195 protein-coding genes, 1 tRNA gene and 1 pseudogene (1 of these 197 cut by a window edge) are annotated in these 230,686 nt (G+C 62.4%); 94 read left to right on the top strand and 103 right to left on the bottom strand.

Annotated elements, in window-relative coordinates; all coding sequences use genetic code 11:
* Positions 1–48 carry the 5' portion of an NADPH:quinone oxidoreductase family protein gene (locus ACQR1W_RS09965; RefSeq protein WP_434850630.1) on the bottom strand. 927 nt of this gene lie to the left of the window's left edge, so the window shows 48 of its 975 coding nt (coding positions 1–48); its start codon is at positions 46–48; its stop codon lies beyond the left edge, outside the window.
* Positions 49–524: 476 nt separating this feature from the next.
* Here ACQR1W_RS09965 and ACQR1W_RS09960 point away from each other — a divergent pair, with 476 nt between their 5' ends.
* From ACQR1W_RS09960 to argG, 5 genes are all read left to right on the top strand, one after another.
* Entirely contained in the window at positions 525–1,130 is a 606-nt protein-coding gene (locus ACQR1W_RS09960; RefSeq protein WP_434850629.1) for an invasion associated locus B family protein, read from the top strand.
* A gap of 120 nt (positions 1,131–1,250) precedes the next feature.
* Positions 1,251–2,462 (top strand): 23S rRNA (adenine(2503)-C(2))-methyltransferase RlmN, encoded by a 1,212-nt coding sequence (rlmN, locus tag ACQR1W_RS09955; protein WP_434850628.1) that lies wholly within the window; start codon positions 1,251–1,253, stop codon positions 2,460–2,462.
* A gap of 163 nt (positions 2,463–2,625) precedes the next feature.
* Complete coding sequence (locus tag ACQR1W_RS09950; RefSeq protein WP_434850627.1) at positions 2,626–3,111, top strand: hypothetical protein; 486 nt, start codon at positions 2,626–2,628, stop codon at positions 3,109–3,111.
* 49 nt (positions 3,112–3,160) lie between these two features.
* Positions 3,161–3,943 (top strand): phosphatase PAP2 family protein, encoded by a 783-nt coding sequence (locus ACQR1W_RS09945; protein ID WP_434850626.1) that lies wholly within the window; start codon positions 3,161–3,163, stop codon positions 3,941–3,943.
* Between the two features lie 103 nt (positions 3,944–4,046).
* Positions 4,047–5,384 (top strand): argininosuccinate synthase, encoded by a 1,338-nt coding sequence (gene argG, locus ACQR1W_RS09940; protein WP_434850625.1) that lies wholly within the window; start codon positions 4,047–4,049, stop codon positions 5,382–5,384.
* Between the two features lie 51 nt (positions 5,385–5,435).
* Here the strand turns inward: argG and ACQR1W_RS09935 are convergent, their stop codons facing one another.
* The gene (locus ACQR1W_RS09935) at positions 5,436–6,194 is read right to left on the bottom strand and encodes an SDR family oxidoreductase (protein ID WP_434850624.1); all 759 of its coding nucleotides are present in this window, start codon (positions 6,192–6,194) and stop codon (positions 5,436–5,438) included.
* Between the two features lie 173 nt (positions 6,195–6,367).
* Between ACQR1W_RS09935 and ACQR1W_RS09930 the strand changes: the two genes are divergently transcribed.
* Positions 6,368–7,894, top strand: a complete 1,527-nt coding sequence (locus tag ACQR1W_RS09930; RefSeq protein ID WP_434850623.1) for a malonate--CoA ligase — start codon at positions 6,368–6,370, stop codon at positions 7,892–7,894.
* Positions 7,895–7,901: 7 nt separating this feature from the next.
* Complete coding sequence (locus tag ACQR1W_RS09925; RefSeq protein WP_434850622.1) at positions 7,902–8,237, top strand: DUF3658 domain-containing protein; 336 nt, start codon at positions 7,902–7,904, stop codon at positions 8,235–8,237.
* Here the strand turns inward: ACQR1W_RS09925 and ACQR1W_RS09920 are convergent.
* The gene (locus ACQR1W_RS09920; protein ID WP_434850621.1) at positions 8,226–9,086 is read right to left on the bottom strand and encodes a sulfite exporter TauE/SafE family protein; all 861 of its coding nucleotides are present in this window, start codon (positions 9,084–9,086) and stop codon (positions 8,226–8,228) included. The genes ACQR1W_RS09925 and ACQR1W_RS09920 overlap by 12 nt on opposite strands.
* 14 nt (positions 9,087–9,100) lie before the next feature.
* The gene (locus tag ACQR1W_RS09915) at positions 9,101–9,265 is read right to left on the bottom strand and encodes a hypothetical protein (protein ID WP_175361158.1); all 165 of its coding nucleotides are present in this window, start codon (positions 9,263–9,265) and stop codon (positions 9,101–9,103) included.
* 211 nt (positions 9,266–9,476) lie between these two features.
* Here ACQR1W_RS09915 and ACQR1W_RS09910 point away from each other — a divergent pair, with 211 nt between their 5' ends.
* The 5 genes from ACQR1W_RS09910 to ACQR1W_RS09890 all read left to right on the top strand — a co-directional run bounded on the left by ACQR1W_RS09910 (position 9,477) and on the right by ACQR1W_RS09890 (position 14,216).
* The gene (locus ACQR1W_RS09910; protein WP_434850620.1) at positions 9,477–10,370 is read left to right on the top strand and encodes a LysR family transcriptional regulator; all 894 of its coding nucleotides are present in this window, start codon (positions 9,477–9,479) and stop codon (positions 10,368–10,370) included.
* A gap of 407 nt (positions 10,371–10,777) precedes the next feature.
* Positions 10,778–11,176 carry a succinate dehydrogenase, cytochrome b556 subunit gene (gene sdhC / locus ACQR1W_RS09905; protein WP_434850619.1) on the top strand — a complete coding sequence of 133 codons (399 nt, stop codon included), beginning with the start codon at positions 10,778–10,780 and terminating at the stop codon, positions 11,174–11,176.
* A 20-nt stretch (positions 11,177–11,196) separates the two neighbouring features.
* Complete coding sequence (gene sdhD / locus ACQR1W_RS09900; RefSeq protein WP_008972477.1) at positions 11,197–11,571, top strand: succinate dehydrogenase, hydrophobic membrane anchor protein; 375 nt, start codon at positions 11,197–11,199, stop codon at positions 11,569–11,571.
* A gap of 3 nt (positions 11,572–11,574) precedes the next feature.
* Complete coding sequence (gene sdhA, locus ACQR1W_RS09895) at positions 11,575–13,410, top strand: succinate dehydrogenase flavoprotein subunit (RefSeq protein ID WP_434850618.1); 1,836 nt, start codon at positions 11,575–11,577, stop codon at positions 13,408–13,410.
* A gap of 23 nt (positions 13,411–13,433) precedes the next feature.
* Positions 13,434–14,216, top strand: coding sequence for a succinate dehydrogenase iron-sulfur subunit (locus tag ACQR1W_RS09890; protein WP_008972479.1), 783 nt, complete (start codon positions 13,434–13,436; stop codon positions 14,214–14,216).
* Positions 14,217–14,449: 233 nt separating this feature from the next.
* On the opposite strand, the gene ACQR1W_RS09885 is transcribed toward ACQR1W_RS09890, so the two are convergent.
* Genes ACQR1W_RS09885 through ACQR1W_RS09875 form a run of 3 tightly spaced genes read right to left on the bottom strand, consistent with a single transcriptional unit; the run spans position 14,450 to position 16,671 of the window.
* A complete protein-coding gene (locus ACQR1W_RS09885) occupies positions 14,450–15,094 on the bottom strand; it encodes a glutathione S-transferase family protein (RefSeq protein WP_434850617.1) in 645 nt (214 codons plus the stop codon).
* Positions 15,095–15,118: 24 nt separating this feature from the next.
* Complete coding sequence (locus ACQR1W_RS09880) at positions 15,119–15,865, bottom strand: SDR family NAD(P)-dependent oxidoreductase (protein WP_434850616.1); 747 nt, start codon at positions 15,863–15,865, stop codon at positions 15,119–15,121.
* Positions 15,866–15,912: 47 nt separating this feature from the next.
* On the bottom strand, positions 15,913–16,671 hold the full coding sequence (locus tag ACQR1W_RS09875) for an SDR family NAD(P)-dependent oxidoreductase (protein WP_434850615.1): 759 nt from the start codon (positions 16,669–16,671) through the stop codon (positions 15,913–15,915).
* Between the two features lie 177 nt (positions 16,672–16,848).
* On the opposite strand from ACQR1W_RS09875, the gene ACQR1W_RS09870 reads away from it, so the two are divergent.
* The 7 genes and pseudogenes from ACQR1W_RS09870 (at position 16,849) to ACQR1W_RS09840 (ending at position 24,659) form a co-directional block, all read left to right on the top strand.
* Positions 16,849–17,742, top strand: coding sequence for a LysR family transcriptional regulator (locus ACQR1W_RS09870; protein ID WP_434850614.1), 894 nt, complete (start codon positions 16,849–16,851; stop codon positions 17,740–17,742).
* A 301-nt stretch (positions 17,743–18,043) separates the two neighbouring features.
* Positions 18,044–20,206 carry an ATP-binding protein gene (locus ACQR1W_RS09865; RefSeq protein ID WP_434850613.1) on the top strand — a complete coding sequence of 721 codons (2,163 nt, stop codon included), beginning with the start codon at positions 18,044–18,046 and terminating at the stop codon, positions 20,204–20,206.
* 171 nt (positions 20,207–20,377) lie between these two features.
* On the top strand, positions 20,378–21,202 hold the full coding sequence (locus tag ACQR1W_RS09860; RefSeq protein ID WP_434851130.1) for an FkbM family methyltransferase: 825 nt from the start codon (positions 20,378–20,380) through the stop codon (positions 21,200–21,202).
* Between the two features lie 16 nt (positions 21,203–21,218).
* Positions 21,219–21,603 (top strand): annotated as a pseudogene (locus ACQR1W_RS09855) (VOC family protein).
* 77 nt (positions 21,604–21,680) lie between these two features.
* Positions 21,681–22,166 (top strand): pyridoxamine 5'-phosphate oxidase family protein, encoded by a 486-nt coding sequence (locus ACQR1W_RS09850; protein ID WP_434850612.1) that lies wholly within the window; start codon positions 21,681–21,683, stop codon positions 22,164–22,166.
* A 14-nt stretch (positions 22,167–22,180) separates the two neighbouring features.
* Complete coding sequence (locus ACQR1W_RS09845) at positions 22,181–22,399, top strand: hypothetical protein (protein WP_434851129.1); 219 nt, start codon at positions 22,181–22,183, stop codon at positions 22,397–22,399.
* Between the two features lie 247 nt (positions 22,400–22,646).
* Complete coding sequence (locus ACQR1W_RS09840; protein WP_434850611.1) at positions 22,647–24,659, top strand: OmpA family protein; 2,013 nt, start codon at positions 22,647–22,649, stop codon at positions 24,657–24,659.
* 120 nt (positions 24,660–24,779) lie between these two features.
* Here the strand turns inward: ACQR1W_RS09840 and ACQR1W_RS09835 are convergent, their stop codons facing one another.
* Positions 24,780–25,040 (bottom strand): hypothetical protein, encoded by a 261-nt coding sequence (locus tag ACQR1W_RS09835; protein WP_434850610.1) that lies wholly within the window; start codon positions 25,038–25,040, stop codon positions 24,780–24,782.
* Positions 25,041–25,684: 644 nt separating this feature from the next.
* On the opposite strand from ACQR1W_RS09835, the gene ACQR1W_RS09830 reads away from it, so the two are divergent.
* The 3 genes from ACQR1W_RS09830 to ACQR1W_RS09820 all read left to right on the top strand — a co-directional run bounded on the left by ACQR1W_RS09830 (position 25,685) and on the right by ACQR1W_RS09820 (position 27,935).
* Positions 25,685–26,239: a fasciclin domain-containing protein gene (locus ACQR1W_RS09830; protein WP_434850609.1), complete on the top strand. Its 555-nt coding sequence runs from the start codon at positions 25,685–25,687 to the stop codon at positions 26,237–26,239.
* Positions 26,240–26,436: 197 nt separating this feature from the next.
* Positions 26,437–27,075, top strand: a complete 639-nt coding sequence (locus ACQR1W_RS09825; RefSeq protein WP_434851128.1) for a cytochrome b/b6 domain-containing protein — start codon at positions 26,437–26,439, stop codon at positions 27,073–27,075.
* A gap of 74 nt (positions 27,076–27,149) precedes the next feature.
* Entirely contained in the window at positions 27,150–27,935 is a 786-nt protein-coding gene (locus tag ACQR1W_RS09820) for a molybdopterin-binding protein (RefSeq protein ID WP_434850608.1), read from the top strand.
* 220 nt (positions 27,936–28,155) lie between these two features.
* On the opposite strand, the gene ACQR1W_RS09815 is transcribed toward ACQR1W_RS09820, so the two are convergent.
* A complete protein-coding gene (locus ACQR1W_RS09815; protein ID WP_434850607.1) occupies positions 28,156–29,343 on the bottom strand; it encodes a YbfB/YjiJ family MFS transporter in 1,188 nt (395 codons plus the stop codon).
* A gap of 253 nt (positions 29,344–29,596) precedes the next feature.
* Between ACQR1W_RS09815 and leuB the strand changes: the two genes are divergently transcribed.
* Entirely contained in the window at positions 29,597–30,709 is a 1,113-nt protein-coding gene (leuB, locus tag ACQR1W_RS09810) for a 3-isopropylmalate dehydrogenase (RefSeq protein WP_434850606.1), read from the top strand.
* A gap of 58 nt (positions 30,710–30,767) precedes the next feature.
* Here the strand turns inward: leuB and ACQR1W_RS09805 are convergent, their stop codons facing one another.
* Positions 30,768–31,136 (bottom strand): hypothetical protein, encoded by a 369-nt coding sequence (locus ACQR1W_RS09805; protein WP_434850605.1) that lies wholly within the window; start codon positions 31,134–31,136, stop codon positions 30,768–30,770.
* A gap of 237 nt (positions 31,137–31,373) precedes the next feature.
* Complete coding sequence (locus ACQR1W_RS09800) at positions 31,374–32,168, bottom strand: hypothetical protein (protein ID WP_434850604.1); 795 nt, start codon at positions 32,166–32,168, stop codon at positions 31,374–31,376.
* A 114-nt stretch (positions 32,169–32,282) separates the two neighbouring features.
* Between ACQR1W_RS09800 and ACQR1W_RS09795 the strand changes: the two genes are divergently transcribed.
* Entirely contained in the window at positions 32,283–33,317 is a 1,035-nt protein-coding gene (locus ACQR1W_RS09795; RefSeq protein ID WP_008973356.1) for an aspartate-semialdehyde dehydrogenase, read from the top strand.
* A gap of 34 nt (positions 33,318–33,351) precedes the next feature.
* Complete coding sequence (locus ACQR1W_RS09790) at positions 33,352–33,906, top strand: TIGR00645 family protein (protein ID WP_434850603.1); 555 nt, start codon at positions 33,352–33,354, stop codon at positions 33,904–33,906.
* Positions 33,907–33,964: 58 nt separating this feature from the next.
* On the opposite strand, the gene ACQR1W_RS09785 is transcribed toward ACQR1W_RS09790, so the two are convergent.
* Positions 33,965–34,609 (bottom strand): carbonic anhydrase, encoded by a 645-nt coding sequence (locus ACQR1W_RS09785; RefSeq protein WP_008973358.1) that lies wholly within the window; start codon positions 34,607–34,609, stop codon positions 33,965–33,967.
* 101 nt (positions 34,610–34,710) lie between these two features.
* Here ACQR1W_RS09785 and ACQR1W_RS09780 point away from each other — a divergent pair, with 101 nt between their 5' ends.
* Positions 34,711–35,589 (top strand): HpcH/HpaI aldolase/citrate lyase family protein, encoded by an 879-nt coding sequence (locus tag ACQR1W_RS09780; protein WP_434850602.1) that lies wholly within the window; start codon positions 34,711–34,713, stop codon positions 35,587–35,589.
* A 3-nt stretch (positions 35,590–35,592) separates the two neighbouring features.
* Here the strand turns inward: ACQR1W_RS09780 and ACQR1W_RS09775 are convergent, their stop codons facing one another.
* From ACQR1W_RS09775 to ACQR1W_RS09755, 5 genes are all read right to left on the bottom strand, one after another.
* The gene (locus tag ACQR1W_RS09775; RefSeq protein ID WP_008973360.1) at positions 35,593–35,958 is read right to left on the bottom strand and encodes a c-type cytochrome; all 366 of its coding nucleotides are present in this window, start codon (positions 35,956–35,958) and stop codon (positions 35,593–35,595) included.
* Positions 35,959–36,001: 43 nt separating this feature from the next.
* On the bottom strand, positions 36,002–36,418 hold the full coding sequence (locus ACQR1W_RS09770; RefSeq protein ID WP_008973361.1) for a DUF6455 family protein: 417 nt from the start codon (positions 36,416–36,418) through the stop codon (positions 36,002–36,004).
* A gap of 62 nt (positions 36,419–36,480) precedes the next feature.
* Complete coding sequence (locus ACQR1W_RS09765) at positions 36,481–37,287, bottom strand: hypothetical protein (RefSeq protein WP_434850601.1); 807 nt, start codon at positions 37,285–37,287, stop codon at positions 36,481–36,483.
* 73 nt (positions 37,288–37,360) lie between these two features.
* Positions 37,361–37,966: a 3-isopropylmalate dehydratase small subunit gene (gene leuD, locus ACQR1W_RS09760; RefSeq protein WP_035983517.1), complete on the bottom strand. Its 606-nt coding sequence runs from the start codon at positions 37,964–37,966 to the stop codon at positions 37,361–37,363.
* Between the two features lie 122 nt (positions 37,967–38,088).
* Entirely contained in the window at positions 38,089–38,487 is a 399-nt protein-coding gene (locus tag ACQR1W_RS09755; RefSeq protein ID WP_434850600.1) for a metallopeptidase family protein, read from the bottom strand.
* A gap of 131 nt (positions 38,488–38,618) precedes the next feature.
* On the opposite strand from ACQR1W_RS09755, the gene ACQR1W_RS09750 reads away from it, so the two are divergent.
* The 4 genes from ACQR1W_RS09750 to ACQR1W_RS09735 all read left to right on the top strand — a co-directional run bounded on the left by ACQR1W_RS09750 (position 38,619) and on the right by ACQR1W_RS09735 (position 40,763).
* On the top strand, positions 38,619–38,945 hold the full coding sequence (locus tag ACQR1W_RS09750; RefSeq protein WP_008973365.1) for a hypothetical protein: 327 nt from the start codon (positions 38,619–38,621) through the stop codon (positions 38,943–38,945).
* Between the two features lie 266 nt (positions 38,946–39,211).
* Complete coding sequence (locus ACQR1W_RS09745; RefSeq protein WP_434850599.1) at positions 39,212–39,439, top strand: hypothetical protein; 228 nt, start codon at positions 39,212–39,214, stop codon at positions 39,437–39,439.
* A gap of 93 nt (positions 39,440–39,532) precedes the next feature.
* Positions 39,533–39,802, top strand: a complete 270-nt coding sequence (locus ACQR1W_RS09740; protein ID WP_434850598.1) for a hypothetical protein — start codon at positions 39,533–39,535, stop codon at positions 39,800–39,802.
* A gap of 295 nt (positions 39,803–40,097) precedes the next feature.
* The gene (locus ACQR1W_RS09735) at positions 40,098–40,763 is read left to right on the top strand and encodes a hypothetical protein (protein ID WP_434850597.1); all 666 of its coding nucleotides are present in this window, start codon (positions 40,098–40,100) and stop codon (positions 40,761–40,763) included.
* 116 nt (positions 40,764–40,879) lie between these two features.
* Here ACQR1W_RS09735 and ACQR1W_RS09730 read toward each other — a convergent pair whose 3' ends face one another.
* The 8 genes from ACQR1W_RS09730 to ffh form a co-directional block, all read right to left on the bottom strand.
* The gene (locus tag ACQR1W_RS09730; protein ID WP_008973370.1) at positions 40,880–41,095 is read right to left on the bottom strand and encodes a hypothetical protein; all 216 of its coding nucleotides are present in this window, start codon (positions 41,093–41,095) and stop codon (positions 40,880–40,882) included.
* A 181-nt stretch (positions 41,096–41,276) separates the two neighbouring features.
* Positions 41,277–42,683: a 3-isopropylmalate dehydratase large subunit gene (gene leuC / locus ACQR1W_RS09725; RefSeq protein WP_434850596.1), complete on the bottom strand. Its 1,407-nt coding sequence runs from the start codon at positions 42,681–42,683 to the stop codon at positions 41,277–41,279.
* Between the two features lie 466 nt (positions 42,684–43,149).
* Positions 43,150–43,530, bottom strand: coding sequence for a 50S ribosomal protein L19 (gene rplS / locus ACQR1W_RS09720; protein WP_008973398.1), 381 nt, complete (start codon positions 43,528–43,530; stop codon positions 43,150–43,152).
* A 107-nt stretch (positions 43,531–43,637) separates the two neighbouring features.
* Entirely contained in the window at positions 43,638–44,423 is a 786-nt protein-coding gene (trmD, locus tag ACQR1W_RS09715) for a tRNA (guanosine(37)-N1)-methyltransferase TrmD (RefSeq protein WP_434850595.1), read from the bottom strand.
* A gap of 10 nt (positions 44,424–44,433) precedes the next feature.
* On the bottom strand, positions 44,434–45,516 hold the full coding sequence (locus ACQR1W_RS09710; protein ID WP_434850594.1) for a zinc-binding dehydrogenase: 1,083 nt from the start codon (positions 45,514–45,516) through the stop codon (positions 44,434–44,436).
* A gap of 182 nt (positions 45,517–45,698) precedes the next feature.
* Complete coding sequence (gene rimM, locus ACQR1W_RS09705) at positions 45,699–46,286, bottom strand: ribosome maturation factor RimM (RefSeq protein WP_434850593.1); 588 nt, start codon at positions 46,284–46,286, stop codon at positions 45,699–45,701.
* A 125-nt stretch (positions 46,287–46,411) separates the two neighbouring features.
* Complete coding sequence (gene rpsP, locus ACQR1W_RS09700) at positions 46,412–46,744, bottom strand: 30S ribosomal protein S16 (RefSeq protein ID WP_008973394.1); 333 nt, start codon at positions 46,742–46,744, stop codon at positions 46,412–46,414.
* Positions 46,745–46,859: 115 nt separating this feature from the next.
* Complete coding sequence (gene ffh, locus ACQR1W_RS09695) at positions 46,860–48,425, bottom strand: signal recognition particle protein (RefSeq protein WP_434850592.1); 1,566 nt, start codon at positions 48,423–48,425, stop codon at positions 46,860–46,862.
* A gap of 420 nt (positions 48,426–48,845) precedes the next feature.
* On the opposite strand from ffh, the gene ACQR1W_RS09690 reads away from it, so the two are divergent.
* Entirely contained in the window at positions 48,846–49,838 is a 993-nt protein-coding gene (locus ACQR1W_RS09690) for an MBL fold metallo-hydrolase (protein WP_434850591.1), read from the top strand.
* A 212-nt stretch (positions 49,839–50,050) separates the two neighbouring features.
* On the opposite strand, the gene ACQR1W_RS09685 is transcribed toward ACQR1W_RS09690, so the two are convergent.
* Both ACQR1W_RS09685 and ACQR1W_RS09680 read right to left on the bottom strand, forming a co-directional pair.
* Positions 50,051–50,764, bottom strand: coding sequence for an SIMPL domain-containing protein (locus ACQR1W_RS09685; RefSeq protein ID WP_434850590.1), 714 nt, complete (start codon positions 50,762–50,764; stop codon positions 50,051–50,053).
* A gap of 5 nt (positions 50,765–50,769) precedes the next feature.
* Entirely contained in the window at positions 50,770–51,549 is a 780-nt protein-coding gene (locus ACQR1W_RS09680; RefSeq protein ID WP_434850589.1) for a GyrI-like domain-containing protein, read from the bottom strand.
* 175 nt (positions 51,550–51,724) lie between these two features.
* Here ACQR1W_RS09680 and dapF point away from each other — a divergent pair, with 175 nt between their 5' ends.
* The 3 genes from dapF (at position 51,725) to ACQR1W_RS09665 (ending at position 56,117) form a co-directional block, all read left to right on the top strand.
* Positions 51,725–52,591 (top strand): diaminopimelate epimerase, encoded by an 867-nt coding sequence (dapF, locus tag ACQR1W_RS09675; protein ID WP_434850588.1) that lies wholly within the window; start codon positions 51,725–51,727, stop codon positions 52,589–52,591.
* 4 nt (positions 52,592–52,595) lie between these two features.
* Positions 52,596–53,912, top strand: a complete 1,317-nt coding sequence (gene mtaB, locus ACQR1W_RS09670; protein ID WP_434851127.1) for a tRNA (N(6)-L-threonylcarbamoyladenosine(37)-C(2))-methylthiotransferase MtaB — start codon at positions 52,596–52,598, stop codon at positions 53,910–53,912.
* 318 nt (positions 53,913–54,230) lie between these two features.
* The gene (locus tag ACQR1W_RS09665; RefSeq protein WP_434850587.1) at positions 54,231–56,117 is read left to right on the top strand and encodes a pectinesterase family protein; all 1,887 of its coding nucleotides are present in this window, start codon (positions 54,231–54,233) and stop codon (positions 56,115–56,117) included.
* 21 nt (positions 56,118–56,138) lie between these two features.
* Here the strand turns inward: ACQR1W_RS09665 and ACQR1W_RS09660 are convergent, their stop codons facing one another.
* On the bottom strand, positions 56,139–56,912 hold the full coding sequence (locus ACQR1W_RS09660; protein ID WP_434850586.1) for an RluA family pseudouridine synthase: 774 nt from the start codon (positions 56,910–56,912) through the stop codon (positions 56,139–56,141).
* 50 nt (positions 56,913–56,962) lie between these two features.
* Between ACQR1W_RS09660 and ftsY the strand changes: the two genes are divergently transcribed.
* Together ftsY and ACQR1W_RS09650 are read left to right on the top strand one after the other, a co-directional pair.
* Positions 56,963–57,910, top strand: coding sequence for a signal recognition particle-docking protein FtsY (gene ftsY, locus ACQR1W_RS09655; RefSeq protein WP_434850585.1), 948 nt, complete (start codon positions 56,963–56,965; stop codon positions 57,908–57,910).
* Between the two features lie 123 nt (positions 57,911–58,033).
* The gene (locus tag ACQR1W_RS09650; protein ID WP_008973384.1) at positions 58,034–58,636 is read left to right on the top strand and encodes a septation protein A; all 603 of its coding nucleotides are present in this window, start codon (positions 58,034–58,036) and stop codon (positions 58,634–58,636) included.
* Positions 58,637–58,894: 258 nt separating this feature from the next.
* Here ACQR1W_RS09650 and ACQR1W_RS09645 read toward each other — a convergent pair whose 3' ends face one another.
* From ACQR1W_RS09645 to ccmA, 5 genes are all read right to left on the bottom strand, one after another.
* The gene (locus ACQR1W_RS09645; RefSeq protein ID WP_434850584.1) at positions 58,895–59,497 is read right to left on the bottom strand and encodes a DsbE family thiol:disulfide interchange protein; all 603 of its coding nucleotides are present in this window, start codon (positions 59,495–59,497) and stop codon (positions 58,895–58,897) included.
* On the bottom strand, positions 59,494–59,673 hold the full coding sequence (ccmD, locus tag ACQR1W_RS09640) for a heme exporter protein CcmD (RefSeq protein ID WP_434850583.1): 180 nt from the start codon (positions 59,671–59,673) through the stop codon (positions 59,494–59,496). Before ccmD ends, ACQR1W_RS09645 begins: the two co-directional genes overlap by 4 nt.
* 4 nt (positions 59,674–59,677) lie before the next feature.
* Positions 59,678–60,454: a heme ABC transporter permease gene (locus tag ACQR1W_RS09635; protein ID WP_434850582.1), complete on the bottom strand. Its 777-nt coding sequence runs from the start codon at positions 60,452–60,454 to the stop codon at positions 59,678–59,680.
* 100 nt (positions 60,455–60,554) lie between these two features.
* Positions 60,555–61,223 (bottom strand): heme exporter protein CcmB, encoded by a 669-nt coding sequence (ccmB, locus tag ACQR1W_RS09630; RefSeq protein ID WP_434850581.1) that lies wholly within the window; start codon positions 61,221–61,223, stop codon positions 60,555–60,557.
* A gap of 391 nt (positions 61,224–61,614) precedes the next feature.
* A complete protein-coding gene (ccmA, locus tag ACQR1W_RS09625) occupies positions 61,615–62,220 on the bottom strand; it encodes a heme ABC exporter ATP-binding protein CcmA (RefSeq protein WP_434850580.1) in 606 nt (201 codons plus the stop codon).
* A 223-nt stretch (positions 62,221–62,443) separates the two neighbouring features.
* Here ccmA and acnA point away from each other — a divergent pair, with 223 nt between their 5' ends.
* The 3 genes from acnA (at position 62,444) to ACQR1W_RS09610 (ending at position 66,901) form a co-directional block, all read left to right on the top strand.
* Positions 62,444–65,161 (top strand): aconitate hydratase AcnA, encoded by a 2,718-nt coding sequence (gene acnA / locus ACQR1W_RS09620; protein ID WP_434850579.1) that lies wholly within the window; start codon positions 62,444–62,446, stop codon positions 65,159–65,161.
* A 158-nt stretch (positions 65,162–65,319) separates the two neighbouring features.
* Positions 65,320–66,084 carry a DUF1223 domain-containing protein gene (locus tag ACQR1W_RS09615; protein ID WP_434850578.1) on the top strand — a complete coding sequence of 255 codons (765 nt, stop codon included), beginning with the start codon at positions 65,320–65,322 and terminating at the stop codon, positions 66,082–66,084.
* A gap of 448 nt (positions 66,085–66,532) precedes the next feature.
* Positions 66,533–66,901 (top strand): DUF2794 domain-containing protein, encoded by a 369-nt coding sequence (locus ACQR1W_RS09610; protein WP_008973375.1) that lies wholly within the window; start codon positions 66,533–66,535, stop codon positions 66,899–66,901.
* 150 nt (positions 66,902–67,051) lie between these two features.
* Here ACQR1W_RS09610 and ACQR1W_RS09605 read toward each other — a convergent pair whose 3' ends face one another.
* The 4 genes from ACQR1W_RS09605 to ACQR1W_RS09590 all read right to left on the bottom strand — a co-directional run bounded on the left by ACQR1W_RS09605 (position 67,052) and on the right by ACQR1W_RS09590 (position 72,097).
* Positions 67,052–67,579 (bottom strand): GNAT family N-acetyltransferase, encoded by a 528-nt coding sequence (locus tag ACQR1W_RS09605; protein WP_434850577.1) that lies wholly within the window; start codon positions 67,577–67,579, stop codon positions 67,052–67,054.
* A gap of 157 nt (positions 67,580–67,736) precedes the next feature.
* Positions 67,737–68,531 (bottom strand): Bax inhibitor-1/YccA family protein, encoded by a 795-nt coding sequence (locus tag ACQR1W_RS09600; RefSeq protein WP_008973373.1) that lies wholly within the window; start codon positions 68,529–68,531, stop codon positions 67,737–67,739.
* Between the two features lie 261 nt (positions 68,532–68,792).
* Complete coding sequence (locus tag ACQR1W_RS09595) at positions 68,793–71,363, bottom strand: ABC transporter permease (RefSeq protein ID WP_434850576.1); 2,571 nt, start codon at positions 71,361–71,363, stop codon at positions 68,793–68,795.
* Complete coding sequence (locus tag ACQR1W_RS09590) at positions 71,360–72,097, bottom strand: ABC transporter ATP-binding protein (RefSeq protein WP_434850575.1); 738 nt, start codon at positions 72,095–72,097, stop codon at positions 71,360–71,362. The genes ACQR1W_RS09595 and ACQR1W_RS09590 overlap by 4 nt, the downstream gene beginning before the upstream one ends.
* 55 nt (positions 72,098–72,152) lie before the next feature.
* Between ACQR1W_RS09590 and ACQR1W_RS09585 the strand changes: the two genes are divergently transcribed.
* The 14 genes from ACQR1W_RS09585 to ACQR1W_RS09520 all read left to right on the top strand — a co-directional run bounded on the left by ACQR1W_RS09585 (position 72,153) and on the right by ACQR1W_RS09520 (position 87,161).
* The gene (locus tag ACQR1W_RS09585; protein WP_434851126.1) at positions 72,153–72,785 is read left to right on the top strand and encodes an arylesterase; all 633 of its coding nucleotides are present in this window, start codon (positions 72,153–72,155) and stop codon (positions 72,783–72,785) included.
* A gap of 215 nt (positions 72,786–73,000) precedes the next feature.
* Entirely contained in the window at positions 73,001–73,537 is a 537-nt protein-coding gene (gene thpR / locus ACQR1W_RS09580) for an RNA 2',3'-cyclic phosphodiesterase (RefSeq protein ID WP_434850574.1), read from the top strand.
* Between the two features lie 144 nt (positions 73,538–73,681).
* Positions 73,682–74,863: a cell division protein ZapE gene (gene zapE, locus ACQR1W_RS09575; protein WP_434850573.1), complete on the top strand. Its 1,182-nt coding sequence runs from the start codon at positions 73,682–73,684 to the stop codon at positions 74,861–74,863.
* Between the two features lie 233 nt (positions 74,864–75,096).
* On the top strand, positions 75,097–76,065 hold the full coding sequence (mdh, locus tag ACQR1W_RS09570; RefSeq protein ID WP_008969947.1) for a malate dehydrogenase: 969 nt from the start codon (positions 75,097–75,099) through the stop codon (positions 76,063–76,065).
* Positions 76,066–76,193: 128 nt separating this feature from the next.
* A complete protein-coding gene (gene sucC / locus ACQR1W_RS09565; protein WP_434850572.1) occupies positions 76,194–77,390 on the top strand; it encodes an ADP-forming succinate--CoA ligase subunit beta in 1,197 nt (398 codons plus the stop codon).
* Between the two features lie 5 nt (positions 77,391–77,395).
* Entirely contained in the window at positions 77,396–77,872 is a 477-nt protein-coding gene (locus ACQR1W_RS09560; protein WP_434850571.1) for a DUF1579 family protein, read from the top strand.
* A gap of 218 nt (positions 77,873–78,090) precedes the next feature.
* Complete coding sequence (locus tag ACQR1W_RS09555) at positions 78,091–78,654, top strand: hypothetical protein (protein WP_434850570.1); 564 nt, start codon at positions 78,091–78,093, stop codon at positions 78,652–78,654.
* A 10-nt stretch (positions 78,655–78,664) separates the two neighbouring features.
* The gene (gene sucD / locus ACQR1W_RS09550; RefSeq protein ID WP_008969943.1) at positions 78,665–79,549 is read left to right on the top strand and encodes a succinate--CoA ligase subunit alpha; all 885 of its coding nucleotides are present in this window, start codon (positions 78,665–78,667) and stop codon (positions 79,547–79,549) included.
* 137 nt (positions 79,550–79,686) lie between these two features.
* Positions 79,687–82,644: a 2-oxoglutarate dehydrogenase E1 component gene (locus ACQR1W_RS09545; RefSeq protein ID WP_434850569.1), complete on the top strand. Its 2,958-nt coding sequence runs from the start codon at positions 79,687–79,689 to the stop codon at positions 82,642–82,644.
* A 126-nt stretch (positions 82,645–82,770) separates the two neighbouring features.
* Positions 82,771–84,012 carry a 2-oxoglutarate dehydrogenase complex dihydrolipoyllysine-residue succinyltransferase gene (gene odhB / locus ACQR1W_RS09540; RefSeq protein ID WP_434850568.1) on the top strand — a complete coding sequence of 414 codons (1,242 nt, stop codon included), beginning with the start codon at positions 82,771–82,773 and terminating at the stop codon, positions 84,010–84,012.
* Between the two features lie 12 nt (positions 84,013–84,024).
* Positions 84,025–84,258, top strand: a complete 234-nt coding sequence (locus tag ACQR1W_RS09535; protein WP_434850567.1) for a hypothetical protein — start codon at positions 84,025–84,027, stop codon at positions 84,256–84,258.
* Positions 84,259–84,309: 51 nt separating this feature from the next.
* Entirely contained in the window at positions 84,310–85,056 is a 747-nt protein-coding gene (locus tag ACQR1W_RS09530; protein WP_008969939.1) for an SDR family oxidoreductase, read from the top strand.
* A gap of 49 nt (positions 85,057–85,105) precedes the next feature.
* On the top strand, positions 85,106–86,509 hold the full coding sequence (gene lpdA / locus ACQR1W_RS09525; RefSeq protein WP_434850566.1) for a dihydrolipoyl dehydrogenase: 1,404 nt from the start codon (positions 85,106–85,108) through the stop codon (positions 86,507–86,509).
* A 121-nt stretch (positions 86,510–86,630) separates the two neighbouring features.
* Complete coding sequence (locus ACQR1W_RS09520) at positions 86,631–87,161, top strand: hypothetical protein (protein WP_434850565.1); 531 nt, start codon at positions 86,631–86,633, stop codon at positions 87,159–87,161.
* A gap of 57 nt (positions 87,162–87,218) precedes the next feature.
* On the opposite strand, the gene ACQR1W_RS09515 is transcribed toward ACQR1W_RS09520, so the two are convergent.
* Positions 87,219–87,809, bottom strand: coding sequence for a DUF4337 domain-containing protein (locus ACQR1W_RS09515; RefSeq protein WP_434850564.1), 591 nt, complete (start codon positions 87,807–87,809; stop codon positions 87,219–87,221).
* A 91-nt stretch (positions 87,810–87,900) separates the two neighbouring features.
* Positions 87,901–88,896 carry a tyrosine recombinase XerC gene (locus ACQR1W_RS09510; RefSeq protein WP_434850563.1) on the bottom strand — a complete coding sequence of 332 codons (996 nt, stop codon included), beginning with the start codon at positions 88,894–88,896 and terminating at the stop codon, positions 87,901–87,903.
* A gap of 112 nt (positions 88,897–89,008) precedes the next feature.
* Between ACQR1W_RS09510 and ACQR1W_RS09505 the strand changes: the two genes are divergently transcribed.
* Complete coding sequence (locus ACQR1W_RS09505; protein WP_434850562.1) at positions 89,009–91,219, top strand: primosomal protein N'; 2,211 nt, start codon at positions 89,009–89,011, stop codon at positions 91,217–91,219.
* Positions 91,220–91,331: 112 nt separating this feature from the next.
* Here ACQR1W_RS09505 and ACQR1W_RS09500 read toward each other — a convergent pair whose 3' ends face one another.
* Positions 91,332–91,883 (bottom strand): septal ring lytic transglycosylase RlpA family protein, encoded by a 552-nt coding sequence (locus ACQR1W_RS09500; RefSeq protein ID WP_434850561.1) that lies wholly within the window; start codon positions 91,881–91,883, stop codon positions 91,332–91,334.
* A 655-nt stretch (positions 91,884–92,538) separates the two neighbouring features.
* On the opposite strand from ACQR1W_RS09500, the gene ACQR1W_RS09495 reads away from it, so the two are divergent.
* The 5 genes from ACQR1W_RS09495 (at position 92,539) to ACQR1W_RS09475 (ending at position 97,701) form a co-directional block, all read left to right on the top strand.
* Positions 92,539–93,099 carry a F0F1 ATP synthase subunit delta gene (locus ACQR1W_RS09495; RefSeq protein ID WP_434850560.1) on the top strand — a complete coding sequence of 187 codons (561 nt, stop codon included), beginning with the start codon at positions 92,539–92,541 and terminating at the stop codon, positions 93,097–93,099.
* Complete coding sequence (gene atpA / locus ACQR1W_RS09490) at positions 93,099–94,628, top strand: F0F1 ATP synthase subunit alpha (protein WP_434850559.1); 1,530 nt, start codon at positions 93,099–93,101, stop codon at positions 94,626–94,628. Before ACQR1W_RS09495 ends, atpA begins: the two co-directional genes overlap by 1 nt.
* Positions 94,629–94,784: 156 nt before the next feature.
* On the top strand, positions 94,785–95,663 hold the full coding sequence (locus tag ACQR1W_RS09485; RefSeq protein ID WP_434850558.1) for a F0F1 ATP synthase subunit gamma: 879 nt from the start codon (positions 94,785–94,787) through the stop codon (positions 95,661–95,663).
* Positions 95,664–95,759: 96 nt separating this feature from the next.
* A complete protein-coding gene (gene atpD / locus ACQR1W_RS09480) occupies positions 95,760–97,202 on the top strand; it encodes a F0F1 ATP synthase subunit beta (protein WP_434850557.1) in 1,443 nt (480 codons plus the stop codon).
* Between the two features lie 91 nt (positions 97,203–97,293).
* Positions 97,294–97,701: a F0F1 ATP synthase subunit epsilon gene (locus tag ACQR1W_RS09475; protein WP_008971825.1), complete on the top strand. Its 408-nt coding sequence runs from the start codon at positions 97,294–97,296 to the stop codon at positions 97,699–97,701.
* 73 nt (positions 97,702–97,774) lie between these two features.
* On the opposite strand, the gene ACQR1W_RS09470 is transcribed toward ACQR1W_RS09475, so the two are convergent.
* From ACQR1W_RS09470 to ACQR1W_RS09410, 13 genes are all read right to left on the bottom strand, one after another.
* The gene (locus ACQR1W_RS09470) at positions 97,775–98,281 is read right to left on the bottom strand and encodes an RNA pyrophosphohydrolase (protein WP_434850556.1); all 507 of its coding nucleotides are present in this window, start codon (positions 98,279–98,281) and stop codon (positions 97,775–97,777) included.
* Positions 98,282–98,334: 53 nt separating this feature from the next.
* Entirely contained in the window at positions 98,335–98,841 is a 507-nt protein-coding gene (locus ACQR1W_RS09465) for an RNA pyrophosphohydrolase (protein ID WP_434850555.1), read from the bottom strand.
* A gap of 93 nt (positions 98,842–98,934) precedes the next feature.
* Entirely contained in the window at positions 98,935–100,149 is a 1,215-nt protein-coding gene (locus ACQR1W_RS09460) for a divergent polysaccharide deacetylase family protein (RefSeq protein ID WP_434850554.1), read from the bottom strand.
* Between the two features lie 182 nt (positions 100,150–100,331).
* Positions 100,332–101,717, bottom strand: a complete 1,386-nt coding sequence (locus ACQR1W_RS09455; protein ID WP_434850553.1) for a S41 family peptidase — start codon at positions 101,715–101,717, stop codon at positions 100,332–100,334.
* The gene (locus ACQR1W_RS09450; protein WP_434850552.1) at positions 101,714–103,093 is read right to left on the bottom strand and encodes a murein hydrolase activator EnvC family protein; all 1,380 of its coding nucleotides are present in this window, start codon (positions 103,091–103,093) and stop codon (positions 101,714–101,716) included. Before ACQR1W_RS09450 ends, ACQR1W_RS09455 begins: the two co-directional genes overlap by 4 nt.
* A gap of 31 nt (positions 103,094–103,124) precedes the next feature.
* Positions 103,125–103,607 carry a 23S rRNA (pseudouridine(1915)-N(3))-methyltransferase RlmH gene (rlmH, locus tag ACQR1W_RS09445; protein WP_434850551.1) on the bottom strand — a complete coding sequence of 161 codons (483 nt, stop codon included), beginning with the start codon at positions 103,605–103,607 and terminating at the stop codon, positions 103,125–103,127.
* Between the two features lie 46 nt (positions 103,608–103,653).
* Positions 103,654–104,010: a ribosome silencing factor gene (rsfS, locus tag ACQR1W_RS09440; protein WP_035982652.1), complete on the bottom strand. Its 357-nt coding sequence runs from the start codon at positions 104,008–104,010 to the stop codon at positions 103,654–103,656.
* 317 nt (positions 104,011–104,327) lie between these two features.
* Complete coding sequence (locus ACQR1W_RS09435; protein ID WP_434851125.1) at positions 104,328–104,927, bottom strand: nicotinate-nucleotide adenylyltransferase; 600 nt, start codon at positions 104,925–104,927, stop codon at positions 104,328–104,330.
* Positions 104,928–105,041: 114 nt separating this feature from the next.
* On the bottom strand, positions 105,042–106,334 hold the full coding sequence (locus ACQR1W_RS09430) for a glutamate-5-semialdehyde dehydrogenase (RefSeq protein ID WP_434850550.1): 1,293 nt from the start codon (positions 106,332–106,334) through the stop codon (positions 105,042–105,044).
* A gap of 68 nt (positions 106,335–106,402) precedes the next feature.
* Positions 106,403–107,545, bottom strand: a complete 1,143-nt coding sequence (gene proB, locus ACQR1W_RS09425; protein WP_434850549.1) for a glutamate 5-kinase — start codon at positions 107,543–107,545, stop codon at positions 106,403–106,405.
* Positions 107,546–107,682: 137 nt separating this feature from the next.
* On the bottom strand, positions 107,683–108,756 hold the full coding sequence (gene obgE / locus ACQR1W_RS09420; protein WP_434850548.1) for a GTPase ObgE: 1,074 nt from the start codon (positions 108,754–108,756) through the stop codon (positions 107,683–107,685).
* A gap of 171 nt (positions 108,757–108,927) precedes the next feature.
* Positions 108,928–110,382, bottom strand: coding sequence for a GntP family permease (locus tag ACQR1W_RS09415; RefSeq protein ID WP_434850547.1), 1,455 nt, complete (start codon positions 110,380–110,382; stop codon positions 108,928–108,930).
* A gap of 3 nt (positions 110,383–110,385) precedes the next feature.
* On the bottom strand, positions 110,386–111,405 hold the full coding sequence (locus ACQR1W_RS09410) for a patatin-like phospholipase family protein (RefSeq protein WP_434850546.1): 1,020 nt from the start codon (positions 111,403–111,405) through the stop codon (positions 110,386–110,388).
* 391 nt (positions 111,406–111,796) lie between these two features.
* Here ACQR1W_RS09410 and ACQR1W_RS09405 point away from each other — a divergent pair, with 391 nt between their 5' ends.
* The gene (locus tag ACQR1W_RS09405; protein WP_434850545.1) at positions 111,797–112,714 is read left to right on the top strand and encodes a DMT family transporter; all 918 of its coding nucleotides are present in this window, start codon (positions 111,797–111,799) and stop codon (positions 112,712–112,714) included.
* Positions 112,715–112,753: 39 nt separating this feature from the next.
* Here the strand turns inward: ACQR1W_RS09405 and ACQR1W_RS09400 are convergent, their stop codons facing one another.
* From ACQR1W_RS09400 to rplU, 3 genes are all read right to left on the bottom strand, one after another.
* Positions 112,754–113,350: a GNAT family N-acetyltransferase gene (locus ACQR1W_RS09400; protein ID WP_434850544.1), complete on the bottom strand. Its 597-nt coding sequence runs from the start codon at positions 113,348–113,350 to the stop codon at positions 112,754–112,756.
* Between the two features lie 135 nt (positions 113,351–113,485).
* On the bottom strand, positions 113,486–113,755 hold the full coding sequence (gene rpmA, locus ACQR1W_RS09395) for a 50S ribosomal protein L27 (protein ID WP_008971842.1): 270 nt from the start codon (positions 113,753–113,755) through the stop codon (positions 113,486–113,488).
* Positions 113,756–113,873: 118 nt separating this feature from the next.
* Positions 113,874–114,257, bottom strand: a complete 384-nt coding sequence (rplU, locus tag ACQR1W_RS09390) for a 50S ribosomal protein L21 (RefSeq protein ID WP_434850543.1) — start codon at positions 114,255–114,257, stop codon at positions 113,874–113,876.
* A 388-nt stretch (positions 114,258–114,645) separates the two neighbouring features.
* On the opposite strand from rplU, the gene ACQR1W_RS09385 reads away from it, so the two are divergent.
* The 3 genes from ACQR1W_RS09385 (at position 114,646) to ACQR1W_RS09375 (ending at position 118,587) form a co-directional block, all read left to right on the top strand.
* Complete coding sequence (locus tag ACQR1W_RS09385) at positions 114,646–115,776, top strand: ROK family protein (RefSeq protein ID WP_434850542.1); 1,131 nt, start codon at positions 114,646–114,648, stop codon at positions 115,774–115,776.
* Between the two features lie 530 nt (positions 115,777–116,306).
* Positions 116,307–116,396: transfer RNA gene (locus ACQR1W_RS09380), tRNA-Ser, on the top strand.
* Between the two features lie 352 nt (positions 116,397–116,748).
* The gene (locus ACQR1W_RS09375) at positions 116,749–118,587 is read left to right on the top strand and encodes an adenylate/guanylate cyclase domain-containing protein (RefSeq protein ID WP_434850541.1); all 1,839 of its coding nucleotides are present in this window, start codon (positions 116,749–116,751) and stop codon (positions 118,585–118,587) included.
* 30 nt (positions 118,588–118,617) lie between these two features.
* Here ACQR1W_RS09375 and ACQR1W_RS09370 read toward each other — a convergent pair whose 3' ends face one another.
* From ACQR1W_RS09370 to ACQR1W_RS09355, 4 genes are all read right to left on the bottom strand, one after another.
* Positions 118,618–119,592 (bottom strand): hypothetical protein, encoded by a 975-nt coding sequence (locus ACQR1W_RS09370; protein ID WP_434850540.1) that lies wholly within the window; start codon positions 119,590–119,592, stop codon positions 118,618–118,620.
* A gap of 384 nt (positions 119,593–119,976) precedes the next feature.
* Entirely contained in the window at positions 119,977–120,981 is a 1,005-nt protein-coding gene (locus ACQR1W_RS09365) for a hypothetical protein (protein ID WP_434850539.1), read from the bottom strand.
* A gap of 429 nt (positions 120,982–121,410) precedes the next feature.
* Positions 121,411–122,085, bottom strand: a complete 675-nt coding sequence (locus ACQR1W_RS09360; protein ID WP_434850538.1) for a peroxiredoxin-like family protein — start codon at positions 122,083–122,085, stop codon at positions 121,411–121,413.
* A gap of 62 nt (positions 122,086–122,147) precedes the next feature.
* On the bottom strand, positions 122,148–122,918 hold the full coding sequence (locus tag ACQR1W_RS09355) for an enoyl-CoA hydratase/isomerase family protein (protein WP_434850537.1): 771 nt from the start codon (positions 122,916–122,918) through the stop codon (positions 122,148–122,150).
* A 127-nt stretch (positions 122,919–123,045) separates the two neighbouring features.
* Here ACQR1W_RS09355 and ACQR1W_RS09350 point away from each other — a divergent pair, with 127 nt between their 5' ends.
* The gene (locus ACQR1W_RS09350; protein ID WP_434851124.1) at positions 123,046–123,930 is read left to right on the top strand and encodes a LysR family transcriptional regulator; all 885 of its coding nucleotides are present in this window, start codon (positions 123,046–123,048) and stop codon (positions 123,928–123,930) included.
* A 117-nt stretch (positions 123,931–124,047) separates the two neighbouring features.
* Here ACQR1W_RS09350 and ACQR1W_RS09345 read toward each other — a convergent pair whose 3' ends face one another.
* The 7 genes from ACQR1W_RS09345 to ACQR1W_RS09315 all read right to left on the bottom strand — a co-directional run bounded on the left by ACQR1W_RS09345 (position 124,048) and on the right by ACQR1W_RS09315 (position 130,178).
* Positions 124,048–124,896, bottom strand: coding sequence for an alpha/beta fold hydrolase (locus tag ACQR1W_RS09345; RefSeq protein WP_434850536.1), 849 nt, complete (start codon positions 124,894–124,896; stop codon positions 124,048–124,050).
* Positions 124,897–125,055: 159 nt separating this feature from the next.
* The gene (locus ACQR1W_RS09340; protein WP_434850535.1) at positions 125,056–125,928 is read right to left on the bottom strand and encodes a helix-turn-helix domain-containing protein; all 873 of its coding nucleotides are present in this window, start codon (positions 125,926–125,928) and stop codon (positions 125,056–125,058) included.
* Positions 125,929–125,970: 42 nt separating this feature from the next.
* Positions 125,971–126,522 (bottom strand): carboxymuconolactone decarboxylase family protein, encoded by a 552-nt coding sequence (locus tag ACQR1W_RS09335; RefSeq protein ID WP_434850534.1) that lies wholly within the window; start codon positions 126,520–126,522, stop codon positions 125,971–125,973.
* A gap of 828 nt (positions 126,523–127,350) precedes the next feature.
* Positions 127,351–127,494, bottom strand: coding sequence for a hypothetical protein (locus tag ACQR1W_RS09330; protein ID WP_434850533.1), 144 nt, complete (start codon positions 127,492–127,494; stop codon positions 127,351–127,353).
* Positions 127,495–127,714: 220 nt separating this feature from the next.
* Entirely contained in the window at positions 127,715–128,617 is a 903-nt protein-coding gene (locus ACQR1W_RS09325; RefSeq protein ID WP_434850532.1) for a DUF3750 domain-containing protein, read from the bottom strand.
* Between the two features lie 241 nt (positions 128,618–128,858).
* Positions 128,859–129,212 carry an H-NS histone family protein gene (locus tag ACQR1W_RS09320; RefSeq protein ID WP_139024963.1) on the bottom strand — a complete coding sequence of 118 codons (354 nt, stop codon included), beginning with the start codon at positions 129,210–129,212 and terminating at the stop codon, positions 128,859–128,861.
* 273 nt (positions 129,213–129,485) lie between these two features.
* The gene (locus ACQR1W_RS09315) at positions 129,486–130,178 is read right to left on the bottom strand and encodes a DUF2848 domain-containing protein (protein ID WP_434850531.1); all 693 of its coding nucleotides are present in this window, start codon (positions 130,176–130,178) and stop codon (positions 129,486–129,488) included.
* 101 nt (positions 130,179–130,279) lie between these two features.
* Here ACQR1W_RS09315 and ACQR1W_RS09310 point away from each other — a divergent pair, with 101 nt between their 5' ends.
* Positions 130,280–130,453 (top strand): hypothetical protein, encoded by a 174-nt coding sequence (locus ACQR1W_RS09310; protein WP_008971860.1) that lies wholly within the window; start codon positions 130,280–130,282, stop codon positions 130,451–130,453.
* A gap of 16 nt (positions 130,454–130,469) precedes the next feature.
* Here ACQR1W_RS09310 and ACQR1W_RS09305 read toward each other — a convergent pair whose 3' ends face one another.
* The 4 genes from ACQR1W_RS09305 to xrtD form a co-directional block, all read right to left on the bottom strand.
* Positions 130,470–131,297, bottom strand: coding sequence for an NAD-dependent protein deacetylase (locus tag ACQR1W_RS09305; protein ID WP_434850530.1), 828 nt, complete (start codon positions 131,295–131,297; stop codon positions 130,470–130,472).
* A 209-nt stretch (positions 131,298–131,506) separates the two neighbouring features.
* Positions 131,507–132,076 carry a hypothetical protein gene (locus ACQR1W_RS09300; RefSeq protein WP_434850529.1) on the bottom strand — a complete coding sequence of 190 codons (570 nt, stop codon included), beginning with the start codon at positions 132,074–132,076 and terminating at the stop codon, positions 131,507–131,509.
* A 182-nt stretch (positions 132,077–132,258) separates the two neighbouring features.
* Positions 132,259–134,661, bottom strand: coding sequence for a tetratricopeptide repeat protein (locus ACQR1W_RS09295; RefSeq protein WP_434850528.1), 2,403 nt, complete (start codon positions 134,659–134,661; stop codon positions 132,259–132,261).
* Between the two features lie 18 nt (positions 134,662–134,679).
* Complete coding sequence (gene xrtD, locus ACQR1W_RS09290) at positions 134,680–136,284, bottom strand: VPLPA-CTERM-specific exosortase XrtD (RefSeq protein WP_434850527.1); 1,605 nt, start codon at positions 136,282–136,284, stop codon at positions 134,680–134,682.
* A gap of 527 nt (positions 136,285–136,811) precedes the next feature.
* Between xrtD and ACQR1W_RS09285 the strand changes: the two genes are divergently transcribed.
* Together ACQR1W_RS09285 and ACQR1W_RS09280 are read left to right on the top strand one after the other, a co-directional pair.
* On the top strand, positions 136,812–137,396 hold the full coding sequence (locus ACQR1W_RS09285; RefSeq protein WP_434850526.1) for a polysaccharide biosynthesis/export family protein: 585 nt from the start codon (positions 136,812–136,814) through the stop codon (positions 137,394–137,396).
* A gap of 58 nt (positions 137,397–137,454) precedes the next feature.
* On the top strand, positions 137,455–138,882 hold the full coding sequence (locus ACQR1W_RS09280; RefSeq protein WP_434850525.1) for an outer membrane beta-barrel protein: 1,428 nt from the start codon (positions 137,455–137,457) through the stop codon (positions 138,880–138,882).
* A gap of 28 nt (positions 138,883–138,910) precedes the next feature.
* Here ACQR1W_RS09280 and ACQR1W_RS09275 read toward each other — a convergent pair whose 3' ends face one another.
* Positions 138,911–139,723 carry a CpsD/CapB family tyrosine-protein kinase gene (locus tag ACQR1W_RS09275; protein ID WP_008971869.1) on the bottom strand — a complete coding sequence of 271 codons (813 nt, stop codon included), beginning with the start codon at positions 139,721–139,723 and terminating at the stop codon, positions 138,911–138,913.
* Between the two features lie 19 nt (positions 139,724–139,742).
* Positions 139,743–141,119, bottom strand: a complete 1,377-nt coding sequence (locus tag ACQR1W_RS09270) for a hypothetical protein (protein WP_434850524.1) — start codon at positions 141,117–141,119, stop codon at positions 139,743–139,745.
* Positions 141,120–141,439: 320 nt separating this feature from the next.
* Here ACQR1W_RS09270 and ACQR1W_RS09265 point away from each other — a divergent pair, with 320 nt between their 5' ends.
* The 3 genes from ACQR1W_RS09265 to ACQR1W_RS09255 all read left to right on the top strand — a co-directional run bounded on the left by ACQR1W_RS09265 (position 141,440) and on the right by ACQR1W_RS09255 (position 144,883).
* Positions 141,440–142,282 carry an ExeA family protein gene (locus ACQR1W_RS09265; protein ID WP_008971871.1) on the top strand — a complete coding sequence of 281 codons (843 nt, stop codon included), beginning with the start codon at positions 141,440–141,442 and terminating at the stop codon, positions 142,280–142,282.
* 109 nt (positions 142,283–142,391) lie between these two features.
* The gene (locus tag ACQR1W_RS09260) at positions 142,392–143,678 is read left to right on the top strand and encodes an ATP-grasp domain-containing protein (protein ID WP_434850523.1); all 1,287 of its coding nucleotides are present in this window, start codon (positions 142,392–142,394) and stop codon (positions 143,676–143,678) included.
* Positions 143,675–144,883, top strand: coding sequence for an NAD(P)-binding domain-containing protein (locus ACQR1W_RS09255; protein WP_434850522.1), 1,209 nt, complete (start codon positions 143,675–143,677; stop codon positions 144,881–144,883). The genes ACQR1W_RS09260 and ACQR1W_RS09255 overlap by 4 nt, the downstream gene beginning before the upstream one ends.
* Here ACQR1W_RS09255 and ACQR1W_RS09250 read toward each other — a convergent pair.
* Complete coding sequence (locus ACQR1W_RS09250; protein WP_434850521.1) at positions 144,873–145,715, bottom strand: methyltransferase domain-containing protein; 843 nt, start codon at positions 145,713–145,715, stop codon at positions 144,873–144,875. The two genes, ACQR1W_RS09255 and ACQR1W_RS09250, sit on opposite strands and share 11 nt — an antisense overlap.
* A gap of 366 nt (positions 145,716–146,081) precedes the next feature.
* Here ACQR1W_RS09250 and ACQR1W_RS09245 point away from each other — a divergent pair, with 366 nt between their 5' ends.
* Entirely contained in the window at positions 146,082–146,909 is an 828-nt protein-coding gene (locus tag ACQR1W_RS09245) for a thioesterase domain-containing protein (protein ID WP_434850520.1), read from the top strand.
* A gap of 171 nt (positions 146,910–147,080) precedes the next feature.
* Complete coding sequence (locus tag ACQR1W_RS09240) at positions 147,081–147,923, top strand: TIGR04325 family methyltransferase (protein WP_434850519.1); 843 nt, start codon at positions 147,081–147,083, stop codon at positions 147,921–147,923.
* Between the two features lie 84 nt (positions 147,924–148,007).
* Here ACQR1W_RS09240 and ACQR1W_RS09235 read toward each other — a convergent pair whose 3' ends face one another.
* The 4 genes from ACQR1W_RS09235 to ACQR1W_RS09220 form a co-directional block, all read right to left on the bottom strand.
* Entirely contained in the window at positions 148,008–148,892 is an 885-nt protein-coding gene (locus tag ACQR1W_RS09235) for a thioesterase domain-containing protein (protein WP_434850518.1), read from the bottom strand.
* 135 nt (positions 148,893–149,027) lie between these two features.
* Positions 149,028–149,951, bottom strand: coding sequence for a cupin-like domain-containing protein (locus ACQR1W_RS09230; RefSeq protein ID WP_434850517.1), 924 nt, complete (start codon positions 149,949–149,951; stop codon positions 149,028–149,030).
* Between the two features lie 50 nt (positions 149,952–150,001).
* Positions 150,002–151,252 carry a WecB/TagA/CpsF family glycosyltransferase gene (locus ACQR1W_RS09225; protein WP_434850516.1) on the bottom strand — a complete coding sequence of 417 codons (1,251 nt, stop codon included), beginning with the start codon at positions 151,250–151,252 and terminating at the stop codon, positions 150,002–150,004.
* Positions 151,253–151,544: 292 nt separating this feature from the next.
* Positions 151,545–152,855 carry a hypothetical protein gene (locus tag ACQR1W_RS09220; RefSeq protein WP_434850515.1) on the bottom strand — a complete coding sequence of 437 codons (1,311 nt, stop codon included), beginning with the start codon at positions 152,853–152,855 and terminating at the stop codon, positions 151,545–151,547.
* A gap of 341 nt (positions 152,856–153,196) precedes the next feature.
* Here ACQR1W_RS09220 and ACQR1W_RS09215 point away from each other — a divergent pair, with 341 nt between their 5' ends.
* Genes ACQR1W_RS09215 through ACQR1W_RS09200 form a run of 4 tightly spaced genes read left to right on the top strand, consistent with a single transcriptional unit; the run spans position 153,197 to position 168,629 of the window.
* Positions 153,197–155,182, top strand: coding sequence for an amino acid adenylation domain-containing protein (locus ACQR1W_RS09215; RefSeq protein WP_434850514.1), 1,986 nt, complete (start codon positions 153,197–153,199; stop codon positions 155,180–155,182).
* Positions 155,179–163,275 carry an amino acid adenylation domain-containing protein gene (locus tag ACQR1W_RS09210; RefSeq protein ID WP_434850513.1) on the top strand — a complete coding sequence of 2,699 codons (8,097 nt, stop codon included), beginning with the start codon at positions 155,179–155,181 and terminating at the stop codon, positions 163,273–163,275. Before ACQR1W_RS09215 ends, ACQR1W_RS09210 begins: the two co-directional genes overlap by 4 nt.
* A complete protein-coding gene (locus ACQR1W_RS09205) occupies positions 163,245–167,162 on the top strand; it encodes a condensation domain-containing protein (protein ID WP_434850512.1) in 3,918 nt (1,305 codons plus the stop codon). Before ACQR1W_RS09210 ends, ACQR1W_RS09205 begins: the two co-directional genes overlap by 31 nt.
* 33 nt (positions 167,163–167,195) lie before the next feature.
* Positions 167,196–168,629: an alpha/beta hydrolase family protein gene (locus ACQR1W_RS09200; protein WP_434850511.1), complete on the top strand. Its 1,434-nt coding sequence runs from the start codon at positions 167,196–167,198 to the stop codon at positions 168,627–168,629.
* Positions 168,630–168,633: 4 nt separating this feature from the next.
* On the opposite strand, the gene ACQR1W_RS09195 is transcribed toward ACQR1W_RS09200, so the two are convergent.
* Positions 168,634–169,884, bottom strand: coding sequence for a glycosyltransferase family 2 protein (locus ACQR1W_RS09195; protein ID WP_434850510.1), 1,251 nt, complete (start codon positions 169,882–169,884; stop codon positions 168,634–168,636).
* A 478-nt stretch (positions 169,885–170,362) separates the two neighbouring features.
* Here ACQR1W_RS09195 and ACQR1W_RS09190 point away from each other — a divergent pair, with 478 nt between their 5' ends.
* On the top strand, positions 170,363–171,418 hold the full coding sequence (locus ACQR1W_RS09190; protein WP_434850509.1) for a Gfo/Idh/MocA family protein: 1,056 nt from the start codon (positions 170,363–170,365) through the stop codon (positions 171,416–171,418).
* On the top strand, positions 171,415–172,395 hold the full coding sequence (locus ACQR1W_RS09185) for an NAD-dependent epimerase/dehydratase family protein (RefSeq protein WP_434850508.1): 981 nt from the start codon (positions 171,415–171,417) through the stop codon (positions 172,393–172,395). The genes ACQR1W_RS09190 and ACQR1W_RS09185 overlap by 4 nt, the downstream gene beginning before the upstream one ends.
* Before the next feature lie 22 nt (positions 172,396–172,417).
* On the opposite strand, the gene ACQR1W_RS09180 is transcribed toward ACQR1W_RS09185, so the two are convergent.
* The 5 genes from ACQR1W_RS09180 to ACQR1W_RS09160 form a co-directional block, all read right to left on the bottom strand.
* The gene (locus ACQR1W_RS09180; protein ID WP_434850507.1) at positions 172,418–173,545 is read right to left on the bottom strand and encodes a glycosyltransferase; all 1,128 of its coding nucleotides are present in this window, start codon (positions 173,543–173,545) and stop codon (positions 172,418–172,420) included.
* Between the two features lie 201 nt (positions 173,546–173,746).
* Entirely contained in the window at positions 173,747–174,250 is a 504-nt protein-coding gene (locus tag ACQR1W_RS09175) for a serine O-acetyltransferase (RefSeq protein WP_434850506.1), read from the bottom strand.
* A gap of 57 nt (positions 174,251–174,307) precedes the next feature.
* Positions 174,308–175,588, bottom strand: coding sequence for a glycosyltransferase family 61 protein (locus ACQR1W_RS09170; RefSeq protein WP_434850505.1), 1,281 nt, complete (start codon positions 175,586–175,588; stop codon positions 174,308–174,310).
* Positions 175,589–175,604: 16 nt separating this feature from the next.
* Positions 175,605–176,720: a glycosyltransferase family 4 protein gene (locus tag ACQR1W_RS09165; protein WP_434850504.1), complete on the bottom strand. Its 1,116-nt coding sequence runs from the start codon at positions 176,718–176,720 to the stop codon at positions 175,605–175,607.
* Between the two features lie 251 nt (positions 176,721–176,971).
* A complete protein-coding gene (locus tag ACQR1W_RS09160) occupies positions 176,972–178,033 on the bottom strand; it encodes an acyltransferase family protein (protein ID WP_434850503.1) in 1,062 nt (353 codons plus the stop codon).
* A gap of 366 nt (positions 178,034–178,399) precedes the next feature.
* On the opposite strand from ACQR1W_RS09160, the gene ACQR1W_RS09155 reads away from it, so the two are divergent.
* The 3 genes from ACQR1W_RS09155 to ACQR1W_RS09145 all read left to right on the top strand — a co-directional run bounded on the left by ACQR1W_RS09155 (position 178,400) and on the right by ACQR1W_RS09145 (position 182,272).
* The gene (locus tag ACQR1W_RS09155; protein ID WP_434850502.1) at positions 178,400–179,380 is read left to right on the top strand and encodes a glycosyltransferase; all 981 of its coding nucleotides are present in this window, start codon (positions 178,400–178,402) and stop codon (positions 179,378–179,380) included.
* 125 nt (positions 179,381–179,505) lie between these two features.
* Positions 179,506–181,167 carry an MBOAT family O-acyltransferase gene (locus ACQR1W_RS09150; RefSeq protein WP_434850501.1) on the top strand — a complete coding sequence of 554 codons (1,662 nt, stop codon included), beginning with the start codon at positions 179,506–179,508 and terminating at the stop codon, positions 181,165–181,167.
* Positions 181,133–182,272 carry a hypothetical protein gene (locus tag ACQR1W_RS09145; RefSeq protein WP_434850500.1) on the top strand — a complete coding sequence of 380 codons (1,140 nt, stop codon included), beginning with the start codon at positions 181,133–181,135 and terminating at the stop codon, positions 182,270–182,272. Before ACQR1W_RS09150 ends, ACQR1W_RS09145 begins: the two co-directional genes overlap by 35 nt.
* A gap of 103 nt (positions 182,273–182,375) precedes the next feature.
* Here ACQR1W_RS09145 and ACQR1W_RS09140 read toward each other — a convergent pair whose 3' ends face one another.
* The 7 genes from ACQR1W_RS09140 to ACQR1W_RS09110 form a co-directional block, all read right to left on the bottom strand.
* On the bottom strand, positions 182,376–183,248 hold the full coding sequence (locus ACQR1W_RS09140; RefSeq protein ID WP_434850499.1) for a DUF6492 family protein: 873 nt from the start codon (positions 183,246–183,248) through the stop codon (positions 182,376–182,378).
* A gap of 316 nt (positions 183,249–183,564) precedes the next feature.
* Positions 183,565–184,935 carry an oligosaccharide flippase family protein gene (locus ACQR1W_RS09135; RefSeq protein WP_434850498.1) on the bottom strand — a complete coding sequence of 457 codons (1,371 nt, stop codon included), beginning with the start codon at positions 184,933–184,935 and terminating at the stop codon, positions 183,565–183,567.
* A gap of 259 nt (positions 184,936–185,194) precedes the next feature.
* A complete protein-coding gene (locus ACQR1W_RS09130; RefSeq protein WP_434850497.1) occupies positions 185,195–186,154 on the bottom strand; it encodes a UDP-glucuronic acid decarboxylase family protein in 960 nt (319 codons plus the stop codon).
* A 43-nt stretch (positions 186,155–186,197) separates the two neighbouring features.
* Positions 186,198–187,586 (bottom strand): O-antigen ligase family protein, encoded by a 1,389-nt coding sequence (locus tag ACQR1W_RS09125; RefSeq protein WP_434850496.1) that lies wholly within the window; start codon positions 187,584–187,586, stop codon positions 186,198–186,200.
* A gap of 163 nt (positions 187,587–187,749) precedes the next feature.
* Positions 187,750–188,796, bottom strand: coding sequence for a hypothetical protein (locus ACQR1W_RS09120; RefSeq protein ID WP_434850495.1), 1,047 nt, complete (start codon positions 188,794–188,796; stop codon positions 187,750–187,752).
* A 47-nt stretch (positions 188,797–188,843) separates the two neighbouring features.
* Entirely contained in the window at positions 188,844–189,893 is a 1,050-nt protein-coding gene (locus ACQR1W_RS09115) for an acyltransferase family protein (RefSeq protein ID WP_434850494.1), read from the bottom strand.
* Between the two features lie 105 nt (positions 189,894–189,998).
* On the bottom strand, positions 189,999–192,002 hold the full coding sequence (locus ACQR1W_RS09110; RefSeq protein ID WP_434850493.1) for an acyltransferase family protein: 2,004 nt from the start codon (positions 192,000–192,002) through the stop codon (positions 189,999–190,001).
* A gap of 1,181 nt (positions 192,003–193,183) precedes the next feature.
* Between ACQR1W_RS09110 and ACQR1W_RS09105 the strand changes: the two genes are divergently transcribed.
* Both ACQR1W_RS09105 and ACQR1W_RS09100 read left to right on the top strand, forming a co-directional pair.
* Positions 193,184–199,999 carry a beta strand repeat-containing protein gene (locus ACQR1W_RS09105; protein ID WP_434850492.1) on the top strand — a complete coding sequence of 2,272 codons (6,816 nt, stop codon included), beginning with the start codon at positions 193,184–193,186 and terminating at the stop codon, positions 199,997–199,999.
* 120 nt (positions 200,000–200,119) lie between these two features.
* Positions 200,120–202,267: a caspase family protein gene (locus tag ACQR1W_RS09100; RefSeq protein ID WP_434850491.1), complete on the top strand. Its 2,148-nt coding sequence runs from the start codon at positions 200,120–200,122 to the stop codon at positions 202,265–202,267.
* A 254-nt stretch (positions 202,268–202,521) separates the two neighbouring features.
* Here the strand turns inward: ACQR1W_RS09100 and ACQR1W_RS09095 are convergent, their stop codons facing one another.
* The gene (locus tag ACQR1W_RS09095; protein ID WP_434850490.1) at positions 202,522–203,946 is read right to left on the bottom strand and encodes an HlyD family type I secretion periplasmic adaptor subunit; all 1,425 of its coding nucleotides are present in this window, start codon (positions 203,944–203,946) and stop codon (positions 202,522–202,524) included.
* A 286-nt stretch (positions 203,947–204,232) separates the two neighbouring features.
* Between ACQR1W_RS09095 and ACQR1W_RS09090 the strand changes: the two genes are divergently transcribed.
* The gene (locus ACQR1W_RS09090) at positions 204,233–206,374 is read left to right on the top strand and encodes a type I secretion system permease/ATPase (RefSeq protein ID WP_434850489.1); all 2,142 of its coding nucleotides are present in this window, start codon (positions 204,233–204,235) and stop codon (positions 206,372–206,374) included.
* Positions 206,375–206,607: 233 nt separating this feature from the next.
* Here ACQR1W_RS09090 and ACQR1W_RS09085 read toward each other — a convergent pair whose 3' ends face one another.
* Both ACQR1W_RS09085 and ACQR1W_RS09080 read right to left on the bottom strand, forming a co-directional pair.
* Complete coding sequence (locus ACQR1W_RS09085; protein ID WP_434850488.1) at positions 206,608–206,907, bottom strand: hypothetical protein; 300 nt, start codon at positions 206,905–206,907, stop codon at positions 206,608–206,610.
* A 401-nt stretch (positions 206,908–207,308) separates the two neighbouring features.
* The gene (locus ACQR1W_RS09080) at positions 207,309–207,695 is read right to left on the bottom strand and encodes an H-NS family nucleoid-associated regulatory protein (protein WP_434850487.1); all 387 of its coding nucleotides are present in this window, start codon (positions 207,693–207,695) and stop codon (positions 207,309–207,311) included.
* Positions 207,696–208,365: 670 nt separating this feature from the next.
* Here ACQR1W_RS09080 and ACQR1W_RS09075 point away from each other — a divergent pair.
* Positions 208,366–208,968, top strand: a complete 603-nt coding sequence (locus tag ACQR1W_RS09075; protein WP_434850486.1) for a hypothetical protein — start codon at positions 208,366–208,368, stop codon at positions 208,966–208,968.
* Positions 208,969–209,554: 586 nt separating this feature from the next.
* Here the strand turns inward: ACQR1W_RS09075 and ACQR1W_RS09070 are convergent.
* Positions 209,555–211,018: an undecaprenyl-phosphate glucose phosphotransferase gene (locus tag ACQR1W_RS09070; protein ID WP_434850485.1), complete on the bottom strand. Its 1,464-nt coding sequence runs from the start codon at positions 211,016–211,018 to the stop codon at positions 209,555–209,557.
* 871 nt (positions 211,019–211,889) lie between these two features.
* Between ACQR1W_RS09070 and ACQR1W_RS09065 the strand changes: the two genes are divergently transcribed.
* From ACQR1W_RS09065 to ACQR1W_RS09055, 3 genes are all read left to right on the top strand, one after another.
* Complete coding sequence (locus ACQR1W_RS09065) at positions 211,890–212,120, top strand: hypothetical protein (protein WP_434850484.1); 231 nt, start codon at positions 211,890–211,892, stop codon at positions 212,118–212,120.
* Between the two features lie 772 nt (positions 212,121–212,892).
* Positions 212,893–213,132 carry a hypothetical protein gene (locus tag ACQR1W_RS09060; protein ID WP_434850483.1) on the top strand — a complete coding sequence of 80 codons (240 nt, stop codon included), beginning with the start codon at positions 212,893–212,895 and terminating at the stop codon, positions 213,130–213,132.
* 275 nt (positions 213,133–213,407) lie between these two features.
* Complete coding sequence (locus ACQR1W_RS09055) at positions 213,408–213,593, top strand: hypothetical protein (protein WP_434850482.1); 186 nt, start codon at positions 213,408–213,410, stop codon at positions 213,591–213,593.
* 296 nt (positions 213,594–213,889) lie between these two features.
* Here the strand turns inward: ACQR1W_RS09055 and ACQR1W_RS09050 are convergent, their stop codons facing one another.
* On the bottom strand, positions 213,890–214,456 hold the full coding sequence (locus ACQR1W_RS09050) for a hypothetical protein (RefSeq protein WP_434850481.1): 567 nt from the start codon (positions 214,454–214,456) through the stop codon (positions 213,890–213,892).
* 264 nt (positions 214,457–214,720) lie between these two features.
* On the opposite strand from ACQR1W_RS09050, the gene ACQR1W_RS09045 reads away from it, so the two are divergent.
* From ACQR1W_RS09045 to ACQR1W_RS09035, 3 genes are all read left to right on the top strand, one after another.
* Positions 214,721–216,115, top strand: coding sequence for an alpha-amylase family protein (locus ACQR1W_RS09045; protein WP_434850480.1), 1,395 nt, complete (start codon positions 214,721–214,723; stop codon positions 216,113–216,115).
* A 381-nt stretch (positions 216,116–216,496) separates the two neighbouring features.
* On the top strand, positions 216,497–218,134 hold the full coding sequence (ipdC, locus tag ACQR1W_RS09040; RefSeq protein ID WP_434850479.1) for an indolepyruvate/phenylpyruvate decarboxylase: 1,638 nt from the start codon (positions 216,497–216,499) through the stop codon (positions 218,132–218,134).
* 83 nt (positions 218,135–218,217) lie between these two features.
* Positions 218,218–218,541 (top strand): cupin domain-containing protein, encoded by a 324-nt coding sequence (locus tag ACQR1W_RS09035; RefSeq protein WP_434850478.1) that lies wholly within the window; start codon positions 218,218–218,220, stop codon positions 218,539–218,541.
* 166 nt (positions 218,542–218,707) lie between these two features.
* Here the strand turns inward: ACQR1W_RS09035 and ACQR1W_RS09030 are convergent, their stop codons facing one another.
* Complete coding sequence (locus ACQR1W_RS09030) at positions 218,708–219,127, bottom strand: hypothetical protein (RefSeq protein WP_434850477.1); 420 nt, start codon at positions 219,125–219,127, stop codon at positions 218,708–218,710.
* Between the two features lie 362 nt (positions 219,128–219,489).
* Positions 219,490–220,647: a hypothetical protein gene (locus tag ACQR1W_RS09025; RefSeq protein WP_434850476.1), complete on the bottom strand. Its 1,158-nt coding sequence runs from the start codon at positions 220,645–220,647 to the stop codon at positions 219,490–219,492.
* A gap of 337 nt (positions 220,648–220,984) precedes the next feature.
* On the opposite strand from ACQR1W_RS09025, the gene ACQR1W_RS09020 reads away from it, so the two are divergent.
* On the top strand, positions 220,985–221,617 hold the full coding sequence (locus ACQR1W_RS09020; protein ID WP_434850475.1) for a helix-turn-helix domain-containing protein: 633 nt from the start codon (positions 220,985–220,987) through the stop codon (positions 221,615–221,617).
* 115 nt (positions 221,618–221,732) lie between these two features.
* On the opposite strand, the gene ACQR1W_RS09015 is transcribed toward ACQR1W_RS09020, so the two are convergent.
* The 5 genes from ACQR1W_RS09015 to ACQR1W_RS08995 form a co-directional block, all read right to left on the bottom strand.
* A complete protein-coding gene (locus tag ACQR1W_RS09015) occupies positions 221,733–221,978 on the bottom strand; it encodes a hypothetical protein (RefSeq protein WP_434850474.1) in 246 nt (81 codons plus the stop codon).
* Positions 221,979–222,262: 284 nt separating this feature from the next.
* Complete coding sequence (locus ACQR1W_RS09010) at positions 222,263–224,836, bottom strand: ATP-binding protein (RefSeq protein WP_434850473.1); 2,574 nt, start codon at positions 224,834–224,836, stop codon at positions 222,263–222,265.
* Positions 224,837–224,842: 6 nt separating this feature from the next.
* Complete coding sequence (locus tag ACQR1W_RS09005; RefSeq protein ID WP_434850472.1) at positions 224,843–225,256, bottom strand: response regulator; 414 nt, start codon at positions 225,254–225,256, stop codon at positions 224,843–224,845.
* 222 nt (positions 225,257–225,478) lie between these two features.
* Positions 225,479–225,868, bottom strand: coding sequence for a response regulator (locus ACQR1W_RS09000; RefSeq protein WP_008968243.1), 390 nt, complete (start codon positions 225,866–225,868; stop codon positions 225,479–225,481).
* Between the two features lie 219 nt (positions 225,869–226,087).
* On the bottom strand, positions 226,088–226,807 hold the full coding sequence (locus tag ACQR1W_RS08995; RefSeq protein ID WP_434850471.1) for a Crp/Fnr family transcriptional regulator: 720 nt from the start codon (positions 226,805–226,807) through the stop codon (positions 226,088–226,090).
* Positions 226,808–227,574: 767 nt separating this feature from the next.
* On the opposite strand from ACQR1W_RS08995, the gene ACQR1W_RS08990 reads away from it, so the two are divergent.
* Positions 227,575–228,315, top strand: coding sequence for a histidine kinase (locus tag ACQR1W_RS08990; RefSeq protein ID WP_434850470.1), 741 nt, complete (start codon positions 227,575–227,577; stop codon positions 228,313–228,315).
* Between the two features lie 274 nt (positions 228,316–228,589).
* A complete protein-coding gene (locus ACQR1W_RS08985) occupies positions 228,590–230,122 on the top strand; it encodes a flagellin (protein WP_434850469.1) in 1,533 nt (510 codons plus the stop codon).
* The last annotated feature ends 564 nt before the right edge of the window (positions 230,123–230,686 follow it).

The following is a 230,686-nucleotide window of genomic DNA, read 5'->3' as shown; positions in this document are numbered from 1 at the left end:
GACGAGGTCGTCGGGTTGGCAGTATTGCGAGCACAGAATGGCTTTCATGGGCGCTCCTGATGTTTCTTGTTGGTCGAACGATGCTGGTAGCGTTTCCCAATGTCGCGAAGCTTGCGGCAGGCCGCTGTGCGAGTTCGCGAGGGGAACCGGCGCATCGTTCTCATGCCGGATTTGCGAATGCGCCACAATTGCCTTCCTGTTTGCGGCGAGACATTGCGATCTTTTGCCCGCAGGCAGTCGATAGGAGTTGCGTTCGCCTTGCAACAGCGCACCTTTTGGCGATATCCGTCGCGCAGGGTGAGCAGGCCGGGCCATCTTCCAGTCACAATATTGATGGAACCAAGACTGGGTGCCGCGAATTTGAGGTTCCGGTCGGTTCACCACACGCGTCATCGGAACTTCAATTCAAAGCCGCACTCATTCATGGTTTGCTAGTGCTCTTCGATTCCAAAGTTCGCAGCCGAGGGCGTCGCGATAGGGTACGAACTCCGGAATCGGTGCACTAGGGGGAAGCACGTCTCATCATGGTCTTCGGGCGACGACTGACAGCGCTGGCGGCGGGCGCCGCGCTTGTGTTCGGCGGTGCGAGCCTTGCAGCGGCGCAGAACGCAGCGCCCAAAGCTGCACCCAAGGCGGCGCCGAAGCAGGAGGCGAAAACGGCCGTGCCAAGTGTCGGCGGAGCCGAGCCGACCTTGATCGGCCAGTTCGGCGGCTGGGGCGCCTATACAGCGACGCCAAACGGAAAGAAGGTCTGCTTCGCGCTGGCCAAGCCGACCGCGTCCAAGACAAATCCCCCCAACCGGCCGCGTGACCCGGCTTATGCCTTCGTCTCGACCCGCCCCTCCGAAAAGGTGTTCAACGAGGTGTCGATTATGATCGGCTACGCCTTGAAGACCGGTTCGGAATCGACGCTGGAGGTCGGCGGCGCGTCTTTCGCGATGTACACCCAGGGCGACGGGCTGTGGATCAAGAACGCGGCTGAAGAGGAGCGCATGGTGGACGCGATGCGCCGGGCCCCTGAGGCCGTGGTGAAGGGGCTCTCAGCCAAAGGGACCGAGACCACCGATACGTTCTCGCTGAAAGGTCTCGCGCAGGCGCTCGACCGCATCGCCCAGGATTGCAAGCGTTAACGGATCGCTCCAAACCCTGCCGGTTCCGGTCGCAATTGCAGCGGAACTTGCTATATAGAGCGAGTATGGGCGCCTTGGGCCGGCAGTGTCGGCGAGCGCGCAGAATTTGGGTCCCTTCACATGACATCGACTGCCGAGTCGCGCGAAAGTTCTGCGCCCCTCGAAAAGATTCCGCTCGAAAGCTACGTGCCGCCGGCCAAGCCGTCGCTGCTCGGTCTGTCGCGCACGGAACTCGCGGCGCGGCTGGGCGACATCGGCGTGCCGCCGCGGCAGCAGAAGATGCGGGTTCAGCAGCTCTGGCACTGGATCTATTTCCGCGGCGCCAGGAGCTTCGAGGAGATGACGTCCGTCTCCAAGGACACGCGCGTCGCCTTGGCCGAGCACTTCACGGTCGACCGGCCCGAGGTGGTCGCCGAGCAGATCTCCAATGATGGCACCCGCAAATGGCTGTTGCGGCTGCCGAGCGGAGACACTCTGCAGAAGGCCCATGAGGTCGAGTGCGTCTACATCCCCGAGACCGACCGCGGCACGCTGTGTGTGTCCTCGCAGGTCGGCTGCACCTTGAACTGCGCGTTCTGCCACACCGGCACGCAGCGCCTGGTGCGCAATCTCACCGCGGGCGAGATCATCGGCCAGGTGATGGTCGCGCGTGACCGGCTCAACGACTGGGCTGACCGCGAGACGCCGCATGGCAACCGGCTCGTCACCAATATCGTGATGATGGGCATGGGAGAGCCGCTCTATAATTTCGATGCGGTGCGCGACGCGCTGCTGATCGCCTCCGACAATGAGGGCATCGGCATCTCCCGCCGCCGCATCACGCTGTCGACCTCCGGCGTGGTGCCCAACATCCTTCGCGCCGGCGAGGAGATCGGGGTGATGCTGGCGATCTCGCTGCATGCGGTGCGCGACGAGCTGCGCAACGAGCTGGTGCCGTTGAATCGCAAATATCCGATTGCCGAACTTCTGCAGGCCTGTCGCGACTATCCCGGTGCTTCCAATGCGCGCCGGATCACGTTCGAATATGTGATGCTCAAGGGCGTCAATGATTCGCTCGACGATGCCCGCCTGCTGGTGAAGCTGCTCAAGGGTATTCCGGCCAAGATCAACCTGATCCCGTTCAATCCCTGGCCCGGCTCGGCCTATGAATGTTCGGATTGGGAGCAGATCGAGAAGTTCTCCGAATACATCTTCAATGCCGGCTATTCCTCGCCGGTGCGCACGCCGCGCGGCCGCGACATTCTCGCGGCCTGTGGTCAGCTGAAATCGGAGACCGAAAAGCTCTCGGCGCGCGAGCGCCAGGCGTTGCGCGCCATGGCGATGACGGATTGAATATTGATCGTTGCGCTCGTCTGCTGATCATGGTCGTCATGGCCGGGCTTGACCCGGCCATCCACGTGCCTGCTCAGGAGAGAAAGACGTGGATGCCTGGGACAAGCCCGGGCATGACGAGAAGGGAAGCGGAGCTTCGATTGCCTAGCATCGGTTTTCTGCGATGGCGCTGATCGGCCGGCTGTTCGTGATCGTGTTCGGCTTCCTCGCCGCGTGTTTCGTGGCTGGAATGATCGTCGTCACCGCGATCCTGTTTCCTGAATTCTCCGATCTTGGCGAAGGACCGATCGATCAGGGCGCGCTCGACGTGATCATCGGCTTCGGCTTCATCTTCGTCTCCGGCTTTGCGCTGATCCCGGCCATGCTGATCGCGCTGATCACCGAGGCGTTCTCGATCCGCAGCGTGCTCGCCTATGCCATCGGTGGCGGCGTGGTCGGCTTGGCGTGCTATCTCGGCCTGGTGCCGTTCGATCCCGACACCTTTCGTTTCGAAGGCATCGTGCGGCGGCATCTCGAGATCATGACCGGCGCCGGCATTGTCGGCGGTCTGGTCTATTGGCTAATCGCCGGCCGCAGTGCGGGGCTCTGGCGCGAGCCGCCCGCTGGAACGCCGCCACCTCCGCCCCTGCCGTCGGGCTCGGTGCGGTGAGAGGACAGCAGTACTTTCCACGTTTCCCGTTGTCGGCTAAACGCAAGCCATGAACCGGACCGGACTTTTCGTTGCGCTATCGCTGGCGCTGATCATCGGGGTCGTGTTCGGGATCTATCCCGAGCTCGACCTCAAGCTCGCCGCGCTGTTCTATGATCCGAAGACGCACAGCTTTCCGCTGAAGCTCGATGGCTACGCCTCGTTCGCGCGGGATGCTGCGATGTGGGTCGCGTGGGGCCTCGCTCTGCCCTCGATCATCGCGCTGGTGGTGAAGCTGATCCGGCCAGACCGGCCGCTGCTGGTGAGGGGCCGCACCATGGCCTTCCTGCTGCTCACTTTGTCGCTGTCGGCCATCGTGCTCTCCAACCTCACCTTTAAATCCCATTGGGGCCGGCCGCGCCCGGTCGTCGTGACCGAGTTCGCGGGCGACCTGCCATTCGTGCCGTGGTGGGACCCGCGCGGCCGCTGCGGCCGCAACTGCTCGTTCTTCTCCGGCGAGGGCGCCACCGCGTTCTGGACCCTGGCGCCGGCCGCGCTGACGCCGCCTGTGGTGCGGCCGTTTGCCTATGCGGCCGCAACCCTGTTCGGCCTTGCCACCTCGGTGCTGCGCATGGCCTTCGGTGGGCATTTCTTTACCGATATCGCCGCCGCCGGCCTCGTCACCTTCCTCGTGATCTGGCTCGCGCATAGCTACATCTATCGCTGGCCGTCGACCCGGCTGTCGGATGAGGCCATCGATGCCGCGCTGACCCGCTTCGCCTGGCCCGGCTACCGGCTGATGCGGCGGCTGTTGCGCCGTCGGCGCGAACCGGGGGCGAGCCCGGCGGCGTGAGGGTGGGTCACGGCGCACAAACGTGGTGCCCAAGCTTGCGAAATTTGATATTCGCGCCCCAATTCGCCGGACGCATCAGCCCTTACGATGATTGGAAGCTCTCATGAGTACGATCCTGAAAAGCCTGCCCACAGGGGAAAAAGTTGGCATTGCGTTCTCGGGCGGCCTCGACACCAGCGCGGCGCTGCTGTGGATGAAGCTGAAGGGCGCCCGCGCCTTCGCCTACACCGCCAATCTCGGCCAGCCCGACGAGGCTGACTACGACGAGATTCCGCGCAAGGCGCTCGCCTTCGGCGCCGAGAAGGCCCGGCTGGTGGATTGCCGCACCCAGCTGGTCCATGAGGGCATCGCCGCGATCCAGTCCGGCGCCTTCCATATCTCGACCGGCGGTGCGACCTATTTCAACACCACGCCGCTCGGGCGTGCGGTGACCGGCACCATGCTGGTCGCGGCGATGAAAGAGGACGGCGTCAACATCTGGGGCGACGGCTCGACCTACAAGGGCAATGATATCGAGCGGTTCTACCGCTACGGCCTGCTGACCAATCCGAACCTGAAGATCTACAAGCCCTGGCTCGACCAGGTGTTCATCGACGAGCTCGGCGGCCGCGCCGAGATGTCGGCGTTTCTGACCGCCAACGGCTTCGACTACAAGATGAGTGCGGAGAAGGCCTATTCGACCGACAGCAATCTGCTCGGCGCGACCCATGAGGCCAAGGATCTCGAGAACCTCAATAGCGGCATCCGCATCGTCAACCCGATCATGGGCGTGCCGTTCTGGCGCGACGACTGTGTCGTCAAGGCCGAGACGGTCACCGTGCGGTTCGAGGAGGGCCAGCCGGTCGCGCTGAACGGCCAGACCTTCACCGATCCGGTCGCGCTGTTTCTCGAGGCCAATGCCATCGGCGGCCGTCATGGCCTCGGCATGAGCGACCAGATCGAGAACCGGATCATCGAGGCCAAGAGCCGCGGCATCTATGAGGCGCCCGGCATGGCACTGCTCCATATCGCCTATGAGCGTCTGCTCACCGGCATCCACAACGAAGACACGATCGAGCAATACCGCATCAATGGGTTGCGCCTGGGCCGCTTGCTCTACCAGGGCCGCTGGTTCGATTCCCAGGCGCTGATGCTGCGCGAAACCGCGCAGCGCTGGGTGGCGCGCGCCATCACCGGCGAGGTGACGCTGGAGCTGCGCCGCGGCAACGACTACTCGATCCTGAACACCGAGAGCCCCAACCTCACCTATCAGCCGGAGCGGCTGAGCATGGAGAAGGTGGAGGATGCGGCGTTCACGCCGGAGCATCGCATCGGCCAGCTCACCATGCGCAACCTCGACATCACGGATACCCGCGCCAAGCTCAATCTCTACGCGGAGACCGGCCTGATCTCGAACCGGGAAGGCGCCCAGATCTTCCAACTCGAGAGCGACAAGGACTGAGACGCGGTGCGCGCTGCCCGTCCGCGCATGCGGCGGGCAGCCGCGCCCGGATCAGTCTCGGTTCACCGGCGTTTGGATGAAGCCGCGGTTCCAGGTCGGGCTGATCAGGATCTCGTTGACGCAGACGCGCGGCGGCAGGCTGGCGACGAAAGCGATGGTGCGGCCGAGATCCTCGGGCTGCAGCATCCTGGCCTGTTCCTCAGCGCTCGGCACCACGGGACGCTGCTGCAAGATCGGCGTCGCGACCTCGGCTGGCATCAGGCAGCAGGCACGCAGGCCGTTCACGCATTCCTCCATGTTGAAGGAATGGGTCAGCGCCAGCACCGCATGCTTGGTCGTGGTGTAGGCCGGACCCGGCATCTTGGAGACGTGGCGTCCGGCCCAGGACGAGACGTTGATGATGCAGCCGTCCCGCTGTGCCCGCATCGTCGGCAGCACCGCGCGCATGCAATAGAGCACGCCGTTGAGGTTGATCTCGACCAGCTGGTTCCAGCCTTCCAGCGTCATGTCATTCCAGCTTCGCTTGGGGACGTTGATTCCAGCGGAATTGACCAGGAGATCGACGCGGCCGTGGCGGCCGATGATTGTGTCGGCGGCCTTCTGCACGTCCTCGGCCTTGGCAACATCGAGCTGAAGCGCCTCGGCAGTGCCGCCCTTCGCGGCAATCCGGCTGACGACCCCGTCCAGCACCGCCTGGCGCCGTCCGGAGACCATAACGATCCAGCCGTCGGCAGCGAGCGCCTCGGCGCCGGCCTCGCCGATCCCGCTGCCGCCGCCCGTCACCCAGGCCACACGTTTACCTTTTGTCATTGATCGCGTCTCCCGTTGCCTTTGAAAGGGCGTTTTTGCTAATGCAGCCTCGTCCCGGCCGCGATCCATGAAGATGCCCTCGGGACATTAGGCCCTCATCGCTTATCGTCGAGCATGATGTTTTCGAGCACCGGTCGTTCGCCGTTCCGGATCATGCTCCAGGGGAATGTTGCATGAACCACGCTGCCAACGCCAACCTGCTCTCCCGCCTGTTCGACACGCTCGACGATCCGAGCCGGCTCGCGATCGAAACCCATGATGGCGGCCGGATCACTTACGGCGATCTGATCGCCCGCACCGGCCAGATGGCGAACGTCCTGGTGAGCAGCGGCGTCAAGCACGGCGATCGCGTCGCGGTTCAGGTCGAGAAGTCGGTCGAGAACCTCGTGCTCTATCTCGCGACCGTGCGCGCCGGCGGCGTCTATCTGCCGCTCAATACGGCCTATACGTTGAACGAGCTCGATTACTTCATCACCGACGCAGAGCCCTCGCTGGTGGTCTGCGATCCTTCCAAGGCGGAGGGCATCAGGCCGATTGCCGCCAAGGTCGGTGCCAAGGTCGAGACTCTTGATGCGAGCGGCAAAGGGTCGCTGACGGAGGCCGCCGACAAGGCCGACAGCGCATTCGTGACGGTGCCGCGCGCAGCCGATGATCTCGCGGCGATCCTCTACACCTCGGGTACGACCGGCCGTTCCAAGGGCGCGATGCTGTCCCACGACAATCTGGCCTCGAACTCGCTGACGCTGGTCGACTATTGGCGCTTCACCAGGGACGACGTGCTGATCCACGCGCTGCCGATCTATCACACCCACGGCCTGTTCGTGGCGAGCAACGTCACCCTGTTCGCGCGGGCGTCGATGATCTTCCTGCCCAAGCTCGATGCGGAGCTGATCATCAAGCTGATGGCGCGCGCCACTGTGCTGATGGGCGTGCCGACCTTCTACACGCGGCTGCTACAGAACCCGCATCTCGACAAGGAGACGACGAAGCACATGCGTCTGTTCGTCTCCGGTTCGGCGCCGCTGCTGGCCGACACCCATCGCGAATGGTTCGCGCGCACCGGTCACGCCGTGCTCGAACGTTATGGCATGACCGAGACCAATATGAATACGTCCAATCCCTATGACGGCGAGCGCGCGCCCGGCGCGGTCGGCTTCCCGCTGCCCGGCGTGTCGGTGCGGGTAACCGATCCCGAAACGGGCAAGGAGCTCGCGCGCGACGAGATCGGCATGATCGAGGTCAAGGGCCCCAACGTGTTCAAGGGCTATTGGCGGATGCCGGAGAAGACCAAGTCGGAATTCCGCGATGACGGCTTCTTCATCACCGGCGATCTCGGCAAGATCGATCCCAAAGGCTATGTCCACATTCTCGGGCGCGGCAAGGATCTGGTGATCTCCGGCGGCTTCAACGTCTACCCGAAGGAGATCGAGAGCGAGATCGACGCCATGCCGGGCGTGGTCGAATCCGCTGTCATCGGCGTGCCGCATCCCGATTTCGGCGAGGGCGTCACCGCGGTGGTGGTTCGCCACGCCGGCGCCGACGTCAGCGAGGCGGGCGTCTTGAAGGCGCTGGATGGGCGGCTTGCCAAGTTCAAGATGCCCAAGCGGGTCTTCATCGTCGACGAGCTGCCGCGCAACGCGATGAGCAAGGTGCAGAAGAACGTGCTGCGCGATCAGTACAAGGATATCTATACAAAGTGAGGCTGGGATGGGCCGCGGGTCGTCTCACGAAATTCCCAGGGTCAGCAGCTTTCTGCGTTGGGAGAAGGTCACGTTACTCCCTTCCGTCACCGAAGCCGACCTGGACAGGCTCATCTTTGCAGAGCTGCGGCCGCTCAGCCGCAAGGTGGCGTTGATCATTGCAAGGGTGACGTCGCGGTGCGCAGAGATGGGTCTGCCGATAAGCGACAAAATGATCGGCGCCCGCCTGATCGCGCTGGCGGAAGCCGGTCAGATCGTGGGGCTGGGCGATCTTCGCAAGTGGCGATTCAGCGAAGTGCAGTTGAAGCCCCAAGGATCGTCGGACGGTAACTTATCCGCCTGACACCAGGCTGATCACAAACCGCCCGCCGACGATGAAGAGATAGCAGCCGAATGCCGCTTCCAGCGTGCGCTTGCCCATCGCATGCGCGACGCGGACGCCTAAGGGCGCGGTGAACAGGCTCAGCGGCATCACCAGAACCGCGCCGATCAGCGAGACATAGCCGAGCGCAAATGGCAGCTGCAGCGCCATCACGTCGGGATAGCGCGCGGCTGCCGGCCAGCCGGCATAGACGTAGCCGAGCGCGCCGGGAATCGAGATCAGCACCGCCAGTGCCGACGAGGTCGCGACCGCCTGGTGGATCGGCCGGCCATAGAACGTCATCAGGAGATTGGAGAACAGGCCGCCGCCGATGCCCATCAGCGTCGACAGCAATCCGACGATCAGACCATAGGCCTTCATCAGCGGTCCTTTCGGCAGATCCTCGCCGAATTTCCAGTGGTCGCGGGCGAAGATCAGCCGTGCCGCGGCCGACCATGCCACTGCGACGAAGACGATCTTGAACAATCGCTCCGGCGCGTAGCGCGCGATGACGCTGCCGCCGACCACGCCCACGATGATCGGGAGTGCCCAGACGCGGATCACGGCCATGTCGACCGCGCCGCGTGCATGATGCGCGCGAAAGGAGCGGATCGCGGTCGGGATGATGATCGCCAGCGAGGTGCCGACGCAGAGCGGCATGCGGACATCGAGCGGGACGCCGGCGATGCGGAAACTCTCGTACAGCACCGGGACCAGGATCGCGCCGCCGCCGATGCCGAACAGGCCGGCCAGGAAGCCTGAGAGCGCGCCAACCAGGATCAGCGCGAATGCGAGCTCGATCAGGCTGCTGACATCGACGGTGACCGGCATGTGGAGCAACGATCCTAACGCTGGCGACCGACGAAGAGGCCTGCCAACGCCGCCAGAGGCGGGGCTGCGCACACCAGCGCAAACTCCAGCGCGGCCAAGGGGGCGATCTCGTGCTGGATCAGCAGCGCGAGACAGCTCGCGAACAGGCCTGCTGCGGCGAACCCGAGGACACAGGTCAATGGTTCATCTCCGCTCGGCCTCCGTCGGACCTGGTCGCCCCGGCGGGAGCGGGGAGCGGCAAAGCGAAGCCAGGTTTTCGAGGTCGCGCGCTGCATGAGCGTCTCCGGGAGTGGCGGCCAGTCCTCGCCCCATACTGTAGACTCTTTCAATACTCGGGAGTATGCGGCAAATCTGGTCAACTCTCTTGCGCTTGGCGGAAGGATCGCGCGCATGGATCAGCTTGCGGCGATGACGATCTTTGTGCGTGTCGTGGAGGCCGGCAGCCTGTCGGGCGCCGCCCGCGCCACGCATGCCTCCTTGACCTCGGTCAGTCGCCAGATCGCTGCGCTGGAAGCGCATTACAGCGCGCAACTGCTGCTGCGGACCACCCGACGCCTTGCGCTGACCGATGCGGGGCGGCTGCTCTACGAGCGGGCCAAGACCGTCCTGAGCGAGGTCCGCGAGATCGAGACCGCTCTGTTGTCGAACCAGCAGGAACTCACCGGCCGGCTCCGCGTGAGTGCGCCGAGCCTGATGGGCCGGCTGCTGCTCGCGCCCTTGCTGCCCGCCTTCCTGCGCCGCCACCCCCAGCTCTCGCTCGATCTCCTGCTGCTGGACCGTCCTGTCGACCTGATTGCAGAGGATATTCACGTGGCGCTCCGCATCGGGCGCCTGCCGGATTCGCAGTTGATGACGCGAAGGCTCGGCGAACTCACGATGATCGTCTGCGCCGCGCCGGACTATTTGCGCGCGTACGGCGAGCCACAATCGCCGCGCGACCTGGCGGGGCACGATTGCCTGGCGTTCTCGGACGCGCCGGGGGCCGGTGACTGGCGTTTCCGCAACGCGGATGGCGGCGAAGAGAAGGTCCGTGTGTCCTGCCGGCTCTGGATCAACAGCCTGGATGCGCTGGTTCCGGCCGCCAAAGAGGGCCTCGGCATCGTCAGGGTGCCGTCTTGGCAAGTGAAGGATGCGATCCAAGCCGACGAGCTGCGTCGGATCCTGACCGCGTATGAACTGCCGCCCACACCGGTGCAGCTGGTTTTTCCGCCGGCGCGGCTTGGCACTCCCAAAACGCGGGCGCTGGTCGATCATGTGGCCGCGTGTTGGTCAGCGCTCGACTAACGCCTGCAAGCGGGGGCCCGCAGGCGGCTTGGAACAGGGTTGCGCAAACGTCATTGCGTCCGGGCGAGTGCGGTCGAAACCCGCGCAGCAAACGCTTGGAGCAAGAAGTGAATCTTAGGCTTACAGCAGCGCGGACGCCGCTACATGCCGATCTCTTTAGCTAACTGACGCAAAAGAAGTGAATTTCTATTGCTGACAGCGACTCGCGACCCAGCTCTGGTATACCACGGAGCTGATTGGTCCTTTCAGGATGGCTATCCTAGGACTGAATAGTGGTTCGGTTTCTGCCTATTTGGTCGTTGCGCAGTCTGTTCCGACTCCGTAAATAAAGGCCGCCTCCCACGATCCACGACGGGCTTGCAAGCGCGAGCTGTTTGCGGCCCACAAGAATAAGTCAAAGCGCATCGATGACCGCCAGGATCGAACGACCTCTCTCACCACATCTGCAAACCTACCGCTGGACGCTGACAATGATCTTGTCGATCGTCCATCGCGCCACCGGGGTTGCACTTTATTTCGGGACCTTGCTGCTCGCTTGGTGGCTGATCGCCGCGGCATCAGGGCCCAGCGCCTATTCATATGTGCAGGCCTTCACCTCCAGCATCATCGGCCGGCTCATCGTGTTCGGCTTCACCTGGGCCCTGCTGCACCATCTGCTCTCGGGGATCAGGCATTTCGTCTGGGACCTCGGCTACGGCTTCAAGCCGAATGAGCGCGAGGCGCTGACCTGGGGCGCGCTGATCGGCGGTATTTTCCTCACTGTCCTGGTCTGGATCTTGGCTTACGCGGTGGGAGGCGGCCGATGAGCGATACGCGCGCAAAGTCGATGCGGACCCCGCTCGGCCGCGTCCGCAATCTCGGTGCGGCTCATTCGGGCACCACCGATTTCTGGCGCCAGCGCATCACCGCGGTGGCGATGACGCTCCTGATCATCCCGGTCGTCGCGGTCGTGATCATGCTGCTCGGCCGCAACCAGGCCGGCGCCGCACAAATTCTCGGCTCGCTGCCGATTGCGATGATCATGCTGCTCTTCATCGTCGCAAGCTGCTGGCACATGAAGATCGGCATGCAGGTCGTGATCGAGGACTACGTGCATAGCGAGCCGCTCAAGCTGATCGCCATCATGGCCAACAATTTCTTCGCGGTGACCGTGGCACTGGCCTCGATCTACGCCATCTTCAAACTTTCATCCGGAGTCTAGTCCATGGCCGGCGGAGCAAATGGCAGCGCGAACGGCGCGCCCGCGACGAACGGGAAAGCCTATCCGATCGAAGATCACACCTACGACGTCGTCGTGGTCGGTGCGGGCGGAGCAGGCTTGCGTGCGGTGGTCGGCTGCAGCGAAGCGGGCCTGCGCACCGCCTGCATCACCAAGGTGTTCCCGACGCGCTCCCATACGGTCGCGGCTCAGGGCGGCATCTCCGCCTCGCTCGGCAACATGCATCCGGACGATTGGCGCTGGCACATGTACGACACCGTCAAGGGGTCGGACTGGCTCGGCGACCAGGACGCGATCGAATACATGGTGCGCAACGCGCCCGAGGCGGTCTACGAACTCGAACATTGGGGCGTGCCGTTCTCGCGTACCGAGGACGGCAAGATCTACCAACGGCCGTTCGGCGGCATGACCATGGACTACGGCAAGGGCCAGGCGCAGCGCACTTGCGCTGCCGCCGACCGCACCGGGCATGCGATGCTGCACACGATGTACGGCCAGTCGCTGCGGCACGCCGCCGAGTTCTTCATCGAGTTCTTCGCCATCGATCTGATCATGGACGATCAGGGTGCCTGCCGCGGCGTGATCGCGCTCAAGCTCGACGACGGCACTTTGCACCGCTTCCGCGCCCAGACCACGATTCTCGCCACCGGCGGCTACGGCCGCGCCTACGCGTCCTGCACCTCGGCGCACACTTGCACCGGTGACGGCGGCGCGATGGCGCTGCGCGCTGGCCTGCCGCTGCAGGACATGGAGTTCGTGCAGTTCCACCCGACCGGCATCTACGGCTCGGGCTGTCTGGTCACCGAAGGCGCGCGCGGCGAAGGCGGCTATCTCGTCAACGCCGAGGGCGAGCGCTTCATGGAGCGCTATGCGCCCTCTGCCAAGGACCTCGCCTCGCGCGACGTTGTCTCGCGCGCGATGACCATCGAGATCCGCGAAGGCCGCGGCGTCGGCAAGAAGAAGGACCACATCTTCCTGCATCTCGACCATCTCGATCCGAAGGTGCTGGCCGAGCGGCTGCCGGGCATCTCCGAGTCCGCCAAGATCTTTGCCAATGTCGACGTCACGCGCGAGCCGATCCCGATCGTCCCGACCGTGCACTACAACATGGGCGGCATCCCGACCAACTATCACGCCGAGGTCCTGACCAAGGTGAATGGCGACGACAACGCCGTCGTGCCCGGCCTGATGGCCATCGGCGAAGCCGCCTGCGTCTCCGTGCATGGCGCCAACCGGCTCGGCTCCAACTCGCTGATCGACCTCGTGGTGTTCGGCCGCGCCGCGGCGCTGCGGCTCGCCGAGAAGTTGACGGCCAACGGCAAGCAGCCGGATCTGCCGAAGGACTCGGCCGATAAGGCGCTCGGCCGGCTCGATCACTTCCGGTACGCCTCCGGCGGCACGCCGACTGCGAAGCTGCGCGAGAGCATGCAGCACGTGATGCAGAACAATTGCGCGGTCTTCCGCACCGGCGAGGTGCTGCAGGAAGGCCATAACCTGATCCACAAGGTCTACGGCGGCGTCGGCGACATCGCGGTGTCGGATCGCTCGCTGGTCTGGAACTCCGATCTGGTCGAGACGCTCGAGTTCGACAATCTGATCGTGCAGGCGGTGGTGACGATGGACTCCGCCGGCAACCGCACCGAAAGCCGTGGCGCGCATGCGCGCGAGGATTTTCCGGATCGCAACGACGTCAACTGGATGAAGCACACGCTGGCGTGGATCGACCGGGATGGCAACACCACGATCGATTACCGCCCCGTGCACAACTACACCATGACCAACGACGTGCAGTACATCCCGCCAAAAGCGCGCGTGTACTGAACAACTGAGAAGGCCCTTTTGAAATGGCTGAGTTTGCGCTTCCCAAGAATTCGCAGATCATCGGTGGCAAGACCTGGCCGAAGCCGGCCGGCGCCACCGAGGTGCGTGAGTTCAAGGTCTATCGCTGGAATCCGGATGACGGCAAGAATCCGAGCGTCGACACCTATTATATCGACGTGAATGATTGCGGCCCGATGGTGCTGGACGGCCTGATCTGGATCAAGAACCACATCGACCCGTCGCTGACCTTCCGCCGCTCCTGTCGCGAAGGCGTCTGCGGCTCCTGCGCGATGAACATCGATGGCCAGAACACGCTGGCCTGCACCAAGTCGATGCACGAGGTGAAGGACGGCGCGGTCAAGATCAACCCGCTGCCGCATCAGCCTGTCGTCAAGGACCTGGTTCCCGACCTCACCAATTTCTACGCGCAGTATGCCTCGATCGAGCCGTGGCTGAAGACGACCTCGCCGACGCCGCAAAAGGAATGGCGGCAGAGCCACGAGGACCGGGAGAAGCTCGACGGCCTCTATGAATGCATCCTCTGCGCCTGCTGCTCGACCTCCTGCCCGAGCTATTGGTGGAATAGCCAGCGCTACCTCGGACCGGCCGCGCTGCTGCAGGCAACGCGCTGGGTCAAGGACAGCCGCGACGAGGCCACCGGCGAGCGACTCGACAATCTCGAGGATCCGTTCCGGCTCTATCGCTGCCACACCATCATGAACTGCGCCAAGGCGTGCCCGAAGGGCCTCAATCCCGCCGAGGCGATTGCGGAACTCAAGCTGAAGCTGGTCGAGCGGCAGATTTAGTCAGCCACCCGCGACCAAGCTCCGCTGCTTATCTGGCGACAATTAAGTTCTGGCTAGGCAATTAAGTCTTGGCAAAACGGCCCGCTTTCGGCGCGTTTTTTTGGGCGCTGAAAGGAAGGTCGTTCTTTCGAGACCAGCGCACGCCTGATGGGGTTCGGGACCTAGGAGCCGTATCGCCACCCGCGCGGGCACTCTCATTGGAAGGTCGCGTCCAACCGGTCGCGACCGCGGATTCAGGCGGCGGTGCTGGCGCGTTCAGAGAGTGTGTCGTACCAGCGCGTAGTCGAAGGCCCGTCGGGCATGGGAAGACTCAGAGCCTTGGACGCGAAGTCGATCGTGACGAGCCCGGTGATGTCCGCGACCGTGTACTGCTCGCCGGCCACGAACGTCGAGGCAGCAAGGCGCGCTTCCAGATCGTCGTAGAAGTCCTGGATTCGCTTCATGCCGCGATCGACGATCGCGGGAATCTGCTCGTAGTCGTGAGGACCCGAGATGGCGCGGCCCTTCAGATGCGGCGCCTTGTTGCGTACCGTCTCCATCACGGCGGCGAAACCTTCCAACTCCATGCGCCGTTCCCACATGGAGGCGAGCGCCTTCTCCTTCGGGGTCGCACCCATCAACGGGCGCTCTGGATAGGCCTCCTCAAAGTAGCGCCAGATCGCCGGCACTTCTCCGATCGTGGTGCCGTCGCCGAGAACCAGAGCCGGCACCACGCGCCGCGGATTGATCGCCGCGAAGGCGCTGGAGAACTGCTCCTTCGCGCCCAGATCCACCGGCACCTGCGCGACGCTGATGCCCCGTTCGGCCAGATAGATCCGCACGCGGCGGGAATTCGGCGATGCGTTGGAGTGATAGAGTTTCAAGTTCTCGGTCTTCACGGCGACGTTCCTTTCCGGGGAGGTCTAGAGCTTCGATCCGCCGTCGACGGCTATCGTGGTGCCCGTGATCCAACGGGCATCGTCGGAGGCTAAGAACGCGGCGACGGGAGCGACGTCCTCGGGCTGACCGATCCGCTTGAGCGCCTGCATGTTGAGGATGAACGCTCGCCCCTGTTCGGTCTTCGCGAAGCTCGACATGTCGGTCTCGATGACGCCGGGCGCGACCGCGTTGACGCGGATGCCCTTCGGACCCAGTGCGGCGGCGAAGTGCTTCACGAGCGTATCGACGGCGCCCTTGGATGCGGCATAGGCGGACAGTTCGCCGACCGCCGCCTGCACCGCGAGCGAGGAGAGAAGCACGATGCTGCTGCCTTCGCCGAACAACGGCAGAAGCCCTTGCACGATGAAGTACGGCGCGCGGACGTTCACCGCGTACAACCGATCGAAATCCGCCGGCTTCTGGTCCGCGATTGCGGCCGCACCGCTGATGCCGGCGTTGGCCACGAGCACGTCAAGCCTGCCGCCGACGATGGCCTTCGTCTTCTCGACGAGGTCGGCGACCGCATCGAGCGAACCGAGGTCGGCCCGGACCGCGTCGGCCCTGCCCCCGCCCGCGCGGATTTCCTTGAGCAAGCTCTCGGCCTCCGCCTGGGCGTTGCCGTAGTGCACGATCACGTGAGCGCCGGCGGCGGCTAGCGCGCGTGCCGTCGCGCGACCCATTCCGCGCGATGCGCCGGTCACGAGGACAGTCTTGTTGGCGAGATTGGTCATTGTCGTATCCTTCGATTTGATCTGGTGATGCATTCGTCCGATCCGTCTCAGCCGGCGGTCTTTCCGCCATCGACGGTGAGGATCTGTCCGGTGATGAACGAGGCGTCGTCCGAACCGACAAAGACGATGGCCCGCGCCAGTTCGTCGACGGTGCCAATGCGGCCGAGCGGCACGCCCGAGGCCAGAGCCGCCTTGTTCTGCTCGCGGCCGGTGAAGCGATCGAGCATGCCGGTCTGCGTCGGGCCGGGCGCGACCGCGTTCACGCGGATGCCGGCACCGGCGACTTCGAGAGCGACGGACTTCGTGAGGCCCTCCACAGCATGCTTGCTCGCGGCGTAGATCGAGGCGTTGGCGGCGCCCTCGTGGCCGTAGGTCGACGAAACGTTCACGATGCTGCCGGCGCCCTGCGCCTTCATGACGCGCAGTTCGTGCTTCACGCTGAGGATCGTGCCGAGGACGTTGGTATCGAACGTCGCCGCGTAGCTCTCGGCCGTCTGGCTGGTGGCTGGACCCGGCTTGCCCTCGGTGCCGGCGGCGTTGACCGCGATGTCGAGGCGACCGAAGCGGGCGATGGTCCGATCGACCAGCGCGCTCACGTCGTCCTCATGCCGAACGTCGGCGCGGACGAACTCGGCCTCGGTTCCGACGGCGCGCAGTTCGTTCGCGAGCGCCGCACCGGCGTCGTCGTGACGACCCGATACGACGATCTTCGCGCCCCGGTGGGCGAACGCGAAGGCCGTTGCCCGGGCGATGCCGGTCAGTGCGCCGGTGATCAGGACGACGGGGGCGGTTGCTTGGGTGGACATGGTCTTCTCCTTCGGCAGAACCCTCTCGGAGGCATGCCTGCACAGTCTGGTTTCTCTGACCCGATGCTCTTGGCCGCTGACGACGCGCCGCTTTGCTTCGGTAGTTGCAGAGATAGGCCTTGCTGCCACGATAGAAAAAGACTTTGTTTCTCTGGATCCATACCTCAAAGGCATGCCATGGACCTCCGCCATCTTCGCTATTTCGTCGCCGTCGCCGAGGAAGGCAGCATGACGGTCGCCGCCGAAAAGCGGCTCCATACGGCCCAGCCTTCGCTTAGTCGGCAGATGCGCGACCTAGAGGCCGAACTGGGATGCGAATTGATGATCCGCGGCGCCAAGGGCGTCGAACTGACCGCGGCAGGACGGGTCTTGTTGGACCACGCTAGGGTGGTACTGCTTCAGGTCGAGGCCGCGACGGAGGCGACGCGACGCGCTGCGGCCCCCGCGAAGAAATCCTTCGTGATTGGCTTTCTGACCGGCTACGAATTCGACTGGCTGGCTGCCGTCATGCGAATTCTGCGCGACGAATTGCCGAACACTGAGGTCGTCATCCTCAGCTCGTCGTCCCCGGATCTCGCGGACGGCCTGACGCGCGGAAAGATCGATCTGGCCTTTCTCCGCCGCGAACGCAACGCCTCGGGCGTCGTATTTACGAGGTTGATTGACGAGCCTCTGATTGTTCTGATGACTAAGGAGCATCGCCTCGCGAAGCGGGACGCGATCACGACAAAGGATATTGCGGCGGAACAACTCGTGGGCGTCCCCCACGACAAGTCGCCCGCGCTCCGGAACGTAACCGACGCGTACGGAAAGAAGATCGGCATCGACCTCACGCCGGACCACCTGGTAGACAATCTCTCGATGGCGATCTCGTTGGTGGCGTCCACGGGCGGCATCTCCCTCATGCCGCTCTATGCGCGGAACCTTCTGCCGGCCACGATCATCTATCGCACGCTCGCGGGCGTCGCGCCGACGATCGATCTATCGCTGGGCTACAACGAGGCCAACACCTCTCCTCTTCTGAAGACGATCGTATCGAAGATCGGCGATCTTAAATTCGCCAATGGCTGATGGACATACGCCTCGCTACGGCCACCGCACCCATAAGCGGCGCCATGACGAAACAACTCGCCAAGGCCTTTTGTAAGCGGTGAACAGCTCGATCGGAGATAGTGCCAAGACTTTACCTCGCGGCCCAAAATCGAGCATTGAAAGAACTAGCTTTTTTCGGGTCTTTAGCCAAAACTTAATTGTTGCCGGACACCGCTCACCCTTCAGCGCGCTGGAACCGACTATCGGTTCCGGGGCGCTCGCTTTTTTGTGATCAGGGTCGAATTGCGTTAAGCTCGCGGCACGAGAGCCTGGAGCGACCGTGCAGCTTGCACAACGCAATTCCTTGAGACTGCTGCGATGGATGATGGTCGCTTCGCTGGCGCTGCCGATTGCGCTGTTCGTCTTTGCCTCCACCGTCTCCTACGACTCCACGCATAAGGAAGCCGATCGCGAGATCGAGCGCTCGCTTGATGTCGTGCACGAGCATGCACTGAAAGTGTTCGAGACGATCGACCGCAGCCTGTCGGAGATGGACGAGATTATCCGCGGCCTGCAGGATGCGGATATTCGGACGCGCGAGCAGGCGCTGCATGTGCGGTTGCGCCAGCTGGCTGAGGCGCTACCGCAGATGAAGTCGGTCTGGGTGTTCGACGCGCATGGCCGCGCGCTGGTGAACAGCCTGGTCTATCCCGCACCCGATATCGACTTCTCCGACCGCGATTATTTCAGCGCTCATGTCGCGACCAATATCGGAACCTTCATCGGCGCTGCGCTGGCGCCACGGCCGCCCTATCAGGGGGCGGCCTTCTTCGGGGTCAGCCACCGGCGTCAGAGCGATGGCGGCGGCTTTGCGGGCGTGATCCAGGCCTCCGTGCTGCCGGACTATTTCCAGCAGTTCTACGCGAGGCTCGGACGCGACCCCGGCAGCTATTTTGCACTACGTCGCGTCGACGGCTCGGCGTTGGCACGGTTCCCGGCGCTTGCCCGTGAGTCTGATGCGGCCAATCCGGAGGTCAGGGTGACAACGGGAAGCCCGTCGGGACTGATCACGGTGATCTCACCGGCTGACGGCATCGAGCGGCGCATCGGCTATCATCGGCTGGCCGAATATCCGCTCTATGTCGCCGCAGGACTCGAGACCTCGGCCATCCGCAACCGGTGGCTCGCCACCATGAGCCGACACTTGATCTTCGGCCTGCCAGCCACGGCGCTGCTGTTCGTGTTCCTGACTCTCGCCTTGCGGCGCACCGAACGGCTCTATGCCGAGGCCGCGCGGCGCATCGAAGTGGAGGAGGCCCTCAAACACGGCCAGCGCATGGAAGCGTTGGGCCAGCTGACCGGCGGTGTGGCGCACGACTTCAACAATCTGCTGACGGTGATCCGCGCCTCTGCCGATCTGTTGGGCCGGCCCAACATGCCCGAGGAGCGGCGCCAGCGCTACATCGATGCAATTTCCGACACGGTCAGACGGGCATCGAAGCTGACCGCGCAGCTTCTTGCCTTTGCGCGGCGGCAGGCGCTGAAGCCGGAAATCTTCGACGTCGGCAACAGCGTGGCGGCGCTGCGCGACATGATCAAGACGCTGGTGGGGTCGCGGGTCGAGGTTGTCCTCGTCGCAGGCGAGGAACCCTGCTACGTCAACGCCGACGTCGGGCAGTTCGAGACCGCGCTGATCAACATGGCGGTCAACGCCCGCGATGCGATGGCGGGACAAGGCCAGCTCACGATCACGGTGCGGGCCACGGCCGAACTGCCCACGCCGGTTGCGCCGCATGAGCGGCCGCCGCTCGGTTATGTCGCGGTCGTGGTCAATGATACCGGGGTCGGCATTCCCGAAGCGCAATTCAGTCGCATCTTCGAGCCCTTCTTCACCACCAAGACCATCGGGCACGGCACCGGTCTCGGCCTGTCCCAGGTGTTCGGCTTCGCCAAGCAGTCCGGCGGAGAAATCGGGGTGACGAGTGAAGTCGGCCATGGCGCGACCTTCACGCTGTATCTGCCGCGGGTGGCGGCTGCGGTCGAGCCGAAGGCGGCCCGCGCCGGGCAGGGGGCGGCGATATCAGGTGAGGGGCTGTCGGTGCTGGTGGTCGAGGACAATATCGAGGTCGGACGCGCCGCAACGGAGTCCCTGGCCGAACTCGGCTATCACACCATCCTGGTCGACAATGCCAAGGATGCACTTGAAGAGCTGGTCGGCGGCACGCAGCGATTCGATGTGGTGTTCACCGACGTCGTCATGCCCGGCATGACCGGCCTCGAGCTTGCCGAGGAAATGCGCCGGCTCGACCTCGACGTGCCGGTCGTGCTGGCGAGCGGCTACAGCCATGTCCTGGCACAACAGGGCGCGCACGGATTCGAGCTGCTGCAGAAACCCTACTCGATCGAGGAATTGTCCCGCGTGCTGCGCCATGTGGGGTCGGTGCCGAGGCACGGCGCCCCGCCGGTGGTTCCGGCGCCGATGGCGCCGCTGAGACATGATTAAGACATCATGGAGCCCGGAGCTTGACGTTGTCCTTCGATACTGCGGGGGCCATTGGCTAGACGCCGCCAGCGTCACCGCTTGGCGGGCGAAAGAGCAGGGAGGGAAAAGATGACGGCGGTGCACGCACTGAAGTCACGTCCGGAGCCGGGTGAAAGGCTCTCCTATGCGAACGTGACATTGGACCAAGGTTCTGCCTCGGCGCCCTTCGGGGCGTTTGCGCCAAATTGGGCGCAGGCCGCGGTGATCGCGCTGGCCCATCGCTCGGGGCTGAAGCGCGGCGCGTTCCGCCCGACCCTGTCGCGGCTGCTCAATCTGCTCCGCGCCGGTCCTGTCGACGCGCGCTTTCAGGGCGCGTCGTTTCGATTTTATCACCAGTTCAGCGCGACTGAGCGAGGTGCACTGTTCAATCCGGACTATGATCGCGCCGAGCTCGATTTCCTGCGCGCGCATCTGCCCGCGGGCGGCGTGTTCGTCGATCTCGGGGCCAATGTCGGCACCTACGCGCTGACCATGGCGCGCCATGTGGGCCCGCGCGGAGCCGTGGTCGCGGTCGAGCCGCACCCGGATGCGCATGCGCGCTTGGCTTTCAATGTTGCGGCGTCGTCCCTCGTCCAGGTGAGTCTGGTCGCCGCCGCAGCAGCAGATCGCGACGGCGAAGTCATGATTGCGACCGATGCCGATAATCTCGGCGCCAGCCACGTGACGTCGGCGCCTGCAGATCACGCCTTCCAGGTGCCTGCGTTGCGGCTCCGGCGCATTATCGACGAGGCAGGCCTCACAAAGGTCGACGCATTGAAGATCGACGTCGAAGGGTTTGAGGATCGCGTGCTTACCGGCTTCTTCTGCGATGCACCACCGGCGCTGTGGCCGCGCGCGGTCGTGATCGAGCATTTGTCGCGCGACGAATGGCGGCAGGATTGCCTGGCCGCCATGACCGGCCGCGGCTATCGTGAGGTCGGCAAGACGCGCAGCAACACGCTGCTGCTGCTGGAGTGAACGGCAGGAGACGGTCATGATCGACCACATCGGATTTTCGGTCTCCGACTATCCGCGCGCCAAGGCCTTCTATGAGAGGGCTCTGCTGCCGCTCGGCTACGGCGTGGTGATGGAACTGACGACGGAGCAGACCGGACACGCGCCGGCCGCGGGCTTCGGCGCCGATGGCAAGCCGGACTTCTGGATCGGCGGCGAAGGCGGGATCAACAAGCCGCTCCATGTCGCCTTTGCCGCAAAGGACCGGGCGACGGTGGATGCCTTCTATCAGGCAGCCATAGCCGCCGGCAGACAAGAACGGCGCGCCCGGCCTGCGTCCGCACTATCATCCCAATTACTACGGCGCGTTCGTGCGCGATCCCGACGGACATAATATCGAGGCGGTGTGCCACGTGCCGGCATGAGTTCCAGCCGCCGAAATCGGAACATCGACTGATCGGCCGGCGTTAAGGCTCCCGAATACATCGAGGAGCGACCCCCAATGACCACCGGCGATGCGCGCGATCAGGATCGCGTCTGGGACCTGATGAAGAAGATCGGCTTTGCGATGCTGATCACCCGCGACGGAGAGAAGATGCGGGCGCGGCCGATGGCCGCCTATATCGGGCGCGATGAGAACACGGTCTATTTCCTGACCGATGCGCGGCGTCACAAGGACGAGGAGATCGCGCGCGATCCGCACGTCAACCTGTCTTTCGCCGACGCCGGCAGCCAGAAATATGTCTCGCTGACCGGCACCGCGACGATTTCCAACGATCGCGCCAAGATCAAGGAGCTGTTCTCGACGCCAGCGAAGGCCTGGTGGGACAGCGCTGACGATCCCAATATTCGCGTGCTGAAGATCACGCCTGACGATGCCGAGTTCTGGGATTCGCCGGGAACGGTGGTGAGCTATGTGAAGATGGCCGCGGCGGCGGTAACCGGCACCCGGCCGGAGATCGGTGACAATCGCAAGGTCGCCATGTGATGCCGATCGAAGTGATGCCGATCGAACCGCCCGAGATTCCGCCGGCTACGCCGGGGCGTCCTGTCGAGCCACCGCCGGAGGATCCGGTCGGCAATCCGCAGCCGGAAGTGCCGCCACCAATGCACGAGCCCGATACGCCCGCGCCGCCGCGGGAGCTCCCTGGGAATACACCTGACGAACTCCCGGGGCGGGGACCGACGAGCCCGACCGTCCCTAATCCAGCCACGGATTGACCGCGGTTGCGGTTTACAAGCCAATGCACGCAGCCGCGGGCACAAGGCGTCACCTCTGCTGCGGCGGAGTGCCTGCAACGCCTTGGAATTCAACACTGAATGCGACATGAATGAGGCCGGCGCGGGCGCGCGCATGCGGCAAAATAAATCGGTCGGCGCATTTGAACTGCGCCACATTCCGGCCTAACGCATATTTGTTGATCGCGCCGACTCTTATCCGAGATCATTTCCGGGGAAACGATACGACATGAGCAAACTTCGTCTTGTGCTGCTTGCGACGACCGCATTGTCGGCGGCGCAATTGGCAAGCTTCGCATCCTCTGCGCAGGCCGCACCGCTGGTCGTGGCCCAGGCGCAAGGCGAAGTCGGCCCGGACGGGAAGCCGAAGCAGCCACCGCATGGACAGCCGCCGGCGCAGCCGCAACGGCCCGGCCCGGGGCCGGCGCCCGGCGCCGCGCCGCCCCATCCGGCGCCACAGCCTCCTGCACCTCCGCCGCCTCCACCGCGCCCTGCCGCGCCGCCACCCCCGGCGCCTGCACCGCATGCGCCGCCACCGCCACCGCCACCGCCGGCCGCAGCGCCACATCCAGCTCCGCCGCCCGCGGCGCCTCCACCGCCGCCTGCGGCTGCACCGCATGCCGCCCCGCCGGTTCAGAGCGCCCCGCCGCCGTCGCGTCCGGCACCACCGGCGCCTCCTGCTGCGGCGCCGCCTGTTCACACGCCACCTCCGCCGCCTCCACCGGCAGCAGCGCCGAAGGAGCCGCCGCGCCCTGTGGCACCACCGCCGCCTCCGCCGGCTGCCGCACCGAGCCGTCCGACCCCGCCGCCGCCGGTGGCCGCACCGCCCGTGGCTGCGCCGCCTGCGCATTCGGGCCCGGCTCCCACCGCTCCACCGCCGCAACCGGCTGCGCCGCCTGCCGCGGGCGGTCCGCTGCCGGCCCGTCCCGGAACTCCGCCAGGAACTCCACCGGGAGCGCCACAGGCCGCCCCGCAGGGGGCGCCGACCACCCCGGCGCCTGGAACGCCCCCCGGCGCCCCGCCGCGGGGGACGACCAGCCCGGCTCCGGCGCAGCCTCCCGCCGCGCCCGGCGCGCCGCCTGCCGGTCAGCCGACCCCGCCCGCCGCCGGCGGCGCGGGACCGGGCGCACGTCCTGGCACGCCTCCGGGGGCGCCCGCCCAGCCACCGGGCGGACAGAGCGCCTTGCCGCCGGGCGCGCCGCCTGCCATGGCCACCCGGCCGCCGCCGCAGGTCGCAGCTCCGCTTCCCGCGCCGCCGCCGCCGACCCCGCAGCAGCTGACGCCGATTGCGCCCGGCGCCCAGGCGCCCGGTCCGCAGCGGCTGGAGGACTTCCGCGCCCAGCGCCGCGAGGTGCAGGAAGGCGGCCGCACCGTGATCTTCGAGCCGGGTCGCGTCATCGTGCGCGATCCGAGCGGCCAGGAATTCGTTCGCCACGACGAACTCGAGCGCTTCCGCTACGGCGCGCGGGACATCCGTGTACTCCAGGAACACGGCGAGACCCGCACCGTCGTGATCCGCCCGGACGGCAGCGAGATCGTCACGGTCACCGCGCCGGATGGACGGCTGCTGCGCCGGATCCGCAGGGATCCGGGTGGTCGCGAGTTCATCATCATCGACAACACCTATCGCGATCCCGCCGCGGTCGGCGGCTTCTATGTCGACCTGCCGCCGCCGGTGATTCGCATCCCCTATGATCGCTACATCGTCGACGCCGCCGAGGCGCCGCCGGATGTCATCTATGACACGCTGGAGGCCCCGCCGGTCGAACGCGTCGAGCGCCGCTATTCGCTCGACGAGATCCGCTACAGCCCGTCGGTCCGGCAGCTGATGCCCTCGATCGACCTCAACACCGTGAACTTCGACACCGGATCATGGGAGGTTTCCCCTGACCAGGCGGCGAAGCTGCAGGTGATCGCCGACGGTCTCAACCGTGCGATCCAGCGTAATCCGCGCGAGGTGTTCCTGATCGAAGGGCATACCGACGCGGTCGGCAACGACACCGACAATCTCTCGCTGTCGGATCGCCGCGCCGAATCGGTGGCGACGCTGTTGACGCAGCAATTCGGCGTGCCTGCCGAAAACCTGACATCGCAGGGTTACGGCTCGCAGTATCTCAAGGAGCAGACCTCCGGCCCGAGCCGCCTCAATCGCCGCGTGACGGTTCGCCGCATCACGCCGTTGTTGAACGGCGGGCAGGCTTCGCTGCCGCCGCCTCCTCCCGGCATCGCGCCACCGCGGTAAGAGCTGCATCCTCGGTCCCGACCGCACGCAAGGCGGGACCCACGCAAACAAAACGGCCGGGAGCAATCCCGGCCGTTGTTGTTTGAGGCAAGCTCGTGCGAAGTCGTGCAGATGAGCGGCTCAGCCCTGGCAGCGCGGCGCGAGATTGGCGGAAACGAGAAAGCGCGCGATCGGGTCGAGCTGCCGGCATGGCACGATGGCTGCCTTCACGGGCTCTGCAGCGCGCTTTGCCGGCACCACATGTGCGGAGGCCTTGACGCGCGCGCTCGATCGTACCCGATGCGTCGATCCTCCCTGCGGTCTCGATGACGCCGCACGCACCGTGGTGGAGAGGAGCGGCAGCATCGCGGTGTCGTCACTGTCCGCCAGAGGCGGTGCCATGCTGCGGTCGGCTTCGGTCAACGTGTCCACACCCGGAATGGGAGCTCGGTCCAGTGATGCCCCCAAATCAACTTGCGGCTCAGACGAGGTCGATACTGCGGCTGACACCACTTTGGTGGCCAACAGGCCGGCGATCATCGCCAGACAAAGACCGGCTACCCAAATTGTTCTGATCACGATGCGACCCCCGTCACGCCGCGCCTGAGGTTGCGGGAGCCCCTTCCCCGCAACCGCGCCGAGCCACAATCAACCTTAAGAAAGTGTTACTCGCAATGGTCCAGCGGGTTTTGGGCCGCCTTGTCCGTGAACGTAGTTAATGTTCAGGCCGTCTGCACGAATGCCTTCAGTAGTTATACGGATGTCGGCAGAAGGTCGGCCACATCAGGGAGCAAACGTCGATCGGCTCCATGAGGCCATTTCGGCGGGGGGCGGCCGAATCGTCGCAGCTCAAAGAACAAGTCACGTTTGCGCCCGCCATTGGTTTCAAACATCACATTAAATTATGCGTCGAAACTGGATCGAAAAGCTTCCCGTAGCTCCGCCCGACACGATGCGACGGATATCACCGCGAGACAACGCATCGATGTCGCAGTCCACCTGTCGCGCCGGCCTTGCCGGTTGCTCAAACCATTCGGGAGCTATCGATGTCGAAGCGCATTGCCCTCTTGTCTGCTGCCGCCTTCAGCGCGCTCGCGCTGACCTCAACGTTCGTCGCGCCCGCGCGCGCCGAGGAGAAGACCGTGATGGTCGGCGGCGCCGCGATGTATCCGTCCAAGAACATCATTCAGAACGCAGTCAACTCGAAGGACCACACCACGCTGGTTGCGGCTGTTAAGGCGGCTGGTCTGGTCGAGACGCTCCAGGGCAAGGGCCCGTTCACGGTGTTCGCGCCGACCAATGCCGCCTTCGGAAGGCTGCCGGCCGGCACCGTCGACGGCCTGGTCAAGCCGGAGAACAAGGCGACCTTGACCAAGATCCTCACCTATCACGTGGTCGCCGGTAGATATGACGCCTCCGACCTCACGGACGGCAAGATGCTGAAGACGGTCGAGGGCGAGCCGCTCACCGTCAAGCACAAGGACGGCAAGATCTGGATCATCGATGCCAAGGGCGACAGCTCGATGGTCTCGATCTCCAACGTCCACCAGTCCAACGGTGTCATCCATGTGGTCGACACCGTGCTGATGCCGGCCTCGTAACCCCGCTGACATCCGTTTCCCCGCCTCACGGATGCGCGGTTGGCGAGCCGGGACACTGTTCCGGCTCGCCTTTTCGTGAAGGCCATAGATTCTGCCTATCGTTTTGATCGCTACCGGGGTGTAACGAAGCCGGCAATGCGCGCGTATACTCGAAGACGAATGTGAGCGACGGAGCCAGACCGCTAATGTCCAGCACCATGACCAGCGCCACCCCCACTCTCGACACCATGGGCGAAGTCAGCGCAAAGCCGACCAAGGTGATCCAGCCCGCCTGGGTTCGAGTCATGCATTGGATCAACGCGGTCGCGATGATCCTGATGATCATGTCGGGCTGGCAGATCTACAACGCCTCGCCGCTGCTCAATTTCCGCTTCGATCACAGTGTCACGCTCGGCGGCTGGCTCGGCGGTGCGCTGCTCTGGCACTTCGCCGCGATGTGGCTGCTGATGCTCAACGGGCTGGCCTACCTGATCACGGGTCTTGCGACCGGCCGCTTCCGCAGCAAGCTGTTCCCGATCACGCCGGGCGGCGTGTTCGGTGATCTCAAGGCGGCGCTGACCTTCAAGCTCGCGCATGATGATCTCACCGTCTACAATTCGGTGCAGAAGCTGCTCTACGCCGGCATCATCCTGGTCGGCATCGTCACCGTGCTGACGGGGTTGTCGATCTGGAAGCCGGTGCAGCTGCACTGGCTGGTGGCGCTGTTCGGCGACTATCCGACAGCGCGCGTCATTCATTTCGTCTGCATGTCGCTGATCTGCGCCTTCCTGATCGTCCATGTCGCGCTCGCGCTGCTGGTGCCGAAGAGCCTGCGCGCGATGATCATCGGGCGCTAGGCATGATCCCGAAAACTGGGAGCCGGTTTTCGGAATGAGATCATGCCCAAAATAACTGTCGAGGAGATCGATTCATGAGCCGCATGCGCAAGCTTCTCATTCCCGGCGTCGACAAGAAGCTCCTGGTCAAGGATGCGACCAAGTTGATGCCCGATCTCACCCGCCGCCGCTTCATCTCCGGCGGCGCCAGCCTCGGCGCGCTCACGCTGCTGACGGGATGCGACGTGCTCGACAGCGACTCGGCCGAAACGTTGCTGGCGCAGGTTTCCAAGTTCAATGACGCCGTTCAGGCCTGGCTGTTCAACCCGGACGCGCTGGCGCCGACCTTCCCGGAGAGCATGATCACCAAGCCGTTCCCGTTCAACGCCTATTACGATCTCGACGAGGCGCCTGAGGTCGACGGCAAGGACTGGAAGCTCGAGGTGCGCGGTCTCGTCGACAACAAGAAGTCCTGGACGCTGGATGAGCTCTACGCGCTGCCCCAGGTCAAGCAGGTGACGCGGCACATCTGCGTCGAAGGCTGGAGCGCGATCGGAAGCTGGACCGGCACGCCGCTGCGCGATTTTCTCAAGCTGATCGGAGCCGATACGCGCGCGAAATATGTCTGGTTCCAATGCGCCGACAAGGACGGCTACAACTCGCCGCTGGATATGCGCACCGCGCTGCACCCGCAGACCCAGATGACCTTCAAGTTCGGCGACGAGATCCTGCCGCGCGCCTACGGCTATCCGATGAAGATCCGTGTGCCGACCAAGCTCGGCTTCAAGAATCCGAAATACGTGCTCTCGATGGAAGTCACCAACGAGTACAAGGGCGGCTACTGGGAGGACCAGGGCTACAATTCGTTCAGCGGGAGCTGATGCTCGTCTTCGTTCGGAAGATGATGCACGCGCTTTGCGGCCTGATCTGATCCGCGCCATAGCCGCAACCTCTCCTGTCGTCCCTGCGAACGCAGGGACCCATAACCACAGGGTCGAGTTGTTGGGGCGCGGTATCAGCCACGTGCCCTTTCCAGACCTCACGCGGTATGGGTCCCGGCGTTCGCCGGGACGACACTGAATGCGTTGAAGCGGTCGTGTCCTATGCTTTCTTCAGCTTCCCTTGCATCGCCGCCAGCAATGCCGCGAGCAGCAGCAGCGCGGCGGAGACGGCGAGCGCAGCATCGAGGCTGCCGAGCGCATCGGTGATGGCTCCGACGGCCAGTGGACCCAGGGTCTGGCCGATGCCGAACACGATGGTCAGTGCCGCGATCGCCGGCGCCCACGCGGCCGGCGGCGTGTTGAAGCGGACGAAGGCCGTGGTCGTCGTGGTCACGGCGGAGAACGCAAGGCCGAACACGACGGCCGAGAGCGCGAGCAGCAGCGGCGCGTGCCCCAGCATTGGCAGGCCGGCGCCGATGGCATTGACGGTCAGCAGGATCGCCGTCGACAGGCCGCCACGGTCCAGGATCAGCACGCGCCGCCAGACCCAGGGCGTCGTGAAACCGGCGAGCCCGATCAGGCACCAGAAACCGGCCTGCGCGGCTGCGCCCGCGCCGAGATCGCGGACATAGGCGATCATGAAGGTCAGATAGGCGATGTAGCCGGCACCGTAGAGAAAGTAGCTCAGGAGGTAGACCGCCATCGGCCGCAGCGAGAAGCGCTCACCGCTGCCGTCCGCGACGGCGGGCGCAGCCGGAATCGGCGTCAGCAGCAGAGGGATGGTCAGCACGGCGCCGAGCGCCGTCAGTGCCAGCCACACGATCCACCACGAGCCGGGACCGAAGGCCTGCAGCACGAACGGCGCAATCAGCCCGGAGGCAACGATGCCGAGCGGAGGTCCGGCATAGAACAGGCTGAGGATGAAGCTCGCGCGCTCTGGCACGGATTGCGCGACCCGGGCGGCCAAGGCGCCTCCGGCGACGAAGGCCACGCCGGCGCCGATACCGGCCACGAGGCGCGCGAGGCTCAGGACGATGAAATTGTCGCTGCCGGCGCACACCGCGAGCGAGGCCAATGCCGCCAGCGTTCCGCTCCGGATGACGGCCGACCAGCCGGCCCAGCGGATCAGCCGCGACGCCATCAATGCACCGAGCAGATAGCCCGCCGCATTGACGGTGTTCATGAACCCCGCGGCCGAATAGGACCAATGCAGCGTCTCCCGCATGTCCGGCAGCACCAGCGCATAGGCGAAGCGGCCGATGCCGAGGCCGACGATAGGGCTGAGCGACAGCGTGAGATTGAGCCGGGCGGGATGCGCAGGGACCGGGTCAAGGGGAGGGCGTGGCAAGAAATGCTCCGGCCGGCGGTCGTTTCGAAAGAGAGGGAGTGTCGGATGCCGGTCGCGGCGAATGATACAGGCTTCGTCGGCCGTGCTGTAGCCGACCGGCGGGAAAGGTGGCTTGCCAACCACGCAGGAGCGCTTTAGCACTCCGCGGATTTTTCCGTTTTCGTCATGGCCGGCTTCACCGGCAGTCCAGCCTTCAATGTTGGATTCCCGGGTCAGGCCGGTCATGACGCAGATCTGAGCGAGGATGACGATCATGGCGACCCACAAGCTGCTCCTTCTGCCCGGCGACGGCATCGGCCCCGAGGTGATGGCGGAGGTCAAGCGCCTGATCGGCTGGCTCAATGCACGCGGGCTCGCCTCGTTCGAGACCGAGGAAGGGCTGGTTGGCGGCGCCGCCTATGATGCGCACAAGGTGTCGATCTCGGAAGGCGACATGGAGAAGGCCAAGGCCGCCGATGCCGTGATTTTCGGCGCGGTCGGCGGTCCGAAATGGGATGGCGTTCCCTACGATGTTCGCCCCGAGGCGGGCCTGTTGCGCCTGCGCAAGGATCTCGGGCTGTTCGCCAATCTGCGGCCTGCGGTGTGCTATCCGGCGCTGGCGGACGCCTCCAGCCTGAAGCGCGAGATCGTCGAGGGTCTCGACATCATGATCGTGCGCGAGCTCACCGGCGGTGTCTATTTCGGCGAGCCGAAGACCATCACCGATCTGGGCAACGGCCAGAAGCGCGCCGTCGACACCCAGGTCTACGACACCTATGAGATCGAGCGCATCGCGCGCGTCGCCTTCGACCTCGCGCGCAAGCGCCGCAACAAGGTGACCTCGATGGAGAAGCGCAACGTCATGAAGTCGGGCGTGCTCTGGAACGAGGTCGTCACGGCAGTTCATCAGCGCGAGTACAAGGACGTCACGCTCGAGCACCAGCTCGCCGATTCCGGCGGCATGAACCTGGTGAAATATCCGAAGATGTTCGACGTCATCGTCACCGACAATCTGTTCGGCGACATGCTGTCGGATATCGCGGCGATGCTGACCGGCTCGCTCGGCATGCTGCCCTCCGCCTCGCTGGGCGAAGTCGATGCCAAGACCAAGACCCGCAGGGCGCTGTATGAGCCGGTGCATGGCTCGGCGCCCGACATCGCCGGCAAGGGCCTCGCGAACCCAATCGCGATGCTGACCTCGTTCGGCATGGCCTTGCGCTACTCTTTCGACATGGGCGCGCTCGCCGACAAGCTCGACGCCGCCATCGCCTCGGTGCTGGCGAGCGGTCTGCGCACGGCCGATATCAAGTCGGAAGGCACGACGCCGGTGTCGACGACGCAGATGGGCGAAGCGATCATCAAGGAGCTGGAGAAGCTCGCGGCGTAATCCAAACGCAAACGGCCGGGCAGGGCCCGGCCGTTGCAATCAGGCGCTTGCGCCGATCTCAGTACGGAATCGGGAACGCTCGCGGATAGCCGCCGAGATCGGTCGGCGTCATCAGCGGCTGGCGATCGATCGGACGGTTCAGGTTCTCGCGGCCGAAGCTCGGGTAACCCTGCTCCGGCGGCAGCGCATAGTCAGTGAACTTGCGGTCGCCGGGCAGCACCTCGGTGCCGCCGTCCAGCCACGAGCGCTTGCTCACGAAAATGCGGGTGTGCGGGCCGGACTGATAGGAATAGTTCGGACTGCCGCCCTCGACATAGGTGCCGTACTTCCGGTGCTTGGTCTCGGCCTTGGCAGACGTGATGGCAAGACCGGTCGCAGCGATCACCGCCAGGGTCAGGAGCCGGCTCGCGGCAGAAAATGTCGTCATCACGTCCTCTTCCTCGCGCCAAACAGAGCGGGCGCTCGCCATGCATGATTTGGGTGGCACATTAGCTTTGTCGGATATGGCGTCACAAGGTCATTCCGGCCACACCGCCGAAGATAAATCTTTGCTGTGGCGGGAAAGTTGCATCAAATCCGCGACTTGCCGCCGATCCGGCAGCCGTATCGGCGGCAGAAAGGTGACGCGAACGCGTCTCGAAACGCACGAGACGCGTTCAGCAATCTAAAGCGTGCCGCGCAGTCTCGGCTCGTCGATGGCGGTGACCCAGTCGGACGGTCCGGGGGCCACCGCCGTCACGTCGCAGGGCATGCGCTTGACGTCGGCGTGCGCAAACAGCGCGGTCAGCTGCTGGTCGCGGCCGCCCGCGAGCAATGTCAGCCGGTTCAGCATGCAGCCGACCGCGGCGCGCCGCACCGGCGTGCTGACCCCGTGGCACGACCATCCCGAAATCCGCAGCGCGGGCTCGCCGATCCGTTTGAGAAATCCGAGGCAGGCGCCTGGCCCGTCCGCCGCCCCGGTCTGACGCAACAGGCTGACCGCGCCGAACTTGCTGTCGATCACACCGGCGGCCTCCAGCCCGCTGTCCCGATCTGGTGCCATGCGCAGCGCCAGCTCATGAGCGCCGCTCCTCAGGGCGTCGCGCTCGTCGCCAAACCGGTAGATTTCGAGCTCCGCGGCGGGGCGGTCGGCCGGCTCGCCCCAGCGGAAGATGTCCTTGCGGCCGCCGAGGGGGTGCCGGAGCACGGTATAGGTTGCGGACTTGTCCGGCTGGTCACCCAGCCTGAGCGAAAATGTCGGGACCGCGCCGTCCGCAATGGACCAGGCGGACCTCGCTGGTTCCACGGCTGCATCCAGCTGCCGCCAGGCCGCCAGCGTGAGCATGGCGATCAGCGCCAGCGCCCCCACATAGGCAAACAGGCGCGCCAAGGTCGCGCAGGCCTCGTTGGCCGCACCTTCAAGGACGAGAAGAAATCCGCTTCTCTGGGCAGAAGCCGCCTTGGCCGAAAGAGGATGCATCAAATGCGGGGCGTGGTGTTAAGATTGTGTCAGGGACGTTTCTCGCATAGAAGCGCTGCCGCTTCCGTTTCCGCATCCTTGTGCGGTCGGCCATTTTTCGTCGGAGAGTGAACGATGGGTTACAAAGTCGCAGTGGTCGGCGCGACCGGCAATGTCGGGCGGGAGATGCTCAACATTCTCGACGAGCGCAAATTCCCGGCCGACGAGGTGGTGGTGCTCGCCTCACGCCGCAGCGTCGGCGTGGAGGTGTCCTATGGCGACCGCACGCTGAAGGTCAAAGCGCTGGAGCACTACGATTTTGCCGATGTCGACATCTGCCTGATGTCGGCGGGTGGTGCCGTCTCCAAGGAGTGGTCGCCGAAGATCGGCGCGGCCGGCGCGGTCGTGATCGACAATTCCTCCGCCTGGCGCATGGACCCGGACGTGCCGCTGATCGTGCCGGAGGTGAATGCCGATGCCACGGCCGGCTTTGCCAAGAAGAACATCATCGCCAATCCGAACTGCTCGACCGCGCAGCTCGTGGTGGCGCTGAAGCCGCTGCACGACAAGGCCAGGATCAAGCGCGTGGTGGTCTCGACCTATCAGTCGGTGTCGGGCGCCGGCAAGGACGCGATGGACGAATTGTTCTCGCAGACCAAGGCCGTCTACACCAATGACGAGCTGATCAATAAGAAGTTTCCGAAGCGCATCGCCTTCAATGTCATCCCCCACATCGACGTCTTCATGGAGGACGGCTACACCAAGGAAGAGTGGAAGATGATGGCGGAGACCAAGAAGATCCTGGACCCCAAGATCAAGCTCACCGCGACCTGCGTGCGCGTGCCGGTGTTCGTCGGCCATTCGGAGGCCGTCAACGTGGAGTTCGAGCAGCCGATCACCCCGGACGAGGCCCGCGACATTTTGCGCGGCGCTCCGGGCTGTCTCGTGATCGACAAGCACGAGCCGGGCGGTTATGTCACGCCCTATGAGGCGGCCGGCGAGGATGCGACCTATATCAGCCGCATCCGCGAAGACGCGACGGTAGAGAACGGCCTCGCCTTCTGGTGCGTGTCCGACAATCTGCGCAAGGGTGCCGCGCTGAATGCCGTGCAGATCGCGGAGGTGCTGATCAACCGCAAGCTGATCACCGCCAAGAAGAAGGCCGCCTGAGAGCGGCCGGAGGTGCGGCGAGGCGCTGATCATCATGAGCGAGCAGGGGGCGCCGGAGGCCGGCAGACACGCGCCGAACAGGATCGAGCGCGGCATCGAAAGCCTGATCTTCAACAGCCGATGGCTGATGGCGCCGTTTTATGTCGGCCTCGTCGTCAGCCTCGCCGTGCTGCTGCTGAAGTTCTGCATGCTGCTGTGGGAGTTCATCGCGCATGCGCCGGGCTCGAAGGAGTCCGATATCATCCTTGGCGTGCTCAGCCTCATCGACGTCTCGCTGACCGGCAATTTGATCCTGATCGTGGTGTTTTCCGGCTACGAGAATTTTGTCTCGAAAATCGATCCGGGTGGCCATCCCGACTGGCCTGACTGGATGACCAAGATCCAGTTCGGCGGCCTGAAACAGAAGCTGCTGGCATCGATCGTCGCGATCTCGGCCATTCAGGTGCTGAAGGCCTTCATGAACATCGATACCGTGTTCGAGCCGAGCCGACTCGCCTGGCTGGTCGGCGTGCATCTCCTGTTCGTGGTCTCGGCTTTCATGCTCGCGATCTCTGACCGCTGGAGCAGCAGCGATCATGGCGGTGAATAGTGAGTAGCGAATAAGAAAGAATATCTATTCGCTACGGCCCATTCGCTACTCGCCACTCCTACTCGCTATCCCTTGCGCTCTTGAACTGCTTGGTCGCCTTGTCGAGCACGAACAGCGAGCCTTCCTTGACGCCGAAATAGGCGCCATGCAGTTGCAGCTCGCCGCGCTCGACCCGCGCACGCACGAATGGGAACGTCATCAGGTTCTCGATGCTGCGAAACACCGCGGCCTTCTCGATCCGGGTAACGAACTCGGCCATGCTCTCGTGCTCGCGCTGCTCGACCACCTCGCCGGGCTTGATGAACATCGACATCCAGCGGCCGATGAAGTCGCCCGGCGACAGCGGCTCGATCTTGTCGACGAAGGCCCGGATGCCGCCGCACTGGGCATGGCCCAGGATGACGATGTGTTTTACGCGCAGCACCGTAACTGCGTATTCCAGCGCCGCCGAGACGCCGTGCGCATTGGCGTCGGGCTGGTAGATCGGCACCAGGTTGGCGATATTGCGGAGCACGAACAATTCGCCCGGCCCGACATCGAAGATCACCTCGGGCGAGACGCGGGAATCGCAGCAGCCGATCACCATCACCTCCGGGGCTTGTCCGCGTTCGGACAGTTCCCGGTAGCGGCTCTGTTCGGTCGGGAGGCGGTTGGTGGCGAAGGCGTGATAGCCGTCGAGTAGGCGTTGCGGGAACGTGATCATGGTAAATGCCTAATCACAGGTCTTGGGCAGGAACAAGCCTTTCAGGCCAGGGTTCGAAATGGTATCGCGTGGCGCCCGATTGTTCCAAAGGAAACGCGCCCATGACCCGCCCGCGCCGCAGCCTCCTGTTCATGCCCGGCTCGAACGCGCGCGCCCTCGAAAAGGGCCGTAACCTGCCGGCGGACGGGCTGATCCTCGACCTCGAGGATTCGGTCGGACCGGATGCCAAGGCCGCCGCGCGGGAGCAGATCGCCAAGGCGGTTGCCGCGGACGGCTATGGCGGTCGCGAGCTTCTGATCCGCATCAACAGCCTGGATACGCCGTGGTGGAGCGACGACGTCGCCATGGCAGGCCAAGCTGCGCCGGACGGCATTCTGGTTCCCAAGGTCTCGACGGTGGAAGATCTGCGCACCGTGACCGATCGTCTCGCCGAGGTCGGCGCCGACCCCTCGCTCAAGGTCTGGGCGATGATCGAAACCGCGCGGGCGGTGCTCGATGCCGACAAGCTCGCCGCCTCCGCACGCGAATCCGAACATCGCCTCGCCGGCTTCGTGTTCGGGCCGAACGATATCTCGCGCGAGACGCGGATCCGGATGCTGCCCGGCCGCTCAACGATGCTGCCGATAATCACCCATTGCATTCTCGCAGCACGGGCCCATGGCCTCGAAATCCTCGACGGTCCCTACAGCGATTTCGGCAATGCCGACGGTTTTGCGCAGGAATGCATCCAGGCGCGCGATCTCGGCTTCGACGGCAAGACCCTGATTCATCCGAGCCAGATCGACACGTGCAACGCGATCTTCACCCCGCCGGCTCAGGAGGTCGCCGAAGCCCGCAAGATCATCGCAGCGTTCGATCTGCCGGAAAACGCGGCCCGCGGCGCGATCCAGATCGACGGCCGCATGGTGGAGCGGCTGCATGCCGACATGGCCCGACGGACGATCGCCATCGCGGACGCGATCGCGGCGACGGCGAAATAATCCTCACTTCCGCTTCAGGCTGAGGATGTAGTTGACGAGATCGCCTCGCTGCTCGGATGTCATCATGATATTCGGCATGTTGGCGTGGCTGCTCTGCAGGAACACTTTCAACGACAGCTCGGTCGTCGACGGCATATTGGCCACTGCGACGAAATCGGGCCCGGCGCCCTGAGCGCCGGCGCCGCGCCCATCGATTGCATGACAGGCCGTACACCAAGCCTCCGCAAGCTTGTGGCCCGCCGTCGCGCTGTCGGTCGCCGGTGTCGCGCCGCCGGCATTGTGCAGCCGGATCACGACCAAGACTGCAATCGCAAGCAGGATCGCAGCACCGAGATGAATCCATGGATTGCGGTGCATATTGCGGTGCATGTGGAGTGACTCTGTCGCGATGTCATGCGATCGACGGATGGTGTCAGGCGTGCTTGATGTCGCTGCCGAGCCGGTCGATCGTCGGCGCGTTGAGACAATAGTCTTCATAGTGCGCGCCGGCGGTGCCCGCCGCGAGGTCACGGTGGCAGCGTGGCTTGTCGCGGCAGAGGGCGCAGACGCGCTCCATATCGCGCAGAACCATCGGCTCGGTGCGGGCGAGTGCGGCTTCGTCGATGCCGAGGGCGTTGAGCATCCGCGGCAGCTCGTCGGCGGCGTGTTCGCCGTGCTGAACCAGTTCGTCGAGATCGCCCGGCGACACCTGCAGGTCCGCCGCGATGCGCTCGAAGTCCTCGCGGTCCATCTGGCGGATCTCGCTGAGCTCACGCCGATGCTTCAGCCATTGCGCGAACATATCGATCAAGGACTGCACCCTGGGATATGGTCTGGTCTGCGTGGTCATGCGGCACCTCCGATCAGTGGTGCCAATCAAGCATCGCGGCGGCAACGGGACGTTGCGGCAGATCAAGGAGCTGATGGTCCGAAGCGCTCTGCAGCCCAGCCATACAGGCTTCCGGGGACTGGCGGCAGGGCGCCGCGCCCCTTGGGAGAAATATGCAAGCCGATGATATCAGGGTCGCTCACGATCCCTGAGAAGTCCGAGCGGTCGAAAAACGCCTTCGGCTCGGCGTGAACCGCGTAGAACGATTTCTTCGGCAACACGTGCTGGAGCCGGTCGTGCCGGCGGGCGAGCGCGGTCAGCGCCGCCGGGCCGTAGACGGCGACGCGGATGTCGGACAGCCGTTTCGAGCCGCCGCGCAGGCGCTGCAAGCCAAAGGTCACCCGGTGCGACAGCGACAGCCAGTTCGGCGTGAGCTCGTCCTGCTGCATGAGCGCTTCGAACTCCGCCACGATCGGGTCAGCCGGCGGCAGATAGATCACCGAATTCCCGATCTGGCGACCCCGCTCCCAGGCGAAATAAGGCTTGGTGGGATCGATCCGGATCGGCTGCAGCAGCAAGACATCCGCATCCAGCCAGACACCAGCGCCTTGCGCCATCAGCCTGATGCGGAAGAAGTCGCTGAACTGCAGCGTGGTCCAGTCCCGCCAGCTTCCGTCGGGCTGCGGCGGGCGGAGCCGCTCGGAAAAGCAATAGGGCAGCACCGCCTCCGCATCGGCATTGCCGACGCCGTCAGGCAATCCAGGCAGCGGATCGAAACTGTAGACCGTGACCTTGTGGCCTGCGGCAAGCTGCGAGCGCAGACAGGTCTGCCGCAGCTGGTCGAGCGGCCCGCGCCAGAAGGTGACGATATCAGGTAAGGCGTGCGTCACTGGCGTTGGTCGCTCTCGAACGAAAGGCCCCGGACGACCGTCCAGGGCCCAAAGCTATCACGGACGAAGTGGATCACGCCCAGGCGCGCTCGGCCTTCAGCTTGGACTCGTAGCTGTCGATCGCCGCCTTCTTCTCCATCGTGAGCCCGATGTCGTCGAGGCCGTTGAGCAGGCAGTGCTTGCGGAACGGGTCGATCTCGAACTTGACGGTGCCGCCGTCGGGCCCGCGGATTTCCTGCTTTGCCAGGTCAATGGTGAGCGTCGCATTGGCGCCGCGTTCGGCGTCGTCGAACAGCTTGTCGAGATCGGCCTGCGAGACGCGGATCGGCAGAATGCCGTTCTTGAAGCAGTTGTTGTAGAAGATGTCGCCGAACGAGGTCGAGATCACGCAGCGGATGCCGAAATCGAGCAGCGCCCAGGGCGCGTGCTCTCGGCTCGAGCCGCAGCCGAAATTGTCGCCGGCCACCAGGATCTTGGAATTGCGATAGGCCGGCTGATTGAGCACGAAGTCCGGGTTCTCGCTGCCGTCGTCCTTGTAGCGCTGTTCGGAAAAGAGGCCCTTGCCGAGGCCGGTGCGCTTGATGGTCTTCAGGTACTGCTTGGGAATGATCATGTCGGTATCGACATTGATGATCTTCAAGGGCGCCGCGACGCCTTCCAGCGTGGTGAATTTATCCATCATTGCACCTTCCGAATGTGGGGCAGGCCGCTGATGTAGCGCGATTGGCCCTGACGATAAAGGGAAAATGCCTTCCGTTTCAGCCCGCCATGATCGATCGGCCGGGATCAACCGGCCTCGGATCAGTCGGCTTTGGCTTCGATCGCCGCCATATCATCGTCCGACAGCCCGAAATGGTGGCCGATCTCGTGGATCAGCACATGGCGGATGATGTGGCCGAGGGTTTCATCGTGCTCGGCCCAATAATCCAGGATCGGCCGGCGGTAGAGCCAGATCATGTTCGGCAGCCGCGGCAAGTCGTCAGTGCTGCGGAACGGCAAACCGGTGCCTTGGAACAGGCCGAGCAGGTCGAACTCGCTGTCGGCCTCCATCTCATCCAGCACCTCCTCGGTCGGGAAGTCGTCGATCTGGATGACGATACCCTCGCACAGCGCGCGAAAGCGGTCGGGCAGGCGCGCGAAGACGCCCTGCGCGATGACTTCGATCTCGGCGAGCGAGGGGGCCTTCAGCTCCGTCCACATTACCGCCTTGTAGCGCGGGTTTGATGACTGCGCATCTTGAGAATTATGACCTTTTCGCCCGCCGGCGGCGGTTGACGCGGCGTGCGAAAACGGAGACGGTCAAACGGCGATTTTCGGTGGGGGCGGATGCGATGATGCGGATGACGGTGGCCTTGATCGGGACCGCGTTGATGGGCGTGGCGCTCGTGTCCGCGACGGCACAGGCGGATCCGTCCACTGCCGGCACCCATGCAGGTGTTTCAAGGGACGGAGCGAGCACTGAGTTGTCCGCCCAGCGGCGCTCAAGGCGCATCCCGATCTATCCGCGCGAGGAAGAGCATTGGCAGCCGGATGTGGTGCCACACTACGATCCCGGTCCGAATGCCGTGCGAGTCTGTAACGCCCACTATGTGCAGGAATTCAGGCCCAGCGGCACCGTGATCGTGCCGCATATGAGCTGCTACTGGCGGCGGGGCTAAGGGTTCCTGACCTGCTCGCTCAGCCGGTTCACTGCCGGCCAATGCAATGCCCCGTCATTCGTGTCGGCCACGACACAGTGCGAAGTTTGTTGCGCGCCGGGGCGGAACTGCCGTGTCGCGCGCGCATTCTGCTCTCCGGCGCGGATCTTTCACACTCTTCACGTCGCTCGTTCGAGATCCTGATCTGCGTCGCGTCGCGGTCATCCGACCTTCAGTCGGCTGTGCGGCGCTCGGCGTGACCTGTCAGGCGATCGAAGGAGACCTTCATGACTGTGACGAAGCTTTTGGGCGTTGCGGCGGTTGGCGCGATGTTGGCGATGGCTGTGCCCGCCGAGCGCGCGCAGGCGCTGTCATTGCTCAATCCTGGCGCTGCTGCAGCTGTGCAGCAGGGTACGGCCGCGCCGACGACTGAAGTTCGCTGGCATCACCACCACTGGCGTCGTCACTGGCATCCGCATCGCCGCTGGCACCATTGGCATCGCCGTCACTGGTGATAGGCTGACGCGGCGCGGTCCGGTCGCTGAATGCAACAGGCCCGTTTGCCGGGCCTGTTGTCATCTGTAGGCGATGAGCAGAGAGGATCCGCTATGAGCACCGCAATCGGTCTCGCGCTGGTACGCGCCGCACTCCTGGTCGCGATATCGACCACACTGTGGTCGACGAGCGCTGCTGCGGAGATTGCGCGCGTTGCACGGCACAAGGCTGTGACGGATGTTGGCGCGCGCAGTCATCATGCCCATCGCATCGCACATCGTCCCGCTGATCAGCTGCGCTATTGCGGCAGGCCGGTCCTCTATGCGCCGGCACCGCTCGGCCCATTTCCGCCGTTCTTCGTCTATGGCTGGAAGCCATGGTAGCTGCCTGCGCGTGACGGCAGCCGCGACATCGGCAAGCCGCAGTTTCTTCGCATCAGCTGCGTGATTGCGTCGCATCACAGGCGCTGCGCATCATTATCAGTTGCGGGCAGCATCGTCAGGATAGCCGGAGCTTTGCTCGGCAGCGGCGCGCAACTACACGCGTCGCGTGTAGCGTTCATGCCGCATTCACGTCGCTATCACTACGTTAATGTTCGGGGCGACTCTATTCGACCAACGGGGACGCGATGCGGGCGACGCTCTCCGTTGCGTGAGAAGCACTCAGGGAGAAGTGACAATGATGAGGACAAGAGATCCGGGAGGTGGCCTGGTTCGCCGCCTCAGCTTTGCTGCAGCCGCGGTGCTCGCGCTTGCTGCGGTGCCTGATCGTCCAACACAGGCGATGTCGTTGATCAGTCCCGGCGCGCGACCAGCTTCGCCTGAGCCGGCCGATGCGCCCGCCATTCAAGTTCGCGGGCCCGGAGGTGGTGGCGGTGGTGGCGGCTTCCACGGCGGCGGTGGAGGTGGAGGTTTCCACGGCGGAGCCGGCGGCTTCCGTGGCGGCGGTGGTGGCTTCCATGGTGGCGGAGGCCCCGCTTTCCACGGTGGTGGTTTTCACGGCGGGCCGGCTTTTCATGGCGGCGGTGCGGTCTTCCATGGCGGAGGTTTCCGCGCCGGCGGATTTCACGGCGGCGGATTTCATGGTGGGCCGGTGTTTCATGGCGGCGGCATCCGCTATGGCGGTTATCATCGCCACTTCGCCTACCGGCCGTACTTCCATCATCATCGCCGGCATTTCTTCGGCGGCTACTACTACCCCTACGACACCGGCTACTACTATCCCTACCGTCGCTGCCGGGTCATCTGGACCTATTACGGCCCACGCCGCGTCTGCCATTATCGCCACTGGCACAGGTGGCACCACTGGCATCATCGTCATCACCGCCACTGGCGCTATTGGTGACGCGCGACCGATCGGATCGCAGCCGACGGGATCAATGGGTCGAACAACAAGGGCGCCGCTGCGGCGCCCTTTTATCTTGATCGCCAGGTGATATTGCTGATGGGGCGCGGTGCGCCTCAGAGCCAATCCTTGAACTGCCAGTTCTTCACCGACAGCTTCCACGGCACTAGCGTCTGCAGCCGCCACTTCGCAAACCGTCCCGGCGGCCAGTTGGAGAGCCGCTTCTCTTCCTTGGCCACTTCGGGCTTGGCGATGATCTTGCGCGGCTGCGTACGCCGGCGCTGACGGGTTGCGTCGCGAACGAGATCGACGAATTCCGGCTTGTTGGCCATTGCACGCTCCTCGCCAGACGCGGCGTCATGCTTGATGGCGTACTGTGCGTGCGGATCTTTAAGGAGTCCTTGCGGAAGCCCGTCGGATTGAGCCGATACGAAAACGCGGTGTCCGGGTCTGGCCACCGCGCTCGATTGCCGGCAAATTTTGCCGGGTGTCGTGCTGCAACAAAGATAGCTGTTAGCGCCAATCCCTGACGTCGACGAAATGGCCGGCGATCGCGGCCGCCGCTGCCATCGCAGGCGACACCAGATGGGTGCGGCCCTTGAAGCCCTGGCGTCCTTCGAAATTGCGGTTCGAGGTCGAGGCGCAGCGCTCTTCCGGCTTCAGCTTGTCCGGGTTCATGGCAAGGCACATCGAGCAGCCGGGCTCACGCCATTCGAAGCCGGCCTTGATGAAGATCTTGTCGAGCCCCTCGGCTTCAGCCTGCTCCTTCACGATGCCGGAGCCCGGCACGACCATCGCATTGACGTGGGCGCTGACCGTCTTGCCTTCGGCGATCTTGGCGGCTGCGCGCAGATCCTCGATGCGGCCGTTGGTGCAGGAGCCGATGAAGACGCGGTCGAGCTTGATATCGGTGATCTTCGTGCCGGCCGCGAGGCCCATATATTTCAGCGCGCGATGCTTCGACAGCCGCTTGGCTTCGTCCGCGATCTTGTCGGGATCAGGCACGATGCCGGTCACCGAGATCACGTCTTCCGGCGAAGTGCCCCAGGTCACGATCGGCGGCAGCTTGGCGGCATCCAGCCGGATCTCATGGTCGAAATGCGCGCCCTCGTCGGAGCGCAGCTTCTCCCAATAGCGCATCGCCGCATCCCAGGCTGCGCCCTTCGGCGCCTTCGGACGATCGCGCAGGAAGTCGAACGCCTTCTGATCGGGCGCGACCAGGCCGGCGCGCGCGCCACCTTCGATCGACATGTTGCACACAGTCATGCGGCCTTCCATCGACAGCGCGCGGATAGCGTCGCCGGCATATTCCAGCACGTAGCCGGTGCCGCCCGCGGTGCCGATTTCGCCGATGATGGCGAGGATGATGTCCTTGCCCGTCACGCCCTCCGGCAGCTGGCCGTCGACCGTGACGCGCATGTTCTTGGCCTTCTTCTGGATCAAGGTCTGGGTCGCCAGCACGTGCTCGACCTCGGAGGTGCCGATGCCATGCGCCAGCGCGCCGAACGCGCCATGCGTCGAGGTGTGGCTGTCGCCGCAGACGATCGTGGTTCCCGGCAATGTGAAGCCCTGCTCGGGGCCGATCACGTGGACGATGCCCTGGCGACGGTCGAACTCGTTGTAATATTCGATGCCGAATTCCTTGGCGTTCTCGGCCAGCGCCTTGATCTGCTCGATGCTTTCAGGGTCGGGGTTCGGCTTGGTCCGATCGGTGGTCGGCACGTTGTGATCGACCACCGCGAGCGTCTTCTCCGGCGCGTGCACCTTGCGGCCGGTCGCGCGCAGCCCTTCGAAGGCCTGCGGCGAGGTCACCTCATGCACCAGGTGGCGGTCGATATAGAGCAGGCAGGTGCCGTCCTCGGCTTCGTGCACCAGATGATCGTTCCAGATCTTGTCGTACAGCGTGGTGGGTTTGGACATGAGCAGGTGCTCCCGGGCTAAGGCTTGAATGGCTTGAACGAGGGACGCGCGTGTGACGCGCGGGAAAAGGAACAAAGGAGATCGGCGCTGCGGCTTACAGCGCGCGCGTAAGCTCCGAGGTCGCTGATGTCGCGAACCGTCCGAAGAAGCGCCCGGGCAGCCGGCTGCGGTCGTCGATCACGACGCGGCGGCAAGCCATATGAGAGCGATTTAGAACCATTTGAGGAAGATATATAGCACGCACGGCGCGGAGTGCGAGATGCGTTTGCGTGAGCCAAGCGATGCGCCGTCTCTTCGCCGTCATTCCGGGGCGCTTGCGTCAGCGAGCGAACCCGGAATCTCGAAGTGATCGAGCCATATCAGGATTCTGGGTTCAGGCCCTTCGGGGCTGCCCCGGAATGACGGTGTTTGAAAACAAAAAAGCGCGGGACATGCCCGCGCTTTCTCACAACCGATGTTGCCGCGCTTACTCGTTGACGGCGGTCTGGCGGTCCTGCTTCTCGACGATGCGGGCCGACTTGCCGCGCAGGCTGCGCAGGTAATACAGCTTGGCGCGGCGCACCTTGCCGCGGCGCACGACCTTGATCGAGTCGATCATCGGCGACAGGATCGGGAACACGCGCTCCACGCCCTCACCATAGGAGATCTTGCGCACCGTGAAGCTCTCATTGATGCCGCCGCCGGAGCGGCCGATGCAGACGCCTTCATAGGCCTGCACGCGGGTGCGATCGCCTTCGACAACCTTGACGTTCACGATCACGGTGTCGCCAGGTCCGAAATCCGGAATGTCCTTGGTGGCGGACAGCTTGTCGTACTGCTCTTTTTCGAGCTGCTGGATCAGGTTCACGGGTAAATCTCCATCGGCGGCGCGCCCAGCTGCTACCCGCGGGCTGCGCTTGTTCCTGCCGTCACTTGCGGAATTGAGCGCTCCTATAAGGCAAAGCCGAGCGCTTGTCACCCGTCTGTCGTGTTTTTTGGCGTTTTTTGGCCGGTCCCGTTTTGTTCGTGTCGCTCCTCGGATCTGCTGGCCCAGAGGTCGGGACGCCTTGCGCGCGTCAGTTCCTCGGCGGCGGCGCGCCGCCACGCCGCCACCTTGGCGTGATCGCCCGAGAGCAGGATGTCCGGGATCGGCCGGCCCTCGAACAACTGCGGTCGGGTATATTGTGGGTATTCCAGTAGGCCGTCGGAGAAGCTCTCGTCGGTGCCGGATTCCAGTTTGCCCATCACGCCGGGCAGCAGCCGCACGCAGGCGTCGATCAGGGCCAGCGCCGCGATCTCGCCGCCCGAAAGCACGTAGTCGCCGATCGAGACCTCTATCAACTCGCGGGCTTCGATGACGCGCTGGTCGATCCCCTCGAAGCGGCCACAGATGATCAGCGGGCCAGGGCCGGCGGCAAGGTCCTGGACCAGCGCCTGGGTCAGCGGCCGGCCGCGCGGGCTCATCAGAAGCCGCGGGCGGTCGGGCGCGATGGCGGCAGCATCGATTGCTGCGGCCAGCACGTCGGCGCGCAGCACCATGCCGGGCCCGCCGCCGGCCGGGGTGTCGTCAACGCTGCGATGCTTGTCGGTGGCGGATGCGCGGATGTCGCGCGCCTCCAGCGTCCAAAGGCCTGCGGTGAGCGCGCGCCCGGCCAGGCTGACACCCAGTGGCCCCGGAAACATGTCCGGAAACAGGGTCAGGACGGTGGCGCGCCAAGGGGCGTTCAGAGGAGCCTTTGAAGGCGTCGGAGCTTCGGTCATGCCGGATCTGTTACGGCACGAGCGCGGTGAGATCGAGCCCCTGCATCATCGCCGCTGCCGCGATGGCGCGCGGGAAATCGGCGAGCGGAAAGGTGGTGACGACAATCTTGCCGAGGTCAAGCAGGCCTTCGCGGGCGAGCGATGCCAGTTTGCCGGGGGCGGTCCGCTCGTACATGAACTGGCCGACCACCTCCCAATCATTCGCCAGCATCTCGCCGAACGATAATTCGAGCGGCACCGTGGCGCTGCCCATCAGCACCAGGCGCCCGCCGCGCTTGAGCGCGCGCAATGTCGCCAGCGTGGTGGAGGTGCTCTTGGCCTGGCCGAGCAGGTCGAGCGCGACATCGGCGCCGCCACCTGCGGCATGGCGGATGATCGCCGCATCTTTCGCGGCATCGTCGCCGGCGACGACCGCAGGGACCACGCGCGCGCCAAAAGCTTCGGTCAATCGCTCCAGCGCCTCGCGCTTGCGCCCCACGGTGATGACCCGGCCGGCGCCCATCGCGACCGCGAGCAGCACTGCGCCGGAGCCGAAATAGCCGGAGGCGCCATTGATGATCACGCTCTCGCCGCCGCGCAAGTTCAGCCGCTGCAGCCCGCCGAACGGCACGATCAGCTTGGCGAGGCCGATCAGTTCCGTCGCCGGACGGTCATCGAGGCCGCCGAGCGGCGTGGCGCAGGCCGCGGGCCAATGCGCGATCTCCGCAAACACGCCGTCGCGCCAGCGCGCCTGCAAACCGAGCGCGGCCTCGGAGTTGCCCATGCTGGTCAGGCCGATCAGGATCTGCGGCGGCTCGGGGTCCGGCACATCGGCGCGCAGATGCGGGCTCAGGAACACGCGGTCGCCTGCGCTGACATGGCTGATAGTGTCGCCCGCGGCAATCACGCGCGCGATCGCATTGGTGCCGGGCACGAACGGCATCGGCGGCAAGGCGTAGGGCAGCGCGCCTGCGACCACCTTGTTGGTGTAGGAGAGCACCATGGCGGCTTCGATGCGGACGATCACGCCGTCCGCGGCGGGGGGCGGCGTCTCCACCTCGTCAAGGCGAAGATCATTCGGGGCGTGCAGGCGCCAGGCTTTGTGCGTCGTCATGCGCGTGCTCCGATTTCACCGTCAGCGCGGATTATAGCTCCGATGTCGTCCCGGCCAAGCCAACGGGTCCGCGCGAATGCGCGGCCCGATGACAGGCTCCGCGCGAGCTGGGACCCAGATCCACCGGCTCATGTGGCAAAGGCGAACTGTCGCTCCAGCCTTCGCAAAACGAAATCCTGTGGTTATGGGTCCCCGCTTTCGCGGGGACGACCCGCGGTGGGAGTGGAGGTGGATTCAATTCCCTGATCACGATCGTCATCGCGTTCATCGCCTTCGATCTCCGCCGGCAGCTCGATCAGGACGCGACCGCCTGCGATGTCGACGGTCGGCACCACGGCGTTGGAGAACGGCAGCATGATCGTGCTGCCCGACGGTGGCGCGATCTCGATGATATCGCCGGCGCCGAAATTATGGATCGCGATGACGCGGCCGAGCGGTTCGCCGGCGGTGGTCTCCGCGGCCAGTCCGATCAGGTCGGCGTGATAATATTCGTCGTCGTCGGTCTCGGGCAGCCGGTCGCGCGGCACATAGAGCTCAAGGCCGTTGAGCCGTTCGGCCGCATTGCGGTCGGTGACGCCTTTGATCGTTGCGACCAGATGATCTTTCGCCTCGCGCGCCTTCGCCACTTCGTAGCTGCGGCCGCCATCCTTGGTGGTCAGCGGACCATAATGCAGGACGGCGAGCGGATCCTCGGTGAAGGTCCATAAGCGAACCTCGCCGCGCACGCCATGCGCGGCGCCGATCCTGGCGACGCAGATCTTCTGGGACATTAGCGGGCCTCGTCCTTCGCGACGCCGCTCCGCGGGGCCTCAGAACGAGGCGCGAAATCCTCATGCCGAGGAGCACGGCGCAAACCGTGCACCTTGAAGCGTGAGGCCGTGCTGTTCAAGGCGACTTAGCCCTTGGCGGCGGCTTCGGCCTGCGCCTTGCGCTCCTTGCGCGGCACGGCCTTTTCCGGGTTGTTGCGCGCTTCGCGCTTCTTGACGCCGGCGGCATCGAGGAAACGCGCCACGCGATCCGACGGCTGGGCGCCCTTGGCGAGCCAGCTCTTCGTCTTCTCCATGTCGAGCTTCAGCCGCGCCTCGTTGTCCTTCGGCATCAGCGGATTGAAATGGCCGAGGCGCTCGATGAAGCGGCCGTCGCGCGGAAAGCGCGAGTCGGCGACGACGACGTGATAGACTGGGCGCTTCTTGGTACCGGCGCGCGCGAGGCGAATGACGACTGACATAAGGGTCTCCTGAGTGTCGTTTGGTCGATTGGTTTACGCGTTGAGTGAGGACGTCATTCCGGGGCTCGCGACTTCGTCGCATCCCGGAATGACGAACGGAGAGAGGAGCGGATCCTCATTTCTTCTTCCCCGGAGGGAGGCCGAGGCCGGGCAGCATCGGCTTGCCGGACAGACCGGTGAGGCCCGGCAGATTGGGCAGTCCACCGCGCAGACCGGCGGGCAAATCCTTCGGCAGATTCGGCAATCCGCCTGCCGGCAGGCCGCCTGCCGGCAGGCCGCCCGGCATCTTCTCGGCAAGCGCCTTCAATTGCTCGGGCGACGGCGTCGGCATGCCGCCGCCGAAGCCCATCGCCTGCGCGATGCCGGCCAAAGGCCCGCGCTTGCCGGAGCTCATGGCCTTCATCATGTCGGCCATGTTCCGGTGCATCTTCAAGAGCTTGTTGACCTGCTCGACATTCTGGCCGGAGCCGGCGGCGATGCGCTTCTTGCGGCTGGCCTTCAGCAGGTCCGGATGCTTGCGCTCCTCGCGCGTCATCGAGTCGATGATCGCGACCTGGCGCTTGATGATCTTGTCGTCGATGCCGGCAGCCGCGATCTGGTTCTTCATCTTGGCGATGCCGGGCATCATGCCCATCAATCCGCTGATGCCGCCCATCTGCGACATCTGCTGGAGCTGTTCGCGCATGTCATTGAGGTCGAACTGACCCTTGCGCATCTTCTCGGCGGCGCGAGCGGCCTTTTCGGCGTCGATATTGGCTGCGGCCTTCTCGACCAGCGAGACGATGTCGCCCATGCCGAGGATGCGGCCGGCAATACGGGAGGGATAGAAGTCCTCCAGCGCATCGGTCTTCTCGCCGGTGCCGATCAGCTTGATCGGCTTGCCGGTGACCGCGCGCATCGACAGCGCGGCGCCGCCGCGGCCATCGCCGTCCACCCGCGTCAGCACGATGCCGGTCAGGCCCACGCGACTATCGAACGCGCGCGCCAGATTGACCGCGTCCTGGCCGGTCAGGGAGTCCGCGACCAGCAGCACCTCATGCGGATTGGCGACCGCTTTGATCTCGGCCGCCTCCTTCATCATCTCTTCGTCGAGCGTGGTGCGGCCGGCGGTGTCGAGCAGCACCACGTCGTAGCCGCCGAGCTTGCCGGCTTCCAGCGCGCGGCGGGCGATCTGCGCCGGCTTCTGGCCCTCGACGATCGGGAGCGTCGCGACCTCGAGGTCGCGGCCGAGCACGGCGAGCTGTTCCATCGCGGCGGGACGGTAGACGTCGAGCGAGGCCATCAGCACCTTGCGCTTGTCGCGCTGGGTCATGCGGCGGGCGAGCTTGGCCGTCGTCGTGGTCTTACCGGAGCCCTGCAGGCCGACCATCATGATCGGCACCGGCGGCACGGAGTTGAGGTCGATGGTCTGGCCGTCCGCGCCGAGCGTGTTCACCAGCTCGTCATGGACGATCTTGACCACCATCTGGCCGGGGGTGACCGACTTGACGACGGTGGCGCCGATCGCCTGCTCGCGCACGCGGTCCGTGAAGCTTCTGACAACTTCGAGCGCGACGTCGGCCTCAAGCAGCGCCCGGCGGACTTCGCGCATCGCGGCATCGACGTCGGCCTCCGACAGGGAGCCACGCCCCGTCAGCCGATCGAGAATGCCGCCAAGCCTTTCCGACAGATTGTCGAACACTTGCTTCGTCCTTTGTCCTGCTCAGCGCAGGCGCTTGAATGTCTCGACCGTCATCACCCGCGAAGGCGGGTGATCCAGTATTCCGAAGCAGCGCGGCTTGATCCGAGGCGCTGCGGCGTACTGGATGCCCCGCCTACGCGGGGCATGACGACCATTTATATTTCGGCAGATAATGCCGAAACCCGATCGTCCAAACACTTTCGCGCCCGAGGGCGCACAGCGCTGTCGGGCGTTGACCTCCGGTCTCCAGGACCAGTCGGTGGCTCGAAAAGATGAGACTTTCCGATAAAGAGGCCGCCTTAAACCCTCAAGCCGGCGAAAAGTCAAGGAAACTTGCGCCCCGGCCCGACATTGCCGGACCGGGAGCGGCGCCTTACCTGTTGCCGGACCTGAGGTATTCCGATTGTTGCGGGGATGAGATTGGCGCGCCGTTCCAAGACCTATTCCGGTCCGATCACCGATCATTTCGATGGCAAGCGGTTCTACGATCCCGACGGCGCCCCGCCCAAGTCCCTGTCCCACGTGTTGCGCTGGCAGTTCGACGGGCGCCGAGAGCGGGCGAAATGGCCGGCATGGGCACCGAGTCCGCACGCGGACGCGCCGCCGGCGCGGGTCAATGGCGGCAGTGTGCGCCTGTCCTTCGTCGGGCATGCGAGCTGGCTGATCCAGGCCGGCGGGCTCAACATCCTCGTCGACCCCGTCTGGTCGGAACGGGTTTCGCCCTTCACGTTCGCCGGGCCGAAGCGGCACAATGATCCGGGCATCGCCTTCGAAGCGCTGCCGGACATCGACATCGTCTTGGTGTCGCATGGCCACTACGACCATCTCGACATCAGGACGCTGTCACGGCTCACGGCGAGGTTCGCCCCGCGCGTGGTCACGCCGCTCGGCAATGATCTCGCCATGACGGCGAGGATCCCGAAGATCCGCGCCGAGGCCTATGATTGGCATGATCGTGTCACCCTCAACGAGGAGATCGCGGTGACGCTGGTGCCGACGCGGCACTGGACGGCGCGCGGCATCTTCGATCGCAACATGGCGCTGTGGGCGAGCTTCGTGTTGGAGACTCCGGCGGGCAGGATCTACATCGTCTGCGATTCCGGCTACGGCACGGGGGCGCATTTCCGCCGCGTCGCGGAAGCGCATGCGCCGCTCAAGCTCGCGATCCTGCCGATCGGCGCCTACGAGCCGCGCTGGTTCATGCAGGACCAGCATATGAACCCCGCCGACGCCGTGCAGGCGCTAAGGGATTGCGGCGCGGACGCCGCGCTCGCGCATCACCACGGCACGTTCCAGCTCACCGATGAGGCGATCGACGCGCCGGTCCATGCGCTGCATGCGGCGCTGGATGAAGCAGGCATTCCGCGCGAGCGGTTTGCGGTGCTGAAGCCGGGGCAGGTGGTGGAGATTTAATTAGGTCGCGAGATCTAAACAGGTGTCGTCCTGGCCAAGCGAAGCGCGAGCCGGGACCCATAAACACCATCGTTAGTTGTCGCGAATGCTGGAGCCACAGCTCGCCAGACGTTGGTAGCCGGTGGTTATGGGTCCCGGCGTTCGCCGGGACGACACTGAACTTATAGCGGCAGTTGTGAGCCCAATCAGCGGCGATGGAGATTGGAGCCGAACTACTGCCCCTGCTTGATCGCCCAGATGACGCTGACCGTGATGGACAGCGTCTCTTCGCCCTGCGCAACCGGCGTGGCGGCTGCGGCCATTGGCGCGGCGAGCGTCTTGACGCGGAACACCGGCGGCGGTGTGCCGTCCTCGGAAATGCTCAAGGGCGTTCCGAGCGTGACGCCGGCGGCCTTGGCATAGATCTCGGCTTTGCGCCGGGCATCGGCCACGGCCTTCTCGCGCGCCTGGTCGAGCAGCTTGGACGGCTCGGCAACGCTGAAATTGATGTTGCCGACGTCGTTGGCGCCGGCGCTGACCACCGTATCGATCACGCTGGCGACCTTGGTCACATCGCGCAGCTTGATCGTCACGCGATTGCTGGCGCGATAGCCCACGACGGTCGATTGCCCAGGTCGGTTCGGCGCATATTGCGGCTGCAGCGACAGCCGCGAGGTCTGATAGTCCTTGTCCTCGACGCCGGCGGCTTTCAGCGCCTGGAGGACCTTGGCCATCGCGGTGTTATTGGCCTCGGCCGCCTCGCGCGCGGTCTTGGCATCGGACGCGACACCGGCGTCGATCTGGGCGAGATCCGGCGGCGCCGAGACGGTGGCCTCGCCGCTCACCGAAATCGCCGGCGGAAAATCCAGCCGCGCGGGCTCCTGCGCCAAAGCGGGAGTCGCCGCACATGCCGCGACGACAAGAGCAAGCCTGAAGCGAGCGGTCATATCCATCATTTCAGCGGCACATAGACGTTGATGACGAGCTTGTCCTCGGCGGTCTTCAAGGGATCGGTCAGATATTCCTCGATGAAAGTGTCCTTGGCTTCCAGCTTGCGCTCGTCGAGGTGATTGGTGATCGCCTCATAGGTGTTGTCCATGTTGTCGTAGGACCCGCGATGGACGAATTTGAGCGCCTTGCCCTCCGGCGACTGGCCGATGCTCATGCCCTTGCCGAGGTTCTTCGGCTCCTGATCGATCGGAATCTCGGCCATGAAGGTGAAGCCGGTGTCGTCGGTCGAGGTGTAGACGATCATGCCGTTGCCGGCCGGCTTGATGCCCTGCTTGTCGAGCAGGCCCGACAGCGACTTGAAAGCGTCGATCAGGGTATCGAACGCATTATCCCAGTTGGCGCTGCCTTTGGCGATCAGGACCTTCTTCGGCGCGAGCGTGGTCTCCTCGCCGAACGCATCTTCGGGCTGGGCCTGCGCCGCCGCGGGCGGCGTTGCAGGCGCTTGCGCAGCGGCCGGCGGTGGTGCCGAGGTGGCTGACGGCGACGGGCTGGCGCTGGCTGCCGGAGCCGGGCTCGCCGCGGGCGCGGGGCTCGCGGAAGCGGCAGGCACAGGCGCGGCCGAAACCGCGGGCGAGGGGCTGGCGCTTGGGGCAGGCACCGGACTGGCTGACGCTGCAGGCGCAGGCGAAGCCGACGGCGATTGTGCCTCAGCGGCCGTGATAGCGAATGCGAGGGCGACTGAGGTTACGGCCAGAATGCGGCGGAAGGTACTGACATCCATTCAATTATTCTCCAGGGCCGTGCATCATTGCCCGGTTCATGCCGGCGAACGGCCGGGTTCGTATCACGCCCGGTCCTGATCGTCCTCTGACAGATGCGTCATGTGCCCATTACGGGGCGGGCTGGTCAATGGCTCGCCATTCGCCATATAAGGCGGACACAATTTGGATATTTTCATGAGCACGCTCGCTGACCACGCCTTCGCCAAGATGAACGGGATCGGGAACGAGATCGTCGTTCTCGACCTGCGGGATTCCAAGCATGTGGTCACGCCCGCGGAGGCGCGCGCGGTGGCCTCGCATGTTCCTTTCGATCAGCTGATGGTGCTGCAGCCGCCGCGGCTTGCCGGCACCGAGGCCTTCATCCGCATCTACAACAATGACGGTTCCGAAGCCGGCGCCTGCGGCAACGGCATGCGCTGCGTGGTCCGGCGGGTGTTCGAAAACACTGGCCAGGCGACCGCGACTTTCGAGACCCGCGCGGGCCTCCTGAACTGCTGGCAGGGACCTTCGTCCGATCTGTACACCGTCGACATGGGCGTGCCGAAGTTCGGCTGGCAGGACATTCCGCTGGCCGAGGAGTTCCGCGACACCCGCTATATCGAGCTGCAGATCGGGCCGATCGATGCGCCGATCCTGCATTCGCCCTCGGTCGTCAGCATGGGTAATCCGCACGCGATCTTCTGGGTCGAGGACGTCAACGCCTATGATCTCGGCCGCTTTGGGCCGCTGTTGGAAAATCATCCGATCTTTCCCGAACGCGCCAACATCACGCTCGCCCATGTCGTCGATCGCGACCACATCACGATCCGTACCTGGGAGCGCGGCGCCGGACTCACCAAGGCCTGCGGCTCGGCGGCTTGCGCGACCGCGGTTGCGGCCGCACGGCTGAAGCGGGTTAACCGGACCGTGCAGGTGACCTTGCCCGGCGGCGAACTCACCATCGAATGGCGCGAGCGCGATGACCACGTGCTGATGACGGGAACGGCGAGCTTCGAATATGAGGGCGTGTTCGAGCCCTCCCTATTCGCATCCCTGGCGTGACGCCGTGCCGGTCGATGTGGTCAGCTTCGGCTGTCGCCTCAACGCTTTCGAATCCGAGCTGATCGCGCGCGAGGCCGACGCCGCGGGCTTGGCTGATACCATCGTCATCAACAGCTGCGCGGTGACCAATGAGGCCGTGGCGCAGGCGCGGCAATCGATCCGCAAGCTGAAGCGCGAGCGGCCCGAGGCGCGCATCATCGTGACCGGCTGCGCCGCGCAGACACAATCAGACATGTTTGCCGCCATGCCCGAGGTCGATCGCGTCCTGGGCAATGACGACAAGCTGCATGCGGCCGCATGGCATGCCACGCGCCAGGCGCTGGCTGGGCCGCGCTTCGGCATCGACGCATCGGAAAAGGTTGCGGTCTCCGACATCATGGCGGTGAGGGAGATGGCGCCGCATCTCCTCGACGGCTTCCAGCGCGGCCTGCCGCGCGTCTTCGTCCAGGTGCAGAACGGCTGCGACCATCGCTGCACCTTCTGCATCATTCCGTTCGGCCGCGGCAATTCGCGTTCGGTGCCGATGGGTGCGGTCGTCGACCAGGTCCGCACGCTGGTGGAGCGCGGCCATGCCGAGATCGTGCTGACCGGCGTCGATCTCACGAGCTATGGTGCCGACCTGCCGGGCGCGCCAAAACTCGGCCGTCTGGTGCAACAGATCCTGCGGCATGTGCCGGAGCTACAGCGTCTTCGCATCTCCTCGATCGATTCGATCGAGGCGGACGCCGATCTGCTCGATGCGTTGGCTTCGGATGCCCGGCTGATGCCGCATCTGCATCTGTCGCTGCAGTCGGGCGATGATATGATCCTGAAGCGGATGAAGCGGCGGCATCTGCGCCAGGACGCGATCGATTTCTGCGCACAGGTGCGGCGTCTGCGGCCGGACGTCACGCTCGGCGCCGACCTGATCGCCGGCTTTCCGACCGAGACTGAGGAGATGTTTGCCCGCTCGCTCGATCTGGTCGAGCAATGCGGCCTCACCTTCCTGCACGTGTTTCCCTATTCACCGCGGCCCGGCACGCCGGCCGCGCGGATGCCGCAGGTCGATGGCGCCGTCATCCGCGAGCGCGCGCGGCGGCTGCGTGCCGCGGGTGAGGCCGCGCTGCGGCGCCGGCTGGAGGCGGAGGTCGGCTGTCAGCGCGATGTGCTGATCGAGAGCGATAGCCAGGGCCGGACCGAGCACTACTTGCCGGTGGCGGTCAGCGGCGCGTCCCTCGGCGCGGTACAGCAGCTCACGATGATCGGGCATGATGGGGTGAAGCTGCTAGTCCAACCCTCGCTGTCATCGCCCGGTTCAACCGGGCGATCCAGTACGCGGTGACGGTTCGGAAGACCCACGACAGCCGCGGCTTACTGGATCATCCGCTTGCGCGGATGCTGACAGTGGAAGGTGAGGCGAAGGCGCGGTGCAGCGCCTTGCGATTGCAGGGCATGATGGCGCTGATTGCCAGCTCGTAGGTCTGGTCCGGCAAATCGAGCAAAGGCCGTCTGGCGGCGAGCGATGCAGTGCACACGGCCGGCAGTGATGCTCACTCCGCATCGATCAAGTCAATCAATGGATCAATTCCAGCGCGAAAATCCGCTTAGGTTGCACCCGTAAAGCGAGCTTCGGAATGGAAGCCATGAAGGGGTGGACGCCATGAGATCAGCCGTATCTCTGCGGGCGAGTTTGCTCGCGCCGTTTCAGCTGCCTTTCATCGCCGAACTGGGACGTGGCTGGATGTTGGTCGCCGCCAGCACACTTCTGCTCCTTCTGCTCCTTCTGGCGGATGGCGCTGCGCTGGCTGCGGACCTGTCGCCACTGCCGGGGGCGCGCCATGTCTGCGCCGATACGCAGCTGTCCATTACCTTCGCCAACCCGCCGACCGTCGGCAATACGGGGACGATCCGCGTGCTGACCGAGGACGGCACGCTGGTCGACAGCATCGATCTTGCCAATCCCGCCGACGCGCAGCGGCCGATCGGCGGCGCGGTGTCGGACAGCGGCGTGGTGCATCAGTTCAACTACTTTCCGGTTCTGGTCAGCGGCAACGATGCGATCATCACACTGCATCGGCAGCTTGCCTATGACACGAAATACACGGTCACGGTCGATCCGTCGGTGCTGAGTGCGGCCGAGGGGTTCGGCGGCGTGAGCCCCGGCGCGTGGCGCTTCACCACCAGGCATGCTCGGCGGCAGCAGCGCGATCGGATCACCGTTGCGGCTGACGGCCGCGGAGACGTTTGCACCGTGCAGGGTGCGATCGACCTCGTGCCCGCCAACAATGCGCGGCCGGTGACGATCGCGGTGAAGCCCGGCACCTACAACGAGATCGACTATGTCTCCGCCGACAAGCCCTTCATCACCGTTCGCGGCGAGGATCGCGACGCCACCGTCATCCAATATCCGAACAACGATCATTTCAACGTCGCGCCGGTCTCCAACAGCAGCAATCAATGTCCGCAGCGCCGCATCCCCGGCACTCCGGATCTCTACAATTGTTGGCGGGCCCTGTTCGGCGTGGAGGCTTCGGACTTCACGCTGGAGAACATCACGCTGGACAACACCACGCCCTATGGCGGCACCCAGGCCGAAGCGTTCCGGGGCAACAATGCGCGCATCCTGCTGAACCGGGTCACGCTCTCGAGCTTCCAGGATACGTTGCGGCTGCAGACCTCCGGATTCGTCACCAACAGCCTGATCGCGGGAGACGTGGATTTCACCTGGGGCACCGGCGCGGCGTTTTTTCAGAACAACGAGCTGAGATTGCTCCACACCGGCTACCTGTCCCAGGTCCGCAACGACAACACCGTCCATGGCTTCGTCTATGTCGGCAACCGGTTCACGCGCGCTGCCGGCGTGCCCGACGGCACCACTTATCTCAGCCGTATCGAGCCGCTGCGCTTTCCCTACAGCGAAGCCGTGTTCATCGACAATGCGATGGACGGCATGATCATCCCGGCGGGCTTCCAGCTCAATCCGAGCACGGTCAGCTGCGCCAACGCACTGCTGGTGCATTTCTGGGAATTCGGCAGTACGGACCTTGGTGGCAACCCGGTCGACACCAGTCGTCGTCTGCCCTGTTCGCTGCAGATCCTGCCCGGAATCGCGGCGCAGTATCGCGATCCGGCTTTCGTGCTGGGCGGCTGGGTCCCCTACACGGTCAATGCGACGCCTGCCGGCGTGGCGCCCGGCCCGACCGTCGGCGCCGTTCCGTTGGGTTCTGCCGTCACCGTGAATTGGAGTGCGCCGGCCGGACATTCCGCGCGCGATCTGATCGGCCTGTTCACAGCGGATGACGACGATGATGGGCTGGTGATGCTGCGCGAGGCGGAGCGGCGGCTGGTATCCCGTCAGACCGTGGGGGAGGGCACCACCGGGAAGGTTGCATTCACCCTGCCCGATTTCGGCGGCCCCTTCATCTTCCGCTATCTCCGCGATGGTCGGGTCCCCGCCGCTTCGAGCAATGTGATCGGCCCGTCGGCGATGCGTGACCGGCGCCACGCCGAGCAGCGACCCGCTGGCGAGCCCGGCGATTGGCGCTGAGCGCCGCGATCGCGATGTCGCTCAGGCTCCCAGGAAGCCGCATTGCTGCAGCCGTTCCATCATGTGCGCCGGAACCGGTGCGGTGACCTGCACCGGCGGCTTGTTCTTCGAGAGCGGGATCGAAATCTCGCGCGCATGCAGATGCAGCCGCGGCTCGCCGAAGCGCGGACCGTTGCCGTAGATGTTGTCGCCGACGATCGGCCAGCCCATGGCTGCCGCATGCACGCGCAATTGGTGGGTGCGGCCGGTCAGCGGTTCCATGGCGAGCCAGGTCAGGTTTTGTGTCTCCTCCCCTTCAGGGTGGGAAGGAGGCGCAGCGGAGCCAGACGAGTCCGCCTGCACGGTCGCGCGAGATGAGCTCCGTCCCAATACCCGCCATTTCGTGATGGCCGGCTGCCCCTCCGGATCCGGCTTCTGCCACCAGCCGCGCTCGGCGTTGCGCCGGCCGAGCGGCAGCTCGATGGTGCCTTCGTCCTCGGCGGGACCACCCTCGACCACGGCCCAATAGGTCTTGGAAATCTTGCCGTGTTTGAACAAAAGCCCGAGCGAGGCCGTTGCCTTGCGATGGCGTCCGAGCACCAGGCATCCCGAAGTTTCCTTGTCCAGCCGATGTGCCAACACCGGCGGCCGCGGCAGGCCGAAGCGCAGCGCGTCGAACGAGGCCTCCAAATTGGGTCCGCCCTTGGGGCCCTTGTGCACGGGAATGCCGGCCGGCTTGTCGATCACCAGCATCAGGCCGTCGCGATGGAGCACGCGGGCCAGCATCTCGTCGTCGGTGGGCTGTTCGATATCCATACGCCGGATCAAGGCTTTCGTTTGGGGGAGGGAAGGGCTAACACCACGCTATGAACGATACCACCTCCGAAACCCCGAAACTCTCCTGGTGGCGGCGGTTGTCGGCCGGGCTCAAGCGCACCTCGGGCGCGCTGGGCACGGCCGTCGCCGATCTCGTCACCAAGCGCAAGCTCGACCGCGCGATGCTCGAGGATATCGAGGACGTGCTGCTGCGCGCCGATCTCGGAACGCAGGTGGCCGCGCGGATTGCGGAGGCGGTCGGTGCCGGCCGTTACGACAAGGCGATCAGCGCCGACGAGGTCAAGTCGGTGGTGGCGACCGAGGTCGAGAAGGTGCTGGCGCCGGTGGCGAAGCCGCTCGAGGTCGATACCGCCCGTAAACCTTTCGTTATCCTTGTCGTCGGCGTCAATGGCTCGGGCAAGACCACCACGATCGGCAAGCTCGCGGCGACATTCGCTGCCGAAGGCAAGCAGGTGATGCTGGCGGCCGGCGACACCTTCCGCGCCGCCGCCATTGAGCAACTCAAGGTCTGGGGCGAGCGCACCAAGGCGCCGGTGATCGCGGGGGCGCAAGGCTCGGATGCCGCGAGCCTCGCCTTCAACGCGATCACGGCCGCGAAGGAACAGGGGCGGGATATACTGCTCATCGACACCGCCGGCCGGCTGCAGAACAAGGCCGAACTGATGAACGAGCTGGAAAAGGTGGTGCGTGTCATTCGCAAGGTCGATGCGACGGCGCCGCATGCCGTGCTGCTCGTGCTGGATGCGACGGTGGGACAAAATGCGCTGTCGCAGGTTGAGGCATTTCATCGTACCGCAGGGGTCACGGGCCTGGTCATGACCAAGCTCGACGGCACCGCGCGCGGCGGCATCCTGGTGGCGCTTTCCGAGAAGTTCAAACTGCCTGTTCACTTCATTGGCGTCGGCGAGAGTGTCGACGATCTCTCGCCGTTTGCAGCAAAGGATTTCGCCCGCGCGATTGCGGGCATCGAGGATTAGTTTTCGCTTGTCATGCGCCGTGCAAGCGGGGCATGCAGTGCGCCGCTCCGCTCACGGTGGACGCACGATCGTCGGATTATCGGTCACTCCCTTTTCGGGTGATGACGGCCAACAGGACATGACATGGACAAGACGCAGCCGCATCCGCTCTTCAAGCTTGCGACCGAACTCGGTCCGCTGCTCGTGTTCTTTGTCGTGAATGCCAAGTTTCAGCTGTTCGCGGCCACGGGCGCGTTCATGGTTGCGATCGTGGTGGCCATGATCGCTTCCTATCTCGTGACCAAGCACGTGCCGATCATGGCGCTGGTCACCGGCGTCGTCGTGCTGGTGTTCGGCACGCTGACCTTGGTGCTGCATGACGAGACCTTCATCAAGGTCAAGCCGACCATCATCTACGGCCTGTTTGCGGCCGTGCTCGGCGGCGGCCTGCTGTTCAACCGCTCCTTCATCGCGATCATGTTCGATCAGATGTTCAACCTGACGCCGACCGGCTGGCGCATCCTCACCTTCCGCTGGGCGCTGTTCTTTGCCGCGATGGCGGTGCTGAACGAAGCGGTCTGGCGCACCCAGAGCACGGATTTCTGGGTTGGCTTCAAGGCCTTCGGTGTGATCCCGATCACGACCATCTTTGCGATCACGCAGATGCCGCTGATCAAGCGCTATCACATTGAGCCGGTGTCGCTCGAGGAGAGCGAGGTGGATGCTGGCGACGTCAGCAAGGGTTAGTTTTGCGCGGGGCGCGCGCGTCGGCGAGCGAAGCCGGATCTCGAGGTTCGGGTTCAATGCTTCGCATTGCCCGGAACGAACCGAACCATCTCACCCCGTGCGACGGTGCGCTTGCGCCTCATACTCAGGGTCATCATCCGCGAAAGCGGATGATCCAGTACGCCGCGGCTTTCGTGAGTCACTGAACCGTCACCGCGTACTGGATCGCCCGTCTGCGGTCGACGACTTCGGAAATCGAAGGAATAGCTTCGCGCCTACCTACGACCCCGCCTGCAACGCCTTCTCGATTTCAGGCTTCAGCACCGCGTTGATGTTGTCAGCCGTGATCGGGCCGACCAGCTTGTAGACAATGGTGCCCTCGCGCCCGACGATGAAGGTCTCCGGCACGCCATAGACGCCCCATTCGATTCCCGCGCGGCCATTGCCGTCGACTCCGACGACATCGTAGGGGTTGCCGTAGCGGCCGAGGAAGCGCCGCGCATTGTCGGCGGCATCCTTGTAGTTGATGCCGACGACCTGGAAGCGCTTGTCATGGCCGAGTTCGACCAGGAGCGGCGCCTCGTCATGGCAGGGCACGCACCAGGAGGCCCAGACGTTCACGATGCTGACCTTGCCCTTGAAAGCCGCAGGGTCCAGCCCGGGCACGGCTCGGCCGTCATTGGCCAGCCCGTCCAGCGGCGGCAACTGGGTCTGCGGCGCCGGATGGCCGATCAGGGCGGATGGAATGCGCGAGGGATCGCCGCTGCCGAGCCGGAACCAGAACAGCACGGCCAGCGCGAGAAACAGCACGAGCGGCAGCAGCATCAGCAGCGAGCGGCGGCGCGGCGCGGCCTCCGGGGCCTGTTGGCTAAGGTCGGTCATCGGACATCCGTGGCGGCACGGCCGGAGCGCCGGCTGACGCCGCTCTGTTCGAGGGTGCGCAGTCGCGCCTTCTGGGTGCGGTAGTCGATGCCGATCCAGATGATCAGCAGCACGACGACCAGCGCGACCGCGAGGTAGGACGAGGCAATGAAGGAGGTGTAGGGTCCGAGATCCATCTGACTACACGGCTCCTGCAATCTGGCCGGGCGCGCCGCCGGGCGAGACGTCGCTCGCAACGCTGCGCGCCTGCATCATCTGCAGGCTGCGCACCCGCCGGCGCAGGATCTCGTTGCGCATCGCCGCGACATGCAGTGTCAGGAACAGGAACGTGAAGGCGATCGCCATCACCAGCAGCGGAATCAGGAATGCCTTGTCGAGTGTGGGACCGCCCATCCGCATCACCGAGGCTGGCTGATGCAGCGTATTCCACCAGTCGACCGAGAACTTGATGATCGGAAGATTGATCGCGCCGACCAGCGTGAGCACCGCGGCGGCGCGCGCGGCCCGGGTCGGGTCCTCGACCGCGCGCCACAGCGCGATCAGGCCGAGATACATCAGAAACAGGATCAAGACCGAGGTCAGCCGCGCGTCCCATTCCCAGTAGGTGCCCCACATCGGCCGGCCCCAAAGCGAGCCGGTGAGCAGGGCCAGGAAGGTGAAGCTGGCGCCGATCGGTGCAGCCGCCTTTGCGGCGACATCGGCGAGAGGGTGCCGCCATACCAGGGTGCCGAGCGAGGCGACGCTCATGATCCCCCAGACGAACATCGACAGCCACGCGTTCGGAACGTGGATGAACATGATCTTGACGGTGGCCCCTTGCTGGTAATCGTCCGGCGCCAGTGCGGAGAGATAGAGACCGGCGGCCAGCAGGACGGCCGTGACGACCGCGAGCCATGGCAACAGGCGCGCCACCAGCGCGAGGAACCGGGTCGGGTTGGCGAGGTCGATCAGGGTCATCGGCATCCTGTTAAAGGCCTGAACGGCTGCAGGCAATCAGCATAGAACCCCTCTAGAAGAGTTGATACGGGTCAAGCCGGAACCGGGTGCCGCCAGCCGGTCAGTCCAGCCCGTGACGCAGGCTCGCAGCCGCGGCAAAAGGACCCACCACGAAGCTCATCAGAGAGAGTGCGCAAAGAATCGAGAACGGCGCGCCGAACGGCAGTGGGCCGACGATCGCGGCCTGCGACGCCGCAACGCCGAAGATCAGCACCGGGATCGACAGCGGCAGCACCAGCACGGCGAGCAGCAGGCCGCCGCGATGCATGGTAACGGCCAACGCGGCGCCGATCATGCCGATGAAGGTCAGCGCCGGTGTGCCCGCAAGCAGGGTCAGCGCCACCGCGCCGGTCGCGACCGCATCGAGGTTGAGCAGCAGGCCGAGCACGGGCGTCGCAACGACCAGCGGCAGGCCGGCGGCGATCCAGTGCGCCAGCGCCTTGGCGGCACAGGCGAGCTCCAGCGGCGTGCGGCTCATCACGATCAGGTCGAGCGAGCCGTCCTCGTGATCGGCGGTGAATAGGCGGTCGAGCGTGAGCAGGCTCGCGAGCAACGCGCCAAGCCAGAGGATCGCAGGGCCGAGCCGGGTCAGGAGCGCAAGGTCGGGCCCGACCGCAAACGGCATCAGCACGACCACGGTCAGGAAAAACAAGACACCGATCAGCGCGCCGCCGCCGACACGCAGCGCGATCCTGATGTCGCGACGGATCAAGGCACCGAGGGCGGTCATGGGAGCAGGGCCTTGGTGAGGGGATCAGACGGAAGCCAACACTCTTGCAGAGCGCGCGGTGTGCTCCCTCCCCCACGCAACCGGGGTTTACCCCGGTTGCGCATACATATTTTGCGCAAGTCGGGCAGGCCCGACTTGCGTAAGGGGAGGGGTGGGGAGGGGGGTAGCTCCGGGCGACACTGTCTTTGGCGACCTCCGACCCCTCCGCGCGAGAGGGAGTGGGGCGCGCTGCGACGGGATGACCCTGAAGGCAAATGATTCCTGTCGAAGAGGAGAACGGGCGTCGTGTGGCACCCCCCTCCCTGACCCTCCCCCACAAGGGGGCAGGGAACGGAAAGAGAGGGGCCAGAGGCCTTCATTTGGCTGTCGTCCTGGAGCGAGTGCAGCGCTATCACCCCATCCCTCCGATCCGCAGTTCGCGCGCGTCGATGCCCAGCGGGCCATGGGTGGCCGCGACGATCAGCCCGCCGCCGGCCAGATGCGCGCGCATGAGCTCTGCGAACATCGCCTGTCCCGCGACATCAAGTGCATTGGTCGGCTCGTCCAGCAACCAGAGTGGACGGGGCACGGCGAGCAGCCGGGCCAGCGACAGGCGGCGGCGCTGACCGGCGGACAGATAAGCGGCGGGTAGTTCGGCGGCATGGGCCAAACCGACCGCGGCGAGACAGTCGTCCGTGGGACGAGCGGCGCCGCCGCCGAGGAAATCGGACCAGAACGACAGGTTCTCATTGACGCTGAGCGCTGGTTTGAGCGCATCGCGATGGCCGAGATAGTGCGCCTGTTCGGCGACGGTCAGCTCGGTCTCGCCGCCTTCGATGGCGATACTGCCGCCGGCCGGCAGCAGCAGGCCCGCGATCAGTCGCAGCAGCGAGGTCTTGCCCGCACCGTTGCGCCCGGTGACCGCCACGGCTTCGCCGGCCGCTGCCTGGAAAGAGAGCCCGGCGAACACCTCGCGCCCGCCGCGCACACATCTGACATCGCTTCCCAACAGCCGCATCGCCAGTCCGTTACAGCCCTCTGAATCTGATGGCTACCGCTTCAGAATTTGTGGGTGACGCCACCTCGCGACTTGCTTGTCACTGTGGCGGCGCAGTTAGAAAGCTTCTATAAGCCCGGGCTTGATGCAGCATCAAACCCCCCGCTGCAAGCCATCCGGCGCTTTGCGCTGACGGTCCTTGGGTACCCGGTCCGGGTATAACGATCAATTGGGATTTCCACACATGACCTCGCTCGACAGCTTCAAGAGCCGCAAGACCCTTCGGGTCGGTACGAAGTCTTATGTTTATTACAGCCTGGCCGCCGCAGAGAAGAACGGTCTGAAGGACATTTCCAAGCTGCCTTATTCGATGAAGGTGCTGCTCGAGAATCTGTTGCGCAACGAGGACGGCCGCAGCGTCACCAAGGACGACATCCTCGCCGTCGCCAAGTGGTTGAAGAAGAAGACGCTGGAGCACGAGATCGCCTTCCGCCCGGCGCGCGTGCTGATGCAGGATTTCACCGGCGTGCCGGCGGTGGTCGATCTCGCCGCCATGCGCAACGCGATGCAGAAGCTCGGCGGCGACGCCGAGAAGATCAATCCGCTGGTGCCGGTCGACCTCGTCATCGACCACAGCGTGATCGTGAACTTCTTCGGCGACAACAAGGCGTTCTCCAAGAACGTGGCCGAGGAATACAAGCAGAACCAGGAGCGTTACGAATTCCTGAAATGGGGCCAGAAGGCCTTCACCAACTTCTCGGTGGTGCCGCCCGGCACCGGCATCTGCCACCAGGTCAATTTGGAATATCTGGCGCAGACCGTGTGGACCAAGAAGGAGAAGGTGACGGTCGGCCGCAACAAGGGGACCTTCGAAGTCGCCTATCCGGACTCGCTGGTCGGCACCGACTCTCACACCACCATGGTGAACGGCCTCGCCGTGCTCGGCTGGGGCGTTGGCGGCATCGAGGCCGAGGCCTGCATGCTCGGCCAGCCGCTGTCGATGCTGCTGCCCGACGTGGTCGGTTTCAAGCTCACTGGTGCATTGAAGGAAGGGGTCACCGCCACCGACCTCGTGCTGACGGTAACACAGATGCTGCGCAAGCTCGGCGTCGTCGGCAAATTCGTCGAGTTCTTCGGTCCCGGCCTCGACAACCTGTCGGTCGCCGACAAGGCGACGATCGGCAACATGGCTCCCGAGTACGGTGCGACCTGCGGCTTCTTCCCGGTCGATGCCGCGACGATCGATTACCTGAAGGTCTCCGGCCGCAAATCGGCGCGGGTTGCGCTGGTCGAGGCCTATGCCAAGGCGCAGGGCCTCTTCCGCACCGCCAAGTCGCCCGATCCGGTGTTCACCGAGACGCTGACACTCGATCTGGCCGATGTCGTGCCATCGATGGCCGGTCCGAAGCGGCCCGAAGGCCGCATCGCGCTGCCGTCGGTTGCTGAAGGTTTCTCCACCGCGCTGTCGGGCGAATACAAGAAGTCCGATGCCAGCCAGCGTTTCCCGGTCGAGGGCCGCGATTTCGAGCTCGGTCATGGCGATGTGGTGATCGCGGCGATCACCTCCTGCACCAACACCTCGAATCCGAGCGTGCTGATCGGTGCCGGTCTGCTGGCGCGCAATGCGGCTGCCAAAGGGCTGAAGGCCAAGCCATGGGTGAAGACCTCGCTCGCCCCGGGCAGCCAGGTCGTGGCTGAGTATCTCGCCAATTCCGGCCTGCAGAAGGACCTCGACAAGGTCGGCTTCAACCTGGTCGGCTTCGGCTGCACCACCTGCATCGGCAATTCCGGACCGCTGCCCGAGGAGATCTCCAAGTCGATCAACGATAACGGCATCGTTGCGGCCGCCGTGCTGTCGGGCAACCGCAACTTCGAGGGCCGCGTCTCGCCGGACGTACAGGCCAACTATCTCGCCTCACCGCCGCTGGTCGTGGCCTATGCACTCGCCGGCACCGTGACCAAGGACCTCGCGGTCGAGCCGATCGGCATCGGCAAGGACAAGAAGCCGGTCTATCTGAAGGACATCTGGCCGACGACCAAAGAGATCAACGACTTCATGAAGAAGTACGTCAAGGCGTCGATCTTCAAGAAACGCTACGCCGACGTGTTCAAGGGTGACACCAACTGGCGCAAGATCAAGACGGTCGAGAGCGAGACCTATCGCTGGAACATGGGCTCGACCTATGTGCAGAACCCGCCTTATTTCGAGGGCATGAAGAAGGAGCCGGAGCCGATCAAGGATGTGATCGACGCCCGTGTCCTGGCGCTGTTCGGCGACAAGATCACCACCGACCACATCTCGCCGGCCGGGTCGATCAAGCTGACCTCGCCCGCCGGCCAGTTCCTCAGCGAGCATCAGGTGCGCCCGGCGGACTTCAACCAATACGGTACCCGTCGCGGCAATCACGAGGTCATGATGCGCGGCACCTTCGCCAACATCCGCATCAAGAACTTCATGCTCAAGGGCGCCGACGGCAACATTCCCGAGGGCGGCCTGACCAAGCACTGGCCGGACGGCGAGCAGATGTCGATCTACGACGCCGCCATGAAGTACCAGGCCGAGGGCGTGCCGCTGGTCGTGTTCGCCGGCGCCGAATATGGCAACGGATCTTCGCGCGACTGGGCCGCGAAAGGTACCCGGCTCTTGGGCGTCCGGGCCGTGATCTGCCAGAGCTTCGAGCGCATCCACCGCTCCAATCTGGTCGGCATGGGCGTGCTGCCCCTGACCTTCCAGGACGGCGCCTCGTGGCAGTCGCTCGGGCTCAAAGGTGATGAAAAGGTCACCATCAAGGGCCTGGAAGGCGATCTCAAGCCGCGCCAGACGCTGACCGCCGAGATCGTTTCGGCTGACGGCGCGACCCAGCAGGTCCCGCTGCTATGCCGGATCGATACGCTCGACGAGCTCGACTACTACCGGAACGGCGGCATTCTCCACTACGTGCTCCGCAAGCTCGCGGCCTGATCGGTGCGACAGATTGGCTCACTCTGAAGTGAGTAGCAGGTGATGCCAGAGGCGGCCTATGACAAAGGCCGCCTCTTTTGTGTTCGGTATACCATCGAACGACGAGGGGCCTTCAAGACATCGCGAACGCGGCAAGGTGCGACAGGTAGTATGCAGATATGGCAGGGATGATGGGTGGTAGGACGTCTTGGTGGTCGGGTGCGGCGGTCGGGGTCTGTGCGATCATCGCTATCATCCGGCCGGCTGATGCCAATCCTCGCGCGGTCGTCGAGCTCTTTACATCCCAAGGTTGCTCATCCTGCCCGCCCGCGGACAAAGTGCTCGGCGAACTGGCCCAGGACCCGTCCGTAATCGCCATGAGCATGCCGATCGATTACTGGGACTATCTCGGCTGGAAGGACACTTTGGCCGATTCACGGTTTTCGGCCCGCCAGCGGGCCTATTCCCGGATGCGCGGCGACCGCGAGGTCTACACCCCACAGGCGGTCGTCAATGGCGCCGTTCACGTCATCGGCAGCGATCGCGAGGCGATCGAAGGCGCGATCGATGACACGACCCATGGCGGCGCGGTGATGTCGGTGCCTGTCAGCATGGCTATCCAGGGCCATGAGCTGACCGTGAGCGTCGCCGCCGCCAACGAGCAGGCCTTGCACAAGCATGGCGAGGTGTGGCTCTGCTCGATTTCCAAGGCGGTCCCGATCTCGATCAGCCGGGGCGAAAATAGCGGTCACGAGCTGACCTATTACAACGTCGTGCGCAATCTCTTGAAGGTTGGCGACTGGAACGGCATGCCGGGACATTGGAGCGTGCCCATCGACAAGATCGCCCATGAGGGCGTCGACGGCGCTGTGGTCTATGTGCAGGACGGCACGCGCGATCGCCCCGGCCCGATGCTCGGCGCGGCCTTTACCGAACTCCACTGACGTTCCATTCGGCCTACCAGCGGCTCCGCCCGTCCAAGGACGGTCTCGGGACAGTTTTGTCCAAGCGCTGAGGCCAGCCCGGTCCCCTGCGCGCTATCAGGTTCCAAAAAACACGAGTCGTCAAAACAGGGCCACCTAAAACAAAAGGACCAACTCGCGTTGGCCCTTTGTCTTTGCGTGCGAATAGGCCCGATCCTGACGACCCCGGGGGGCTGGGGGCTGAGGAATCCGGAACCGAAAGGACCGGGCCAACGCACACGAACTTTATGCTAGATGGGAGGGGCGGTCGCTGGGCGGAAGTGGGGCGTCATTATGACTCTGCTAACGATCCCGTGACGGCGTCTGCTGGCGCGCTATTCGGCATCCTGCGAGCCGCGCTGCGAGAAAGCCCCCTTGCGGCGCCGGAGGGTTGAGGTGATCATGTCACGACGATGACAGGAGAGGCGCGATGCATTTGATACCGGAGGATGCCGATCCCAGCGAGAACCGCGCCGCGGCCCGCAACGCCGCCGCGGCGGTTCCCAACCGGGTGACGTTCAATCGCCTCGAACTCAATCGCATCTTGAATCTGTATGGCCGCATGGTCGCCGATGGCGAGTGGCGGGATTATTCGATCGACTTCCTGCGCGACCGCGCGGTGTTTTCAGTGTTCCGCCGGGCTTCCGAAGTGCCGCTCTATCGGATCGAGAAAGACCCACGGCTCGCGCGCAAACAGGGCATGTACAGTGTGATTTCGGCCACCGGACTGATCCTGCGCCGCGGGCATGAGCTGGAGCGCGTGCTCCTGGTCATCGACCGCAAGCCAGCCCTGGTCTAGCTCCGCCCCCATTTCGGACGATCCCGACGTCGTCATTCCGAGGCGATGCGCGAGCATTGAACCCGGAATCTCGGAGTGGATAGATCTCGTCCCTCGTTTGAGATTCCGGGCTCACCGCTTCGTGGTGCCCCGGAATGATCTCGAGGTGGCCTAGGCCGGCACCGTCGTCGCCGCCTCGCCAAGCGCAAGCTGCATCATCACGGTGTCGAGCCAGCGGCCGAACTTCAGCCCGACATTGGGATGCGTGCCGATCATCTGGAAGCCGCATCGGGTGTGCAGGCCGATCGAGGCGGCGTTGGCGGAATCGCCGATCACCGCGATCATCTGCCGGAAGCCTCTCGCCTCGCATTCCGAGATCAGCCGCTGCATCAGCCGTAGGCCGATGCCGCGGCGATGGCTCGCAGGATCGAGATAGACCGAGTTTTCGACCGTGAAGCGATAGGCCGGACGCGGCCGGTAGGCGCCGGCATAAGCATAGCCGGCGATCGCTCCGTCGAGCATGGCGACGAAATAGGGAAAGCCGCCGTCTGTCAATGCGAGGAAGCGCCGCGTCATCTCAGTCAGGTCCGGCGGCTCGAGTTCGAAGGTGGCTGTTCCTTCGCGCACGGCCTGCGCGTAGATCGCGGTAACGGCGGCAATATCGGCTTCGACAGCCGGACGGATTTCAAGTTCGGACATGGCTTGAACAATAGCAGCGGACAGGTCTTGTTCAACGATGTTCGCGGACATGCCCGCTCTGAGCACGACGTGCGGCGACGTGTCGGATCGGGCGGACAGCGACAAAGAAAAAGCCCCGGCTGGCGCCGGGGCTTTGAACAGATCAGTTGGCGTGACGTCAGTCGCGCTGGCCGAGCAGCTGCAGGAGCAGCGTGAACAGGTTGATGAAGTTCAAGTACAGCGACAATGCGCCGGTGATCGCCGCGCGCTCGGCGATGTCGCCGCCGGCCGAGGCGTAGCCGTAGATGTACTCGTTCTTCAGCCGCTGCGTATCCCAAGCGGTGAGGCCGGCGAATACGAACACGCCGATGATCGACACAAAGAACTGCAGCGCCGAGCTCGCCAGGAAGATGTTGACGAGGCTCGCGATCACGATGCCGATCAGGCCCATGAACAGGAAGGAGCCGAACCCGGTCATGTCACGCTTGGTCGTGTAGCCGTAGAGGCTCAGCGCACCGAACGTCGCCGCCGTGATGAAGAACACGCGCACGATCGAGGTGTGAGTGTACACCAGGAAGATCGACGACAGCGAGATGCCCATCAGCGCCGAGAACACCCAGAACAGCAGCTGGGCAGTCGACGGCGCCAGGCGGTTGATGCCGGCCGAGATCGCGAACACCATGGCCAGCGGCGCCAGGATGAACAGCCATTTCAGCGGGCTCACGAACATCGCATAGCCGAACTGGGTCAGGTACACGTTGTTGCCGAACCTGGCGACGGCGGCGGAAGGGTCGCCGGTCACGGCGGCCATGTACACGCCGAGCGCGGCAAGGCCGGTGATGGCCAGGCCGATGCTCATGTAATTGTAGATGCGCAGCATGTAGGCGCGCAGCCCGGCATCGACGGTCGCGGCGTCAGCCCGCCCGGCAACCCGGCCGAAGGGAGAAGTATAGTTGCGGTCTAGATCCGACATGGTCGAATTCCCGTTTGGTTGTCCGGCGGCTCGTCTGTGGGATCGTTCCGTCGGCTCTCGAAAAACCTATCTCAGATACCACCTGTCCAACATGAAATCTGCGTCATCTGCAAATTTGCCCGTTGGTGTGGCCTCTGAACCCATCGGTTAAATGGGAAACTAGCATATTCGCTGCAAGCTTCCACGCGCGGCCGAATGTCGCTCCGCACGCGATTTTGCGCCTCAAATCGCCTTAACCGTGCGGCCGAAAGCCGCGCAATTTCATAAATTTCGCAAGACTGAGGCGGGTTTCTGGCTCAGCGCCAACAGCGTGCCCAACAGGCCGAGGCCGACGGTCACGATCAGGGCGGCCAGGACCACCAGAGCGGCGCTGCCGGCCTGCCAGATGAAACTCAAGGTCATCAGCCGCGTCACGATCAGCCAGGCCGCCACCGAGCCGGCGATGACCCCGAATACCGCCGTGGCGAGGCCGATCATGAGATATTCCAACCCATAGGCGCCGAGCAGCCGCAGCCGCGTCGCCCCCAGCGTCTTCAGGATCACGGCATCGTAAACCCGGTGACGGTGGCCGGCCGCCAGAGCGCCACCCAGGACCAGAATTGCCGAGATCAAGGTGACGGCGCTCGCTCCGCGGATCGCGAGCGCCAGATTGGCGACCACCCCGCCGATCGTCTCCATCACTTCGCGCACCCGCACACTGGTTACCATCGGAAACGCATCCGCCACCTTCTTGATGATCTGCGCGTCGTCTGCGACATCGGAACGCGCCTCGGTCAACGTTGCGACGTGGGTGTGCGGCGCGCCTTTGAAGGCGCCGGGTGAGAACACCAGCACGAAATTGATGCCGAGCCCCTGCCAATCGATATTGCGCATGTTGCCGATATGGGCGGTGATGTCGCGCCCGAGCACATTCACCACGATCTCGTCACCGACCTTCAGCCCCATCCCGTCGGCGATCCGCTTCTCGATCGAGACCAGCGGCGGTCCGACGTAGTTGGAGCCCCACCATTCGCCTTCGACCACTTTGGAGCCTTTCGGCACCTCGCCTGTGTAGGTCAGGCCGCGGTCGCTCTGCAGCACCCATTCGGCGTCCGGCGAGGCCTTGATGTCCTCGGCGCGCACGCCACGGGCCGAGACGATGCGCCCGCGCAGCATCGGCACCTCCTCGACCTTCGCGTTCGGCGCGATCTGCCCGAGGAAATCGCCGAAGCGGTCGGCCTCCGTCGAGGGAATATCGATGAAGAAGAACGAGGGCGCCTGGTCCGGCAGCTGCGCCAGAAACTGCCGACGCAGATTGCCGTCAATCTGAGTAATGGTCACCAGCACCGCGAGGCCCAAGCCGAGCGAGAGCACCACCGATGGCGTCAATGCGCCGGGCCGGTAGATGTTGGTGATCGCCAGCCGCAGCATGGGAAAGCGGCTGCGCGGCAGTCGGCGGGCGACAGCCATCACCAATGCGGCGATGCCGCGCAACAGCGCAAATACCAGCACAGACGCCAGCACGAAGATCGCTGCGATCCGCTTGTCATAGGCCAGTCCGATCACGACCGCGATCAGTAGCGCCACCACCGCGGCGATCAAGGCGAGATAGCTCCAGCGCGGCCGATGAAATTCGGCAATCACAGCTTCACGGAACAGCGCGGCCACCGGCACGTCATGAACCCGGCCGAGCGGCCACAGGCCGAACGCAAGCGCAGTGAGCAGGCCGTAGACGAACGACAGGGCGAGTTCGTCGGGATGGACAGCCGGCACCACCGGCAGCGGCAACAGCTTGCCGAACAGGCCGACGATGGCGAAGGGCAGCGCCGCGCCGGCGCAGAGCCCGACCACCGAGCCGATCCCCGCCAGCACGATCACCTGGGTGAGATAGATGCCGAACACGTCGCGGCTGGTGGCGCCCAGCGCCTTGAACGCAGCGATCACTTCTGTGCGCCGGTCGACATGGCTCTTGACGGCATTGGCGACGCCGACGCCGCCGACCAGAAGCGCGGCCAATCCGACCAAGGTCAGGAACTGGGTGAAGCGGGTGATATTGCGTTCGAGCTGCGGCGAGGCGTTGCTGCGGGAGCGGATCTCCCAGCCCGCGGAAGGGGCCGCCTCGCGCGCATCGGCGATCAAGGCCGCGGTGGCGCGGTCGTCCGCGGCAGCGTCCGGCAGGCGAACGCGGTAGGTCCAGCGCACCAGACTGCCGGGCTGCAAAAGCTGCGTGGCGCGCAGCCCCGCCTCGCTGACCAAGAAGCGCGGGCCGAGACCGATGCCGCCGGACAGCTTATCCGGCTCGGCCTCCAGCGCGCTGCGGATCTGAAAGCGGGTGTTGTCGATCGTGACGATGTCGCCGACCTTGAGGTCGAGCCGGGCGAGCAGCGCCGGATCGGCGGCGGCGCCGAACACGCCGTCGCGCTCGGCAAACAGATCGGGGAGCGGCACGGCCGGCTTGAGGTCGAGTTTGCCGAGCAGCGGGTAGGCGCCATCGACAGCCTTCAATTCGACCAGCGCCAGACGTCCATCGGCAGCGCGCACCATGGCGCGCAGGGTCGCGGCAAGGGAGACCTCGCCGCGCGCGCGCAGAAACGCAACCTCCTCGGGCTTGGCTTCGCGCTGAAACAGCGAGAAGGCGACGTCGCCGCCGAGCAGGGTGCGGCCTTCTCGTGTCAGCCCGTCGCTGAGGCTGGCGGCAACCGAGCCGACGCCGGCGATCGCAAGCACGCCGAGCGCGATGCAGGCGATGAAGACATAGAAGCCGCGCAGGCCGCCGCGCAATTCGCGCAGTGCGTAACGGATGGACAGCATGGTCGCGCGGCTGCCGCCGATCGGTTCTGAGATCGTGCTCATGCGCTCTCGACTTGCGCCTTGCTGTGATCGCCTTCGATATGCCCGGAGCGCAGCCGCACCACGCGGTCGCAGCGATGCGCCAGCGAGCTGTCATGGGTCACCAGCACCAGCGTCATGCCGCGCTCGGCGTGCTTGGTGAACAGCAGGTCGATGATCTGCTTGCCGGTCGCTTCGTCGAGATTGCCGGTCGGCTCGTCGGCGACAAGGATCGCGGGATCCGGCGCCAGCGCACGCGCCAGCGCGACGCGCTGTTGCTCGCCGCCGGAGAGTTGGCTGGGATAGTGGTGCAGCCGGTGGCCGAGACCGACCGATTCCAGCTCCTGCGCCGCCCGCTGCGCCGCGTCCATGCTTCCCGCCAATTCCAGTGGCACGGCCACATTCTCCAGCGCCGTCATGGTCGGGATGAGGTGAAACGACTGGAACACGATCCCGACCTGCCGGCCGCGGAACCGCGCCAGCGCGTCCTCGTCGAGGGCATTGAAAGCGGTGCCGTTGACCACCACCTCTCCGCTGTCCGGACGTTCCAACCCCGCCATTACCATCAGCAGCGTCGATTTGCCCGATCCCGAAGGCCCGATCAGGCCGATGGTTTCTCCTTGGCCGACGCGCAGGCTGATATCTTTCAGGATATGAACCCGCGCAGCGCCGGTGCCGAGCGAGAGGTTGACGTTGGAGATGGAAATGGTGTCCGGCACGAGGCCGGCCAATTGCGAGGTTTCGATGAGGCTGTCCATGGCTCGGTCATATGGCACTTCAGCAAGCCGGGTCGAGAGATTCGCGCGGCCGTTTGTGCACATACTTGTGTTGATGCTCGGCTTGATGACGGGACATCCGGCGCTGGCCGGGGCTGAGGCCACCAAACCGATCAAGGTGGTGGTGCTCGGGGATTCCCTGAGCGCGGGGCTCGGCCTAGCGGGCCAGGAGGCATTTCCGGCAAAATTGCAAAAGGCTTTGCAGGACAAGGGGCTACCCATTGACATGACGAACGCGGGGGTATCCGGCGATACCGCTTCCGGTGGCCGCGACCGGCTCGACTGGTCGGTGCCCGAGGGGACCGAGGCCGTCATCGTCGAGCTCGGCGCCAACGATGCGCTCCGCGGCATCGATCCCATGCTCACCCGCAGTGCGCTCGCCGAGATCGTGACCCGGCTGAAGGCGCGCAAGATTGCGGTCATGCTGTGCGGCATGCTGGCGCCGCCGAACTATGGCAGCAATTATGCGGCGAAGTTCGACGCGATCTACCCGGATCTCGCCAAGCGCTTCGACGTGCCGCTCTATCCGTTCTTTCTCGAGGGCGTCGCGGCCGACCCCAAGCTCAACCAGGCCGACGGCATCCATCCAACGGCGGCAGGCGTCGACATCATCGTTTCGAAGATGTTGCCCACCGCGGAGGCATTTCTGCGTCCGCTCCGTGGGCAATGATCGCCAACCGCTTAACGCAGGTGGTCCCCGCTAACCTGCGATAATCCACTCGACCAAGGTTGTCCGCAGGTTTCCCATCCGTTAACGCGCCTTGCTTCGCAGAGTCATATAAGTTCGGTAGGAAATATGCATCGGCGATTCGTCGTCGATCAACTTCGGGAGGCCGGGCCCGGTATCTTGCGGGGGCGGTCTCAAGCATCGGGAGTCCTCACACGATGCCGCGTCTGTTCACTGGACTGGAAATCCCGGCCGATATCGGCCAGACCCTTTCCGGCTTGCGGGGTGGCCTCCCCGGCGCCCGCTGGGTCGATCCCGAAAACTATCACGTCACACTGCGCTTCATCGGCGATATCGACGGCGCCTCCGCCAACGAGATCGCCTCGATGCTGTGGCGGGTCAACCGCAAACCTTTCGAGGTGACGGTGCAGGGCTTGTCCAGCTTCGGCGGCCGCAAGCCGCGCGCCGTGATTGCCAACATCGCGCCGAGCCGGCCGCTGATCGAGCTGCAGGCGGAGCTCGAGCGGATGATGCAGCGGATCGGGCTCGATCCGGAGGGGCGCAAATTCGTTCCGCATGTCACGCTGGCGCGGCTGCATGATGCCTCCAGCCAGGACGTCGCGGATTATCTGTCGGTGCGCGGCTATTTCCCGAGCCAGGTGTTCGTGGTCGAGCGCTTCGTGCTGTTCTCCTCGCGGGCCTCGACCGGTGGCGGACCCTATGTGGTCGAGGACGCCTACGAGCTGTGCCCGTGAGCTTCGCGGTGTCGTTGTAGCTCGCCGGTATTTTGCGGCGGTTGTTTGGGCGCCGTATACCAAAACAAGGATGGTGCCCGCATAGCGGCCACCACCAAATGACGGCTTGCAATTTTCGTAAGCCTCATGACCTAGAGTGGGCTCATGCTGTCCACTCCGTCAGATGCGTTTCGCGCCCAATATCAGGCGCTCATCGATTCCGGCGCCATTGAGGCCGATCCCGCACAGGCGGAGGTTGCTGATGCTTTGGCCGCGCTGGAGCGCCGGCTGTCGACCTACAAGCCTGCCCGCAAGCAGGGCCTGCTGGGCCGGCTCTTTTCCGACAAGAGCGAACCGCCGCGCGGCCTCTATGTCCATGGCGAAGTCGGCCGCGGCAAGACCATGCTGATGGACCTGTTCTTCCAGACCTGTCCGGTCGAACACAAGCGGCGCGCGCATTTCCATGAGTTCATGGCCGAGGTGCATGAGCGCATCTACGGATACCGGCAGAGCATCGCGCGCGGCCAGCTTGCCGATGCCGATGTGATCGGGCTGACCGCGAACGCGATCTTCGAAGACGCCTGGCTGCTGTGTTTTGACGAATTCCACGTCACCGACATCGCGGACGCGATGATCCTGGGACGGCTGTTTGCCAAACTGTTCGAGCTCGGCACCGTCGTCGTCGCGACCTCGAATGTCGCGCCCGAGGATCTCTACAAAGGCGGGTTGAACCGCGCCCTGTTTCTGCCCTTCATCAAGCAGATCGAAGATCACATGGAAGTCGCGCGGCTGGACGCACGCACCGACTTCCGGCTCGAGAAGCTGGCCGGCGTCAAGATGTGGCTGGTGCCGCCGGATGTCGACTCGCAGGCTGCGCTCGACAAGGCCTGGGCGAAGCTCACCGGCAACGCCAAGTGCAAGCCGCGCGACATCGTGATCAAGGGCCGCACCTTGCGTGTCCCGTGCTCGGCGCCGGGTGTCGCACGCTTTTCCTTCGCGGAATTGTGCGAGCAGCCGCTGGCGGCGTCCGACTATCTGCGGCTCGCGCACGACTATCACACCATCCTGGTCGACCGTATCCCAGTGATGGACTACGCCGAGCGCAATGCCGCCAAGCGCTTCATTACCCTGATCGATGCGCTCTACGACAACGCCGTGAAGCTGATCGCCTCAGCGGAAGCCAACCCGGTCTCGCTCTATCTCGCAAACGATGGCATCGAGGCGATGGAGTTCAAGCGGACCGCCTCTCGCCTGATCGAAATGGGTTCGGAATCCTATCTGGCCCTGCCTCACGGCCGGAAGGACTCGATGGCTAGCGGCACCTCGACCGGGTTGGTCGAAACCTGACATCGCAGGTACGGCGGCGGGCAAATCCTCTCAGCGGGCACACGGCCGCGAAATGGCCATGCCCGTGCCGCCAATGACGATCCCGACTAGGTTTTCAGGGGGGCTGATGGAAATGCAGGCAGCCGCGACAATTGGCCATGGCGTGACTTGAACGGCCAAGGCGAAAGGGATAACCAGCCTCCAGGCTTTTTCCACCTCCCTCCACCCGCTCGGGGTTCAAAGGACATTCCTCCATGGCGCGCGACAAGATTGCTTTGATTGGCTCCGGTCAGATCGGCGGAACGCTGGCTCACCTCATCGGCCTGAAGGAGCTCGGCGACGTCGTGATGTTCGACATCGCGGAAGGTGTGCCGCAGGGCAAGGCGCTCGACATCGCCCAGTCGTCGCCGGTCGACGGCTTTGACGCGCACTACTCGGGCGCCAATTCCTATGAGGCGCTGGACAATGCGAAGGTCTGCATCGTCACCGCCGGCGTACCGCGCAAGCCCGGCATGAGCCGCGACGATCTGCTGTCGATCAATCTGAAGGTGATGGAGCAGGTTGGCGCCGGCATCAAGAAATACGCGCCCGATGCCTTCGTCATCTGCATCACCAATCCGCTCGACGCCATGGTCTGGGCGCTGCAGAAGGCCTCGGGCCTGCCGCACAAGAAGGTGGTCGGCATGGCCGGCGTGCTGGACTCCGCGCGCTTCCGCTACTTCCTGGCCGATGAGTTCAATGTCTCGGTCGAGGACGTCACTGCCTTCGTGCTCGGCGGCCATGGCGACACCATGGTGCCGCTGACCAAATATTCCACCGTGGCCGGTATTCCGCTGCCCGATCTGGTCAAGATGGGCTGGACTTCGCAGGCCCGCATCGACGAGATCGTCGACCGTACCCGCAACGGCGGCGCGGAGATCGTCAACCTGCTGAAGACCGGTTCGGCCTATTACGCCCCGGCGGCCTCGGCGATCGCGATGGCTGAGAGCTATCTGCGCGACAAAAAGCGCGTGCTCCCCTGCGCGGCCTATCTCAACGGCGAATTCGGGGTAAAGGACATGTATGTCGGCGTCCCTGTCGTGATCGGCTCCAAGGGCGTCGAGCGCGTGGTCGAGATCGAGCTGGCCGGCAAGGATCGCGACGCCTTCGACAAGTCCGTTGCTGCGGTGCAGGGGCTGGTCGACGCCTGCAGGAAGATCGCGCCCGACTTGCTCGGCAAGTGAGCGGCTGAGGGCGGGCCGCCTGGTCCGCCCGCAATCACCGGGTTGCCGGCCGCTTGGTATATGGTATACCAACGAACCGGATTGGATCGTTGCAATTCACCCCAGGTGGGGTCGGGGAGCATGCTCGTATGAACATTCACGAATACCAGGCCAAGGCGCTGCTGCATGAATTCGGTGTGCCGATCTCGAAGGGCGTGCCGGTGCTGCGGCCGGAGGATTCGGATACCGCCGCCAAGACGCTGGCCGGTCCGATCTGGGTGGTGAAGAGCCAGATCCATGCCGGCGGCCGCGGCAAGGGCAAGTTCAAGGAAGCATCCGCCGGCGACAAGGGCGGCGTCCGCCTCGCCAAGTCGGTCGCCGAGGTCAACGAGTTCGCCAAGCAGATGCTCGGCGCCACGCTCGTCACGGTTCAGACCGGCGCGGAGGGCAAACAGGTCAACCGCCTCTACATCGAAGATGGCTCCGACATCGACAAGGAGTTCTATCTGTCGCTGCTGGTTGATCGCGAGACCTCGAAGGTCGCGTTCGTCGTCTCGACCGAAGGCGGCGTGAACATCGAGGACGTCGCGCACGAGACTCCCGAGAAGATCGTCACCTTCTCGGTCGATCCGGCGACCGGCGTCATGCCGCATCACGGCCGCACCGTTGCCAAGGCGCTGAAGCTCTCCGGCGACCTCGCCAAGCAGGCCGAGAAGCTTGCGACCCAGCTCTACACGGCCTTCGTCGCCAAGGACATGGCGATGCTGGAGATCAATCCGCTGGTGGTGACCAAGCAGGGCCAGTTGCGGGTGCTCGACGCCAAGGTGTCGTTCGACTCCAACGCGCTGTTCCGGCATCCGGAGATCGTCGAGCTGCGCGACGAGACCGAAGAGGACGCCAAGGAGATCGAGGCGTCGAAATACGATCTGAACTACGTCGCGCTCGACGGCACCATCGGATGCATGGTCAACGGCGCCGGCCTTGCGATGGCGACGATGGACATCATCAAGCTCTACGGCATGGAGCCGGCCAACTTCCTCGATGTCGGCGGCGGCGCCAACAAGGAGAAGGTGACGGCGGCGTTCAAGATCATCACCGCAGATCCCAACGTGAAGGGCATCCTGATCAACATCTTCGGCGGCATCATGAAGTGCGATGTCATTGCCGAGGGCGTGGTCGCGGCGGTGAAGGAAGTCGGCCTGAAGGTGCCGCTGGTGGTGCGCCTTGAGGGCACCAATGTCGAGCTGGGCAAGAAGATCATCAGCGAGTCCGGCCTCAACGTGCTGCCGGCCGACAATCTCGACGACGCCGCGCAGAAGATCGTTAAGGCGGTGAAGGGAGCCTGACACCGATGGCGGACCGTCTCGCCGCACCGCTGCCGACGGAAGAGCATCGCAGGCTTGCGGTGTTCGCCGGCGAGTGGCGCGGCGAGGAGACGGTCTATCCGTCGCGCTGGGTCGAAGGCGGCGAGGCGACATCGCACGTCACGGCGCGCATGGACCTCAACGGCTTCTATCTGGTCCAGGACACCAGACAGACCCGCGACGGCAAGGAAAGCTTCGCGACCCATGCGGTCTTCACCTATGACCGCGAGGATCGGCTCTACAAGCTGTTCTGGCACGATTCGCTCGGCTATTTCGCGCCGTCGCCGGCGTCAGGCAGTTGGAGCGGCAATTCCCTGGTGCTGGTCCGCGGCTCGCTGCGCGGCAATGCGCGCCACATCTATGAGGTCATCGACGACAACAGCTACGCGACGAAGATCCAGTTCTCGCCGGACGCCGAAGGCTGGTCCGAGGTGCTGACTGGCATCTATCGCCGGGTTGCTTGAGGGTCGCCGATGATCAGCGCCACGCAGATTGAAGCCTCGTCAAGCTGCCCGCTCGGCTTGAGCCGCGATCCTGCGCGATCGTTATCCATGGCTTGTGCCGTGGCCAACTTGCTCAACGCCCCGAAGAAACGTCAAACAATCTGGGTCTCAGCCCGGGGATCTCGTCTGGGGAGGTCGATGTCCACCCTCTCAACCCCAGTTCGAGTCAGGTAGTCCCGATGTCCGCAGCCGACCGTCATCTTCACAGCAGCCACGTATCCGGCCTCTCCGCCGGTCTCTGCGGCTTGGTTCTCATGTGTGCGGGGGCGAGCGGCGCGCAGGCCGGCGAGAGCGCGGCCGCGCTCGTGGCCTCGTTCCAGACGCTTTGCATGGCCGAGCCGCTGGATTTCGCCGGCAGCGAGCAGAAGGCCACCGCGATGCAGCTGTCGATCCAGCAGAGCATCGGCGCGCCGCCAGACGACTCCGGTTATTTCTCGCGCTCCAAGAGCTGGACCGTCATCGGCGTTGCTCCGCATGAATTCGTCGTGTCCGAGTCGCATGGGCCGAAGGGCGACTTCAAGAGCTGCGGCATCCGCTCCGCGGATATCGATGCCGCCGATTTCAAGACCGAGCTCGCGAAGACGCTCAAGCTCGGTAAGCCCTTGAGCGAAGGCATGAGCTCCGACGGTCAGCGCAGGAACCTCGTATGGACGGTGGGCGATCGCACGCTCACGCTCTCAGACAAATCGCCTCAGAACGTCAAACAGGGCGTTCGCCTCCTCCTCTCCAACAAACCGCTCTAGAGAAAGAACGATGTCCATCCTGATCGACAAGAACACCAAGGTCATCTGCCAGGGCTTCACCGGCAAGAACGGCACGTTCCACTCGGAGGCCGCGATCGCCTATGGGACCAAGATGGTCGGCGGCACCTCGCCGGGCAAAGGTGGCTCGACCCATCTCGGCCTACCGGTGTTCGACACCGTGAAGGAGGCGCGCGAGGCGACCGGTGCGGACGCCTCGGTGATCTACGTGCCGCCGCCGGGTGCGGCCGACGCCATCTGCGAGGCGATCGACGCCGAGGTGCCGCTGATCGTGTGCATCACCGAAGGTATCCCGGTGCTCGACATGGTCCGGGTCAAGCGCTCCCTGCAGGGGTCGAAGTCGCGGCTGATCGGGCCGAACTGCCCGGGCGTCATGACCGCCGGCGAGTGCAAGATCGGCATCATGCCGGCCAATATCTTCCGTCCGGGCTCGGTTGGCATTGTCTCTCGCTCCGGCACCCTGACCTATGAAGCCGTGTTCCAGACCTCCCAGGAAGGCCTCGGCCAGACCACGGCGGTCGGCATCGGCGGCGATCCGGTCAAGGGCACCGAGTTCATCGAGATGCTCGAGATGTTCCTGGCCGATGACAAGACCAGCTCGATCATCATGATCGGCGAGATCGGCGGTTCGGCGGAAGAGGATGCGGCGCAGTTCATCAAGGACGAAGCCAAGCGCGGCCGCAAGAAGCCGATGGTCGGTTTCATCGCCGGTGTCACCGCCCCTCCCGGCCGCCGCATGGGTCATGCCGGCGCGATCATCTCCGGCGGCAAGGGCGACGCCGGTTCCAAGACGGCAGCGATGGAAGCGGCTGGTATTACGGTGTCGCCGTCGCCCGCACGCCTCGGCAAGACGCTTGTCGAAAAATTGAAATCCTAATTCAGTGCTTTGTTCTTTTCGGCGCGAATATTTACAATAAATAAGGTAAACGGTCCTAACCGAGCCTGATCCGCTCCCTGCGGGTCAGGCCTTGCGCCGTATTTGATCTGGCGCACCGAAATCACCAGGACGACCTCATGTCTCGCCAAGATGCGAACGCCGCCTTTGCCCTGTCATCTTTTCTGCAGGGCACAAACGCGACCTATATCGACGAAATCTATGCCCGTTATGAGAAGGACCCCGCCTCGGTCGATCCAGACTGGCAGGAGTTTTTCAAGAGCCTGAAGGACCAGCCAGCCGACGTCATCAAGAATGCGGAGGGGCCGTCCTGGGAGCGTGCCAACTGGCCGGTCTCCCCGCGCGACGATCTGACTTCGGCGCTCGACGGCAACTGGGCGGAAGTCGAGAAGGCGGTCGGTACCAAGGTCGCGGCGAAGGCACAGGCCAAGGCCGTCGAGCTGTCAGCCGCCGACATCAACCAGGCGACCCGGGATTCCGTGCGCGCGCTGATGCTGATCCGCGCCTACCGCATGCGCGGCCACTTCCACGCCAAGCTCGATCCGCTCGGCATCGAGGCGCCGCGCAACCGCGAAGAGCTCGATCCGCGCTCCTACGGCTTCACGGAAGCCGATTTCGACCGCAAGATCTTCCTCGACCATGTGCTCGGTCTCGAATACGGCACCTTGCGCGAGATCGTCGCGATCTGCGAGCGCACCTACTGCCAGACGCTCGGCGTCGAGTTCATGCACATCAGCAATGCCGCGCAGAAGGCCTGGATCCAGGAGCGCATCGAGGGGCCGGACAAGGAAATCTCCTTCACCCGCGAGGGCCGGCGCGCGATCCTGATGAAGCTGGTCGAGGCTGAAGGCTTCGAGAAGTTCTGCGACGTCAAGTTCACCGGCACCAAGCGCTTCGGCCTTGACGGCGGCGAGGCCCTGATCCCGGCGCTCGAGCAGATCATCAAGCGCGGGGGCAATCTCGGCGTTAAAGAGATCGTGCTCGGCATGCCGCATCGCGGCCGCCTCAACGTGCTGACCCAGGTGCTGGCGAAGCCGCACCGTGCGCTGTTCCACGAATTCAAGGGCGGCTCGGCCAATCCCGACGCGGTCGAGGGCTCCGGCGACGTCAAATACCACCTCGGCGCGTCGTCCGATCGTGAGTTCGACGGCAATCGCATCCACCTGTCGCTGACCGCCAATCCGTCGCATCTGGAAATCGTCGATCCCGTGGTGCTCGGCAAGGTCCGCGCCAAGCAGGATCAGCACGGCGATCCGCCGGACATGCGCATCTCCGTGCTGCCGCTGTTGATGCATGGCGACGCGGCATTTGCCGGCCAGGGCGTGGTGGCCGAGTGCTTCGCGCTGTCGGACCTGAAGGGCTACCGCACTGGCGGCTCGCTGCACTTCATCGTCAACAACCAGATCGGCTTCACCACCTATCCGCGCTATTCGCGCTCGTCGCCCTACCCGTCCGACGTCGCAAAGATGATCGATGCGCCGATCTTCCACGTCAACGGTGACGATCCGGAAGCGGTGGTGTTCGCCGCCAAGGTCGCGACCGAGTTCCGGCAGAAATTCCACAAGCCGGTCGTGATCGACATGTTCTGCTACCGCAGGCACGGTCACAACGAGGGTGACGAGCCGGCTTTCACCCAGCCGGTGATGTACAAGAAGATCGGCGCGCATCCGTCGACGCTCGAGATCTATGCCAAGCGTCTGGTCGCCGAGGGCGTGATGACCGAGGGCGAGGTCGAGAAGGCCAAGGCGGACTGGCGCGCCCGGCTCGATGCGGAGTTCGAGGCCGGCGCCAGCTATCGTCCGAACAAGGCCGACTGGCTGGACGGCAAATGGGCCGGCCTGAAGTCGGCCGACCAGGAAGAGGAAGCCCGCCGCGGCGTCACCGGCGTCGAGATCGGGAAGCTCAAGGAGATCGGCCGCAAGATCACCAAGGTGCCGGACGGTTTCCGCGTCCATCGCACCATCCAGCGCTTCCTGGAGAACCGCGCCAAGGCGATCGAGAGCGGTGTCGGTCTCGATTGGGCGACCGGCGAGGCGCTGGCATTCTGCGCGCTGCTCCTGGAAGGCCACCAGGTGCGTCTCTCCGGCCAGGATTGCGAGCGCGGCACCTTCTCGCAGCGCCATTCGGTGCTGATCGACCAGGAGGATGAGAGCCGCTACACGCCGTTCAATCATCTGGCGCCAGAGCAGGGACATTTCGAGGTCATCAACTCGCTGCTGTCGGAAGAGGCGGTGCTCGGCTTCGAATATGGCTACTCGCTCGCCGAGCCGAACGCGCTGGCCTGCTGGGAGGCGCAGTTCGGCGATTTCGCCAACGGTGCCCAGGTCGTGTTCGACCAGTTCATTTCTTCGGGCGAACGCAAATGGCTGCGCATGTCGGGCTTGGTCTGCATGCTGCCGCATGGCTATGAGGGGCAGGGGCCGGAGCACTCCTCGGCGCGCCTGGAGCGCTACCTGCAGCTCTGCGCCGAGGACAACATGCAGGTGGTCTATCCGACCACGCCGGCGAATTACTTCCACGTGCTGCGCCGGCAGCTGCATCGCGAGATCCGCAAGCCGCTGATCCTGATGACGCCGAAGTCGCTGCTGCGCCACAAGCGCGCGGTGTCGCGGCTCGACGAGCTCGCCAAGGACACGACGTTCCACCGCATCCTGTATGACGACGCCCAGATGCAGTCGGACGACAAGACCAAGCTCGTTCCGGACGATCAGATCCGCCGCATCGTGCTGTGCTCTGGCAAGGTCTATTACGACCTCTATGATGAGCGCGAGAAGCGCGGGCTCAATGACGTCTACCTGATGCGCATCGAGCAGCTCTATCCGGTGCCGCTGAAGGCGCTGGTCACTGAGCTCAGCCGCTTCAAGAATGCCGAAGTCGTCTGGTGTCAGGAAGAACCGCGCAACATGGGCGCCTGGCACTTCATCGAGCCGTATCTCGAGTGGGTGCTGAACCAGGTCGGCGGCAAGAGCAAGCGTCCGCGCTATGCCGGCCGCGCCGCGTCGGCTGCGACCGCAACCGGCCTGATGTCGAAGCATCTGGCCCAGCTCAAGGCGCTGCTCGACGACGCGCTGAACTAGTCCTTCGTGGCCCGCATGAGCGGGCCACTCAGTACGCGTAGCCACATCTGTTCGTACTGGATCGCCCGCGCCCGCGGGCGATGACACTCACGTTTATGACCGCTCGGGGTTATTGAGGATAAGACCATGACTGAAATTCGCGTTCCGACGCTCGGTGAATCCGTCACCGAGGCCACCATCGGCCGCTGGTTCAAGAAGGCCGGCGATGCGGTGGCGGTGGACGAGCCGTTGGTGGAGCTCGAGACCGACAAGGTGACCATCGAGGTGCCGTCGCCCTCGGCCGGAACGCTCGGCGAGATCGTGGCCAAGGACGGCGAGACGGTCGCGGTCGGTGCGCTGCTCGGGCAGATCAACGACGGCGCGGCCGCGGCCAAGCCGGCCGCCGCTCCCGCCAAGCCGGTCGCTTCGGCCGCTCCGCCGGCGGCAGCGGCTGCCTCGGCTCCCGCCGCAAAGGCGCCGCCGGCCGACGCGCCGCTCGCCCCTTCCGTACGCAAGCTCTCGGCCGAAAGCGGCGTCGATGCCACCACCGTGCCGGGCTCCGGCAAGGACGGCCGCGTCACCAAGGGCGACATGCTGGCCGCGATCGAGCGCGCGGCCTCGGCGCCGACCCTGGTCAATCAGCCGGCCGCCGCGGTTCAGGTCCGGGCACCGTCGCCGGCCGATGATGCCGCGCGCGAAGAGCGCGTGAAGATGACGCGCCTGCGCCAGACCATCGCCCGCCGCCTGAAGGACGTGCAGAACACCGCGGCGATGCTCACGACCTTCAACGAGGTCGACATGACCCACGTGATGGCGCTGCGCAGCCAGTACAAGGACGCGTTCGAGAAGAAGCACGGCGCCAAGCTCGGCTTCATGGGCTTCTTCACCAAGGCGGTGGTGCAGGCCCTGAAGGACATCCCGGCAGTCAACGCCGAGATCGACGGCACCGACCTGATCTACAAGAACTACTATCACATCGGCGTCGCGGTCGGCACCGACAAGGGCCTGGTCGTGCCCGTGGTGCGCGACTGCGACCACAAGTCGATCGCCGACATCGAGAAGGGCATCGCCGATTTCGGCCGCCGCGCCCGCGACGGTCAGCTCAAGATCGAGGAGATGCAGGGCGGCACCTTCACGATCACCAATGGCGGCATCTACGGTTCGCTGATGTCGACGCCGATCCTGAACGCGCCGCAGTCGGGCATCCTCGGGATGCACAAGATCCAGGAGCGGCCGATGGTGGTCGGCGGCAAGATCGAGGTGCGGCCGATGATGTATCTGGCGCTGTCCTACGATCACCGCGTCATCGACGGCAAGGAGGCGGTGACCTTCCTGGTGCGTGTCAAGGAGAGCCTGGAGGATCCGGCGCGGCTGGTGCTGGATCTCTGAGTGGAGGCGTCGATGGAGGAGCCGTCAATACCGTCACTCCTGCTGTCCATGGTGCCATTTCTCGTGACCACCGTGATCTTCTTCATCTTCGCCATCCCAATCAGCAGAAGGAAGGGGAAGGGTATCGGGTTCGCCGCCTGGAGCCTCATTCCGTTCCTGACGCCCTTCATCGTGTTCTATCTGGCGAGTCTGACTGACAAAGCCGTGCTTGACCGGCTTGCCGCACTCGAAGGCAAATCACAGTAAGACATCGGTCAGGCGGTCCGCGCCGCCTGGCCATACAAAGTGGGGGCAATCATGACGGATCGAGTTGCAGTCATTACCGGTGGCAGCCGCGGCATTGGCCGTGCGACCGCGCTTGCCGTGGCCGCGCGCGGCTTCAAGGTCGTGGTCGGTTACGCCAGCAACGAAGCCGCAGCCAAGAGCACCGTTGCGGCGATCGAGGCGAAGAACGGCAAGGCCATCGCCGTGAAATGCGATGTCGGCCATGAGCGCGACATCCTCGCTTTGTTCAAGGCGGCCGATGCCTTCGGTCCGCTCGGCGCGCTCATCAACAATGCCGGCATCGTCGGACCGACCTCGCGGGTCGACGAGATGAGCGCCGAGCGCATCGAGCGGCTGATGGCGATCAACGTGACCGGCAGCATTCTCTGCGCCCGCGAGGCGGTGAAGCGGATGTCGACCCGGCATGGCGGCAAGGGTGGCGTGATCGTCAATCTGTCCTCCGTCGCCGCGCGGCTCGGCTCGCCCAACACTTACGTCGACTATGCCGCCTCCAAGGGCGCGATCGACTCGTTCACGGTCGGCCTCGGACATGAGGTCGCCGGCGAAGGCATTCGCGTTGCCGCCATTCGGCCCGGCCTGATCGATACTGAAATCCATGCCTCCGGCGGCGAGCCTGATCGCGCGCATCGGCTGGCGCCGATGGTGCCGATGAAGCGCGTCGGCACCGCCGAAGAAATCGCCAATGCCATCGTCTGGCTGTTGTCGGACGAGGCGTCCTACGTCACTTCAGCCATTCTCGACGTGTCCGGCGGACGCTGACGCCGACCGTTGCCCTCCTCAGACTGAATTCCCACGGAAAACTAGCATCATGGCTACTTACGATCTCGTTGTTATCGGCACTGGGCCCGGAGGTTACGTCTGCGCGATCCGCGCGGCGCAGCTCGGCATGAAGGTGGCCGTCGTTGAGAAGAACGCCACGCTCGGCGGCACCTGTCTCAATGTCGGCTGCATGCCCTCGAAGGCACTACTGCATGCCTCGGAGATGTTTGAAGAGGCCGGACATTCCTTCGCCAAGATGGGCGTCAGCGTTCCCGCACCCAAGCTCGACCTGCCCTCGATGATGAACTTCAAGCAGCAGGGCATCGACGGCAACGTCAAGGGCGTCGAGTTCCTGATGAAGAAGAACAAGATCGACGTGCTCAACGGCAAGGGCAAGATTCTCGGCACCGGCAAGGTTCAGGTCACGGGCCAGGGCGGCGCGAGCCAGACGGTCGAGACCAAGAACATCGTGATCGCCACCGGCTCCGACGTCGCGCGATTGAAGGGCATCGAGATCGACGAGAAGCGCGTCGTCTCGTCCACCGGCGCGCTGTCGCTGGAGAAGGTACCTTCGAGGCTGCTCGTGGTCGGCGCCGGCGTGATCGGTCTCGAGCTCGGCTCGGTGTGGCGCCGCCTCGGCACGCAGGTCACGGTCGTCGAATTCCTCGACCGTATTCTCCCGGGGATGGATGGCGAGATCGCCAAGCAGTTTCAGCGCATCCTGGAAAAGCAGGGCTTTGCATTCAAGCTCGGCGCCAAGGTGACCGGTGTGAACACATCGGCGGCGAAGCTCGCCGCGACCATTGAGCCGGCCGCCGGCGGCAGCGCCGAGACGATCGAAGCCGATGTCGTGCTGATCGCGATCGGCCGCGTGCCTTATACGGAAGGACTGGGCCTGCAGGAGGCCGGTGTCATCCTCGACAATCGCGGTCGCGTGCAGATCGATCACCATTTCGCGACCAACGTGCCGGGCGTCTACGCGATCGGTGATGTCGTCGCCGGTCCGATGCTCGCGCACAAGGCCGAGGATGAAGGCGTGGCGGTGGCGGAGATTCTCGCCGGCCAGGCCGGGCATGTGAACTACGACGTGATACCTGGCGTCGTGTACACCACGCCGGAGGTTTCCTCTGTCGGCAAGACCGAGGAGGAACTGAAGCAGGCGGGCGCCGCCTATACCGTCGGTAAGTTTCCGTTTACCGCGAATGGCCGTTCGAAGGTCAACCAAACCACCGATGGCTTCGTCAAGATTCTCGCAGATGCAAAAACCGATCGCGTGCTCGGCGTGCATATCATCGGCCGCGAGGCCGGCGAGATGATTCACGAAGCAGCCGTATTGATGGAGTTCGGTGGTTCGGCCGAGGATCTGGCGCGCACCTGTCACGCGCACCCGACCCGCTCCGAAGCCATCAAGGAGGCGGCGCTTGCGGTCGGCAAGCGTGCCATCCATATGTGATCGACGCCCGCAGGCATCATCGTTCCAATACGCGTCGAACGATCATGCTGACAGCCAGCCAAGCGCGATGCTGCGTCATTTGACCGCATCGCGCGCAGCTCACGGGCGGAGATGGAGTGCCATGCTGCGCCGCTTGCTTCAGCCGTTCTGGGTCCTGCTTGCGATCATCTTCCTGATCGAAGCCTGGCTATGGGATCATCTCGAGCCGATCGTGGCGCGTGTGGTCGCGGCGATTCCGCTGCGCGCGCTCAAGCACTGGCTTGCCGCGCAGATCGATACGCTCTCGCCGCCTCTGACGCTGGTCGTCTTCGTGGTGCCGCCGGTCCTGCTGTTTCCGCTGAAGCTCGTTGCGCTTTGGCTGCTCACGCATCATCACTTCATGGGCGGAGCCGCCACGGTCCTGTTCGCGAAGTTCGTTGGTCTCGGCGTCACCGCCTTCGTGTTCGACGTGACGCGGCCCAAGTTGTTGCAGATGGCGTGGTTCTCGCGGCTCTATCAGGCCGTGCTCTCGCTGCGCGCCAGGGCCTCTGAACTGGTCGAGCCGGTCAAGCAGCGTGTCCTGGACGTCGTGCGCGGCAATGGCGATCGCTGGTCGTCACGGTTCTGGCGGCTGATCCTGCGCTTCCGCAAGAGCGTGCAGGAAGCACGGTGACGTCACCTGCCCTCTAGGAGAGGGCAGGTGATTACGCGTGCAGCCTTGCGCGCCGAATCAATGCAGAGGCAGCAGGTGCGGCTCGAACAGGCCGAGCGCAGTCATGGCGATGCCGACCAGCATCAACGCACCCGAAACCCAGGCCAGCGCCAGCATCCCGGTGATGATGGTCGCCGATGCCAGCACGATCGCGATCTGGAAGGCGCCTGACGCCAACTCATAGTGGTGGTACTTGGCCGTGGCGAGGTCGCGTTCCTCCTCGGCATGCCTGGCGCGCTCGGAGAGCTGCTCGCTGCCTTCGCCGGTCTCCGGCTCCGAGCGGTAGCGCGCGGCGTTCTTCTGCCAGTCGTCGATCTGCTTCTGCAGCGCCGCCCTGGTCGCGTCGTCGGGCAGGGCGGGCAGATTGAGCTTGCCTTGCTCGGCCGCCGTCTGCGCCACGGTGCGGCGGATCGTCTTGGCCTGGAAGAAGGCCCAGAGGTTGGAGGCCTCGACATTCTTGCTGATCGCTTCGGTCTGCGCGCCCTTGCCCAGGGTTTCGGACAGCGCCAGGAACAGCGCGATCACAGCGATCAAAAGTGCGATCTTTCGATTCTCGCCCGAGGCATGCTCGGCGTGTTCGGCGTGCTCCATGCTCTCATGTGCGCTCATCTGTTCCCCTCCGTATGGTCTGAAGGACGATTGCCGGAACGGCGGGGGCAGCGCAAGAGCAACGATGTGACGGAAACGTGTCTGCGCCAGCTCAGCGCCGTGGATGCGCTGAGGCATACACTTCGAGCAGCCGTTCAGAATCGATGCCGGTATAAATTTGAGTCGTCGACAGCGACGCGTGGCCGAGCAGCTCCTGGATCGCGCGCAGATCGCCGCCGCGCGAGAGCAAGTGCGTCGCAAACGAATGGCGCAGCGCATGCGGCGTGGCGCTGTCGGGCAGCCCGAGCGCGCCACGCAGCCGCTCCATCGCGAGCTGGATGATACGGGGACTGAGCGGCCCGCCTTTGGCGCCGATGAACATCGGTCCCTCCGCAGGCAGCGGGTAGGGGCACAGCGCGGCATATTCGTCGATCAGCTGCAGCACGTTCTGCAGCACCGGCACCATCCGGGTCTTGTTGCCCTTGCCGGTCACGATCAGCACGTCGCCTTCGCCCGGCCGCGGCACCTCGCGCCGCTTCAGGCCGAGCGCCTCCGAGATGCGCAGGCCCGAGCCGTAGAGCAGCGCCAGCACGGCGGCATCGCGCGCCAGCACCCAGGTCTCGCGGGTTTCGCCGGCGCGCTCGTCGGCGTCGGTGACGCGCTTGGCCGCATCCATCGGCAGCGGCTTGGGCAGGCTCTTGGCAATCTTCGGCGCGCGGATCGCTGCGAAGGCCCCGACCTTGCCCTTGCCCTCGCGTTCCAGGAAGCGGCCGAACGAGCGCAGGCCGGCGAGCGCGCGCATCAGCGAGCGCCCGGCAATGTCGCCGGCGCGGCGCATCGCCAGGAAGGCGCGGATGTCGGCGGCCTCCAGCGCGGCGAATCGTGCCAGCGTGACGCGCTCGCCCCAGTGCTCACAGAGGAACTGCAAACATTGCCGCAAGTCCCGCGCATAGGCTTCGACCGTCTTCGGCGACAGCCGCCGCTCGCTCTGCAGGTGCTGAAGCCACTGCGCCATTGCCCGCGAGACGCTGTCGTCGGCGCAGACGAGGTCGAGCGCTTCGGGTGCCTTTGCGGTCGTCTTCTCTACCTGGTTCTCTGCTTTGGCCATGGTGTTCTGGACAGCGCGGATGATCTAACTATATCGCATTGCCTTCGTTTACCATTCGCTAACCTCGCGCGGCCGCGCTAGCGTCAATTCCCCAGGCAAACCGATCCTAAACATGGACCGCGTGACCAAATCCCATTCAGGCGCTGCCGCCTCGACCGGCGTGGTCGATGTGCTGGTGCCGGTCGCGCTCGACCACACCTATTCCTACCGCGTGCCGCGCGGCATGGAGCTGAGACCGGGTGACGTGGTCGGCGTGCCGTTGGGGCCGCGCGAGGTGCTGGCGGTGGTCTGGGCCGACAACGCCAATCCGGACCCGCGCCTGCACAACCGGCTGAAGGATGTCTCTGAAAAGCTCGACGTGCCGCCACTCAAGGACGAGTTGCGGGCGCTGGTCGACTGGGTCGCCAATTACACGCTGTCTGCCCGCGGCATGGTGCTGCGGATGTGTTTGCGCATGGGCGAGCATCTCGGGCCGGAGCGCATCCGGCTCGGCGTGCGGCTGGTGGGCGAGCCGCCGAAGCGGCTGACGGCGGCGCGTCGGCGGGTGATCGAGATCCTGTCGGACCGGCTGTTGCACGGCAAGTCGGACCTGGCGCGCGAGGCCGGCGTCTCCACTGGTGTGATCGACGGGCTGGTCGACGAGGGCACGCTGAGCGTCGAAGCGATGCCGCGCGCTCTGCCGCCGCCACCGCCCGATCCGTCCTTCGCGCAGCCGGAGTTCTTTCGCGAGCAGCGCGCCGCCGTCGATGCGATGCGCGCGCTCGCCGCCAACGGCACCTTCCACGTCGCGCTGCTCGACGGCGTCACCGGCTCGGGCAAAACGGAAGTGTATTTCGAGGCGGTCGCCGAGACCGTCCGCCGCGGCAGACAGTCGCTGATCCTGATGCCGGAGATCGCGCTCACCGGTCAGTTTCTCGACCGCTTCTCGCGCCGCTTTGGTGTGCGGCCGCTGGAATGGCATTCCGAGCTGACGCCCCGCACCCGCCAGCGCAACTGGGCGGCGATCGCCGCCGGCGAAGCGCCCGTCGTGGTCGGCGCGCGCTCCGCGCTGTTCCTGCCCTATGCGAATCTCGGACTCATCGTGGTCGATGAGGAGCACGACCAGGCCTACAAGCAGGACGACGGCGCGCACTATCACGCGCGCGACATGGCCGTGGTGCGCGGGCACATCGCCAAAATCCCGGTGGTGCTGGCCTCGGCCACGCCCTCGGTCGAGACCGAGGTCAATGCGCGCAAGGGCCGCTACCAGCGCGTCGCGCTGCCCTCGCGCTTCGGCGGCCAGCACATGCCGCACATCGAGGCCATCGATCTCCGCCGCGAGCCGCCGCAACGCGGCCGGTTCATCTCGCCGCGCCTCGCCGGCGAGATCCGCACCGCGATCGAGCGTCGCGAGCAGGCGCTCTTGTTCCTGAACCGGCGCGGCTATGCGCCGCTCACGCTGTGTCGCGCTTGCGGTCATCGCTTCGCCTGCACCATCTGCGACGCCTGGCTGGTCGATCACCGCTTCCGTCAGCGCCTGGTCTGCCACCATTGCGGCTTCTCGATGCCGCGGCCGCCGACCTGCCCGCACTGCGCGGCGGAGCAGTCACTGGTCGCGGTCGGCCCCGGCGTGGAGCGGCTGCAGGAGGAGGCGGCGGCGCTGTTCCCGGACGCGCGCAGCATGGTGCTGTCGAGCGATCTCATCACCTCGATCGAGACCATGCGCGCCGAGCTGACGGAGATCGCCGAAGGTCGCGTCGACATCATCATCGGCACCCAGCTCGTCGCCAAGGGACACCACTTCCCGAGGCTTAATCTGGTCGGCGTGGTCGATGCCGATCTGGGCCTGGGCAATGGCGATCCGCGCGCCGCCGAGCGCACCTGGCAGCTGCTGAACCAGGTGATCGGGCGTGCTGGCCGCGACCAGGGGCGCGGGGTCGGCTATCTGCAGACGCATCAGCCGGAGCATCCCGTGATGAAGGCGCTGATCGCCTGCGACCGCGAGGCGTTCTATGCCAGCGAGATCGAGGCGCGCGAGCGCACGTCGTACCCGCCGTTCGGGCGGCTGGCGAGCCTGATCATTTCAGCAGGCGACCGGCCCACGGCCGAGGGGTTTGCGCGCAAGCTCGCGGCGACGGCGCCGCGCGAGGAGGGCGTGACCTTGCTGGGACCGGCGGAAGCGCCACTGGCGGTCATCAAGGGCCGTTATCGTTTCAGGCTGCTTTTGAAATCCGCGCGCAATTTCGATCTGTCGGATTATCTGCGCCACTGGTTGGCGCATGCGCCGAAGCCGAGGGGCAATCTCAAGCTCGAGGTCGACGTCGACCCGCAGAGCTTTTTGTAAGGACGCTTCGCGTCGTCATTCCGGGTCTGGTGCTAACGCACTAGCCCGGAATGACGAAAAAGGCGGATGTTGCGCCCCTCACCGCACGCGAGGGGGCGCATGGGCCGCGCGGCTACGACACCACTTCGGCGGTGACGCGGCCGACGCCGGCACGGGTCAGACCGATGGCGCGGGCGGCGCCGGTCGAGAGGTCGAGCACCCGGCCGCGGATGAACGGCCCACGATCATTGACGGTGACGATGACGCTTTGGCCGCCATGGGTGACGCGCAGCTTGGTGCCGAACGGCAGCGAGCGGTGCGCGCAAGTCATGGCGTTGGAGTTCATGCGCTGGCCGGAAGCGGTGCGGCTGCCGGACTCGCTGCCGTAGTAGGACGCCATGCCGGAGAAGGTCCGGCCGCCGCCAGAGCTCGAGCCGAACGAGGCATTGGCGTTCATCCAGGATCCGTTCGACCAACCGTTCGAGGACCAGCCGTTCGAAGCCTGCTCGGAGGCCGCCTCGCCCATGTGCCGGGCGGCGTGGTGGTGATGATAGCGATGATGGTGATGCCTGGCCCGGGCCGACGCCTCGGTAGCGGTGCCACCGACGATCAGGGTGACGGCAACGGCCAGCGCGGTCCGCGAGCCGGCGATCTTGGCGACCGGCAGGTTGTTCAGTTTCAGCATCTATAATGGTTCCCTTAAGGCAGTATTGCCACGTTCTGTGGCCAGTGGACCCCCGTGACTTTTGAGCGGGCGCCGTTTGGTGGCGAAATGCGTCACGAATGGGGCAGTAAATTTTGAGCGTCCGTGCGAGAAATATTCCGTGATGCCAGAAGCTGATCCCAGAAAATTCCGTAATCTTGCACGTTAACTAAAATTTAACCAGTTCAATACTTTCGAATACTGTCTAGATAAGTCTTTGTCATTTCTCGTAAGTTTTCAGCAAATATTGCGGCTGTAACGCGCGGGAGACGGCGTGCGGCCCGAAAAACGCAGGTCAAGGGGATTCCTTCATAACGGCCATGCATGCAGCGCGGGGAACCCGATCCCGACCAGCTCCCGATATGCGGTATGGTGTTCCGGTGACTGCGAACGGCTCGGCGTCGGGAGATCGGTGCAGGCCGGCCGCTCCGCGACAATCAGGCGCCGATTGCGGGGCCCGTCTTGTTGCGGCTGCGCTTACGCTATGTTAGCAAAGCGCCGCTTTTCGTGATCGAGCCGCTCCCGCGGCGATCGAAAATCAAAGTCTGGCTTGAATTCCAAGGACTTAATCGGTTTGCGCTGCATCGTGGCGCCGGTTTTTTCCTTGCGGATTTGACATAATAAAAAGAGCACGTCTGTGGCTGCTGAAGATCCATCCGTATCAGGTGTATCCGGTCGTTATGCGACGGCCCTGTTTGAGTTGGCCCGCGACGAGAAGTCGATCGACGCGGTCAAGGCTGATCTCGATCAGTTTGACGCGCTTCTGACCGAAAGCGCCGATTTGAAGCGCCTGGTGCGCAGCCCGGTCTTCGCCGCCGATGTTCAGCTCAAGGCGCTGACCGCGGTGCTCGACAGCGCCGGCATCTCCGGCATTGCCGCCAATTTTCTGAAGGTGCTGACCGCCAACCGCCGCCTGTTCGCGGTGGCCGACGTGATCCGCGCCTTCAACGCGCTGGTGGCCAAGTTCAAGGGCGAGGCCAGTGCCGATGTGACGGTGGCCGAGCCGCTCTCCGAAAAGAATCTCGACGCCCTGAAGGCCGCCCTGAAAACGGTGACCGGCAAGGACGTTGCGCTCAATGTGAAGGTCGATCCAGCGATCATCGGCGGTCTCGTCGTCAAGCTCGGCAGCCGCATGGTCGATAGCTCGCTTCGCACCAAACTCAATTCGATTAAGCACGCGATGAAAGAGGCAGGCTGATGGACATCCGCGCCGCGGAAATTTCCGCGATCCTCAAGAACCAGATCAAGAATTTCGGGCAGGAAGCCGAGGTCTCCGAAGTCGGCCAGGTGTTGTCCGTCGGTGACGGCATCGCCCGCGTCTACGGTCTCGACAACGTCCAGGCCGGCGAGATGGTCGAGTTCGAGAACGGCACCCGCGGCATGGCGCTGAACCTCGAAACCGACAATGTCGGCATCGTGATCTTCGGCGCCGACCGTGAGATCAAGGAAGGCCAGACCGTCAAGCGCACCCGCGCCATCGTCGACGCGCCGGTCGGCAAGGGGCTGCTCGGCCGCGTTGTTGACGCGCTTGGCAATCCGATCGACGGCAAGGGCCCGATCCAGGCGACCGAGCGCAAGCGCGTCGATGTCAAGGCTCCTGGTATCATTCCGCGCAAGTCGGTGCATGAGCCGATGGCGACCGGGCTGAAGGCGATCGATGCGTTGATCCCGATCGGCCGCGGCCAGCGCGAGCTGATCATCGGCGACCGTCAGACCGGCAAGACCGCGATCGCGCTCGACACCATCCTGAACCAGAAGCCGCTGAACGCGCAGAACGACGAGAAGATCAAGCTGTACTGCGTCTACGTGGCGGTCGGTCAGAAGCGCTCGACGGTTGCGCAGTTCGTGAAGGTGCTCGAGGAGCAGGGCGCGCTGGAATACTCTATCGTGATCGCGGCCACCGCCTCCGATCCGGCGCCGATGCAGTATCTCGCGCCGTTCACCGGCTGCACCATGGGCGAGTATTTCCGCGACAACGGCATGCACGCGGTCATCATCTATGACGACCTGTCGAAGCAGGCCGTCGCCTACCGTCAGATGTCGCTGCTGCTGCGTCGTCCGCCGGGCCGCGAAGCCTATCCGGGCGATGTGTTCTATCTGCATTCCCGCCTGCTCGAGCGCGCCGCCAAGCTTAACGACACCCAGGGCGCAGGCTCCCTGACGGCGCTGCCGGTCATCGAGACCCAGGCCAACGACGTGTCGGCCTACATTCCGACCAACGTGATCTCGATCACCGATGGTCAGATCTTCCTGGAAACCGACCTGTTCTTCCAGGGCATCCGTCCCGCGGTGAACGTCGGTCTGTCGGTGTCGCGCGTCGGCTCCTCGGCCCAGACCAAGGCGATGAAGAAAGTCGCCGGCAAGATCAAGGGTGAGCTCGCGCAGTACCGCGAAATGGCGGCCTTCGCGCAGTTCGGCTCCGACCTGGATGCCGCGACCCAGCGCCTGCTGAACCGCGGTTCACGCCTGACCGAGCTGTTGAAGCAGCCGCAGTTCTCGCCGCTGAAGATGGAAGAGCAGGTCTGCGTGATCTGGGCCGGCACCAACGGCTATCTCGACGCGCTGCCGGTCAACAAGGTCGGTGCGTTCGAGCAAGGGCTGCTGTCCACGCTGCGCGGCAAGCATGCCGACCTGCTCAACGCCATTCGCGACAGCCGCGACCTGTCGGACGACAGCGCATCCAAGCTGAAGGCCGTCGTCGAGGCCTATGCCAAGACCTTCTCCTGATCGGGCAGGGTCGTGGCTGGGGCGATCCGGCCATCCGCGTCGCCGACGTGAGACAAGAGGACACGTCATGCCCGGCATAAGGTCGGGCATGACCGAGCTTAAGGGTTGAGCGGCCAAGTCCTGCGGGATCGGCCGCCGGGGTGAGCTGGACGAACAATGGCGTCACTGAAAGACATGCGGGTCCGCATCGCCTCGACCAAGGCGACGCAGAAGATCACCAAGGCCATGCAGATGGTTGCGGCGTCGAAGCTGCGCCGCGCGCAGATGGCGGCCGAAGCGGCGCGTCCCTACGCCGAGAAGATGGACGCGGTGATCTCGAACATCGCGAGCGCGGCGGCGGGATCGAGCACCGCGCCGAAACTGCTGGGGGGCACCGGTGCTGACCGGGTGCATCTGCTCCTGGTCTGCACCGGCGAGCGCGGCCTGTCCGGCGCCTTCAATTCCTCGATCGTGCGTCTGGCGCGTGAGCGCGCGCTGGCGCTGATGAACGAGGGCAAGGAAGTCAAATTCTTCTGCGTCGGCCGCAAGGGCTATGAGCAGCTCCGCCGCCAGTTCGAGAAGCAGATCATCGAGCATGTCGACCTGCGCGCGGTGCGCCAGCTCGGCTTCGTCAACGCCGAGGGCATCGCCAAGCAGGTGATCGCGCGTTTCGAAGCCGGTGAGTTCGACGTCTGCACGCTGTTCTATTCGCGCTTCAAATCGGTGATCGCGCAGCTGCCGACCGCCCAGCAGATCATCCCGCTCGAGCTCGAAGAGCGACCCGCCAATGCCGGGCCGATCGCGCCTTACGAATATGAGCCGGAAGAGGATGAGATCCTTTCGCGTCTGCTGCCGCGCAACGTCGCCGTGCAGGTCTTCCGTGCCCTGTTGGAGAACAACGCCTCGTTCTACGGCGCGCAGATGACGGCTATGGACAACGCCACGCGCAACGCCGGCGAGATGATCCGCAAGCAGACGCTGGTCTACAACCGGACCCGCCAGGCGATGATCACCAAGGAACTTATCGAAATCATTTCGGGTGCCGAGGCGGTCTAACCGGCCGCGCTGCACTCATCGGAAGCAATCAAAACGCCAATATCCCGGTCGAGCCGGCCAAGGCGAGAATTCGGGTTCGTTAAGGAGAGAGATGAGATGGCTACCGCAGCCAACCAGATCGGTCGCATTACCCAGGTCATCGGCGCCGTCGTCGACGTTCAGTTCGAAGGTCACCTGCCCGCCATTCTGAACTCGCTGGAGACGAAGAACGCCGGCAACCGCCTGGTGCTCGAAGTCGCGCAGCACCTCGGTGAGAGCACCGTGCGCACCATCGCCATGGACACCACCGAAGGCCTGGTGCGCGGCCAGGAAGTCACCGACACCGGCGAGCCGATCTCGGTCCCGGTCGGCGACGGCACACTCGGCCGCATCATGAACGTGATCGGCGACCCTGTCGACGAGGCCGGCCCGATCAAGGCGGTCGGCAAGCGCGCCATCCATCAGCCGGCTCCGGAATACACCGATCAGTCCACCGAGGCGGAAATTCTCGTCACCGGCATCAAGGTCGTCGATCTCCTTGCGCCCTATGCCAAGGGTGGCAAGATCGGCCTGTTCGGCGGCGCAGGCGTCGGCAAGACCGTGCTGATCCAGGAGCTGATCAACAACGTCGCCAAGGCCCACGGCGGTTACTCGGTGTTCGCCGGCGTCGGCGAGCGTACCCGCGAGGGCAACGACCTCTATCACGAGTTCATCGAGTCCAAGGTGAACGCCGATCCGCATAAGCCTGAAGCGGGCGTCCAGTCGAAGTGCGCGCTGGTGTACGGCCAGATGAACGAGCCGCCGGGTGCGCGCGCCCGCGTCGGCCTCACCGGCCTGACCGTCGCCGAGTATTTCCGCGACCAGGGTCAGGACGTGCTGTTCTTCGTCGACAACATCTTCCGCTTCACGCAAGCCGGCTCGGAAGTGTCGGCGCTGCTCGGCCGCATCCCGAGCGCCGTGGGCTATCAGCCGACGCTCGCCACCGACATGGGCGCGCTGCAGGAGCGCATCACGACCACCACCAAAGGCTCGATCACCTCGGTGCAGGCGATCTACGTGCCGGCCGACGACTTGACCGACCCGGCGCCGGCCACCTCGTTCGCGCACTTGGACGCGACCACCGTGTTGAATCGCGCGATCTCGGAAAAGGGCATCTACCCGGCCGTCGACCCGCTCGACTCGACCTCGCGCATGCTGTCGCCGCTCGTGGTCGGCGAGGAACACTACACCACCGCGCGCATGGTCCAGCAGATCCTGCAGCGCTACAAGTCGCTGCAGGACATCATCGCCATTCTCGGCATGGACGAGCTGTCGGAAGAGGACAAGCTGACGGTGGCGCGCGCCCGCAAGATCGAGCGCTTCCTGTCGCAGCCGTTCCACGTCGCCGAAATCTTCACCGGCTCGCCCGGCAAGTTCGTCGAGCTCGCGGATACCATCAAGGGCTTCCGCGGCCTCTGCGAAGGCAAGTATGACCACCTGCCGGAAGCCGCCTTCTACATGGTCGGCGCCATCGAAGAGGCGGTCGAGAAGGGCAAGAAGCTGGCCGCCGAGGCGGCGTAAGGGGGCGAATAGGGAGTAGCGAATAGAACGGACTGTTCGCTGCTTCCTCTTCACTACTCGCTATCAGCTGTTCGCTATTCGCAGGTGTTCAATGGCCACTTTTCATTTCGATCTCGTGTCTCCGGAAAAGATCGCCTTCTCGGGCCAGGTCGACCAGGTCGACGTCCCCGGCCTGGAAGGTGATTTCGGCGTCCTGGCCGGGCATGCGCCGTTCGTCGCGGCCTTGCGACCGGGCATCCTGACCGTGACGACCGGCAACACGCGCGAGAAGATCATCGTGGCGGGCGGGCTTGCGGAAGTCTCCGAGAAGGGGCTGACCGTGCTCGCCGACATCGCCACTTCGCTCGCCGAGCTCGACCGCACTGCGCTCGCCGACGAAATCGCGAAGATGGAAGCCAAGCTCGCCGAAAAGGAAGGCGACGAGCTCGATCGTGCCATTGAGCGGCTGGATCAGTTCAAGACCGTCCAGCAGCAGATCAACACGACTGCCCTGCATTAAGCCGGCGGCGGCCCGAGAACTCGCAAACACCATCAATCAGCAAAAATGGCCGGGCATCGTCCCGGCCATTTTCCTATCGAGCAGGTCCGGCGTAGTGGGCGAACTGTTGCGCCACGGCGCGATAGACCTCGCGGCGGAACGGCACGACAAGATCTGGCACGCGCGCAAGCTGCTCCCACCGCCACGCATCGAATTCGGCCGCCTGTCCGTTGCGCGGCGTCAGCGGATCGATCTCCACCTCACGCCCGGTAAAGCGCATCGCGAACCATTTCTGGCGCTGGCCACGGAATTTCGCCAGCCGATGTGAGGGGTCGTCAAACGGCGGAAACTCATAAGTGAGCCAATCGGTCTCGCCGAGAAATTCGGCGGCGCGGATGCCTGTCTCCTCCCAGAGCTCGCGACGTGCCGCCTCGCGAAAATCCTCGCCCGGATCGACGCCACCTTGCGGCATCTGCCATTCAAGCCCGGGCAGGACGATCTCGGGCCCGTCGTCGCGGAAGCGGTGCCCAAGGAACACCTCGCCTTGCGCATTGAACAGCGCGATCCCGACATTCGGGCGATAGGGTCTGGTCTCGCTCATGGCTGCCTGAACTGACGCTATTGAGAACGTACGGCGCACGACGCGCGCGCACGCTATTTCCGTGCGAGATTGGCGAATTCCTGGACCACGCGTTCATAGACCGGCCGCTTGAACGGCACGATCAGCTCCGGCAGGTTCTGCATCGGCTCCCAGCGCCAGCCGACGAATTCAGCCTTGTGGTGGCCGCCGCCGGGATGGGCGACGTCGATCTCGCTATCCTGGCCGGTGAAGCGCAAAGCAAACCACTTCTGACGCTGACCGCGATAGCGCCCCTTCCAGGCGCGCCCCGCCACCGTGCGCGGAATGTCGTAGGTCAGCCAGTCGCCGACTTCAGCGAGCTTCTCGACCGAGCGCACGCTGGTTTCCTCATAGAGCTCACGCTTGGCCGCCTCCCAGGCTTCTTCGCCGGGGTCGACGCCACCTTGCGGCATCTGCCACACATGAGATTCGTCGACATGCTCGATCCCGCCGGCGCGGCGACCGATGAAGACCAGCCCCTCTTTGTTGATCAGCATGACGCCGACGCAGTCGCGGTAGGGCAGATCTTCGTAACGCGTCATTCCATCAGGCCTTCCTGCGGCCGACTCGTTTCATTGAGTCTCGTTGAGCCGCTCGCGTCGCCGGTGCCGGCCGGTCGCTGGACCGGTCGCCCGTCAATTCGATTTTGATTTCAGCATGGCCGTTGTCAATGGCACAAGCAGAATGCCTTTGCGGTCCAGCCCCTTGATCCAGGTTCCGATGCGCTCGATCGAGACCGGCAGGGCGGATGCCGTCCCGATCGCCACGCCGCGATCTTTCGCCAGGCTCTCGAGCTTGGCCAGCGCATTCTCGATCTCGACCGAGGTCGGCACCGCGTCGATTGCGACATCCCCCTTTGCGAAGGGCATGGCCTGCCCGGTTGCAAGCGCGTTGGCCACGCTGCGCGGAGCCGCGCCATCGTCAAAGAAGGCGAGCCCCCGCTTGGCGGCCTCGGCCATGATCGGCTGCATCGCGCTATCGGTCGCCACGAAACGTGCGCCCATGAAGTTCGCCAACCCGACATAGCCCTGCAGCCGGCTCAAATGCCAATAGAGCCGATCGACATTCTGGTCCGGCGCCAAGGTGGCGAGCAGCGTCTGCGGGCCGGGGTCGTTGTCCGGATAATCATACGGCTCCATCGGGATCTGCAGCAGGATTTCGTGCCGCTGCGCCCGCGCCCGCTCGGCGAGCTTGCCGGGATCGGAGCCGTAAGGGGTGAAGGCGAGCGTTACGGCTGGCGGCAGTTTCATGATCGCGTCGGCGGTCTTGGCCGCGCCGACGCCGAGCCCGCCGATCACGATCGCGACGACCGGCATTTTCGCAGCTTTGGCCCGATCGGCGTCGGCAGCATAGGCCGTGAATGGCTTCAGCCCGTCGGCGGACACCGGAATCATGCCGTAGCGCGATTTCTCGAGCAGCCGCGGATCGACGCCGATCATGGCGGTGGCCGGCGCAGCCGTGCTCGAATCACTGCCGTCGGTCGCGCCGGAGCCGATCGCAACCTCGTGCCGCGCTCCACTGGAGCCGTCGATGATGGTTACGGTCTTGGCGCCGCTATTCGATTCCTGGCCCGCCGGCGCGGTGCCCTGCGGCTCGGACTTGCCCTCCGGCTTTGCCGCACCGGGCTTGGTGTCAGTGGCTTTGGCCCCATTGTTGATCGCAATCCGCGCCATCGGCTCACCGCCAAGCGGATCGTCATGGAATAGCGCAAAGCCGGCAAAGATGACCAGGAACAGGCCGAGCAGCACTGCCAGGGCCTGCCATCCTGTGAACGGAAGCCGAATCCGGCGCCTGCGACGTGTCTCCGTCTGCCCGAGCGGGGCGCTCAGCTCGTCGGCCGTTTCTGTCATCGAAATTCCCGAATCAGTCCGGGCGACGATACCACGCCCAAGCGCCGGCGGCAGGCTTCGGGCTTGGCGACCGAAGAGCAGGGGAGGGTGGGCTGATACGCTGACGGGCCCAAAACAAAAAGGGCGGCCCGTACGTAGGCCGCCCTCTCGAAATCTCGCACTGGCTCGTTGCGCGCCGAGTATCAGTTCGGCTTCGGCGCCTGGCGGTCGCTGACGGCCGGCTTGTCTGCAGCCGCCTTGTCGGTCGTCGTCGCGGCCGGTGCAGGGTTCGCCGAGGAGCTGCTCTTGATGCCGTGCAGGAGATCGTCGGCCATCTTGAGCGCCTTGTCGTCCTTGGCATCCGGCGGCACGTAGGACTGCGAGCCGGTCTTCTCGTCGCCATCGTTCTTCAGGTGGCCGCGCAGCGAGGCCTCACCCTTGGTATCGGTGCGCGACTTCAGCTCATCCGGCACGTCCTGCAGCACCTCGATATCAGGCACGATACCCTTGGCCTGGATCGACTTGCCCGACGGCGTGTAGTAACGCGCGGTGGTCAGCCGCAGCGCGCCATTGCCGGCGCCGAGCGGGATGATGGTCTGCACCGAGCCCTTGCCGAACGAGCGCGTGCCGACCAGCGTCGCGCGCTTGTGGTCCTGCAACGCGCCGGCGACGATCTCGGAAGCCGACGCCGAGCCGCCATTGATCAGCACGATGACCGGCTTGCCCTTGGTGAGGTCGCCCGGATGCGCGGTGCGGCGCTGGGTTTCCTCGGCATTGCGGCCGCGGGTCGAGACGATCTCGCCGCGCTCCAGGAAGCTATCAGATACGGTCACCGCCTCCTCGAGCAGGCCGCCCGGATTGTTGCGGAGATCGATGATGTAGCCCTTCAGCTTGTCGCCGATCTGGTTCTGCAGGTCGCCGATGCTCTTCTTCAGGCCTTCGGTGGTCTGCTCGTTGAAGGTGGTGACGCGGATATAGGCGATGTCGTCAGCCTCGACGCGCGAGCGCACCGAACGGACGCGGATGTTGTCGCGGGTCAGCGTCACATCGAGCGGATTGTCGACACCCTTGCGAACGATCTTGAGCTTGATCTTGGTGCCCACCGGCCCGCGCATCTTCTCGACCGCCTGGTTCAGGGTCAGTCCCTGCACCGCCTCTTCGTCGAGATTGGTGATGATGTCGTTGGCCTGGATGCCGGCCTTTGAGGCCGGCGTGTCGTCGATCGGCGAGACCACCTTGATCAGGCCGTCTTCCATCGTGACCTCGATGCCGAGGCCGCCGAACTCACCGCGGGTCTGCACCTGCATGTCGCGGAAGCTCTTGGCGTCCATGTAGCTCGAGTGCGGATCGAGGCCCGACAGCATGCCGCTGATCGCGGATTCCACGAGCTTCGAATCATCGGGCTTCTCGACGTAGTCGCTGCGCACCCGCTCGAACACGTCGCCGAACAGATTGAGCTGGCGATAGGTATCAGCGGTCGCGGCGCGCGCGGTCGATCCCATCAGCACTGCGCGTGGCTGGGTCACCATCAGGGTCAATGCCGCACCGGTGGCCGCGCTCAGGAGAATTACCGAAGTCTTACGCATCATCCGCGTACCTTTTCGCCTTCATTTGTGGCCCACCATGGGCCTGGATCGATTGGAGTGCCGTCTTTACGAAATTCGACATAGAGCACTGGTTGGCTCGCATTGGTGGCGAGAATGGAGGCCACCTGTGAGGTCGCCCCCATGGTCGCAACCGGCTCTCCCGCCTGAACAAACTGTCCGATAGTGACGGAAATGCGCTCCATCCCGGCGATCAAGACATGATACCCGCCCCCGGCGTTGAGGATCAAGAGTTGTCCGTAGCTGCGGAAGGGGCCGGCATACACAACCCAGCCATCACACGGCGTTGTGACCTGGGCGCCCGGCCGGGTCGCCAAAGAAATGCCTTTATCAACGCTGCTGGCGCCGTCGGAACCGCCGAAACCGCGAATCTTGATGCCGTTCACCGGAAAAGCGAGCATGCCTTTGCTCGAGGCGAAGGCGATGGCCGGGCTCTTGCGGTTCGGATTGCGCAGCGCGTTGACGTCAGGCTTGTTGTTGACCGGGACGCCCTGCAGGCTCGCCGTCACCGCGGCCTTGGCGGCGCTCTTGACGTCCTGCTCCATGGTCGAGATCAGGCCCTGCAGCGTGTCGACCTGCTGGGCCAGCGCGACCGCCCGGACGCCTTCGGCCTGCATGTCCTTCTCGGCGGTCGCCTGCTGGCGCTGCCGCTCGTCGACCAGAGCGGCGAGCCGCGTCTGATCGGCCCGCAGCTTGTCGCGGTCGAGCGCGAGCTTGTCACGTTCAGTGCCGATGGTTTTGCGCACGTTGAGCAACTCGCCCAAATCGGCGGATAGCTTTTCGGCGCGGCTGCGCATCTCCGGCACGACCGAGCCCAGCAGCATCGCGGTCCGCAGCGATTGCAGCGCATCCTCGGGGCGCACCAGGAGTGCCGGCGGCGTGCGACGACCGGCGCGCTGCAGCGCCGCCAGCACTTCGATGATCTCGGACCGGCGCGATTCCAGCGAGTCGCGCAGATCCTGCTCGCGGGCATCCAGGCCGCGCAACCGGGTCTCGGCCTCGCCGATGCGCGCTTCGACGCCGCGCACCTGCGCGGCGACATCGACCAGTTGCTGATTGAGCTTGCTGCGATCCTGCCCGATCGAGGCGATGTCGGCCTTCAGCCGCTCCTGCGCTTCAGCCGCGCTTTTTTGCGCGGCGCGGGCTGCGTCCAGCTCCTGCTGGCGCTGCTTCAGCGCGTCGGCGGACGTCGCGTCAGCCGTTGGCGTGCCGATCGAGGGCCGCAATGTGGTCTGGCTGGATGCCGGCGCAAGGCCGGCCAAGAGGGTCGCGGACACAACGAGGGCGAACAGCGGCGCGGTGCAAGCCCGGCCCGAGTGGCCGGTGGGGAGGGGGGATCGAAAAGGCCGCGCAGCGGACATCGGATGGTAATGTGCTCGTCTCGGCGCCCGTTCAAGCGCGGTGATAGGGGTGGCCGGCCAGGATCGTCGCGGCCCGGTAAAGCTGCTCCAGAAGCAAAACGCGGACAATCTGATGCGGCCAGGTTGCGGTCCCGAAGGCAATCCTCAGTTTCGCTCTGCGCTGCAATTCGGGCGAAAGTCCGTCCGCCCCGCCGATCACGAAAGCGGCCGCGGGGGCGGCCGCGTCCCGCCAACGACCGAGCTGGGCGGCAAAGCTCGCACTGTCGATGTTCTGGCCGTGTTCGTCGAGCGTGACAAGCACGGATTTATCCGGGATGTGGGCGGTGATCGCCGCCGCCTCCTCGGCTATGCGCGTCGCCGAATCGCGGGCGCGGCTTTCGCCGATTTCAAGAATATCGAGGCCACGGAAGCCGAGCTTGCGGCCGAGATCGTCGAAGCGTTCGCGGTAGCGCTCGGCGAGCTCGCGTTCAGGGCCCTGCTTGAGCCGGCCAACGGCAATCACTACGCTGCGCATGCGACAGCGTTAGCATGCGCTCGCGTCGCGTGACACCGTCGTCGCGTCAGAGCGTCTTCGCCGGCTTCGGCCCCTGCGTCCACAACCGTTCGAGATTGTAGAACTCGCGGACCTCGGGCCTGAACACGTGCACGATCACGTCGCCGGAATCGATCAGCACCCAATCGCAATTGGGCAAGCCTTCGATATGGGGCGGCTTGGCACCGGCTTCCTTCAGGCCTTTGGCGACGTTTTCCGCGATCGAGCCCACGTGCCGGTTGGACCGGCCCGAGGTGACGACCATGTAGTCGGAATAAGCCGATTTGCCGCGGAGGTCGATGGTGACCGTTTCTTCCGCCTTCATATCGTCGAGGCGGGAGAGGATGGTGCTCAAGGTCTTGTCGGCGTCGGGTTGCGCCTGCAAGGCCGCTTTCGAGGTCGCAGTTTTACGCGCAGACTTTACCGTCTTGGGTAAAACCGACTGGGACAATACAGATGTGGTCAGGGACCATTCCTTTCACTGTATCGCAGGCCGAATCTGTCTTCGCCTGCCGACTATACTACGCATGTGGGGTTAACGAGTTCAATAATCCAGTACCCCACTTTTCCAGGCACTTTTCCGAGGTTCGGTAACGGAATCGGCCCTCAAAACCCCGGAGCAAGGGGGCCGAACCAACGCTATGCACGTTTAGTGCCTATGCATGTTTGGTACCGCACGCGCGTTTCGCTGCGGGCCTGCATCTACGCCGACTTCCAGCTGCCGTCCGGGTTCCTGAGGCCGGTGGACGACAGGTTCAGTTTCAATCCGCTCAGGAAGACCCAGGCCGGCGCGCGGCGATCCGCAAGCCGGGCCGCCTGGGTCTCTGGGATGCGGTAGCGGGCGAGGGCGCGGGCCGCAGGCGCGGTCAAGGCGCGGAAGCTCTGTGGCGGCCGATCGATCACCGCAATCGGCACTTGGGCAGCGATGCGCTGCCAGTTCTGCCAACGATGGAACTGCGCGAGATTGTCAGCGCCCATGATCCAGACAAAGCGCAGGCGCGACGCACGCTTGCGCAAGTAGTTGATCGTGTCGGCAGTGTAGCGCGTACCGATGACGGATTCGAGACAGCTGATTTCGATCCGGGGGTCGGCGGCCATTTTCTCCGCGGCGGCGGCGCGCTCGGCCAGCCCATGCAGCCCGCCATTGTCCTTGAGCGGGTTGCCCGGTGTGACCAGCCACCAGACGCGATCGAGTTGCAATCGCTTCAGCGCGAACAGGCTGATTGCGCGATGCGCCTGATGCGGCGGATTGAACGAGCCGCCGAGCAGGCCGATGCGCATGCCATCGCTGTAAGGCGGCAGACCGTGGGGAAGCGCGGGCGCGGCGGCGGAGATGTCGCTCAATGACGTCTCCGCTGCTGGCTCTGGCAGCTCGGCTGGTGACTCACGCTCGGTTGACCTGCAAGCGCATCGACGTCACGGGCGGGTCTGCCCGGTGCCATGGATGCGATATTTGAAGCTCGTCAGCTGTTCCACGCCGACCGGGCCGCGCGCATGGAACTTGCCGGTGGCAATGCCGATCTCGGCGCCGAAGCCGAACTCGCCACCGTCGGCGAACTGCGTCGAGGCGTTGTGCAGCACGATTGCCGAGTCCACCTCGTTGAGGAACTTGTCAGCTGTCTTGGTATCTCCGGTGACGATAGCGTCCGTGTGATGCGAACCGTGTTCGTGGATATGGGCGATGGCGCCATCGACGCCGTCGACGATCTTGGCGGCGATGATGGCGTCGAGATATTCCGTGTCCCAGTCCTCTTCACGCGCCGGCTGCACGCGTGCATCGGCCGCTTGCACCGTGCCGTCGCCGCGCACCTCGCAGCCGGCGCCGATCAGCGTGTCGACCAGGGGCTTGAGCAGGGTGCCGGCTGCGGCGCGATCGACCAGCAATGTCTCGGCGGCGCCGCAGACGCCGGTGCGACGCATCTTCGCGTTCAGCACGATCGATTTGGCCATCTCGAGATCGGCCGCACCGTCGACATAGACGTGATTGACGCCTTCGAGATGCGCGAACACGGGCACGCGTGCTTCGGCCTCGACGCGCGCCACCAAGCTCTTGCCGCCGCGCGGCACGATCACGTCGACGCCGCCGTTCAAGCCGCTCAGCAGCAGGCCCACCGCGGCGCGGTCGCGCGTTGGCACCAGGGTGATAGCCGCTTCGGGCAGGCCGGCCTCGCGCAAGCCCTGCGCCAGGCAGTCGTGGATCGCGCGGCAGGAGCGGAAGGAGTCGGAGCCGCCGCGCAGGATCACCGCATTGCCCGACTTCAGGCACAGCGCGCCGGCATCGGCCGCGACATTCGGGCGGCTTTCGAAGATCACGGCGATGACGCCGAGCGGCACCCGCACGCGCTCGATGGTCATTCCGTTCGGGCGCTGCCAGCTTTCGGTGACGACGCCGACCGGATCGGAAATCGCGCGCACGGCGGCGATCCCGTCGGCCATGGCGGTGATGCGCGCCGGCGTCAGCGTCAGGCGGTCAATGAAGGCGCTGGTCGTTCCAGCGGCCTTGGCCTCGGCGACGTCCTCGGCATTGGCCGCCAGGATGGCATCGGCGCCGGCGTGGATCAGGCGCTCCATCGCCTCCAGCGCGCGGTTCTTCTGCTCAGCCGGCGCCAGCGACAGCACGCGCGCGGCGTTGCGCGCCTGTGCGGCAAGCTCGTTCATCAGCACGGGCAGATCGGCGCTGCCGTCGATGGCTTTGAGGGAAGCAGTCATAGCGTTCCAACCTTGGATTCCGGTCGATTTCCTAGCACGAAAGTGGCGCCGGCGCGAATTTGGGCCGGCTACGCCATCGGCCCAACCGCGGCCGGCCCGATCACGAGGTCATCGCGGTGGATCATTTCGGCACGGCCGGAGACGCCGAGGATCGCGGCCACGTCGGGCGAGGAGCGGCCTTTGATCCGGTCCGCGTCGTCGGCATCATAGGCGACGAGGCCGCGGCCGATCTCGTGCATGTCGGGGCCGCGGACCACCACGGCATCGCCGCGGGCAAACTGGCCGTCCACCCGGATTACCCCGGCCGGCAGCAGGCTCTTGCCGGCGCGGAGCGCGGCAACCGCCCCCGCATCGATCGTCAGCGTGCCCCTCGGCTCCAGCGAGCCCGCAATCCAGCGCTTGCGCGCGGTGACGGGGTTGGCGGGGGTCAAGAACCAGGTGCAACGGCCGCCGCCGGCGATCGCGGCCAGCGGATGCTCGATCTTGCCCGAGGCGATCAGCATGTGCGTACCGCCGGTGGTCGCGATCTTGCCCGCCTCGATCTTGGTGCGCATGCCGCCGCGGGACAGTTCGGACGCGGCGCTGCCTGCCATCGCCTCGATCTCCGCGGTGATGCTTTCGACTACGGGAATGAGCTGCGCATCCGGGTTCTGCGCTGGCGGCGCCGTGTAGAGCCCGTCGATATCGGAGAGCAGGATCAGGAGGTCGGCGCTGGCCATGGTGGCGACGCGCGCGGCGAGCCGATCGTTGTCGCCATAGCGGATCTCGGCCGTGGCGACCGTGTCGTTCTCGTTGATCACAGGCACCGCGCGCCAATCCAGGAGCTTGGCAATGGTCGAGCGTGCGTTCAGATAGCGGCGCCGTTCCTCAGTGTCCTGCAGCGTCACCAGGATCTGGCCGGCATCGATGCCGTGCGCGCCCAACACCTCCGACCAGATCCGCGCCAGCGCGATCTGGCCGACCGCGGCGGCCGCTTGGCTCTCCTCGAGCTTCAAGGCGCCGCGCGGCAGCTTCAAGCGGCTGCGGCCGAGCGCGATCGAGCCCGAGGACACCACCAGCACCTCGCGACCATCGCTGTGGAGCTTGGCGATATCGGCGGCGAGAGCTGCCAGCCAGGAGGACCGGACCTCGCCGGCCTCGGCATCGACCAGCAGCGACGAGCCGACCTTCACCACGATGCGGCGGAAATTTTCGAGTTGGGGCTGGGCCATTGGTCAGCTGCGGGATCGGTTCGGATGCCTCGCCTCAACGGAGGCAAGGGTCCATCGGAGGGCATGCTTGGTTCGGATGAGTGGGACGTGGCGGATTGTCGCAAGCCGCCGCGTCCGAGGCAAGCTGCGCGGGGGGCTCAGCCTTGCGGCGGCGGCGGTGGTGCCGCCCACGGCTCGTCCGTCGCGGCGTTCTCGACCGCGCTCTTGGCCTTGTTGGACACCGGCTGCTCGCCGATCACCTCGGCGAGGCTGCGCAATGCCTCCTTGACGCCCTCACCGGTCGCGCCCGACAGCAGGAGCGGCGTCTTCTTGGCGGCGCGCTTCAGGCGGTCGCGCTGCTTCTTCAGCTCATCGGCGTCGACCGCATCGATCTTGTTCAGTGCGACGATCTCGATCTTCTCGGCGAGCTCGCCGCCATAGGCCTCGAGCTCGTGTCGCACGGTCTTGTAGGCTTTGCCCGCGTGCTCGCAGGTAGCGTCGACCAGATGCAAAAGCACACGGCAGCGCTCGACATGGCCTAAGAAGCGGTCGCCGAGGCCGGCGCCCTCATGGGCGCCTTCGATCAGCCCGGGAATGTCGGCCAGCACGAATTCGCGGCCATCGGCATTCACCACCCCGAGCTGCGGATGCAGCGTGGTGAAGGGATAATCGGCGATCTTGGGCTTGGCGGCGCTGACCTTGGACAGGAAGGTCGATTTGCCGGCATTGGGCAGCCCGACCAGGCCGGCATCCGCAATCAGCTTCAGCCGCAGCCAGATCCAGCGCTCCTCACCGGGCTGGCCGGGGTTGGCGTGGCGCGGCGCGCGGTTGGTCGGCGACTTGAAATGGGCATTGCCGAAGCCGCCATTACCGCCATGCGCGAGCACGAAGGTCTCGCCGCGGGCGGTAAAATCGTGGATCAGGGTTTCCTTGTCCTCATCGAAGATCTGGGTGCCGACGGGGACCTTCAAGGTCACGGGCTTGCCGCCGGCGCCGTGCCGGTCCTTGCCCATGCCGTTCTCGCCCTTCTGGGCCTTGAAATGCTGCTGATAGCGATAGTCGATCAGCGTGTTCAGGCCGTCGACCGCCTCGATGATGACGTCGCCGCCGCGGCCGCCATTGCCGCCGGAGGGGCCGCCGAACTCGATGAACTTCTCCCGCCGGAACGCAACGCAACCGTTGCCGCCGTCGCCGGAGCGCACATAGACCTTGGCTTCATCGAGGAATTTCATGCCGCTTTAGGTAGGCGAGACGGGCCGTCGCGGCAACCGCGGATTCCCTTGATTTCGGCCGAAAAGCTTAATCGGGGATCGCCAAACCTGATCTTAAGCCTGATTATGCCTTTGTTTCAGGCTCGCCTGCGATTTGGGCTGTCGGCAGCTGCTGTGGCGATGCGACCGGCGTCAGAACGATCCGAAAGCGCTGCCGATCGCGATCACGGCGATCAGAGCGATGATGGAGGTGACGATGCCCACCATCACGATGTCGAAATAGCTCTGGCGATGGGTCAGTCCGCAGATCGCGAGAAGGCTCACGACGGCGCCGTTATGGGGCAGGATATCGAGGGTCCCCGAGCCGATCACGGCGACCCGGTGCAGGAGATCCGGATGGATGCCCCGTTGCGCGGCGATATCCATGTAGGTCGCACCCAGCGCGTCCAGCGCAATCGTCAGGCCGCCCGAGGCCGACCCGGTCAGCGCTGCCAGCAGGTTGGTGGCGACGGCCAGCGATACCAGCGGACCTCCCTCGATCCCCAGCACCCAGTCCCGCACCAGGCCGAAGGCCGGCAGCGCGGCGATGACCGCGCCGAATCCGACCAGGCTCGCGACACTCAGCGCCGGCAGCACGGATGCGTTGGCACCGGCATCCAGGGTTTGCCGCAGTTCCGGCAGCCGCGACCAGTTGCAGAAAATGACGGTGACGATCGCGGCCGCCAGTGCTGATGACACCGACCAGACGCCGGCAACCGCCGCCAATGACGTGCCGCCCCAGCGCGGCTCGGCCAGGAATGAGACGTCAAGACGCGGCAGGATGACCAGCGACATCAGCAGATTGACCGCGACCACGACGATCAGCGGCAGGAACGCATTGAGGGCGGGGACGCTTGCTTCGCTGCGATGACCGTGGCGAAGCTCCGCCGGATCGAACTCCCGCGCGGTGCTGGCCCGCTCGCGCACGAACTCATCATCGACCGCCGCGTGGGGCGGCGCCGCCGGCGCCTCGCCATAGCCTTCGTTCGCGCGCCGCGCGGCCTGCTCGGCGCGATGCAGCCACCACAGCCCGACCGCGAGCATGATGACCCCTGCGATGATGCCAAGGCCTGGAGCAGCGAACGGCGTCGTGCCGAAGAACGGCATCGGGATCGCGTTTTGAATCGAGGGCGTGCCAGGCAGCGCCGACATCGTAAAGCTCGATGTGCCCAGGATGACGGCTGCCGGAATCAGACGCTGTGGAATCGCTGCGGCACGAAACAGCGATTGCGCCATCGGCACGATCACGAAGAACGCGACAAACAGGCTGACGCCGCCATAGGTGACCAGGGCTCCTGCGAGCACGACGCCGAGGATGGTCCGGCGTTCGCCCAGCTTGCGCGTGATGAAGCCTGCGACCGCGGTCACTGAGCCGCTGTCATCCATCAGCTTTCCGAACACGGCGCCGAGCAGAAAGATCGGGAAGAACTGGGCGAGAAAGCCGGCCGCACTCCCCATGAAGATCTGCGTCCAGTTCGCGAGCAGGGGCTGGCCGTCAAAGGCGGCGGCAACCAGCGCGCAGAGCGGTGCCAGCAACAGCACGCTCCAGCCGCGGAACGCCAGCCAGATCAGCAGCCCCAGCCCGACAAGGATGCCGAGGAGGCCCATTGCTCAGCACTCCGACAGCAGCAGATCGAGATTGGCCGTCGAGCGCACGCCGAGATCGGCGCCATGCGTGTCGAGGAAGTCGCTCGCGGCGCGCCGCCCTTCGTCGCGCAGCATCGAGACGAACTCCCATTCGGCGTTGAGCTTCGACGAAGCGCCGAACGCCGCCAGCATATCGCTCTTGATCCGGTGGGCCTTCATCTGCGCCCAGCGCGCGCCCTCTCCTGTTCCGGGGTCGACGACCTGACGGAGCAGGGCAATCATCCGCAGCTCCTTGGCGAGTGGTGAATTGAAGGAGATCTCGTTGAGGCGGTTGAGGATATCGGCGGCGCTGCGCGGCTCCTCCGCGCGTTCGGTCGGATTGATCTGCACGAGGATCGTGTCCCGCGCGTCCGTCTCGCGAACGAGCGGGGTGATGGTGGGATTGCCGGCGTAGCCGCCGTCCCAATAAGGTTCGCCCTCGATCTCGATCGCGCGAAACATCGTCGGCAGGCAGGCGGACGCGAGCAGGACTTCGGCCGTGATCTCGCCGTTACGAAAAATCCGTCCACGTCCGGTTCGTACCCGGGTGGCCGTGACGAACAGCTTGATCGGAGCCTCGGCCAGACGTGCAAAGTCGATGCTGTCGACCAGGATCTTGCGCAGCGGATTGAAGCCGAACGGATTGAGGTCGTAGGGCGACAGCACCCGCGACATCAGATCGGTGAAGATATAGGCGGGAGAGGTGTCGATCGACCATCGTCCGAGCATGCGATCGACAGGCGAGCGCTGCAGCAGGCTGAAGGCCGCGGCACGCGAAACGGCTCGCCAGTATTTGTCCAGGGCCTCGCGGGCACCGCCGGCCTGTCCCTCGATCCAGCCATGCGCCAGCACAGCCGCGTTCATCGCGCCGGCTGAGGTTCCGGAAATGCCCGCGATCTGAAGCCACGGCTCTTCGAGCAGCCGATCGACAACGCCCCAGGTGAACGCACCGTGCGAACCTCCGCCCTGGAGGGCCAGATCGATCAGCACGGGGCTTCGGTCCATGGGTGGATATTCCCCTTGGCTGACCTGCCGTGGGGGCAACTATGTCGCAACTGGCCCGAACTTGCGAGAGAAAGTTGCAGGCTTGCTATCTGATGGCGAAACCTTGGATGACAGGCCTGCTCACGCTGGCCGGCGCCATGCGCTCACGATCCGGTGTCCGGTGCTGGGCGAGGTCGAACTCGTGCATCGCAATCATCCTGGCGAGAACGAAAGATCGTGAGACGCAGAGCGCACCACATCGTTATGCGCGTGGGCTTGTCCCGGCCATCCACGTCTATAAAACAGCGCGGCATCCTTGACGCGGATGGCCGGGATTCGCGTCAAGACGCGCTTCGCGCTTGCCCGGCCACGACGCAGAAACGGCGACGCAGAGAAACATCTAGCCGCGGCAATGACCTTCCTCTCCCGGATTTCCGTTCATAACGATTCCCGCTCGGCGCGGCTCGCCGGCATCGGCCTGATGCTGCTGTCGATCTTCATGTTCTCGTTCGGCGATGCCACCGGCAAGTTTCTGGTTCAGACCTATTCGGTCGGCCAGCTGTTATGCTTGCGCGCCTGCGCCGCATTGCTGCTGCTGTCGCCGATGATCTGGCGGCAGCGGTCGCAATTCCTCAACCTCGATCGGCCATGGCTGCAGCTCGTTCGCGTGATGCTCTCGACGCTCGAAGTCGCGGCATTCTTCCTCGCCACCGTCTATCTGCCGCTCGCTGACGTCATCACCTACTATCTCGCAGGTCCGATCTTCGTCACCGCGCTGTCGGCGCTGGTGCTGCGCGAGCACGTCGGCTGGCGGCGCTGGTGCGCGATCCTGATCGGCTTCTGCGGTGTGTTGATCGCGCTGCGCCCGTCGGCGCAGACCTTCAGCCTGCCGGCGTTGATCGCGCTGGGCGGCAGCCTCTCCTTCGCGGTGTTGATGCTGATCACGCGTTCATTGCGTGCGACGCCCGATATCGTGATGGCGTCCTCGCAATTCGTCGGCACCTTCCTGCTCGGGACGGCGATGGCGCCATTCGGTTGGGTGACGCCGACGCCCAGCAGCCTGGTGCTGTTCGCGGCCGCCGGTCTCATCTCGGTGACGGCCCTGTTCTGCGTCAACCGTTCGCTGAAGCTCGCACCCGCATCCGTCGTCGTACCGTACCAATATTCGATGATCGTGTGGGCCGTGATCTTCGGCTTCGTCGTGTTCGGCGACGTGCCGCATCCGGCCACGCTTGTCGGCGCTGCGATCATCATCGGCGCCGGCCTCTACATCTATCTGCGCGAGCGCAGCCTCGGCAGGGACGAAAGCGCGGTCAATCCGCCGGCGTGAGTGGTTATCCTCCCCCGGAGGGGAGGATAAGACATGCGCCTAGCCTGTGCGCCGGGCGGCGCTGGCCCAGGTCTTCAGCGAGGCCCAGACATTGCGGCTGAGGCGGAAGGCGTCCACCGGCGCCGACGAGCCCAGCACCTCGAAGCGGTGCAGCTCGACGCCGGTCCACTGGAAGCCGCACTTCTCCAGGATGTTGCGCGAGGCCGGATTGGAGACGCGCGCATAGGCGAGCAGCACGTCCTGTTCGGACTCCTCGAAGAAGTAATCGATCGCGGCGCGCGCGGCTTCGGTGCCGTAGCCGCGGCCCCAATGTGCGACGCCGAGCCAATAGCCGAGCGCGGGCACGTCAGGTGCGCGCCAATTGATGCCAACGATGCCGATCGGCTCCTGATTGGTCTCGATCAGGAAGGCGGTTTCCTGGCTGTCGTCGGCCAGTGCGCGCACGAACTGCACCGCGTCGTCGGACGAATAGGGATGCGGCAGCCGGCGGGTGTTCTCGGCGATGCGGCGGTCATCCGCAAGGCGGGTAATGGCTTTTACGTCCGCGAGCGTCGGCCGACGCAAGGTCAGCCGCTCGGTCTCGAGGACGCAAGGTCTCGCCTCGCGAAAGGTCGATATCGGAATCTCCTGCAGCATGTCGGGGCTCCATCAACACGGCAATGACAACAAAAACGCACGCAACGAAAAGGGGAGGCCGGTGTCCCGCCTCCCCTGGAGCCCATTGCGCTCCGCCGGTTCATCAGGACCCGGCGGACGTATTTTGATCCACCGTTATTCGGCCGCCTCTGCAGCCACCGGACGCACCGAGATAAAGGTGCGGTTGGCCCGGTCATGAAACTCCACGACGCCTTCGATCTTCGCGAACAGCGTATGGTCGGTGCCCATGCCAACATTAAGGCCGGGGTGCCAGGTCGTGCCGCGCTGACGCGCAATGATGTTACCGGGAATCACGTGCTCGCCGCCGAACGCCTTGATGCCGAGGCGTTTGCCCTTGGAATCGCGGCCGTTGCGCGATGAACCGCCTGCTTTTTTGTGAGCCATGGCTCGTCTCCGATCTCGCTTCTCTCTAGCTCAATTTAGCTCGAGAATCATTCACATTTACGATGCGCGGACGTGAAGCCCGCGAAATTGTTCGCCGTCGCAGCAACGCTGCTTGCGACTACTCGGCCGCGTCGGCCGCAGGCGCTTCCGCTTTGACCTTCTTCGGCCGCGGGCCGATCGTCGGCTTGGCGTTGTCGGTCAGGATCTCGGTCACGCGCACCAGGGTCAGCTCGTCGCGGTAACCGCGCTTGCGGCGCGAATTCTTGCGGCGGCGCTTCTTGAACGCGATCACCTTCGGGCCGCGCTTGTGGTCCAGCACCTCGGCGGCGACGCTGGCGCCGGCCACCGTGGGGATGCCCAGGATCGGCGTCTCGCCGCCGACCACCAGCACTTCGGGAAGCTGCACGATTGTGCCGACTTCGCCTTCGATCTTGCCAATCTCGAGCACATCATCCGGGGCGACGCGGTATTGCTTGCCGCCGGTCTTGATGACTGCGAACATCGTTTTGTTCCTTCGTGTTCGATCCCGGCCTCGAGGTGTGAACCTCGGGTCGGCTTCTTGTTCAGTCGTTATGGTTCGGTTTGGTCGTACCTCGACCGGTACGATCCTGCGCGGTCTCCGGGCGCGGAACGCCCGTCAAGTCCACACAAAAACAAGCGGCGCGAGGGGGCCCGCGCCGGATGAAGCGGCACTTATAGCCGCAACTTATGGTGAGTCAAGGTGAAATGGCGCGGGGCGAATAGCGAATGGCGGGTAGCGAATAGGGACGGCGGCAGCCTCTTCCGTATTCGCTATTCGCCGCCCTCGCAATTCGCCCCCTGACGAAACCAACGGTTCCCTCGGCCGTTGTGTCCAGCCAACACGCTAAGCTCAAGGGGGCAGGGACCAAATGGCCGAGGACGTCATTACCACTACGGGCATTGCCCGGCACGGCGCCACCCGGCTGCCTTCGGTCGATGTCGACAGTTTCAATATCGAACTGAAGGACGAGGAGGGCTTCATCGGCGATCGCGCCTCCAAGGGTGCCTTTCGCCGGATCTTCGAGCGCTGGCGCAAGCCGTTGCGCCGCTCCGGCGAGGACCCGTTCGGCGACAAGGCGTCCGAGGAGATCAGCAAGAAGGCGCTCGACGAGATCCTGGTCGGCGACGACACCGAGGCCTCGGCCGTCGTGCATTCGGCGATCGAGGAGTTCGCCCAGGAGCTCGCTTATGTGACCCGGCGTTTCCTGAAGACCAAGGCCTGGGCCAAGACCGAATGCATCGTGGTTGGCGGCGGCTTTCGCGCCTCGCGGCTGGGCGAACTCGCGATCGCGCGCTGCGAGATCATCCTCAAGGATGAAGGGTTCGAGGTCGATCTGGAGCCGATCCGCTACCATCCTGACGATGCCGGGCTGATCGGCGCGCTGCATCTGGCGCCGTCCTGGATCTTCGAGGCCCATGACAGCATTCTGGCCGTGGATATCGGCGGCACCAATATCCGCTGTGGCGTGGTCGAAACCGGCGCCAAGAAGGCGCCGGATCTGTCGAAGGCCGCGGTATGGAAGTCCGACTTGTGGCGCCATGCCGACGACGAGCCGACGCGCGAAGGCGCGGTGAAGCGGCTGGTCAAGATGCTGAAGGGTCTGATCGAGAAGGCCCAGGCCGAGGGCCTCAAGCTCGCGCCCTTCATCGGCATCGCCTGTCCCGGCGTGATCGACGCTGACGGGTCGATCGAGAAGGGCGCGCAGAACCTGCCGGGCAATTGGGAGAGCAGCAAGTTCAACCTGCCGACCAGCCTGATCGAGGCGATCCCGACCATTGGCGATCACGATACCGCGGTACTGATGCACAATGACGGGGTGGTGCAGGGGCTGTCGGAGGTGCCGTTCATGCAGGGTGTGGAGCGCTGGGGCGTGCTCACCATCGGCACCGGGCTCGGCAATGCCCGCTTCACCAACCGCCACAGGGAGAACGGCAAGAAGGACAAGGCGGACGACAAATCCGAGGACAAGAAGGCGGCCAAGAAAAAGAGCAAGGATTAGCCGTCAACCGGGCAACGAACGATCTGCCCCGGTCGATCATTCTTCTCATTCTAAGATTGCGTTTGACAAGAATTGCTCGTCACGCGGGATGATTTGGATCGGTGGCGTCCGGCGCAGGCGAGTGCCGGAAAGCGTCTGCAATCAATGCGATAGGGCGTGGTCGCGATTGGAACGCGGTAACCTTGACCGGTTAGGTTAAGAAACGGTTTGCATTGCGGCGGAACTGCCGATGCCGCAAGGGTTCTACGTCGCTCAGGCCGGCCGGATTGACCCCCGTCTCTTTCGGTTGGTTTCCCCAAGATGCAGCGACACGGGACCGCCATTGTGTGTCAGCGTATGGCGGTCCCACCTCTTGGCCTTGTTGGACGTCGTCTTGGGTTTGGTGATGACGGCTGCGGTTCATTTCCATGACCGAACTGCTCCGCGTTGCCCCACTTCGGGCCGGAAATATCGTCAGGCCAGCCTTGTCACCCCCGTCATCGTGCCCTAGAACACGCCGCGACCACAGGGCAGTGCCCTGATTTGCGCCCGGAGAGGTGGCAGAGTGGTTGAATGCACCGCACTCGAAATGCGGCATAGGTGCAAGCCTATCGGGGGTTCGAATCCCTCCCTCTCCGCCAGCGGGTGCTTGAGCCCAGACCCACGACATCATCGGCAGGAACGCCGCGGCGAGACTTGAAAGCCGTGACGTAACCGCGTGCCGAGCCTGTTCCATGGGGCGGCTTCGTGTCTGCGCATGAAATGTTCCGTTAATGTTACCAATATGTACTGTCTTTGATCTTGCTTCGACGACTCCAGGCGGCCCGTTCCGGCATTGACGCAGTTCCACGATGCGGATTTAATCGCCGAGCGACGGCATTCTCACCGACACTCCAGAGTTGTATTGGCAGCCCTATGGCTTTGCGGGTCGTAGCGAGATCAAATGAGACTGTCCCGGCTACGGCCAAGCCGGTCGCTGCACAGCGACGGCTGATGGCGGTGATGCTGGCCGATGTCGTCGGCTACAGCCGCATGATGAGCCGGAGCGAGGACGAGACCCACACGCGGCTGACGGCGATTACACGGGATGTGATTGATCCAACCATCGCCGAATTTGGCGGGCGGCTCGTGCGCAGCATGGGCGACGGTTTGCTCGCCGAGTTCGTGAGCGCGACCGAGGCGGTGCGTTGCGCGCTCGAGATCCAGCGCGGGCTGGCCCGGCGTCAGGGCAATGAGACGGATCCGATCAGGCTGCGCATCGGCATCAATACCGGCGATGTTCTCGTCGGGCACCGCGACATCTATGGAAACAGCGTCAACATTGCCGCGCGGATCGAAGCCGTGGCGGCGCCAGGTACGATTTGCGTCAGTCAGAGCATCTACGACCAGACCCGCGCACAACCCGAGTTCTTCTTTGCCTCGCGTGGCCGGCACCGGGTCAAGAACATCCCGTACCGAATCAGTGTTTACGAGGTTGCGGACCAGCCCATACGCAGGTCGCTGCTCGCCGGGCTTGGTGCGCATTGGGTGGGGCTCGCCGCCGCAGGGATGACGGCGGTCGTTGCGACGATGGCGATCAGCGCTGTGCTGCTGCTTCGCGAGCAGACTCCGGCGCTGGCCCGGACCAACCGGATCGTGGTGCTGCCGTTCACGACGGCCGATGGCAATCCTGCCGATGATTATCTGGCCGATGCGATCACCGATGATGTCACCAGCGAGTTGTCCAGGCTGAGGCGCGCCTGGGTGATCGCCTCGGCCACCGCCTTCACCTACAAGAACAGCGCGAACGAGCCGCGTGAGATCGGTCGCGTACTCAAGGTCCGCTATGCGCTGGCCGGCAACGTCAGGCGGACCGGCGCGATCGTGCAGGTCAATGCCAGGCTGATCGACACGGCAAGTGGTGCCAACGTCTGGGACAACTCCTTCGCCTATGAAACCAGCAGCCTGCTCGACCTCGAAGACAGGTTGCTCGGCCGGGTCGCGACGTCGCTGAACGATGACGTGAAACGCCTCGGCGTCCGTCACGAGGTCGGCACGCTGGCCGCCGATCACAATCCCCTCGATGCGAGAATGAGAGCAATGGCTGCAAGCACCGGATATGCTACCCCGGAGAAGTTTTTGGAGACTCGTCGGAATGCCGAGGCGGGCCTGAAAGCCGATCCTGACAATGCGCGCCTTTTGGCCCTTACGGCCCACACGTTGATGGGCGATGTGCTCAACGGCTGGAATGGCGCCGGCAGTGCGGAGGTGGAGCGGGCCGAAGCGGCGGCACGAAAAGCCATCAGCCTCGACCCAGGCGTTCCGCTCGCGCATTTTGCGCTCGGCTACGTCCTCAGGCTCCACGGCGACCACGCGGCGGCGCTGGCGTCCTTCCAGGAAGCGATCAGGATCGATCCCAATTTCGCCAGGGGTTATGCCCAGGCGGCCAACGCGCTGGTCTTCCTCGGCAAGCCCGCTGACGCGCTGCCGATGGTCGAGACCGCGCTCGAGCTGAGCCCCAACGACCCCGCGGTTGGCGTGTTCTACTGGGTCAAGGGACGCGCCTATTTCGCGCTGGGCGATTATCCGAAGGCGATCGAGGCGCTGAGCGAATCGGCGCGCGTGCGACCGAACCTCTGGTACGTCCAGGCGTGGCTGGCTTCGGCCTACGCGCTGACTGATCAGGACGCCAAGGCGGGCGAGGCGCTCGGGGTCTTCAACACCCGTTTCGGTGCTCAGTTCAATCTCGATCGGGTCACGCAGTACTATCAGGAAGAGCAGTATAAGAATCCGACACTGCAGACGGCGTCGGCTGAAATGCTCAAGGGCCTTCGCAAGGCTGGGCTCCATTAGGGCCGAAGTCGCCGGCTTGGCGGCTGCCGGTCAGTCCGCGGTGCCTGATGCCATCAGCAGCATCTGCTCATAAGCCGGTCGTGCCACGGCATCGATCGCGGCGCTGACGTCGGCAGCAACGCGTTGCCGTTTCCCGGTGCTGTCGGCGACGAAGGTGCGCTGCGTTCCCAAGGGGTCCTTGGAATAGAACTCCGCCGCTTGCTGCATCCTGGCCAGCGCCGCCGCCGGCACCGGCAGATTGAACGCCGGCGCAACCGTGCGCCAGATGCTTTCCGGCATGCTGTCATATCGGATGATCCGGCTGCTCTGCGGCTCGAGCTGTCGGATCGCCGCGCAGAACCTGGTGTAGAACAGAGCGATGTAGTCGCCTGGCGCAGGCCGCGCGGCGGTGTCCAAGCCGAACTGCGCGAAGAACGGATTGTTGCCGCTCTTAAGATGGCGGTACCACACCCCGGGATCCGGATCCTCCATCACCGAGACCGCGACGTCGATCGGGTCCCGAATGCAGAACACCGAGGGCGTTGCCGGGAAGGCCTGCTGCAGCAGACGGCAATAGAGAACGTTCCAGCTTTCCAGCTTGAGCACATAGGGGCGGCGCGCGTGGTCTGCGAACAGCGCGCCGAGCGCGCGCAGCGCCTGGATCAGCTGCTCGGCGCTGTAAGCATGCGGCGGCATCAGGAGATCGTTGAGCGCATCAGGCTGGGAATAGACGATGACATCGTCGAGCCGCTTCAACAATTGGCTGACCAGCGTCGAGCCGCATTTCGAGACGTGATAGATGATGCCGCGCGGTGCGATCGTCTCAAGACTGCGGGCGTCGCCGATCGTCTGGAGCCGACGTTCGATCGGTGGCTCGGTGAAGCGCGCAGTCGTCTCGGCGACGAACGGATCGGTGAACGCTTCAGGCGGAATCGACTTGAAAGCCACCGCGAAACCGCTGCCTTCGCGCCGGATGTTTATGGGAAAAAGCGGGTATCCGTCCGCCGCCTGGTCGGGCGTCTTCATCGCGCTCTCCCGCTCCCTCCGGCCGCGATGCGTTGTCATCGCGGCGGTCGGTCGAGGATCGGGAGGGATCTGGATATGCGCTGTGCACCGGCGAACCGCAGCTGGAACGTGCTTGGCATGACAGTAATGATTCGGGCGAGCGTGATGCAGAAAGGCGGGACGCGCCTTGACGGCAGCATTTAACGCGGCCCGGTGCGGTCGGCAAAGGCGGTGCATCGCACGCCGTCTGATTTTTTTCCGCCTCCAAAGGACGTGTTCGTACGGGAATTTGCGCCGGGCTCCCACGATCCGACCGATACGACAACACCCCGGCTCGCATCGAGCCGGGGTGTTGTCGTCGCTCAAGGAGATGCTGATGCCTGGCCGATGCCGGGCGCGGCGAGCTCAGCGGCGCCGCCCGACCATCAGCAGGATGCCGCCGAACTGCGGCAGCAGCGCCAGCAACACCAGGCGGAGCATGGCGAAGTCGTCGGCCGCCGGCTTGAACAGGCCGTGGGTGACCCAGGCGACGAGCTTAATTGCAGCTTCGGTCTGCGGATCGGCGGTCTGCGTCACCGAGGCCATCGCCGCGTCCAGCGAGCGGCGGCGTTCGGCCACCTCGGCCTCGCGCTCCCTGCAGAACTTGCCGACGCCGCTCTTGCATTCGCGGTCCCGCGCTGTGGTGGCGTCGGTGAGCTGCGTCTGCGCCGTTTGAATCGCCGGCGTCACGCGCGAGGAGCGCGCCAGCGCGACCTCGCTGATATTGGTGGAGGCGAAGCCGATTCCTGCGGTGACCGCGAAGACGAAGGTCATCGCCCACACCGTCCATCCCGCCAGCGCAGTGGCGCGGTGGCGGTCGTGCCAGAGCCGGGCGGCACAGGTCGGCATCACCAGCGCGACCAGGTCAGAGGCGACGCCGATGGCCAGGAACATCCAGCCCGCGACATGACTCGAGCCGAGCGACTGGGCGAACCAGCCGTTCATGGCAATGCCGACGAGCGCCAGCGCCAGCGCGGCACCCTGCAGCAGATAAGGCGACAAATTGTGTCGCACGTTCTGCAAATCATGCGGGGCGGCTTGCGGCGCGGCCCTCGTCGCCGGCGCGGCGGGCAGTCCCGCCGCAGCCCACGTGTTGGCTGTTTCTTCGATCTTCGCGGCAGCAGCCGCTGCCGACGGACGCTTCGCCTCCGCCTCGACCAGCTCCAGGAAGTCGGGCGCGATCAGCGAATCCGGCGCGTAGAGATCGTCGTCGTCAGGCGCGGCGGCGCTGGCTTTGGCTTTGTTAGCTTGGGTCTTGGTCCGCTTGCGCGGTTTTGCGGCCGGCGAACGTTTCGCCTTGGCCGCAGGTGTCTTGCCTGGCGGCTTGGGTTGATGCCAGGGAATGATAGACGCAACAGATTCATCGGCCATCGGAGCCGCTCCATTCGGTCATGACGATGCGATGCGCGGCGTGCACATGAGCACGCTGTTGCGCCGACGTCGGGTGATGTTGGACCGGGAATCAGGCGGCGGGCCCGTCCAGGGCGGGCCTCTTCATCGATTGCGGCTTGGCCGGCTTCGCGCGAAGAATTGGCAGAGCGGTCGCGCGCCATCTCCGCCGATGATGCGGGCGGGCTCGCGGGATGCGAACGCGACGTAATGAGGCCGACGTCCGAAAAAGGTACTAATCGCGCGGGGCCGGGCTTTCAGCCAAAACGCCCAACACCCACTTTTCTTAACCGATGGTTAACACGGATTCGCGCCCGGCGAAACCGTGACGCGCGGTTGTGCAAGGAACTCATACAGGCAACGCGGGCAGTGCGGCTTTGCGGTCACAGGCCGGGCTGCCGCGCGCCTCGATCAGGCGCCGACGCCGCCAGCGCGACGCAGTGCAGGCAGCATGTCCTCTGGCTCAGGCCGGCGCGTGTAGTCCGGGTTGACCTCGGCGTAGAGGATCGCCCGGTCCTGCGCAATGACGAAACGCGCCGGCATCGGCAGCGTCCAGCTCGCGTCGCCGTTGAATGCCGGCAGGTCGTTCCTGAACTGCTTATAGAGGTCGATCAGATAATCGGGCAGCGTGAAGCGTAGGCCGAAAGAAGCGGCGACCTCGTTGCCGGGATCGGAGAGGATCGGAAAGCTCAGTGCATTCTGGCGCAGCGACTTGCGGCTGTTGGCCGCGCTCTGCGGCGAGATCGCCACCAGCCTCGCGCCGAGCGCCGCGAAGTCCGGCAGTGCCGCCTGCAGCGCTTGCAGCTCCATGTTGCAATAGGGGCACCAGACGCCGCGATAGAAGCTGAGCACCAATGGTCCTTTGGTCAGAAGCTCGGTCGAGGAGACCACATCGCCGTCCGGGTCTTTGAGTGCGAACGACGGCGCCTGGTCTCCCGCTTTCAGCGCAAGGCCGGCGGCGCCGGAGGTGATCAGTTCAGCGGTGGCGCGATGCATCGTCTCGATGACGGCGCGGGCGGCGTTGTAGGGCGGCTTGCCGGCTTCGAACTCGGCCTTGAAGGCGTCGAGTTGGGCTTGAAGCGTCATGGAAGGTCTCCTTGAGGTTTGAGAATTCAGTGCGGCGAAGCGGCCGCTGCGGCACGCGAGCCTCAGGCGTTCGCGGCCATGGAACGGGCGACGTCGGCGGCGCTGATGCCTTCGAGCGCGAGGCCGTAGCCGGTGCCTTCGTCGATGATCCGCCGCAGCTTCTGCGTCAGTGCGATCCGCGTGTAGCGGCTGGTGAGCGGCGGCAGGGCTGCGAGGGTTTCGGCAATCTCGTGGGCGCGGGCGAGCAGCCGCTCTGCGGGCACGATCTCGTTGACGGCGCCCCACGCCTTCGCGGTCTCTGCATCCAGCACTTGGCGCGTCAGAAGAAAATAGCGGCCACGCACGCTGCCGATCACTTCGGGCCACAGCAGGTTGACGCCGTCGCCCGGCACGATGCCGAAATCGAAATGCGGCTTGTCCTGGAACACCGTTTCCGGCGTCGCGAGCACAATGTCGGCGAGCAGCGCATATTCGGAATGCAGCAGCACCGGCCCGTTGAGAGCGGCGATCATGGGCACCTCGATATCGAGGATGTTCATGAGCACCTTGCGGCCTTCGCGGAAGATCTTGTCGTAGCCGCGCGGGCTGAAGAAATCGAAGCCCTCCGGGCTGATCGCGTCCATGAAGGCGTCGCCCGCGCCGGTCAGGATGACGACGCGGTTATCAGTATCAGCGCCGATCTCGTGGAACAGATCGACGAACTGCGCGTGGGTGTGGCCGTCGAAGACCAGTTTGCCGCCGTCGCTGTGCAGGGTGACCTGCAGCACGCCGCTGGGCGAGCGGGTCAGCCGCGCATTGGTGAAGCGGTCGCGATAGGTGGTGAGGGGGGCCATGGTCGTCGTCCCTGGTGTCCGGTTGCGGGGGGCATGCTGGGTGAACCAGCTCCCACGTTATGGCCATTCCATTCAGCCTATGGCAGGTAGGATAAGGCGATAGTGTTTATTCCCGATAGGAATGATGATGGACCGGCTGCAGGCGATGGCGGCGTTCGTGCGCGTGGTGGAGACCGGCTCGTTCTCGGGCGCCGCGAAGCAGCTCGGCGTCGGCCAACCGGCGGTAAGCAAGATCATCGCGCAGCTGGAGGCCCGGCTGCAGGTGCGGCTGCTGTTGCGCTCGACCCATGGGCTGACGCCGACCGAGGCCGGCTTGCGCTTCTATGAGCGAGCGCGGCTTGCGATCCAGGAGGCCGATGAGGCGGAGCTGCAGGCGCGTGGCGCCGGCCGCGGCCTCTCCGGGCGGCTGCGCGTTTCGGCCGCGACCACTTTTGCCCGGCTGATGATCGTGCCCCGTCTGCCGGACTTTCTTGCGCGCCATCCGGAGCTCGAGATCGACGTGGTCCTGGACGACCGCGTGATCGACCTGGTCTCGGAGGGCATCGACCTGGGCCTGCGCATGGGCGAGCTGAGTGACACCAGCGCCGTCGCGCGCCGCATCGCGAGCGGCGGCCGCTCGGTGGTCGCCACGCCGGCCTATCTCGCTCGTGCAGGCACGCCAATGGTGCCGGCCGATCTCGCTGCGCATGAGGCCGTGATGTACAGCCAGCTCGGCAATGCCTGGACGTTCCGGCGCGACGGCACCGAGGCTTCCGTCGTCGTGCGCGGCCGTCTCAGCGTCAGCGCGGCTGAAGGCATCCGCGCCGCCGTTCTCGCCGACATGGGACTTGCGGTAGCCTCGGACTGGATGTTCGGCCCGGAGCTCGCGAGCGGCGCGGTCCGCCGCGTGCTCGCGGATTGGTCGCTGCCCCGGCTCGATCTCTGGGCGGTGTTTCCGACCGGGCGGCTTGCGAGTGCGAAAGCCAGGGCGTTCGCGGAGTTCGTGGAGGAGAGTTTGAGCGGGGCGGGCTGACGGACTCCAGCTTAACCACAACGTTGTCCGTCAGATCCGGCGAATGCTGGACCGCGAGAGGTCGTCCCTGACGGAGAGCGGCAGGCCGTCGTGCTGCTTGGCGAACCTCGTAGGCGATCAGTCGCGCAGATTCGAAGCGTCAAGGTACACCGCACCGGTCGAGCACGGCGGTTGAGCTGCCTGACTCACAACAGAGATCATGCGCTCACATCGGGAAGCGATGACCTGCGGCCTTTCGATCGGAATGAGATGGCCGGCATCGGGCACGACCGTGAAAGTAGCATGTGGCAAGAGACTGAAGAACAATGGCCGCAGGACCGACTCGCGCTCCACCTGGTCGTGCTCACCAAGCAGAATGTCGACCGGCAAGGCCAGACTTCTCAGCACTGCGCTGACATCGACGATCATACCCTGTTGTGGCCAATAGCGCTTCGCCTCCGGCGCGCCGCGCAGCGTATCTTCGATGACCTGCTCGCGGTGCACGGTATCGAACGTCGGTCCAGCCAACACCGTCAGGGCCTGCGCTACGCCTTCCCGCGATTGATAGGACGCGAGCATGCCGGCTCGGACCTCGAGCGGAACGTCCATGGCGGTTGGAGGCGCCGGCGCGACCAGAACGAGCCCGGACAGACCGGAGTGGCCGCGGCCCGCGAGGACTTGGGCCACCTTGCCGCCCATCGAGTGGCCGACCACGACGTATCTCTTGATGCCGAGATACGCGACGACAGCGGCAACGTCAGAAGCGAGCGCATCCAGGTCATAGCGTCCGTCGATCGCACGCGAGCCGCCCCAACCGCGCTGATTGATAGCCACCTTACGGATACGCTGGGGCAGAAGTGCCAACACCGGCTTCCATGTGCGCGCCGATCCGCCCCAATAGTGCAGGAAAACAAGTGCCGGATCGTCCCGGCCAGTGTCATCCACGATGAGCTCGGCACCTTCCGTCCGAATCGTTCGCGCTGTCATCATTGTTGCTCCAAAGTCGTTAGTCGAAGCGACCCATCCAGGGGTCTTACATTCTGGCCGAGATGCGCCCCAGCAGGGTGGTCCGAAACGCACTCACCAGTCGCTGATGCCATTCGCCTCCGACGTTCGTAGGCGAGCGCCGGGAAGTTTATGCGGTCGTCAGGGCCGGGGGCGCGAGCGCCCGTCCGTGCCGGAATTCCGTTCGCGTGCGTGACGCGCAACGAACTCGGCGTGAATCCGCTCGGTTTCGTCGTCGGCGGGGATCATGCATTCCAGACGAAGCTCCTGCGCCGTGATCGTCAGGGGCGTGCCGACGGTCGTAATCAAGGAAAAGTAGCTCAAGGACACGCCGTCCTTCGTGAAGGTCAGCGGGATCATCGGGGAGGAGGCGTCGGTGTCCAGCGCGCGCCGCCGTATATCCACGTCGGGATATTGCCCGAGTTCCTCCAGGAGTTGCCGGGTTCCGGGATCGATGACATGGCCCAGCGCCTCGCGATAAACGCGCGCCAGAAGCATGCGTGACGTTGCGCGCCAGTCGACCACGAAGGGACGCAGACCCGAGGGATCAAAGGTCAGATGGAGCAGGTTGCGCGGGGCCGGCCACGCCGCCAAGTTGATGAAACAGCCGAAGAAGAGTGGAGCCGCATCGTTGGCCAGCATGACGTTCCAGTAACGGTCCATCACCACCGCTGGGAACGGCTCGTTCTGCTTCAACATGCGCTGCAGCGCCTTGCTGATACGCGACAGCGATGGGGCATCCAAGGCCGCATCGGAATAGTGCGGCGCGTAGCCCGCTGCCAGCAGGATGGCGTTCCGTTCACGCAGCGGCACCTCGAGCGCCTCCGCGAGGTCAACCACCATCTGTCGGCTGGGCTGGCTCCGGCCGCTCTCCACGAAGCTGATGTGCTTCTGGGATACCCCCGCGTCCAGTGCCAGGTCGAGCTGCGACTTGCCGCGGAGATCACGCCAGTGTCGTAGCAGCGCGCCAGCCGAACCCGATTCGAATTGTCTCGTGGTTGCTGAAGCCGTCATTGTCGTCCTCTTGCTGCGAGCCGCGGCCTTGGGATTGGCACATCAGGCCGCGTGCCACCTGTGATCACCGAATCTTGCTTCGAGCGGCGGCCTTGTCACGTTGGATGTGTAGTTCGTGATGGTCGAGGCCGCGCTGACCGCGATCACCTCCAGCAGATGTGCAGGCGTGAAGCCTGCTTCTAGAAAGGCTTCGATATCGCGCTGGTCGAGCTTGCCCCGGGTCTCGATCAAGGTCCTTGCCAGCAGAGAAAGCGCGGCGAGCTTGGGCTCGGCGGGCGCGCGGCGCGCTCGGATGGCCTCCACGTCGGCTGCTGCTACGCCCTGCTCGCGAGCCAGAGCGCTGTGGAACGCCACAGCCCATTCGGCGCCGTTCGTCACGGCATTCGTCAGCAGCAGCACCTGGATCTGAGGCTCGGTGAAGCTGCCGCCGTGGACATGGCCGAACAGCCCCACGAGGCTTTCGATCAGGACCGGGGACGTGGCCATTGCACCGGCGATGTTGGGGATGAAGCCGAAGGCGGACTGAATTGCCTTAAGGGAAAAGCGCGAGGCTTCAGGCGCGTTGTCGACAGTGTGAACGGGATACAAGGACATTTGGGGCCTCAATGGTTGGGGAACCGAAGCCAACCTCGCAACCAGGTCGGCTATGGACCGACGTGTCGCCTATCGACGGCTTTGTCTCAATTACCTCCAATGTAATCGAAACTCCGCGCGACTGGCCTCCTTTGCGCCCACCGCGTCAGCGCGCCAGATGATCGCGCGCCTCCGTTACGCGGCCGCCCAGTATCGATCAAAATTCCTATTTCTTTTTTTCAGAAATCGTGCTATCTCTTCTGCATCCCGTCTCGATGCGAGGGGCGTATCGCGGTCGTCACGAACGTGAGGCGGGGAGCGGTGGCCGCGACGGTGTTGCCCGACGAGCAGCATCGATCGGCGCAGCGTCGAGGCTTCGGCGGGCAGGTACCAAGCCCGTCGATAGAAGCCCCGTGAATGCGCCTTTGCGGACGGCCAAGCCGTGTGGTCCTGGCGCCCCGGTGCTGGCGCTAAGCTCGTGACAACGCTGGCGCGTTGCACGGGTGACAGGGGCAAGACAGCCGGTCCCTGAGGAGAGCGCGGAGCAACCGTAAATCCATCGCGCAGGGAAGGCCGGATGATCGGCCATACCTGTGGTGACTGCCGCCTGCTTTTTTTCTGCAGGCGGGCCATGGGTGAGGTCTTCACCCGGCCTTCCCTGCGCCCTCACGTTTACCGGGGGCCAACCAATGCTCAAGCCTCGAGTGCCATGCGGCCCGCGAGAACGCGAGAGGCTATCCGCTGTTTGACATCAGATCCTGCGCCGACACGCAACAGACGCCGCCGCACGCGCGCCGCTGCGGCACTTTCCGCCTCACATGCAAGCGGTCCTATTCGTCCTTCGCGATATCAGGGGGGCTTTTCCGGAATCTCGATCGTGCCGCCTTCGCCGATGGCGAGATCGCGGTCGTCTCTGCGATCCTCGTTCGCGTCGCGCGGCGAGCGGTCGGCGGGCAGCCGATCACCGTGCTGAGCTGCGGGTTTCTTGTTCATGCCCAGGTCTCCGGAGCAACATGATGGGTCAAGTCGCTGAGGCCTGTCCGGGATCCTCATGTCTTGGTCGGGGGACGGGCCCGCGTTCATCAAGGCCGGCCTGTGTCCGGCGGTGCGATCCCCATCCTTCTTCACCACACCGCCATCCCATCCCAACAGGGACACGACGGATGAAGTCAGCTGAGATGCTGCGACCGTCAGAGCCGGCGCCGGAAGGGCTTCAATTCGCCGCAGCCAACGGACGATCCGAGGAATCGTTCAACGGACGATCGCTGGCCACGGCCTGCGCAGGCACTCCGAGGCGAACGCTCCCGAAGCCCGGCACCTTCAGGGCTGGCGCTCGGAGGTCCAGTCCAGCCACGAAGGTGAAGAGATTCATTTCGACCCCTTCGACCCAGCCCATCTTCAGGCCGAGAACGCCCCATGCACTTGCCTCGATTCCGGTCCGGCTGTCCGTCAATCCGACATAGATGCCGGGCTTGAAATCCCGTCCCACCGCCGTCGGAGGCAAGCTCACGCCCAATTCCGGCACCGAACGGAGCACCGCCGCCACAAAGGTGTTGCTGTTGGGACCCGGCCAGAATCTGTAGTGTCCAAGCGTCGCTTCATAAGTATCGATCGCGTGCTTCAGCTTGGGGACCATCGCGGCTGCGGCAGGTCCTCGGACGTCAGCAAGGATGATCGGCGTTCGTCCGTACCAGCGCCCGTCAGGCGCATAGCGATTGAGCGACGGGGTGCTGCCGAGCCACACGCCATTCAGTTCGCCGTTGAAGTCGCGGCTCGCATATCCAAGCACTTCGTAGCGCTCCCACGACGGCGCATTCTCAGCCTTCAGCACGATCCAGGTATGCGTAAAGAATTTTCCCCGTTCGCCGGAGAGGGGAGCCGACATGACGACGACCCGCGGTGCCGGATCGCGATCGGCGCTTGGCAGATATCCCGTGCTCGCCATGTCTGCCGATCCGGTGAGGTTCGCAACCGGCGCCTCGCCCAGGAAGATTGCCACCCGCAAGACAACAGGGGCGACGAACACGATCAGGAAAAAAAGCAGGGCCTTGATGAAAAGGCCAGCTCTCTGACGCGTGCCGCCAATGATTTCGACGTTAGGAAGGGTGGTCGACACGCTGGAACCATTTAAATGATAGAACGAATGTTGCGGATTATTCTTTATCAACGCAAGTGCAAAACAGAAAGCTGCACATGTTAAGTTCGCCGTGGGAACTCACGCTTACGCTTAAAATGGATGCAAGTTCTTTGCATGCCGCGATGAGGACTGATCATTTATTGGAAGATATTGGAACCGCGAGTGCCACGCCACAAATACACGCTCTGCGCGAAAGTGCGCGAAGTTCCATAAGACGATATCATGGGCCCTTGATGCGGAACTCTTCAAGCTTTCGGCCTGATCGAAGCTGCGCAACCAGCCAACGAGGCTGCTTCCCTCTGCCGGCCCAGGTCTCGTCCGGGTTTTTTGGATTGCGATATTTGGGAAGGACCTTCGGATACGGCCGCTTCGTGTCCCTGGCGGGCATATGACGGCTCACGGCGCCGATCTGGTTGGATGCGGCCGTATGGCGCTTGACGGAGCCGAGCTGGCTGAGACGTTCCTCCAGCATCGCCTTCTCCGCCGCAATCTTGCGGCCCAGCTCCGCAACCAACCGCTCATGGAGATCCCAGAGCTGATCCACGGACATCGATTTTAGGTTGTAGCTCTTCATCTCGATTCAGATAACCCGAGATTCGCCGATAAGCAATTCAGCTAAGGATTTCAGTGGTAACTTTCAACCGCAAAATCGTTTCTGACGGAAGCTGTGATGTCGCAGCAATATTAATAGATACAAATAGAATTAAGAACGTTTGGTAGTATCCGTAGGACTACAAGGGCGATGCAATTGCCGATTGTGCACAGCCGTAAATTCGGTGCGCCGAATACAACCAAGCGTGCATATAAAGCAGCTGTCGGGCGCGAAGATGTCGATTCCTCGGTCTGATCAGCCGACGATCGCAAGCGGCTCCACAGAGTAACCATGCCGCACGGTGCGCCGGAGCACGGGGTCGAACATCTCAAACTCGAACCTCTCCGCCGGACGAATCCCGCCTTTCGCGGCAAATGTGCCGCCGAACATTGCGGTGCCCTCAGGTATGCCAGCGTCGCCATAGCGTCGCGCAATCAGGTCGTCCGCGGCCAGCATGCCGTCGAGCGTGCCTTCTTGGTAGAGCTTCCGCTCGCCGTTGATGGTTGCATACGAGCGCAGCACGATGCGGTCCCAATGCGCCGCCACATCGGAGTAAAGCCACAGCTCCGGCGCGATCGGCTTGTCGCACATCTGCTTGGAGACGGTGATGTTGTAGGTCTCGACCTTGCGATCGGTATGATCGGAGCCGACGCCGACGTAAAGCTGGCCGTTGGCGCGAAGCAGGACGAACTCGACTTCCCCGCTCGAGTCCCCCCCGCTCACCTCGATCGCATCGGCCGTCGTCAGCCGGCGTGCCGCAACCTCGTAGTAGATCGGAGTCGATGCCGGCCGCGCGATGCCAAGCGCTTCGAGTTCGGCGATGTGCTTGTCGCGCGCCACCGGATCACGCCCGGTCCAGCCCGCGATCACCAGCCGGCCGATATGGAGCCGCTGCCGCGCAGCGTCCGATCCCTGGTGAACCGTGAACTCGACCGTCGCGCCGCTCATCTCATCGCCTTTCTGCTCGAATCGCGCCTCCGCCCCGCGGGCGCCGCCAGCCGGAACCCAGCCTGCGCGCCGCCGTTGTCAAACGACAAAGGAGCGCAGCGATGGCCGACAACAGGGATCCGAAGCAGAAGCAGCCGGGCGAGAAGGAAGCCGGGCAATATCACTACAATCCGGGTAACCAGTCGGGCAAGGTGGCCGACATCGTCAAGCCGGAGTCCGAGCGCGACAACAATCGCGACCGGATCGAGAACCGCGACGAGCCGCACAGCCGCTAGGCCCGATCGAACCTGCTCAGCAGGCATGCTCGCCCTCGAGCAGGAAGGCGAGCGCGCTCTCGCAGGGCGCCTCGACCTTGAGCGTCAGCAGCTCGTCGGCACGGGTGCGGCCGAGATTGATCGCCGCGATCGGGATGCCGCGTTGCGCGGCGGCCTGCGCGAAGCGGAAGCCGGAATAGACCATCAGCGAGGAGCCGACGATCAGCATGGCGTCGGCCTGCTCAAGCTGCGCCCGCGCGTCGGCGACGACATCGCGCGGGACATTCTCGCCGAAGAACACAACGTCGGGCTTGAGCACGCCGCCGCAGGCAGGGCATGCCGGCACCTGGAAACGGGAGAAGTCCATGCCGTCGAGATCGGCATCGCCGTCTGGCGCGTCAGCGGCGTCGAGCGTCAGCCAGCCCGGATTGGCGTGCGACAGCTGCTCCTGGAACGCCTGGCGCGAGCTCAGCGCGCCGCAGCCCATGCATCTGACGCGATCGAGCCGGCCGTGCAGGTCGATCACTTGGCGGTGGCCGGCGGCCTGGTGCAGCCGGTCGACATTCTGGGTCACCAGCAGCTTGTTGCGGCCCTGCGCCTCGAGCCGCGCCAGCGCGTGATGGGTCAGGTTCGGCTGTGCCCGGCCGAAGCGCTGCCAGCCGATCAGGCTCCGCGCCCAATAGCGTTGGCGCGTGCGTTCCTCGCCCATGAAGGCCTGGAAGGTCACCGGCTGGGTCCGCTTCCAATTACCGTGTCGGTCGCGATAGTCGGGAATGCCGGAATTGGTGCTGCACCCGGCCCCGGTCAGTACGAACAGATTGTCGTGCCGACCGATAAAATCCTGGAGCGCGCGGTGTTCGACCATGGCGCATGATCTAGGCGATGCGAGGGGCGATTGCCAGACCTGCCGCCGCCGGTCCGACGATGCGGGTCAGTGTCGTGATGGTCATGGCGCGCTACCCTGGATCGACCGCGCTGAGCTCGCCTCCGGCCGCGGCCTTCGGGATCGCGCCGACGGAGACCTTGCTGCGACCTGGGCCGCCGCAGGGCTTAGCGTCAAGGGTCAATCAAGCGTCAGTCCGTGGTTATGTCGCCGTTGGGCGCCAACGTCACGGACAGCGTCGTGCCATCCTTATCCGCCTTGCCGCGCCACCGGCCCTGATAATCCTTCTTGAGCTGCGATACGTTGGAAAAACCTCGTGCTTGGATCTTGGCGATCGCTTGGTCTTCGGTGAATGCGCGATCACTGGTGTGGCCGGCAACGGACGTCTGTCTGGAACTCTGGGCTGGCGTCGAGGGCGTGCTCACGTCCGCGCAGCGCTGATCCGCTCCCGTCGCCGAATAACAAGGCAGCCGTGATGCCCTCGTCGAATAGCAGGAGCTCGTTGGATTGAAAGCGTCGCAGGGTGCATTGGGACTGGTCGACGTAGAAGCCGGCAGGGTCGATATGGTCGAGGTGGAAGATGCCGGCGTCCGGGTGGTTTGCGCGAGCGCGTGGCCGGAGACAGCCAGCAGCACGGACGCAGCTGCAGCGGAAACCGGCAGTCCAGCGGTATGCGAACGCCGCGGCCCAATCGCGGATCCAAGAAAGCGGATCGCGAAAAGTGAACCGGCGATTCTGCCCGCCCGGACTTCAACAGTCATTTGCAGTCTCCCCACAATGCTGGCTCACGATCGGAAAGCCGGACCTTGCGCTTATGGCGGCGATTTGATCCGTAACTCAGTTTCAAAGGGTCGCTTCCAGGCTGGGAAATAGCAACACCAATCTGTCCCGCCAGCGTCGAGCCGCAACAAGACATGCGCCCATTGATTTCTTGAGCCCGTGCTTACGATGCGGTCTTCTCAATAGCAGCGCGTATTTCCGCTGACAACTTGTCGTCCGGCGCAAGGTCGAGGGCGCGTTTAAGATGTGTGGAGGCTTTCGATGATTGTCCGACCGCGATTAAAGCCATTGCGTAATGGTATTGTACCGAAGCCTGATCGGGAAGGGCAGCCGCGGCTTCCTCGCACTGTGAAAGGGCCTTGCGATAGTCGCCCTGGAGGTAGTTGGCCCAGCACAGGGTGTCCTTGAACTCCGGTACCGGCGATTTCCGCAGCGCGGCCGCTATGGATTCTGCCTTCTTGAGGCTCGCTTGATCTGTCCGCTGTTCAAAAATCAGAGCGGCAAGGTTATTGATTGCGATCAGGTTACCCGGCTCCCTGTCAAGGAGCTCCTCGTACTCAGACATCGCGCTTTCGAAGTCACCTTTTTGCTCCAAGGCTCGCGCGAGCAGAAGGTGCTGGTTGGGGGCGTCGGGAAGTTCGCCAATTTCCGTCCGCAAGGTTCGGATCGCCTCGTCATACTCTTTGCGGCTCAGGAAGAACTCCGCGAGCGCCTGATAACCGGCCGGATTCTTCGGTTCCAGGCTGACCGCGGCACGCAAGTCTGACAGGACACGCGTGGGATCGCCCCGCGCGATGCCCACCGACGCCCGCAGCACCAGCAAATTGGCATCCTGCGGATTCTCCGCAACTGCGGAGTTGATGACGGCTTCAGCTTCGTCCGTGCGGTGAGCCCTATTGAGTGCGGCGACAAGCAATTTCAGCGGATCGAGCGCTTTGGGTGCCGCTTCGTGCGCTCGCCGAAGCGTCGCGGTCGCATCGTCGAGCCTGTTTCGCTGCAGCAGCATCATGCCGACGAGCTGATCGGCCAAGCTGCTGTTCCCGCTGTTCTTTATGGAGGCCGCGATCTCCTGCACTCCGTCCCAATTCTGACGGGCCATTTTGATCTGCGCCAACATCAGCGATAGCTGAACATCATTCGGTCGTCGCGCCATGAGCTGCTGGATCACGTCCTCGGCGCGTGCGCTCAACCCGCGCCGCTGGAGGAAGGCGACATATTGTTGGCCAATGGACTGATCGAAATTTGACGCCCGGCTCGCGTCCGCGAACTGCTTGTCAGCGAGTTCGATCAGACCGCTGCGTTCATATGCGGTTGCCAACAGCAGCATCAGCTCGGTCGAACGCGGCTCCAGGTTGATCGCCTCGACCAGATCGGTAATTGCGCCCTCGTACTGGCGCCGTTGAATGCGCAGCGAGGCGCGCAATTTGAGCGCTGAGGCATCCCGAGCGTCCCGCAGCAGCTCGGCGAGCCGAGCCTCGGCGCCGTCGAAATCCTTCTGTTTCAAGGCCAGCTGAGCTAGCGCAAGGCGCACCTGCCGAGCTTGCTTTGCGTTGCCGTCCTTCTCGAGGAGCGCTTCGAGGCGCCGCCGGCCGTCGTCCAACCGCCCGTCGGCGACATCGACGTCGACGATGCCCATTTCGAGCGGGAACAGGTTTCCGTTTGCGCGGATCCCGGCCTCCAGCGCCTCTCGCGCCTGCGCCGGCGAATTCCTTGTCTTGAGCAGGAAGCGCGCCAAGGTCAAACTGCCCGCGATGTCGGAGGGATGCTGGTCCGCGTAGTCCCGCAGGACCTGCTCCGCAGTGTCAGGGTGGCCTCGCCCGACATAGAAACTCGACAGCAGGGAACGATAGGTCAGCTCATTTGGTGCAGATTCGGTGAGCTCTCTGAGAGTTCTCTCCAGTGCTTCAAGGTCGCCCGTTCGTTCCAAAAGGTTGATCTTCAGAAGCTGCAGTCCGAGTTTCGAGCCTTTGAAGTCCGCACTGTCATCTCGGTCCAAGAGAGACAATGCGCCCTCGGAATCGCCTTTGCCCATCCGCTGGATTGCAAGAACGATCGTCGCATCGACACTATTTGGATCAGCGGCAAGCGCCGTCTGCGCCTCTTGGCCGGCTTGATCGCTGTCGCCGAGCCTGATCGCGATCGCAGCCTTCAGCGCGTGCAAGTCCGCGCTATTGTTGCGTTGCAGGCCGGCTTCGGCCAACTTCAACGCTTCGCCGGTCGAGCCAGCCATCAGCAGGATCTTGCCCAGCTTGACGCGCGTTCCGACGTCGTCCGGTGCAAGGTCGACAATGGCGCGCAGATCGGCCGCGACGTGCGGCCAATCTCCCGCCTTCTCGTCGAGCTCGGCGAGAGTCCGCCAAGCGCCCACGAGGTCCTTCTTCAGGCGAATTGCATTTTTGAGCTCAATGGCGGCCTTGGCCGTTTCATGGTCGGCCAGCAATTTTTGGGCGCGTTCGAAGTGCTGCTGCGCGCGTGTTTCGGGGGAACTACAGCCGGCGACCTGAAGAGAAGCGACCACAAGCAAGTTGGCAGCTAGCACTTTATGAAATCGGAAAACGGAGGACATCTCGATGTTCCGGAGCCCTTACGAGTTCTGGGAAGATTTGGAGGTTGCCAGATATTGTTTCAGCTGCGGCATGAGTGCATTGATAAACAGCTGCAGTCTGGCATCGGCGTCGCTCTCGAATTCGCTCGGGCGAATAATGGTTGTCAGGCGGACCAGCGCGCCGTCCGATCGATTGAGTGTCAGCGCATCATAGAGCAGATAGGTTTTTGAGATATATTCGTTGGCGATCTGCCTGCCGCGCTCGTCGTACCAGTAATATACTAATTGGCGCAGCCCGTTCCGTTCGACGATCGCGCGGTTGAAGGGATGGTCCGCGTCGAGGCGAGTGCGTTGGAAGTGAGTTATCAGCCAACCGCTGCCGGGAATGCAAACGAGAGGCGAGTGCGGGGACTCGCCCATGCGTTGCGATGCATAGTAGGCAACATAAAGATTGACGGGTTCTCCGCCAGGAGCGGCGTAGTCGGAGAGGATATAGTCGTCGAGTGCGAGGGTCTGCTCGACCTCAGGCTCGAGCACCGAGGGGCGGCCCTGCCAACCTTCAAGCGCGCCTGGAAACGTCAAGAAGCGGCTGCGCGCGGGAATATTCTCGGGCCGATGCGCCACCAGCGGGCTCGCCAGGAGAAGCAGGAAGACCAAAGACAAGCAAGCGGCGAGAGGTCGTGATCGAAGCTGCAGGGCCGGCCGATGCACCGAAGAATCGTTGATGCCGGAGTTCTCTGGAAGCGAAAGGGAAAAAGCGTGACCGGAGAGCCGAGACAAGACGTACATCTCAGCCGCCAACAGAGTTGCACAAGCCACAAAGATGACCCAGCCTTCAAAGAAGTGCAGCGCGCCTTCGGCCATCTGCGCACCCCAGCGATCGACCGTTACACCGATCAATGCGATGCGAAACCCGTTCATGATCACCGTGATCGGAGCGCAGGACAGAAGTACGACGACCCGCTGCCAAAGCGGCGCACGAAAGATGTAGGCTGCAAAAAAACTGAGGCTCAGCAGAGGGAACAGGTAACGGAGGCCGCTGCAGGCATCGACAACTTGAAGCTTATAGACGCCGAGGTCGACGATGTTCCCGTCGAGGAGCACGGGAATATCCAACAGGCGTATCAGGAACACGCCGAGGCGCGACGAGATGAGCTGCAGCTGAAGCGATAACGCGGCGTCTATGAAATACGGAAGGGGAATAGCGAACACCAGGAAGGCGATTGGCCAGAACGCGGCCCGAAACAGACTGAAGCCGCCGAACGCGAGCGCTATTCCGAACAGGGTGACAATAAATGCGAGCTGGGAAAAAAGAAAAATCGCGCTGAGCTGGCCAATAAAATGCATCGCTAGCGCGACAGCGACCAGGGCGACGCCGGCCCAGGATGGGCGCCCAATGCATCGACGGAGTGCCTCGCGACGCGACCAAAGCAGCCAGGCCGTAATCAGTGGAATCAAGAACCCGTGGCCATATTCTTCCTGGGTGGTCCACCTCCGCACCAGCTCGAGAAGCGCATCTCGAAAGGCAAACAAAGCTAAGATCAATGTGGCAAGGGCCAGCAGTCGCGTTCGTACCCAGGCCCGCTCGGAAGGCTCAATCCAGCTCGTTAACATTGTTGTTTCTGGCAGATTGGTACGAAACACCTGAACTCCAGCCGATACTCTACGGTCTCCCCATGAGAATTGATGAAATTAAACCGCAGATTTCTACGCAAGTACATTTAATTTGACGCGATGGGCCGTTCCGGTCGGAACGGCCGGGCAAACAGCTAGCGTAGGTTAGAGCGAGTTTTTCTTGGCGTTCGACCTGGGAAGCGGGGCTGCTGCTGCAAGCTGGCTGGCCGAGTATGCGGCAGCGCTTTTGCCGCCGGCTGTGAGGTGAATGCTACGTTGCACAATGGGGGCGCGGCGGGCCTGCAGGAGCCGACCCTGATCCGATCCGCCGACGCGTTAAGGAGGCGTTCTCGGATCGGCGATATCCTGTACGAGGAATTCCGGAAAGCTCCGTATTTTCCCGGATATCGATGCCGCGGCGCGGGAATCCGATTTCCATTTGGAATTGTTGCTGAATTGATACAGCTTTGGACGAGGCGCCGTTTTAGACTACGGCTGTATCGCGGCGAAGTACCACTTCCAAAATTCCTAACGATTTCAGAAAGCTGAGTTGCTCGATGATTGCGAGATCGATCAGAAGCCTAGTATTCTTGGCGGCCGCACTGGGACTCGCAGGCTGCTATACAGATTATGGGCCGGTCGAGCTCGAAACCAGGCCCGTTTCCTTGGCTAATTCGGCGGCGCCGACCCGGTTGCATCCGGGCGACAAGGTTAGGGTCACGGTTTACGGCGAGGAAGGCCTCACGGGGGAATACGAGGTCAATCCTGCCGGCTCTATCTCCATGCCGCTCATCGGCCAGATTAGAGCCGCGGGTCGGAGCCAAGGCGAACTTGAGCGGGACATCGCCGGCCGTTACCGGGGTGGCGGATTCCTCCAGGACCCGCATGTCACCGTCGCGATAACTCAGTTCAAGCCGTTTTACATCCTGGGCGAGGCCACAAATCCTGGAGAATACCCGTTCAGGAGTGGGCTCACCGTTCACTCGGCGGTCGCAATGGCTGGTGGATTTACTTACAGGGCGAGCCGCTCTGTCGTTCTGATCCGGCACACCGGCGAGGAGATCTGGAAGGAGTATCCTCTCAGCGAGCCTGTGCCGATCGTGCCGGGAGATCTCATTCGGATTCCCGAACGATATTTTTAAACAGTATGGGCCTAGTCTTCCCCCAGTGTAGAGGCGTGGCGATAAGGTCCGATGAACGATGCGCCTAGGCGGATTCAATCAGGCGGGAAGCCGCATCCGCGTGCTGGCAAGCGCGATCGTCCTCTTGGTCTCTACGCAGTTCTCGTTCGCGCAAACACCATCTTCGGCGCTGGTTTCTCCGGCGTCGGAAGGTCCCGCGCCCCCTCCACTCGACGTCGCGGCCAGCCGACTGCCGGCGAAGGACCCCAACGCCATCTCGATTGAGGGCTGGCGGCTGTATCCCACGTTGCGGGTGTATTCGCTCTATTCAGACAACCTGTTTTTCGGCACCAGCCCCCGAACCTCGGCCGGCGGTTTCGGCGTCACGCCTGGGATCGTTGCGGAGTGGACCAATGGGATTCACACGACGACCCTTTATGGAAATCTCGATAGGCAAACCTATCCCACGAACAACCCGATCGACACGTTGGATGGACGTGCCGGCTTCACTCAGCGCTATGAAGCGCTGCGAGACCTGATCTTCACCTTCAATGGAAATTTTGCTCATCAAACCTGGGCAACCGGCCTGCAAAGCTCGATTCAGACAGCGCCCGCATCGCCAGTCAGCCAAGTTCTTCCCAACGGCGATACGCTTCTGCCGAACGGAACGATCATTTCGCCGACAGGCCAGGTGACGGGGCAGGCAACGGCGGGCGGCAGCAACGTTCCACTCAACGTCAATCCCTACAACCAGTACACAACCACGCTGTCGGTAGATAAAATATTCAACCGCGGCATTCTCTCGCTCAGCGGATCGTCCAATCGGACCGACTACGAAGTCCAGACTGCACTCAGTACCCGCAGCCGGACCTACACCGAGAACGCCGCTTTCTGGCTCGGGCCGGCAGTGTTTGCCTATTCGAACGGCTCGTTCGGAACTGTGACGACCGATGCCACCTCGGTATCGACGACCTCGTACAGGGCCATCGGCGGGTTTGGCACAGACCAGATCAGTCTATTTCGCGGCTCGATCTATTTCGGCCACCAGGGATCTGAGGGTGGAGGTTCCTCGGCGAGCGGTGATGTGTATGGTGGAACGATCGCCTACTACCCAAGCCAAAAGCTCACTCTGACGGGCGCGTTCGACCGGACTATCAACATCGCCGGCACTGGCGCGGCTTCAAACCTTGCTCTCGCACTTCCTGGCCTCACGGCGGTTCAGGTTCCGTTGAGCGCGTCAACACGGATTTCATCAGCGACGCTCCAGGCGAGCTATGAAATCTCTCAAACCTGGTTCACGATCTGGCAGATTGGACAAACCTGGATTGATTACGTCGGAAGTACCAGACGAGATCGGTCCCTCATTTTTGATGCTCAGCTTCGTTATGACATTTGGCGAGACATGTCGATCACGTGGGAATATCGCTATCGGAGCGTGGACTCGACTTTCCCGGCCGTGAGCACCACAAGCAACACGGCTACGGTCGGGGCCACCTACCGATTCTGAATGCTCTGTTGAGCGGCCCCGCGCGCAATCAGTAATAGGCGAACGTGTTGTTGGACTGTGGGACCTTGTTGAGAACGACCCGCACGATGTCCGAGTTCTCCAGATACTTCTTGCAGTCTTCGATCTCCGAAGTCTTCGTGGTGCCGACTGCAGCGACCAGCAAGACGCAGTCGATCTGAGGCAGGATCGAGATCACGTCATGTCCGGCCAGCATTGGCGGGAGGTCGACAATGGTGATGCGCGATCGCTCGTAGCCCGCCACGTCCTGCAGCAGCTTCTTCAGAGCGAGCGAACTGCTCAAATCCGAGGAATTGACGCTCGTCGTCGTCGGCATGACCTCGAGCCGAGTGCTGCCAATCCGGACTTGAACCATCGCGTTGTGAAGCTCCGAACGACCTTCCAGGACGCTGGTGACCCCGTGACCGGACTTCAAGCCAAGACTTGTTGCGATCTGCGGCCTGCGGAAATCCAGGTCAACGAGGCAGACCTCGCGATCCGCCTGGCGCGCGATGCTCATGGCGAGATTGAGGGCGGTAAAGGTCTTGCCACAGCTCGGCGTCGGCGAGGTCACCGCGAGAATCCGCCAGCCTTTCAGGTCCATTGATCGCAAGACCTCGGCGCGCAAGAGGTCAAACGGGCGGGCGGCGACATCCTTTCCATCGTGCGCGAGGATGCGATGCTTCTGCAGATGGGCTGCGTTCAACTCGACGCTGCTCAGGCTTGCCGAGCGAAACGGTGAAATGTCGGTCAAAGGGTGCCGTCGATAGACGTCAGACGCTCCGACGCCATGACTTTCTGCGCTCAATTTGGCCCGCTCGACGGCCTGTCGAATGCTTTCCATGTCGATTCTCCCGCCTGCTTCAACCCTGACCGGTTGCGGACAACAAAAAGAGTGCGCTTCGGGCCTTCTCTAGCCAAGAGATGTCGATCGGCATGTTGAACGCGATCGCAGCGACCAAGCCGGCCCAGGCGGTGAGAAGAACGAGGATGCTCAGCAAGCCGACGGCAAAGCGCAGCCGTGATCGGAACACGTCCCAGGGCGTTTTGAGATACGGGATGCATACGATGAGGGGGCCCGAAATGACTGCTGACAGCTGGCCGCGAGTACGGATCGTTCCGCTTAGTAATTCGGTACCGATCGCGAAACCAACCCCGAGCGCTGCCGCAGCCGCAAACGCAAGACCCACCAGTTTCAACCGGTTCGACTTGACCGGCTTTTGCGGTAGCGATGGCGCTTCAATCAACTGCAGGCGTTCGGAGTGCTCCTGTTGATCAAGTTTTTCGCTGAGGCGGGCATTCGACAACTTGCCATTGGCTTCGGCGAGGCGTTTCTCAAGCGTATCGCGCTGGCGTTTAAGGCCTTCGATGTCGTCGTCTGCGGCTTGAGTCTCGACCGCAGATGCGGGGAGCGGCTGACTGGCGACCTTCTCCATAGCGGCGATACGCTTTTTCAGCGAAACAACGGCCGGATGAGCGTCGGAGTAAATAGACGTTTTTTGGGCAAGCTCCAGCTTCAAGGCAGACAGAGCGGCGGCCTGTGTTTTTTGTTGCTCCGAAATTTCAGGAACGGTTTCTCGCGGCCGCCGTGAGGCCTCAACGATTTGCGCTTGCGTCGACGACAGCTTGTCCTGGATGTCCTTGGTTTCCTCGGTCAGGAGCTTGACCATCTCCGTTGCCCGGCTGGTCCGCGACCGTTCGTCTTCGCTGATGATCAGGGTGACAAATTCGTTTGCCACCTTCATTGCGATTTCTGGATCGTCGTACTCGAAAGCGACTGTAAAAGCCGTAATGGGTGTGTTCTGCCGCGCCTGACCTTCAATGTCCGCCGGCTTGATGATGAGGTGCTGCCGCATCAGATCGGCAACGCCGGACTGGTCCTGGAACAAGCCATATTTCTTGGCAACCAGAAGGAGGTTGTCTCTGGTGATTACCCGCTGCTGGATGAGCTGAACCCGCTCGTTTCCGTTTCCGGAGATGACGGGTTTGACGAAGTCTGCAGCAATCCCGGACGATTCCACGAGGATTTTGCCCTCAGACAAATAGTTCGGGCGCACAAACGTAATCGCAATCAAGCCCAGCACCGAGACCAGGCCAAACGGTATGAGAAAATAAAAAAAGCGCCTTTTGAAAATATCTAGATAATAACTTAATTCTAATTGTTGTGACGGACCGGCGCCTGAAATCTCGCTCGGTCGATAATTATGATCTGGGCCTAGCGTTTGCAGCACTGCCGTCACCTCGATAAGGTCTGTCCGGCCCCCGGCGTTTCGCGGGATCGAAGAGGGCCGCTGTCAAGCCCATTAAGTCATTGGAACTGTACAATATCTAGTCCACGTTGCAAGAAAAATTCAATTGATGATTAATTTCGCAGGTAGCAGAATATTAGCGCGACATTGCGTCGCGACCATAGATTGGCGACCTTATCCATTCGAAATTGGGGCGTCGAAATCGGTGCAATCTTGGTCTGGCTTAATATTAATCATCGGAAGAATTTCCCTTCCTGCTGGCCATCGTCTATTGATGCCTTGAGCATAGAGCATGCTAGTAAGGCCTTCCAATGTATGAGGCATTTTATGGGCTACGCGAGAAGCCCTTCTCGATCTTGCCAGATCCGGATCTGATCTACTGGTGCGAGAATCACAGGTTTGCATTTGCAATGCTTGAATTCGGCGTCATGAATAGCGCCGGATTTACCGTCATTACTGGCGAAATAGGCTGCGGCAAAACAACTTTAGTGCGATATCTGCTGAGTAAACTGGATCAGCACGTCACGGCATGCCTGATCTCGAACACTCCGCGCGCCCATGATGGTCTGCTTCCGTGGATCCTCATGTCCCTGAATTTGCCCTTCGAAGGCACTCACCCGGCGCTTTTCAAGCACCTGCAGCGCTTTCTGCATGATCAAGCCGCCAAAGATCAACGAACGATCCTCATCATCGACGAGGCGCAGAATTTGGGCTCCGAGGCGCTCGAGGAGCTTCGGATGCTGTCGAATATCAACACCGACAAGCAGCAGTTCCTTCAGATCATCCTGGTCGGCCAGCCGCAATTGAAGGAGTTGCTCGCGGCGCCGCAGCTGCTGCAATTTGCTCAGCGCATTTCGTCGGACTTTCACCTGAGGCCCCTAAATCCGGACGAGGTCACCGAGTACATCGATTTCCGGTTGAAAGCGGTCGGGGCAGAGCACAATCTGTTCTCAAAGGGTGCGTGCAAGATCATCGGCGAAACCAGTCACGGAATTCCGCGCACCGTGAACATCATTTGCGACACGGCGCTGGTCTATGGATTTGCTGCAGGACTTTCGTCAATTGACGAGGCTACGGTCAAGGCGGTGATCCAGAACAAGGCCGAATTCGGGGTGCTGCCGTTTGGAATGGGGCACGCCGACGCGTCACTATAAGGGGCCTTCATAGCGGGCCTTCGCTACCGTTGAACGAATAACGATCTGAGGGAACTCACTTGTAAGCCTTGGGGGCAGGCAAGATAAGTTGAGTAGAAATGTACCATCGGTGCTGTTGGCCTCGGCGGCCATGGGCGGAACCATCGCAGCGGTGCGTGGTCTCGCCCGCGAAGGCGTGGAGGTTCGGGTCGTCTCCAGCGGACGCTTCGCGCCTGCGGCGTGGTCCCGATACGCGGCTCGTGCATACATGGCGCCGTCCGAAAAGAGTACAGAGCAGTTTCTGCAACGTTTGGTTGTTATTGGCTCCGAGGCACCTGGCCAGGTGCTGCTGCCGACATCGGACGAAACCGCTTGGCTATACGGCACGCATGCGGCTGAGCTTGGTCGGCACTTCCGGATGTATTCGGTCTCCGCCGAGATCTTGAATCGCGCGCTCGACAAGCGGCTGTTTGCCGATGCGGCCCATGCCGCCGGGCTCAACGTTCCGCCAACCTGGTATCCGGCGGATCTGAACGACGTTGCGCGTTTGGCGCCCGCGCTCGACTATCCGATTCTGATCAAGCCCCGCACGCATGTTCGTCGCTTAAGAAATGACAAAGGCGCCGTGGTTCGCACCGCGCAGGAGCTCATCAGCGAATACAAGCTCATTATCGCGCGCGAGGGATTGTCCGGATCCGAGGCGCCGCTCCCCTCCAGCCATTGGCCGATCCTGCAAAAATTCCTTCCGGTCGGCGCGGAGGGCGTTCTATCTATCAGCGGGTTCCTAGATCGAACCGGGGAGTTCTTTGTTGCGCGTACGACGCGCAAGGTATTCCAGCGGTCGCAGCCGGTGGGTGTTGGAGTATGTTTTGAAGCGCTTCCGCAGGACCGCGCGTTGACGGAGGCTGTGCATGCGCTTTGCAGGCGGCTGGGCTATTTTGGAATATTTGAGGTCGAGTTCATTCGCTCGGAAGGCAATTGGTACGCGATCGATTTCAATCCGCGGCTCTTCAATCAGTTGGGGATGGATATCAGGCGGGGCATGAACACGCCGCTGTTCGCCTATCTTGATGCGACGGACAATCGCGCTTTGCTCCGAGAACGAATTGCGAGGGCGCAAGTCGAAGACAACGAGAAGATCGTCTTTTTCGATCGGTTTACGCTGCGCGCAATTCTGCTCGCACAGCGATTCAGCGGCCGAATATCGCACGACGATCTCGGCAAGTGGCGCGCGTGGCTGAAAGAGAACGAGTTCAACGGGGTCGATTTCGCTGAAGACGCAAGCGATCCTGTACCAGCCGTCCTTCATGCGCTGGACGAAATATATTTGGGACTCAGAGCTCTTCCGCGTTTCCTGCGCAATACGCCGCGAGTTTCTTCGATTATCGCACCCAATTTGATGAAGAGGCGGACGTGAGCGCGATACCGGTGGCCATCATTGGAGCGGGACCTTACGGCCTGTCGCTTGCGGCACATCTCGCGGCCCTCAAGATAGAGCATCGGATCTTCGGCCGTCCGATGCAATTCTGGTCCAACGTCGCGGCCGCCGGCGGCGATCGCTTCTTGCGGACATACTGTTTCGGTACCAATATTTCGACGCCGCGTTCCGGCTTCACGTTTGCCGACTATAGCGGACCACGCGGACTCGAAACCTTCGAGCCATGCTCGATCAGCGATTTCGTCGGTTATGGGCAGTGGTTTCAGCAGGCCAATGTGCCCTGGGTCGAGCCCGTGGACGTTGCGCAGGTGAGCGGGGCGCCGCATTGTTACAAGCTGAGGCTTGCCGACGGCACAGAGGTGAGGGCCGAGCACGTCGTGATCGCTATCGGCTTGAACGGCTTTGCCCATGTTCCGGCCGCGCTTAGGTCCCTGGCGCCGGGGCTTGCGGCTCATACATCCGAGATCAACAGCTTCACGTCGTTTAAGGGACGAGAGGTCGCGGTCATCGGCGCAGGACAGTCAGCGCTGGAAGCCGCCGCTCTGCTGTTGGAAGCGGGCGCTCAACCATCTCTTCTCGTACGCGAGCAATCGGTGGACTGGATGAGCCGGGTCGCACAGAAGCGCAGCCTGTGGCGGCGCTTGCGGTCACCCATATCAGCTCTCGGAAGCGGTCCTGTTGCGTGGACGCTCGCGCATTTTCCGGGCGCCATGTATCACCTTCCAGACGCGGCGCGAGCGCGGATATTCAAGAACTATTTAACCCCCGGGGGAGCCTGGTGGCTCCGGGACCGGATCGAGAACCGGCTTCCGGTTCACGTGGGGACCACGGTCGAGGGGGCTCGCGAGACAAACGGCCGTGTCGTCCTTCGTCTCCACATCGACCATGCGGGAGACAAGAGTGTCCGCGAGATGACCTTCGATCACGTCATTGCGGGTACCGGCTATGATATCGATGTCGAGCGGCTTTCCTTCCTCGATCCGGATCTGCGCCAGTCGATCCAGCGTCTGGGGCGTGCGCCGAGAGTGAACGCGCGCTTTGAAACCTCGGTGCCCGGGCTGCATGTGATCGGTCCGGCGTCTGCGATGAGCTTTGGGCCGCTCTTTCGTTTCGTGGCGGGATGTGAATATGCTTCGCAGGCCGTCTCGGCGCAGCTCGCGTCACGCCGCAAGGCTATGGCTTGATTTCCGCAGTTGCCGCTTCGATCGAATCGAATATCCAGTAAGTGTAAGGTGCGTAAGCATCCATGAAGAACGGTGTTACGCCGTGCGCGCGTTCGCAAAAGCGCTGGGATCTCCGGATCACGGCCGCGGCAGCACGAATTGTCTCGGGCAGGCTTCCCGAGATGACCAGGCGCATCGGCCTCCGGTTCAATTCATTGGCCCTGACAAGCGCGGGAATAAACCGCTCCCATATGTCGACGGTGAACGGGTTGAAGCAGTAAATGAGCAGAGGATTGCCCGATGGCAGATCCACCGTGGTTGCGTCGGCATTGATGATGGCCCATTCGGCGGGCTTGCGGCCAGAAAATCGGACGAGGTTTTGGTCGGCCACACGGCAAAGCAACGGCGCGAACTCGATGCCCTGAACTCTGTCGAACCCGTATTGAGCGGCGAGCATGACGACACGCCCTTTGCCGCAGCCGATATCGACGAACGTAAAATCTTTCCAATTTGCGGGGAAAAACTGCGAGAGATATGCAAAGGCCCTCGGCGACGTCGACACAGACGCGTAGCCGCTTGCCTTGTTCGGCCCAATAACATCCACGTTGTCCAGGTCGATCTGGCCCGAAGTATCAACGCCGTATTTGCGATCCCATCGTTTGCCGAGGAATGAGCAAATCTGATAGCGTCCCTGGCGAACGATGAATGCGATCGTTCCCCGCAAGCCGACCTCGCGCATCTTTGCGAGCAGCCCGCTGAGGCCATGCTCACGCAGGAACTCGACTAGGCGCTGACGTCGGGATGCCCAGCGATCCTTGGCCTGCAATTCGGCTTCGAGGTGGTTGAATTTCATCTCAGGGCTCATACGCGGCGATGACGGTTCTGATGCCGGAGGTTAGGGACAGCCGCTGCCTGCTCACCTGCCCATGCTCCGATCTGTCCATGCTCCGGTCAATCGCGGCAACCATTACGGCAGACGACGCGATGCAACGTGTCTTTCGGGCTCCGGCTGCCGCGCCGAGCCCTCTCCTATCTCGATCGGTCAGGCGCTTGACCATTATACAACGGAAAATCTGGATTTAAGTATAATAAGGAGAGGGATAATTCTCTGCTATTTGCAGGTCGGCGGCTCTCGTATAACTGGGATGCCCGCCCTCAGGTTGCCGGGCCGTAAAGTGCGCCGGTATTTTGCGGGACGGTTCGAATCCGCTGATTGTTCATGAGCATGACAGCCTCATCGTCTCCAATCATCTTTCTGTCGGGTGCGGGCGGCGGCGCTCCGGACTTGAATGTGTTTCGGGATGGTGCTGACGACAATACGCAGATTGAAGTCATCCGTTATCCGGATTGGCGGCACTACGTCGTTAATCAATTGTCTGCCGATACGCTTATCAAAGAACTCGCCGAACAGATATTGGCCAAGGTGCCGCAAGGACCTATTCGGATGGTGGGCCTGTCGATTGGCGGGCATTTCGCCTACGGAATTGGACTTCACCTGCGGGCCAGGGGGCGCGAGATCGCAGGATTTTGCGCCATCGACTCGTTCATGTTTGTTTCGATCGCGCCGTCGGCTCAGTGGAAGAAGCGTGCCCTGGAGCAGGGGTTTGAGCTCCTGCGTAAGCGGCGCTTTGGCGAATTCGCCGATTTTCTGCGCTCGAAGTTTTGGCGCGCCTGGATCAGACTCGTCGGCGATCGTTTGCCGTTATTTCTTCGTGCCCTCGCTTCGGCAAGTTGGTTACCGTCAGTTCTGACCGCTGATCCCGTCGTCGAGGCGGAGTTGAGCATGCGAATGCTCGTTCGTACGACGGCGCCATGGCTCGCGGATCTCGACCGGACGCCGGTCCCGCTCGAGGTCCCGGCCGTCCTGCTGAGGACGGCGCTTGCCCAAGGCGATGACGCCGCATGGCGGCTGCGCTGCCCGAATATCAGGATCTTGGAGATACCCGGACACCATCACAACCTGTTTGATCCCGAAAACGTCGGTGCTTTGCACGAGGCGTTCATCGCCGCAACTGAGGAGTGGCGAGCCGGGCGTCGCGTTGATTAGCGAAGGGAGCATAGGGTCGTGACCGACGAGGCGTTCGCAGAGATGCCGTGGGTTGACGCCGCAACTTGTTCGAGTGGGGGAACGTGGATATTCTACGTACCACGCTGCAGGCGAGGCGACGCGAATAGTCGAGTGAATTTCCTGAGTCCGTACCGGTAAATCGAGAGTCGAGTGGATCCGCTGTTGAGACGTTTTCGCCTTATTCAGATTCAGTATTGTTCGCGCATTTTGCGCGGCGTCTGCGGCGTCCCGGCTGGGTTTGCCGCTGTCCGGGCCGTGCGGAAGCTCCCGCTGGTCAGAGATATCATCAATGCGCTCGTCGGCTATAACCGGCCGTTTCTCACATTACAGGACGCAACTGCGGTCATCGCTGGATATGAGGGCGGTGGACATCACAACTCCTCTTATCTTTCAGTCAAGATTCCGGAGGCCGAGAAGCCTCGTCCTGGAGACTATGCCGCGCTGTTTCACCTGGAGAGAGTGGCCTCCGAGGTTCATCGCGTGTTTGACCTCGGCGGCAGCGTAGGAAATCTCTTCTACTGCTATTCGAAGCAGCTGCATTTTCCATCAGACCTGCGCTGGACCGTGTTCGATCTGCCCGAGACGAACAAGATCGGCGCAGAGCTGGCGAGATCCATCCAGGAAGAGCGCCTGCATTTCACTGATAGGCTGATGGATGCGGATGGATATGATGTCTTCATCAGCTCTGGCTCGCTGCATTATTTTCAACAGCCACTTGCTGATATTCTTGCGCCTCTGGCCGTGAAGCCCCGCTATGTCATCGTCAATCGGGCTCCGCTGGTCGACGTTCCATCCCTTGCGACCATCCAGGATGGCGGGAGCTATCGGCTCGCGTGCATGCTCCACAATCGGGCTGGCCTGATCAAGGGAATGGAGCAGTTGGGCTATGAGCTCGTCGACAGCTGGGACATCCGGGAACGTTCAGTGATGATCCCTTGCTATCCGGATCTGTCAGCCAAAGCCTATTCCGGGCTCTTCTTTCGCAAGGCCTGAAAGCCCGCGCGTACCGGCCGACATCACCTCGGCGCAGCCGGATCTCCGAGGGCGATTTCGAGCCGTCGCTTTGCTGGGTCTCGTTCACGAGCCGGAGGATCCCGCAAGGCGCGGGATAATCTCATCCATAACTACACGAACCTGCGGCCGATTCATCATCTGGCCATGCTCCGCCTGCAAGAACTGCACCTCGACTCCGGCCGTGGCGCATACGTGCCAGCCGACAGTCTTGTCCTTCAGCTTCTTGTCGACCGGATCATCCGGGCGAATTAGCAGAAAGCGCTTAGCGTAGGGTCGGGGAGAGAATCCGCTCAACACGGAATTGACTTCGATGTTCTTCATGCTCGCGGGCGCCGGCTGATTGGCTCGCCGGAAGAGCAGGCCATTGAGGCGCCATACCAGCCCCTTGACACGCTTGCCCAGGAATTCCTGCAGGCCACCGAGCAGATCGTCGACCCGGCCACTGCGGAGAAACCGAGCGTATTTTTTGAGGCGGTCAAGATAGCGCATCCCGCGATACTTGATCAGCTGCGGCTTTGGCAGATTGCGAACGAATTCCGGGTGCCAGGTATCGATCAGCGCAAGCAGGGAGACCTCTTCGCCCTGCTCCGTCAACAATCTTGCAACTTCATACGCCAGCAAGCCCGCGTTGGAGTAGCCCAACAGCTGATAGGGGCCGTGAGCCTGGATCTTGCGGATGTCGCGCAGAAAGTCGATCGCCAGCTGCTCGGTCGTTGGAAAGCTGGCATCACTGCTCAGCTTTGAGAAATACAGGTCGTAGACCGGCTGATCTAGAGGCAGCATATCGACGAATTCGCGGCCCCCGGGGGGAGCCGGAAATACGCCGAAAAGGGCAGGGCGCGTCCCGGTCGCACGTATCACGTCGGTGAAAGGAATGTCGTGCGGCTCCGGGCTTGAGAAGCCTGGTGTGACTGCCGCACGGGAATGGGCGTTTGTAGACGACTGCATCTCGAAGGATCTGGTCTGCTTGCGGACTCTCGAGAGAGCCCGACTTTACGGGCGCTCTGTCATTTGCGTGGCATATTTGGCGTTCGCCCAACAATCGCGGGATTTAGCGCTCCGGCGAGTGTCAGTCACCCGATATCAATTCCAAATCCGGTCTCCGCGATGGTGGCCACGAACAACGCGCCGGGCAGCCAATGCGCAGGTCATGGCAAACGACTTGGCGGCATCTCGCATCTTGTGCGCACCAGGAACCGATGGCGTAACGCCGAGGCGCCGCAGGAAGTAATTGGATCGGTAGACGTTCGCTCGCATCGAGTCCAAGAACTGAAAGTTCACGCTGAGCGACACCGAGATGTTGTCGTCGTTCTGGATCCAATGCGGAAAATTGACGGGTATGTGGACTCCGTTTCCCGGTACCAGGCGATAGGACTTGGCTCTGTCCTGATAGTTTTGCCTGAACACCGGAGCGTTGTTGTCGACAGCCCAGAACCGCTCAACCTCCTCCTCGGGAAGGACGTCCTTATCGTCTCGATCGAAAATGTGGATCGTCTTGGTGCCGGCAATCTGGAGCAGGAAGTTGCATTCCCGGTCGATGTGGTATGGCGTGACCCGCCGCGGCGACGTCACGAAAATGATGATGTCCTCTTGGCGGATCTTGGATTCGACGTCCTCACCGGCGATGGCTTTGATCTCTCGAAGGCCGTCCTCAAAAAGAGCCTTGTATTCCGGGTCGCGCTGGGCGTGTCGGAAGATAAACCAAGCGTCCGAGCTCTCCAGTTGCTCAAGGGCTTGGATCGCCGAGAACTTCGCCTTCGGGATCTCGTCCCAGCGCTGTCCGGTTCGAACCTTACCCATATCGTAATAAAGATCGTCGGGACGAGACTTTATCGTGCGTTCGGCCAGCTCCAGGAGCTTCGGCAGTTTCAGGAGCGGATGCGCCGAAAGCCGATGGGAAACTTCGAAACTTTCGCGATCGAACCTTGCGCGGGCGGCTTCCTTATCGACGGCGATCCACGTGCCTTGCGCATCCCTAGTCGTCTCAGAAAGAGGTCTGTCTAACATGGTCTTAACGCCCCTGGTGGTCTGTTCGGGTTTACCTTTTCTGAAGCAGATCAAACAGCCTGGCTGCCCGCTGCCGCTTGCATCGGCGCAGACGCGGCGAAACCCTCTGGCTCGTTAGTGAGCAGAAAGCCGACTTCGTTCAATCGGAACAGTCGCTTAATTCTACCCGGTACCTGATCGAACGAGAGTTGACAGCCACGAAGCTTAAGCTCTTTGCGCAACATCAACAAGAGACCGAAGAAGCGCATGTCGATATAGCGAACGCCGCCCAGATTGATAATAACGTCCTTGCCTGTCGAGATCGCTTCGTTAAGGAGCGGCATGACGGTCGACACGTTACTCTCTGTGGCGCTGCCATCGAGACGGAGCGTGACAGCTCCATCATTCGAGATACGCGTGACCTGCAGCTGACCTTCGGCGGCAGACCTTATGCGCTGCAATTGTGTAATGATTAGCAATGGCAGCACCCGAGTGACCAGCAGGCGGCCAAAAACAAGGCCGTCGTCACGATACCGCCGCCAAAGGACGCGCTCTTCCTTGATCCGCCAAAGCCATTCAAAGCCTAGTTCCCGAAATATCGTCGGCGCACGTTTCACGGTCCCGGCCTGAAAATTGATTGCCGCCCCCAGGTGTGAGCGTACCGGGATCGTGAGCCGGTCATGGTTTCGCTGCAGCCAGAGTTGCCCCTTCTTGGCACCGAGCGAGACGATCAGGAAGTCGGCGTCACTCTCGTTCACGGAAGTGATGACGTCATCCGTGCTCATCTCGGCGAGGTCACAAAAGCCAGGATCCAGCGTGCCGACGCACAGGAGATCGCCATGCCGGTCGTTGAGGCGGCACGCGGCCGTCGCCGCGATCCCCGGAGCGCCTCCGAACAGGAAGGCCGTCAGCCGGCGCTCGGTCTGCTTACGGAGGCTCAGCGCATCGAGCAGATCGGCCCCTGCCGCTCTCTTGCGGATGGGCAGCCCGAGCAGACGAGCGATCCAGATAATTGGTTTCCCATCCGGCGGGCAGGCATCGCTGTCCAGCACTGACTCCCTGAACTCGGTGTCTGAGAGGCTGGAGGTAAGGAAGTTCAGATTTGGCGTGGAGACGAGAAATCTCGATCGATCTGCGGCCGCTGCATCAATGAGGCGAACAAGATCCGGTAACTCAATGGCATCGATCGGCAGGCCGAGAATGCAATAGACTTGCCGCGGAAGATTCGACGGCGCAATGGAGCTGGCTGATATAGCCAGCGGACTGTCTGACTTGAAGCTGCGTCTCGCTGCAGCGACGGAAGCAGTTTCGTTATAACTCATGAAAATGGCCGTCCTGAACCCGCTTTAAAGTCAAAAACAGATTAAACCCTTGCGCGCGATATTGCCGCTTCTTTTTTGCATTATGATAATCTGCCGAAAAAAGCGCTTTTCTTGGAATGAACCGCGGCGCGAGCCTTGCGCAGGCTCATTTGTTTTCGGGAGAAAACCGGAGTTGTGCCGGATTTGTACGATTCTGGCGTAACTTAGCCGGGCGCTGGCCCTCGATCGGAGCGGCAAGGCTTCGATCCGCCGACGTAAAGTTCCGGCCGGTAATTAACGATATTTTTTACGGTTAATTTGATTTGGCAGGGTTTTGGCTCGGAGGCGGGGCCGGGAACTTCCGTCTCTGCAGTTCGGCCGCGACCTCCTTGGCAATCAAAGTATTGGCCATGACGCTATAGTGCCCGCCGCAGGGGAGGAGAGGCGCAAGCCAGGAAAGCCCATGGCGTTGATGGGTGAAGAGGACGCAAGGCGACCGGCCACTCAGTTCGTCCGTGAGGGGAGGGCCCAAGTCGAGGGTTTCGATCCCGGCGGCGCGCAACCTGTCGGCAAGCGGTGCGTATTCAAACTCGCCATGGAATGCCTTTTCCCTAAAGCTTGCCGTGCCCGGCAAGAAGAGGATGAGGGGGCGCTGGCCTCGCGACTTGGAGACTTCGGCGAAGGATTGGCAGATCGCCGTCATGAGTTGCAGCGCGCCTGACGGATGGCGGACATCGTAGAGCGGTCCCCACGGGGCGTGCTGGGCAAGGGTGGCTACGAGGCGGGGCTTCATCAAGACCCGAGCCAGCGTCACGGTGTATGGAAAGCTGGGCGTCACCGGTCCATCGCGGGTGTCAGGAAGGAAGTAGGAGTTTGGGAGCATCGCGGCGGGAGCGCGGTTCAGGCGGATAAAGCCGTCGCGATCAAGAGCTGGCTGCGGGACCCATCGGAGATGTCCGGGCGGATCGAGCAAGAACCGCCCTTTCACGGCCGTTGGAACAAGGGGCGCCCCGAGAAACGCGTCGTACTCCCCGATATTGTCCTCGATGTTGTTGGGATTGATACCGAGCAGCGCAATTGGCGACCTGTCATTGATCCGCAGAAAACGCAGGTAGGCTTGATCCGTCCCGTAGTTGCCGACGGCATAGTTATCGATACGGCACCCGAGGAGATGCGAGAGCTGCTCCACCCATCCCTTGTCATCAGGTGTTTCCGCACCCCCAACAAAGGAGTCGCCAAACGCAGCGCCACAGGAGCGCGAGCCTGACGGGAATTCCCGATTTTCCTTGGCGCCGGACGCGCGATAGCCGCCCATCTCGGGGTCGATGATCGCCCCCTGGTCGTCCCAGTTGCGGCCGGCCTCCTGGAGATCCGGATCCCAAAGGGGCCGGCCAACGCCTATCCGGTCAACGTACAGGCAAATCGCCGCCGAGGTGCCCTCGACCAGCAGGATGGCTATGGAAGCGATGGCCAGCCGCCGCCACGTCGCCTTCGATCGGATGATGTCATTGAACTTCATGACTTCGTTGATATTGATCTTGGAAAATCGTCGGTTTGTCGAAACAAGGATCGCATACCCTCTCCCTGAATATCGCAATTTGATCGATTTGTAGCACCGCAGCAAAGTCCGCCATCAAAATAGGTCCAAGACCCTCATGGGCGGCCCAGGACCGCTCCTGACCGGGAGTGGTGTAAACCAATGTAAAATAAAGGATTTGAATAAGCCGAAGATGGGCTCGGTGACATTGAACTCGGGCCAATCCCGCAAGACAAAACCTTGAGGCCGAGATGATGCTCCAGGATACCCGTGCACCTCATTGCAGGTTAACCAGCATCTCCGTTTGAGTATTTGCGGAAAATCAAGGAGGCTGACGGCGAGAGGGTTTTGATATAATTGGAAACGATTAGGAGCGTTTCCTTTTTGAGTGTTGGGTAGTCGTAGATGTTCGGGGGGAGCTGGATACCGTGCGGGAAGCCGGACGGTTCGGCTTACTCGTGCGGCTCGATTTGATGAGGCGTAAAAAAATGGCGCCAGCTGAGTTAGGCTCGGTAGTCGCGAAACAATATGCGGTCACAGGGGAGATTTTGCCGCTGGACACGATCGGCCGGCTGTTTGAGCGTCAGGTCGACCGGGCGCCGAACAGGACCGCTGTCCAGATCAACGAAGACAAGGTGACCTACGGCGAGCTGGATCGACATGCGAACCAGCTCGCGAGACGGATTCGGAAGACCTGCGACTTGACCGGCAGTCGCCTGGTGGCGCTGTGCTTTGAGCGCTCGATCGAGATGATCGTCGCGATGCTGGCCGTCGTGAAGGCCGGCGCAGGCTACGTTCCAGTCGATCCCGCCTATCCCGCCGAACGGATCCGGATGACGCTCGAGGATGCGGGTCCTGCGCTCGTTCTGACGCAGCCCTCTCTGGTCGCAAAGCTTCCGTTGAACGGGAAGCCGGTCATTTGCCTGGATCGTGATCTGAGCGCTGCGGCGGCTGAAGATGGAACGCGCCTACAGCAGACAGCCAGCGCTGAGGATGTCGCCTACGTCATCTACACATCGGGATCTACCGGTACGCCGAAAGGCGTGATGGTCACGCATCACAACGTCAACCGTTTGTTGACGTCGACGTCGTGCTGGTTCGACTTCAATGCCGACGACGTCTGGACTCTGTTTCATTCCTCCGCTTTTGACTTTTCCGTCTGGGAGATCTGGGGCTGCCTCCTGACCGGCGGAAAACTGATCTGCGTTCCCTATTGGGTCGCGCGGTCGCCGAGGGATTTCTATGCCCTGATGGCCAAAGAGCAGGTCACCGTACTGAACCAGACTCCGGCCGCATTTTACCAGCTCATCCAGGTCGAAGACTCCGGTTTCGTCGAACAGCTGAAGCTCCGCTATGTCATCTTTGGCGGAGAGGCCCTCAATTTCGCCAGCCTGCGGCCGTGGTTCGACCGTCACGGTGATCGCGTCCCGCGGCTCGTCAACATGTACGGCATCACCGAAACGACCGTTCATGTCACCTATAGACTGGTAACGGCTTCAGATGCGGCCGGCGAAACACGCAGCCTGATCGGAACGCCAATTCCGGACCTGCAGCTCCATTTGCTGGGGTCGGACTTGCGGCCCGTTTCCGACGGTGACGTCGGCGAGATCTATGTCGGCGGCGCAGGCGTCAGCAAAGGTTATCTGAATCGGCCGGAGCTCACCGCAGAGCGGTTTGTGACCGATCCGTTCTCGGATCAGGTCAACGCTCGGCTGTACAGATCTGGAGACCTCGCGCGTCGGCTCGCCAATGGTGATGTTGAGTATCTCGGCCGAGGCGACATGCAGGTCAAGATCCGCGGGTTTCGGATCGAGCTCGGAGAGATCGAGGCAGCTCTCGCAGATTGTCACGGTGTCCAACAAGCCGTTGTGCTCGCGCGTAAGGATGGGCCAGGAGAGCCCAGGCTCGTCGGCTATTATTTGGGCTCGGCGAGTGCAGCCGAACTACGCGACCATCTTGTAGCCAAGCTGCCAGAGCACATGGTTCCGCATACATTCGTGCAGGTCAACGCGTTTCCATTGACGATCAACGGAAAAATCGATCGAGCTGCATTGCCGGCCCCGGCCCTGCCGACGTTGCCCAGGCAGGTCGAGCCGGGGACGCAGCTGGAAGCCGAGCTTGCGGTCATCTGGCGTCAGGTGCTTGAAAAAACTCAAGTTGGTTTCGACGACAATTTCTTCGATCTTGGCGGGGACTCGCTTCTTCTGGCCGGCGTGCAGACCCGGCTGCAGGCGCTGCTGCAGGCCGAGGTGCCCATAACGGACCTATTTGAATTTCCAACCATTCGTTCGCTGGCGCGGCGGTTGGAGTTGAGAAACACGCCATCATCAGCGCAAGCAGTTGAGCAGAGGGCAATGAAGCAGCGCGCTGCCTTCGCGAAACAACAGGCGCGTCGTTTAAGGGGAATGTCTTGAACGAGAATGCCGGGCTGGAAGAGGGAGGCATTGCCATTGTCGGTATGGCCGGGCGTTTTCCCGGGGCGCAAAGCGTTGCCGAGTTTTGGCGCAATCAGCTCGAGGGCATCGAGGCGATCTCTCAGTTTCGTGTCGATGAGCTCGAGATTTCCAACAAGCAGGCGGTCGGGAATGATCCGCGCTACGTGAAGGCGCGATCGATCCTTGAAGACGTCGATCTGTTCGACGCCGAATTCTTCGGGATTTATCCTCGCGAAGCCGAACTGTTGGATCCGCAGCAGCGTTTGTTTCTCGAATGCTGCTGGCAAGCTCTCGAAGACGCCGGCTGCGTGCCCCAGACCTATCCGGGGCTGATCGGGGTCTATGCCGGCACGAGCATGTCGTCCTACTTCCTGACGCGGCTCTGTACCGAACCCGGCTTCATCGAGAAATTCGCGTCCGGCTACCAGGTCTCCAACTACGTGGAGATGATGGGGAACAGCCCCGATTTCCTGGCGACGCGAGTCTCGTACAAGCTCAATCTGCGCGGGCCGAGCGTGACCATGCTGTCCGCATGTTCGACCTCGCTGGTTGCCATCACGCAGGCTTGTCAATCGCTGTTGACCTACCAGAGCGATATGGCGCTGGCCGGCGGTACCTCGGTCACGCTCCCGCAGAAGCGCGGTTCGGTTTACCAGGATGGTGGCATGGTCTCGCGAGATGGCCACTGCCGGGCATTCGACGCCGATGCGCAGGGAACTGTGTTCGGCAGTGGCGTTGGCGTCGTCGTCCTGAAGCGGCTCGAGGACGCGCTGCAGGATGGCGACCAGATCTACGCCGTCATCCGCGGCTATGCAGTCAATAATGACGGCTCGAGCAAGGTCGGCTATACGGCGCCGAGCGTCGAGGGGCAGGCGAATGTCATCGCCATGGCTCATCAGGCTGCGGATATCGATCCAGCGACAATCGGCTATATCGAGGCCCATGGAACGGGGACGCCGCTGGGCGATCCGATCGAGCTCGCCGGTCTTACCCAGGCCTTTCGTGCGCGGACTGACCGGACGCAATTTTGCACGATCGGTACGGCCAAGACCAATGTCGGGCACCTGGACATCGCTGCCGGCGTCACCGGATTGATCAATGCTGCGCATGTCGTGCGGCACGGTGTGTTTCCGCCAACGCTGCATTTCAAGAACCCGAATCCCAAATTCGATTTCAAGGGCAGTCCATTTCGGGTGGTGGCCGAGCGCACCGAATGGGATGCAGGAGATGCGCCGCGGCGAGCCGGGGTCAGCGCGTTCGGGGTCGGCGGGACCAACGCCCACGTCGTGTTGGAACAGGCTCCCGAGCAGCAATCCTCCGCGTCGCGGCGAACCAAACAGCTGCTTGTTCTGTCCGCCCGTTCCCAGGCGGCACTGGATGCCGCGGGCGATCGTCTTCGGGCGCATCTGGAAGCCCATCCGGGCAGCAATCTCGCCGATGTCGCCTGGACGCTTCAGACCGGGAGGCGTGAGTTCGGCTACCGCCGGGCTGTCGTCGCTGGCAACGTCGCAGAGGCGGTCCGGTCGTTGTCAGAGCGGGCACGCGTTCCGGCCCCTTCGCGGTCTCGCGAGGTCTCCGACGTCTGTTTCCTCTTTCCGGGGCAGGGCTCGCAGCACCCCAACATGGCGCGCGAGATCTATGATCTCGAACCGGTCTTTCGTGATACGGTCGACCGCTGTGCAGAGATCCTCCGTCCTCATCTCGGTGCGGATCTGCGAACCCTGCTTTATCCCGACGCCGGTGCCAGCGACGAGGCCAGGCGCGCGGTCACTGACACGATCATCGCTCAGCCCGCGATCTTCACGATCGAATATTCACTGGCGCAACTCTGGTTCAGCTGGGGCATTCGGCCCAAGGCCATGACCGGCCACAGCATCGGCGAGTTCGCCGCCGCCTGCATTGCCGGCGTGATCTCGCTCGAGGACGCGCTTGGCTTTGTGGCCCTGCGCGGCCGCCTGATGCAGGGTGTCGCGCCCGGCGGCATGCTTTCGGTGCGGCTGCCGGAGGCCGAATTGCGCCAGCGACTTGGCGCGCCACTGTCGCTGGCCGCGGTCAATTCGCCGAGCCTGTGCGTCGTTGCAGGGCCGCTGGAGCCGCTTGCACAGTTCGAACGCGAACTGAACGAGGCAGGGGTGGCCTGCCGGCGGCTGGTGACTTCTCACGCCTTCCATTCCGCCATGATGGATCCCTTGATCGATCCGCTGGCGAATGCCCTGTCGGGTATCCGGCTCAACCCGCCCCAGATTCCCTATGTGTCCGGAGTGACGGGGACCTGGGTCACGGATCGGGAAGCGACCGACCCGGTTTACTGGGCGCGACATGCCCGCGAGCCGGTGCAGTTCTCGGCGGCGATCCAGGAGCTTCGCAACCGGCCGGACGCAATTCTGCTTGAAGTCGGTCCGGGCAATGTTCTGACGACGCTGGCTCGACAGCACGGTCAGCCAGCGGCCAATTCGGTCATCGCGCCATCCTTGTCTGACGGCTTTTCCGGCGAAGGTGATTACGAAGCGCTCTTGTCGGCCATGGGGAAGCTGTGGGTGGCCGGCGAAAAGCCCGACTGGACGGCATTCCATGCCGGCGAGCGCCGCCATCGGATGTCGCTGCCGACTTATCCTTTCGAGCGCAAGCGCTACTGGTTGCAGAATGCCCAAGCCGCATTCGATCAATCCGTGACCGGGTCGACTGATGCGCCAGTGACCTCTCTCAGCAGCGAAGCCAAGCCGCAAGTCCTTCAGGGAAGCGATGCCGTGAATGTAATGTCCAGTGTTAGCTCCGCGGTTGCACCCGCGACCTCAGCCAAGCGTCGCGATCGAATCCAGGCCGCCCTGGTGGAGATGTTTGAAGGCTTGTCGGGCGTTGATCTCGCGGCCGCCGATCCGGCGACCACCTTCCTCGAGCTGGGGTTCGATTCCCTGTTCCTCACGCAGGTGGCCCAGGCGCTGCAGGAGAAGTTCGCCGTCAAGATCACGTTCCGCCAGCTCCTGAATGACGTGTCGAGCCTGAACGCCCTGGTGGATCATCTCGAAAGCCAGCTTCCCGGCGACGCCTTTGCGGACCGCGTCGAATCCAGCTCTGAGCTGCAAGCGGCAGCCCCGGCCGTGGTTGTCACGGCAACCGCAGCCAGCGAGCCCGCCGTGCAGGCTGCGCCCGTGTCGGCCGGCTCGGCCTCGGAAGGCGCGATGGAACGCCTCATGCGCGAGCAGCTGCAGGCCATGAACCAGCTGTTCTCGAAGCAGCTCGACGCGCTGAATGCGACGCGCGGACCGACGGCCGCTGCTCCCGCGATCATCCCGGCCAGCAGCGCGACGGTCGAGCAGCGGGCCGCCGCCGAAGCTGTGACGTCCGCACCTGCGGCTGCGCCTGCCGCGCCACAGAAGGCATTTGGTCCGTACAAGCCGCCGCAAACAACCGCATCCCAGGACCTGACGCCGGCGCAGCAAAAGCAGCTCAATATCCTGATCGATCGCGTCACGCGACGAACGGCCAAATCGAAGGCGTTCACGCAACAGCATCGTCAGGCCTTGGCTGACCCGCGCGTCGTGTCCGGATTCCGTCCCCAGTGGAAGGAGATGGTCTATTCGATCGTGACCGATCGGTCGCAAGGGTCGCGGATCTGGGACATCGACGGCAACGCCTATATCGACCTCGTCAATGGCTTTGGTCCGATCATGCTCGGCCACCGCCCGGATTTTGTCGAGAAGGCCATCGAGGCCCAGCTGCGCAACGGCTTCGAGACGGGACCGCAGACGCCACTTGCCGGTGAGGTCGCGCAGCTGTTCTGCGAGATGACCGGCAATGAGCGAATGGCGTTCTGCAACACCGGTTCAGAGGCCGTCCTCGCCGCATTGCGCGTGTCGCGGACCGTGACCGGCAAGAACAAGATCGTCACATTCTCCGGCGACTACCACGGCATGTTCGACGAGGTCCTGGTGAAGGGCTTCATGAACAAGGCCGGCGAGCCGCAGTCGGTGCCGATCGCGCCTGGCATTCCGCGCCAGAGCGTCTCCAACATGGTCGTGCTGGACTACGGCGCGGAACAATCGCTGGATTGGATCCGGCGCAACGCCGGCGACATCGCCGCAGTGCTGGTCGAGCCGGTGCAGAGCCGGCATCCCTCGCTGCAGCCGGTCGACTTCCTCAAGCAGCTTCGCAAGATCACGGAAGACTGCGGCGCCGCGCTGATCTTCGACGAGGTCGTCACCGGATTCCGCGTCCATCAAGGCGGCTGCCAGGCGAAGTTTGGCATTCGCGCCGATCTCGCAACCTACGGCAAGGTGGTTGCCGGGGGCATGCCCGTCGGCGTTCTCGCCGGCAAGAGTCGGTTCATGGATGCCCTGGACGGCGGCATGTGGCAATTCGGGGATGATTCCTATCCTCAGGTCGGCGTGACGTTCTTCGCCGGAACCTTCGTTCGCCATCCGCTTGCGCTTGCGGCGATGCGCGCCGTGCTCAGGCACTTCAGCGAGCAGGGGCCCGCCCTGCAGGAGCGGCTCAATCAGCGCACGACCGAACTGGTCCAGAAGCTCAACGAGGTGGTCCGGGAACACGGTCTCCCGACGCAGGTCGAGACCTTCGGCAGCTTCTTCTACCTCGGCTTCCCGGCCTCGGAGCCGCTGGCCAACCTGTTCTACTTCTACATGCGCGACAAAGGCATCCACATTCGCGAGGGCTTTCCGTGCTTCCTGACGACCGCTCATAGCGAGGCGGATCTCGAGGCCATCGTGACCGCGTTCCGGGAGAGCGCGATCGAGATGCGCCAGGCTGGATTCCTGGGCGATGTGGTCGAGGCGCCCGCGCTTGCCCCGGCGGCCATGGCCGTGCAACTGGATCCACCGGAAGCAGCTGAAGCTCCCTTGACCGAATCTCAGCTGGAAGTGTGGTTGTCGGACCAGCTCAGTTCCGATGCATCATGCAGCTACAACGAGTCGGTCTCGCTCCATCTGCGCGGAAACCTCGACGTTGCCGCGCTTCGGCGTGCGCTGGATCTCGTCGTCGCGCGGCACCAGGCGCTTCGCTCCACGTTCGGCGGAGAGGGCGACCGGCAAAGCTTTGCCGCCCGGCTGGCCCTCGAGGTCCCGACCATCGATCTGAGATCCCTGGCGCCCCAGGAACAGGAGAGCCAGCTCCATCAGATCATCGCGACGGATGCGCAAACGCCGTTCAACCTCAGCGCAGGACCGCTGGTTCGCGCCCGGCTGGTGACGCTGGCAGCGGACCATCAGATCCTGATCTTCACTGCGCATCATATCGTCTGTGACGGCTGGTCGACCAACGTCCTCGTTGACGAGCTATCGCAGGCTTACAACGCAACGAAGCAGGGCCTGTCCTGGAATCCGCCGACCTGCATGCCATTTGCAGATTATGCAAAGTCTCAAGCGGAGTTCGTCGACAGTGCCGAAGGGCGCAAGGTCGAGTCCTATTGGTTGGAGCAATTCCGCGAGGTGCCTGCGCCGCTGAACCTGCCGCTTGACCGGCCACGGCCCGCGATCAAGGAGTTCAAGGGCGCGACGTTCCGGACCCGCATCGAGGCCGATGCTTACAATCGGATCAAGAAGTTCGGTGCCAGCCAGAAATGCACGTTGTTCGTGACCCTGCTGGCCGGGTTCGAGATCCTGCTTGGCCGCCTCAGCGGTCAGGACGACATCGTCGTCGGCGTGCCAACGGCGGGCCAGTCCCTGCTGGACAACGTCACCTTGGTCGGTCACTGCGTGAACTTCATTCCTCTGCGGGGCCGCTTGACGGGCAATCCGACGGCAGGCGAATTCCTGGCGCAGATGAAGCAGACCGTGCTCGCCGGTTATGAGCACCAGAACTACACCTATGGCCGCCTGGTGCGGAAACTGGCGCTGCAGCGCGATCCGAGCCGCCTGCCGCTCACCGAGGTCCAGTTCAACCTGGAGCGGATCGGCGGCAAGCTCGGTTTCGACGGTGTCGATGCGGAGGTCGATCCGAATCCGAAGAGCTTCGTCAACTTCGACATCTTCCTCAACATCATGGAAGCAAGTGACGGGTTGACGCTCGACTGCGACTATAACACCGGCCTGTTCGATGAGGACACGATCGGGCGTTGGCTCGAGCACTACAAGATCTTGCTCGAAGGAATGGCCGCACAGGTCCATGCACCCGTCTCGAAGCTTCCGCTCCTGTCGGCAGGCGAGTTGGACGGATTGGCACGCTGGAACGATACGTTCACGAACCGGCCCAACCAGTCCACGGTTCATGGGCTCATAGAAGCCCAGGTTGGACGGAGTGCGGACGCGATTGCGGTCATGTTCGGGCCGGAGCGGCTGACCTATGCCGAACTGGACGGCCGGGCCAACCAGCTGGCCCAGCATCTGCGCAAGCTCGGCGTCAAACCCGGCGTTCTGGTCGGCCTGTTCATCGAGCGGGGCCTCGATATGCTGGTCTCGCTGCTCGGAATTATGAAGGCGGGTGGGGCCTATGTCCCGATCGATCCGACATTTCCGCCCGAGCGCGTCCGGTTTGTGCTCGAGGATGCCGGCGCCCAGGTGGTCGTGACCCAGGCAGAATTGACCAAGCAATGGTCGTTCGGCGATGCGAAGGTGGTCCAGATCGATACCGAATGGCCGGTCATCGCGCGCGAGAGCTCAGCGCGGTTGGATGGAGGTGCTGGTCCTGCGGATCTTGCCTACGTCATCTACACGTCAGGTTCGACCGGCAAGCCCAAGGGCGTCGAGGTCCCACACCGCGCCGTGGCCAACCTGTTGCAGGCCATGCAGGTGCAGCCCGGCCTGAACAGTTCGGACGTTCTGGCGGCGGTCACGACGCTATCGTTCGACATTTCGGGGCTTGAGCTCTTCCTGCCGCTGACCGTCGGGGCCAAGCTTGCCATCGTGAGCCGCGACACGGCGCAATACTCGGTGCGCCTCCTGGAGTATTTGAAGGAGGTGAACGCGACTGTTGTGCAGGCCACGCCTGTCACGTGGCAGCAACTGCTCGACGCGGGCTGGACTGGAGAACCGGCTCTCAAGGTCCTCTGCGGCGGCGAAGCTTTCCCACGCGAGCTGGCAAATGAGCTCGTGAAGCGTGCTGCGTCGGTCTGGAATATGTACGGGCCGACCGAGACCACGATCTGGTCGGCAGTTCTACAGGTTGCCGCCGGCGAGGGGCCGGTCCCCGTCGGCTATCCGATCGCCAATACTGAGTTCCTGGTTCTCGACCAAGATCTCCAACTGGCGCCAGTCGGCGTGGCCGGAGAGTTGTACATCGGTGGCGCGGGCTTGGCGCGCGGCTATCACAACCGGCCGGAATTGACCTCGGAGCGGTTCGTCGCCCATCCGTTCAGCTCCGAACCGGGCGCGCGCCTGTACAAGACCGGCGATCTGGTTCGGCGGCGGCGTGACGGAACGCTCGAATTCCTCGGTCGGCTGGACAACCAGATCAAGCTGCGTGGCTTCCGGATCGAACTCGGAGAGATCGAGAGCATCCTGGAAACCCACCCCGGCATCGCTCAGGGGGTTGTCTCCTTGCGTGAGGACGTCGCTGGAGAAAAGCGTCTGATCGGATATGTCATTCCGAAAAACGGCGTTACTCCGGGGGCAGCCGAGCTGCGCGAGTTCATCGTCAAGAAGCTACCGGCCTATATGGCCCCAGCGGCCTATGTCAGCCTCGATGCGATGCCTTTGACGCCAAATGGCAAGATTGATCGCAACGCGCTTCCGGCACCGAGCTGGACCAAGCAGCAGGAAAGCATGGCCTATGCCGCGCCGCGCAACGCCGATGAGGAAAAGTTGGCGGCGATCTGGGCCGAGGTGCTCCGGCTGCCGCGCGTCGGCATCAACGACAATTTGTTCGAGCTCGGAGCGGATTCGCTGCACGTGTTCCAGATCACGGCACGCGCCAACAAGGCAGGCATCCAGGTGACGCCGCGCCAGATCCTCAAATTCAGGACGATTGCCGCAATCTTCGACGAACTTTCCAAGGGAACACAGGATCAGACGACCACTTCAGATCGGGCGATCAAACCGGTGCCGCGACAACAGTACCGACTAGCGCCCCAGCCTGTCCGGCAAGTCAGCAGATGGCCACAATCATCAAGCTCCCACAATTGAACGCAGACATCGGCGAATGTCTGGAACCGGCTAACAGCCAAGTTAGCCTGGTGTTTCCGCTGTCTGCGGCGCAGGAGCGCGTCTGGCGTGCTGATCGCGACAATCCCGGCGACTCCGCCTACAACGTAGCCTTTCGATGGAGTCTGAAGGGACCCCTGGACATTTCGATCGTCGAGCGCGCCTTCAATGAAATCGTGGCGCGGCACGAAATTCTGCGCGCAAGTTTCACGGTCATAGGCGTTGATCCCGTTCAGCTCATCGCACCGTCGGCAAAGATCGATCTCAAATTCCACGATGTGCGGTCGCTTGAAGACTGCGACCAACAGGTGGATGATCTCTGCAGGACTGAGGCAACGCGCGGATTCGAGATCGAGGCCGGACCTCTTCTGCGGGTTACGGTTATCCGTGTTGAAGAACAGCATTATCTGCTGTTGCTTACCGCGCACCTCTTGGTCGCAGATGGCTGGTCCATCCGCGTGATGATGGACGAGCTGCGGCAACTGTACCGGGCATTCAGCGAAGGGCAGGCGTCGCCACTGCCGGAGCTCGTTGTCCAATACCCCGATTACGTCATATGGCAACGCGAGCGCGCAGAAGATGCCGAGCGGGAGGCGCAGCTTGCCTACTGGAAGTCCTCGCTCAAGAACTATCGACGGCTGGAAGTCCCAGGCGATCGCGAGCCGCCAGCCCAACCAGGTCGCGACAGTGACATCGTCTCCCGCGAACTCCGACGTGAACTGACCGACACGCTGAACCAACAGAGCAACCGTCGCGGCGGGACCATGTTCGTCACCGTCCTGTCCGCGCTCTGTGTTCTGCTCAAGCGCTATACCGGACGTGATGATATTGCGGTCGGTTCGGAGCTCGCAGGCCGCAACCGCACCGAACTTGAAGCGTTGGTCGGCCTCTTCATCAACCATGTCGTCATCAGAACCGACGTGGCCGGTGACCCCCGCTTCATCGATTTGGCGGACCGCGTGCGGGACGCCATGCTTGAGATCTTCGCCAATCAGGACGTGCCGTTCGAGGACGTGATCAAGGCTCGGGCCGCGGATAGGGATATTGATCCCGAACCGTTCTTTGTCGTCAATTTCAATTGCTACCGAGCCTATGGCGGGAGCTCGAATTCCGTCATTGAGCCCGCGAAGATTCAGGTCACGCCGATACCGTCGATCTCGCAGGGGGCACTCTACCGGCTCAACTTCTTCATGGTGGAGCGCGAGAGCGGTTGGCGATTGTCGATCGACTTCAACAAGCACTACTACAGCCGGGAATTTGCACAGGGGCTCTTGGACGATTTCTGCGGCCTGCTCGAACAGATCAGCTCCGGACCGGAGCTTCGCGCCTCGGAATTCGTCGTGTCGGGACCGCAGGCGGCGCAGGGCAGCCCTGTGTCGGAGACACAAGAGCCGATGCCGTCGAACGACGCCGCCGAAGAGTTCTGCACGATGCCGGCGAGCGTTGCGCAGGAGCGTTTTTGGCTACTCGCGCGGCTCGATCCGAATTCGGCAAAGTTCCACATGCGCGCCACGGTGCGCCTGACGGGTTCTGTGTCGACCAATGTACTCCAGGCGAGCTTTCAGCATCTCGTCGACCGCCACGAGATTTTGCGGACGACCTTCGCCGAATACGAGGGCGAGCTTGTTCAGGTGATTTCGGCGCGGCAGGCGTTTGCGCTTTCTGTCGCGGATCTGACCCAAATCGCGGACGCGGAGCGCGAGTCCAGGCTTCAGGAGCTTTTGCAGGAAGAGGCGCGGCAACCGTTCGACCTCGAGCGGGGGCCGCTTTTCCGCGCCTGCCTGTTCGTGCTGGGTACCGCCGAGGCGGTCCTGCTCATCACGACACACCATATCATCGTTGACGGATGGTCGCAGCGGGTCATCCAGGACGAGCTGTGGGCAAACTACGAGGCGCTCGCCGGCAACAGGCCGGCGCACCTTGCGCCGCTGTCGATCCAATACGCTGACTTTGCAAGCTGGCAGCAGGACTGGCTCAAGTCGCCCGAAGCAAGCGCTCATCTCGACCATTGGCTGACGCGGCTCAAAGATCCGCTGGATGTTGTCGATTTCCCGACGGACCGGCCGCCGGCTGCGCGGATGACCGCGAAGGGCGGCATCGAGTCGCTGTCTTTGCCGGCCGAGCTCATCCAGGACCTGAAGCGCGTCGCGAAGGCCGAAGGCGTGACGATGTTTGCGCTGTCCTTGGCCTGCTTTGCGATCCTCCTGTCGCGGTACTCGGAACAGCCGGAGATGGTGATCGGATCGCCGGTGGCGAACCGGAGCCCGGAGACGGAGCCTTTGATCGGTCCGTTTGCCGGACCAATTCCCTTCCGGGTCGATCTGGGTAGCAATCCAACGATCGAGGAAGCTATCGCGCATGTGAGCCAGGTGTACCTCGATGCGCTGGATCACGCCGATCTGCCGTTCGAGGCGCTGCTGAAGCAGTTGCGCATCCGCTCGGTCGATGGTCGGACGGTGTTCTTCCAGTTCTACTTCCTCTATCAGGTCGCATTCCTGCAGCCGCATCAGGTGCCCGGACTGACCGTGTCCCCGATGCCGACATTCAGCGTTGGAACTCCATTCGAGCTTCAGCTCGCGCTTATTGAGCGCCAGGACGAGCTGCGGGTGAACTGCGAGTACAATGCCGACCTGTTCGACCCGGGCTCGATCCGGCTTATCCTGGACTATTACCAGATGCTGCTGCGGACTGTGGTGTCAAACCGACGCCACAGAATTACGGAGCTCCCGGCCCCGACCGTTCCGAAGCGGGCTCGCGAGTCGATACCGCTAGCCGAGGAAAGTACCGCGCGCGTCTTCGTCGCGCCAAGTACCGAGGACGAGATCAAGCTTGCCGAGATCTGGAAGGCCATCCTCAAGGTGCCCGTCATCGGGATGAATGACAACTTTTTTGAGCTCGGCGGGCACTCGTTGCTGGCCGCCGAACTGGTTACGAGGGTGCAGGCAAGTTTTGGGATCACTATCGATCTGTCGCTTCTGATGGTCGCGCCGACTGCCGGGCAACTGGCGCGGAAGCTCCACGAGGCCCTGCAAACCGACCGTCCGCACATTGTCGCAATCCGCGAAACCGGCAATCGTCTTCCCCTGTTCTGCATCCATGGCGGGGGTGGCCATCTGCTGGATTATCGAGATCTGATCGCGGCGTTGCCGGGGGACGTCCCGGTTTATGGGTTGCGAGCGTCAGACGCCAAAGAGTCTTGCCCCGACAGTGTGGAAGACCTTGCAAGTCAGTATGTCCGAGAAATTCAAGCCGTCCAACCGAACGGACCTTACCAGATATGCGGCCTTTCGTTTGGTGGGCTCGTTGCTTTTGAGATCGCAACGAAATTCGTCGAAATGGGCGAGGCGGTCGCGCTGATTGCGCTTTTCGATACTGGCAACTGGGCTCACTATCGGAATCTGCCGGCGGAGCAGCTCGCGAAATTTCGACGCAAATATCTGAACGATCGGCTCAGGAAGTATGGGCGCAATCTCATTCATGGTCGGTTCGACGAACTCTGGGCGGATGCGCGCCTCTTTGTTACCAGTCGGTTGGATGCGCTGCTCTGGAAGGTCGGCCAGGACGTTTGTCGTTCACTCGGGGTGCCTGTCCCTCGCTTTCTGCGAAGCAACCTGGTGTTGTTCTCGGCGATCGGCCGGAAATATGTACCGAGATCTTATCCCGGTCGCCTGTTGCTATTCCGCGCGGAAGGGCGAACCGCCGAATATGGAGATGACCTGACGCTCGGATGGTCGAACATCGCCGCCGGGGGCATCGTCGTGCATCAGGTTCCGGGCAACCATCTCTCGATCATGCGACAGCCACAAGTTGCCCGGTTGATCGAGCAACTATCTCCTTATTTGGCGAGCGCGCCCGAGCGCCAGGAATAGTTGCCGCTGCAGCGGGAGCGTGACGATGGTCCGATGAGAGCGCTGGAATCGACATTGGTGCTGGCCTTGCTGCTCGGCGCCTCTGTCGTGCTTGTCCCGTCATTCGGTGGCTGCCATGCCTCGCTCCCTCTGGCAGTTTTGGTTGCGCTGTTGCTGGCGGGGCATCTCCATCTGGAGGGGGCGCGCTACCAGATGGCTCCGGCCTATGTTGCAGCACTCGGCTTCGTGACCGCGGCCGGCTTGAGATGCATTGCGCATATTGAAAGTGTCCACGTATCCGGGCTGGGCTACGCGACTGCCTTCCTCGCCCTCATGGCCGGCTTGCTGTGTCTTGCCATGCCGGTCTTCAGGCTGCCGAAGCCAACGGGCGCGTACAGGATCGGCACTCACGTTCGGCACCTGATCGATGTGAGCAGAAGCGACCCATATTCGGATCGAGCCGGTTGCCGTGAGCTCATGATTCAGATCTGGTACCCGGCGAATCCATCCCGTCGTGGGCGCTATGCGCCTTACCGGGAGCGCGCCATCACGACCTGGCGAAGCGCGCATTTTTCGTATGTGAAGACGCATGCAATGTTGGATGCCGAATTGCCGCCGCTACCGCCGCGCTTTCCGGTCATCCTCTTCTTGCCTTCGTGGGCGGGAATCCGGACCGAATGTACCGTCTTGGTCGAGGAGCTCGCCAGCCATGGCTACATCATCGTGGGGATCGACCATCCCTACAGTTCCAGCCGTGTTGCCTTTCCGGATGGCACGGTGGCTTGCCGTAAATTCAAAGGCGATGAAGACTACTCGTCCGAAGCGGCTTTTGCGGAGTTCGTGAAGACCGCAAACGAGCAGATCGATATCAGAGCAGCTGATGCGCGCTTCGTATTGGATAGTCTGGAAGATTTGAACCGCGACGATCCGCAACAATTGTTGGCTGGCCGTCTCGATCTGGATCGGATCGCGGCGTTCGGCTTCTCCTTGGGCGGAGGAGCCGCAGCCGAAGTCTGCTCTTTGGACGAGCGCGTCAAGGCAGGGGCCGATCTTGCGGGGATGATTGGACGGAATACGGCGGAACGGCAAAGGTTCACCCCGTTTCTATTCATGTTCGAAGGAATGTACGACGAGGAGCCCTTCGTGGCTGAGGCTGACTTGAGCGGCTTCCCACCGGCCAAGCGTCGAGAGATCGCGTTTTCGTTGGACCAATTTGCGATGATGAATCAACTGCTGGAACGGCGGGGCGGCTACTGGATGACAATCCCCGGCGCCGAGCACATGCATTTCTCGGACATGAAGCTTTATTCGCCCTTGCGCCGCGGCAGCGTCAACCCTGTTCAGATCCTTCGGGTCATCCGCAGCAATCTGGTTGCGTTCTTCGACCACAGCCTGGGGCTTCAGAGAGCAACTCCGCCGACGGACATCGAGGGCGCGTCACCGCTTCTAAGGGTCAAGAAGGTCGATCCAGCAGTACCAGCAGCCTGACGTGTCAGGACATCGGGCCCTTCACGCTCTGGTTCTCGTCCATCTTCAATCCATCCTTCGCCCGATCAGTTCTTGTCCACTGTGAATCCACCTGACCGAAAGCGAATTGGGCGTAGAGCTTCAATTTTCGGGCGACATAGAATGGAATCAACAGCAGCGAGGCAGGGGGAACAAGATCCATGCCGCATTTGAGCCAGGCGATGCCGATGGCGGAGACAAACACCAGCAGATTTCCGGCGCTCACCCAAAGACCAATCGAAGAGCCACCGATGAGCGACGCCAGGAGCGAAAGGCCGAAGGCTGCGAGGACCAGCATCCCGAGCAGAGACACAGGCGGGACGGACAGGTCGAGCGCAACGGCCATAAGGTCGAGGTCTCGCTTGACACAGGCGCGCGCAAGAAGCTTGGGAGCCGCTCTCATGATCGTGTCGAGATGGCCATGCTCCCAGCGCTTGCGCTGAGACTGCGCGCCCTTTGCAGACGTCGGGAATGTGCTTCCAATGCGGGCTGTCGGGCAGAACAGCGGAGGATGCCCAGCTAAAGTCAGGTCCAAACCGAGGGTCAAATCCTCCACGATCTGCCCACTTGCAAGCTCTGCTGTCCGTATGACCTCCCAGGGGAATGCCATGCCACTTCCCATCAGCTGGCAGGGCAGGTCCAGAACGAACAACCCGAGCGGGCGCAGCCAGTTCTTGACCCGCCAGGAGAATTCCGCGACCTGATAGTTGATCGAGGAGTTGACGGGGGCGCTCATCAGGTAAAGCGCCTGGACCGGTCGGTTGCTGCTTCCGCAGGCACTTGCGAGAGCCTCGATTGCGCCCTCTGAGACGCGACAGTCGGCATCAACAATGATGACAACTGCGGGAGGCCGCGAACCAAGGTGACGTACGCCCCAGTCGAGCGCGTAGCCCTTTCCCCGCCGTATGAGGTCGGTCCGCTCGATGACCTCAGCACCTGCATCTCGCGCCATCGCCGCGGTATCGTCCGAGCAATTATCGGCCACGACCAGCAGTCTGTCATGTGGGAGGAGCTGGGCGCGAATATCGGCTATTGTCGGACGGATTCCGGAGCTCTCGTTGTGAGCCGGTATGAGGACGGCGAGCGGGGGACGCTGGATGCCGGTAGGTGCGCCGGGGACGGGACGCTTGCGTCGAGAAAGTATTACCGCCGCAATGATCTCAGCGGCGAACACAGCCACCAAGGGCGCGAGGAGAACCGCAACAGCTATCGACAACAAGGAGACGAAAGCCGTCATTCCCCTATATTCCTCTGTTCCCGCGGGCCAAACTCGCGAACTGAGCAGGCGTTCCCATTATCAGAACTGCTCATGGCGCGGTGTCGGAATTCTTGCAGGCAGCACGTCGATCCCCAGCGAATTCGCCCCTAAATAGCCGCGAGCTGGGAACGGCACGCGTAAGATGGACCTGGAGACCAACGTTCCCCATACTTAAAAAGAGCGCGGTATGTTCAGTCACACCGCTCCGTTTTCACCATTTAATCATGTTAACTTTTCCGGCAACTTTGAAGGGCTCGCCAAGACCACCCATTCCGGCTAGAGCGTATCCGAAAAGCTCAAGTGTTGCTAGACACAAGCGCAAGATACCGTGGTAAATGCAATGCGCCAATTGGAAGCTCTGCAATAATCTGCAACATCTCGGTATTAATGGTAGAGCTAAAGTTGATATTAATGCTAGCGCCGGACTCGCCACTGCTGATTGCTGACAGGTTATGAAATGAGAAAGCTTTCGGGTGTGTTGATCGGGTGCGGCGCCATCGCGCGCGAACATCTGACCGCTTTAGCGGAACTTGACAACGTTGAAGTCTCCGGGGTCTGCGACATCTCGTCCGCCCGAGCCGAGGCGATGGCTGAACGTTTTCAGGTGCCCAAATTCTATACGAACCATCGCGATCTTCTGGATGAACTGAAGCCGGACCTCGTCCATATCACCACGCCGCCGGCGTCGCATCTTCCCATCGCCATGGATTGTTTGGAGCGGGGGCTGAACGTCTTCTGTGAAAAACCCATGACGGTGCAGTACGCCGATTTTTGTCTGCTCAAAGATAAGGCGATCGCCAAGGGTACTATGCTGATGGAAAATCAGCAGAACCGTTTCCATTCGTCGGTCCGGCGCATTCTTCAGCTGATCGAAACGGGTGAATTGGGAGACGTCCTTGACGTTCAGATCTGCCTGTCTCTCAACATCACTGGACCGAATAGCGCCTACACGGACATGAACGCCCCGCACTTCGGCATGACGCTGCCGGGCGGCGTGATCGGCGATTTTTTGCCGCACATCGCCTATTTGGCCTACATGTTCACCGGCAAGGCGCTGGCTGTGAATGCGGTCTGGACGAAGCATACGAAGTGCACGCCATTGCCGGCCGATGAATTCCGCGGCCTGATCAAGGGTGAGCGCACGACGGCCTTTGTCAGCTTCAGCGGCAATGCCCAGCCGGACGGATTCCTTATCCGAGTGATCGGGACTCGGATGCGGGTCGAAGCAAATCTTTACGAGCCCCCCAAGGTTGTAAGCAAGCGCTTGCGCAAGGGTGAGCCGGCGCTGATGACAGTCGTGGACGGGATTGCGGAAGCCCGCCAGGTGCTGACCGGCAGCATCGGGGGCTTTGTCCGGAAGCTGGCCGGGCAAAGCAGCTATGACGGGATGAAGGACATGCTGGCCGCTACATATCGGTCGATCGAATTGAAGCAGCCCCAGCCCATATCGTTGCAAGAGCTCGATGAAATCGCGCAGCTTGCCGATCAACTCTCAGCTACGGCGAAGCCATGAAAGTACTTGTATCCGGAGCAGGTGGTTTTCTGGGCCAGTCGGTGGTGAACTCTCTGGTCGAGCGCGGGCATCAGGTCCGCGCGATGGTGCGGCCGGCCGCTCGGGCTCCTGACTGGCCCGAGCAGGTCGAAGTGTTTCGCGCCGATCTGCGCGTTCATAAGGATCTCGCGCCGGCGTTCGACGGCGTCGATGCCGTGATTCATCTTGCAGCCGCTGTGACCGGCAATGAAGACGCGCAATTTGCCTCGACCGTCGTCGCGACAGAGCGCTTCCTCGAGGCCATGGCGAAGTCGACCGTCAAGCGACTTGTTCATGTCAGCAGTCTGGTCGTGTATGATTGGTCAAGGGCCAAATCCTGCATGGATGAGGAGACGCCGGTCGAGTGTGCTCCCTACACGATGGGCGGATACACGATTGCGAAGATCTGGCAGGAGCGCATCGTGGAGCGCTTTGCTAAGACGAACTCCTGGGACGTCACGATTGCCAGGCCCGGTTTCATTTGGGGCGACGGTCACGAGGAAATCGCCGCCATGGGGCGCAAGTTCGGGCGGCTCTATCTGATGTTCGGCCCGTTCACCCGATTGCCGCTGAGTCATGTGACCAATTGCGCCGATTGTCTGGTCACAGCTCTCGAAAGCCCGACCGCATCGGGGCAAACCTTTAATATCGTCGACAGCGATGATGTCCGAGTCTGGCAGTATGTCAGAGAGTATGCACGGCGGACGCGGCAACCGGGGTTGCTTGTCCCATTGCCGTATCATGTTGGACTTGGCTTGGCGCAGCTGGCCGCCTTTACCAGCAGAAAACTATTTGGTGAGAAGGGGAAGCTTCCGTCCCTGCTGACGCCGCGCCGCTTCGAGTCCCAGTTCAAGCCGCTTCGTTTCAGCAATTCGAAGATCCGGACGAAATTGGGCTGGAGACCCCGCTTTAGCTTCGATGAGTGCCTGGCCGCTTCGTACAAGCATCAAGTGACTTGACCCGGCGGACATCCAAGCTCCATCAGCGAGCAGCAGTTGCGAGCGCGCGGGCAAGTATTGCGGCGAACCGTCTCGCTTCCGCGCCAATATCGAATTCCTGTTCGACTTTTCTGCGCCCGGCGGTGGCCAGCCGGGTCCGCAAGCTCGGATCCTCGACCAGTTGGTGAATGGCGGCAGCGGTTGCGCCGGCATCACCCGGCGAGATGAGCAGACCGCTCTTGCCGTCCTCCACCAGTTCTGGGATCCCCGCAATTCGCGTCGTGATGACGGGAACGCCCGCCGCCATCGCCTCCATCAGCACGACAGGGACGCCCTCGGCGAAGCTTGTGAGCACGAAAATATCGGCCTGCTTGAGCAGGTCTCGAACTTGCGCCTGTGATTGATAGCCGAGAAAATGAACGCGCTCCGAGATGCCGAGCCGGCGCGCCTGCTCGATGAGCATGAGCCGGTCGGGGCCGTCGCCGGCGATCTCCAATGATACGTCGTCAAGCTTCGCTAATGCATCGAGCAGGATAGGTAAGCCTTTTGCGGCGGCGAGGCGTCCGACGAACAGCAACTTTTTGCCTCGCCCGGTGTGTTGACGCAACTCGAACAGATCGGGCTCAACGCCGCAATGGACGATCATCAATTTGTCCCAACAGTCGACCGGCGAAAACAACATGGCCTGACTGCGACAAAAATGGCTGATGCAGTTCACGAACAGCGCGCGTCTGACTTTCTCGTCAATCCACCAGAGCCTGGGCTCGAGGAATTCGGAGGGTCCATGCATTGTAAAGCTGAATGTGAAACCTCCGAGCTCCGCGGCGATTGCCGCGACCGAGCAACTTGAATCGGAGAAGTGGTTATGGAGATGGGAAAGCGAGTGCTTTCGCATCAGCCGCGCCAGCATCGCCGCTTCGGCAAAATAGGCGGCTTGCCGTAACAGCGCGCGAAAGCCGGGTGGGCATGTCCTGATGGCAAGCGAAAGCGCCGACAGGTAACGCTTGGGCGAAGAAAACAGCTGCGTCAGGTGGGCTCGAAGCAAGTTTGCCGGCGGAAGAAGATAGATCGTCGACCTTCTGATGGCCTCGACCTCGGCGCTGACGTTTTCGGTTGCTGGCGGCTTTCGGATCGAGAACGTCTGCACGTGATATCCGAGAGAGCGCAACATCGCGACCTCCCGTTGGATAAACGTGTCGGTTGCTCGCGGATATTGGCCAGTCAGAAATCCGAGCCGCATTTGGCCTGCTCTTGCCCGAGGACGATCGTCGCCCGTTGCGGCCGCATCGGTGATTACGTCCCGCGCGGTCTTCGCTCGGAGCTCCGTGCCGCCAGCCGGTCTGGCCTTGTATCGCAGCTCTGCCATTGAAATCTACCTTATTACCCGCGCTGGTATCCCCACGGCGGTCGCTCCGGCCGGGACGTCGCGCAGTACGACGCTCATTGCGCCGATCTTGGCGCCGGAGGCGATCCTGATGCCGCCTAGCGCCTGAGCGTAGGCCCCGAAGTCGACATCGTCTTCGATCACCGGTGTTGGACCGCCCTCGACCCGGTTGCCGATCGTGACGCCTTGGCGAAGGGTGCAATTGCGGCCGATGACGGCCTGAGAATGAATGAAGATATTTCCGAAGTGATAGATCCGCAGGCCCGGACCAATTTGCGCCTCGACCGGCAGGCTTATGCCGGTCATGGTTTCCACCAGCCGAAAAAGCAGCCAATAGACTTTCAAGAGAACGCTTCGTGCCAGGCCGTCCTTTCGCAGCAGGATACGTCGACCGAACCGGTAGACCCAGATCGCCCAGATCGACTGCTCCCGCAGGAAGGGGCGGGACGGGTAACGCGACAGGTCGGCTGCGAAATCGGGATCCTGCGTCATTCGTCTGCTGCTGCTGTATGACTTTCCGTTGATCGATGCCTGCGGGCTGGACATCGGTCAAATTCCGGCCCGCGTCAAAGTCTGTTCAAGGATCTCAATATCAACTTCGATATCAGCGCTCGCATCCCATGATTGAGGATAATCCGTGCCTAGGGTCGCGGGATGTCCCCTGCCCAGCATGTAGTAATACTGCAAGCCCAGCTGGTTGCTGAGCTTCCAAAAATACGTCGCGACCAGTTCGGGCGAATAGATTTCGATGATCTTCGTTCCGGGCGAGCAGAAGATGACGTTGCTCATCCCTCCGCCATGTGGAGCAACGACCACCTCGCAGGATGCCATTACAGCCGCCTGTTCCGGCACCGACATCGTTTCCATGGCAGCGACCTCGAAGCCGCGCTCTTTCAGCGTCTCAATCACGATGTCTTCATTCAGGACACGACGATAGCCGGCAAGGCCCCGGCTGATGTAGAGTCGACGCCCGGGCGACGGCATATTGCGCCGATCCTGTAGCAGAAAGTTGCGTCGGAGAAAATCGACCATCCATGGCCTGAAACAGCCGCCACCTAATGGGACAGATGGAACGATCAACTCGCGCGCGCGCAGATACCGCGTCTTGTCTCCGTCGATGATTCTGGATGGTTCGATCCCGAGCGTAGCCAAGGTCTCACGCTGAAAGCGGGCACGCTGGCTGTTGACCAAGAAATAGTCGACCCTGCTCAGGTCGATTCCAGCCAGCCTCATCAGTTCATAGCGCGGCAGCAGCTGAAACAGCCAGTGGTAATAAAGACTGGCGCCGTCCGTCGCCAGCACGGCTACACTTGCGTCAATCTCCGTCAACGGTTCGAGGTCCCAATCCGAATTGAGCGCTGCCTCCGTCGTCAATTTAGGATCGTGAAAGTAGGTCGAGACGTCTTTCAGAAACTGGCCGTCCGGCGCGATGACGAGACCACGGTTAGTGGCCCGTCCTCTTGGCACCGACGCGACGAAGGTCTCGGGATAGTCGTAAGATTGATCCATCAGGAATTGACGGCGCATCTGACGGTGCACAGTCATCGGCAGAGGCATCGGCACCGTGCAGGCAGGGTCTACCCGGCTGATTTTAGCCCCCAATGCACGGCCTGATGTCGAGACCCAATCCGGCGTTGCCTCACAGACCGAAGATGGCGGATATAAGCAATCGTTGTCGATAGCGGCCGATGGCAAGATTTTCGCCAGCATTCGAGATCGCAACAGCTTGATCTGACGGCGCCATCTTTGGAGCGCCTTCCAGGAGGGCCGCAACCGACGTTTCAACCAGTTTTTTGGCTGGTAGATGTCAAACCAGAAAAGGGTCGCCATGAACGATTTCCTTCCCTCAATTGACGCCAGAGTTCGATGACGATCGCGACCGCTCAACGATTTCAGCCAGAAAATCCCGATACTGCCTGCCTATCGCAGCCCATGAGAATTGTGCAGCTCGCTCAACGCGGGCCTGTTGTTCAACCGGAGGCGCGGCGAGCGCAAGCTCAAGGCTGCGGGCGATGTTGGCCGGATCATTCGTGTCGACTAGGTACTCCCGATCGCCAACGATCCACCGCGACCGGGGAGAATCATGCCCAACGACCGGCAGCCCGCAGGCTAAGGCTTCCACGAACACGTTGCCAAAAGACTCATCCATCGAAAGGTGTAGAGCGACGTTGGCTGCTCGGTAAAGCGCCGGCATTTGCTGCGGAGTGAGCGTCAGGCGTGTAAAGCGCCCGGGCAGTTGGCGGGCAGCGAGCTCGTCCACAGCCTGTCTGAGGGGACCGTCGCCTGCCACGACCAGGTGAGCATCCGGGATACGGCTGACCGCATCGATGCCGACCTCGACGCGCTTGGAAGGGCTCAAGGCACTGACCATCAGGATGATCGGTCGATTGGCGGGCAGCCCAAACTGCTCACGTTGAGCAGGCCCCGGCATGAAACGGCTGCAGTCAACACCGTTGGGGATCAGTCGACATTGCCAACGATCCTTGTTCCGATCATAGAAATCGGGATTGATGCAAATGAGGCCTTCGCATCCAAAGAACCGGAATTCGGCGTCGTTGGAGTAGGCCGGCCAGTCCCCGTTCTGCGTTACGAATACGTGGGGCGGGCGGGAACCCGACCAGACGGGGCGTCGCAAGGCCCAGTTGGTGAAAGGGTAGCTGCAGGTAACCGTCACGTCATAGTCTGCCGGCCGATAGGCAGCCAGCAGGGCAGGCACGAAGCTCAGCTCCTCGTAGGCAAACTCGTTTCTCAGCATGGGCATCTTTGGAAGTCGCTCAAGCTTCTTGCGCGACACGCTCGCCGCGCGCAGAAATCGGTACTGGACGTCGGGTTTTTCCTGTCCAGAGCCGATCAGCGTGACGGTGTCGCCGCCCTTTGCCAGCTCCGATGCCACGGAAATGAATGCTATTTCGGCCCCGCGGTCGTAACGGTGCAGGCCGGGCAAGGCGAACAGAATTTTCATGGACGCGAATGTTGAGGTTTAATCATTGAGACGTCGTTCTCGAACCCATTCAGCGCCTGAGATGACAGCGCAGCACTATGCCTCCGTCGACCTTCTTCTGTGCTGGATGAGTTTTCTCTCAACCGGATCAATATTATTCCACTGTAGTTTATCCGTAGTCTTTCACCGAAGGAATGTCATAGGTTTTTCGATCAAAATCGAAAAGTGAATGTCAAATACGCTAATATTTATCATGAAGTGACACAAAAGCGTTAAGGGGCAGGAGCTGCGCGGCGGGTCATCAGCCATTCTGAAGCGCTATAGAAGGCCCTTCGGACAGCGGGTTCCCAATAGGCGCTAACCAGCCAACTGAGCACGATGACCATCAGCAGAGCAAGGGTAAGGGATAGCCACTTGTCGATCCCGATCATCGTCAGGGCTTGGATTGCCCGACGTCCAATCTCGTCGTGAACCAAGTACAGCGGGTAGGTAATGAGACCGAGATGGCGGACGACGGTCGCCACGCGCGGCGGGATCGAAAGGGGCGCGCGCCCGGTGATTGCAATACATAGGACGGCGACCAGCCAGGTCGCGACGGGCGCCGCAATCCAGTAGTAGGTCAGCACCTGTCGAGGCAGGAATTCCGCTCCCCGAAGGCAGATCTCGGTGATGCACGCCGCGATTGCTGTCAGGGCGGTCAGATACTCCCAGGTCGCCAATTGCCGCGTGGTCGACAGCCACAGCCAAATGCCCGTCGCGAAGAAGCAGCCGTGCCGTAAGAGCAGCACGTTCATATGATCACTGATGTACCAGTCCTGGAACCCGGCGGCGACCATGTATATTCCGCTCCCCATCGTGAGCAGAAGTGCCAGCCGATTGATGTACTGAAACCGGTTGATGGACAACACGATGAAGATCACCGCATAGAACACGATCTCGACGGCAAGCGTCCAATATACCGGAGAGATCCAGGGGCCTTTCGGCAGCAGGACCAGGGACCTGAGATACGGAAGGATCTCTGCGTTCGGGGCCAGAAGAGCAAACGTGATGGTCGCGCACAGCCACGGCGCCGGGAGCAATCGCAGCGCACGGCCTTTGAGGAATTGGAGCGGGCTCGAGCCGTTGGCCGAATTGGCGATCACGAAGCCGGAAATGACGAAAAAGACCTCGACCCCGACCCAGCCGAACCATGTCAAGGGCCATACCAGCTGGAAATCGGCGACCTGATTAACGTATGCGTAGTGAAAGCCAACGACCGAGAGCGCGGACAGAAACCGAATGATGTCGATGGCATAATAGTAGTGGGTCGGCTGTTTCGGTCGATTTGGATGCACGTGCCTCAACTCCTGGGCGGCGCGGGCCTGATTTATCTCGATCATCGAAAATGCAAAGGCCGAGCCGATCCCGGGTCGCGCAGGAAATGGTTTTTAACGTTGTCGTGGAGGCTCGCAAGATCGATGAAAAATCGGCTTCTTCAATATTCGGACAAGCCGTCCGCTTTGCAATAGGGTATATCCTTAATTGTGTCTGATTAAGAGTCCCCGAGCTCGTACTGGCGAGTAACCTTATTTCGTATGGTTGCCTGGACTGGGTTGGTGGTCAGCGTGTTAATTTGGTCGGCGAGGGTTTTGTCCGGAGCTTCGTCCGTGCTATCGAGCAGGAGGATGGCTGACCGCCGGTTCAAGAATTCTGTATGACTTATGAAATTTGATGATGTCGGTGTAGTGGTGATTGGCCGCAACGAGGGCCAGCGGCTGGTCGACTGCCTCGAGTCGGTCAAAGCGGCCGCCGACCACATCGTATACGTCGATTCTGGATCAACGGATCAAAGCGTCGTCGCCGCGAAGCAGCTTGGCGCCATAGTCGTAGAACTCGATCGCAAGCGCCCATTTACGGCGGCGCGGGCCCGCAATGAAGGGTTCGCCGAGCTTAAGTCCCTGCTCCCCCAACTTCGCTTCGTCCAGTTCGTCGATGGTGACTGCCTTCTTATGCCCGGTTGGATGGAGAGCGCGGTTGACACCATCCGAGCGCGCGAGAATGTCGCGATCGTCTGTGGCCGTCGCCGGGAGCGGCATCCCGAGGTTTCGTTCTACAACAGGTTGTGCGACCTCGAGTGGGACACGCCGATCGGCGAGATAGGCGCTTGCGGTGGAGACTCTCTCATCCGCGTGAAGGCATTTGAAGAGGCAGGTGGTTTCCATCCGGGTGTTATGGCCGGAGAGGAGCCGGAACTTTGTATTCGGCTGCGCGAGCGCGGATGGAAGATCTGGCGGATCGACGCTGAGATGACGCTGCATGATGCCGCCATGACGAGGTTCGGACAATGGTGGCTCCGCTCCGTTAGGAGCGGCTATGGGTTCGCGGAAGTCTCGCGCTTGCACCGGCGTTCGCCGTTTCGCATATGGGCTCGATCGGTGCCGAGCGCGCTGTTCTGGAGCACCGTCTTGCCGCTATTGATTCTGCTCGGAAGCCTTGTTTATCCGATCGTTCTCTGTGCAATCCTGATCTATCCGCTACAGATGTGTCTGATCGCGCTCCGCCGCAAAACGGCTCAGCCGAGCAGATGGGGCTATGCATTCCTCATGGTCGCAGGCAAGTTCGCCCAGACCCGCGGAATCGTCCGTTTCTACTGGCGCTTGCTCCGGGGACAGGCCGCGCAGCTAATCGAATATAAGACTTAATAGTCTCCGGTCGTCGAAAGTCTGGCAGGAACTCTATTATGATTTTGCCGGTAAGGAGAACGGATGTGAGCACCACACCGGCTTATAAAAATGTGCAGATCTCGGTTTTTTGGATCGGGTAGCGAATGCTTTTTAACTCGCCGGAATTCGTCGTATTCTTTCTCCTCGTCTACTGTCTGTATCTGGGGCTGTCCTTCCGCCTGCAGAACTACATGCTCCTCGTCGTGAGCTACATTTTCTACGGATGGTGGGACGCTCGTTTTCTTTTTCTGGTTGCCCTCTCGACGACGATCGATTTCTGGGTTGGATTGATGATCGAGAACGGACGGCTGCAGCTTCGGCAGTGGTTGATGCCGGCAGCGTTCTTCGTCCTCTCGGCGGTCATCTTTCTCGGTCTTGATTGGACCGGCCTTCCCGCACTTGGATCCGGCTATCCGGATCTTGGCAGGCTTTTGAACATCCGCATGCTCGCATTGTCACTCGCGGGAAGCGTCGCTTTCGTAGTGTTGATCTCTGCCGTGTTCTCGACCTTAAGCCGGATGAAGGATGAAGGGCGCAGACGCTTCAGGTGTCTTCATGTCAGTCTTATTACTCAGTTGGGGCTGCTGGCTGTCTTCAAGTATTTCAACTTTTTCGTCGATAGCCTGTCAGCTGCGTTGGCTGGGGTCGGAATCGAGAGCAGTCCGCTTCATCTCAACATAGTGTTGCCGGTCGGCATCTCGTTCTACACGTTCCAGTCTCTGAGCTATACGATCGATATCTATAGACGCCAGTTCAAACCGACGGATCGCTTCTCCGACTTCGCGCTTTTCGTTGCCTACTTTCCGCAACTCCAGGCGGGCCCGATCGAACGTGGTAGGCATATCATCCCGCAGCTTGCCCGGCCGCGGACCCTCACCATCGAGCAGACCTCCCGAGGGCTCTATCTTATCGTCCTGGGCTTCTTCAAGAAAGTTGCCATTGCAGATGGTGTGTCTCCGGTGGTCGACCACATCTTCGGCAGCAGCGGGAGGGTCACGTGGATCGATGTCGTTGCGGCAAGCGCCTTGTTTGCCGTCCAGATCTATTGCGACTTCTCGGGCTACACCGATATCGCGCGCGGCATCTCGAAGATGTTGGGCATCAACATGATCGTCAATTTCAACCAGCCCTATTTCGCGACGAATCCGCAGGACTTCTGGCGCCGCTGGCACATCAGCCTATCGACCTGGTTACGCGACTATCTCTACGTTCCGCTCGGTGGAAACCAGGGCGGTCTCGCCTTCATTTGCCGCAACCTGATGATCACGATGATGCTGGGCGGCTTATGGCATGGTGCGTCTTGGAATTTCGTACTGTGGGGATTCTATCAGGGCGCAGCTCTTTGCGTTTATCGGATATGGAGCGAATATCGAGGAAAGCCCGCGCCTGTGGTCGGGAGTGAGCTAGGGCTCTCCTCGGGACACATCGCTCGCCGCCTGCTGGCGAGCGCAGGCTTTCTGATCGTCGTCTGCTATGGATGGCTGCTATTCCGAGCGCACTCCTTTGCACAGATAGTCAACTTCACGTCGTTGCTGATATCCGACTTTGGGGATCTGGACTACGGAGGCCGAGCGCCGCGGCTGTCTGCATTGTTCGGTATGGCTCTTCTGGTCGCGATGGAAATCGTGCAGTACTGGAAGTCAGATCCTTGCTTTTATCAGCGGTTTCCAGTGCCGATCCGAGGCTTCCTGATTGCCGCGATGATCGCCATCACCCTTATGGGCATGAGCAATGAACCAGCTCAATTCATCTATTTCCAGTTCTGAGAAGGCAAAGTTCAGGGCGGTCGGAGCGGCAGCCCATACTGCCGCCTGGATCGTGATCGGCCTTGTCCTCATTGACATCGCGATCAATGTCGTTCTGGCCTACCCAAGCGACCCTAAGGTCACCAATCCCTCCCAGCTGCGGCTGTACTTCGAATATGGGCGTTCGACGGAAGGGCAGCTTGCCCGCATGACGCGGCCGGACAGATCGCAAACTGCTCCGATTACGTTGCCAGGGTGGTACGATACGCTTGAGATCACGGAATTTCCGGAAAAATCATCGAACTCGATCGTGACAATCTATGGCATGTCGCATGCCGTGCGGTTGGGGCATGCTCTAGAACGGACGTCGTTGCGTCTGACGCCGCGGATCGTTGGCGCACCGGGAGCTCCGACCAATTGGTCATACGGAGCATTTCTTCGTGACCGTGGCGGCGGCAAGAGCCGTGCGGTCGTTCTCGCGATCATGTCGTACTCGCTTCCGATGATCACGACGCTATCCGCCGCAACATGGTCGTTCGATCTTCCGATGCCCTATACGATGGATCGGTTCTACGTCAGGAATGGCCAGTTGGAGGTCGTGCATCCGCCGTTCACATCGTTCGAAGGATACGTGGCCGCATTCGATGATCCGGCAGAATGGTCCAAGGTTCGCAGCGAATTTGTCCAGCATGACACGATGTACAATTCCTTCATCATGCGCGCGAACATCTTCGATCATTCGTCTCTGTTCCGTCTGATTCGTCGTGCCTACGCGCAGCGTTATATGAGGGCCATCCGCAAAGGTATTCTCGATGGGTCAGGTTTCCGAGCCGAGAGTGAGCAGATCCAGGTAGCGCGAGCCATCATCCGCGACTTCGCGAAACAGGCGCGCCGGGACGGTATCGTTCCGGTCGTCTTCGTCGTCAACAATTTCGGGTATTCCGACAATCTGTACCGGGCGCTCGAGCCGGTTCTCAAAGAAGATAATATTCCCTATGTGAGTTCGCACACCGTCGCTTCTCCGGACGATCCGCGCGGCTATCTGCCGGACAGCCATTTCACGGACGAAGTCGACGATAGGCTCGCCAAAGAGCTGGAAAAGGTCATTCTCGAAGCCGCCCGGTAGCAACGCTGGGGAACGGCGCATTCGCGCTGGGAACAGGTCCCTGTAGCTGCTCGGACAGAATGGATGTCACTGGGACGAGTTGGTTTCGCCGCGCGATCGGCAACTAGTCTCGTGCGAGAGTCCAGTAGCGCTCGAGATGTTTGCGATAGAGTGCTGGATCGACGCCATCCTTGGAATGGATCATCACAGCAACCGTACTCGGATCGAAATCAGAGAAGAACGCCGCCAAGGCTGACTCACTCCGCAGATCCATGCCCCAGGAGGCTTTGACCAGCGGCACCGACGACGGCGCATGGTTGACTGCTGAATACCCCAAGACTTCCTTCACAAAAATCCCATACAGCATGTATTCGGAGAACTGCAGTGTCCGAGCGATGGCCACCTTCCAGCTGATGCCGGTGTGCGCTTCGATCCTCTGCTGCATTGCCCTGACGATGTCTCGATTCCAGCAGATCATGTTGCCGACATGGTTTTGTGAGCCGATACCCTGATTCTCGTTGAGCCCGAACAGGCGGCGCGCCGTTGCAGTCCACTCGGGTCTTCCAGGCATGCCCACGTCGAGCAGACCAACCTTTCCATCGACGAGAAGATCCTGATAGCCGAAGTGTCGGAAGAACGCTGTGTCCGAATCGCAAAACACAAGTGTCTCTTCGGGCACCGCTTCGATCGATGCAATCTTGAGAATCTGTTGGATGATCCATCCCCGCACCGGTGGTGCCTTGAGGCTCAGCCAGTAGCCCTTGCGGCCGGGCATCCTCCAGATCCATCGGCCCAACAGCGCCTCCGACTCTATGATGCGTCGTCGCGGTCCCGACAGATGCTTGAACGCGGCATAGTCACGCCGGTCGACGATCAGATAGTGGTGCACGTCCGGCGAAGTCCTGTCGAGTGACTCGACCAGAAGTTCGCAGCGCTCGAGGTCCGGGAGGTACGTCGGCGTAACAATAGCGAAGGAATTCTGTGGATCGCGGGACAAGAGGTTTATCCTATCTTGCTGTTTGCGTGACCCGAGCTGCCGAGATGCACGGGTCCAGAATGTAAGCCGATGTTTGCTCTAGCTGGCTTGCTCGACTGGCGCGGCTGCGCCGTGCAGCCGTCCCAACGTGAGGCGCCTTGTCCCCACATGACCGCACCGATACTCTGTATCCTCCTTGGCCCTTCAAGCGTCCTGACCCCGAAGTATTGCTTGGCGCGTAGGCACAGCTGCTTGTCACCAGGCTGACAGCCAATAACAAGATGCCGCAACCTGCGGAATCGTATGATGGCGTAACCGTCGGCCTGCGGCACATCAGCTATTTCAAAAATGTCAAATGGCTCCAGTCGATCGGCAGGGTATCGAACGACGTCCCAAATCCGGACATCCAGCGCAAATATTCCAGAAGCGCGGTGGTGGCGAACACGAGGATCGTGAATAGCAGGTCCTGCATGCCGAATGAAAATCGCTCTCGTCGCTGGCCAATCAGGATCGGAACGTACCTGGCGAGATCAGACAGGCTTATCGCTAGCACTCCTCCAAGAACGCCGAAATATCCTACCATAAGCGGAAGGCTGATAACGAGGATCGCGAGTTTTGTGCCATTAGAGGCGGCTCCGTAAGACGGTTTGCCCAGACCGAGAACGATCGCTTCGTTCACATAGGCGAGGATCGAAAACCATGATCCCAGAACGAGCAGCGGCAGTATCCAGGTGGCGGACTGATAGCGTTGATCGTAAAGAAGACGGATGGCAAAATCGGCTGAGGCAACGAACAGCGCAAACCCAAGCGCCGCCACAAGGAGGAACTTCGCCCGAAGCGGAGCGAGCTCCCCGTAGAGCTTGGACCGGGCCGTCTGAGCGTGGGACGCAACGAACGGGAATAGAACGATGTTTCCGAGCCGCATGGTGAGATTGCCGGACAGGTCGGAGATTGACCGTGCGATCCCGTAGATTCCAAGTAGCTCCAGCGGAATGACTTTTCCGAGATACAGTCGGTCGACATACATCGAGAGAAAGAAGACGATCGAGGATACGAAGATCCATTTTCCAAAGCTGAGGATTTCCTTGGAGTATCTCTTGGAGATGTAGAACCGATGTCTGATCTCCGGAAGTAGTAGGTAGCTGCCGATCAACGAGACCACGGAGCTGAATATAGTCCCGTAAACCATCGCCCATATCGTCGGGGTAAGATAGGCGAAGAGCAGTATCGCCGCAGAACCGATGAACCCCAGAATCAATTCATATACATTCAGTCGGACCACCTGCATGCGCTTCTGCAGCAGGAATTTGCTCAGAGAACTCAGTCCGGAAAGGACAAGACTAAATGAAGTTATCGGTATGACGACGGCGAGAACCGGAATCTGATAGAACCGGGCGATCGGTAATGCAGCCGCTATGAACACGAACCAGAGAGCGATACTGCGCAGTAGCTGTAAGCTCCATGCAGTATTGTAGAATTCCGGTTCATCTGCGTGTTCGTTGTAGACGATATTCTGGTTGATGCCGACATCGGAGATCAGTTCGATGCCCATTCTGAATGTATAGACAATCAGCATAGTCCCGAAGATGTCAGGCGCGAGCAGCCGAGCGAGGACGATGTTGGTTGCTGTTCGCAGCCCTGTGCTCAGGCCATAGATGCCGATCGTCCAGACGGTTCCACTGAAGAGAGTGCGCGTTGAGATGGTCATTCGTGAGTTCAAGGCTTGCTCATGGCGAAGCTGTCCTTGGGTCTAGGCGACAGCGGGACCTTTGCGCCGAACTGGCCAGTTCTCGGCGACTATTTCCCGGCCAAGCCATGTAGGCTAGGTAAGCCGAAGAAGATCACTCCCACTGTCTCATACAGAAAGAGCACAACGACGCATGCCAAGAAGAGTCTCATTCGCGCTTCACAAGATGCTGAGCGTCGTTGCGTCCGTTACTGTCGGTGAATGCGCCGGTCCAACGCAATCACGCGGATAAATTGGTTCTGAAGTAGGCTGTGGTCGGCTTGAGACCCTCCTCCAGCGGAATCTTTGGATTCCAGCCTAGTTGCTTCTGAGCCAGCGTAATGTCGGGCTTTCGTTGCTTTGGGTCGTCTTGCGGCAGCGGTCGGGTAACGAGGGGCGATGAAGACGACGTTTCTGCGATGATCAGTTGGGCCAGTTCCTTCATCGTGAATTCCGTCGGATTACCGAGATTGACCGGGCCGGTGAAACCGTCGGGGCTTTCCATCAGGCTGATAAGACCTCCGATCAAATCATCCACGTAACAGAACGATCGGGTCTGGCTACCATCGCCATATAGCGTAATGCCTTCACCCTTGAGTGCCTGGATGATGAAGTTGGACACGACTCGGCCATCGGCCGGATGCATGCGTGGACCATAGGTATTGAAGATTCGCGCGACCTTGATCTCAAGTCCGTGCTGCCGATGGTAGTCGAAGAACAATGTTTCGGCGCAACGTTTGCCCTCGTCATAGCAGGATCGAGGACCAATAGGATTGACATTCCCCCAGTAGGATTCCTGCTGTGGATGGATTGAGGGATCACCGTAAACCTCGCTCGTGGAAGCCTGCAGAATGCGGCATCCAAGCCGCTTTGCAAGACCGAGCATATTGATGGCGCCGTGCACCGATGTCTTGGTCGTTTGCACCGGATCGTGCTGGTAGTGGATCGGCGAAGCTGGGCACGCCAGATTGTAGATCTCGTCGACTTCGACATAGAGCGGGAAGGTCACGTCATGACGCAGAAATTCGAAGCGTGGGTTGCCGTGGTGATGCTCCAAGTTGCGCTTGGTGCCGGTGAACAAGTTATCTACACATAGAACATCATGCCCCTGCTCCAGGAGGCGGTCGATCAGATGGGATCCCAGGAAACCGGCCCCTCCCGTGACGAGAACACGTTTGCGGCTGTCGTAGAGGCGCGGCATTATCTATCTCCTAGTTAAAGCGTGAAAATACAGATGAGGGCCGTCAGGGCTCATTGACGAGTTGGTGATCATAGAGACTGCGCGTTGGTTCGATCCGATCCGACCCACGAGACGCTTTCGAAAGATAATGGACCGTCGACGTTGATCGGGACCAGTAACCGAGTTCCGTTGCGAGCCCGGCTATTAAGCCAACATCTATCGCGAACATATACTGGGTCTCTTCGAGCACGAAGATCCATTCGAAGAAATTGTGAACGTATATAGTTAACAGTGCGACGCCGAGGCCAATCAGCAGGTCACCGCGTCGATCGCCGGGATGAGCTGAGCCGCATAGCATGGCTACGAGAAAAGGACGTAGCAGTAGTATCAGGAATGCAATCAGCCCCGCATATCCGGTCTCGGCGGCGACGAGAAAATAGACATTATGAACGTGAGCCCCTTCACTCGTTGTTGACCAGGCCACTCCGGCGCGCTGGTTATAACCACCCAGGTTGGCAGCGATCACGTAGTGATTGGCTCCCTGACCCAGAGGATTGTCCGATAGCATCAGTTGTGCGGACTTTTCGAAGGCGGCGCGTTCGTCATAATCAATTGCGATCGAATCGGCCTGACTTTCAAACCGCTTGTCCAAGGAAAGCAGGGCGACTGGGACAATCACGATGAGGGCGGCCAGCCCGCTGAAGAGAAACTTGCGCTTCCGCGGCGTCCAGCCACGCAGACTGGACAGAAGGAATGTAAGTGCATAGCCGACCAGAGAAAGCGCAAGCGTTGCCCGGGATCCCGTTAGTACGCTGAGAGCCAGGCCGGCTGGTACGGCACCTGTTAACAGACGGCTTAATGGTCCGGAGAGCAGCAGCGCAAAGACCGGAATATCCACGAAGTGGACGATCATGCCGAGCAGGTTTTGCTGGTACATGGTGCCCGGCGCTTGCACTACACCCAGCGCCAGCCGCTGCCATGTCGCAATAATCGCCTCAAAGATTAGGCCTGCAGCCATGCCCTTCAGGATAGCGATGGGCACACGTTGGTCAGCACAGCCTTGGGCGACCACGACGCATACAAAAAATATCCGGCATAGCTGCCAAGAATAGAAGAGCGCGGCGGTGGGCTCGGCGGATGAGACGCATGAAAGTACGGTGACAAGAATGTAGAAACCAAAGGCGAGGCGGAACGGAAAGGGGTGCCCACTTCTGGGCGTACTCAGGTAGAGCGCTATGGCAAGCGCGTCCACAACAGAAAACTCGGCTCCCTTCACATGGCCTGGCCAACTGAGCCACGAAATGAAAGCCATATTGAGATGGAGAAAGCTCAGCGCGAAGGGCAGGAATCCAAGAATGCTCCAGAAAACAGGAGATTTTTCCGGATTCTGGCGCAGCCAATTCGCGAGCGGCGCTATTGCTGCCAAGAGAATGGCCAGACCGATCCACTTCATCGATCACGCCCTCACATCGCGGCCGAGGACAATCCTGTCGGCCAGCACGGGTTGAAAAACTGGCGCCACGTCGCCTTTCACGCCGCTACACCGCACGGTCCAAGGAGCCGTAAATGCGGATGAACACGGCAGCGACTTGCGACGGTCCAGCGAAAAGGGCGGATCAAGCTGCAAGGCTGAAATATGCTCCTCCGCTTCCGCTGAACCCGATATACACTGTTCCGAACTCATTCGCGTCGCCCTCGACAGTGGTGATCATATCATAGTTGCCGAGTGGGTAATCACCGATCTGAAGCCATTCGACCGTATTGGCGTTCCATGCAGCAAGGTGGTCGGTCGAGCGATAGACGCCCCACTTCTTCTTGTACAGGCCTGCTATGTATACAGCTGGATGGTCACTTCCTGGGGCGGCTTTTCCGAAGCCGAAGGCACGTACGCACTGTACGTTCGCGATAGGGATAAAATTGGCGCAACCATCTGTCGAGCGCATGAAGACGGCGTAGGGCTGATTGGCTGGATTGAGCGGACCGCTGCATGCAAATACGTGTCCGGCGTGCCCCGGTACCGAGCGGATTTTAACCAAACCTTCGTCCGACGGCAGAAGCTTGGCAGTCCGTCTTGACCACGTGCCATCGGTTGCCGCGGTCCCAGCCTCGTACCTGTAGAAGCCTCCAACCGAACTGTAGGCGTAGAATGTTCGATGAAGGACCCGATCAGCGCAGACGATCTGGCGATTGGGAAGGAACGAGTTGCCCCAGCCACCATCGCCGCTTGCAGGGATCGCTGGGGGAATTGTTTTCGCCCAGGTATTTCCACTATCAACCGTGACATAGGGTTGACTGAGATGGGGCGTGGAGCCGTGTCGCCGCGGAATCCACATGAAAGTGAGATGGTCCGCAGCCGCAATGCATCCGCCGACGCAGCCGGATATTGAACTCGAGGGCGGGTTACCCGAGGGAAACTGGATCCAGGCTTTACCACCGTCGTGTGACTTGGAGGAAATATAGCAGCCGTAAGTGTCTGCGTGGCACACTAGGGTCTTGCCATCGTTGGAGATGCTGTGTCCCGTGATGAAGCCGCCGGCACCGAGCGGCAGGCCTGACCATTGTCCGCGCGACTGCTGCGGCGCGGACGATGCACGTGAGGACAGAATCGGGCCGCCGATCGCTGCAGCGAGCATCAAAAAGCGACGTTTAGTCAGCATCAGCAACTGCCCTTTCGTCGACCCGGGACGCGTCGATGAGTGACCATCGGCCTTCAGGCTGGCTCGTTGAGAAGAATGCGTCGTCGGCCCGTGCCTAAAGAGGCCAGCGGTCGTTCCAACAGATAGTGGATGCAAATCCCTCCAACGACGGCGGAGGTGAGTGCGCCGGCAAGGTAGATGGCGTCCCACATCCGGCCCGATCCAAAGAGCGATAGGTGCTCTCCAAGCAGCTCTGTCACTCTCAAAATGAACAAATGACTCAGATAAATCGAATACGAGGCGTCTCCAATCGTGCGAAGTATCAGGCTGGGCGCCCGCCGAACGGCATCTTCCAAGGCGAGCGCTCCGGCCACTATTGTCGTTGCAGAGATACCCAGAAGATCATTGATCCTGGCGAGTTCGCTGGAAGCCGGCACCAGGAGGAAACTCAGGACTCCCGTCGCCAGCAAGGCGACTCCCAATACCGGAGATCTTAGCGCTCCAGCCTGATAAAGAATGGCAAGACTTGCGCCGTACAGGAATTTCAACAGATCCGGGTTCGTGTAAGTGGAAAGCACCGCATCGGCTGGCTGCACTGCGAAACCCAGCAGCACGAGTGCCAGAAAGCCTAGTCCGAGAACCGTGATGCGAACGATGCGCGATCCGATTAGCAGGAGAAATCCGAACACAAAGTAAAAGAACATCTCATAGTTGAGCGACCAGCCAGGAATGAGAATTGGCGCGATCAGACCCGTTTGGACCACGTGAAAGTGTGGGATGAACAGGAACGACTTCGTCGCATTCTCGGGTGTGATCACCGTGGTGTGGAAGAGGTTGGGAAACCGCAATGCGGCCCCGATGAGGATCGCGAGGAAGATCCAGTACAACGGTACGATACGTGCGATGCGGCGACGCCAGAAAGCCACAGGCGAAATATTCGAGTTCGCCGTAGTGTACCACATGATAAAACCACTGATCACGAAGAACAGCTTTACGCCAAACGGACCCAGGTTCGAGTTGCTGAGATAGTCGATCCGCGTCGTCGGGCTTAGCATGTGATGGACAACGACCATCATGGCGGCGATCCCTCGCAGATATTGGATTGCGATGACCTCTTTTTTCATCGAGGAATCTCTTCCGGTTGCCTGATCGCTATCGACTTGGTCTCGTCCGGCCGGGAAAGATCACCGCTGCCAGAGCAGTACCGGAGGCGGTAAGTCAAACCGAGCCTACTTCATGGTGAATATTCTATCATACAAGAAAGACGTTTGGTGTGCCCCAACCAACGACATGTGATTGTCGTCAAAGAATATTGGTTTTCCGTCGGAGGACACCGGGCATTTTGTGTCGTCGCAAAGAGCGAGGTGCGGCCAGATCACGTGCACCGGAAACCGCTGCTTCGCTTCCGCAAGTACTGAAAATATGAACTTGTTCCTGTTTTCGAAGTCGAGCAGTCGAACATCAAGTTCGGTCCGATCGAACCCGACATGCTCGATGAAGAGCGCTTTCGGAATGCGAAACGGTGGTTCTGGTATAGGACCAACGATCCAGACCGTCTTCTGAGCAGCGGTTAGTGCCTTGAGAAGTGTCTCGAACCCTCGGACGAAGATTCGCTTGTTAGCCTCGGGCGTTTCCGCGGTTCCGTCAGCGTCCCTTAGCCGGATGTCGACCGGCTTCTCCGACGCCGAGCCTAGCTCGCCAACTTTCCAGTTCGTCCATCGGGACGACAATACGACGGTGCTGATGTCGCTGCTTGCCTCGACGAAGCGAAGCATCTCCTCATTATAGGCTTGGCAGTGTTGATATCCGGGATTTGCTGCCAGGTCGCTGCCGAGGCGGGGATCGATGCCGAAGCCAATTCCAATCGGGCAATCCACCGAGGCGACAAGAAGCACGCTGGCATTATTTCTCTCGGCTGCTTCCGCAATTGCGCTGCCTGTCACAATGGCGTGGGAGTCGCCCCACACGAGCACATGCGCGGGCTCTCGCGTCGCTCCCAGTTTGCACGCTTGCGACGGACTCACGATCCGGTTCTCCAAGCTCATGCATTCCATATGGTGCCGATTTTTGTCGGTTTCCGTGTCGAGGTACGCTGCCGATGTCGCATCGAGGCGTGATGGGAAGCCGCTACCCACTGCAATCAGCAATCCTGCAACACACGCCATAGCCATGCCGGCAAGCGCGACGGGCGCCGGACGGCGAAGACCAGCGACCTTGGATGGCAGTCTGAAGGGGCGTTCGACGTATCTGAGCGACAGAAACGAGATGAGAAGCGAGCCTAGACAGAGGCCCGCCTTGGTCGTCCACGACAGACCAAACAGGTCGACATAGCTAGTGAATGCAATTAGCGGAAAGTGCCATAGGTACAGCGAGTAAGACGCCTTGCCGATCGCTGTGAACGCTGCGCAGCTCAGCAAGTTGTGGACGATGCCCTGCTTGGAATGACCGCTCCAAATGATGAGAGCCGCGCCCAAGGCCGGTGGAAGAGCCGCTATTCCTGGAAATCTCGTGGAAGCGGAGTAGGCGATCATCGGGACCGCAATTAAGGCTACTCCGAGCCACGCCGCGGAGTCATTGAGCTTGGTAAGGCGGTAGCCGGAGCTGCAAGCGAGCGCGATCATGCCTCCAAGCGCCAATTCCCAAGCCCTAGTCGGCCCCAAATAGAAAGTGGCACTAGGCTTGTAGTACACGAGGACGGCGCCGACCCCGAACGAGACGAGGCAAATGATTGACAAGGCTAGAATGCGGGCTCGCGGCCGCCGCGAGACCAGGATCAAGAGCCAGGGATAGAAGACGTAGAATTGCTCCTCGATCGAGAGCGACCAGGTATGCAGCAGCGGGCTCTCGCTGGCAGGAGCAGCAAAGTAATCGGTCTGTCGCCAGAAAAAAATGTTGGAAACGAACAGCGTGGTCGCAAGGATGCTTTCGCCGAGCGTCTTGTAATCTGACGGGGTCAGGAGAACGAAGCCGGCCACCGCGCAGAAAAAAAGGACCACGGCCAGAGCCGGGAAAATGCGTCGAGCCCTGCGCTCGTAAAATGTGGTGATTGAAAAGCGTTTGGCGTCGATATCGGGAAGAATAATAGACGTAATTAAATAACCTGAGATAACGAAGAAAATATCGACGCCGACGAAGCCGCCGGTCAGGATGGGCATTCCTGCGTGAAAAAGCACAACGGGAACAACGGCAACCGCCCGCAATCCATCGATATCTGCCCGATAATTCGTAGCCACAAGGATATGCCTTAGCGCCAAATGAGAGAAAATAGCGTTGCCATATTGATAATGCAGAATCAACCAAAGGACGAATGGTTTGGTAAAGGCGGGACCATCATTTGATTACCCTCCGTATGGTGCCCCGCGGGGTGGCCGGGCGGCTCGCCGCATTGGTCGGCGTTGCCGTTTCTCTGCCCCAAAATTACCCGCAGGCTTGGCGGCGATCGCGCATCCGGTCGATGGGGGGTGGTCCGCGGCGGGGCGCGTCCCGTTGGCCTGCTTGTGTGCGTCGTTTAACGACGTCGATTCGGTTGGGGCCTAGAGTGAAGGAAGTCCCGCAAGGGGCCGCTGACCGCGGGCGAAAGGGGGCAGGACGCTTTCGGCTATGCTGCTTGGACGCTCGCCAGGCGGAAGTCGCGGCCTCCAAGCCTGCTCTGGCCTGATCGGGATGGTTGCGGTCTCGGCTGAGACCGGCGCGGGTGGCATCCGAGTTCGCGTCGAAGCAAAGTCGAGACCGGTCCAGGGCCGCCGTGGCCAAAGATCACTCAAAAAAAGGGCACTTTGGGCTCCCACGCATCCCAATTTTGAAAAATTTCGGGCAGCCGGGCCAATTCCGCCGGTATTCCAGTCGACATTCGAGCCCGGTGTCACACGGGCGCTTTGGGCAAAGAAATGCCAAAAACGTCGCGAGACCGAGGCGTCGCAATCCTGGATGGTCAGAAATAGTATTTATTAAACAGGCGGTTGTCGCGATTCGTCCACGGGGCGTCCGGCTGTCAAGAAAAAGCCTCACCCCGAAATTAACTATGCTCGCGCTTGGGGACGCGAGACGTTATAACGCTCTCGTGGGTTAAATTTAGGTCCGACTCTGGTCGGGATTTTGGGGAAAAGGCGAAAAATCCGCGTTTTGAAGCGCGCTTCGCGGCTTGCCGAAGCGAGAGTCGCTTATCTTGCTGCGGTTCCGTGCAATGTTCGTTTGGAAAACCCGTCGACGGGGATCTGATGGCTGTATGCGCTATTCAAATTGCTGGGGGTGTAACGGCTGGCGACTGTCGGCCATCAACTATTAATCCTGGGGCAACTAAGGATCAATTTTTCCGAGCATTTGGAACCTCTTTTTTAGGTCGTGTCCCTACCCTCCGCTGCCGTCTGCGAGGATTTGAACTGACAGCCGGTAAACAGCGATCGGTGAGGTCATTGTGCTAAAAAATAATGATCGTGGGTTTTCCCAGCGTAAGGCTGGTCGAGACACCTCCAATATTGATTCAGACGGTACCGATTCTCTGACATTCGACGTAGATCAGTTCGTTGACGGCGTGCTCACGGGCGCCGTTCTGCACAACGCTGTCCACCACAACGATGGTGTCGGTGCGCAGGCTGGCGGGCCCATAATTCGCGACACGGTCCAGGTCTCTTCCGCTTCGAAGCCGGACGCCGGCCAGCCTCAATCCGAGATGTTTGCCGCGACATCGGGTGCGGCCATAACCGGGCCTGCGGTTGTTGTTGCCGAGGGGGCGACAGTTGAAATTCCGGGCGGCGATTCGCAAGCCGTAACGTTCAGCGGAACGACGGGAACGCTGAAGATCGATCACTCGATCACCTACACAGGTGAAATCACCGGTTTATCTGGCCTCGATGCGCTGGATCTGGTCGACATTAATTTCGGAACCAATACGCAGGCAACTTTCCTCGGCGACCACTCCGGCGGCACGCTGACCGTTACCGACGGAACGAATACCGCTAAGATCACGCTGGAAGGCGACTATCTGTCCTCAACGTGGACGCTCTCGAGCGACGGCTCGGGCGGCACCGTGGTCGTTGACCCGGTCGCCTCTGGGACTTGGCAGACGCTCAAAGTCGGCGCGGGCGGATTCATTCGGAATTTCGATATCGCGTCAGACGGGACCATGGTGGGCCGCACCGACTCTTACGGTGCCTATCTGTGGAACGGCTCGCAATGGGTACAACTGGTCACCGCAAGCAGCATGCCTGCTGCATTCGTCGCTTCAACCCAAAATACGCAGGCGACAGGCCAAGGCGTCTACGAAATTCAGATCGCCGATAGCAATACTCAAATTCTTTACATGCTGTACGACGGTTACGTGTTTAAGAGCACGAACCGGGGCACAACCTGGACGCAGACATCGTTCGCTCAGGTCAACGCATATCCCAACGCCAATTCTGCGCAGTACGGGCAGAAGATGGCCATCGATCCAAACAATCCCAACATTGTTTACGTCGGTACGCCATCGAACGGTCTCTGGGTTACAAAGGATGGAGGTAGCACCTGGCAACAACTGAGCCAGCTGCCGGCCACGACAGAGGTGGATAGCAGCGGTGTTCCAACTGGGTTTTCGGGAATTTTGTTCGATCCTGCCCTCGGCGGTGTCGTTAACGGCGTAACTCAGACGATCTTTGCCGAGAGTAACGGCAACGGCGTTTATATGAGCAGCAATGGCGGTGTGTCGTGGACGCTCCTGACTGGCGGTCCGACCACCGTTACGAACGCCGCCGTTTCTTCAACGGGCGTCTACTACGCGGTGGACGGTACCAATCTTTGGGTCTACGCCAATGGCCATTGGTCAGAGCCAGATGTCGGGATGGCGGGCCAGCCAATCCAAGCTGTTGCCGTCAACCCAGCCAACCCCAATCAAATCGTCGTTCAGGGGCCGGGTGGACCGATCAGCGTAAGCTACGATGGGGGTGCAACCTGGAGCGGCCTTGATTGGGCAAGTAACCAAGTCAGCTCGAACGATATTCCCTGGCTTGCGGCCGCTAACTCGGCTGCCTGGGGATCTTTTCTTGATATCGGAGGCTTGGCATTCAATCCGCTGGTGCCTGGCCAACTGATCGCATCGGCCGGTACGGGTTTCTGGACCGCGACTCTCCCGTCGAGTCTGGGAGCTTATACTCCTGTTGTTTGGAACGACCAGAGTGCCGGTATTGAGCAGCTAGTTGCCAACGAGATCATTGTTCCTCCTGGCGGTAAGCCAATCCTTGCGTCTTGGGACCGTCCATTCTTTTATATCAGCGACCTCAACGCCTACCCATCGACATATGGCCCGGTCAACAGCGTCAATATCGACGCGGGTTGGTCGGTAGATTATGCGTCGTCTGCTCCAAACTTCGTGGTCGGCCTCATCTCAAATGGGGTGGGAGTCTACTCCACTGACGGAGGTCAGACTTGGAGTAACTTCGCGAGCGAGCCCTCGTTTCCCGGGCAGGCGAACGGCGGCACGATTGCTGCGAGTTCGCCGCAGAACGTCATCATCGCACCCGGAAATGGCGTTCAGCCCTATTATACGCTGGACGGTGGGGCAACTTGGCACCCTGTGAATTTGCCGGGCGTGACAGATTGGAGCGGTTTCGAAGGTCCATCTTACCTCGATGAACGCTCGATCGTCGCAGATCGGGTGCTGTCGAACACGTTTTATCTCTACTATCCCGGCAATGGCGTCTACAAATCCACGAATGGTGGTGCCACTTGGACGCTTGTTTACAACGGCAATGATGGATTTGGCAGCCAGTTCAATGGCTACATCACGCCGTTTAGCTGGTACAACAACGAGCTGATGTCCGTGCCAGGAGAGGCAGGCAACCTCTTCTTTACGGGTGGCTGGCAAGGCAATTCGGGTGGCGCCGCCGGCCCTGACACAAATGAACCCTTCATGCGATCGACAGACGGCGGGGCTACGTGGACCGCCGTTCCGAATGTGCTTGAAGTCAACTGCTTTGGGTTTGGTGCTGCCGCAACGGCCGGTGGGTATCCCGCGATTTACATCGTAGGGTACGTCAATAATGTTTATGGCATCTGGCAGTCTATCGACAACGCGCAGTCGTGGACCCAGATCGGAACCTATCCGAATTCCAGCCTGGACACGATCAAGACAATTGCCGGCGACCCCAATGTTTTCGGGGAGGTCTACATAGGTTTCGCAGGCTCCGGTTACGCTGTATTGACAGCGAACTCCGCGAGCAACGGGCCGACGGTGTCGTCGGTTGCGGCCTCCGGGACCGGGATCACGTCCGGCAGCGGTGACCTTGGCGCCGGCAACGTGGTGACGCTGACGGTGAACCTGAGCGGCGCAGTGACGGTAGCAGGCGGCACGCCGACCTTGACGCTCAATGACGGTGGGACGGCGACCTACACCGGCGGCTCCGGCACCGGTGCGCTGACCTTCAGCTACACGGTGGGTGCAGGCCAGAACACCTCCGACCTGGCGGTGACGGCGTTCAATCTCAACGGCTCTACCGTCAAGGACGGCTCGGGCAACTCGGCTAATGTTGCTGGCGCGGTCACCAACCCATCGGGGACGCTGCAGATCGACACGACGGCGCCGACAGTGTCGTCGGTGGCCGCCTCCGGAACCGGGATCACGTCGGGCAGCGGCGACCTCGGCGCCGGCAGCGTGGTGACGCTGACGGTGAACCTGAGCGAGGCGGTGACGGTGGCCGGGGGCACGCTGACGCTGACGCTCAATGACGGCGGCACGGCGACCTACACCGGCGGCTCCGGTACCACTGCGCTGACCTTCAGCTACACGGTGGGTGCAGGCCAGAACACCTCCGACCTGACGGTGACGGCGCTCAACCTCAATGGTGCGACGGTCACGGACGGCGCCGGCAACAGCGCCGCTCTGTCCGGGGCGGTCACCAATCCGTCGGGGACGCTGCAGATCGACACGACGGCGCCGACGGTGTCGTCGGTGGCAGCCTCCGGGACCGGGATCACCTCTGGCAGTGGCGACCTTGGTGTCGGCAAGGTGGTGACGCTGACGGTGAATCTGAGCGAGGCGGTGACGGTGGCCGGCGGCACGCCGACGCTGACGCTCAATGACGGCGGCACCGCGACCTATACCGGCGGCTCCGGCACCGGCGCGCTGACCTTCAGCTACACGGTTGCCGCGGGCCAGAACACCTCCGACCTGACGGTGACGGCGGTCAACCTCAATGGCGCGACGGTCAAGGATGGTGCGGGCAACAGCGCCGTCCTGACCGGGGCGGTCACCAATCCGTCGGGGACGCTGCAGATTGACGGCACTGCGCCAACGGTGTTGTCGGTTGCAGCCTCCGGGACCGGGATCACCTCTGGCAGCGGCGACCTTGGCGTCGGCAGCGTGGTGACGCTGACGGTGAACCTGAGCGAGGTCGTGACGGTGGCCGGGGGCACGCCGACTCTGACGCTCAATGACGGCGGCACCGCGACCTATACCGGCGGCTCCGGCACCGGCGCGCTGACCTTCAGCTACACGGTTGCCGCGGGCCAGAACACCTCCGACCTGACGGTGACGGCGGTCAACCTCAATGGCGCGACGGTCAAGGACGGTGCCGGCAACAGCGCCGTCCTGACCGGTGCAGTCACCAACCCGTCAGGGACGCTGCAGATCGATGGCACTGCGCCGATGGTGTCGTCGGTTGCAGCCTCCGGGACCGGGATCACGTCCGGTAGCGGCGACCTCGGTGTCGGCAGCGTGGTGACGCTGACGGTGAACCTGAGCGAGGCGGTGACGGTGGCCGGTGGCACGCCGACCCTGACGCTCAATGACGGCGGCACGGCGACCTACACCGGCGGCTCCGGCACCAATGCGCTGATCTTCAGCTACACGGTGGGTGCAGGCCAGAACACCTCCGACCTGGCGGTGACGGCGTTCAATCTCAACGGCTCCATGGTCAAGGACGGCGCGGGCAACAGCGCCACCCTGACCGGTGCGGTCACCAACCCGTCGGGGACGCTGCAGATCGATGGCACACCGCCGACGGTATCGTCGGTGACGGCCTCCGGGACCGGGATCACCGGCGGTGCAGGCAGCGTGGCGGCGGGTTATGTGGTGACGCTGACGGTGAACCTGAGCGAGGCGGTGACGGTGGCCGGAGGCACCCCAACCCTGACGCTCAATAACGGGGGCACGGCGACCTATGCCGGCGGCTCGGGCACCAATGCGTTGACCTTCAGCTACACGGTCGGCGCAAGCGACAGCGATGTTTCTGCGCTCGCCATCACCCAGGTGAACCTACCAACTGGAACAACGATCAAGGACGGCGCGGGCAACAGCGCGAACTTGACGGGTGTCGCGGCTACATTCGCAAATCTGTCGGTCGACCAGCCGAGCGCTATCGAGATTTCCGGTGCAACCTCCTTGGTGCAGGCCGCAAATAACTACTACCTTGATCCGATGAGCGGCGGCACCGGTCCCGTGCTGAAGTATCAGCGGAGCGCGGTCTACTCCGGCGAATTCGGCGCCTGGACGCTGATCGGCGCGGAAGCGGTGTCCGGCGGTTACGATGCGGCTTGGAAGAACAGCAGTACGGGCCAATACATCGTTTGGAACGTCGATAGCAGCGGCAACTATGTCAAGGATCTGATCAACGGCGCGTCGGCCACCAACGCGGTCTTGGAGTCCTACGAGATAACTTTCAATCAGGATCTGAATGGCGACGGTGCCATAGGTCTCGCTGGCACAAATATTGAGACATCAGGTGCAACAAGCCTGCTGCAGGTCGGAAGCAACTATTTTATGGTACCCGCCGGCGGCAACAGCGGCCCCGAACTGATGTATCAGCACAGTCCGGTGTACTCCGGCGAATTCGGCGCCTGGACAACGATCGGCGCAGAAGCGGTGTCCGGCGGCTACGATGTAGCGTGGAAGAACAGCAGCACGGGCCAATACATTATCTGGAATGTCGATAGTAGTGGCAATTACGTCAAGGATCTGATCAACGGCGCGTCGGCCACCAACGCAGTTTTTGAGTCCTACGAGACGACCTTCCATCAGGATCTGAATGGCGATGGTACCATCGGTCTCGCTGGCACGAACATCGAGACATCAGGTGCAACAAGCCTGCTGCAGGTCGGAAGCAACTATTTTATGGTACCCGCCGGCGGCAACAGCGGCCCCGAACTGATGTATCAGCGCAGTCCGGTGTACGCCGGCGAATTCGGCGCCTGGGCGCCGGTCGGCGCCGAAGCGGTATCGGGCGGTTACGACGTTGCGTGGAAGAACAGCAGTACGGGCCAATACATCGTCTGGAATGTCGATGGCAGTGGCAACTATGTCAAGGATCTCCTCAACGGCGCTTCGGCGACCAATCCGGTCTTGGAGTCCTACGAGGTAACTTTCCATCAGGATCTGAATGGCGACGGCACCATCGGTCTCGCTGGTACGAATATCGAGACATCAGGTGCGACAGGCCTGCTGCAGGTCGGAAGCAACTATTTTATGGTGCCGGTCGGCGTTAACGGCGGCCCCGAACTGATGTACCAAGGCGCTCCAGTTTACTCCGGCGAATTCGGCGCCTGGGCGCCGATCGGTGCAGAAGCGGTGTCGGGCGGTTACGATGTTGCGTGGAAGAACAGCAGCACGGGCCAATACATCGTCTGGAATGTCGATAGCAGCGGCAACTACGTTAAGGACCTGATTAACGGCGTGTCGGCAAGCAGCGCCGCTCTCGCGTCCTATGAGCCCCTCTTCCAGCAAGACCTCAATGGTGATGGAGTCATTACCATTCTGGCTGGGCAAACGATGGAGCTGACCGGAAGCTTCTCGGGGCAGATTGTGTTCGGCGGGTCTACCGGCACGCTCATCGTCGACCATTCCGCGACGTTTACGGGGACGATCGGCGGTCAGCTCGCAATCGGTGATGTGATCGACTTCAAGGATATCAGCGCGGGCGGCAGTGCCTCGCTTGCATATTCAGGTAATAATTCTCCCGGCACGCTGACGGTGAGTGACGGCGTCCACACCGCCAACGTGGATCTGCTGGGCAGCTACTCTCTGGCGAACTTCACTGCATCAAGCGACGGTCACGGAGGTACTTCTGTCGTCGATCCGCCGTTGGCTTCGCAACAAACCAGCAGCCTGGATCAGCAGATAGCTCTGTTCTCCCAATATATGGCTTCCGACTTCTCGAGCACATCGTCCAGCATCGACAACAGCTCGATGTTCGGTTCGGATCATCTCCCGATGCCACCTCAGTTGGCAGTGTTCACGGCGCCCCAACAGCACGCCCCTATCTGACGATGTCCCGCATCGGCTGGCTTTGAGCAGGTTGGAACCGGTCCCTGCCAAAGCCTTCAGACTTTGTGGTTTTCGTACTATGAAGGCTGCTCAGTTCACGTTGCTCAAGGGCGTCAGGTAGTGAAAGTCCGTATCTTCCGGACCTTGTTCGCGTTGCTTTTGCTGGTGCCGCTGGCCGCGGGTGCAAGCGCGGCGGAACGCCGCTTGGCGCTCGTCATCGGCAATGCCGCCTACAAAGCCGGGCCGCTCGCCACTCCTGCCAATGACGCTGCTCTGGTCGCCGAAACTCTGCGATCGGTCGGCTTCGAAGTAGCCGGAAGCCGCGATCTCGAGGCGGATCTTCTGCGGCGGGCCTTCGAGGACTTTCGTGAGAAGGTCAGAGGGTCGGGGCCTGGAACCGTCGTCCTGGTCTACTTTTCCGGCCTCGCACTGCAGCTGGAGGGCGACAATTATTTGATTCCAGTCGATGCCGCTCCTGGCCAGGCATCAGACATCCGCCGTGACGCGCTTCAGTTAGCCGGACTGATCAGATCGCTCGTTGAAGCAGGGCCGAAGGCAGCGTTCATTATCCTGGATGCAGCGCGACGAAATCCGTTTTCGATCTCTGACGGGCCACCGGCGGGCGGCTTTGCCTGGGTGGAGCCGGAAGCCAATTCGCTGGTCGCGCTCAACGCGGCGCCCGGCACGATCGCCCCCGATGACAAAGCGGGCTTTGGTGCGTACGCGATTGCCTTGACCGAGATGATTCGTCAGGGAGGGCTGGAGCCGGAAGATCTGTTTGCCCGAGTGAGGTTGAGGGTTACCGAAGCGACCAACGGCAGCCAAGTGCCTTGGCACGTGTCGAGGCTACAGGACCCGCTCGTGTTTGCGGAACGTCCTTCTGACGCACCGCTGCGGGCCGATCGGCCCGAGCTGACCCGCTCGTTCCGAACCCGGCCTATGCGCGCACTCTCGGCAGGCGATGCCTATCTGACCGCGCTCATGCGCGACACTTTTGATGGCTATTCGGAGTTTCTCGCCGAATATTGGAAAGATCCGATGACAAGGCGCGTCCGCGCGCTGCTTTCCGCGCGACGCGAGATCCTCACTTGGCGCTGTAGCATCCGAGAGAATACGCCGAACGCGTATTGGATGTATTTGGAGAGATATCCACGCGGTCCGCACGGGCCTGATGCTCGGCGGATCCTGGCGCGTGCAGGAGCTGGCCCTACAGCGCCTTCGAAGTTCGCCACAACGGGGTGTGACATTCCAGCTCCGCTGCCGGACGAAGTTGAGTATGTTGAACGGGCCCCGCTGAGCTTCGGCGATCCAGCCTTTGCCTTTGAGCCTCTAAGGCCATTGCCGGATTATTTTCTAAGTGCCTCAGCTTCGGAGCTGCGCCGGCTGTCTGCACCGGCTGCTCCAATCGGGAGCCATGATCTGCCCGTCGTGGCACCCGCATCGATTCCGAGCTCGACTCTACCTGCTGTCGCGACGCCGCTGAGTCCGAAAAAGGTTGAGCAGGCGCGCACGCCGCAATCGACCGCGACTGACGTGGGATATTTGACAAGCGCCGTACCGCTCGCCAGCCAGCCTGTGCCATTGGACTCGTCCGGCAGAACGGCAGCCAGCATCGGCAATGCCGTGGGAGAGCTCGCAGACCCAACGGTGGCGCCCGGCTCGTGGACCGGCGGCGGGCTGCGTTACCAATCCCTAACGCCGCCCACAGATACATTGGGCGCTGCCGCATCTGAGGGACCGCAGCAAACAACCTCGCAATCGGCGCCGTCGCTGCTCAACGGGGGTCCCGCCTGGAATCGTCCGGCAGGGCAAACACTGGGGGCAAGCGTCAACGAACAGACATTGGCACCGGTTGCGCCAAACCAGATGCGCTCTCCTGGAACCAATCCGCTGCCAAATCCGCGAGCCAGTAAACGCGGAGTTCCTGCAGTTCGTCCGACGACGCGGAATGCGGATGGCGGCGCCTCCACAGCAGGCGCGGTTGGTGATGTCGCGCCGTCCGCCGGTGCCAAGCCGCCTTCCACTCAACCGCTCGCTTCCAGGGCTGGCGTGAAGCCAATGAACCGGACGGGGCCACTCCCCGCCAGGACGGGTGTATCACCGTCCGTCAACGGTGGTGCGGTTGCTACCGATAGTGTTTCGACGGGACGGCCCGTTACCGGAATGAGCAAGACAAAGGGAGCGCCAGCGAAGAAACTTACGCCGGAGGCTCCTTCAGAAACGGAGCCAGCTCCCGAAAAGCCCGATTCCTTACCGCCGTCGGATTAGTGTTGCTGCGTCAAACCGACGTTGTTCCAGGGCGGCCCGTCAGAGCTGAACCCCTGAGACTCGATATTCTCAGGCGCGCAATTGCGCGCCCTAGTTCGATGCTGTCGCAGCGCCCCGGAATGACTGCGAAATGGGCCGTGTCTCGCGGTGTTGGCGCTGTAGGATTGGATCAGTCCAACGTTGATCTTCCGGCGAACTCGGTATGCCCCCACCACGTCTGTGAGGATTGCGCACAGCCGCGGTCAGTCCTGTGATCATCGCTCGCGGAAGCTTTCCTGCCGATATTTCATCACCGGCGACAAGAGATAGCCGATGATCCTTCGGGATCCGGTCTTGATCTCTGCCGTAATGGCCATGCCCGGCGAAAGGCGCACTGTTCGGTCCTCGACCTGGATCTCCTGGCTGCTCACGGAAATTCGTGCCGCATAGGTCAGCTGCTGCCCGGAAGGTTCGCTCGTTGCCTCGGGGGAGCCTGCAACCTTGTCATTTTGCTTGTCGGTCGTTTCTCTCGCGATGGAATCGGACGAAATGGTGCGCACCTTCCCGTGAAGCAGCCCGTAACGGGTGAAATCGAACGTATCGACCTTGATCTCGACGTCGTCACCGACGTGTACAAATCCGATATCGCGGTTGCTCACCATGGCCTCGATCTCCAGCGGACTGTCGCTGGGGACGATCACCATCAGAGTCTGGGCTGGGGTTACTACGCCTCCCAGCGTATGCACTGCCAGCTGTTGCACGACGCCCGAAACGGGAGCGGTCAGCTCTTGAAGCTTTAAGCGCTGTTCGGCCTTCGATAGGTCGGCGGTGAGACCTCCAGCTTTCCGCTCGGCTTCAGCCAATTCCCCAAACAGAGTCCGTCGATATTCTCCGACGGTTTGTGCACGAGTCTCGATGATCGCTGCAATCGAAGCCTGGATCTCCTTCACATGGCTCTTCTGCACCATGCGTTCCTGCTGGCTCTCGGTCAGCTGCTGCAGCACCTCGTAGTACTGCAACCTGGAGCCATATTCGTTCAGCGATTTGCGGATATTGACCCGTTCTTCAATCGTCGGAATAACCGCGTTGAGTTTTTCGATCGTAGCGGAGATCGTCGCAAGCTCCGCCTCCTTCTGAGCCCGCTGGCCGTCGAGGGCCGCGATCTTGGAGCGGTGCTCGGAGATCTGGGCGATCAAGAACTGGCGCTGCATCGCGACCAGAGACGCCTCTGCTTCCTTGGGCGGTTGGAATGCAGATACGGGATCGTCGGTGTCGGTCAGCGCGGCGCGCAGACGAGCGATATCAAGCTGGGCCGCAAGCAGGTCGCTCTGCAAGTGACTGACTTCGCCCTGGATCATGGTCGGATCAAGCTCGACCAGAACGTCGCCCGCCTTGACGGTCTGCCCGTCGCTGACCCGTATCGCGCGCACGACCCCGGCCTCGAGCGGTTGGATCACCTTGCTGCGACCCGTCGGGATCACCTTGCCTGATGCGGTCGCCACAACGTCGACTTGACTAAAGCTCGCCCAGATCAGCGCCGTTACGAAAAGTGCAATCAACGTTGCTCCGATCGTCCTGCCCGTCGGCGAAGGCGGTGTCTCGACGATCTCCAACGCGGCCGGCAGAAAGGCGAACTCCTCCCGTTCCCGAGGCGGCGCCTGGCGCGTCGGAAATGGGATGATTTTCAGCTCCGGTCTCATGAAAGCCCCGCCGACCGTAGAACGCGCGCGCCGATTGGTTCGCTCTGACAATGATGCCCCTCAAATGTGAATAATCGAATCTATCTTTCCGTCGAGTTTAGATGGACTTGCGGGCCATTTAATGGCCGCTGCCGATGACGGTCCCCAGTTGGAGTTCGTGTTTTCCAATCCAGAGGCCGAAAACGGTGGCGAAAAATCCGCCATTAAATTATAGCTAACGCATTATGAAGTATAAGCATACTGCGACTGGAGATCGTTGTCTGCAATTTCAGGAGAGGCGCTGTCGATGACGGCTGATCCGGAGTCTACAGGGCTAAGCGATCCGGGCCTTACAGCATTGGTGATGCTGTTGCGCTTTCACGGAGTTGGAGCTGATCCGTCGCAAATCCGCCATCATTGCGGAGCGGCCGAAATTGGCGTCTCCGACATGATCCGTTGCGCCAAGGAGTTCGGATTAAAATCGCGGGAGATGAAAACCAGCTGGGCACGACTGGCAACGACGCCACTGCCGGCCATTGCGGTTTTGCGGGACGGCGACTTTCTGATTCTCGGAAAGTTCGGGCAAGACAAGATCATGGTGCAGTCGACGAAGACCCCGCGTCCTGCACTGATGGCGAAGGAAGAGCTGGAGCAGATCTGGACGGGGCGCGTTGTCTTGATGACCAAGCGCGCCGGCTTGATGGAGTTGTCCCGCCGCTTCGACATCACGTGGTTTCTGGATGCGATACACAAATACCGTCGGCATTTCGGAGAAGTGCTGCTCGCGTCTTTCTTTCTTCAGGTGTTCGCTCTCGTCTCGCCCCTGTTTTTTCAGGTCGTGATCGACAAGGTCCTGGTCCATCGGAGCGTGAGCACGCTCGATGTGTTGACGATCGGGCTGATCGGTATTGCAGTATTTGAGACCATTCTGTCCATTCTGCGGACCTATTTATTCTCCCATACGACGAACCGCATCGACGTCGAACTAGGCGCCCGGCTGTTTCAGCATCTGTTGGCACTGCCGATATCCTATTTCCAGACGCGTCGCGTCGGCGATTCGGTCGCGCGGGTACGCGAGTTGGAGAATATTCGAAATTTCCTGACCAGTTCGGCCTTGACGCTGGTCATCGATCTCCTTTTTACGCTGGTCTTCCTCGGCGTCATGTTTGCCTATTCGCCGCTCTTGACCGGTGTCGTACTTGCGGGGTTTCCGTTCTATATCGCGATTTCTGCGGGAGCGGCTCCGGGCTTCAGGCAACTGCTGGACGAAAAGTTCAAGCGCGGTGCTGAAAACCAAGCCTTTCTGGTCGAGAGCATCGGTGGCGTCGAGACTCTCAAGGCGATGGCCATCGAGCCTCAGATGCAGCGCCGTTGGGAAGAGCAACTGGCCGGCTATGTGGCTTCCAGTTTCCGGGTCCTGCGACTGGGAAATACGGCAAGCAACAGCGTTCAATTCGTCAATAAGGTCGTGATGGCCGCCGTTTTGTACTTCGGGGCCAAGCTGGTTATTGCGGGAGGGTTGAGCGTCGGAGAACTCGTCGCCTTCAACATGCTGGCCGGCCGGGTCACCCAGCCGGTGCTCCGGCTCGCCCAGATCTGGCAGGATTTCCACCAGGCGAAGATCTCGGTGGAGCGGCTCGGCGACATCCTGAATACGGCTCCCGAGCCCAAGTTCAACCCGGCTCGTGCCGCGCTGCCTGCGATAAGAGGGGATATTGCTTTCGACCACGTGTGGTTTCGGTATCGGATCGACGGCCCGGAGATATTGCGTGACGTCAGCTTCAGTGTTTCGGCCGGGCAAGTCATAGGCGTCGTTGGCGCATCTGGGTCCGGCAAAAGCACCGTCGCCAAGTTGATCCAACGGCTCTATGTTCCGGAGCGCGGCAGGGTTCTCATCGATGGCGTAGATCTTGCGATGGTCGATACTGCATGGCTACGCCGGCAAATCGGCGCGGTGTTGCAGGAAAACGTTCTCTTCAACCGCTCGATCAGGGAGAACATTGCCCTTGCCGATCCGGCGATGCCGATCGAGCAGGTGGTTGAAGCCGCCAAGCTTGCGGGAGCTCACGACTTCATTCTCGAACTGCCGGAAGGGTATGACACCGTGGTGGGGGAGCGCGGCGCCAGCCTTTCAGGCGGGCAGCGTCAGCGCGTTGCCATCGCGCGAGCGCTGGTTACAAATCCTCGGATCTTGATCTTTGACGAGGCCACAAGTGCCCTCGATTACGAGAGCGAGCGCATCATTCAGGACAATATGCAGCGCATCGCGCAGGGACGTACGGTCATTGTGATTGCTCACCGCCTATCGACCGTTCGGCGAAGCAACCGAATCATAACGATCGACCGCGGCAAGCTGGTTGAGGACGGGACGCATGAGGAGCTCATCAGGCGCGGCGGGCGATATGCGAGCTTGCACCGCGTCCAGTCCGATATACACGAGGTCAAATAGGCCGGTTTCTCGCCACAGAACAGCTTGGCGACGGCGGGCGACTTTCAATCGCACTGTTCGGGCGAAGTTTCCGGATAGCCGGCGCTGAACCGAACGTTGGGGATGTGACCTGCCAACGCATCTTTGTCGGGGAGCAGTTGTCGGTTCTCAGGACGGCGGTCCGCGATTGGCTGCGAGCGAATGGCGGAGGATATGGCGGAATAGGACCCGGTTACGAGGCCAGTCCGGAGGCCTTATCGTGCTGAGTTCTGGGTCGATGTCGGATGGGCGGTGTAGGCCGGTAGCTTATTTGAGATCCACAACGACCGGCAATGTGCGCACGCCAGTCCCACGAAGTAACCGATCTGAAGGCTGACGGCTGCGACGATCACTATTGTGAGCAATGACCAGAAACCGGTGGTTGCCGTCGTCATACCCGCGCTTCCCAGGCCGATGACGACCACGGGTGTGGCAGGCAGGATTGCCAGCACGCTGTATCGCTGCGCCAGCAACGCGCCGAGCAAAAGACAGAAAATGACCGCTGTCATTGTCATTGCTAGCATCTCCCTTGAAGCGGGCCTGTCCTAAGACAGAATTTTGCCCGCTCAAGAACAGGTTCCCACCGGCAAGTTAACAACCTTTGAAGTCAGCCGCCGCTCGAACGCGAGACTGGCCAATAGGGTGTGCCAACCGTTTCCACAGACGCCACCAACTTCTGACCAGATCGTACCCAATTCAGGTAATTACGTGGCAGCGCGAAAGATAGTCCGTTAGAATACCGTTAAGGTCGATTCCAGCGCAATACAACTATTGCGCGAAATTGACCCCGTCATGCGAGATGGTGCGTCAGGACCAGATCGCGAAAAAGAAAATTGGATCAAGAGGTTGGAGCGCGCCAAACTTCAGCGCGCCAATTCATCGGCCGATCGCCGGAGCGTAGGATTGCAAATATGCGCTAGGTGCTCTGAGGGGGGCCGTTCTCTGGCTCACCCGCGCCGATCACAAAATCCTCAATTTTGTGGCCCGTGCGGAGGGCGGCCGTCAACCAACGGGGGCGTTTGCCTCGACCGGACCATGTCTCGGTTGGCTCGTTCGGATTGCGGTATTTGGGCGAGACCTTCGAATATTTGCGTGCCTCGTGTGTCCCGTTCGCTCCTGGTGAAAGAGGAGCTTCGTCGGAATTAAGAAGGGACCAGTCCTTGTCACGGTGCAATTGAGCCAGCCGTTTTTCCAGCGCATGCTTTTCGGCAGTTAGCCTCGCTGCAAGAACTTCAATAACTGTTTCGTGAAGCTGCCATATCTCATCGACCGACATGGCATCGAGATTTAATTTTCTAACCATCCCGCAACTTTCGGTCGGTTCTTGGAATCGGAACAATAATAGCCCTATTTTATCCGATTTCTAGTAGAATGTCGCAATTGCTGCTACTTAGGTCAGTGAATTCCTCTGCTTAGGCGAGTTGCACATCTGGTCATTAGGCTTCGGCATAGGGAGACACATTTAATTTGGTCGCGATAACGAATTTGGCGGGCTGACCCGTTCAAAAGTGGGCTCTAGCGATACGAAATCACTTGAACGACAGTTGCTGCTTCCCAACCGAGATAGGCGCAGCAATTGGGCGTCCCGCGCGACGGCAATCAAAAACAGAAGGTTTGGATTTCGATAACGACCCGGGCATTTCAGGTCCGAATGATGCATAGGAGGGCGAGTATTCTGAAGCAGGCGCGGAGCCCGCACTGGTAACGATCAGAGCAGGGCAAAAGTGACGGGCGTTCCGTATGTATAGTTTCGCCGCCGCATATGCGATTAATTGGCATATGGCTTGATAATACAGATATAGACGGGAGGGCGACGAGCCTCTGTTCCGACGATCACCGGAGTATTCCGAGATTAACTGTAGGGCGGCCGCCCCGCTAGAGACCATTGCTTTGCGGTACACTCCACATTAAAGTCTTAAAATAGGATTTATGTGGTCGGTTGTGTGCAGAGATTGCGAGTATTGGAGCTGGCGATGATTTTGGCGTTCCCAATCCAAAGAACCTTACTCGCCGCAATGACGGCCGGGGTGGTCCTACTCCGAGCCAGCGCGCCAGCGGCGGCTGCGACTTATTCCGGTCCACTTCCCGACGGCTATTCGGATAGTTTTTTTCAGATTGGCTCTGACACCTCAAGATTATCGATAAATATCAGCACGCTCGGAGTTCGCGACCCGTCGATCTGTGCCACGTGCTACAGTTCCTATACTGACAATTTTGTAGTCAAGTTTTACGATAGTACCGGGCAGATCCTGAAATCCTACAACGAAATAAATTATCTCTCCTATAATATGTACACGAGCTCGCACGGAATTGGTGCTGGACCAGTGTTCGTTCCTGCTCCGAGCGGAGCGGTTACAATGGAGATCGTGAGCCAACTTACGATCGCTGGTCTTCTGGGCACAGATGGCCTTCCACTTGGATTTGGAAATCTGAACATATTCTCAGATGGCTCGACCGTGGCCGCGACCCCGATTCCTTCGAGTATTTCACTGGTGGCGTCGACTCTCGCCATAGCCGGCGTCTTTGCCTGGTATCAGCGGCGCAAGAGAGTCACCGCTTTGGCGGCCTTAGCGTAGGCAGGAGTATTCGAGGCATCCTCATTTTGCTGCGGTCGTAAGCAGAGTGGCATAAGACCCCGGCTGGCTTAGGCCTCAGCGGCGGATGCCGGCCTCGATCAACTTCATTCTGTCCGTCGGTTCGGCGTCGTTTGCGTGGGGCGTGACCGTTCGAGCTGACCACGCGGGTTGACGGACTTCGTCTGCCGCTGGTGTACTTGCGGCACGTCTTGATCATCATCATCGTCATCATCGCGTATCGCGGAACTTCTCCCGCTGACGCGCCCTGACGGTTGGCGGGTGACAAAGAGGAATTGTCGGTGCGGAGGCACCCGGCAACAAGCTGTGATTTTATCCGACAAGCTCATGCTGCTGACGGTAGCTCGTAGCGAGCGAGCGGCAGCTCATCGTGGAGCGAGATGATTGCGGGTCAGGACAAATCAATCCAAGACCCGCCGTTTTTCCAGTCAAACAAATTCTGCGTCGTCCCTGAAAGACACGAGCGCGGGTCAAATCCTGCCCTTCTCCGTGGGAGAGTCGATGCCTCAGCGAACTTCGCAGGACCTCGCTCCGGCGTGCCGCTCAGGCATCCGACCGATGGTCCGCTTCAATAGGCGTTCCGTTTCCGCAAAACCTCGAAGACGGTCTTGATGAGAATAAACAGGTCGAGCCAAATGCTCCAATTGTTGATGTACCAAAGGTCGAGCTTCACGCGCTTTGCGATATGTTGGACCGTCGGCGTTTCGCCCCGGGCGCCGTTGCATTGAGCCCAGCCGGTGATGCCCGGCTTGACGTGGTGCCTCACAGCATAATCACTCAGGACTGTTTCGAAGTAACTATCGTGCGCCAGAGCATGGGGTCTCGGTCCCACCAGCGACATGTCGCCCTTGACCACGTTGAAGAGCTGCGGCAACTCATCGATGCTAGCTGCTCTAAGCAGTCGCCCGACGCCCGTCACCCTCATATCGTTGCGAGTTGCCTGAACGACGTGCGAGCCGTTTTCCTGCACGGTCATTGTGCGGAATTTGTAAATAACAAACTCCTTGCCGTTAAATCCTCGCCGCAGCTGTCGAAAGATCACAGGCCCGGGACTTCCGAGCTTGATAGCCGCCGCCGCGAGAAACATGATCGGCAGGAAAAATACGATCGCGAGAGAGGAAAACACGACGTCCATCCCGCGCTTCACGAGACGCTGCCATTCTGACAGCGGAGCCCTCTGAATCTCGACGACGAGAGCTCCTCGCTGCGCGGACGAGGTAAGGCTGGTCAACGATCGGATTCGCAGGTCCGGCAGCAACTGAGATGCAACCGGAAGCAATTTCATCTGGTTCTTGACCAGCTCTATGCGGTCAATGTCGTTCCACGGCAGCGCGATGAGGACCTGCCGGCAGTTATGTTTCCGCACGAATTGAGATGCGGCACTGATGACCTGCGTATCCAGCAGGGACCGCTCCGAGATATCCCGTTCGACCCCCAGAATAAATCGATTTACCTCGGTAGCGCCGCAGAGAACCAGTAAATCGGCCGGGGTCAAAGCAGCCATTTCGGCGAAATCGCCGATCAAGACAGTGTCGCGCCCACCTATCGCGCCTCGTTCAACGGCACGCGCGATCGCCTCTTTCGCAGCCTTCCGGCTCAGAAGCAGCCCAACGGCTGCGAGAGAGCCGAAGATAATAAAAGCACCGCGTGAGTAAACGACGCTGATCTTCAGAAGAAACGCAATGAACGCAAGGAGCAGGCCGGTGCTAAACCAGCAAACAAGTATTTCCTTGAGCTCAACTCTCGGCTTGGCAATTTCCTGAAAATCATAATGGCCGCTTCCATGCATTCTAAGAACGTACAATATGCTGGCGAGCAACCCGACGCCGCTTTCAAGCACGTATTCGGAACCGGAGTTTCCGGCGAGAAATTGATACCCCACGCCGCCAATGAGAGCCGATACGAAAATGACGGTCGCGTCGCAGCTTAGTAGTCCATAAGATACAATGCCGGATGAGAGCGCCTTCGAGTTCGGGCTAACCGAATATGCATAGTGCGCAGTCTGTTCATTAACATCAGATTTAATCGACATAGCCGCCGCCACCGCCTATTTAATTTCGATCCAGCGAGAAATTGAGTTCAAATCGTCGATTTAAATATCCGTTAACTAAAACAATATACGATGGCTATTTGTGTGGCGCAATATCAATTTTTAAGGCGATGATGCCTGAAGCTTGGCCTTTGGTACGGTATCGGCCCTTGCAAGCTCTAAAATGCCGCGAGGTCATTTTTGACGCCGGGATCGGCGGCAAGCCGTTGAATCCAGGATGACAAGATACGGCCGGGTTAAAGCCTGGACGCGAGTGTGGATCTCTATCCGGCCCAAGCCACGCAGTTTAATCGGTCTTCTTTTCAGAATTGTGGACCGCGGAAAAACCCCAAAAAACTTGGCCCCCTTTCGTTGTTGCAACTCAGGTGGCGCCGCCTCGATCGGAAGGTTTGTCTCGCGCTCGAGTCAATGTTGGCCTTCTTCCGGCGTGCGCGGGCACGTGATGCCCTCGCCACGGTGAGCCGCGCCATGAACCCGTTTGGTTAACCCGTTATGGTTAACCCGTTGGGTTTTCCTGGCGACGTTTTATTCATCGGATGGCGGCGAATCGATGTCTCGGGGGAGCGGAGCAGCTTTGCAGGGGCGAGAGCAGGCGCTTGCTCGGGCAACTCGCATGAGCCGCCGGCTGGAAACCTCGCCAGAGATGGCCCTGTTGTGCGCATGACACCAAGACGGTTTAGACGTCATACATCCCGAATGGCCAGCCTGTCCCATAACAAAACATTTAGAACGGCCCGTGCGGGCGAAAGGCCGATCGGGTCGTGTCAATAGGAGCTTGGTTGCAACAAAATGATGCAATAGCAGTTGGCACGCCCGATGCAGGAATGCGACAGTTTTTAGGAGATGCCAAAAAATGGAAAACCGGCGCTCGCTGCAGATAAGACTGGCCCACCAGAGTGACGAACTTAAGGTCCTGGAGCAGGATAAGGCTCCGGACTTGGCCGCCCAATTTCTCGAGATCAAGCGGCTGCGCCGCGAGTTGCGGATCGCTCAATGTGGTCGCATTGCGCTCACCGCAGGACATGAGCCTCTCTCTCCCAACCTGGGTTCATCAAGACGACGCAGCCTGGCGATGAAGTCATGACGTACATGGCCATCAAGGGGCCAGGCGAGGCGGGGCCTCGAGGTCGCGCATGGCGAACGAGCCGGGATATCAATCCCGCTCATCTCACACCGCGGGCAGTAAAATGCCCACAGAACAATGAATGGCCCAGGCATTGGTGGATGCCCAGGTTCATCTCCCTGTGACTTAAGCTGGCCGCGGCCCTGCTCTTCAGCTTTGCCGCTTGCGAGCAGCTCACCTTGCCTCACGACATCAGCATTCGGTGCCCGCGAGCAACGAGGATCAGCTTGCCGGTGCCGATGGGCCGGTTGCTTCGACCAGCAGCGGTGCGGTTGGAAGCTCGGCTATAAAGACAGCCGAGACCGCCACCCGAGATGGTTCAATCTATCCTCGACCGCGAAAAATGGACCGGGCTGCACGCAATTACGTTTCGCCAATGCCGGCCCACTGGCACTGCCTTGCGGCAGCACCCCCCACGGCAGGCATAATATCCGTAAGGCGCGAAGAGCGGATTGGGCGGGTATGCTCCATCATAGTAAGGATAATCGCCCGAATAGACGGGAAGGGTCCCCAAGAAGCCCGGGCCCAGGTCGACGGCGGCGGACTGTGAAAGGGGAATGACCGAAAGGCCGAGGACAAGCGCAACAGCGGAAAGGAGTTTCATGAAGACATTCCTGTCAGAATACGGCCGGCCGCAGGACGCTTCCGCACTTGCCCCGGCAACTGCTGAATCAAGCTCGCACTATATCGTTTGCCGCGATCAGCGCTAGCCGTTGTCGGACCCAAGGATGTCTTGGACATTCTGATTCGAGCGAGCTCCCTCTGCGATCTCGCGGTTGCTCCTCGCTCGCCTGATCCGAGCTTCGCGATGCTGGGATGGCGGCTGCATTATATTACCGTTTTCGCATTAAATCTTCCCTTACAGCTGGTCTTTGGCTCCCGCCGTTCGGGCAACGCGTCAAATCTGGATGTTGGCGTGTTCGATGTGCAGCTTTCTGCCGGTGCCGGGCAAACGATCTGCGTCGTTAGCTAGTCACGGCCGAAAACAGCCCTCGGCGAGAGCAGATCTGTGTCGATCGTACGGGCGTCGTCTAATGGTTAACAGGCCGCTTCTCTGTGTTAGAAGTCGACGCCCGCAGATGTCGATGGATTCGCCAAGCGAAACCAGGAGCGTGTGCGCCGGGGCGGTGATAGTGAAGCAGTTCATAATGCGCCTGATAATGCGTGTGCTATTAAATGTGAGGAACATGGAGCTTCTGTCTCCGTGAGACCTCGGCCGCCGCAAACAAAAAAATGGATAGAGATCGGATGCCAAAGTTATTGACGAATCAACAGCTCGCCCAATGCTTTCGTGAATTGATTCAATTGCGGGCCGCGGTACGTGAGGCCGAGCGTGATATCGAACAAATGACCAAGGACGAGATCAGGAATGCGTCGAATTTGGTCGCCCGAGAAATGGGGCTTCCGGTCGGGCTTCCGGTCGTCCTGCACTAGATCTTCCGCCTGAAATCTGGCGCGTCGTGCTGCTGCAAGCTTGGCAACAGGCCGAAGCCTCGACGCTCCTTCCCAGTTAGCGTGTTCGGAAGACGATCTGGCATCACCAGTTGTCAAGATCGTATTTGCTGGGACCGGAGTTTTACCTCGGCCAGACTTGCGGGTGATGGCCGGCCCAAGACAGATCTACGCTCGCTCAGGCGGTTTCATGATCTGAGATTTTGCATTGTTCGGTCGAATGACGCTGGTGCGTCAGTTTTCCTGACTTATCTCGTTTCCTAACTTGTCTCGATAGTTCAGGTCGAGTCGCCCGGAAGATCATTCTTTTCGTTGCTGCCGACCTGTTTATCACTTTGATGGTCGGAGCCGGGGGATGCATCGCCGACCGTCAACCCGACAATTTGAATCGGCGTCGACCGCCCTTGAAGCTCGCCTTCCAAAGCGGCCGTCCCGATTGTCTGCTGAGGGCGCGCTCCCGACACACGAACGGCTAGCACCTCGACTGGCTTACGAGTCGGGGATGCTTCGTGCTGGTCTTTCGTGGCGTGCGGACTGGTGGTCGAGGCAGACACCTCCAAGCCGACAAGCTTTACTTCATTTTGAGGAGGAGAATCTTGAATGGGAGGCTGAGTGATATTTGGAGCAGGGACCGCCTCGGCCAGTCCCTGCAGGCGTTTCAAGCCTCCTTCCAGCAACCCGATCTCTTCCGTTAACTCCTCGAGCAGCGGAAGATGACGATCGGCGTTGGAGATCGATTTCAGATCGCTGGTCAGCTTCCGCCGATGCGCCAGCGAGTCCTGAATGGCCTTGCTGTTTCCATTCCGAACGTAGAAGTCGACAATTGTTTGGAATGCGCTTGCCATATGCGGCTCTTAGAAGAAATGTTTAGGCAAAAACGGATTAAGTTCGATGATCATTAAATAGGGATATAAAGAGTAACGCGTCAAGCTCAATGCCGGCGGGATCCCGATGCGAGTTCACTCGCCCAGACGCTAAATCCGTCACCACGCGGGCAAGCTGGTTTGGTAGCCTCCGAGTGTCGGATCTCGTTGAGATAGCATGTGAAGTTCGATTGAAATCGACTCTGTTTTCTGTGGCTCCTGGCCAGACCTTAAGCGATAGGTTGAGTGCTCAGAGGAGAATTGCTGCTGTATGAGGCGACGATCGATACCAAGTCGCAAGGAGGTGAGGCATTGCCTGGCTGGGTCGAGCGAAGCGTGTTCTGGCACATCTATCCTTTGGGGTTCGTCGGTGCCGAGCCTCAGCTTACGGCGGATGCTATCGTTACGCACCGCTTGCGCCGTCTGATCGGCTGGCTCGATTATGCCGTCGAGCTCGGCGCATCCGCGCTTCTGCTGGCACCGATCTTCGCGTCCTCCACCCACAGTTATGACACGATCGATCATTTCCGGATCGACCCACGGCTTGGCGAGGAGGAGGACTTCAACGCGCTGATTGCGGCTGCCCACGCCAAGGGCTTGCGGGTCGTGCTCGACGGCGTCTTCAATCATGTCGGACGCGATTTCCCACGCTTTCAACGCGCGATCGCGAGCCGCGCCAATACCGATGACGCCGCCTGGTTTCGACTGGCGTGGCCGGTGAATTCCGCCGGGATGTCGGAGCCCGACTACGCGACCTTCGAAGGCCACGCCCAGCTCGTCGCGCTCAACCATGATGCGTCCGAGGTCGCCGACTATGTCACCCGCGTCATGAATCATTGGCTCGACCGGGGTGCCGACGGGTGGCGGCTGGATGCCGCCTACGCCGTTCCGCGATCGTTCTGGCACAAGGTGCTGCCTTTGGTCCGCGCCAGGCACCCCGACGCGTACATCTTCGGCGAAGTGATCCATGGCGACTATGCCGGCTTCGTGCGCGAGACCGGCGTCGATGCCGTCACGCAATATGAATTATGGAAGGCGATCTGGAGCGCGCTGAACGATCGCAACTTCTTCGAGCTCGCCTGGGCGCTGGAGCGGCACAACGCGCTGCTCGATAGCTTCGTGCCCCAGACTTTCATCGGTAATCACGACGTGACGCGGATCGCGAGCCAGTTGAAGGACGAGCGCCATCTGGCGCATGCCCTGGCCATTCTGATGACAATTGCGGGCACGCCGTCCATCTATGCCGGCGACGAGCAGGCGTTCCGCGGCATCAAGGAGCATCGCGCCGGCGGTGACGATGCGATCCGCCCCGCCTTTCCAGCAGCGCCCGATGGCCTCGCCCCGTTCGGCTGGCCTGTCTACCGGCTGCATCAGCTCCTGATCGGGTTGCGGCGGCGCCATCCGTGGCTGCATTGCGCGCGAAGCCGAATGGTCGAATTGCACAATACGGACGTCGTCATTGAGGCGTCCTGCGGCAGTTCTCGACTTTGGACGGCCCTGAACGTCTCGGATGCCCCGGTGACGCGAACCGTTCCGGCGGCTGCCCAAAGCATCGCAGGTGAACTCGCAGTCCATCGCAAGGATCAGGTGACGGACGTCGTCATTCCCGCGCACGGCTTCGGCATTCTCGCGCCGCGCTGAATGTGACGCGATCCACAGTCGTTGCCGGGGTTCGGCCGCATCTTCTCCGCCACGGAGGAGGTGAGCCATATTCGATGCTTTCGACCTGGTGCTCGTGCTTGCCCTTTTTGTCTTCCTGTTCTTGCCAATCACCAACCGCAGAACGGTGATGATGAAGCTCGGCATGGTCGCGCCCCTTGCCGCGCGATTCGCGCTCTCTGTCACCGGAGCCCACAGTCCCCGAACTGCACGCCCAGCGATCGCAGAACGTGTCGACTGGCGGCAATTGAGCGAAGTCGGCCTTGGTCGGCATCACCGCCAGCGCCGCTCCTTGTGCGTTGGCACCGGCTGCCGCATTGTGTAACGACGAACCATCGCAGCGAGCCCTATCTAGGATATCCGATGCCAGCTCTTGCCCATGCGCTTCTCGCCGCCCTAAGGGAACACGGCGCTCGCGAAATCTTCGGCATTCCCGGTGATTTCGTGCTGCCGCTGTTCAAGGTGATCGAGGAGAGCAACATCCTGCCGAGCTTTACCTTGAGCCATGAGCCGGCAGTGGGCTTCGCCGCCGATGCCGCCGCGCGCTACCATGGCGGCCTCGGTGTGGCCGTGGTGACCTACGGTGCCGGCGCCTTCAACCTGGTCAATTCGATCGCCGGCGCCTATGCCGAGCGCTCGCCGGTCGTGGTGATCGCAGGCGCGCCCGGCGCACGCGAGCGAGTCTCAGGCTTCCTGCTGCATCACCAGGCGCGCACGATCGACACGCAGCTTGCCGTGTTCAAGGAGATCACCTGCGATCAGGCGGTGCTGAGTGATCCGGCCACCGCTCCGGCGCAGATTGCGCGCGTATTGCGTAGCGCCAGGGAGATGTCGCTGCCGGTCTATCTCGAATTTCCCCGCGACATGGTCGATGCCGAGGTCGAACCGGTCGTGGCGCTGCCGCCGCGGCGGGCCGATGCTGAGGCGCTTGGCGAATGCGTCGAGGAGATCCTCGGCCGCCTCCAACATGCGTTGGCGCCCGTCATCGTGGTCGATGTTGAAATCCGTCGCTATGGCGTCGAGGACAGGATCGCCGCACTGGCGCGCAAGCTCAACGTCCCGCTGGTCACGACCTTCATGGGCCGCGGCCTGCTGGATCAGGCCGACGATGTTGTTGCCGGCACTTATCTCGGTGTAGCCGGCGATCCTGCGATCACGCGCGTGGTGGAAGAGGCCGATCTCGTGCTCATGCTCGGGGTCATTCTGTCGGACACCAATTTCGCGCTGTCGAACCGGGCGCCCGACCCGCGGCGGACGATCATGGCCTCGAGCCGCGAGGTGCAGATCGGCCATCATGTCTATCGCGACATGCCGCTTTCCGATCTGATCGGCGCGCTGGAGAGCCGGGCCGTGCCGCAGCCCCCGCGCGCCGGCATGCCGCGGCAGCGCTCGACCTATCCACGCGGTTTGCCGCAGGATGATCAACCACTCGCGCCGTCCGATGTCGCGACCGCGATCAACGACATGTTCGATCGCTATGGCAAGATGCCGATGACATCTGATATCGGCGACTGTCTGTTCACGGCGATGGAGATCGACAACACTGCGCTGGCCGCACCGGGTTATTATGCCGGCATGGGCTTTGGCGTGCCGGCCGGCTTCGGCGTCGCCGCGACCGGCCTGCGGCCGCTGATCCTGGTCGGCGATGGCGCGTTCCAGATGACCGGCTGGGAGCTCGGCAATTGCCGCCGCCACGGCCTCGATCCGATCGTCGTGCTGTTCAACAATTGCAGTTGGGAGATGTTGCGCGTGTTCCAGCCGGAATCGCGCTTCAACAATCTCGACGACTGGCATTTCGCAGAGGTTGCCAATGCGATCGGCGGGACCGGCGAGCGGGTGACGACGCGCGGCGAACTTGCTGCGGCGCTCGATCGCGCCGTGGCACGGCGCGGACAGTTCTCGCTGATCGAAGTGATGCTGCCGCGCGGGAAGACCTCCGACACCTTGGCGCGCTTCGTCGCGGGCTTCAAATCGGCGCGCGAGCGGATGGCGAAGAGCTGAACGACGCATCGCGGTGCGTCCCCGACCGGCCGAATACACCGATCGGCGGTTGTGAGCCGAGCTTCGGCGTTCCCGCGCCCCGCATGAACCGATCTGCTTCCGCGGAGACCGCCCCTGAAGGGGCAATGGGGCAGATCTATCTCGCTTCGGGCAAGCGCGTTGCGATGCGGCTGTGGAAAGCGGAGCAGCCTCAGGCCAAGCAACCGGTGCGCCGCGACTACGAAACCGTCGGTTACGTGATCTCCGGACGTGCAGAGCTCAGCCTCGAAGGCCAGATCGTCAAACTCGGACCCGGTGATTCCTGGCTGGTGCCGGCCCAAGCCGAGCATAGCTATCGCATCCTGGAGCCGTTCACGGCGCTGGAAGCAACCGCGCCGCCGGCGCAGGTCCATGGCCGGGACGAATAGGCTGCGTCGAAAGATCTCGGTGGTGGTCGGACGGTCCGACAGGCCGCCCCCCCCCCCGGCAAAGCCCTGCCCGCGATCAAGCGCCTCGAGATCATTGCATGGGAGAACCGCAACCATGATGTGCAGCAGTAGCGTCGGCAGGCGACGCTGCGGATTGCCGATGGCGCTACTGCGCGGCCTTCTCGTGCGAGGCAAGGCCGACAGCCTTGTAGTCATACGTCGGATAAAATTCGGTGCGATACGAGCCCCACGCGGTGTCTTCCAGAATCCGGTTGACCTCGCGCAGCCGTGACGCCGGCAGCCGCAACGTGACGACCTGGCCGATCCCCATCATCACGTACCAGCTCACCACCTCCACGCCCGCGGGCGGAAATGCCTTGTAGAAGCCCTGCTTCTCGAGCTGCGCATTAAGCTCGCTCAGCGGGCGCGATTGATCGTGTTTGAGAAAGACCGTCAACAGCACGGCATTGTCGGGCATCGGCGTTGCCGTGCTGGCCGGCGGTGTCTGAGCGATGCTGCCCGAACTGTAGACGGCGGCCGATGTCAGGACGGCGAGGGCGGTCAGCAATGCCGATGTCGATCTCATGTCGTGTTCTCTTCACATAGCGTCAACGGCGTTCGGCGCCGATCGCGCGCGAGCATCGACGTGGAGCGTTGGTCTGTAAACCGCAAAGGTGCTGACAGGACCTCTCTCCGGCAAATGTGAAGCAACTCACACGCGATCATTGCGCAGTGCGATAATCAAGAGACACGCTGGTCGCGGCGATAAGGAAGACCTGATGACGACACGACGACTGGCCTATTGGTGGCTCAGATTCGTGTTCTCCGGACGGTTCCTGGACACGTTTCTGGGGCGGCGCAGCCGACGCCCATAGTCGCGCTTCGGCGCCAGCGTGAAGGATGATCGCGCCTCACGCCTTCGAGATTGGGGGCGAAGTTGAGCGGTCGTCAGCCGATCAGCCGCTTGCAGAAGGCGGCGCCGTCCTGGATTGCGTCGCGGCCCTTATAGGCGAAATAAGTCAGTCGGCCGCTGAGCGAACGATGGCTGCGGAGCCGACGAGACCCGAGCACATGGCCGACCTCCTGCGGGAAGCGGCTTACTTCGGCTGCGACCATGGTCTCGATCGCTTGCATGATGCTCTGCAACCGTCTGCCCCAATCGGAGTCCTCAAGCCGATCGAGGCGCACCTGTATGGCGTATTCGGTGTCGTAGATGTCGGTCAAGATTTCCTTGGCAACGACCACGCGGTTGTTCTTCAAGGCGATCCGAAGCGCCAGGCGCTTGTCCTCGAGCTGGTCCAGCACCATCGATACGGCAATTGCATAGGGCGTCGCGGCGACGTCCGCGGCGTTCTTGCTGCGGGCTGCCTTGGTGGCGAGGCGCAGTAACTGCCAAGGTTCCTTCAATCGCTTGGCCACGAGCGCGAGCGCAAAGGGCACCGCCTCCGGCGTCTTCTTCCGAAAGCCATCGAGCAGGGCGGTCATCTTCTTGACCTGGGGATCGTCGAACTCCACGATCCGTTCCGGCAGCGTATCGTTGAATTTCGCCAGCTCGTCGCGCGCCTGGAGGGCCTGCATCAGCTTGATCACGTCCTCGAACACGGAGCGGGCTGCCGTGTAGGCCTTGAGCTTGCCACGGACCTGCTCCGGGCCATCGGAACGCGCCAGCACGCCCTCGAAGGACTTCGTCACCTTGGTCTGGAAAGCGTTGGCGGCCTGGCGAATCTCGCGCTGCCGGTCGGACGCGATCAGATCCTTCATCTGGGCATTGTAGTCGCGGGCCATGGTCGGCAGCAGATCGCGGCTGATCCATTCCCAGATCGGCGCCAGCGATGAGCGCGCGATCCGCCCCGAATTGGCATGCTCGGGCGAGCCGTCGATCAATAACTGCTCGATCGGCATGAAGAAATATCGGGATGGGTTCGCGGTCCGGTGATGCGTGGTGCCGTCCTTGCGGAACTCAGCACGCAGCCGCGCCTGGATGTCGGACGAGCCAGGCATCTCGACGCCATTCATTTCGAGCCGTTCGAGCTCGCTGAGCAAACAGCTCCGCGTCAGCGGCGATAGCCGCTGCAGGAATTCCCAGATCCTGTCGATCGATCCCATTGAGGTCTGGTTTTCTGCGAAACGCCTGGCTCGCTCGCACCGGGGGCGAGAATGACCGATGCAAACACAAAATTGTTCGCACTCGATTAATCAAACCGAGTAAACGAAAATTGCCGGGGCTCTGGCGGTCCGATGGACCGGGCGGCGGGCGACACGCAAGGCGCAGAAGGCCACGTCTATCTTAGGAAGTGATGAACGCACGGAGAGGGGGCGGATGCGTCTGCAACCAGGGCGAGAAAATTGCCCATGCGTTGTAAGGGCTTATTTCGAATTCCCGTAATAATACGGATCGGGAAGTTAACGCTCGTTAAGCATGTTTTCGGACACAATCCCGGGCATGCCACAGCCGAGCAAGATCATTGTCGACGATCGGCCCATGCCGACGGTGCCTGGGCGACAGCTCGCTGACCATCGGCTTCTGGAGGAGAGTCCAAATTCCTCGGACTTCAATTCAGGCGTGCCGACCCACGTGCCAGGCGCGGAACCGAGCGGCGATGCGCTTGCGCGCCAGCTAAACGGCTCGCTGATGGCACTCTTGCTTTACATGGGCGAGATCAAGCAGCAGAGTGACAAGATCGCGCAGACACGCACGGAGCGACGCTATCTGCAGGCGATCGTGGACAATGCGGTCGAACAGACAGAGCGGGTTTGTGCGTTGGTCCGCCAGATCTCGGGCTCGCATGTGCCTTCGACAACAGGGCGCTCACGCTCTGCCGATCAGAATGCAGCCGGTGGCGCCTCGATGCCAAGCGTCCCGGCCCCGGTTGCCCGCCAGCAGAGGCCGCTGACGCCGCGCGAACGCGAGGTGTTGCAGCTCATCAGCGAGGGCTATTCCAACAAGCAGGGCGCCTTGCGCATGAGGATCAGCCCACGCACGTTCGAGAGCCATCGCGCTGAGGCGATGCGCAAGCTTGGCGCCCGCAATACCGCCGAGCTGGTTCGAGCTGCGCTGCTCCAGGCGCTGGACTGAGATAGGGCGTCGGCACCGCGTCGACTTGGCCGGGGCACATCGCGCCAGCAAGGCCACAAGCGTCTGTGGCAAAAGCTCGCGGCTGCTCTGCAGCCTTGGCCGCGAGCTGTTAGAATTAGAAATAGTCTTCCGCGAACGGGCGCACGCGCGACGTCGGCCGCAACGGAGCTTCCGGTTTTGGCGGCATTGGAACGATGGTGATGGTCCAGCGCGGCGGCACACTGGCTTCCTTTTCCATCACCGAACGCACATGGCCCGTGATGGTGGCGCCACCGGATTTTACAGTTGCCGGTCTGCCGTTGAACTGCGCGATGCGAAAACGCCTGACTTCCTTCTGGTCGGCTGTTTCGAATGTAAACATGGACACATCTCCTATGTTCGCAGGAGTGTCGCAATTCATCATTAGTCGTTTGTGAAAATCGGGGGCCGTAGAAGTACGGCAGGGTTTTGGCGCGGGCGCTACATGCGACACGCGTCCGAAAAATCAGTCAAAATTGACGAAACAGCGACGGCGCTGCAGCGATCTCATAGGCGAACTACGGACTCGAAGGTCATCAGAAGTTCCGGATTCCGGTGTGGTTCGATTCGGAGATTCGCTCGATGCACTTCGCCGAGACACTGAAGCAAATTCTCTGAGCCGTCACATTAGTTCGGTTGCGTCTCCTCCAGCTCCTGTGCGCGGGCCGCGGCATAGGCCGCATCGATGCTGTCCAGCAGCTCCGCGTAGTCCTCCTTCGAGAGGCGCGGCGCGCTCTTCTCCAGCGCCAAAGCGAGGCTCGCAAGCCGTCGATAGCCGAAGGTTCCTGCAGCGCTCTTCAGCGAATGGGCCTCCCGACCAATCCGGATGCGCTCGCGATTGAGCGAGAGCTCGCGCAGCAATTTCAACCGTGCATCGGTTTCGCTGATGAAGACGGAATGGATCTCCCGTGCTGCATCCTCGCCGATCTCGCCCAGCAGCTCGGCATAGGCCTCGTGGTCGAGCGCGGGCTCAGGCGCGACTTCGGTCTCCAATCGTAGCGTCGCGAGCGAACCGCTCGTTTCCGTGGGCTGCAATGGCGGAGCCGCAGATCCCTTCAGCGTGTCCCTCGCGGCGGGAGGCATCGGGATCGGGAGGACGCGCAGGATCGCCTCCACCAACGCCTTCTTGCGCGCGGGCTTGACGACGAAATCGTTCATGCCTGCCTCTCTGCAGGCCCTGATATCTTCCATGAACGCGTTGGCAGTAAAGGCAATGATCGGAACCTCGGAGCGCCGTTCGCCGCGCGCACGGATGGTCCGCGTGGCCTGGAAGCCGTCCATCTCCGGCATCCGGACGTCCATCAGGATCAGGTCGTAGTTGAAGCGGTTGGCGGCTGTGACGGCCTCGGCGCCGTCGCAGGCCGTGTCGGTCTGGATGTCGAATTCCTTCAGCATTTTCGTCGCGACCAGCCGGTTGGTCGGGTTGTCGTCGACGACCAGCACGCGCAGAGGCCGACCGAACGCCGCGATCCGGCTCTGCAACGCCGCGAAGATGCCGTCGTCATTCTGTTCGGGCGCAGCCGCCGTCTCCGCGATCGGCAGCGTGAGGCGGAACGAGAACGTCGAGCCGCGGCCCAGGGTCGATGATACGTTGATCTCGCCGCCCATCTGTTCGGTCAGGCGCTTGCAGATCGCAAGACCGAGGCCCGAGCCGCCGAAGCGCCGATTGATGGAGGCATCAGCCTGCACGAAGTTGGCGAACAGCGTGCGGATTTTCTCGGGCGCGATCCCAATGCCGGTGTCGCTGACCGACCATTCGATCGTTGCCTTCTGCCCGTCCCGAGCGACGCAGCTGGTCGTGACGATGACTTCGCCTGCCGCGGTGAACTTCACCGCGTTCGACACCAGGTTCAGCAGAATCTGGCGGATGCGGCCGGCGTCGCCAATCAGCGCCGGCGGCAGCTCGGGATCGATGACGCTTCTGATCGTAAGGTCCTTGGCGGCCGCTCGCGGCCCGATGATGGAGAGGGCGTTGTGGACCATCGCCTCGGCGGAGAACGCGATGTCTTCAAGCGAGAGCTGGCCGGACTCCAGCTTGGAGAAATCGAGAATGTCGTTGAGGATCTCCAGGAGGCTGTCACCGGCGTTGTGGATCGCGACCACCGAGCGCCGCTGCTCGGGATCGAGATCGGTCTCGAGCAGCGTGGTGGCGAGCCCGAGCACTGCGTTCATCGGTGTGCGGATTTCGTGGCTCATCATGGCCACGAAGGTCGATTTTGCCGCATTCGCCGCCTCCGCGGCATGAATCAGGTGCTCGTGTCGACGCCACCAGCGCGTAATCAGCACCGCGGCGGCGAGCACGGCGACAGTGCTGACAAGCGACATGATCGTGAGCAGGGTCGCCATGGCGCGCCAGCTTCTGAGCGCATGTTCTTGTGAGACGGAGACGACAACGGTGGCCGGATAGCTCGGCAGCATCTTTGCCGCGCGCAGCCTCGCCTCACCGGTCTTGCGGCTCGGCTCGCGAAGCACGCCACCGGCCGCAAGGGTGCGCTGGCCGAATCCCGACGAGGGACTGCCGAGCTCATTGACCGGCGGGAAATGTGCGATCATCACGCCGTCGTCGCGCAGCAGCGCGACGTTGGCATCGAGTCCGAGCGAAGTGGAGCCGAATACGTTCTCAAGATAGGGCACCGACAGGGCGCCCAGCATCAGTCCCATGAACTCGCCCTTGGCGTCGTTCAGGCGGCGGGCGAGATAGAAGTTCCAGGTGCCGTCGCCGCGGTTCTGATACGGCATGCTGATGACGGTTCCGGGCGCAGCATCTGCCTTCAATGTTGTGAAATAATCACGATCGGAGATGTTGACGTCGGGGATGGGCCAATAACGGGAGAAGTTGAGCAGCTTGCCTTGTGCGTCGATCAGGGTGACAGCATCGAGTTGCGGCAGGCCCGCGATCTTCTCCTTCAACAGGTGGTGGGTTTCGATATCGGAGGCGGCCACGCGAAAGGTCGTTGCATCCACGGCGCCGCGACGGACGAGGTAGTCGCCGACGCTCGACAAAACGAGGTCGACGGACTTGAGCGAGCGGTCGGCGTTCTCCGCAAGCGTCAGGCTATAGCGGCTGAGTTCTTCCTCGCTCTCCTGCAGCGCGCGTTCGCGCAGATTGCTGAGAAAGAACAGGTTGCTGCCGGCGATGATGCCGATCAGGGCCAGCGCGATCGCAGCCGGCACGCCCAGGACGCGTTTGGAAGCAGCCATCTTTTGCTACCAGCCGGCGGATCTGACCAGTTTCTGCCGCTCGGTATCCGTCGCGATCTGCTTCAAGGTCTCTCGAAGCAGCTGCAGATTGATCGGCTTCGCGAACGGCGGACAGACGTTGACGCTGAGAAAGTTTCCGATGCGCACAGTCTCTGCGAGCGCCTTGTCGTCGGATGCGCTGATGATGATGACCGGCGCACGACATTTCAGTTCGGCCAGCAGCTCGAGGACCTCGATCCCGGATCGTTCGCCGAGCGAGAGGTCGAGCGTGATGCAGTCGAAGGTCTGTCGCCGCAGCACGGTGCAGGCCCCTTCGACCGAGTTCACACCCGTTGTGTTGAAGCCGGCCTGAGCGGCAATCTTCCGCAGAATTGACAGATGCACGTCGGCATCTTCGATCACGAGGAGTTCGTTGCGCATGTTGCCTTTCCCGTGCCGGCCTAGGCATCGCTCGGCAGGCCCACCGCTTGGTTTAAGCTGGCGCCTCTGACGCCCTCGTAAATTTTCGATCCCGTAGGATTACGGACGAGCGGCGGACAATCGGGACGAGAATTCCGCGGAACCGCGTGTGGCGTCGACACGGCAGGCGCGAAAACGGCGGCTGAGCATGCAATCCGCCACCGCTGTCAATGGGCGGCCGATCTATTCGGCCGGACCGAACACGGCTTCCATCTTGGTCTTGAGCGTCGCCGCATTGAACGGCTTCACGATATAGTTGCTCACGCCTGCCTTCTTGGCGGCAATGACGTTCTCGGTCTTCGACTCCGCCGTAATCATGATGAAGGGCGTTTTCGAGAGCTCGGGGCTGGCGCGGACCTCCCGGAGCAGATCGTAGCCGGTCATCGGTTCCATGTTCCAGTCGGAGATGACCAAACCATATTTCTTGGCCTGCATCTTTGACAGCGCAGCCGATCCATCGCTGGCATCATCGACGTTCTCGAATCCGAGTTGCTTCAGCAGGTTGCGGATGATCCGGATCATCGTGGCGTAGTCATCGACCACCAGGATGGGCATCGACAGATCAAAGGCCATGTCACGTTACTCCGCGCGTTTCGTCATCAGCCGAACACGGGCGAGATATTCAGCACGAAGACTATTCGACGCTTTTGGACTCGCGCTCGTCAGCATCTGACAATTATCAGTGCCCGTTGAACAGCGCGTTAATGCCGTCCCGTACAATTGTCGGGATTGTGAAGGGCGCCGTAATTCTACGGAGGCGGCGTCAGCGGCTCGCGGAACATCTCGACGAATTCAGAGCGAGGAGCGCGGTCGCACCAGGCGGTCGTACTGTGTCTTGACCGCGGCGTAACATTCGCAAGCGGTCTTCTTCAAGCCCTCGAGATCGACAATATCGATATGGCCGCGACTGTAATGGATGAAGTTCGCTTGCTGCAAGGTGCTGGCGACCAGCGAGACGCTGTTGCGGCGCGCGCCGATCATATGCGCCAGCGATTCCTGGGTCAGATAAAGCTTGCTGCCGCCGGACAGGTCGTGCGTCTGCAATAGGCAGCGTGCGAGCCGGGATTCGACGGTATGGGCCGCGTTGCAGCCCGCAGTCTGCTGGGTCTGCACGTAGATGGCGAGTGCGTGCCTGATGAGCAGCGCCCGGAACGTAGGGCTTTGGTCGGCCGCAGCGCGAAGGCGATCGAGCTCGATCGTGGTCGCGACGCCGGGCACCATCACGACGGCGCTGTTCAGCGCGATCGGTTCCACGGTGAGCGCCGATGCGGCGCCGAACACGCTGTCGCGTCCGATCATGGCGACCTGCACGCGCTCGCCGCGTGCCAGATTGACAACCAATGAAATCACGCCGCGATGGGGAAAATAAGCGCGCTGTAGCCTTTCCCCGACCTCGGCGAGGGTCGAATCCTGGAGCAGATCAACGACCCGCAAATGGGGGCGGATGAGCTCAAAATCGTCTTCAGTCAGCGCCGACAAAAATCCATTCGGAGAGCGCGGGCTCGTGTCCAAAGTCAGATCTCCTGCCTTGCTGGTAAGGACGCCTCCAGCCAGCCGACAATGCACGCTGATCACCCCACACAATGAATCTCGTGCGTTCCTCTGACAAGAGAAATCGGCCGGAAAGCCTTCGTTCGATTTTTAGCTAAATTCGCTCTGATTTGTGTGGGTGGTATTGTGCAGATGCACAGGGACGCTGAACGAGATAGTTCAGTTCAGTTCAGGCGTCGGCCGGACATGGTGGTTCGCCGCGCGCGCCTGGCGAACAGCGGGTTGTTGCATTGTCGACCGCGCCGGATCGATCGTGAGGCGTGAAGTAGCTCGGCATGAAATGCCGAGCCCGTCCTTGCGCTTGCGCTGCCAGCATTCCGTCCGATGGGCATTGAACAACATGACGCATGATGGGAGTCGACGATGTAACTTCGTGTCGGTGTGATTGACAGGCCGCGGCATTGCAGACGAGAGTGAATGAACGCGCTGATTCGTCGGGTTCTCACGCTTGATCCGCAATGGTCGCCTTTGCAATCTGGGGCGATCACTACTCGAGTTGTCGGTGTGGAAGTCGATCTCGCGCGGCGACTTGGCTCAAGCAGGTGACGCCTGCGTGTCGAGCCGTCGGAGTCAATGGCTTTAATGTTGTTCGCGAATGGCGACGACGGCGGCGGTCCACGAGTCCCGTATCGCGTTTCGATTTGCACTCCTGCAGACGGATTCGGAGCCTGCGCTGGAGGGATTTCAAATCGCGGCATCGGTTCGTCAAATCCAGGAATGCAGCGAAAATGGCGGCACGATTTCAACAACAGAAGCCTGATCAGCCTGCATCGCAAGACGAGGAGCAGACGCTACTGAGCCAAGGGCAGGGCATGGCGCTGGTCGGCCAGATCGCCGGCGGCATACTTCACGACTTCAACAATGTCCTGACGGTCATCACGGGGACCATCGATATACTTGCCCAAGCTGTGACGGATCGACCGGAGCTTGCGGCCGTGGCGCGGTTGATCGACGAGGCTGCGAGTCGAGGTGCACGGCTGACCTCACAGCTCCTGGCTTTCGCCCGCGGGCGGCCGCCCCAGCCGTGTCAAGTTGACATCAACGAGCTGCTGACCGATGTCGGCCGTCTGCTTCGTCCTACCCTGGGGTCGCAGATCGAGATCACCACCGAAGTGGCGGCCGAGACGCCGAACGCCTTTGCTGATCCAGGCCAGCTCATGGCAGCGCTGCTTTGTCTCGGAATAACCGCGCGCAACGCGATGCCGGAAGGCGGCGCGCTGCGCTTCGAGGCCGGCTGCTCGGTGGTCAATGCTGCGGATCGGGCCGCAGTCAATTGCGTCGTGATTTCGCTCAAGGCGATGGCGAATGGAAACATCGCCGTGAGCTCGTCCCAGATGTTTACCCAGATCGGGATGGTCGAAGACTTCGTCAGGCGGTCGAACGGGCGTCTCGCCATCGAGGAAGCTGCAGGGGCCGTGGCAAAGGTCGAGATTTCACTGCCGCGCGCGGAGTTTCCTCCTCATGGTTAGCGGCGGGCTAATGGACCGCAGATAGCGCGGAGGACCGATCCGTCTTGCCATATCAAGGAAGGTGAATTTCGGACACGGGCGCTTGCCGGCCTGTTTGGGCACAAATTGGCATCAACGATTAGGTTGCAGTTAGGGATAACCACGGCAGCCGTCCTTCTCCCTGGAAATGCAGAACTCCATTTAACGAACGGGTAGGACTCCGCGGACCAGTCTGCGCCATCGCCGACAGAACTGTGCGGCGGTGTTCAAACTGTTCATCCAGAAGGGAATGACAATGTCAGGTATCGTTCTTTCGGCGTCGGTGCGCCAGAATCTGCTCTCGCTGCAGTCGACCGCACAGCTTCTCGCCACCACCCAGAACAACCTCGCCACCGGTAAGAAGGTCAACTCGGCGCTCGACAACCCGACCAACTTCTTCACCGCGCAGGGTCTCGACAACCGCGCTTCCGACATCTCCAATCTGCTCGATGGTATCGGCAACGGCGTGCAGGTGCTGCAGGCCGCCAACACCGGCATCACCTCGCTGCAGAAGCTGGTCGACAGCGCCAAGTCGATCGCCAACCAGGTCTTGCAGACCTCGGTCGGCTACTCCACCAAGTCCACTGTCACGACGGCTGCGCTGACCAATGCCACTGCGACCAGCCTGCTCGCGGCCTCCACCACCGCCGTCACCGGCTCCGCCCTCCTGAACGACAACACCACGGCCGTCGCGATCACCGCCACGACCAAGCTGTCGGGCACTGCGGGCAGCGCCTCAGACGATCTGGCGACCGGATTCTCGGCTGGCGACACGCTGACCGTGAACGGCACCACGTTCTCCTTCGTCGCCGGCACCACCTCGACCGGCACGTCGATCGGCATCGGTGACACCGTGGGCCACCTGCTCTCGGCGATCCAGACGGCGACCGGCGTGAGCGGCTCGGTCACCGCGGGTGCCATCACACTGACGCCTCCGGCGGCCGGCCTCACACTGTCAGGCTCGACCGGCGCGCTGGCGAAACTCGGTCTCACCGCGGTCGGTGATGGTCTTGCCGGCCAGACACTGACGATCGGCGCTACCGGCGGCGGTACTGCGACCACGCTCACCTTCGGTATCGGGACGGGCAAGGTCAACTCGTTGAATGATCTGAACACGGCCCTCGCAGCCAACAACCTGCAGGCCACGGTCGACTCCTCGACCGGCAAGATCTCGATCACGACGACCAACGACGCGGCGTCTTCGACGATCGGAGCGGTCAGCGGCGGCGCGGCCTTCACCGGTCTGACCGTCAGCGCCCCCGTTTCCGATCCGACCTCGCAGTCCAACCGGGCCAGCCTGGTTGCGCAGTACAACAACGTGCTGACGCAGATCAACACGACCGCGGCCGACGCCTCGTTCAACGGCATCAACCTGTTGAACGGCGACACGCTGAAGCTCACCTTCAACGAGACCGGCAAGTCGACGCTGTCGATCACCGGTGTGACCTTCAGCAGCACCGGCCTTGGTTTGACCAGCCTGACCTCGGGCACGGACTTCCTCGACAACTCGTCGGCGAACAAGGTGCTCAACACCCTCAACTCCGCCAGCTCCACGCTGCGGTCCGAGGCATCGACGCTGGGTTCGAACCTGTCGGTTGTGCAGGTCCGTCAGGACTTCAACAAGAACCTGATCGACGTGCTGCAGACCGGTTCGTCGAACCTGACGCTCGCCGACACCAACGAGGAAGCGGCCACCAGCCAGGCGCTGTCGACCCGCCAGTCGATCGCTGTGTCCGCGCTCTCGCTCGCCAACCAGTCGCAGGCGAGCGTGCTGCAGCTGCTGCGCTAAGCGGCACTGTAGGCCGAGCCAACAAACGAGGCGGCGGGGGCAACCCCGCCGCCTTCGGCCTGATGAGCGGCAGCTCAGATATGGCCCAGGAGATGTCGAGCAGATACGCCGAGTTGAAAGTATCGGCAGCACGAGCTGCGTAGCTTCTGAAACGAATGATGAGGATGCTTGGCGCCGAATTGCGGCCGCGATTGCGCATCCGACTTGCCGGCAGCCCGAGCCGCGCCGAGCCAGGCGGTGTCGGATCTTTTGCGCCTTGGGTCGATAGTAAGGTTACCGACCTAGCTCGCCTCCGTATTTGCACGGACCTCGAAATTAACGGGACGGAGAAGGCGGAAGTCTATCGATTGTAAGAGGAAAGTCCGTTGATCTCAGCCAGGCGGTGGCTGTGTGGGCTTGAACCCAAGCCGCCTATGAGAGCACGGGCATGCCGCCGGCATGTCTCGGCCGGACAGCGATTACTCGGTTGTCGCAGCGCGAATTCTTGGAAGGCCTGGTTTCATGGATGATCTGTTGCGTGAGTTTCTGACGGAGACCAGCGAGAGCCTGGACACCGTCGACAAT

The sequence above is a fragment of the Bradyrhizobium sp. HKCCYLS1011 genome, from assembly GCF_051167795.1.
Taxonomy (GTDB): Bacteria; Pseudomonadota; Alphaproteobacteria; order Rhizobiales; family Xanthobacteraceae; genus Bradyrhizobium.
The sequence above is the reverse complement of the archived record's forward strand: the minus strand, read 5'-3'. Positions and strand labels throughout refer to the sequence as shown.

Excerpts from the sequence above, each read along its gene's own strand:
- ACQR1W_RS09960 (WP_434850629.1), top strand. The coding sequence starts at position 525 with ATGGTCTTCGGGCGACGACTGACAGCGCTGGCGGCGGGCGCCGCGCTT.
- rlmN (WP_434850628.1), top strand. The coding sequence starts at position 1,251 with ATGACATCGACTGCCGAGTCGCGCGAAAGTTCTGCGCCCCTCGAAAAG.
- ACQR1W_RS09950 (WP_434850627.1), top strand. The coding sequence starts at position 2,626 with ATGGCGCTGATCGGCCGGCTGTTCGTGATCGTGTTCGGCTTCCTCGCC.
- ACQR1W_RS09945 (WP_434850626.1), top strand. The coding sequence starts at position 3,161 with ATGAACCGGACCGGACTTTTCGTTGCGCTATCGCTGGCGCTGATCATC.
- argG (WP_434850625.1), top strand. The coding sequence starts at position 4,047 with ATGAGTACGATCCTGAAAAGCCTGCCCACAGGGGAAAAAGTTGGCATT.
- ACQR1W_RS09935 (WP_434850624.1), bottom strand. The coding sequence starts at position 6,194 with ATGACAAAAGGTAAACGTGTGGCCTGGGTGACGGGCGGCGGCAGCGGG.
- ACQR1W_RS09930 (WP_434850623.1), top strand. The coding sequence starts at position 6,368 with ATGAACCACGCTGCCAACGCCAACCTGCTCTCCCGCCTGTTCGACACG.
- ACQR1W_RS09925 (WP_434850622.1), top strand. The coding sequence starts at position 7,902 with ATGGGCCGCGGGTCGTCTCACGAAATTCCCAGGGTCAGCAGCTTTCTG.
- ACQR1W_RS09920 (WP_434850621.1), bottom strand. The coding sequence starts at position 9,086 with ATGCCGGTCACCGTCGATGTCAGCAGCCTGATCGAGCTCGCATTCGCG.
- ACQR1W_RS09910 (WP_434850620.1), top strand. The coding sequence starts at position 9,477 with ATGGATCAGCTTGCGGCGATGACGATCTTTGTGCGTGTCGTGGAGGCC.
- sdhC (WP_434850619.1), top strand. The coding sequence starts at position 10,778 with ATGACCGCCAGGATCGAACGACCTCTCTCACCACATCTGCAAACCTAC.
- sdhD (WP_008972477.1), top strand. The coding sequence starts at position 11,197 with ATGCGGACCCCGCTCGGCCGCGTCCGCAATCTCGGTGCGGCTCATTCG.
- sdhA (WP_434850618.1), top strand. The coding sequence starts at position 11,575 with ATGGCCGGCGGAGCAAATGGCAGCGCGAACGGCGCGCCCGCGACGAAC.
- ACQR1W_RS09890 (WP_008972479.1), top strand. The coding sequence starts at position 13,434 with ATGGCTGAGTTTGCGCTTCCCAAGAATTCGCAGATCATCGGTGGCAAG.
- ACQR1W_RS09880 (WP_434850616.1), bottom strand. The coding sequence starts at position 15,865 with ATGACCAATCTCGCCAACAAGACTGTCCTCGTGACCGGCGCATCGCGC.
- ACQR1W_RS09875 (WP_434850615.1), bottom strand. The coding sequence starts at position 16,671 with ATGTCCACCCAAGCAACCGCCCCCGTCGTCCTGATCACCGGCGCACTG.
- ACQR1W_RS09870 (WP_434850614.1), top strand. The coding sequence starts at position 16,849 with ATGGACCTCCGCCATCTTCGCTATTTCGTCGCCGTCGCCGAGGAAGGC.
- ACQR1W_RS09850 (WP_434850612.1), top strand. The coding sequence starts at position 21,681 with ATGACCACCGGCGATGCGCGCGATCAGGATCGCGTCTGGGACCTGATG.
- ACQR1W_RS09845 (WP_434851129.1), top strand. The coding sequence starts at position 22,181 with ATGCCGATCGAACCGCCCGAGATTCCGCCGGCTACGCCGGGGCGTCCT.
- ACQR1W_RS09840 (WP_434850611.1), top strand. The coding sequence starts at position 22,647 with ATGAGCAAACTTCGTCTTGTGCTGCTTGCGACGACCGCATTGTCGGCG.
- ACQR1W_RS09835 (WP_434850610.1), bottom strand. The coding sequence starts at position 25,040 with ATGGCACCGCCTCTGGCGGACAGTGACGACACCGCGATGCTGCCGCTC.
- ACQR1W_RS09830 (WP_434850609.1), top strand. The coding sequence starts at position 25,685 with ATGTCGAAGCGCATTGCCCTCTTGTCTGCTGCCGCCTTCAGCGCGCTC.
- ACQR1W_RS09825 (WP_434851128.1), top strand. The coding sequence starts at position 26,437 with ATGACCAGCGCCACCCCCACTCTCGACACCATGGGCGAAGTCAGCGCA.
- ACQR1W_RS09820 (WP_434850608.1), top strand. The coding sequence starts at position 27,150 with ATGAGCCGCATGCGCAAGCTTCTCATTCCCGGCGTCGACAAGAAGCTC.
- leuB (WP_434850606.1), top strand. The coding sequence starts at position 29,597 with ATGGCGACCCACAAGCTGCTCCTTCTGCCCGGCGACGGCATCGGCCCC.
- ACQR1W_RS09805 (WP_434850605.1), bottom strand. The coding sequence starts at position 31,136 with ATGACGACATTTTCTGCCGCGAGCCGGCTCCTGACCCTGGCGGTGATC.
- ACQR1W_RS09800 (WP_434850604.1), bottom strand. The coding sequence starts at position 32,168 with ATGCATCCTCTTTCGGCCAAGGCGGCTTCTGCCCAGAGAAGCGGATTT.
- ACQR1W_RS09795 (WP_008973356.1), top strand. The coding sequence starts at position 32,283 with ATGGGTTACAAAGTCGCAGTGGTCGGCGCGACCGGCAATGTCGGGCGG.
- ACQR1W_RS09790 (WP_434850603.1), top strand. The coding sequence starts at position 33,352 with ATGAGCGAGCAGGGGGCGCCGGAGGCCGGCAGACACGCGCCGAACAGG.
- ACQR1W_RS09785 (WP_008973358.1), bottom strand. The coding sequence starts at position 34,609 with ATGATCACGTTCCCGCAACGCCTACTCGACGGCTATCACGCCTTCGCC.
- ACQR1W_RS09780 (WP_434850602.1), top strand. The coding sequence starts at position 34,711 with ATGACCCGCCCGCGCCGCAGCCTCCTGTTCATGCCCGGCTCGAACGCG.
- ACQR1W_RS09775 (WP_008973360.1), bottom strand. The coding sequence starts at position 35,958 with ATGCACCGCAATATGCACCGCAATCCATGGATTCATCTCGGTGCTGCG.
- ACQR1W_RS09770 (WP_008973361.1), bottom strand. The coding sequence starts at position 36,418 with ATGACCACGCAGACCAGACCATATCCCAGGGTGCAGTCCTTGATCGAT.
- leuD (WP_035983517.1), bottom strand. The coding sequence starts at position 37,966 with ATGGATAAATTCACCACGCTGGAAGGCGTCGCGGCGCCCTTGAAGATC.
- ACQR1W_RS09755 (WP_434850600.1), bottom strand. The coding sequence starts at position 38,487 with ATGTGGACGGAGCTGAAGGCCCCCTCGCTCGCCGAGATCGAAGTCATC.
- ACQR1W_RS09750 (WP_008973365.1), top strand. The coding sequence starts at position 38,619 with ATGATGCGGATGACGGTGGCCTTGATCGGGACCGCGTTGATGGGCGTG.
- ACQR1W_RS09745 (WP_434850599.1), top strand. The coding sequence starts at position 39,212 with ATGACTGTGACGAAGCTTTTGGGCGTTGCGGCGGTTGGCGCGATGTTG.
- ACQR1W_RS09740 (WP_434850598.1), top strand. The coding sequence starts at position 39,533 with ATGAGCACCGCAATCGGTCTCGCGCTGGTACGCGCCGCACTCCTGGTC.
- ACQR1W_RS09735 (WP_434850597.1), top strand. The coding sequence starts at position 40,098 with ATGATGAGGACAAGAGATCCGGGAGGTGGCCTGGTTCGCCGCCTCAGC.
- ACQR1W_RS09730 (WP_008973370.1), bottom strand. The coding sequence starts at position 41,095 with ATGGCCAACAAGCCGGAATTCGTCGATCTCGTTCGCGACGCAACCCGT.
- leuC (WP_434850596.1), bottom strand. The coding sequence starts at position 42,683 with ATGTCCAAACCCACCACGCTGTACGACAAGATCTGGAACGATCATCTG.
- trmD (WP_434850595.1), bottom strand. The coding sequence starts at position 44,423 with ATGACCGAAGCTCCGACGCCTTCAAAGGCTCCTCTGAACGCCCCTTGG.
- ACQR1W_RS09710 (WP_434850594.1), bottom strand. The coding sequence starts at position 45,516 with ATGACGACGCACAAAGCCTGGCGCCTGCACGCCCCGAATGATCTTCGC.
- rimM (WP_434850593.1), bottom strand. The coding sequence starts at position 46,286 with ATGTCCCAGAAGATCTGCGTCGCCAGGATCGGCGCCGCGCATGGCGTG.
- rpsP (WP_008973394.1), bottom strand. The coding sequence starts at position 46,744 with ATGTCAGTCGTCATTCGCCTCGCGCGCGCCGGTACCAAGAAGCGCCCA.
- ACQR1W_RS09685 (WP_434850590.1), bottom strand. The coding sequence starts at position 50,764 with ATGACCGCTCGCTTCAGGCTTGCTCTTGTCGTCGCGGCATGTGCGGCG.
- ACQR1W_RS09680 (WP_434850589.1), bottom strand. The coding sequence starts at position 51,549 with ATGGATGTCAGTACCTTCCGCCGCATTCTGGCCGTAACCTCAGTCGCC.
- dapF (WP_434850588.1), top strand. The coding sequence starts at position 51,725 with ATGAGCACGCTCGCTGACCACGCCTTCGCCAAGATGAACGGGATCGGG.
- ACQR1W_RS09665 (WP_434850587.1), top strand. The coding sequence starts at position 54,231 with ATGAGATCAGCCGTATCTCTGCGGGCGAGTTTGCTCGCGCCGTTTCAG.
- ACQR1W_RS09660 (WP_434850586.1), bottom strand. The coding sequence starts at position 56,912 with ATGGATATCGAACAGCCCACCGACGACGAGATGCTGGCCCGCGTGCTC.
- ftsY (WP_434850585.1), top strand. The coding sequence starts at position 56,963 with ATGAACGATACCACCTCCGAAACCCCGAAACTCTCCTGGTGGCGGCGG.
- ACQR1W_RS09650 (WP_008973384.1), top strand. The coding sequence starts at position 58,034 with ATGGACAAGACGCAGCCGCATCCGCTCTTCAAGCTTGCGACCGAACTC.
- ACQR1W_RS09645 (WP_434850584.1), bottom strand. The coding sequence starts at position 59,497 with ATGACCGACCTTAGCCAACAGGCCCCGGAGGCCGCGCCGCGCCGCCGC.
- ccmD (WP_434850583.1), bottom strand. The coding sequence starts at position 59,673 with ATGGATCTCGGACCCTACACCTCCTTCATTGCCTCGTCCTACCTCGCG.
- ACQR1W_RS09635 (WP_434850582.1), bottom strand. The coding sequence starts at position 60,454 with ATGACCCTGATCGACCTCGCCAACCCGACCCGGTTCCTCGCGCTGGTG.
- ccmB (WP_434850581.1), bottom strand. The coding sequence starts at position 61,223 with ATGACCGCCCTCGGTGCCTTGATCCGTCGCGACATCAGGATCGCGCTG.
- ccmA (WP_434850580.1), bottom strand. The coding sequence starts at position 62,220 with ATGCGGCTGTTGGGAAGCGATGTCAGATGTGTGCGCGGCGGGCGCGAG.
- acnA (WP_434850579.1), top strand. The coding sequence starts at position 62,444 with ATGACCTCGCTCGACAGCTTCAAGAGCCGCAAGACCCTTCGGGTCGGT.
- ACQR1W_RS09615 (WP_434850578.1), top strand. The coding sequence starts at position 65,320 with ATGGCAGGGATGATGGGTGGTAGGACGTCTTGGTGGTCGGGTGCGGCG.
- ACQR1W_RS09610 (WP_008973375.1), top strand. The coding sequence starts at position 66,533 with ATGCATTTGATACCGGAGGATGCCGATCCCAGCGAGAACCGCGCCGCG.
- ACQR1W_RS09605 (WP_434850577.1), bottom strand. The coding sequence starts at position 67,579 with ATGTCCGAACTTGAAATCCGTCCGGCTGTCGAAGCCGATATTGCCGCC.
- ACQR1W_RS09600 (WP_008973373.1), bottom strand. The coding sequence starts at position 68,531 with ATGTCGGATCTAGACCGCAACTATACTTCTCCCTTCGGCCGGGTTGCC.
- ACQR1W_RS09595 (WP_434850576.1), bottom strand. The coding sequence starts at position 71,363 with ATGAGCACGATCTCAGAACCGATCGGCGGCAGCCGCGCGACCATGCTG.
- ACQR1W_RS09590 (WP_434850575.1), bottom strand. The coding sequence starts at position 72,097 with ATGGACAGCCTCATCGAAACCTCGCAATTGGCCGGCCTCGTGCCGGAC.
- thpR (WP_434850574.1), top strand. The coding sequence starts at position 73,001 with ATGCCGCGTCTGTTCACTGGACTGGAAATCCCGGCCGATATCGGCCAG.
- zapE (WP_434850573.1), top strand. The coding sequence starts at position 73,682 with ATGCTGTCCACTCCGTCAGATGCGTTTCGCGCCCAATATCAGGCGCTC.
- mdh (WP_008969947.1), top strand. The coding sequence starts at position 75,097 with ATGGCGCGCGACAAGATTGCTTTGATTGGCTCCGGTCAGATCGGCGGA.
- sucC (WP_434850572.1), top strand. The coding sequence starts at position 76,194 with ATGAACATTCACGAATACCAGGCCAAGGCGCTGCTGCATGAATTCGGT.
- ACQR1W_RS09560 (WP_434850571.1), top strand. The coding sequence starts at position 77,396 with ATGGCGGACCGTCTCGCCGCACCGCTGCCGACGGAAGAGCATCGCAGG.
- ACQR1W_RS09555 (WP_434850570.1), top strand. The coding sequence starts at position 78,091 with ATGTCCGCAGCCGACCGTCATCTTCACAGCAGCCACGTATCCGGCCTC.
- sucD (WP_008969943.1), top strand. The coding sequence starts at position 78,665 with ATGTCCATCCTGATCGACAAGAACACCAAGGTCATCTGCCAGGGCTTC.
- ACQR1W_RS09545 (WP_434850569.1), top strand. The coding sequence starts at position 79,687 with ATGTCTCGCCAAGATGCGAACGCCGCCTTTGCCCTGTCATCTTTTCTG.
- odhB (WP_434850568.1), top strand. The coding sequence starts at position 82,771 with ATGACTGAAATTCGCGTTCCGACGCTCGGTGAATCCGTCACCGAGGCC.
- ACQR1W_RS09535 (WP_434850567.1), top strand. The coding sequence starts at position 84,025 with ATGGAGGAGCCGTCAATACCGTCACTCCTGCTGTCCATGGTGCCATTT.
- ACQR1W_RS09530 (WP_008969939.1), top strand. The coding sequence starts at position 84,310 with ATGACGGATCGAGTTGCAGTCATTACCGGTGGCAGCCGCGGCATTGGC.
- lpdA (WP_434850566.1), top strand. The coding sequence starts at position 85,106 with ATGGCTACTTACGATCTCGTTGTTATCGGCACTGGGCCCGGAGGTTAC.
- ACQR1W_RS09520 (WP_434850565.1), top strand. The coding sequence starts at position 86,631 with ATGCTGCGCCGCTTGCTTCAGCCGTTCTGGGTCCTGCTTGCGATCATC.
- ACQR1W_RS09515 (WP_434850564.1), bottom strand. The coding sequence starts at position 87,809 with ATGAGCGCACATGAGAGCATGGAGCACGCCGAACACGCCGAGCATGCC.
- ACQR1W_RS09510 (WP_434850563.1), bottom strand. The coding sequence starts at position 88,896 with ATGGCCAAAGCAGAGAACCAGGTAGAGAAGACGACCGCAAAGGCACCC.
- ACQR1W_RS09505 (WP_434850562.1), top strand. The coding sequence starts at position 89,009 with ATGGACCGCGTGACCAAATCCCATTCAGGCGCTGCCGCCTCGACCGGC.
- ACQR1W_RS09500 (WP_434850561.1), bottom strand. The coding sequence starts at position 91,883 with ATGCTGAAACTGAACAACCTGCCGGTCGCCAAGATCGCCGGCTCGCGG.
- atpA (WP_434850559.1), top strand. The coding sequence starts at position 93,099 with ATGGACATCCGCGCCGCGGAAATTTCCGCGATCCTCAAGAACCAGATC.
- ACQR1W_RS09485 (WP_434850558.1), top strand. The coding sequence starts at position 94,785 with ATGGCGTCACTGAAAGACATGCGGGTCCGCATCGCCTCGACCAAGGCG.
- atpD (WP_434850557.1), top strand. The coding sequence starts at position 95,760 with ATGGCTACCGCAGCCAACCAGATCGGTCGCATTACCCAGGTCATCGGC.
- ACQR1W_RS09475 (WP_008971825.1), top strand. The coding sequence starts at position 97,294 with ATGGCCACTTTTCATTTCGATCTCGTGTCTCCGGAAAAGATCGCCTTC.
- ACQR1W_RS09470 (WP_434850556.1), bottom strand. The coding sequence starts at position 98,281 with ATGAGCGAGACCAGACCCTATCGCCCGAATGTCGGGATCGCGCTGTTC.
- ACQR1W_RS09465 (WP_434850555.1), bottom strand. The coding sequence starts at position 98,841 with ATGACGCGTTACGAAGATCTGCCCTACCGCGACTGCGTCGGCGTCATG.
- ACQR1W_RS09460 (WP_434850554.1), bottom strand. The coding sequence starts at position 100,149 with ATGACAGAAACGGCCGACGAGCTGAGCGCCCCGCTCGGGCAGACGGAG.
- ACQR1W_RS09455 (WP_434850553.1), bottom strand. The coding sequence starts at position 101,717 with ATGATGCGTAAGACTTCGGTAATTCTCCTGAGCGCGGCCACCGGTGCG.
- ACQR1W_RS09450 (WP_434850552.1), bottom strand. The coding sequence starts at position 103,093 with ATGTCCGCTGCGCGGCCTTTTCGATCCCCCCTCCCCACCGGCCACTCG.
- rlmH (WP_434850551.1), bottom strand. The coding sequence starts at position 103,607 with ATGCGCAGCGTAGTGATTGCCGTTGGCCGGCTCAAGCAGGGCCCTGAA.
- ACQR1W_RS09430 (WP_434850550.1), bottom strand. The coding sequence starts at position 106,334 with ATGACTGCTTCCCTCAAAGCCATCGACGGCAGCGCCGATCTGCCCGTG.
- proB (WP_434850549.1), bottom strand. The coding sequence starts at position 107,545 with ATGGCCCAGCCCCAACTCGAAAATTTCCGCCGCATCGTGGTGAAGGTC.
- obgE (WP_434850548.1), bottom strand. The coding sequence starts at position 108,756 with ATGAAATTCCTCGATGAAGCCAAGGTCTATGTGCGCTCCGGCGACGGC.
- ACQR1W_RS09415 (WP_434850547.1), bottom strand. The coding sequence starts at position 110,382 with ATGGGCCTCCTCGGCATCCTTGTCGGGCTGGGGCTGCTGATCTGGCTG.
- ACQR1W_RS09410 (WP_434850546.1), bottom strand. The coding sequence starts at position 111,405 with ATGGACCGAAGCCCCGTGCTGATCGATCTGGCCCTCCAGGGCGGAGGT.
- ACQR1W_RS09405 (WP_434850545.1), top strand. The coding sequence starts at position 111,797 with ATGACCTTCCTCTCCCGGATTTCCGTTCATAACGATTCCCGCTCGGCG.
- ACQR1W_RS09400 (WP_434850544.1), bottom strand. The coding sequence starts at position 113,350 with ATGCTGCAGGAGATTCCGATATCGACCTTTCGCGAGGCGAGACCTTGC.
- rpmA (WP_008971842.1), bottom strand. The coding sequence starts at position 113,755 with ATGGCTCACAAAAAAGCAGGCGGTTCATCGCGCAACGGCCGCGATTCC.
- rplU (WP_434850543.1), bottom strand. The coding sequence starts at position 114,257 with ATGTTCGCAGTCATCAAGACCGGCGGCAAGCAATACCGCGTCGCCCCG.
- ACQR1W_RS09385 (WP_434850542.1), top strand. The coding sequence starts at position 114,646 with ATGGCCGAGGACGTCATTACCACTACGGGCATTGCCCGGCACGGCGCC.
- ACQR1W_RS09375 (WP_434850541.1), top strand. The coding sequence starts at position 116,749 with ATGGCGGTGATGCTGGCCGATGTCGTCGGCTACAGCCGCATGATGAGC.
- ACQR1W_RS09370 (WP_434850540.1), bottom strand. The coding sequence starts at position 119,592 with ATGAAGACGCCCGACCAGGCGGCGGACGGATACCCGCTTTTTCCCATA.
- ACQR1W_RS09365 (WP_434850539.1), bottom strand. The coding sequence starts at position 120,981 with ATGGCCGATGAATCTGTTGCGTCTATCATTCCCTGGCATCAACCCAAG.
- ACQR1W_RS09360 (WP_434850538.1), bottom strand. The coding sequence starts at position 122,085 with ATGACGCTTCAAGCCCAACTCGACGCCTTCAAGGCCGAGTTCGAAGCC.
- ACQR1W_RS09355 (WP_434850537.1), bottom strand. The coding sequence starts at position 122,918 with ATGGCCCCCCTCACCACCTATCGCGACCGCTTCACCAATGCGCGGCTG.
- ACQR1W_RS09350 (WP_434851124.1), top strand. The coding sequence starts at position 123,046 with ATGGACCGGCTGCAGGCGATGGCGGCGTTCGTGCGCGTGGTGGAGACC.
- ACQR1W_RS09345 (WP_434850536.1), bottom strand. The coding sequence starts at position 124,896 with ATGACAGCGCGAACGATTCGGACGGAAGGTGCCGAGCTCATCGTGGAT.
- ACQR1W_RS09340 (WP_434850535.1), bottom strand. The coding sequence starts at position 125,928 with ATGACGGCTTCAGCAACCACGAGACAATTCGAATCGGGTTCGGCTGGC.
- ACQR1W_RS09335 (WP_434850534.1), bottom strand. The coding sequence starts at position 126,522 with ATGTCCTTGTATCCCGTTCACACTGTCGACAACGCGCCTGAAGCCTCG.
- ACQR1W_RS09330 (WP_434850533.1), bottom strand. The coding sequence starts at position 127,494 with ATGAACAAGAAACCCGCAGCTCAGCACGGTGATCGGCTGCCCGCCGAC.
- ACQR1W_RS09320 (WP_139024963.1), bottom strand. The coding sequence starts at position 129,212 with ATGAAGAGCTACAACCTAAAATCGATGTCCGTGGATCAGCTCTGGGAT.
- ACQR1W_RS09315 (WP_434850531.1), bottom strand. The coding sequence starts at position 130,178 with ATGAGCGGCGCGACGGTCGAGTTCACGGTTCACCAGGGATCGGACGCT.
- ACQR1W_RS09310 (WP_008971860.1), top strand. The coding sequence starts at position 130,280 with ATGGCCGACAACAGGGATCCGAAGCAGAAGCAGCCGGGCGAGAAGGAA.
- ACQR1W_RS09305 (WP_434850530.1), bottom strand. The coding sequence starts at position 131,297 with ATGGTCGAACACCGCGCGCTCCAGGATTTTATCGGTCGGCACGACAAT.
- ACQR1W_RS09300 (WP_434850529.1), bottom strand. The coding sequence starts at position 132,076 with ATGACTGTTGAAGTCCGGGCGGGCAGAATCGCCGGTTCACTTTTCGCG.
- ACQR1W_RS09295 (WP_434850528.1), bottom strand. The coding sequence starts at position 134,661 with ATGTCCTCCGTTTTCCGATTTCATAAAGTGCTAGCTGCCAACTTGCTT.
- ACQR1W_RS09285 (WP_434850526.1), top strand. The coding sequence starts at position 136,812 with ATGATTGCGAGATCGATCAGAAGCCTAGTATTCTTGGCGGCCGCACTG.
- ACQR1W_RS09280 (WP_434850525.1), top strand. The coding sequence starts at position 137,455 with ATGCGCCTAGGCGGATTCAATCAGGCGGGAAGCCGCATCCGCGTGCTG.
- ACQR1W_RS09275 (WP_008971869.1), bottom strand. The coding sequence starts at position 139,723 with ATGGAAAGCATTCGACAGGCCGTCGAGCGGGCCAAATTGAGCGCAGAA.
- ACQR1W_RS09265 (WP_008971871.1), top strand. The coding sequence starts at position 141,440 with ATGTATGAGGCATTTTATGGGCTACGCGAGAAGCCCTTCTCGATCTTG.
- ACQR1W_RS09250 (WP_434850521.1), bottom strand. The coding sequence starts at position 145,715 with ATGAAATTCAACCACCTCGAAGCCGAATTGCAGGCCAAGGATCGCTGG.
- ACQR1W_RS09245 (WP_434850520.1), top strand. The coding sequence starts at position 146,082 with ATGAGCATGACAGCCTCATCGTCTCCAATCATCTTTCTGTCGGGTGCG.
- ACQR1W_RS09235 (WP_434850518.1), bottom strand. The coding sequence starts at position 148,892 with ATGCAGTCGTCTACAAACGCCCATTCCCGTGCGGCAGTCACACCAGGC.
- ACQR1W_RS09230 (WP_434850517.1), bottom strand. The coding sequence starts at position 149,951 with ATGTTAGACAGACCTCTTTCTGAGACGACTAGGGATGCGCAAGGCACG.
- ACQR1W_RS09225 (WP_434850516.1), bottom strand. The coding sequence starts at position 151,252 with ATGAGTTATAACGAAACTGCTTCCGTCGCTGCAGCGAGACGCAGCTTC.
- ACQR1W_RS09205 (WP_434850512.1), top strand. The coding sequence starts at position 163,245 with ATGGCCACAATCATCAAGCTCCCACAATTGAACGCAGACATCGGCGAA.
- ACQR1W_RS09200 (WP_434850511.1), top strand. The coding sequence starts at position 167,196 with ATGAGAGCGCTGGAATCGACATTGGTGCTGGCCTTGCTGCTCGGCGCC.
- ACQR1W_RS09195 (WP_434850510.1), bottom strand. The coding sequence starts at position 169,884 with ATGACGGCTTTCGTCTCCTTGTTGTCGATAGCTGTTGCGGTTCTCCTC.
- ACQR1W_RS09190 (WP_434850509.1), top strand. The coding sequence starts at position 170,363 with ATGAGAAAGCTTTCGGGTGTGTTGATCGGGTGCGGCGCCATCGCGCGC.
- ACQR1W_RS09185 (WP_434850508.1), top strand. The coding sequence starts at position 171,415 with ATGAAAGTACTTGTATCCGGAGCAGGTGGTTTTCTGGGCCAGTCGGTG.
- ACQR1W_RS09180 (WP_434850507.1), bottom strand. The coding sequence starts at position 173,545 with ATGTTGCGCTCTCTCGGATATCACGTGCAGACGTTCTCGATCCGAAAG.
- ACQR1W_RS09175 (WP_434850506.1), bottom strand. The coding sequence starts at position 174,250 with ATGACGCAGGATCCCGATTTCGCAGCCGACCTGTCGCGTTACCCGTCC.
- ACQR1W_RS09170 (WP_434850505.1), bottom strand. The coding sequence starts at position 175,588 with ATGGCGACCCTTTTCTGGTTTGACATCTACCAGCCAAAAAACTGGTTG.
- ACQR1W_RS09165 (WP_434850504.1), bottom strand. The coding sequence starts at position 176,720 with ATGAAAATTCTGTTCGCCTTGCCCGGCCTGCACCGTTACGACCGCGGG.
- ACQR1W_RS09155 (WP_434850502.1), top strand. The coding sequence starts at position 178,400 with ATGAAATTTGATGATGTCGGTGTAGTGGTGATTGGCCGCAACGAGGGC.
- ACQR1W_RS09150 (WP_434850501.1), top strand. The coding sequence starts at position 179,506 with ATGCTTTTTAACTCGCCGGAATTCGTCGTATTCTTTCTCCTCGTCTAC.
- ACQR1W_RS09145 (WP_434850500.1), top strand. The coding sequence starts at position 181,133 with ATGAACCAGCTCAATTCATCTATTTCCAGTTCTGAGAAGGCAAAGTTC.
- ACQR1W_RS09135 (WP_434850498.1), bottom strand. The coding sequence starts at position 184,935 with ATGACCATCTCAACGCGCACTCTCTTCAGTGGAACCGTCTGGACGATC.
- ACQR1W_RS09130 (WP_434850497.1), bottom strand. The coding sequence starts at position 186,154 with ATGCCGCGCCTCTACGACAGCCGCAAACGTGTTCTCGTCACGGGAGGG.
- ACQR1W_RS09125 (WP_434850496.1), bottom strand. The coding sequence starts at position 187,586 with ATGAAGTGGATCGGTCTGGCCATTCTCTTGGCAGCAATAGCGCCGCTC.
- ACQR1W_RS09115 (WP_434850494.1), bottom strand. The coding sequence starts at position 189,893 with ATGAAAAAAGAGGTCATCGCAATCCAATATCTGCGAGGGATCGCCGCC.
- ACQR1W_RS09095 (WP_434850490.1), bottom strand. The coding sequence starts at position 203,946 with ATGAGACCGGAGCTGAAAATCATCCCATTTCCGACGCGCCAGGCGCCG.
- ACQR1W_RS09090 (WP_434850489.1), top strand. The coding sequence starts at position 204,233 with ATGACGGCTGATCCGGAGTCTACAGGGCTAAGCGATCCGGGCCTTACA.
- ACQR1W_RS09085 (WP_434850488.1), bottom strand. The coding sequence starts at position 206,907 with ATGACAATGACAGCGGTCATTTTCTGTCTTTTGCTCGGCGCGTTGCTG.
- ACQR1W_RS09080 (WP_434850487.1), bottom strand. The coding sequence starts at position 207,695 with ATGGTTAGAAAATTAAATCTCGATGCCATGTCGGTCGATGAGATATGG.
- ACQR1W_RS09075 (WP_434850486.1), top strand. The coding sequence starts at position 208,366 with ATGATTTTGGCGTTCCCAATCCAAAGAACCTTACTCGCCGCAATGACG.
- ACQR1W_RS09070 (WP_434850485.1), bottom strand. The coding sequence starts at position 211,018 with ATGTCGATTAAATCTGATGTTAATGAACAGACTGCGCACTATGCATAT.
- ACQR1W_RS09065 (WP_434850484.1), top strand. The coding sequence starts at position 211,890 with ATGGAAAACCGGCGCTCGCTGCAGATAAGACTGGCCCACCAGAGTGAC.
- ACQR1W_RS09055 (WP_434850482.1), top strand. The coding sequence starts at position 213,408 with ATGCCAAAGTTATTGACGAATCAACAGCTCGCCCAATGCTTTCGTGAA.
- ACQR1W_RS09050 (WP_434850481.1), bottom strand. The coding sequence starts at position 214,456 with ATGGCAAGCGCATTCCAAACAATTGTCGACTTCTACGTTCGGAATGGA.
- ipdC (WP_434850479.1), top strand. The coding sequence starts at position 216,497 with ATGCCAGCTCTTGCCCATGCGCTTCTCGCCGCCCTAAGGGAACACGGC.
- ACQR1W_RS09035 (WP_434850478.1), top strand. The coding sequence starts at position 218,218 with ATGAACCGATCTGCTTCCGCGGAGACCGCCCCTGAAGGGGCAATGGGG.
- ACQR1W_RS09030 (WP_434850477.1), bottom strand. The coding sequence starts at position 219,127 with ATGAGATCGACATCGGCATTGCTGACCGCCCTCGCCGTCCTGACATCG.
- ACQR1W_RS09025 (WP_434850476.1), bottom strand. The coding sequence starts at position 220,647 with ATGGGATCGATCGACAGGATCTGGGAATTCCTGCAGCGGCTATCGCCG.
- ACQR1W_RS09020 (WP_434850475.1), top strand. The coding sequence starts at position 220,985 with ATGCCACAGCCGAGCAAGATCATTGTCGACGATCGGCCCATGCCGACG.
- ACQR1W_RS09015 (WP_434850474.1), bottom strand. The coding sequence starts at position 221,978 with ATGTTTACATTCGAAACAGCCGACCAGAAGGAAGTCAGGCGTTTTCGC.
- ACQR1W_RS09010 (WP_434850473.1), bottom strand. The coding sequence starts at position 224,836 with ATGGCTGCTTCCAAACGCGTCCTGGGCGTGCCGGCTGCGATCGCGCTG.
- ACQR1W_RS09005 (WP_434850472.1), bottom strand. The coding sequence starts at position 225,256 with ATGCGCAACGAACTCCTCGTGATCGAAGATGCCGACGTGCATCTGTCA.
- ACQR1W_RS09000 (WP_008968243.1), bottom strand. The coding sequence starts at position 225,868 with ATGGCCTTTGATCTGTCGATGCCCATCCTGGTGGTCGATGACTACGCC.
- ACQR1W_RS08990 (WP_434850470.1), top strand. The coding sequence starts at position 227,575 with ATGGCGGCACGATTTCAACAACAGAAGCCTGATCAGCCTGCATCGCAA.
- ACQR1W_RS08985 (WP_434850469.1), top strand. The coding sequence starts at position 228,590 with ATGTCAGGTATCGTTCTTTCGGCGTCGGTGCGCCAGAATCTGCTCTCG.